The sequence below is a fragment of the Desulfofundulus sp. TPOSR genome (assembly GCF_011393055.1).
Taxonomy (GTDB): Bacteria; Bacillota; Desulfotomaculia; order Desulfotomaculales; family Desulfovirgulaceae; genus Desulfofundulus; species Desulfofundulus kuznetsovii.
The window spans coordinates 57,672-220,000 of record NZ_JAAOEF010000003.1 but is presented as its reverse complement, the minus strand read 5'-3'; the positions used below and the strand labels follow the sequence as shown (position 1 = coordinate 220,000).

At 54.7% G+C, this 162,329-nt stretch carries 171 protein-coding genes, 3 riboswitches and 1 other annotated feature (2 of these 175 cut by a window edge); of the genes, 31 read left to right on the top strand and 140 right to left on the bottom strand.

Translation table 11 applies throughout. The features are described from left to right. On the bottom strand, positions 1-419 hold the 5' portion of the coding sequence (locus G7K71_RS11890) for a C-GCAxxG-C-C family protein (RefSeq protein ID WP_013823181.1). 19 nt of this gene lie to the left of the window's left edge; the window shows 419 of its 438 coding nt (coding positions 1-419); the start codon lies at positions 417-419; its stop codon lies beyond the left edge, outside the window. Positions 420-670: 251 nt separating this feature from the next. Between G7K71_RS11890 and G7K71_RS11885 the strand changes: the two genes are divergently transcribed. Then, positions 671-1,300, top strand: coding sequence for a superoxide dismutase (locus tag G7K71_RS11885; protein WP_313884976.1), 630 nt, complete (start codon positions 671-673; stop codon positions 1,298-1,300). A 55-nt stretch (positions 1,301-1,355) separates the two neighbouring features. On the opposite strand, the gene G7K71_RS11880 is transcribed toward G7K71_RS11885, so the two are convergent. From G7K71_RS11880 to ylxM, 23 genes are all read right to left on the bottom strand, one after another. Next, positions 1,356-2,780: an NADH-quinone oxidoreductase subunit N gene (locus G7K71_RS11880; protein WP_121451064.1), complete on the bottom strand. Its 1,425-nt coding sequence runs from the start codon at positions 2,778-2,780 to the stop codon at positions 1,356-1,358. Continuing rightward, a complete protein-coding gene (locus G7K71_RS11875) occupies positions 2,781-4,298 on the bottom strand; it encodes a NuoM family protein (RefSeq protein ID WP_166346695.1) in 1,518 nt (505 codons plus the stop codon). Beyond that, a complete protein-coding gene (nuoL, locus tag G7K71_RS11870) occupies positions 4,299-6,218 on the bottom strand; it encodes an NADH-quinone oxidoreductase subunit L (protein ID WP_166346692.1) in 1,920 nt (639 codons plus the stop codon). It abuts the gene before it with no gap. Between the two features lie 21 nt (positions 6,219-6,239). Then, positions 6,240-6,557, bottom strand: a complete 318-nt coding sequence (gene nuoK, locus G7K71_RS11865) for an NADH-quinone oxidoreductase subunit NuoK (protein ID WP_013823186.1) — start codon at positions 6,555-6,557, stop codon at positions 6,240-6,242. Beyond that, entirely contained in the window at positions 6,541-7,059 is a 519-nt protein-coding gene (locus tag G7K71_RS11860; protein WP_013823187.1) for an NADH-quinone oxidoreductase subunit J, read from the bottom strand. The genes nuoK and G7K71_RS11860 overlap by 17 nt, the downstream gene beginning before the upstream one ends. 5 nt (positions 7,060-7,064) lie before the next feature. Beyond that, positions 7,065-7,562 (bottom strand): NADH-quinone oxidoreductase subunit I, encoded by a 498-nt coding sequence (locus G7K71_RS11855; protein WP_166346689.1) that lies wholly within the window; start codon positions 7,560-7,562, stop codon positions 7,065-7,067. Positions 7,563-7,566: 4 nt separating this feature from the next. Further along, complete coding sequence (nuoH, locus tag G7K71_RS11850; RefSeq protein ID WP_121451060.1) at positions 7,567-8,619, bottom strand: NADH-quinone oxidoreductase subunit NuoH; 1,053 nt, start codon at positions 8,617-8,619, stop codon at positions 7,567-7,569. Between the two features lie 25 nt (positions 8,620-8,644). Further along, entirely contained in the window at positions 8,645-9,739 is a 1,095-nt protein-coding gene (locus G7K71_RS11845; protein WP_013823190.1) for an NADH-quinone oxidoreductase subunit D, read from the bottom strand. 28 nt (positions 9,740-9,767) lie between these two features. Further along, a complete protein-coding gene (locus G7K71_RS11840; RefSeq protein WP_013823191.1) occupies positions 9,768-10,226 on the bottom strand; it encodes an NADH-quinone oxidoreductase subunit C in 459 nt (152 codons plus the stop codon). Further along, positions 10,219-10,758 (bottom strand): NADH-quinone oxidoreductase subunit B, encoded by a 540-nt coding sequence (locus G7K71_RS11835; RefSeq protein ID WP_121451059.1) that lies wholly within the window; start codon positions 10,756-10,758, stop codon positions 10,219-10,221. The genes G7K71_RS11840 and G7K71_RS11835 overlap by 8 nt, the downstream gene beginning before the upstream one ends. Next, on the bottom strand, positions 10,749-11,105 hold the full coding sequence (locus G7K71_RS11830) for an NADH-quinone oxidoreductase subunit A (protein WP_013823193.1): 357 nt from the start codon (positions 11,103-11,105) through the stop codon (positions 10,749-10,751). Before G7K71_RS11830 ends, G7K71_RS11835 begins: the two co-directional genes overlap by 10 nt. Positions 11,106-11,230: 125 nt before the next feature. Further along, positions 11,231-11,836, bottom strand: coding sequence for a ribonuclease HII (locus G7K71_RS11825; protein ID WP_166346686.1), 606 nt, complete (start codon positions 11,834-11,836; stop codon positions 11,231-11,233). 127 nt (positions 11,837-11,963) lie between these two features. After that, positions 11,964-12,422 carry a GTPase gene (locus G7K71_RS20070; RefSeq protein WP_313884975.1) on the bottom strand — a complete coding sequence of 153 codons (459 nt, stop codon included), beginning with the start codon at positions 12,420-12,422 and terminating at the stop codon, positions 11,964-11,966. After that, complete coding sequence (locus G7K71_RS20065; RefSeq protein ID WP_313884974.1) at positions 12,400-12,813, bottom strand: hypothetical protein; 414 nt, start codon at positions 12,811-12,813, stop codon at positions 12,400-12,402. Before G7K71_RS20065 ends, G7K71_RS20070 begins: the two co-directional genes overlap by 23 nt. Before the next feature lie 13 nt (positions 12,814-12,826). Continuing rightward, positions 12,827-13,393 carry a signal peptidase I gene (lepB, locus tag G7K71_RS11815; protein ID WP_166346684.1) on the bottom strand — a complete coding sequence of 189 codons (567 nt, stop codon included), beginning with the start codon at positions 13,391-13,393 and terminating at the stop codon, positions 12,827-12,829. Positions 13,394-13,464: 71 nt separating this feature from the next. Next, on the bottom strand, positions 13,465-13,806 hold the full coding sequence (gene rplS / locus G7K71_RS11810) for a 50S ribosomal protein L19 (protein WP_013823197.1): 342 nt from the start codon (positions 13,804-13,806) through the stop codon (positions 13,465-13,467). Between the two features lie 111 nt (positions 13,807-13,917). Then, positions 13,918-14,667 (bottom strand): tRNA (guanosine(37)-N1)-methyltransferase TrmD, encoded by a 750-nt coding sequence (gene trmD, locus G7K71_RS11805; protein ID WP_166346681.1) that lies wholly within the window; start codon positions 14,665-14,667, stop codon positions 13,918-13,920. A 14-nt stretch (positions 14,668-14,681) separates the two neighbouring features. Then, complete coding sequence (rimM, locus tag G7K71_RS11800) at positions 14,682-15,191, bottom strand: ribosome maturation factor RimM (protein WP_166346678.1); 510 nt, start codon at positions 15,189-15,191, stop codon at positions 14,682-14,684. Then, positions 15,184-15,615, bottom strand: a complete 432-nt coding sequence (locus tag G7K71_RS11795; protein WP_013823200.1) for a YlqD family protein — start codon at positions 15,613-15,615, stop codon at positions 15,184-15,186. The genes rimM and G7K71_RS11795 overlap by 8 nt, the downstream gene beginning before the upstream one ends. A gap of 165 nt (positions 15,616-15,780) precedes the next feature. Continuing rightward, the gene (locus G7K71_RS11790; protein ID WP_013823201.1) at positions 15,781-16,008 is read right to left on the bottom strand and encodes a KH domain-containing protein; all 228 of its coding nucleotides are present in this window, start codon (positions 16,006-16,008) and stop codon (positions 15,781-15,783) included. Between the two features lie 23 nt (positions 16,009-16,031). Beyond that, positions 16,032-16,298, bottom strand: a complete 267-nt coding sequence (gene rpsP, locus G7K71_RS11785; protein WP_013823202.1) for a 30S ribosomal protein S16 — start codon at positions 16,296-16,298, stop codon at positions 16,032-16,034. Between the two features lie 30 nt (positions 16,299-16,328). Further along, on the bottom strand, positions 16,329-17,699 hold the full coding sequence (gene ffh / locus G7K71_RS11780) for a signal recognition particle protein (RefSeq protein ID WP_207712895.1): 1,371 nt from the start codon (positions 17,697-17,699) through the stop codon (positions 16,329-16,331). 4 nt (positions 17,700-17,703) lie between these two features. Next, positions 17,704-18,039 (bottom strand): YlxM family DNA-binding protein, encoded by a 336-nt coding sequence (ylxM, locus tag G7K71_RS11775; protein ID WP_013823204.1) that lies wholly within the window; start codon positions 18,037-18,039, stop codon positions 17,704-17,706. Between the two features lie 280 nt (positions 18,040-18,319). On the opposite strand from ylxM, the gene G7K71_RS11770 reads away from it, so the two are divergent. Continuing rightward, a complete protein-coding gene (locus tag G7K71_RS11770; protein ID WP_166346675.1) occupies positions 18,320-19,738 on the top strand; it encodes an aspartate aminotransferase family protein in 1,419 nt (472 codons plus the stop codon). A gap of 344 nt (positions 19,739-20,082) precedes the next feature. Here G7K71_RS11770 and acsB read toward each other — a convergent pair whose 3' ends face one another. The 8 genes from acsB to G7K71_RS11730 form a co-directional block, all read right to left on the bottom strand. Further along, positions 20,083-22,281, bottom strand: coding sequence for an acetyl-CoA decarbonylase/synthase complex subunit alpha/beta (acsB, locus tag G7K71_RS11765; protein ID WP_207712894.1), 2,199 nt, complete (start codon positions 22,279-22,281; stop codon positions 20,083-20,085). A 24-nt stretch (positions 22,282-22,305) separates the two neighbouring features. Next, positions 22,306-24,327, bottom strand: coding sequence for an anaerobic carbon-monoxide dehydrogenase catalytic subunit (gene cooS, locus G7K71_RS11760; protein WP_166346672.1), 2,022 nt, complete (start codon positions 24,325-24,327; stop codon positions 22,306-22,308). Positions 24,328-24,755: 428 nt separating this feature from the next. Then, positions 24,756-25,235, bottom strand: a complete 480-nt coding sequence (locus G7K71_RS11755) for a Fur family transcriptional regulator (protein ID WP_166346669.1) — start codon at positions 25,233-25,235, stop codon at positions 24,756-24,758. 164 nt (positions 25,236-25,399) lie between these two features. Next, on the bottom strand, positions 25,400-25,747 hold the full coding sequence (locus G7K71_RS11750) for a DUF5320 domain-containing protein (RefSeq protein ID WP_166346666.1): 348 nt from the start codon (positions 25,745-25,747) through the stop codon (positions 25,400-25,402). Between the two features lie 14 nt (positions 25,748-25,761). After that, positions 25,762-25,968 carry a DUF5320 domain-containing protein gene (locus G7K71_RS20250; protein WP_166346663.1) on the bottom strand — a complete coding sequence of 69 codons (207 nt, stop codon included), beginning with the start codon at positions 25,966-25,968 and terminating at the stop codon, positions 25,762-25,764. A 6-nt stretch (positions 25,969-25,974) separates the two neighbouring features. Next, positions 25,975-26,349: a NifB/NifX family molybdenum-iron cluster-binding protein gene (locus tag G7K71_RS11740; protein ID WP_166346660.1), complete on the bottom strand. Its 375-nt coding sequence runs from the start codon at positions 26,347-26,349 to the stop codon at positions 25,975-25,977. 243 nt (positions 26,350-26,592) lie between these two features. After that, complete coding sequence (locus G7K71_RS11735; RefSeq protein ID WP_166346657.1) at positions 26,593-27,951, bottom strand: sigma-54-dependent Fis family transcriptional regulator; 1,359 nt, start codon at positions 27,949-27,951, stop codon at positions 26,593-26,595. A 350-nt stretch (positions 27,952-28,301) separates the two neighbouring features. Next, positions 28,302-29,555, bottom strand: coding sequence for a (Fe-S)-binding protein (locus G7K71_RS11730; protein ID WP_166346654.1), 1,254 nt, complete (start codon positions 29,553-29,555; stop codon positions 28,302-28,304). 331 nt (positions 29,556-29,886) lie between these two features. On the opposite strand from G7K71_RS11730, the gene G7K71_RS11725 reads away from it, so the two are divergent. From G7K71_RS11725 to G7K71_RS11715, 3 genes are read left to right on the top strand one after another with little or no spacing between them, the layout of a single operon-like run. Then, positions 29,887-30,735, top strand: a complete 849-nt coding sequence (locus G7K71_RS11725; RefSeq protein ID WP_166348337.1) for an MBL fold metallo-hydrolase — start codon at positions 29,887-29,889, stop codon at positions 30,733-30,735. Further along, positions 30,732-30,977 carry a helix-turn-helix transcriptional regulator gene (locus G7K71_RS11720; protein ID WP_013823214.1) on the top strand — a complete coding sequence of 82 codons (246 nt, stop codon included), beginning with the start codon at positions 30,732-30,734 and terminating at the stop codon, positions 30,975-30,977. The genes G7K71_RS11725 and G7K71_RS11720 overlap by 4 nt, the downstream gene beginning before the upstream one ends. A gap of 3 nt (positions 30,978-30,980) precedes the next feature. Further along, a complete protein-coding gene (locus G7K71_RS11715) occupies positions 30,981-31,265 on the top strand; it encodes a hypothetical protein (protein WP_013823215.1) in 285 nt (94 codons plus the stop codon). A 91-nt stretch (positions 31,266-31,356) separates the two neighbouring features. Here the strand turns inward: G7K71_RS11715 and G7K71_RS11710 are convergent, their stop codons facing one another. Continuing rightward, positions 31,357-32,103 (bottom strand): histone deacetylase family protein, encoded by a 747-nt coding sequence (locus G7K71_RS11710; RefSeq protein WP_313885008.1) that lies wholly within the window; start codon positions 32,101-32,103, stop codon positions 31,357-31,359. Positions 32,104-32,162: 59 nt separating this feature from the next. Beyond that, positions 32,163-32,954 (bottom strand): DUF1848 family protein, encoded by a 792-nt coding sequence (locus G7K71_RS11705; protein ID WP_166346651.1) that lies wholly within the window; start codon positions 32,952-32,954, stop codon positions 32,163-32,165. Between the two features lie 128 nt (positions 32,955-33,082). Between G7K71_RS11705 and G7K71_RS11700 the strand changes: the two genes are divergently transcribed. Then, a complete protein-coding gene (locus tag G7K71_RS11700) occupies positions 33,083-33,988 on the top strand; it encodes a heme o synthase (RefSeq protein WP_013823218.1) in 906 nt (301 codons plus the stop codon). Positions 33,989-34,078: 90 nt separating this feature from the next. Here the strand turns inward: G7K71_RS11700 and G7K71_RS11695 are convergent, their stop codons facing one another. From G7K71_RS11695 to G7K71_RS19465, 5 genes are all read right to left on the bottom strand, one after another. Further along, entirely contained in the window at positions 34,079-34,879 is an 801-nt protein-coding gene (locus G7K71_RS11695; RefSeq protein ID WP_166346648.1) for an ABC transporter ATP-binding protein, read from the bottom strand. Then, the gene (locus G7K71_RS11690) at positions 34,830-35,774 is read right to left on the bottom strand and encodes an ABC transporter permease (protein WP_166346645.1); all 945 of its coding nucleotides are present in this window, start codon (positions 35,772-35,774) and stop codon (positions 34,830-34,832) included. Before G7K71_RS11690 ends, G7K71_RS11695 begins: the two co-directional genes overlap by 50 nt. Positions 35,775-35,784: 10 nt before the next feature. Then, a complete protein-coding gene (locus tag G7K71_RS11685) occupies positions 35,785-36,777 on the bottom strand; it encodes an ABC transporter substrate-binding protein (RefSeq protein WP_166346642.1) in 993 nt (330 codons plus the stop codon). 380 nt (positions 36,778-37,157) lie between these two features. Further along, the gene (locus G7K71_RS20060) at positions 37,158-38,486 is read right to left on the bottom strand and encodes an IS200/IS605 family accessory protein TnpB-related protein (RefSeq protein ID WP_313884973.1); all 1,329 of its coding nucleotides are present in this window, start codon (positions 38,484-38,486) and stop codon (positions 37,158-37,160) included. Positions 38,487-38,614: 128 nt separating this feature from the next. Beyond that, positions 38,615-38,860: a hypothetical protein gene (locus G7K71_RS19465; RefSeq protein WP_243174881.1), complete on the bottom strand. Its 246-nt coding sequence runs from the start codon at positions 38,858-38,860 to the stop codon at positions 38,615-38,617. A gap of 1,078 nt (positions 38,861-39,938) precedes the next feature. On the opposite strand from G7K71_RS19465, the gene G7K71_RS11670 reads away from it, so the two are divergent. Continuing rightward, the gene (locus tag G7K71_RS11670) at positions 39,939-41,171 is read left to right on the top strand and encodes an IS110 family transposase (RefSeq protein WP_166346639.1); all 1,233 of its coding nucleotides are present in this window, start codon (positions 39,939-39,941) and stop codon (positions 41,169-41,171) included. A gap of 335 nt (positions 41,172-41,506) precedes the next feature. Here G7K71_RS11670 and G7K71_RS11665 read toward each other — a convergent pair whose 3' ends face one another. Continuing rightward, positions 41,507-41,923, bottom strand: coding sequence for a YidH family protein (locus tag G7K71_RS11665; RefSeq protein ID WP_166346636.1), 417 nt, complete (start codon positions 41,921-41,923; stop codon positions 41,507-41,509). Positions 41,924-41,940: 17 nt separating this feature from the next. Then, a complete protein-coding gene (locus G7K71_RS11660; RefSeq protein WP_166346633.1) occupies positions 41,941-42,549 on the bottom strand; it encodes an FmdE family protein in 609 nt (202 codons plus the stop codon). A 243-nt stretch (positions 42,550-42,792) separates the two neighbouring features. Between G7K71_RS11660 and spoIIP the strand changes: the two genes are divergently transcribed. Continuing rightward, positions 42,793-44,013 (top strand): stage II sporulation protein P, encoded by a 1,221-nt coding sequence (gene spoIIP, locus G7K71_RS11655; protein ID WP_166346630.1) that lies wholly within the window; start codon positions 42,793-42,795, stop codon positions 44,011-44,013. Positions 44,014-44,299: 286 nt separating this feature from the next. Then, the gene (locus G7K71_RS11650; RefSeq protein ID WP_166346627.1) at positions 44,300-44,983 is read left to right on the top strand and encodes a DUF1640 domain-containing protein; all 684 of its coding nucleotides are present in this window, start codon (positions 44,300-44,302) and stop codon (positions 44,981-44,983) included. Between the two features lie 163 nt (positions 44,984-45,146). Here the strand turns inward: G7K71_RS11650 and G7K71_RS11645 are convergent, their stop codons facing one another. From G7K71_RS11645 to G7K71_RS11605, 9 genes are all read right to left on the bottom strand, one after another. Beyond that, positions 45,147-46,628, bottom strand: coding sequence for a GGDEF domain-containing protein (locus G7K71_RS11645; protein WP_166346624.1), 1,482 nt, complete (start codon positions 46,626-46,628; stop codon positions 45,147-45,149). Continuing rightward, entirely contained in the window at positions 46,628-47,239 is a 612-nt protein-coding gene (locus tag G7K71_RS11640; RefSeq protein WP_166346621.1) for an HD domain-containing phosphohydrolase, read from the bottom strand. The genes G7K71_RS11645 and G7K71_RS11640 overlap by 1 nt, the downstream gene beginning before the upstream one ends. 214 nt (positions 47,240-47,453) lie before the next feature. Then, positions 47,454-48,314: a metal ABC transporter permease gene (locus tag G7K71_RS11635; protein WP_207712893.1), complete on the bottom strand. Its 861-nt coding sequence runs from the start codon at positions 48,312-48,314 to the stop codon at positions 47,454-47,456. 210 nt (positions 48,315-48,524) lie between these two features. Beyond that, the gene (locus G7K71_RS11630) at positions 48,525-50,048 is read right to left on the bottom strand and encodes a zinc ribbon domain-containing protein (protein WP_166346618.1); all 1,524 of its coding nucleotides are present in this window, start codon (positions 50,046-50,048) and stop codon (positions 48,525-48,527) included. Further along, positions 50,045-50,647, bottom strand: a complete 603-nt coding sequence (locus G7K71_RS11625) for an IS607 family transposase (RefSeq protein ID WP_166346615.1) — start codon at positions 50,645-50,647, stop codon at positions 50,045-50,047. Before G7K71_RS11625 ends, G7K71_RS11630 begins: the two co-directional genes overlap by 4 nt. Then, complete coding sequence (locus G7K71_RS11620) at positions 50,644-51,660, bottom strand: methyltransferase (protein WP_166346612.1); 1,017 nt, start codon at positions 51,658-51,660, stop codon at positions 50,644-50,646. Before G7K71_RS11620 ends, G7K71_RS11625 begins: the two co-directional genes overlap by 4 nt. Positions 51,661-51,697: 37 nt before the next feature. Then, complete coding sequence (locus G7K71_RS11615; RefSeq protein ID WP_166346609.1) at positions 51,698-52,501, bottom strand: metal ABC transporter ATP-binding protein; 804 nt, start codon at positions 52,499-52,501, stop codon at positions 51,698-51,700. Continuing rightward, entirely contained in the window at positions 52,479-53,324 is an 846-nt protein-coding gene (locus tag G7K71_RS11610) for a metal ABC transporter substrate-binding protein (RefSeq protein WP_166346606.1), read from the bottom strand. The genes G7K71_RS11615 and G7K71_RS11610 overlap by 23 nt, the downstream gene beginning before the upstream one ends. A gap of 202 nt (positions 53,325-53,526) precedes the next feature. Continuing rightward, the gene (locus G7K71_RS11605; protein WP_166346603.1) at positions 53,527-54,135 is read right to left on the bottom strand and encodes a class I SAM-dependent methyltransferase; all 609 of its coding nucleotides are present in this window, start codon (positions 54,133-54,135) and stop codon (positions 53,527-53,529) included. Between the two features lie 441 nt (positions 54,136-54,576). Between G7K71_RS11605 and G7K71_RS11600 the strand changes: the two genes are divergently transcribed. Both G7K71_RS11600 and G7K71_RS11595 read left to right on the top strand, forming a co-directional pair. Next, on the top strand, positions 54,577-54,915 hold the full coding sequence (locus G7K71_RS11600) for a nucleotidyltransferase domain-containing protein (RefSeq protein ID WP_013823231.1): 339 nt from the start codon (positions 54,577-54,579) through the stop codon (positions 54,913-54,915). After that, on the top strand, positions 54,912-55,307 hold the full coding sequence (locus tag G7K71_RS11595) for a HEPN domain-containing protein (RefSeq protein WP_034635324.1): 396 nt from the start codon (positions 54,912-54,914) through the stop codon (positions 55,305-55,307). Before G7K71_RS11600 ends, G7K71_RS11595 begins: the two co-directional genes overlap by 4 nt. A gap of 34 nt (positions 55,308-55,341) precedes the next feature. Here G7K71_RS11595 and G7K71_RS11590 read toward each other — a convergent pair whose 3' ends face one another. The 7 genes from G7K71_RS11590 to G7K71_RS11555 form a co-directional block, all read right to left on the bottom strand. Further along, positions 55,342-55,584, bottom strand: a complete 243-nt coding sequence (locus G7K71_RS11590; RefSeq protein WP_243174880.1) for a hypothetical protein — start codon at positions 55,582-55,584, stop codon at positions 55,342-55,344. Between the two features lie 37 nt (positions 55,585-55,621). Beyond that, complete coding sequence (locus G7K71_RS11585) at positions 55,622-56,047, bottom strand: nucleoside recognition domain-containing protein (RefSeq protein WP_313884972.1); 426 nt, start codon at positions 56,045-56,047, stop codon at positions 55,622-55,624. 20 nt (positions 56,048-56,067) lie between these two features. Then, the gene (locus G7K71_RS11580) at positions 56,068-56,409 is read right to left on the bottom strand and encodes a cobaltochelatase subunit CobN (protein WP_313884971.1); all 342 of its coding nucleotides are present in this window, start codon (positions 56,407-56,409) and stop codon (positions 56,068-56,070) included. Positions 56,410-56,545: 136 nt separating this feature from the next. Further along, on the bottom strand, positions 56,546-58,255 hold the full coding sequence (locus G7K71_RS11575) for a carbon-nitrogen hydrolase family protein (protein ID WP_313884970.1): 1,710 nt from the start codon (positions 58,253-58,255) through the stop codon (positions 56,546-56,548). Between the two features lie 139 nt (positions 58,256-58,394). Beyond that, a riboswitch (cobalamin riboswitch) is annotated at positions 58,395-58,677 on the bottom strand. A 225-nt stretch (positions 58,678-58,902) separates the two neighbouring features. Then, positions 58,903-59,244 carry a CGGC domain-containing protein gene (locus G7K71_RS11570; RefSeq protein WP_166346600.1) on the bottom strand — a complete coding sequence of 114 codons (342 nt, stop codon included), beginning with the start codon at positions 59,242-59,244 and terminating at the stop codon, positions 58,903-58,905. Between the two features lie 99 nt (positions 59,245-59,343). Continuing rightward, positions 59,344-60,090, bottom strand: coding sequence for a DUF4198 domain-containing protein (locus G7K71_RS11565; protein ID WP_166346598.1), 747 nt, complete (start codon positions 60,088-60,090; stop codon positions 59,344-59,346). A gap of 293 nt (positions 60,091-60,383) precedes the next feature. Then, the gene (locus tag G7K71_RS11555; protein WP_166346595.1) at positions 60,384-60,962 is read right to left on the bottom strand and encodes an FmdE family protein; all 579 of its coding nucleotides are present in this window, start codon (positions 60,960-60,962) and stop codon (positions 60,384-60,386) included. Positions 60,963-61,381: 419 nt separating this feature from the next. Between G7K71_RS11555 and G7K71_RS11550 the strand changes: the two genes are divergently transcribed. The 3 genes from G7K71_RS11550 to G7K71_RS11540 are packed head-to-tail and all read left to right on the top strand — an operon-like array spanning position 61,382 to position 63,417. Further along, positions 61,382-61,849 carry a MarR family winged helix-turn-helix transcriptional regulator gene (locus G7K71_RS11550; RefSeq protein ID WP_166346592.1) on the top strand — a complete coding sequence of 156 codons (468 nt, stop codon included), beginning with the start codon at positions 61,382-61,384 and terminating at the stop codon, positions 61,847-61,849. Beyond that, the gene (locus G7K71_RS11545) at positions 61,827-62,627 is read left to right on the top strand and encodes an ATP-binding cassette domain-containing protein (protein WP_166346589.1); all 801 of its coding nucleotides are present in this window, start codon (positions 61,827-61,829) and stop codon (positions 62,625-62,627) included. The genes G7K71_RS11550 and G7K71_RS11545 overlap by 23 nt, the downstream gene beginning before the upstream one ends. Further along, positions 62,584-63,417 (top strand): ABC transporter permease, encoded by an 834-nt coding sequence (locus tag G7K71_RS11540; protein WP_166346586.1) that lies wholly within the window; start codon positions 62,584-62,586, stop codon positions 63,415-63,417. The genes G7K71_RS11545 and G7K71_RS11540 overlap by 44 nt, the downstream gene beginning before the upstream one ends. Before the next feature lie 649 nt (positions 63,418-64,066). On the opposite strand, the gene G7K71_RS11535 is transcribed toward G7K71_RS11540, so the two are convergent. The 18 genes from G7K71_RS11535 to G7K71_RS11450 form a co-directional block, all read right to left on the bottom strand. After that, on the bottom strand, positions 64,067-64,474 hold the full coding sequence (locus G7K71_RS11535) for an FmdE family protein (protein ID WP_313885007.1): 408 nt from the start codon (positions 64,472-64,474) through the stop codon (positions 64,067-64,069). A 5-nt stretch (positions 64,475-64,479) separates the two neighbouring features. Next, a complete protein-coding gene (locus G7K71_RS11530; protein WP_313885006.1) occupies positions 64,480-64,941 on the bottom strand; it encodes an ABC transporter permease in 462 nt (153 codons plus the stop codon). Positions 64,942-64,952: 11 nt separating this feature from the next. Further along, positions 64,953-65,798: an ABC transporter ATP-binding protein gene (locus tag G7K71_RS11525; protein WP_166346584.1), complete on the bottom strand. Its 846-nt coding sequence runs from the start codon at positions 65,796-65,798 to the stop codon at positions 64,953-64,955. Between the two features lie 172 nt (positions 65,799-65,970). Then, complete coding sequence (locus G7K71_RS11520; protein WP_121450998.1) at positions 65,971-66,405, bottom strand: DUF3842 family protein; 435 nt, start codon at positions 66,403-66,405, stop codon at positions 65,971-65,973. A gap of 432 nt (positions 66,406-66,837) precedes the next feature. Beyond that, a complete protein-coding gene (locus G7K71_RS11515) occupies positions 66,838-68,157 on the bottom strand; it encodes a PQQ-binding-like beta-propeller repeat protein (RefSeq protein WP_243174957.1) in 1,320 nt (439 codons plus the stop codon). 252 nt (positions 68,158-68,409) lie between these two features. Beyond that, positions 68,410-69,036 (bottom strand): ECF transporter S component, encoded by a 627-nt coding sequence (locus G7K71_RS11510; protein ID WP_166346578.1) that lies wholly within the window; start codon positions 69,034-69,036, stop codon positions 68,410-68,412. After that, on the bottom strand, positions 69,003-70,757 hold the full coding sequence (locus G7K71_RS11505) for an energy-coupling factor transporter ATPase (protein ID WP_313884969.1): 1,755 nt from the start codon (positions 70,755-70,757) through the stop codon (positions 69,003-69,005). Before G7K71_RS11505 ends, G7K71_RS11510 begins: the two co-directional genes overlap by 34 nt. Further along, positions 70,721-71,485: an energy-coupling factor transporter transmembrane component T gene (locus G7K71_RS11500; RefSeq protein ID WP_313884968.1), complete on the bottom strand. Its 765-nt coding sequence runs from the start codon at positions 71,483-71,485 to the stop codon at positions 70,721-70,723. The genes G7K71_RS11505 and G7K71_RS11500 overlap by 37 nt, the downstream gene beginning before the upstream one ends. 8 nt (positions 71,486-71,493) lie before the next feature. After that, on the bottom strand, positions 71,494-72,120 hold the full coding sequence (locus G7K71_RS11495; protein WP_166346572.1) for a hypothetical protein: 627 nt from the start codon (positions 72,118-72,120) through the stop codon (positions 71,494-71,496). A 153-nt stretch (positions 72,121-72,273) separates the two neighbouring features. Next, on the bottom strand, positions 72,274-73,113 hold the full coding sequence (locus tag G7K71_RS11490) for an S-layer homology domain-containing protein (RefSeq protein ID WP_166346569.1): 840 nt from the start codon (positions 73,111-73,113) through the stop codon (positions 72,274-72,276). A 6-nt stretch (positions 73,114-73,119) separates the two neighbouring features. Then, the gene (locus tag G7K71_RS11485) at positions 73,120-75,087 is read right to left on the bottom strand and encodes a DUF4430 domain-containing protein (RefSeq protein WP_166346566.1); all 1,968 of its coding nucleotides are present in this window, start codon (positions 75,085-75,087) and stop codon (positions 73,120-73,122) included. Between the two features lie 118 nt (positions 75,088-75,205). Next, the gene (locus G7K71_RS20055) at positions 75,206-76,822 is read right to left on the bottom strand and encodes an S-layer homology domain-containing protein (protein WP_166346563.1); all 1,617 of its coding nucleotides are present in this window, start codon (positions 76,820-76,822) and stop codon (positions 75,206-75,208) included. 206 nt (positions 76,823-77,028) lie between these two features. Next, positions 77,029-81,750, bottom strand: coding sequence for a cobaltochelatase subunit CobN (locus tag G7K71_RS11475; RefSeq protein ID WP_166346560.1), 4,722 nt, complete (start codon positions 81,748-81,750; stop codon positions 77,029-77,031). Positions 81,751-81,769: 19 nt separating this feature from the next. Next, complete coding sequence (locus tag G7K71_RS11470; protein WP_166346557.1) at positions 81,770-82,117, bottom strand: DUF2149 domain-containing protein; 348 nt, start codon at positions 82,115-82,117, stop codon at positions 81,770-81,772. Continuing rightward, complete coding sequence (locus tag G7K71_RS11465; protein WP_166346554.1) at positions 82,068-82,757, bottom strand: MotA/TolQ/ExbB proton channel family protein; 690 nt, start codon at positions 82,755-82,757, stop codon at positions 82,068-82,070. Before G7K71_RS11465 ends, G7K71_RS11470 begins: the two co-directional genes overlap by 50 nt. Further along, entirely contained in the window at positions 82,757-83,584 is an 828-nt protein-coding gene (locus G7K71_RS11460; RefSeq protein WP_166346551.1) for a DUF2162 domain-containing protein, read from the bottom strand. The genes G7K71_RS11465 and G7K71_RS11460 overlap by 1 nt, the downstream gene beginning before the upstream one ends. A gap of 121 nt (positions 83,585-83,705) precedes the next feature. Then, positions 83,706-83,985: riboswitch (cobalamin riboswitch) on the bottom strand. 173 nt (positions 83,986-84,158) lie between these two features. Next, a riboswitch (cobalamin riboswitch) is annotated at positions 84,159-84,430 on the bottom strand. 195 nt (positions 84,431-84,625) lie between these two features. Continuing rightward, positions 84,626-85,057 carry a type II toxin-antitoxin system VapC family toxin gene (locus tag G7K71_RS11455; RefSeq protein ID WP_013823299.1) on the bottom strand — a complete coding sequence of 144 codons (432 nt, stop codon included), beginning with the start codon at positions 85,055-85,057 and terminating at the stop codon, positions 84,626-84,628. Beyond that, complete coding sequence (locus G7K71_RS11450; RefSeq protein WP_166346548.1) at positions 85,051-85,302, bottom strand: AbrB/MazE/SpoVT family DNA-binding domain-containing protein; 252 nt, start codon at positions 85,300-85,302, stop codon at positions 85,051-85,053. Before G7K71_RS11450 ends, G7K71_RS11455 begins: the two co-directional genes overlap by 7 nt. A gap of 173 nt (positions 85,303-85,475) precedes the next feature. Here G7K71_RS11450 and G7K71_RS11445 point away from each other — a divergent pair, with 173 nt between their 5' ends. Then, a complete protein-coding gene (locus tag G7K71_RS11445; protein ID WP_166346545.1) occupies positions 85,476-86,837 on the top strand; it encodes a LytS/YhcK type 5TM receptor domain-containing protein in 1,362 nt (453 codons plus the stop codon). Between the two features lie 128 nt (positions 86,838-86,965). Next, a complete protein-coding gene (locus tag G7K71_RS11440; protein ID WP_313884967.1) occupies positions 86,966-87,715 on the top strand; it encodes a carbon starvation CstA family protein in 750 nt (249 codons plus the stop codon). Between the two features lie 113 nt (positions 87,716-87,828). Here G7K71_RS11440 and G7K71_RS11435 read toward each other — a convergent pair whose 3' ends face one another. The 14 genes from G7K71_RS11435 to phnF form a co-directional block, all read right to left on the bottom strand. Continuing rightward, positions 87,829-88,386 carry an O-acetyl-ADP-ribose deacetylase gene (locus G7K71_RS11435; protein WP_013823304.1) on the bottom strand — a complete coding sequence of 186 codons (558 nt, stop codon included), beginning with the start codon at positions 88,384-88,386 and terminating at the stop codon, positions 87,829-87,831. Positions 88,387-88,469: 83 nt separating this feature from the next. Continuing rightward, positions 88,470-89,231 (bottom strand): type 1 glutamine amidotransferase, encoded by a 762-nt coding sequence (locus tag G7K71_RS11430; protein WP_166346542.1) that lies wholly within the window; start codon positions 89,229-89,231, stop codon positions 88,470-88,472. Positions 89,232-89,411: 180 nt separating this feature from the next. Next, the gene (locus tag G7K71_RS11425) at positions 89,412-90,359 is read right to left on the bottom strand and encodes a sugar phosphate isomerase/epimerase (RefSeq protein WP_166346539.1); all 948 of its coding nucleotides are present in this window, start codon (positions 90,357-90,359) and stop codon (positions 89,412-89,414) included. 130 nt (positions 90,360-90,489) lie between these two features. Continuing rightward, positions 90,490-91,662 (bottom strand): phosphonate metabolism protein PhnM, encoded by a 1,173-nt coding sequence (phnM, locus tag G7K71_RS11420; RefSeq protein WP_166346536.1) that lies wholly within the window; start codon positions 91,660-91,662, stop codon positions 90,490-90,492. Beyond that, positions 91,637-92,377, bottom strand: a complete 741-nt coding sequence (locus tag G7K71_RS11415) for a phosphonate C-P lyase system protein PhnL (protein WP_166346533.1) — start codon at positions 92,375-92,377, stop codon at positions 91,637-91,639. Before G7K71_RS11415 ends, phnM begins: the two co-directional genes overlap by 26 nt. A gap of 51 nt (positions 92,378-92,428) precedes the next feature. Beyond that, positions 92,429-93,271, bottom strand: coding sequence for an ATP-binding cassette domain-containing protein (locus G7K71_RS11410; protein ID WP_013823309.1), 843 nt, complete (start codon positions 93,269-93,271; stop codon positions 92,429-92,431). Beyond that, entirely contained in the window at positions 93,264-94,136 is an 873-nt protein-coding gene (locus tag G7K71_RS11405) for an alpha-D-ribose 1-methylphosphonate 5-phosphate C-P-lyase PhnJ (protein WP_013823310.1), read from the bottom strand. The genes G7K71_RS11410 and G7K71_RS11405 overlap by 8 nt, the downstream gene beginning before the upstream one ends. Next, positions 94,136-95,254 (bottom strand): carbon-phosphorus lyase complex subunit PhnI, encoded by a 1,119-nt coding sequence (locus G7K71_RS11400; RefSeq protein ID WP_166346530.1) that lies wholly within the window; start codon positions 95,252-95,254, stop codon positions 94,136-94,138. The genes G7K71_RS11405 and G7K71_RS11400 overlap by 1 nt, the downstream gene beginning before the upstream one ends. Positions 95,255-95,284: 30 nt before the next feature. Then, positions 95,285-95,896, bottom strand: a complete 612-nt coding sequence (phnH, locus tag G7K71_RS11395) for a phosphonate C-P lyase system protein PhnH (RefSeq protein WP_013823312.1) — start codon at positions 95,894-95,896, stop codon at positions 95,285-95,287. Beyond that, positions 95,896-96,318 carry a phosphonate C-P lyase system protein PhnG gene (phnG, locus tag G7K71_RS11390; protein WP_013823313.1) on the bottom strand — a complete coding sequence of 141 codons (423 nt, stop codon included), beginning with the start codon at positions 96,316-96,318 and terminating at the stop codon, positions 95,896-95,898. The genes phnH and phnG overlap by 1 nt, the downstream gene beginning before the upstream one ends. Before the next feature lie 13 nt (positions 96,319-96,331). Next, complete coding sequence (gene phnE, locus G7K71_RS11385) at positions 96,332-97,144, bottom strand: phosphonate ABC transporter, permease protein PhnE (protein WP_013823314.1); 813 nt, start codon at positions 97,142-97,144, stop codon at positions 96,332-96,334. Further along, on the bottom strand, positions 97,137-97,916 hold the full coding sequence (phnC, locus tag G7K71_RS11380; RefSeq protein ID WP_013823315.1) for a phosphonate ABC transporter ATP-binding protein: 780 nt from the start codon (positions 97,914-97,916) through the stop codon (positions 97,137-97,139). The genes phnE and phnC overlap by 8 nt, the downstream gene beginning before the upstream one ends. Positions 97,917-98,039: 123 nt before the next feature. After that, complete coding sequence (phnD, locus tag G7K71_RS11375) at positions 98,040-98,948, bottom strand: phosphonate ABC transporter substrate-binding protein (protein ID WP_052303859.1); 909 nt, start codon at positions 98,946-98,948, stop codon at positions 98,040-98,042. A 38-nt stretch (positions 98,949-98,986) separates the two neighbouring features. Further along, the gene (gene phnF, locus G7K71_RS11370; protein ID WP_166346524.1) at positions 98,987-99,739 is read right to left on the bottom strand and encodes a phosphonate metabolism transcriptional regulator PhnF; all 753 of its coding nucleotides are present in this window, start codon (positions 99,737-99,739) and stop codon (positions 98,987-98,989) included. 431 nt (positions 99,740-100,170) lie between these two features. On the opposite strand from phnF, the gene G7K71_RS11365 reads away from it, so the two are divergent. From G7K71_RS11365 to G7K71_RS11355, 3 genes are all read left to right on the top strand, one after another. After that, positions 100,171-100,737 carry an aminodeoxychorismate/anthranilate synthase component II gene (locus G7K71_RS11365; protein ID WP_166346521.1) on the top strand — a complete coding sequence of 189 codons (567 nt, stop codon included), beginning with the start codon at positions 100,171-100,173 and terminating at the stop codon, positions 100,735-100,737. A gap of 25 nt (positions 100,738-100,762) precedes the next feature. Beyond that, positions 100,763-102,328, top strand: coding sequence for an aminodeoxychorismate synthase component I (gene pabB, locus G7K71_RS11360; RefSeq protein WP_166346518.1), 1,566 nt, complete (start codon positions 100,763-100,765; stop codon positions 102,326-102,328). A gap of 71 nt (positions 102,329-102,399) precedes the next feature. Next, positions 102,400-103,221 (top strand): aminotransferase class IV, encoded by an 822-nt coding sequence (locus tag G7K71_RS11355; RefSeq protein ID WP_313885005.1) that lies wholly within the window; start codon positions 102,400-102,402, stop codon positions 103,219-103,221. A gap of 270 nt (positions 103,222-103,491) precedes the next feature. On the opposite strand, the gene G7K71_RS11350 is transcribed toward G7K71_RS11355, so the two are convergent. Beyond that, a complete protein-coding gene (locus G7K71_RS11350) occupies positions 103,492-104,499 on the bottom strand; it encodes a copper amine oxidase N-terminal domain-containing protein (protein WP_166346512.1) in 1,008 nt (335 codons plus the stop codon). Positions 104,500-105,167: 668 nt separating this feature from the next. Here G7K71_RS11350 and G7K71_RS11345 point away from each other — a divergent pair. Further along, positions 105,168-106,334: a diguanylate cyclase gene (locus tag G7K71_RS11345; RefSeq protein ID WP_013823322.1), complete on the top strand. Its 1,167-nt coding sequence runs from the start codon at positions 105,168-105,170 to the stop codon at positions 106,332-106,334. A gap of 248 nt (positions 106,335-106,582) precedes the next feature. Here the strand turns inward: G7K71_RS11345 and G7K71_RS11340 are convergent, their stop codons facing one another. The 9 genes from G7K71_RS11340 to mtnP form a co-directional block, all read right to left on the bottom strand. Then, complete coding sequence (locus G7K71_RS11340; RefSeq protein WP_279286355.1) at positions 106,583-106,954, bottom strand: PD-(D/E)XK nuclease family transposase; 372 nt, start codon at positions 106,952-106,954, stop codon at positions 106,583-106,585. 13 nt (positions 106,955-106,967) lie between these two features. Continuing rightward, positions 106,968-107,294: a type II toxin-antitoxin system PemK/MazF family toxin gene (locus tag G7K71_RS11335; RefSeq protein WP_166346506.1), complete on the bottom strand. Its 327-nt coding sequence runs from the start codon at positions 107,292-107,294 to the stop codon at positions 106,968-106,970. Further along, positions 107,278-107,493 (bottom strand): hypothetical protein, encoded by a 216-nt coding sequence (locus tag G7K71_RS11330; protein ID WP_013823325.1) that lies wholly within the window; start codon positions 107,491-107,493, stop codon positions 107,278-107,280. Before G7K71_RS11330 ends, G7K71_RS11335 begins: the two co-directional genes overlap by 17 nt. 236 nt (positions 107,494-107,729) lie before the next feature. Beyond that, the gene (locus tag G7K71_RS11325) at positions 107,730-108,905 is read right to left on the bottom strand and encodes a class I SAM-dependent rRNA methyltransferase (protein ID WP_166348326.1); all 1,176 of its coding nucleotides are present in this window, start codon (positions 108,903-108,905) and stop codon (positions 107,730-107,732) included. Positions 108,906-108,997: 92 nt separating this feature from the next. After that, positions 108,998-110,299, bottom strand: coding sequence for an amidohydrolase (locus G7K71_RS11320; RefSeq protein ID WP_207712888.1), 1,302 nt, complete (start codon positions 110,297-110,299; stop codon positions 108,998-109,000). Between the two features lie 80 nt (positions 110,300-110,379). After that, positions 110,380-111,063, bottom strand: coding sequence for a class II aldolase/adducin family protein (locus tag G7K71_RS11315; protein WP_166346503.1), 684 nt, complete (start codon positions 111,061-111,063; stop codon positions 110,380-110,382). Between the two features lie 55 nt (positions 111,064-111,118). Beyond that, the gene (locus tag G7K71_RS11310; protein WP_166346501.1) at positions 111,119-112,372 is read right to left on the bottom strand and encodes an adenosylhomocysteinase; all 1,254 of its coding nucleotides are present in this window, start codon (positions 112,370-112,372) and stop codon (positions 111,119-111,121) included. A gap of 19 nt (positions 112,373-112,391) precedes the next feature. Then, the gene (gene mtnA / locus G7K71_RS11305) at positions 112,392-113,459 is read right to left on the bottom strand and encodes an S-methyl-5-thioribose-1-phosphate isomerase (protein ID WP_166346498.1); all 1,068 of its coding nucleotides are present in this window, start codon (positions 113,457-113,459) and stop codon (positions 112,392-112,394) included. 17 nt (positions 113,460-113,476) lie between these two features. Then, a complete protein-coding gene (mtnP, locus tag G7K71_RS11300; RefSeq protein WP_166346495.1) occupies positions 113,477-114,262 on the bottom strand; it encodes an S-methyl-5'-thioadenosine phosphorylase in 786 nt (261 codons plus the stop codon). Positions 114,263-114,459: 197 nt separating this feature from the next. Between mtnP and G7K71_RS11295 the strand changes: the two genes are divergently transcribed. From G7K71_RS11295 to G7K71_RS11285, 3 genes are read left to right on the top strand one after another with little or no spacing between them, the layout of a single operon-like run. After that, positions 114,460-114,768 carry a helix-turn-helix transcriptional regulator gene (locus G7K71_RS11295; RefSeq protein WP_166346492.1) on the top strand — a complete coding sequence of 103 codons (309 nt, stop codon included), beginning with the start codon at positions 114,460-114,462 and terminating at the stop codon, positions 114,766-114,768. 17 nt (positions 114,769-114,785) lie between these two features. After that, positions 114,786-114,992: a hypothetical protein gene (locus G7K71_RS11290; protein ID WP_166346489.1), complete on the top strand. Its 207-nt coding sequence runs from the start codon at positions 114,786-114,788 to the stop codon at positions 114,990-114,992. A 13-nt stretch (positions 114,993-115,005) separates the two neighbouring features. Next, a complete protein-coding gene (locus tag G7K71_RS11285; RefSeq protein ID WP_013823334.1) occupies positions 115,006-115,248 on the top strand; it encodes a hypothetical protein in 243 nt (80 codons plus the stop codon). A 34-nt stretch (positions 115,249-115,282) separates the two neighbouring features. Here the strand turns inward: G7K71_RS11285 and G7K71_RS11280 are convergent, their stop codons facing one another. Together G7K71_RS11280 and G7K71_RS11275 are read right to left on the bottom strand one after the other, a co-directional pair. After that, on the bottom strand, positions 115,283-115,726 hold the full coding sequence (locus G7K71_RS11280; protein WP_166346486.1) for a CBO0543 family protein: 444 nt from the start codon (positions 115,724-115,726) through the stop codon (positions 115,283-115,285). A 162-nt stretch (positions 115,727-115,888) separates the two neighbouring features. Next, positions 115,889-116,338: a hypothetical protein gene (locus tag G7K71_RS11275; RefSeq protein ID WP_013823336.1), complete on the bottom strand. Its 450-nt coding sequence runs from the start codon at positions 116,336-116,338 to the stop codon at positions 115,889-115,891. A 155-nt stretch (positions 116,339-116,493) separates the two neighbouring features. Here G7K71_RS11275 and G7K71_RS19880 point away from each other — a divergent pair, with 155 nt between their 5' ends. Next, entirely contained in the window at positions 116,494-117,594 is a 1,101-nt protein-coding gene (locus G7K71_RS19880; protein ID WP_166346483.1) for an NAD(P)/FAD-dependent oxidoreductase, read from the top strand. Here G7K71_RS19880 and G7K71_RS11265 read toward each other — a convergent pair. Then, positions 117,553-118,677: an endospore germination permease gene (locus tag G7K71_RS11265; protein WP_166346480.1), complete on the bottom strand. Its 1,125-nt coding sequence runs from the start codon at positions 118,675-118,677 to the stop codon at positions 117,553-117,555. The two genes, G7K71_RS19880 and G7K71_RS11265, sit on opposite strands and share 42 nt — an antisense overlap. Before the next feature lie 121 nt (positions 118,678-118,798). Between G7K71_RS11265 and G7K71_RS11260 the strand changes: the two genes are divergently transcribed. Then, a complete protein-coding gene (locus tag G7K71_RS11260; protein ID WP_166346477.1) occupies positions 118,799-119,899 on the top strand; it encodes an NAD(P)/FAD-dependent oxidoreductase in 1,101 nt (366 codons plus the stop codon). A 132-nt stretch (positions 119,900-120,031) separates the two neighbouring features. On the opposite strand, the gene ftsY is transcribed toward G7K71_RS11260, so the two are convergent. The 15 genes from ftsY to G7K71_RS11185 all read right to left on the bottom strand — a co-directional run bounded on the left by ftsY (position 120,032) and on the right by G7K71_RS11185 (position 133,954). Then, positions 120,032-120,943, bottom strand: coding sequence for a signal recognition particle-docking protein FtsY (gene ftsY, locus G7K71_RS11255; RefSeq protein ID WP_013823340.1), 912 nt, complete (start codon positions 120,941-120,943; stop codon positions 120,032-120,034). 2 nt (positions 120,944-120,945) lie between these two features. Further along, positions 120,946-121,677 (bottom strand): ribonuclease III, encoded by a 732-nt coding sequence (gene rnc / locus G7K71_RS11250; protein ID WP_013823341.1) that lies wholly within the window; start codon positions 121,675-121,677, stop codon positions 120,946-120,948. A 17-nt stretch (positions 121,678-121,694) separates the two neighbouring features. After that, positions 121,695-122,930, bottom strand: coding sequence for a beta-ketoacyl-ACP synthase II (gene fabF, locus G7K71_RS11245; protein ID WP_013823342.1), 1,236 nt, complete (start codon positions 122,928-122,930; stop codon positions 121,695-121,697). Between the two features lie 80 nt (positions 122,931-123,010). Next, positions 123,011-123,241: an acyl carrier protein gene (acpP, locus tag G7K71_RS11240; RefSeq protein ID WP_013823343.1), complete on the bottom strand. Its 231-nt coding sequence runs from the start codon at positions 123,239-123,241 to the stop codon at positions 123,011-123,013. A gap of 50 nt (positions 123,242-123,291) precedes the next feature. Beyond that, positions 123,292-124,035: a 3-oxoacyl-[acyl-carrier-protein] reductase gene (fabG, locus tag G7K71_RS11235; protein ID WP_013823344.1), complete on the bottom strand. Its 744-nt coding sequence runs from the start codon at positions 124,033-124,035 to the stop codon at positions 123,292-123,294. A 1-nt stretch (position 124,036) separates the two neighbouring features. Then, positions 124,037-124,975: an ACP S-malonyltransferase gene (gene fabD, locus G7K71_RS11230; RefSeq protein ID WP_166346474.1), complete on the bottom strand. Its 939-nt coding sequence runs from the start codon at positions 124,973-124,975 to the stop codon at positions 124,037-124,039. Next, positions 124,972-125,865, bottom strand: a complete 894-nt coding sequence (fabK, locus tag G7K71_RS11225) for an enoyl-[acyl-carrier-protein] reductase FabK (RefSeq protein WP_243174948.1) — start codon at positions 125,863-125,865, stop codon at positions 124,972-124,974. The genes fabD and fabK overlap by 4 nt, the downstream gene beginning before the upstream one ends. Before the next feature lie 37 nt (positions 125,866-125,902). Continuing rightward, positions 125,903-126,958, bottom strand: coding sequence for a beta-ketoacyl-ACP synthase III (locus G7K71_RS11220; RefSeq protein WP_166346471.1), 1,056 nt, complete (start codon positions 126,956-126,958; stop codon positions 125,903-125,905). Continuing rightward, a complete protein-coding gene (gene plsX, locus G7K71_RS11215; protein WP_166346468.1) occupies positions 126,958-127,968 on the bottom strand; it encodes a phosphate acyltransferase PlsX in 1,011 nt (336 codons plus the stop codon). Before plsX ends, G7K71_RS11220 begins: the two co-directional genes overlap by 1 nt. Beyond that, on the bottom strand, positions 127,965-128,543 hold the full coding sequence (fapR, locus tag G7K71_RS11210; RefSeq protein ID WP_166346465.1) for a transcription factor FapR: 579 nt from the start codon (positions 128,541-128,543) through the stop codon (positions 127,965-127,967). The genes plsX and fapR overlap by 4 nt, the downstream gene beginning before the upstream one ends. A gap of 371 nt (positions 128,544-128,914) precedes the next feature. Further along, the gene (rpmF, locus tag G7K71_RS11205) at positions 128,915-129,091 is read right to left on the bottom strand and encodes a 50S ribosomal protein L32 (protein ID WP_166346462.1); all 177 of its coding nucleotides are present in this window, start codon (positions 129,089-129,091) and stop codon (positions 128,915-128,917) included. A gap of 27 nt (positions 129,092-129,118) precedes the next feature. Continuing rightward, complete coding sequence (locus G7K71_RS11200; protein ID WP_166346459.1) at positions 129,119-129,655, bottom strand: DUF177 domain-containing protein; 537 nt, start codon at positions 129,653-129,655, stop codon at positions 129,119-129,121. Between the two features lie 140 nt (positions 129,656-129,795). Further along, positions 129,796-130,845 (bottom strand): phosphotransacetylase family protein, encoded by a 1,050-nt coding sequence (locus G7K71_RS11195; protein ID WP_166346456.1) that lies wholly within the window; start codon positions 130,843-130,845, stop codon positions 129,796-129,798. Positions 130,846-130,857: 12 nt separating this feature from the next. Continuing rightward, positions 130,858-132,960, bottom strand: coding sequence for an acetate--CoA ligase alpha subunit (gene acs, locus G7K71_RS11190; protein WP_166346453.1), 2,103 nt, complete (start codon positions 132,958-132,960; stop codon positions 130,858-130,860). A gap of 262 nt (positions 132,961-133,222) precedes the next feature. Continuing rightward, on the bottom strand, positions 133,223-133,954 hold the full coding sequence (locus tag G7K71_RS11185) for an ATP-binding protein (RefSeq protein WP_166346450.1): 732 nt from the start codon (positions 133,952-133,954) through the stop codon (positions 133,223-133,225). A gap of 559 nt (positions 133,955-134,513) precedes the next feature. On the opposite strand from G7K71_RS11185, the gene G7K71_RS11180 reads away from it, so the two are divergent. Further along, entirely contained in the window at positions 134,514-135,431 is a 918-nt protein-coding gene (locus tag G7K71_RS11180) for a selenium metabolism-associated LysR family transcriptional regulator (protein ID WP_166346447.1), read from the top strand. Positions 135,432-135,700: 269 nt separating this feature from the next. Here the strand turns inward: G7K71_RS11180 and G7K71_RS11175 are convergent, their stop codons facing one another. The 18 genes from G7K71_RS11175 to G7K71_RS11090 form a co-directional block, all read right to left on the bottom strand. After that, positions 135,701-137,425: an NADH-dependent [FeFe] hydrogenase, group A6 gene (locus tag G7K71_RS11175; RefSeq protein ID WP_166346444.1), complete on the bottom strand. Its 1,725-nt coding sequence runs from the start codon at positions 137,423-137,425 to the stop codon at positions 135,701-135,703. 16 nt (positions 137,426-137,441) lie between these two features. After that, positions 137,442-139,235, bottom strand: coding sequence for an NADH-quinone oxidoreductase subunit NuoF (gene nuoF / locus G7K71_RS11170; RefSeq protein ID WP_166346442.1), 1,794 nt, complete (start codon positions 139,233-139,235; stop codon positions 137,442-137,444). Between the two features lie 15 nt (positions 139,236-139,250). Beyond that, positions 139,251-139,607, bottom strand: a complete 357-nt coding sequence (locus tag G7K71_RS11165; protein ID WP_013823359.1) for a ferredoxin — start codon at positions 139,605-139,607, stop codon at positions 139,251-139,253. Then, complete coding sequence (locus tag G7K71_RS11160) at positions 139,582-140,160, bottom strand: ATP-binding protein (RefSeq protein WP_243174877.1); 579 nt, start codon at positions 140,158-140,160, stop codon at positions 139,582-139,584. The genes G7K71_RS11165 and G7K71_RS11160 overlap by 26 nt, the downstream gene beginning before the upstream one ends. An 18-nt stretch (positions 140,161-140,178) precedes the next feature. Next, complete coding sequence (gene nuoE / locus G7K71_RS11155) at positions 140,179-140,661, bottom strand: NADH-quinone oxidoreductase subunit NuoE (protein ID WP_166346439.1); 483 nt, start codon at positions 140,659-140,661, stop codon at positions 140,179-140,181. 116 nt (positions 140,662-140,777) lie between these two features. Beyond that, positions 140,778-141,173 (bottom strand): DRTGG domain-containing protein, encoded by a 396-nt coding sequence (locus G7K71_RS11150; protein ID WP_166346436.1) that lies wholly within the window; start codon positions 141,171-141,173, stop codon positions 140,778-140,780. Continuing rightward, entirely contained in the window at positions 141,157-142,494 is a 1,338-nt protein-coding gene (locus G7K71_RS11145) for a [Fe-Fe] hydrogenase large subunit C-terminal domain-containing protein (RefSeq protein ID WP_013823363.1), read from the bottom strand. The genes G7K71_RS11150 and G7K71_RS11145 overlap by 17 nt, the downstream gene beginning before the upstream one ends. Positions 142,495-142,967: 473 nt before the next feature. Then, positions 142,968-143,381: an ATP-binding protein gene (locus G7K71_RS11140; RefSeq protein ID WP_166346433.1), complete on the bottom strand. Its 414-nt coding sequence runs from the start codon at positions 143,379-143,381 to the stop codon at positions 142,968-142,970. A gap of 17 nt (positions 143,382-143,398) precedes the next feature. Continuing rightward, positions 143,399-143,734 carry a DRTGG domain-containing protein gene (locus G7K71_RS11135; protein WP_013823365.1) on the bottom strand — a complete coding sequence of 112 codons (336 nt, stop codon included), beginning with the start codon at positions 143,732-143,734 and terminating at the stop codon, positions 143,399-143,401. Positions 143,735-144,082: 348 nt separating this feature from the next. Next, complete coding sequence (gene hydG, locus G7K71_RS11130) at positions 144,083-145,495, bottom strand: [FeFe] hydrogenase H-cluster radical SAM maturase HydG (protein ID WP_166346431.1); 1,413 nt, start codon at positions 145,493-145,495, stop codon at positions 144,083-144,085. Further along, entirely contained in the window at positions 145,492-146,556 is a 1,065-nt protein-coding gene (gene hydE / locus G7K71_RS11125) for a [FeFe] hydrogenase H-cluster radical SAM maturase HydE (RefSeq protein WP_166346428.1), read from the bottom strand. The genes hydG and hydE overlap by 4 nt, the downstream gene beginning before the upstream one ends. A 4-nt stretch (positions 146,557-146,560) precedes the next feature. Beyond that, the gene (gene hydF, locus G7K71_RS11120; RefSeq protein WP_207712886.1) at positions 146,561-147,844 is read right to left on the bottom strand and encodes a [FeFe] hydrogenase H-cluster maturation GTPase HydF; all 1,284 of its coding nucleotides are present in this window, start codon (positions 147,842-147,844) and stop codon (positions 146,561-146,563) included. Continuing rightward, positions 147,841-149,280: an aspartate ammonia-lyase gene (locus G7K71_RS11115; protein ID WP_313884966.1), complete on the bottom strand. Its 1,440-nt coding sequence runs from the start codon at positions 149,278-149,280 to the stop codon at positions 147,841-147,843. Before G7K71_RS11115 ends, hydF begins: the two co-directional genes overlap by 4 nt. A 335-nt stretch (positions 149,281-149,615) precedes the next feature. Beyond that, the gene (locus G7K71_RS11110) at positions 149,616-149,867 is read right to left on the bottom strand and encodes a TM1266 family iron-only hydrogenase system putative regulator (RefSeq protein ID WP_121450938.1); all 252 of its coding nucleotides are present in this window, start codon (positions 149,865-149,867) and stop codon (positions 149,616-149,618) included. A gap of 832 nt (positions 149,868-150,699) precedes the next feature. Beyond that, positions 150,700-151,530, bottom strand: coding sequence for a radical SAM protein (locus G7K71_RS11105; RefSeq protein ID WP_166346423.1), 831 nt, complete (start codon positions 151,528-151,530; stop codon positions 150,700-150,702). A gap of 141 nt (positions 151,531-151,671) precedes the next feature. Continuing rightward, positions 151,672-151,878: a hypothetical protein gene (locus G7K71_RS11100; protein WP_166346420.1), complete on the bottom strand. Its 207-nt coding sequence runs from the start codon at positions 151,876-151,878 to the stop codon at positions 151,672-151,674. Between the two features lie 170 nt (positions 151,879-152,048). Then, entirely contained in the window at positions 152,049-152,594 is a 546-nt protein-coding gene (locus G7K71_RS11095; protein WP_166346417.1) for a DUF4268 domain-containing protein, read from the bottom strand. Then, on the bottom strand, positions 152,566-153,003 hold the full coding sequence (locus G7K71_RS11090; protein ID WP_166346414.1) for a hypothetical protein: 438 nt from the start codon (positions 153,001-153,003) through the stop codon (positions 152,566-152,568). Before G7K71_RS11090 ends, G7K71_RS11095 begins: the two co-directional genes overlap by 29 nt. Positions 153,004-153,126: 123 nt before the next feature. On the opposite strand from G7K71_RS11090, the gene G7K71_RS11085 reads away from it, so the two are divergent. Next, positions 153,127-153,372 (top strand): hypothetical protein, encoded by a 246-nt coding sequence (locus G7K71_RS11085; protein WP_207712884.1) that lies wholly within the window; start codon positions 153,127-153,129, stop codon positions 153,370-153,372. Here the strand turns inward: G7K71_RS11085 and G7K71_RS11080 are convergent. After that, positions 153,347-154,513 (bottom strand): hypothetical protein, encoded by a 1,167-nt coding sequence (locus G7K71_RS11080; RefSeq protein ID WP_166346411.1) that lies wholly within the window; start codon positions 154,511-154,513, stop codon positions 153,347-153,349. The two genes, G7K71_RS11085 and G7K71_RS11080, sit on opposite strands and share 26 nt — an antisense overlap. A gap of 170 nt (positions 154,514-154,683) precedes the next feature. Here G7K71_RS11080 and G7K71_RS11075 point away from each other — a divergent pair, with 170 nt between their 5' ends. The 3 genes from G7K71_RS11075 to G7K71_RS11065 all read left to right on the top strand — a co-directional run bounded on the left by G7K71_RS11075 (position 154,684) and on the right by G7K71_RS11065 (position 155,933). Continuing rightward, positions 154,684-155,022 carry a phage holin family protein gene (locus G7K71_RS11075; protein ID WP_166346408.1) on the top strand — a complete coding sequence of 113 codons (339 nt, stop codon included), beginning with the start codon at positions 154,684-154,686 and terminating at the stop codon, positions 155,020-155,022. Positions 155,023-155,102: 80 nt separating this feature from the next. Beyond that, the gene (locus tag G7K71_RS11070; protein WP_013823390.1) at positions 155,103-155,576 is read left to right on the top strand and encodes a bifunctional nuclease family protein; all 474 of its coding nucleotides are present in this window, start codon (positions 155,103-155,105) and stop codon (positions 155,574-155,576) included. Positions 155,577-155,738: 162 nt separating this feature from the next. Continuing rightward, entirely contained in the window at positions 155,739-155,933 is a 195-nt protein-coding gene (locus G7K71_RS11065; RefSeq protein WP_166346405.1) for a hypothetical protein, read from the top strand. 41 nt (positions 155,934-155,974) lie between these two features. On the opposite strand, the gene pheA is transcribed toward G7K71_RS11065, so the two are convergent. The 4 genes from pheA to G7K71_RS11045 all read right to left on the bottom strand — a co-directional run bounded on the left by pheA (position 155,975) and on the right by G7K71_RS11045 (position 161,237). Beyond that, positions 155,975-157,240, bottom strand: a complete 1,266-nt coding sequence (pheA, locus tag G7K71_RS11060) for a prephenate dehydratase (RefSeq protein WP_166346402.1) — start codon at positions 157,238-157,240, stop codon at positions 155,975-155,977. An 18-nt stretch (positions 157,241-157,258) separates the two neighbouring features. Beyond that, positions 157,259-158,272 (bottom strand): 3-deoxy-7-phosphoheptulonate synthase, encoded by a 1,014-nt coding sequence (aroF, locus tag G7K71_RS11055; protein ID WP_166346399.1) that lies wholly within the window; start codon positions 158,270-158,272, stop codon positions 157,259-157,261. A 49-nt stretch (positions 158,273-158,321) separates the two neighbouring features. Continuing rightward, positions 158,322-158,724 (bottom strand) — a binding site (T-box leader). 71 nt (positions 158,725-158,795) lie between these two features. Then, a complete protein-coding gene (locus G7K71_RS11050) occupies positions 158,796-160,022 on the bottom strand; it encodes a radical SAM protein (RefSeq protein ID WP_166346396.1) in 1,227 nt (408 codons plus the stop codon). Positions 160,023-160,070: 48 nt separating this feature from the next. After that, complete coding sequence (locus G7K71_RS11045; RefSeq protein ID WP_243174876.1) at positions 160,071-161,237, bottom strand: CaiB/BaiF CoA-transferase family protein; 1,167 nt, start codon at positions 161,235-161,237, stop codon at positions 160,071-160,073. Positions 161,238-161,352: 115 nt separating this feature from the next. On the opposite strand from G7K71_RS11045, the gene G7K71_RS11040 reads away from it, so the two are divergent. Next, positions 161,353-162,329, top strand: the 5' portion of a protein-coding gene (locus G7K71_RS11040) for an acetate--CoA ligase family protein (protein ID WP_166346393.1). It continues 1,129 nt past the right edge of the window; the window shows 977 of its 2,106 coding nt (coding positions 1-977); it begins with the start codon at positions 161,353-161,355; the stop codon falls past the right edge of the window.

The following is a 162,329-nucleotide window of genomic DNA, read 5'->3' as shown; positions in this document are numbered from 1 at the left end:
TGCAGGTACTCCATGAGCAGCCTGGCCGTATTTCCGGTAATCTTCAGGCAGTAGCGCAGGTGTTCCGGTGTATCAAAGGGATGGGGGTTTAAGGCCCGGCAACAGGTAGCCCCAAATTTTTCTTCAAAGCGGTCGTGGAAATCTTTGGCCAGCCCGTAGGCCCGGTAGCGGTCCTGCCGGTGATCGGTACGCCCGCAAAGCAGGCCGAGAACCATGGTGGAAGCGGTCAGCGCCCCGCAGAGGCACCCCGCGTGTCCCAACCCGCCTCCAAAACCGGTGGCCAGGCGGACGAGATCCCGCTCCACCTCCGGGACCACCAGTTCCCGGAAAGTTAAAAAAATGGACTCGGCACAGTTATAGCCCTCACGGAAGTAGTTCCCCGCCCTGTTCCTTGCTTCAAGGGCCAGATCCTCAGCCATTTTCACCACTCCGTTCTGATCAATTACATTGCTGGTTTATTTCTCTAAACATTCTCTTATTCCTTTCTAAGCTGGTTAAAAAGCTATTAACAATACTTGCAAGGAAACATCTGGAAAGAGAAACTCATATAATAACAAGAAATTTACGGGAGGGGATTTCCACATGGATGGCCAGGTTACCGGACGCTACGCCAGTAAAAGGCACCTCCAGGAAGAGCATATGGCGGGCGACAGGCAGATAGTTCACGTAGGTGACATGGATTATCCGCCCAGCGGGGGGGGCGTTCACCCCGGTCAGAGCCAAGCCGCTGCCTCCGGAGTTGCTGCGCTTAAGGGGCATTTCTGCCCGGACCATTCAGGAGCACTACAAACTTTATGAGGGTTATGTCAACAAAACCAACGAAATTCGTAACCGCCTGCGTACGGTAGACCGTGCGTCGGCCAACTCCACCTACAGCCCCCTGCGGGAACTGAAGGTAGAAGAGAGCTACGCCACAAACGGCGTAAAGCTGCACGAGCTATATTTCGGCAACCTGGGAGGACCGGGAGGCCGGCCCACAGGCGCCCTTTATGAGGCTATTGTTTTCAGTTATGGCTCTTATGAGTTTTGGGAAAACGATTTCAAAGCTTCGGGGCTGGCCTCACGGGGATGGGTGATCCTGTCCTACGACCAGGACGACGGCTTTTTGCACAGCTACTCGGCCGACGCCCATAATGTGGGGATTTTTGTCCGCACGCAGCCCATCCTCGTCCTGGATGTATATGAACATGCGTACTACATTGATTACGGCACCGACCGCCGGAGCTATATCGAAGCCTTCTTCCAGAACATAAACTGGGCCGCGGCCGGCGCCCGGTTTCAAGCCCTGCAGGGACGATAAGAAAGCGGGGCGTTGAAACCCCGCTTCCGGTTTGTTGTGTACCTGCGGTCTATTCCTAAGGGAGGAAGAAGGAATGAGCCGCCGTGTTGACCACTTCCGACAGCGGTCCGGGATAAATGCCCAGCACCAGGGTGGCCACCATGGTGATGATCAGGGTCAGGGCCACCGGGCCGCTCAAAGAAATGGGCGTATGATCAACCGGTTCGTCCCGGTACATGACCAGGGCCACCCGCAGGTAGTAGTAGACCGACACCATGCTCATGATCAGGCCGATGAAGGCCAGCCACAGGTAATTGTCCACAATGGTCTTGAAGAGATAGAATTTGCCCACAAAGCCCGCCAGGGGCGGAATGCCGGCCATGGAGAGCATGGAGATGACCATTACCGCGGCCATCAAGGGGGAGCGCTGGCTCAAACCCGCATAGTCCTTGATTTCATCACTGCCGGTTACATTGTAGAAATAGGCGGCCACGGTAAAGGCGCCGATGGTGGCAAAGACATACAGGAAAGCGTAGAACATTACGCCTTTAATCCCGGCTTCACTGGCGGTGACCAGACCGACCAGGATGTAGCCCGCCTGGGCGATGCTGGAGTAGGCCAGCAGGCGCTTGATGTTGGTCTGGGGAATGGCCACCAGGTTGCCCACAATGATGGTGACAGCCGAAAGAATGGCCACCAGCATGGTCCAGTGGGCCCAGAGCCCCGGCAGGGCCGCTACAAACACCCGCAACAGGATGGCAAAAGAGGCTGCCTTGGAGCCTACGGCCAGGAAGGAGGTCACCGGTGTGGGTGCCCCTTCGTACACATCCGGCGTCCACATATGGAAGGGCACGGCGGAAATCTTGAAACCCAGGCCCGCCACCAGCATGGCCACGCCCAGGATCAGGGCGGGCACGGGCTCTGTGGTTACCGCCTGACCCACTTCGGAGATGACCACCGACCCGGTCACACCGTAAACCAGGCTCAGGCCGTACAACAGCACCGCCGAGGACATTCCCGCCAGGAGGATGTATTTAATCCCGGCCTCCACCGACCTGGTTTCGGTACGGCGGAAGCACACCAGCACGATAAAGGCAATGGTCATGAGCTCCAACCCCAGGTAGAGGGTCATGAAGTCTCCGGCCGAAGCCAGCACCATCATCCCCAGGGTGGCAAACAGCATCATGCTGTAATACTCGCTTTGATCGCCCATCTCGTCAACGTAGCGCATACAGCCCAGGGTGACCAGAAAGGCCGCCGTGAGGAAGGTTATCTTGAAGAAGATGGCATACCGGTCAACGATAAAGATGCCTTCATAAAGGGAACCCTGATTGTTCCACCCGGCGATGGTCAACCCCAGCACTCCCAGCAACCCCAGGGCCGTAACCCAGCCCAGGCCGTGACGGGAGCCTTTGGGAACGAGCAACCCCAGGATCAGTACACCAAGGCCCAGGATGGCCATGGCAATCTCAGGCGCCAACAACGAGAGATCCACATTCATCTAAAAACTCCCCCCTAACTGAAGCGCACCGCTAATCTCGGCCATCAGGGGCACGATGCCGCTATTGACCATGTCGAAGAGCAGGAAGGGGAGAAGACCGCCCACCACCAGAACGGTACCCAGTACGGCCAGGGGCACCAGCTCGGGACCCCGGATGTCCTTCAGAGAGTCATACTCAGGACGGGGCGGCCCAAAAAGGGTGTTGGCACCGGCCCGCAGGGCATAAAGGGCGGTGATGATAATCCCGGCAATGGCCACCACGGCCAGGCCCCCGTAAACCTTGAAGGAGGCCACAAAGATGGTAAACTCGGGTATAAAGCTCACCAGGCCGGGCAGACCCAGGGAAGCCATGGCCGCCAGCATGAAGGCCACGGCCAGGCGGGGTGTCTGCCGGGCCAATCCGCCCAGATCGGGAATCCAGCGGGTGTGGGTCTTTTCGTAAATGAAGCCGATGGTGGAGAAGAACAGTGCCGCCATGATCCCGTGGGCAAACATGTTGGCCACGGCGCCGTTTAAGCCGACGACGTTCAGGGAAGCCACGGCCAGGAGCACATAACCCATGTGGCTCACGCTGGAGTAACCGACGATATACTTGAGGTCTTTCTGGGCCAGGGCCGCCATAGCCGCATAGGCCACGCCACATACACCGAGCACGGCAATCACCGGTGCCCAGAATTTAGCGCCCACCGGCAGGACATAAAGGGCGATGCGAATTAAACCGTAACCACCGATCTTTTTCAGCACCCCGGCGTGAATCATACTCACCGCCGTGGGAGCACCGGCGTAACCGTCGGGCGACCAGGAGTGGAAGGGCCACATGGAGAGAAGCGAACCAAAGCCAAAAAGCATCAGGGCAAAGAGCCATTTCTGGTCGAAATCGCTCAACCCCTGGGCGGCCCGAGCCAGGCCCGTAAAGCTCATATCGGGCACGCCGGAAATGGCCGCAGTCTTCATAAACAGGGCGATCACGCCTACCAGCAGGAAGGCTGAACCAATCAAAAGGTAGATGGTCAGCTTCATACCGGCGTATTCCTTGGTTACCCGCTTGGTGCTACCCCAGATGATCACCAGGATGTAGATGGGAATGACCACCACTTCGTAGAAGAGCAGGAAGATAAACAGGTCCTGGGCCACAAAGGTGCCCATCACACCGGTGATCAAGAGACACAGCAGGATGAAGAAATCCCGCGGACGGTGGTCGACATTCCAGGAGGCAAAAACCGCCGAAAAACCAATCAGGTTGGTCAGCAACAGCATGGGCAGGCTGATGCCGTCCACGCCCAGGAAGAAAGTGACGCCCAGATCCTTAATCCAGGGCACCTGCTGCACAAACTGCAGACCGCCCAGGGATTGGTCGTAGGCAAAGTACACGTACAGGGACATGGCCATGGAAATGAAGGTTCCCGTAGCCGCGATACATTTGATGAGCATGTGCTCCTCCCGGGGAATAAAAGCCATGATCACCGCTGCCACCACGGGAGCAAGCAGGATGGTTAGTAAAACGGGGAAGCCTTCCATTTACTTCACACCCCCCACAATCAGGCTGGCAGCCGAAGGACCGGTAAAGGCCAGGAGAACGACCACGGCCAGCACACCCAGGAAAAACACCAGGGCGTAGTTCTGGAGCCGGCCGGTGTTGGTCACCCGCAGGCCTTCGCCAAACAGGCAGGTCAGGGCGCCCAGGCCGTTGACGATAACGCCGTCCACCACATAGATGTCGAACAGGTAGAACAGTTTGGCCGCACCATCAATGATGGTATGGTTGAACCAGAGGTAGATTTCATCAATATAGTACTTGTTGTACAGGATGGTGTAGATGTGCTTGTAACGTTCGGCCAGTTCCTTTGCCCTGGCTTTGGTCTTATCCGCACAGTAGAGCTGGTAGGCCAGGTAAATGCCGGCTGCGGCCAGCACGATGGAGCCGATCATGACCCAGTAGTTGGGCTCTACGTGGTGAGGATGACCAAAGAAGATCCACTCGCCCCAGTAGGGCGCCCAGGGAGTCCCCACCAGGCCGCCAACGGTAGATAAAATAGCCAGGCCGATCAAGGGCAGGGTCATTACCGGAGGAGATTCGTGCGGGTGGTTCTCCGGATTCTCGTCGCCAAAGAAGGTCAGGAAGATCAGCCGCCACATGTAAAAGGCGGTCAGGAAAGCGGTAAAGGCAGCCATGACAAAGAGGACATAATGCCCGCTCTCCAGGGTCATGGCCAGGATTTCGTCCTTGCTCCAGAACCCGGCAAAGGGGGGAATACCGGCTATGGCCAGGCCACCAATGACAAAAGTCCAGCCGGTAATGGGCATTTTCTTGATCAGGCCGCCCATCTCCCACACGTCCGCCTTGTGGTGCAGGGCATGCAGCACGCTGCCGGCGCCCAGGAACATGAGGGCTTTAAAGAAGGCATGGGTCCACATGTGGAACAGGCTGGCCGTCATGCTGCCCACCCCCAGGGCCAGCATCATGTAGCCGATCTGGCTGACCGTGGAGTAGGCCAGAATGCGCTTGATTTCCCGCTGGGTGACGGCAATGGTGGCGGCAAACAGGGCCGTGAAACCACCGGTGATGGCCACCAGTTCCATGGCATTGGGCACTTCGTGGAAGAGGAACATGGTCCGGGCCACCAGGTAGACACCGGCCACCACCATGGTAGCGGCGTGGATCAGGGCGCTGACCGGGGTGGGACCTTCCATGGCATCCGGCAACCACACGTGCAGGGGGAACTGGCCCGACTTACCGATGGGCCCGATAAACACCAGCACGGCAATGAGGCTTAACACGCCGAAAGTGGTATATTGCTCGAAGTGGGCAATTTTTTCGGAAAGCTCCACCAGGTTCAAAGTGCCAAAGACAATTTGCAGCGACAAAAGCCCGAGCAATAAACCGAAGTCGGCAACACGGCAGGTGATAAAGGCTTTCTTTGCCGCCTCCCGGGCGGAAATCTTGTGGCTGTAAAACCCGATCAACAGGTAGGAACACAGACCGACCAGCTCCCAGGCCACAAACATTTCCAGCAGGTTGCTGGAAATGGCCAGCAGGAGCATGGAGGCAGCAAACAGGGAAACATAGGAGAAGAACACCGAAAAGCCGGGATCGCCTTTCATGTAACCGATGGCGTAGATAAAGATCAGGGACGCCACCATGGAGACCATGAAAATCATCATGGCCGATACGGGATCAAGCTGCACCCCTACGTCTATCTGCAGGCCGGGCATGGAAAACCACCGCACGGCGTAGACCAGGGGTTCTTCCTTAAATGCCGGATTGGTAAACACGCCGTATGCTGCCAGGGCCGAAACGATAAAGGAACCCACTATTCCGGCCACGGCCACCAGGGCGCTGAGCATGGGCCAGGGCCTGGTCAAAAAGACGATGGCTAAAAAGGCCAGAGCAGGCAGCAGGGGCACCAGCCAGGCGTGGTGCATCGCAAATTCAACCATCTCGTTGGACACCCACCTTTCCTACCACTTAAGCCAGTCAAAGTCATCCAGGTTAACCGATACCCTGTTGCGGTAGATGGCAATGATGATGGCCAACCCAACCCCCACTTCGGCAGCGGCCACCGTGATTACGAAAATGGCAAAGAGCTGACCCATGAAAAGGGTGGGGGTTATATACTTGCTGATGGCCACCAGGTTAATATTCACGGCATTGAGCATCAACTCAATACAGATGAGCACTGCAATGGCATTCCTTTTGGCCAGCACGCCAAAGAGACCGATACCAAAAAGCAGCGCCGATAGCACCATGTAGTGGGTGAGGCTAATCGTTGTGAACATCGGCTTTTACCTCCTTGGCCAGGAAAATGGCTCCCACCAGGGCCACCAGCAGGAGAATGGCAGCTACTTCAAAGGGAATGACGTACTTGCTCAGCATAATTTCGGCTATGCTTTCCACGGTTTTTTCCGGCACGGCCGCAGCCGGGCTCGCCCAGGGGGTGGTTGCGGCAAGATAACCGCAAACAACCAGCACCAGGGCCACCACCCCTGCCGCAGCTTTGGTCTGGTTGTTAAACAGGTTGGTGCTCCCCATGTCGCCGCGCTGGATGAGCATGATACCGAAGACCACCATGATACACACCGCACCGGCATACACCAGTACCTGCACCGCGGCCAGAAAATCGGCGTCCAGGGTCAGGAACAGACCGGCCATGGCCACAAAACACACCGCCAGCCAGAGCACCGAGTGCACGATGTTCCTGAGCACGACCACCAGGAGAGCCGATCCCAGGATGGTGGCGGCCAGCAGGTAGAAAGCGGCAGTCATCCAAATGCCTTCCATATAAATTAACCCTCCTCGCCAGGAGCCTTGCCGGCGGCCACTTCTGCCTTGGCGGTCTTGGCCCGGGCCCCCGCCGGATGTTCGGCAGCTGCTTCCGCCGGCTCCTCCTCGGGTAAAGCTTCGGGAGCAGGACGATCCACCAGCACCAGGCGCACCTTGTCCCGGAAGAACTGGTTCATGTTGATTACATGGCTGAACTTAAGAGCGTCTTTATTGCATGACTCCACACACAACCCGCAGAACAGGCAATATTCGATACGCATGACATATTTGGTCAGGTACTGCTTTTTGCCCACCTTCTCCCTGGTAATCTGAATTACCTTATTGGGACAGGCGTTGGCACACAGGCCGCAGGCAATGCACTTATCCACATCCAGTTCAAAGCGACCGTGATAACGTTCAGGCAGGGGAACCTTTTCCTCTGGATATTGCACGGTAACCTTCCTGGTAAACAGTTCCTTCCAGGTGATGGCCAGGCCCTTTAATAGACCTTGTCCGAACATTCAATCACCACCCTATCGCCCGGTAGATGTACATACCCACACCGGTAACAAATATGTTGGCCAGGGAAAGCGGCACCAGCACTTTCCATCCAAAGCCCATTAACTGGTCAACCCGGATACGGGGGTAAGTCCAGCGGATCCACATGAAGATGAAGATCATGGCGTAGACCTTGATAAAGAACCAGAACCAGGAAGGCAGGAAAGTCCACCCGAAGGGAGCCAGCCAGCCGCCCAGGAACATGATGGTACACATGCAGGAAATGACCATCATGCTGCCGTATTCCGCCAGCATGTACATGGCATAGCCCATACCGCTGTACTCGGTGTAGGGGCCGGCAATAATCTCCGACTCGCCTTCCACCAGGTCAAAGGGGGTACGGTTGACCTCGGATACCCCGGCAATGAAGTAAATCAGGAAGGCCAGGGGCTGCGCAAAAATAAACCACGTGCCGCGCTGGGCATTGACAATCTCGGTGATGCTCAGGGTACCGGTGAGCATGATTACTCCCAGCAGGGAAAGCACCAGGGGCAACTCGTAACTGACCATCTGGGCCACCACCCGCATGCCGCCCACCAGGGAGTATTTGTTGTTGGAGGACCAGCCGCCCATCCAGAAGATGATGGTGGAAAGGGAAGCAACGGCCAGCACGTAAAAAACGCCGATGTTCAGGTCAATGGGGGCCATGCCCTCTCCCCAGGGGATGACCGCGAAGGCCATCATCGGGGGAACAAACACAAGGACGGGAGCGGCCAGATAAACGACCTTATCCACCCGCCGCGGGATAATAATTTCCTTGGCCAGAAGTTTCACCACGTCTGCTACAGTCTGGAGCAGGCCCTTGGGACCAACCCGGTTGGGTCCGATCCGGCACTGGATATAAGCGGCGACCTTCCGCTCCATGTACACCAGCCAGACGACGTTGAGGGAAACAAATATAATAACTGCCAGTAGCTTAACGACCATGACGATAAATTCACTGGCCAAGGGAGGCACACCGGCACCGGCCAGATAGGTTCGCAGGCCCGCGGCAATACCGGTAAAAATATTTTCACCCATGCCTCTTCTCCCCTAACTCCATTTTTTAGCAATCAACTTCACCCAGAACTATATCCAGACTGCCCAGGATGGCGATGACATCGGCAATCTTCCAGCCCACCAGCAGTTCATCCAGATAGCCCAGATTAATGAAGGAGGGCCGGCGGAAGTGCACCCGGTAGGGCTTGGGACTGCCATCGCTGACCACATAGCAGCCCAGGATGCCCTTGGAGCTTTCAATTTCCGCATAGGCCTCCCCGGCCGGGGGTTTGATCACTTTGGGTATTTTGGCCATAATGGGACCCTCGGGCAGGCCCTCCACCGCCTGCTGGATAATGCGGGCCGACTGGCGGATTTCTTTGATCCGGCAGACAAAACGGTCAAAGCAGTCCCCGTTTTTCCCCACCGGCACTTCAAAGTCAAAGCGGTCGTATACGCCGTAGGGGCGCACCTTGCGCAGGTCATAGGGAATACCGCTGCCCCTTAAAACAGGACCGCTCAGGCTGTAATTGATACCCATCTCGGGAGTGATGATCCCGACGTATTTTGTACGGGCCTGGAAGATCTCGTTGCCCGTGATCAGGCCGTCGTATTCATCGCACAGGGAGGGCAGATCTTTTAAGAATTTTTGCAGGGGCGGGAAAAACTCGGGGGGTAAATCATCGGCTACACCGCCAATGCGGAAGTAGCTGAAAGTCATGCGGGAACCGGAAACCATTTCCAGAAGATCCAGCACCCGCTCCCGGTCCCGGAAGCAATAAAGAAATCCGGTAAACCCGCCGATGTCCACGCTGTAGGTGCCTACGGCCACCAAATGGCTGGCAATCCGGGAAAGCTCACCCACAATGACCCGGATATATTCAGCCCTCTCGGGCACTTCGACACCCATCAGCTTTTCCACCGCCGCCACATAACCCCAGTTCATGAGCATCGAAGCCAGGTAGTCCATGCGGTCGGTGTAGGGAATTACCTGGGTGTAGGTCCGGGCTTCCGCCAGCTTTTCAATACCCCGGTGCAGGTAGCCGGGAACGGAAGTGGCCTTCACCACCACCTCGCCGTCCAGCTCCAGGATGATCCGGAAAACACCGTGGGTACTGGGATGCTGGGGACCCATGTTGAGCACGTAAGTTTGTGTTTTCATTTACACACCTCCCGAAAATCGTGGAAGGCTACTCCCTGCCACCTTCCCATTGGAAATCCTTGCGCAAGGGGTGGCCCTTGAAGCTATCGTCCAGGAGGATGCGGGTGGGATGGCCGGGATAACCCGTGAAGTTGATCCCCATCAAATCGTATACCTCCCGTTCCTGCCATTTGGCCCCACCCCAGAGCGGGCACAGGGAAGGTGCGGCAGGATTCTCCTTGTCCTCCAGCTTCACCTTGACCATCAGGGTGTAATTGTGTTTTAGGGAAACCAGGTTGTAAACAACCTCAAAATGATCCGGGTAATCAGCTGCCGTGAGGTTGGTTAGAAAATCAAAAGCGTAGTCGGGGTTTTCCTTTAATTCGGTTATCACAGGGATGAGATCGGCAGTGGAAACAAGGAGCACCCCTTCCCCGGCGATCTCGATGGCGGGGAATTTTTCCTTCAGCGCTTCCAGCAACTGTACAGGCGGTTCATAACTAGCCACGGGGCAGTGTCACCACCTTTGGATTCTTGATTTTGTCCCGCAGCATCATAAAACCTTCGATGACGGCCTCGGGCCGGGGCGGGCAGCCGGGTACGTATACATCCACCGGCAAAAGCTTATCCACCCCGGGAACAACATAATAGGAATCTACAAAGGGCCCTCCGGAAATGGCACAGCTCCCCACGGCAATGACCCACTTGGGCTCACTCATCTGCTCATAGAGCCGCACCACAAAGGGAGCCGCCTTTTTGGTCACCGTACCCGCCACAACCATCACATCGGCCTGCCGCGGGGTTCCGCGCATCACCTCGTATCCGAAACGGGAGAGATCGAAGCGTGAAGCGTTGGTAGCCATCAGGGCCTCAATGGCACAGCAGGCCAGGCCGAAGCCCAGCGGCCACAGGGAATGGGCCCGGGCAATATTCAGGAGCTTTTCCAAAGGTGCGATATGAACCAATCGCTTGACCTCACCGACAACTGCCGGGTCCTTCGTCAGTTTTTCCACCGGGTGGTTATCCTTGGTCACTTCCATTCTAACGCTCCTTCCTTCCAGGCATACCAGAGGCCCACAATTAAAATGAAGAGGAAGATAATCATTTCAATAAAAGCAAACAACCCCAGGCTCTGGAACTTGACGGCCCATGGATACAGGTAAATTGTTTCCACGTCGAAAATGACAAAAAGCAAAGCGTAGAGGAAATAGCTAGTCTTGAACTGCACCCAGGTGGGGCCGATGGTGTCCACGCCGCACTCATAGGGCTCATACTTCTGCCCCTGGTAACGACGCGGGTGAATCAAATAACTGGTTACTATAGCTCCGCCACCAACAAGCAACCCACCGATGAGAAATAACAGTACCCCCGTCCATTCCGAAAGCACCCTTATCTCCCCCCTTTCCCAAGTAAATTCACTCCACATCAAACCGGGCTGTTTCAGGGCCCGGTAAAAAATGACTTGTGAATTCTGTAACTCCCCGGCGCAGGGATTTTATCCGCTTGCAAAAACTACCGCACTCCACGGAAGCCAGCCCGGTGCAGAGGGCACGGCCCCCAGCGGGCCAGAGCCTGCCGGTGGGCGGAAGTGGGATAGCCCTTGTGGCGGTCAAAGCCGTATTGCGGGTAGAGATGGTGGCAAACCTGCATGAGCTGGTCCCTGGTAACCTTGGCCAGAATAGATGCCGCGGCAATAGAAGCACTGGAGGCGTCTCCCCCCACCAGGGCTCGCTGGGGCAAAGATAAATTCAGAGGAAAACGGCCATCTACGAGCAAGAACTGCGGCACCACCGACAAACCCTGTACTGCCCGGCGCATGGCCAAAAGGGAGGCAAAATGAATGTTTAAAAGCTCTATCTCGTTAACGGTAGAGATACCGATGGCCCAATCCAGAGCCACCTGTTTAATCCGGTGAGCCAGGTCCTCCCTCCGCTCGGGGGAAACCTTCTTGGAGTCGTTTAGCCCGGGGAGGAACACCCGGCCAGGTAAAATCACGGCCGCCGCCACCACCGGGCCGGCCAGGGGACCCCGCCCGGCTTCATCCACCCCGGCCACGAGGGAATAACCCTGGTACAAAAGCTCTTCTTCGTAACGGTACCAGTTCTCCAGGCTATCCAAAGAAAGTCAGGCCTTTCTTTAGCTTTAACTATATTACTTCAGACCAGATAATATACTTAAGTAAATTTTTCGCGGTTTAGACACAAATCCCTCCCCGGGGGAAAGATTTTTTACTCCCTTTTTTTCATTATTCAGGCGGGACATCCAGTGTAAACCGCCCCAGGCGGCCTTCCCGGAACTCCTTTAACAGGTGAATGGCGGCCCGGTAGCTGTCCACGACACCTCCCGGTCCCACCAGCCCCCTTCTGGCACCAATCAGTTCCACCACCCGGTGACCCTGAGCCGGAAGCTCTTCCAAATGGTAACGTTCCTTTAAAGAAGCGGGAAATGATTGCAACAGCCACTCCGCCAGCCAGGCGGCAACCTCCTCTACATCAAAAACTTCTTCTTTAATCGCACCGGTGGCGGCCAATTTCAAGCCTACCCGGGGATCATCAAATTTGGGCCAGAGCACCCCGGGGGTATCCAGCAGTTCCACCTCCCTGGCGAGACGGACCCACTGCTGCCCCCTGGTAACGCCGGGGCGGTTGCCCGTGCGGGTAACCCGGAAACCTGCCAGGGCGTTAATAAAAAAGGATTTGCCCACATTGGGTATACCCACCACCATACAGCGGGGATTGGGGGGGGCGCCTGCCGCGGGCGGTCAGGGAAGCCATCTTATCTTCCACCAGGCGTCTTACCAGGATGGGGACTTCCGCCACGCCCTTTTTGCGTGTAGAGTCTACCGCCAGGGCCGGCAGGCCACGGCCACGAAACCAGTCCAGCCAGAGGCGGGTAAGATGCGGGTCGGCCAGATCCTCCTTATTCAGAACCACCAGGTGGGGTTTCCCGCCCACGATTTTACCGATGAGCGGGTTACGGCTGCTGGCCGGAATCCGGGCATCCAACAGTTCAATGACCACATCCACCAGTTTCAGGTTTTCCTGAACCAGCCGCCTTGCCCTGGCCATGTGGCCGGGGTACCACTGAATGGACATATTTGATCACCTTTTAATGCAGCAACCCGATGCGTTCAAGGGGCCAGTAGACCAGGATGGCCTTTCCAACGATGTTCTGCCGGGGAAGGGGACCCCAGACCCGGCTGTCATCGCTGTTGTTGCGGTTGTCCCCCAGCATTAAATAATAACCGGGAGGAACCTGCACGGGACCGAAATCGGCAAAATGGATGTCCCGGGGTAAATAATCTTCGGTCACCAGGCGCCCGTTAATATAAAGGTGGTTGTTGCGCAGGGCCACCGTTTCTCCAGGCAGACCAATGAGCCGTTTTACGAAATCCCGGCTGGGATCTAAAGGGTACTTGAAGACCACAATATCACCGCGCCGGGGTTCGCCAAAACGGTAGGCAAGCTTGCTGACAATGATGCGGTCTCCTATTTGCAGGGTCGGCTCCATGGAACCCGACGGGATATAAAAGGGAGCTAAAATAAAAAGCCTGATTACGGCAGCCAGAAGAACAGCTACAACTACCGACTCGAGAATTTCCCCGAAAGTAGATTTTTTGCCTTCCGGTTGCCGGGCTGTTTCGGCCAGGTTCGTCTCGCGTTCCACATCCTCCATTGATCGCTTCCCTCCCATCAGGCGTAAAAGCCAAAAAGGGACTGTCGCGGCAGTCCCCTGGGTGAAAACAACTATCTTCTGTCCCGAATGCGGGCGGCCTTACCCCGCAGCTGACGCAGGTAATAAAGCCTGGCCCGGCGCACATGGCCCCGCCGTACCACCTCGATGCGTTCAATCCTCGGAGAATGCAGGGGAAAAGTCCTTTCCACTCCCACACCGTAGGAAACCCGGCGTACGGTAAAGGTTTCGCTCAGGCCGCCGCCACGGCGACGGATAACTACCCCTTCAAATACCTGAATCCGTTCCCGGTTTCCTTCCACCACCTTCACATGCACCCTTACGGTGTCCCCGGGACGGAAATCGGGAATATCCGTTTTCATTTGCTCCTGTTCCAGGGATTGAATCAGGTTCATTTAACGCCCCCCTTTCCTGCTGGACGACGGTCATATGATAAGTCCAACACCGGACCGTCCGTAAATCAACAGAATAAATTATAGCACAGCGATTACCAGCAAAGCAAGGCATTACTGGATCAGGCTTTTTATTTCTTCCAGAACCGAGGCCAGGATTTTCCTGTCTTCCCCGGTCAGAGAGGCCCTGGCCAGCAGGTCGGGACGGCTGGCCAGGGTGCGCAGCAAAGACTGGCGCCGCCGCCAGAGGCGGATTTTTTCGTGATGACCGCTTAAAAGCACTTCCGGTACTCTGTAGCCCCGGTATTCCCTGGGCCTGGTGTAGTGGGGATATTCCAGCAGGCCGTCAGCAAAGGACTCTTCCTGTGCCGAGGCTCTTTCCCCGAGCACCCCGGGAATCAGGCGGCATACGGCATCCACCACCACCATGGCCGGCAGTTCCCCGCCGGTGAGCACATAATCGCCAATGGAGATCTCGTCCGTGACCAGGTGTTCCGCCACCCTCTCGTCAATGCCCTCGTAATGACCACAGATGAGGACCAGGTGTTCCTCCCGGGCCAGTTCCGCCGCCACCTCCTGGTTGAAGGGGCGGCCGGCCGGACACAGCAAAATGACCCTGCCGGGTTCTCCCCGCCGGGCACGGATCCAGTCCATGGCCTCAAACAGGGGTTCCGCGGCCATCACCATGCCCGCCCCACCCCCGTAAGGGGTGTCATCCACGGTACGGTGTTTATTCCGGGAAAAATCCCTGATGTTGATCAGGTTGATCTCTACAAGTCCCTTCTCCCGGGCCCTTTTAATAATGCTGGCGTCGAAGGGGCCGGTAAACATTTCCGGGAAAAGGGTTAATATATCTACCACCATTTTTGGTTCACCCACTAGTCCCGCAGGCCCGGAGGAAGGTCCACCACCATGCGTTTCCGGTCCAGGTCGATATTGCGGACCACGCTTTTCAATGCCGGTATCAGCAGGGGACGTTTGCCCTCCTCCTGCACCACATATACATCATTGGCACCGGTGGTTAATACATCGGTAACTTTTCCCAACCACTCACCACCCAGGGTATATACATCCAGGCCGATAATCTCAAAGATGTAGTACGTGTCTTCGGGAAGGGCAACCAGCTGTTCCGTGGTTACCTGCAGGAAGGCCCCTTTCAGAGCCAGGGCCGCATTCATGTCCGGCACTTCCCTGAATTTAAGGATAATAAAGCCCTTGTGGCGCCTGGTTTTCTCAATGTGATAGATTTTTCTTTCCCCGTTGTGGTGGATTAACACCTCGTCCATACGGTCAAAGCGCTCGGGGAAATCGGTGAGGGGAAGGACCCGCACTTCCCCGCGGTGACCCTGGGTGGTGACGATCTTGCCGATGTTAATGTAATCAACCATCGAGGGCATTCCCTCCGGTTGGCCGGATCTCCATGACCACACCATCCTCCAGGATGACTTCCATACCGGCAACCTCCTGCCAGTTGTCCCCGACTTTCAATTCCACCAAACTTTGAAGCTGCCCGTGGACTACCTCTTCCCCGGGAGCCAGCCGGGCTACTTCCTTTAGTTTATCCAGGAGCTTTTGCCGGGCCTCCAGCCGGCGGGCGCGCTCCTGTTCAATTTGCTGCCGGGCGGCAGGTACACCCTGGGGATTTTTCTTTTCCAGCTCGGCCACCACGCGCCGGGCCTGGAATTCCAGGTGCTGCATCTGCACATCGATCTGGCGGATGGCTTGCTGGATATCGGTGCTTAATTTTTGTTTGTATCCTTCGGTAACTCTAACCTTAACCAACACGGGGCAAATGATGGTCAATTTATGCATAAGTTTATCGCCTCACCGACGGGCAAAAAAAACGCATGTATGTACAGGGAAGGTAGATATTTCAGTGAACCTGGTTGGATGCGGCGCTGTCACGCGCTGACAGCGCCGCACCCTTGTCATAACGGTTCTACTGAATATTTACCAGGGGAGGGTAACATCCCTCCCCTATACTATCTCCACGGTTACTTTTTTGCGCTGCCTGGCGGCCGCAGCCTTGGCCACGGTGCGGATGGCCCTGGCAATACGGCCCTGTTTGCCAATTACCTTGCCCATGTCTTCCGGGGCTACCTTAAGTTCTATCAGGCATGATTTTTCTTTTTCAATCATATTGACGCTAACCTTATCCGGTTGATCCACCAGGGCCTTGGCCAGGATCTCCACTACTTCCTTCATACACATTAGACCTCCCTAAAACCCTACTGGCTCTCCCCGGCGGGCTTATTCAGCAACCCGGCTTTCTGGAACAACGCCCGGGCGGTATCGGTAAGCTGGGCACCGTTCCTGAGCCATTTCAGTGCCCTGGCTTCGTCAATCTTGATTTCAGCCGGATCCTTCAAGGGATCATAATACCCCAGTTCTTCCACAAACCGGCCGTCCCGGGGGGAACGGGAATCCGCCACCACAATACGGTAAAAAGGGTTTTTCTTGGCCCCCATCCTTCTCAATCTGATCTTAACGGCCACAGGTACTTCACCTCCTTGATGGGATGTATCTTAAAATAAGGGGTTGTCTTTACCCAGGAACAAGTTTTTGGGCAGCTTGCCCCCCTTTTTGCCTCCCTTGCCCATTTCAGCCAGCTGGCGCATCATTTTGCGCGTCTGCTCAAACTGTTTTAAAACGCTGTTAACCTTCTGCACCGTGGTCCCGCTGCCCCGGGCAATGCGCCGGCGGCGGCTGCCGTTGATCTCGTGGGGATGGGCCCGTTCCCAGGGGGTCATGGATTTGATAATGGCTTCCACATAAACCAGTTCCCTGTCGTCAATATCCCCCAGTTCCTTCAGCTTCTTCATATTGCCCAGCCCGGGGATCATGCTGATGATCTGCTGGATGGGCCCCAGCTTCTTCACTTCCTGGAGCTGCTCCAGGAAATCATCCAGGGTAAAATCGGCACTGCGGATCTTTTTATTCAGCCGGGCCACCTGTTCGGCGTCGAAATTGGCCTGGGCCTTTTCAATGAGGGTGAGTACATCCCCCATGCCCAGAATCCGGTCGGCCATGCGGTCGGGGTGGAAGGGTTCCAGGGCATCCAGCTTCTCACCCACCCCCACAAATTTAATGGGACAGCCGGTAACGGCCTTGATGGACAGGGCCGCCCCACCCCGGGTGTCGCCATCCAGTTTGGTAAGCACCACCCCGTCCAGTCCCAGCCGTTTATTGAAAGTCTCGGCTATATTAACCGCCACCTGGCCGGTCATGGCATCCACCACCAGCAAAATCTCGTGGGGACGCACGGCAGCTTTGAGGGTCTCCAGCTCGGCCATCATCTCTTCATTTATTTCCAACCTTCCGGCTGTATCAATGATCACCAGGTCCCGGCCCTGTTTTACGGCGTGTTCTACGGCCGCCCGGGCAATATCCACCGGGGTATGCCGGTCCCCCATGGAAAATACAGGGATACCCAGTTGCTCCCCCAGCACCTGCAATTGTTTGATGGCCGCCGGGCGGTAGACGTCGCCCGCCACCAGCAGGGGGCGGCGTCCCTGTTTGCGCATCAGGTTGGCCAGTTTGGCCGCCGTGGTGGTTTTCCCCGCCCCGTGCAACCCCACCATCATCACTATGGTGGGCGGCTTGGGAGCCAGGTTGAGCTTGCTCTGGGTCCCACCCATCAAACCGGCCAGCTCATCCCGCACAATTTTAATAACCTGCTGCGCCGGTGTTAAACTGGACAGGACATCCTGACCCACCGCCCGCTCCTTAACCCGGGCAACGAAAGATTTTACCACCTGGAAATTCACGTCGGCGGCCAGAAGGGCCCGGCGCACTTCTTTCATAGCCTCGTCCACATCGGCTTCCGTAAGCCGGCCTTTACTTTTTAACTTGCGGAAGGTTTCCTGCAACTTTTCAGCCAGGCCTTCAAATATCATAATCTCACCCCATTACACCCCGCAGGATTTCCCGTACCCGCGATAGAGTTTCCTCGTTCATCGAACTATTTTCATCCAGCAGCGCCAGGGCTTCGCCCAGGCGGCGCCGCTGTTCCATAAATTTGGCCACCAGGCCCAGTTTTTCCTCATACCGGGTGAGAATGTGCTCCGCCCTTTTCAGCACGTCGTGAACTGCCTGGCGACTGACACCAAATTGTTCGGCAATCTCGCCCAGGGAAAGATCATGGGCGTAGTAAAGTTCCACAAACTTTTGCTGACGCTGGGTCAACAGCTGCCCGTAAAAATCATAAAGGAGGTTCATCCAGGCCAGCTTCTCCATGCCCCGTCCTCCTGCTGACCCCAGCTGGAAAACTGGAGTAAAGCCTATAAAGGATAGACACTTTACACTAAATTTTATCGGATCCCCCCGGCCCTGTCAAGCGGAATGCATTTGACAGCAATCCCCAGCAGTGATAATATGGCTGTATGTAACATTACTACATTATGGTTATGGATCGTAAATGTTCAGTGACCCCGCAATGGTGCCGATGGTAGCGGTTTTACTGAACAATTACTATGGATCAATACGATTTTAAACAGCCGATCAGAGGTGAGAATAATTGACTAAAGAGGCTAAACCTGCCACGAACAGGCCGGCGGGACTTTTGGATCTCCAGGAGGCCCTCTCCCTGGACAGGGCACAGGTTAAGGATTTGCATAAAAAGTACCTTAACGCCGGCCTGGCCACCATGCTGGAACTTTTAAGCTTTGACAGGCTGTTTGTGCGGGCGCAGGGCATCTCGGTGTGGGACAACCAGGGCCGGGAATACCTCGATTTCTTGGGTGGTTACGGTGCCCTGAACCTGGGACACAACCATCCCAAAGTACTGACTGCCCTGCAGCGGGTCCAGGCATTGCCCAACATTCTCCAGGCTTCCCTGGGGATTCTTACCGCCGCCCTGGCCCACAATCTTGCCCTGATAACCCCCGGCAAGCTGCAACGCTCCTTTCTTTGCAACAGCGGAGCGGAAGCCGTGGAAGGAGCAATCAAACTGGCCCGGGCAGCTACCGGCCGCAGCGGCGTCATCTACTGCCAGGGTTCCTTCCACGGGAAAACCATGGGGGCTCTTTCAGTCACCGGGCGGGAAAAATATCAAAAACCCTTTGCTCCCCTGTTACCCCAGTGCCAGGCCATACCCTTTGGGGATTTACAAGCCCTGGAAAAGGCCCTGCAGTCCCGGCAGGCCGCGGCCTTTATAGTGGAACCAATTCAGGGGGAAGGTGGAATCAACGTGCCCCCACCGGGCTACCTGAGAAAGGCCCGGGAGCTTTGCAGCCGTTACGGCACCCTTTTTATCGCCGATGAAGTGCAGACCGGCTTTGGCCGCACAGGTTATATGTTTGCCTGCGAGGCGGAAAATGTGGAGCCGGACATCATGTGCCTGGCCAAATCCCTGGGCGGCGGAATGATGCCCATGGGGGCCTACATCACCACGGACGAAATCTGGAAAAAAGCCTACGGCGGGATGGAAAAGGCCCTTTTACATACTTCTACCTTCGGGGGCAATGCTATGGCCTGCGCCGCAGCCCTGGCCACCATCCAGGTCATTTACGAGGAAAATTTAGTGGAACAGGCCCGGGAAAATGGTGCCTACTTCCTGGCCCGGCTCAAAGAACTGCAGGAACGCTTCCCCCTGCTGAAAGAGGTACGGGGACGGGGCCTGATGATCGGCCTGGAATTCAACCAACCCGGCGGCCTGGCCTCAAAGGTTACTTTCGGGCTGGCCAGCAAGCTGGCTGAAGAATATACGGGCAGCCTGGTTGCCGGGGAACTTTTAAATAATTACGGTATTATTACTGCTTATACCCTGAATAACCCCAATGTAATTCGCCTGGAGCCGCCCCTTTGCGTTACCCGGGAACAAATCGACCGGGTGGTAACCGCCCTGGAGGAGATCTTCAAACGACACCGGAGCTTTATGAGCATGGCCACTTCCGGGGTGAGGACCATATTGAAATCCCTGACCCAGCGGGAATAATTCGCCTTTTAACGGAAGCCGGGCTTTAGATAAAAAAATGCCCGGCTTTATAAACGCCGGAACCAAACAAAATTTGTAGTGGGATGGAAAAGCCCTGAAATGGGGAGATTTCCGGCACAGGGCAGGGCCGTTCCCCATGCCGGAACAGCCAAGGAGATTTATTTCCCGGCCATTAGCGTAATGCAACGGCCGGAGAAGGTTAAAGCTCTGCCAAGGGAGCTTAACCCCTTTAGAAAACCGAAAGCACAGAACTGGTATTCTTAACGGGATTGGCCCCGAAGGCCAATCCCCTCTTAATCCCACTTCCCACTTCATCCCACTTCCCACTTCTCACTTCTCACATCTCAGATCAGCGGTGGGAGGCTCAGGGCCGGATGCCCCTTCTCCTCCAGGAAGGGCAGGATCTCTTCGCCGCTGGTGCCCACAGTTTCATCGGCAATCTTATCCACAAAGTCCCTGCCCAGGCCGGCTGCTTCGGCGGCTTCTTCCAGTTGCGGTCGCAGCTGGTCTTTCAGGGCCTTGGGCATCCACACCACCCGGGCCAGGCCGCCGTCGGCCGGGACAAACTTGCGGGATGCCAGGTAGGACTTACTGATACCCATGAACCCGGGCATCTGGGCACCGCCGCCAATGGTGCCGGCCATGGTGGAGAAGGTCATCCCCGAGGGGGTCATGCCGCCGTGCTCCCGGTTGACCACCATAAAGCCGTTGCACTCCGGCACCATGGCCAGGATGCATTCGAAGCAGCCGCAGGAAGTCATGGGATATTCCATGATGGTGTAGAAGTTGACCGCCTCGATGGTCCGCTGGGAGTTGGCGTGAACAAATTCGTTGACTGACTTCCACTGTCCTTTGACCGGGTCTATGAGCCCCTCCAGCTTGATGGGCTGGTTTGGCCCGTGGGGGTTGATTTCATAGGAAGCCTTGGCGTCCAGCCAGCTCACCGCACCGCACAGGCCCGTCCGTTCGGGAGGAACGATGCACACGTGGGTGGGGGCAAAGGACTGGCACAGGGTGCAGGAGTAGAAGGTGTCCACGGTTTCATCCTTCAACTCCTTCAACCGGTCATCCCGTTTCTTGTAGTACTGCCGGGCCAGTTCCCGCATCTCCAGTACCTTTTGCTCGTCGGTGTAAATGGTTACCTGCACCCGGTCCACCACCGCGGCAAATTCCGATTTGAACTTGGCGTAGAGGATATTGCCCAGGTGTTTTAAGCGGAAGCCTTTGGCAAAAGCGCCGTTGCTTATGCGCACCCACATGATGTCCCGCTGGGCCACGTGCCACAGACCTTCCCCATAGTTGGTGAAGTAATGTATGCGCCGCTCCAGCACGGGCTCGAAGTCTTCCTGCATCTTACGCCCGTAAACATCCACGATGATACCCAGGGGCATGGCGCTTCCCGGTTGTACGGTGTCGATGTCGGGACCAATAACCTCCACCTTGCCGTCTTCCACTTCGTCCGGGCCGGCCATGCGCACCAGTTCGAAGCTGGGAGTCCTGGTGCCGCCGAATTCCACATACATGTCTTTCTTGCGGATGGACTCACCCTCGAAGGCCGGACCGACGGTGATGGGTGCATCGATTTCTATGCTGGTAATCTTAATTTCGCGCAGCTCCATGCCCAGCTGGATGGCTTTTTCCAGATCCGGCTCGTAGATAAACCAGTCCTTTATTTGCTTGTCTTCAGGCAGGGGCTGGTCGGTGATAATGGGAATGCCGATGTTGATTGCCCCCATGCAGGCGGCCGTCTTGACCATGTCGTGCTCGCCCAGGTAGAGCACGAAAGCACGGATCCGCCGGCGCTGGTAGTCCCTCTGGGCATCCCTCAAGCCCGGCTTGATGCCGCCGAACATCATGCCGGCCCGCAGGGCGTAGTTGGCGCAGTGGACCACCTGGGTGAAGTTGCCCAGGGGGTAGGCAATCAGGTCCACACCCAGTTTTACCCCTTCCTCCAGCAGCTGTTCGATAACCTCGTCACAGAGGAAAAGCATGAAGCCCATGCCCATTAACTTATTGACCACCCGGGCCAGTTCCTTGGGGTCCCTGGCCCGACCCAGGATCAGGACTTCGCCGGGGATGGTCCAGTCCACCATCTTGGTGCCGTACTGGCGCACCACCGGGTCGCCGATAAAGCCGGTCCAGGGTGGGACGTGCAGGGGGTTCTCCGGGCTATACTGAAGGTAGCGAATGGCCTCGATAATGTCCGCCGCGTACCAGGTGGATTCCCCCCACTGCCGGGCATTGGCAAAGGTTTTCTCTTCCTTTATGGCTGCCCGGGCACGGTTCAATACCGGTACGCAGTCGCCCAGGGTCTTGATCTCCTCGCCGCTTAAGCAGCGAATGACGGGCAGGTAATAAGCGGTATCGGGGTATCCTACGGGATGATCCTTGCCGTACCGGCGAATAGCCTGGTTAAGCAAAATCTCAGCATAACTTACAGCGGTAATAGCCCCTTCGTAGGCTTCTTTAAAAAGTCTCTTTGGCTCCTTGCCCGGTTCAACAGCCCCTTCAAATATCTGGTCAAAATTAATGGCTTCGGCCATTATTTTCCCTCCTCCGCCCCAGGTTTACCAGTTTTGACAGAGAGCGGTTTCAAAGTCTTCTGCTACTTTACGATGCACACCCAGCTTCCAGGTACGGTACTCCAGGGCATTGAGCAGTTTTTGTATGGCCACCTCGATATCGGGTTCCAGGATGAAGTAACCCCCAAATACATCGCTGGCAATCTGCGTCAAAATACTATAGATCAGGTCGGAACCCTCCACCGGCGGCATGGTTCCCACATGGGTGGGCAGGCCGATGGTTACAGCCCATGTACCAATACTGGTGGCCTTACCGCTCATAGCTTCCGGGGCCGAGGCGACAAAGGGTACTTTGGGGGTATCTACGCCAAGATCTTCGGCCATCAGCATCAGGAGTTCGGCTGCCCGGGAGTTGTCGACACAGGAACCAATGTGGAATACCGGCGGCAGGCCGTATTTCAGATCGGCCTTTTCACTGATACGCTGGAAGAATTTCTTCAACCCGGGACCACAGAACTCATCCACTTTGGCCGGATCCATCAGGCCCGCCTTCGCGCACGCCTGGGCATTACAGCCGGTGGAAATAACAAAAACGTCATTTTTCAGCATGGCTTTGGTGATTTCCAGGTGGGCCTGATCCTGGAAGGTTTTCAGGTTGTTGCACCCGGCCATAAGGATGACGCCCTTCAGTTCCCCGGAAAGAATGGCTTCGTTGAGCACCCGTACCGGGTTATCGGGGTTAACAGTCTTGAAGAGTTCAAAGATAGCCTCCAAACTCCAGCCTGCCACCACTTTGTTCTTTACCTTGGGAATGTGCACCGGACGGGTTCCCCGTTCTTTAAAGGCTTCAATGGCCTGGCGGATCACGTCTTTAGCGTTGGCCATGGCCGTTGCTTCCTGATAGTCAATGTGTATGCTGCCGGGAATCTTCACAATATCCGAAGTGGTAATCAACCTGGTTCCGAAGCACTGGGCCACCGTGTTTAAACCGGGCATGATGCACTGCACGTCCACCACCATAGCATCAACCGCACCGGTACAGATGGCCAGTTCCTGGGAGGAAAAGGAGGTCACTATGGGAATGCCCTGGCGCATGAGCACTTCGTTTCCCGTACAGCAAATCCCAGCCAGGTTAATACCGGCCGCACCGGCGGCCCTGGCTTCATCTTCCAGTTCCCGGGCCGCAGCCACAATCATTTCGCTTAAAAGGGGATTATGGCCGTGCACAACGATATTGACCTTTTTAGGATCTAAAACCCCCATATTGGCTTCACTTACAACAGGTTGGGGAGTACCAAAAATAATGTCGGAAAGGTCGGTGGCAATCCACTTGCCGGCCAGGTCGGCCAGGCCTACCCGTACGGCGCTGAATACCAGGTTTACCGGGTCGTTATCCATCCCCACGTGGGCCTGGGTAACCAGGTCGGAAATGGTGGCATGAATCCCGTGGGGCATGACCATGTGGCTTCTGTACCTTTCTACCCGGGCAGGTATTTGCTGCTTCACTACCCAGGTAGTTTCCCCTTCGCCCTTCAGGCGACGGAAGTCTTCCAGCGCTGTTTCAGCCAGCTCTTTCGCCAGAGCCAGAGTTTCTTTACCTTCGGTTTCAATCCCCACTTTCTTACAAATGCGCACCAGTTTCTCGGGGTCCTTAATGGAGTAGTCGGGAGCTTTCCCCTCCGCAATCATTTCCAGCGTATGGGCTATATGGTTGCCGTGCTGAGCATGGGAGGCACAGCCGGTGAGGATCATTACACCCACACTGCGGGCCACAATGGTCCAGGAATTGGCACCGCATATGCCCCTGCTCGCCGGCCCTTCTTCCGCTTTAATCCGGCAGGGACCCATCATGCAGATGCGGCAGCAAATGCCCTTATAACCAAACTGGCACTGGGGCTGCTGGGCCACCACCCGGTCAAAGGCGGTAATCACACCCTGCTCTTGGGCTACATCAATCATTTCCAGGACGGCCGGATCAACGGAACGCCTGACACTCTTGGGATCAATGACCCGGGGGGTCTTATCCGAAGGCCGGCTGGTTAGCTGGGGATCCCTAAACCTTGGCATTTATCTGACCTCCTTAAACATTAAACAGGTTAATTGCAGGAAGACGTTAAGAACCTCTCATAAAGCTTTTCCCGCCCCTTTGAACCTTTTCTCCCGGGCTGTACGAAAATGCGTCCCCCCTCCGCAATAATTTAAGATTTAGTAAAACATTGTGATTATTAGTTCTACTTTACCAGAGGCTCGACTAACGGACAAATGTTAATTATGACCATATTCTTCCCCATTAAGGCATGTAATGAATTTATGTTCGATTTATAAGGGTATATATTCTTTAACATAATTTCACTAAGACAGGCCGCTCTTTACCAAAGTACCGGGGCAATTATCATATCGTTAAGGCTATAACCTTTGCCCGGTCGGCGAAACCTGCTGCCTGTCCATAGGGAACTGAATTGCGGAGGGCCGCTAACAACCAGATATTCCCTTGTTCATCCCTGTTCCGCCACTACCTGTGCCCCGGGGGGATCAAAGGACGGTACTTTTTGCTCCTGCGCGCAGCATTGCGGACAAAAACCAAAGAGCTTTAAGGAGGCACCGATAATTTGAAAATCCCGTCTTTGGGAAGGAGATAGTTCCACCACCGGTGAGGCTTCCAGTTCAAAAACCCGGCCACAGCCCAGGCAAATGAAATGGGCATGGGGATCATCGTTTATTTCGTAACGGAAGGAACCGTCCATAAGCTGCAGGCGACGTACCAAACCCAACCGGTGGAAAAGCCTTAACGTACGGTAAACGGTAGCCCGCCCGATACCGGGGCATTTTTGCCTGGCTTCCTCGTATAAATCTTCCGCACTGGGATGCTCACTGCTCTTGGCCAGTAAAGCGTTTAAAATCACTTCCCGCTGAACAGTTAATCGTATTCCATTCTTTTTCAAACGTTCGATTCTTGCGGCCGTTCCTTTCTCCAAGGAACTCACCTCTTTTCTTTTAAAAAACAGCTCCCCGCAGCTTTTGGTCATATGTTATTTTAAAGGGATATATGAACTATTGTCAATAACAGATTGACATAAAATGCCTGTAGTTAGTCCGGTAAAAATATGCCGGCAGCTTTAACACTACCGGCTTTGCTTGATTATTCCTGTTCCGTTTGTCCTTTGCTCCTCTCTTGAATTTGCTCCAGGCGCTGCTTAAAACCCTGGAGGATATTTTCGAGATGGGAGATCTGTGCTTTTAACACACCGGCCTCATTTTCAGGAGGAGCCGGGAAATAGGGCACATATGGCGCACCAATGGCCGGGGGAAGACCACCCCACCAGAAACGACCACGACGCCCCGCACCCCAACCGGCACCCCGGCGGGGACGGCACCACCACCCGGGCGCGCTGGCAAAGCCGGGCAGGTTGTATCCGGCACAATAACCCATCCCCCTGCCGGTCATCGGACCCATACCCCAGGGACCCGTTCTGTCTCCACGTGGCATTTCACATCAACCTCCTAACCCATAAACCTGTTTTTGTTTTTTCTCCCGTAAGTGCAGAGTCCAAAGAGAAATTTCCTCCTACCCCTGCCACCTTTAGCTTTAGACGGCCTTAGGGCAGGAATCTGAGACAAGCCTCCCGTTATGGGAACGATGCAATAGCCCTGACCCCGACCGGTCATGGGACCGGCTCCCCGGGGGCCACTTCCATCAAACCCGGGCATCTGTTTTCACCTCCCCCACCGCCCCCCGCGGTGGCGATGCCGCCACCTGCGGCAACCGGGCATGGCAAATCTTTCCTGGTTTAACTGGCCTTGAAGATAGGCCTGTAAAACCTCTTCCACATCACCCGTCACCCAGGGAATTACCTGGATTCCCCGGGCGACTACCTGATGATAAAGAAAGTTGCTTATGCCGCCGCAAATAAGCACTCTTACGCCAAGATGAACCAGTTGCTCAACCCGGGAAGGCCAGCCCAAATCATCCAGCTTTACTTGCCTTCGAGAAATGAGCCGTCCCCGGCTTATTTCCACCACCAGCGCTTCTTGAGCCACATCGAAGAGGGGAGATATGCGATTGCCCCACCTGGCGAGAGCAACTCTCATTAAACCTTACACCCCGTTAGATTAAAGCCTGTTTTAAAACTGTTTACCCTTTGCCGCCTGGCTGCATAACTTTTTGATTGCAAAACTTATGCCAACAAAACAACCTGCCTCTAAAAAACCGGGATAAAATAGCTGCCCCTGGCTTTCGCCGAACGTTCCTTCCGGGTGATAATATTGGGGCAAAACCAAAAAAGGGTGCAAAATGCACCCGGGCTAACCACCGAACTGCTGCAAAATGCAACGTTATTTTACTTTGTTTAAAAAGTCACTATTTGGAATTTTTATGCCGTATCGTTTAATTTTCCGCCACAGGGTAGTCTTGTCGATACCCAGTTCCCTGGCCGCCAGGCTGCGTTTGCCCCGGTTCCGAACAAGCGCCTCATAAATCATCCGGGCTTCCATTTCGGCCAGGGTTTTGCCTTTCCCGGAACAGGAGCGGTCACCAGCAGCATGCAGATAAGCGGGCAGGTGCTCCGGCTTAATGAGCCCGCCTTTGCACAGGATAAAGGCATGTTCGATGATGTTTTCCAGTTCCCTGATATTTCCTGGAAAGTCGTGCTGCCATAACAGGGCCAGGGCTTCTTCAGAAATCCCGTCAACGGCTTTACCCCGCAGAATGTTTAACCTGTCGATAAAATGCTCTACGAGCAAGGGAATATCTTCCTTACGTTCGGATAAGGGGGGTAACGTAATTTTAATTACATTGATCCGGTAGTACAAATCCTGACGAAACAACCCCTTTTCCACCAGCCCGGCCAAATCTTTATTGGTAGCCGCCAGTATCCGCACATCGGCCTTCACCGGGCGCACGGCACCCAGGGGCTCAAACTCTTTTTCCTGTAAAACCCGCAGGAGTTTAACCTGCAGAGCCGGAGAAATATCACCAATTTCATCAAGAAAAAGGGTACCCCCCTGGGCACGGGCAAAACGACCGGGCTTACTCCTTCTGGCATCAGTAAAGGCCCCTGCCTCATAACCGAAAAGCTCCGATTCCAGCAAGGTGTCAGGAAGGGCGGCGCAATTTACGGCCACCAGGGGTTTGTCCCTGCGCGGGCTTAAATTGTGTATGGCTCGTGCCAAAAGTTCCTTCCCCGAACCGGTCGGCCCTTCAATTAACACCGTGCTATCACTTTCCGCTATGTCCGGAAGAAGGGAGAAAATTTGCTGCATCCGGTGGTTTTTGCTAATGATATCGGCAAAAGTATACCGCCCCCGCAATTCTCTGCGTAATTCCTCCACCAGGGAGAGATCCCGGAAGGTTTCCACACCACCAATCACCTGCTGGCATTCATCCCTCAGTATACCGGTGCTTATACTGATGGGAACCTTTTTACCGTAAGCATTGACAATATAAACAGCCCTGTTCACTACCGGGCAACCGGTTTCCAGGGTGTATTTCAACGCACATTCCCTCTCGCAAATACTGGCCCGAAAAACTTCCCAGCAAAAACGCCCGACGGCTTCTTCCCGGGGTACGCCGGTAATTTCCTCCGCAGCCCGGTTGAAAAAGGTAATGCGCCAATCGGAATTAACTGTAAAAACACCATCACTAATGCTGTTTAAAATAACCGGGATAATGTTTTGCTCAGCTGTGACATTCATACCTATTCCAGCCCTCGATTTAATTTTACATATGTCCATATTAACATCCCTTAAGCAAAGAAGCAATAGCTTCAACCGCAGAAGTTGTTTTTCTGAATCAATGCGGTACCCTTGCCGGTGCCCGGATCACGCCCAGAAGTGCAAAAAAAAAGCCCGGCAAAAGCACCGCCGGGGCCAGACCAAATCATTGTGGGATGGTGAAGTGCCCTTTGAAGGAAGGTTTCCGGCCGGGGTAAGGGCAGGTCTCCCCTGCCGGAACGACCAGGAGAATTCTCCCCCGACCGTTTTACGAAATCCACATTAAAAAGTCCTGACTGGCCATCACCCGCCTTTCACCATGGAATGTTATGTTACTTTAATTGTTCCCTTTCAGCTTGGCTGGGTAAAATAAGGGCATTGCTCACCAGATGATGGATATGTCTCACCTTGCAGTCCAGCTTGTAATACTTGATGATGTCGGTCAGCTGGTCGTAGCAGTTATGGCAGGGTGTAACTACGATTTTAGCGCCAGTGGCCTGGATTTGCTCGGCTTTCAGCTTGCCCTTGGCCATCCGGTAGGGATAAATTTCCTTACCCATGGCCAGCAGGCCGCCACCGCCGCCGCAGCAGTAGTTGTACTGGCGGTTGGGCCACATTTCGACAAAGTCCATGCACACCTGCTGCAGGCAGTAGCGGGGCTCTTCCACAACTCCCTCTTTGCGCACCAGGTTGCAGGGATCGTGGAAGGTAACCCGTTCGGTGTTTCTGGTGCGGTCAACTTTAATGCGGCCCTCCCGGATCCACTCGGCCTGCAGCTGCACAAAGCTACGGACGGGGTAGTTGGCACCATTAAGCCACACAATGCGGCCCCAGCGCTGCGCCCTGAAGGCATGCCCGCATTCGGTAATGATAACTTCCTTCACTTTTAACCGTTCAAACTCTTCCATGGTACGCCGTACCATAGTGGTCGAATCTTCATCGTCACCATTGAACAGGGCGTAATGGGTGGCGTCCCACCAGCGGCTGCTGACGGTCCAGCTGGCCCCGGCGGCCCACATAATTTTGGCAATACTCTGTACATCCTGAGGATAATATTTAATTTCCCGGGGGTCCCACATGAAGAGGAACTCCGCCCCTTCCTGGTCCACGGGTATTCTGGCATTGGGGTCTCCCACTTCCTGCTGCAGCTCTTCCTCCATCCACTCCAGGGTTTCGAGATATTCCTCTGTGGTTACCTCCATCTGGTTGCCGGTGCGGATCTGCGCATCCACCACGTCCTGCAAAAATCCCGGTGCCCTGAGGCCGAAGTTTTTGGGACTGCGGATGGTTCTCACCAGACCGGCAATATCTACATTCATCGGACAATGGAAAGTGCAACGCCCGCACATTGTACAGGCCCATATAAAAGTAGAGGCAAGCACCTCGTCTCGCATCCCCAGGACTACCTGGCGGATAAACTTGCGCGGGTCGGCATGATCGTGCACTCCGTTATAGGGGCAGCCGGCACTGCACATGCCGCAGGTGAGGCAGTTGTATAAATCCGCCGGGTCCTTGTCCGTCCTGAATTTGGAGACAACCTCGCTCATGAAGGTTGGATCCAGCTTGCTGGCCGCTATTGCTTCCACGCGGCTTCCTCCCCCCGCAAAATCTTATGGTTATTATCATAACTTTATCAAAGGCCTGTACTTACGAGCAAACGTTAATTATGGCCATTACCTTCCTTTTTCGAACAATATTGCGATTTTATGCTCAAATTTAAAGGGAACGGGATATTTCTGAACACACGGGCGATTCAAATGGTGAACCCTGTGCAAAAGCAACTTGCAGCTTCCGGAGATTTTGCCCGCCCGGGTAGGTCACCGATACCGTTCCCAACAGTTGACTGCAGAAGCAATGAGTGTTACAGTTAGCCTAGAGAAGTCATGTGTTAATCTAATTGCAGGGGTGCATAGGGTGATGGTTAAAATAACCGTTCTAAGCGAAAATACCGTGGGCCTGCCCCAGGGTTTGACGGGAGAATGGGGGTTGGCCCTGCTGGTGGAAACGGCCGGAACAAAGATTCTTCTGGACACCGGTGAACGGGGAAATATCCTGGCCAACGCCGCCGCCCTGGGGATAAACCTGCGGGAGGTAGACGCCCTGGTAATGAGCCACGGCCATTACGATCACAGCGGGGGCATGCGGGATTTCTTGCGCCTGCGGGGCCGCTTGCCCGTCTACGTTCATCCCGACTTTTTTGCCTTACACTACGTTTCCCAGCCCCGGGAACAATACATCGGGGTGCCCTACTGCCGGGAGGAACTGGAAAGCCTGGGGGCCGATTTTATCTTTGAACAGGAACCGCAGCAAATCGCGCCCGGCCTGTGGGTCAGCGGTGAGGTCCCGCGCAAGACCACTTTCGAAAAGGGAGACAGCCGCCTCTTTTCCCTGGAAAACGGTAACAAGGTGGCAGACCCCTTCCGGGACGACATGAGCCTGTACTGTGTCACCGGGGAAGGAGTGGTGATAATCCTGGGGTGCGCCCATGCGGGGGTGGTAAATATCGTGGAACACGCCCGGCAGGTAACCGGCGTCGACCGCATATACGGCATCATCGGCGGCACCCACCTGGGCCCGGCGACTAAAGAGCAACAGGAGGCCACCATTGCCTATCTGCAGAGTCTCAACCTGAAGTTCCTGGCAGCCAATCACTGCACCGGCCTGCCTATGGCAGCCCGTCTTGCCGCTATCTTCGGTTCCGTCTTTCATTTTGCGCCGGCCGGCGCCAGCTTTACCCTGCCCCTGGAAGAGGGTGGTGGGAAATGAGCCTGGAAGACGTAAGGAAGACCCAGGGCCTCACGGCGGCGGCCATGGCCACCCGGGTGGGAATTACCGTCCGGGAGTTGCTGGCCATTGAAAGGGGCCAGCAATACCCCCGTTTATGCGTGGCCCAGAAATGGGCCAATGCCCTGGGGTTGAGTTTCGAGGAATTTTCCCGCCACTTTTATGAAAAAGCGGACCCGGCCCAACTGCTTCAATGCGACCTGGAAAATCAACAGGAGGGTTAAAATGTGAACATGACCATTGAAGAAGCAGTGGAATTTTTCGTGGAAAACTGGGACCTGATCCCGGTACTTACCACCATCAAAGGAGACTATGCCGTCCCGGTTAAACCCAAGCGCGATGTATACCTGGTGGTGGAAAAAAACGCTCCGGGGATCTTTCTGGCCCGTCTATCCCCGGATTTGATGCGCTTAAAACCGCTGGACGAGCCGGATAGCGATGAGGCTCGCCAGTTCATTTACCGTCGTTTGAAAGAGGCCAACCTTGTAAAAGAGACCAGCTTTACTCAGTAATCTTCTTCAAGCCTGAACACTGTCCCTCAAAGGTTCAAGGTGTTGGGTAAAAGGGATTTATTTTTAAGCCCCGGAGGTTTCCGGGGCAACCCTATTCTTGCTCCAGCCCTCTCAGCAGAGCATTTGCATTTTTTCCCAGCACATCGCTGTTGTAACCGCCTTCAAGGACGGCAAATACCCTTCCCCGACATTTTTGCCGGGCAAAAGTGCCGATTATTTTTCCGGCGGCTTCATAATCTTCTGTTTTCAACAAACGGCCCCAATCCGCTTCGTGCCGGTCAAAGCCGGCTGATATGGCCACCAGATCAAATTCCCCCCGGCAGGTGAGCTCCAAATCGCGCAAAAACCTTTCCCGGCTGATCCCTTCCACGTGATGGTAGGTCACTTCCGGTACGCCAGCAAAAATATTGGCCGTACCATCACCGTAATGCAGGTCAATGTCGATGATCAACGCCCTGTTGATTTCTCCCCGGCGTCTCAGCCTTTCCACAGCTATGGCGATGTTATTAAACCAGCAAAAACCCCAGCTGGAACCGGGGCTGGCGTGGTGCCCGGGCGGTCTAATCAAACCGAAAGCCATTTCTCCCTGCATGGCCAGCTCCGAGGCTAAAATGGCTCCGCCAGCTGCCAGAAGGGCAATTTCGCAGGTATGAGGCCGCTGTTTGACTCTTTCCAGGTGTCCCGGGGTGTGTACCAGCAGCACATCATCGTCTGTTGCCGGCGCTGGTTCAACAAAAGGAAACGATCCAGCCAGTTCTTCCACCATCAGGTCCAATCTCCCCGCTGCCGCCGCCGGGTCGGAAGCATAAACTTCCTTATAACGTTCGTGAAAGACCACCTTCAATGTCCTTTCCCTCCCCCCAATGTTTAAAAACATTATACCTGATTCTATCAACGTCAAACAGCACTGTTGGCGTAACAGTAAAGGCAACCGGAGGGACAGGTCATGTTGTACCAGCCGATATCTATGGAATGGGTGCAACCGCACAAAGCCCTTTGACCTTTAGCTTTATCTACGCGGCACCTTTCCCCCGCCGGGTGCAGGGCGCTTAAAAGTTCGCCGTCAATACAGCGGGAAACCGGCGTCCCCGGAACGCAGCAGCCATAAAGGACGGCCCCTGTGGCCGCCGCTGCGGCAGAAAGTTTTTCCCAAACCCGCTCCCGTTCTTCAGGCGTAAGGGGCACAGCCTCCCACCCGCGGCACAAAAGGCGCCGCTGCACCTTGGGATAAAGCTCCACAAAGGAAGCGGAAAAAGCGGTCACGCCCATGGCCGCGGCCGCCCGGATCACTTGCACCGCCGTTTCCAGGTTTGAAAAAACCTTCCCATTTCGCCTCAACATTACCAGAGGATCGGTCCTTACCCTCAGGCGCCGGGGATCACCCAAAAACTCAACGAGGGGCGGAATTTGCGCCAACACCGCCTCCGGGCGGGCAACCCGGGGTTCCACCAATGTGCCGCCCAGTCCCGTCACCGTGAGGTGTACATACACTTGAGAGTACATACTGAGCACCGTACGCAATTTGAGCAGCACCGTTTCTGGAAACTTGGTCCAGACCACTACGGTATGTACCCGCTCAGGCGGGTAACGGGCCAGAAGAAGGGCGGCAAGCCTTTCGGCATAAAAATAAGGCTCGGTCCGGCGGGAGAGGCTGAGTACTACTCTGGACCCTTGAGTTGTCCCGCACACTTGAAATCTTCCTCCCAGATTTTTCGGTAAAGCACACGTAAAACTTAAAGAAGGAATTGTGCCAGGGATAACGAATTAAGAAAGAAGCTGGACAACAACTTTTTAATTTGATTGGAGGCAATTAGAAAGTGAATTTAGAGACCAGTATAAACAAAACCCGGGCGGATTTCCGGACTACTGTACTGGCATACCTGGAAGTAACCAAGCCCCGTTCCGTAGTCCTGCTGGTCTTTACGGCACTGGCTACCATGGTGGTGGCAAGTGCCATAAACGGGCCTGTACCGACTTTTCAGTTTGTGGCTGCCATAGCGGCTGTAACTCTGGCCTGCGCCGGCGCCAATGCCGTCAGCTGTTACATCGACCGGGATCTCGACGCTAGTATGACCCGGACCCAAAAACGCCCCATTCCTGACGGGAGAATTAATCCACCGGTGCGGGCCCTGTACTGGGGGCTGCTGCTCTTTGTTTCTTCCCTCTTCCTCGGCTGGAGGGTAAACCCCGTTGCTTTCGCCTGCCTCTGGGGAGGCATGATCGGATACGTCGGCATCTACAGCCTCTGGCTGAAGCGCAGGAGTTCCTGGAATATCATCCTGGGCGGATTTTCCGGCGGCCTGCCCGCACTCTTCGGCTGGACTGCCGTAACGGGCAAGGTTGATTTGCTGCCTCTTCTCATAGCCGCCCTGGTCGTATTGTGGATTCCCAACCATATTTGGAGCCTGGCCATCTTTTACAAGGAGGACTACGCTAAAGTAAAAGTTCCCATGCTCCCCGTGGTCTGTGAAATAAAAAAGGCCCTGCACTGTCTTTTAAGCACGGTCATTTTGATGGTTTTATTCTCCATACTGATCTATTTTGCCGGGTCCTGGGGAACAATTTACATCATGACGGCAATTCTCACAGGCCTGGCCGCCATCGGGTTAAGCACTTACGTATATTTTCACCCCACACCCAAAAACGCCTGGCTCCTCTTCAAGTTTTCCAGTCCCTACTTGTTCCTTCTCTTTTTGGGTATGATGGCCGACGCCTGGCTGTAACCTGGCTTGGAACAGGAAGGCAAGCACCCGGCAATCCAACAACGGCGCATAACTGCAACCAGCCCTGAGACGGCAGGGCTGGTTTCGTTTTCAACTCCCGCTTAAAAGCACCCGGTCGTAAGTAAAGGCATTACCGCTGGCCTGTTCAAACATCTTCAGGAGATCCGCCACAGTAGTCTTTTCCCTTTCCGGTCCATACAGATCCAGAACGATCCTCCCCTCGTGCATCATCACCGTGCGGTTGCCGGTGTGCAGTGCCTGCGCCAGATTGTGGGTAACCATGAGGGTAGTAAGCCGGTGCCGGACGATAATTCTTTCCGTTAACTCCAGGACCGTGGCGGCAGTGCGCGGGTCCAGGGCAGCGGTGTGCTCGTCCAGCAAAAGTATTTTGGGGGTGGCAATGGTAGCCATCAGCACGGTCAGGGCCTGGCGCTGGCCGCCGGATAATAGACCCACCCTGGTAGTCAGGCGGTTCTCCAGGCCCAACCCCAAAAGGGCCAGGCGTTCCTTGAAGAGCTGCCGCTCCGCCTGGGTAATCCCCCGGCGTAAACGGCGGGGACGGCCCCGGCGCAGGGCCAGGGCCAGATTTTCTTCAATGGTCATGGAAGCAGCCGTACCCCGCAGGGGATCCTGGAAAACGCGGCCGATATGGGCCGCCCGGATATGTTCGGGCCAGCGCGTAATATCCTGGTTGTCCAGGATCACCTTCCCCGCATCAACCTCGTATACCCCGGCCACAACGTTTAAGAGAGTGGATTTGCCGGCACCGTTGCTGCCGATGATGGTTACCACGTCTCCCGGCCGGACATGCAGGGTAACACCCCTTAAGGCCACCTTTTCATTAACCCCGCCGGGATGAAAGATCTTGTGCACATTGTCCAGTTTCAGCAACCTGCTCACCCCTCAAACGTAATGACCGAAATCCCAAACGCTGCCTCACCAGGGGGAAGGCCAGGGCAGCCACCACAATTAACGAAGTGAGTAATTTCAGATCCGTCGCCGGCATGCCCAGTTGCAAAACCAGGCTAATCACGGTCCGGTAGACAATGGAACCGACGATAACCGCCAGTAAAGCCCGGAAAAGGGTATGGTTGCCAACCAGTGCTTCACCAATAATGACCGAGGCCAGGCCGGCAATAATCATCCCGATGCCCATACCGATATCGGCAAAACCCTGGTACTGAGCCACCAGGCTACCCGAAAGCGCCACCAGGGCATTCCCGATGGCCAACCCCACCAGTTTCATGGTACTTGTATTTACCCCCAGGCTGCGGATCATTTGCTCGTTATCTCCAGTGGCCCTTACAGACATGCCCAACTCTGTTTGCAAAAAAAGGTAGAGAAGGCCAACAACCACAATCACTACCATCAAGCCCAGCAGAACCGGTCCCCACGGCCCCAGCAAGGTCATGTCCCTGACCTGGGTAAAAATTGTCTGTTCACGAAGAAGGGACAGGTTAGCCTGTCCCATAATTCGCAAATTGATGGAATAAAGGGCAATCATGGTTAGAATACCCGAAAGCAAAGGAGCCACCCTTAAGCCGGTGTGCAATAGACCAGTAACCAGACCGGCCAGCGCGCCGCAGATTATGGCCCCCAGGACGGCCTGCCAGGGGCTATGGCCGAGCAAGATATACTGCGCCGTTACAGCCGCCCCCAGGGTAAATGCGCCGTCAACCGTCAAATCGGGGTAATCAAGCACCCTGAAGGTCATATACACCCCCAGGACCATGGCTCCCCACAACAAGCCCTGCTCCAGGGATCCCAACCAGATGCTCAACGACATGATGCTTCACCTACTCAATAATTTTGCTGGCTTTCTTTTTCAATTCTTCCGGAATGGTCACGCCAAAGGCCGCCGCCGCTTTGGCATTTAAAACGATGCTCAAGTCCTTTTGTTTCTCAACAGGCATATCCTGGGGTTTTTCTCCCTTTAGAACCCTCAAGGCCATCTCACCGGTCTGCTGGCCCAGCTTGTAATAATCAATACCGATAGTACCCAGGGCACCGGCCTCCACCGTATTGCTCTCCCCGGCAATTACCGGAAGTTTATGCTTCTCGGCCACCTGGATTACCCCCGCCACGGACGAGACTACCGTATTATCCGTGGGTACGTAAATGGCATCCACCCGCCCCACCAGGGACTGGGCGGCCTGGACCACCTCGCTGCTGGCGGTAACCGGGGCTTCTACCACGGTCAGGCCCAGCGCCGGTGCCTCCTGCTTCACGATTTTCACCTGAACCTGGGAATTTACCTCGCTGGAGTTATAGATGACCCCCACCTTTTGGGCGTCTGGTACCAGCTCCTTGAGCAACTGCAACTGCTCCTTAATCGGGTTCATATCAGTGGTACCGGTAACATTGGTGCCCGGTTTTTCCATGCTCTTAACCAGTTTTGCTTCCACGGGATCTGTCACGGCGGTGATTAAAATCGGAATATCCTTGGTTTCATTGGCCATGGCCATGGCGGAAGGAGTGGCGATGGCCAGAATGAGGTCTTTCTTATCCTGGACAAACTTGCGGGCAATGGCCTGGAGGGTAGATTGATCACCCTGGGCGTTTTGGAAGTCTACCTGCAGATTCTTCCCTTCCACGTAGCCGTTGGCCGCCAGTGTTTCCAAAAAACCTTTCCGGGCCGCATCCAGAGCCGGGTGCTCCACGATCTGGATAATGCCGAGCTTCACCGCTTTTGCTTCACTTTTGACGCCCTGCTTACTTCCTCCTGAGCCACACCCTGCCATTAAAAAAGCCAACCCCAGTACAAGCACCGGCAAAAGCCATCTTTTCATTTTCCTGCCTGGTTCAAAAAAGCTCACAATACCTAACAATTGTTAGTTTTTGTGAACCCGGCCTCCCCATGACCAGGCTTTCGCTCCTTTCTGGATTGGATTTGCCTACCCCTGGGAGCAGGCTATAGCGACAGGGAGACCTCGGCCCCGCCCAGCACTCAACACCCAGGTTAAGTTAATACTTAGAAACTGGGTGTTGCGATGGGTGTTGAGTGCTGGGCACCCGGACGGGAGAACTGCGCGTAACAGGCACTTCCGGCTTGCGCCTTCATCAATGTTGACCATTTCGCGGTCCAGCACTCAAGTTTCTTGAGTGCCAGACGCCTCCCGCGACCTGTTAGGTACGGCCTACCGGTTTGTCCGACACCGGCTAAACGGGGTCACCTACTTGATAAAGCGAGCTGCTTCAACTCGTGCCAGACGGAATAAAACGATTCCTGCTTAAAACGGGTCAGCCCGTTGTGAACGGGAATCTTTCCTTCCAACCGATTGAAGAGCCGCTTCACCTTTCGGGTCATCCCTTTTCCTTCCCCAGGTAAGGAATCAACCTTCTGGTTCAGCTTCTCTTTGATGACTCGAATTTTTTGCTTCAACTCGCTGGTAATGCGCTCTCTGAAGCCTATCGCCCGCCGGGCGATAACCAAAGCGGCGGCGTGGTGGATAATTACCCCGTAGCGCTCCATGTATTTGTAATAACCAATGGTGGACGTGTGCGCCGGCCTGACCGGTTTTACGCCCACACCTTCCCTGGATGCCCTCCGCATGACGGCCTCGATTATCTTCTTAAACGGGAAGTTGGCCGCCATGCGGTTGAATTTCCTGTCCGTGTCCAGCCGGTCTTTCCCGAAGTCCAGGTCCTCCAATGCAATGGGTTTGCCCAGAGCTTCTGCTGTGTCCACCACCACTTTAGCCAGTACGCCTATCAGGTAGGTGCGCCGGTATCCGCGGCTGTAAGCAAGTTCCGGTATCTTGATGTACAGGAAACCGTTCGGTTGCACTGTCACCTGGAATTCCCCGGCAAATTTGTGTAATGCCTTCGGGTAAGGTACCTCGAAACCCTCCGGCCAGGGTTCAGGCTGGCCGAAATAATTGACGTTGGCTAAAGCTACACCGTCCGGGTTGGTATCCATGCCCAGGTAGCCCCGGTTGGAACTGGTCACCGGTTCAGGTGCTGCTATGGTGAAGGTAATGTGCACCCTGTACCGGCCGTCCCGGCCTCCGATTAACTCAACGTTATAGGGAGCGCCGGAAAGAAGAGACTCCCACACCTTGAGCCGGTGCTTTTCCGGCAGCCAGAGCTTTCCCGTTACCTGGGGAGCCCTCGTCATTACCGGTCTTCCTCTGCTGTCCGTGCTTGTCTGCTCGGATAGGTGGGAGATGGTCACGGACAAAGCAAATTCTCCGCTGCGGTAGCTTATCTTAATGTTCGGATTGCCGCCCTTGGTTTCGTCTCCCCGGGCGTACAGCCGGTTCTGCCGGGCGTTTCGCCATTCTTCTTTTGTGGCTCTACCCCTGCAGACCCGCTTCCACAAAGAACGGCCGCCAAAAACTACCGTGGGTATGGTGCCGTTATTTTGATGGGTTTTCAGTTCATCCAGCTTCGTCTTTAGTTTTTTGACCCGCGCTTTGCGGCCGTGTACGGTGCGTTCGGCTTTCTCGATTTTTACCGGGCTACCAGTTTTTATCGCTGCGGCCAGGTCTTTTTCCACCCGGCCAAGCTTCTTCCTGGCCCGGGCCAGTTTCGTTTCGGTTTCTTCGATGTCCAGCGCCAGCAGTTCCCGCCGTGATTCAATAATGGCCCTTGCCTTTAATATGGCATCGTCACAAAAACGGGAGTTTATGCCGAATATCTTCTGGCCTTCTTTTTAAGCTCTTCACGGGAACGACCTTCCTGAAGCCGGTTGAAGGCCCAGCGCTCGCACGAGCAAAAAAGGCGTATCTCGGTGGTCAGGGGATCTTCTTCCCCTCTGGCCCAACGCAGGCTGCGCCGGGCAGGAAAACTTTCCGGGAACCATTCGCCGCATACGGTGTATTTTATGCCGTCTTCCGGGTTAACCGTTTTTTTCTTTTTCGGCTTTTTCATCCGGCTCCACTCCCGCAATCAGTTCCCGAAACCCCTGTCTGACTTTTTTGCCGCCCCTGGCCTCGTACAACCGGGCCGAAAAGGACGTAATTATGGCCAGTAAGTCCCCCGTCTAGCTCGGTGTGAGCGTCTTCCGGTTCTTTTTCCGTGATAGCGATTATTTCCACGCCGCAGTGTTTCAGGTGCCGCTCGATGTACGAATATCCAAACCGGGCCAGTCGGTCGGGATATTCGATGATAAGGCTTTTTATACTCGCCCCGCCCGGCCAGCTTGAGTACATTCGTTATTATATTTTGTCAACATTTGTTAGCATGTTAGTAGCTGCTACGAACCTCCTCGTATCATAGTATTAGAACCACCGGACAACCCTAGATTCCAGTTTAGGAACAATATGGATTATCCGGATGGTTGGGAACCGGTTCCCGCATTTTGGGTACCGAGGCCAACAAAATCAATGCCTGATTCCACAGCGGGTACAGTACCGGGACCGGTAAATCGCGCGATTACTGTATCGTGGAATGGGTTATTGATAGCAGTTGGCCAACAGTACCTCGAATATGGTGGTGATGCCCAAGCAGTTTGTAAACGCTCGAAATGTATACACAATCTAATCCCTGATCGTTATCAAGCGAATGGACAGGTAAAAGTCCGCTGAGATATTTCTGGGTAATAGATTGTGATGGTTGTGGTCCTGTTCCAGCCGGCCCCGGAACGTGCTGTCAGGCAGTTGTCCCGGCCGGGCCGGCTTTCTGTTGCCTTTTTACACCAAGCTGGGTCTGGACATGGATGCCTCCTTTGCGGGACAATGGGACTAACAAGCCTGGTATGGGGATATTTCTTCCACCTCCAGTGGAGCCCGACAGGCTACCATTTCGTAAAGCGTGTTACCCCTGGTCCGCCGTCCATTTCTAACCGCTGGATGTACCCCGGCTGTCTGGTGATGGGATTCGCAGCCGCCCATTCATGCACCCCCAGGGCCGGATGAGTACTGATTACGAGGGTGAGTAAGGCGGTTCCCCGGGGGCATCCAGGTCCTGTACCCGGCTTGATTTTTCTGCAAAAGGGAGGTGAACCCCGTTGAGCAAACTTTTTGTCGGTATCGACGTGAGCCTTAAGGATAACAGTGTTCGTTGCCTGGACGCCAACGGCGATACTGTACGGAAATTTAGTGTGCCCAATACGGTGGACGGAGCAAGTGTCCTGGTGGATAACCTCGTTGAGCTTGCAGCCCAGCATTCTATGCAACAGGTAGTACTGGGCCTGGAGGCTACTTCTAATCACGGTTACCACCTGACCGCTTTTTGCCAAAACTCGGAGAAACTGGCCCCGTTTTCACCGCAAATCCATGTTTTAAATCCCAGGTCGGTCAATAACTTCAAGAAATCTTACAATGACCTGCCGAAAAATGATGATATTGATGCCTGGGTTATTGCTGATAAATTGCGCTTCGGTCGCCTCCCGGAGGAGGTTTTTATGGACGAACGTTTCCTTGCCCTCCAACGGTTGACCCGCACCAGGTTTCACCTGGCCCAGACGATTGCCCGGGAAAAGACGTATTTCTTGAACAATCTTTTCCTGAAATTCAGTTCCCTGCGCCAGGAGAAGATCTTTTCCGACCCCTTCGGTACTACGGCCATGGCAGTGGTAGAGGAGTTCTATTCCCCGGACGAGATTGCTGCCATGCCTTTAGAGGAACTGGTTTCTTTTCTACAGGAGAAGAGCAAAAACCGCCTGGTGGATGCTGAAGGGGTGGCTAAAGCCCTGCAGAAAGCAGCACGCTCTTCCTATCGCCTGAGCAAGTCCCTGGCTGACCCTGTTAACGCCTGCCTGGCTGCCAGTATCAGCGTCATCCGGGCCCTGCAGTCAGAGTTGAAAAGGCTGGATAAGCTGATTGCCCAGCATCTTGAGGCTATACCCCAAACGTTAACTTCCATCAAGGGCATTGGCCCGGTATATGCAGCAGGTATAATGGCCGAGATCGGCGACATCAGGCGGTTTAAAAACCAGAAAGCTCTGGCTAAATACGCCGGTCTGGTATGGAACGAACACCAATCCGGCCAGTGGAAGGCCCAGGATACCCCGCGGGTTCGCTCCGGCAACAAGTACTTGCGCTATTACCTGGTGGAGGCAGCTAACCTGATTAGGGTGCATGATCAGGAATACCGCGAATTCTACCAGGCCAAGTACAATGAAGCCCGTACGCATAAACATAAAAGAGCACTCGTCCTTACCGCCAGAAAACTGGTCCGACTGGTTTTTGCTTTGCTGCGCTCAAACCAGCTTTATACGCCCAGGAAAAGGGGTGATTGATCGCCTCCTTTAAGTGTGACCACTGCAGGAAATGCCCAGATATTGTCAGTTTCTGGGCCTGGTTTGTTGTTGCCTTTTTATGGCTTAACCCTAAAAATTTTTTCCAATTCCCCTTCAAAAAGTGCTTGACTTTTTACCGCTGCGCTTTTCTTTGACCGGTTGACGAGGCAGCAAAAAACAACGGGCAACAATAAAAATGCTCCCGGCGGGAGCACATTGCCCACCTCCTGCCATCCTGCCGTGTTACCTCTTCCGGCGGGCCAACCGGCTACTTATTTAAGTTAACTTTATCTTATGGTGAAGGGGTGGCGGCTGTCAATAATTTTTCAGTTCGCTTAAAGAGGGACCGGTGTCCGCAGGAGGTAGATGATCACCAGTACCGTAACCAGCAGCAGCATGGCGGCCAGCAACATATCGACGGTGAGCGAGTGCCGGTAAGTACCCTCGTTAATCTGGCAGCGGGTCTGCCGGTAACGGACGGCGGCCAGGACGACCACCAGCCCAGCCATGACACTGGAGCCTATCCCCAGATAGGCGGCCGATCCCCTGGACGGCGCAGTAACCATGCCCGCCTGCCACTCCAGCAGCCGCAAATAGAACGAAAATTTTTCAATGACAAAACCAAAGGCCAGAATGGCCACGGCCGTACGGATCCAGGACAGGAAGGTGCGCTCGTTGGCCAGGTGTTCCTGGATGTGCTGCCGGTCACCGGTACGGTCGCATTTTTGCTCTTCTTTTTCCTTTCCGTTCAATTCCAGCTTCCCCTCTGTTACCATCCCCTGGTATATTCGCCGGCACAGGGGATGCAGGCAAATTTTCCATCCCGCACCCTGGCCCGGGCCTCGGACACCGGTTCGCCGCAGAAGGCACAGGTCACGGAATTAAAAATACGCGCCTTCGGCGGCAGTTCTACCTTTACATGCTGCACTGCACAAAACTCCTCCGGCGGAGCTTCGAGGATATACCGGGTGCGCTGTTCTTGATGCTCCCGGAAGAGCTGCCGTTCCCTCTCATCGGCGGTGCCGGCAAATACCTTTTCCCTTAAGGCCCGGAACTCATCGTTTTGCCGCCACGCGCCCCCCTTGACCGAAACGCGTACCGCCTTGCCGCTTTCCCGGCAGATAAAGGTAAACACGTGCTTGCCGTGATCCCGGTACAGCAAATTGCCCTTACCCAGGGTGCAGCCGGTAAGTACCATCACCGCATCCACACCGCAGGCATCGTTCTCCACAATGGCCACCAGTTCTTCATCCTCCGCGCGGTGCCCGGCCAGCTCTTGCAGGCCGATTTTTGCCGCCCGGTAGCCCACGGCCAGGCCGGGGCAGGAATGCCCGTGAAACTCCACGCATTTTTCCCAATCACTTTTTTCCACACACATAACTGCTCGCTCCCTCGCCGTAATATCCACGTGTAGTTTATTCTACCCTGGTGGGCAGAATATCCTGCCTTAACTGAAAAATTGTACAATAATGACAGGCTGGATTGTTCCACCCCCCGGGCAATCTGCTCCACCATTTCTTTTCTGAAATTACTGGCCCTCCGTCCTTTGCTTTTGCTTTTTATTTGCCCTTTTTCAGGGCACAATAGACTGAGATGGTTGTAAGTACAAGGGGTGTTGGCGATGAAGAAATCAGGAAATATTATTCTCGGCCTGGGGTTAATTGCCGCCGCCGTATCGCTTTCTCTCTTATACGCCGGACACAAAACAATCCTGCCCGTTCTGGGCCTGCGGCAGGTTTTACGCCCGGTTGATGATGAACTGGTCGTGGGAAGGTCATATACCATTAAAGATGAAAAGGGCAGCCTCATAACCAGGATTTCCCGCCGGGTACATGTGGGGGATGAAATCATTACCGCAGAGGGAAAGCACTACCGCGTGCAGAAAGTGGACGGAGAACTGGCTGCAGCCCGATTTCTGGGAATGGACAGGGATCTGCTGGCCTATAACGAACTCTTTTCCAAAATGGAACTGCCGGCGGCGGCACCGGTTCGGAACAACCGGCCGGTGGTTATTTATCACACGCACAGCGACGAATCTTATCTCCCTTCCGACGGCAGCGCCTCCATTCCTTTCCGTGGCGGCATTTTTCAGGTCGGTGATTCCTATACCTATAGTTTGGCCAACGATGGGGCCAGGGTGCTGCACGATAAAACCCCCCACGATCCCCATGACGATAACGCTTATTACCGCTCGCGCCGGACGGCAGTGCAGTTACTGCAAAAGAACCCCATCGCCATCTTTGATGTCCATCGTGATGGGGTGGATGACCCTGAGTTCTACCGGCGAATCGTCTCCAATGAACAGGTGGCCCAGATGCGCTTTGTCGTGGGGCGGCAGAACCCCCACATGCAGGCCAACCTGGATTTCGCAAAACGGTTGATGGCTTATGCCAACAAAATGCACTGGCCGATTGCTAAGGACATCTTTGTGGCTGAAGGAAATTATAACCAGGATCTCCTGCCCACCGCCATTTTAATTGAAGCCGGCACCTACACCAATCGCAAAGAAGAAGCCATGCGCGGGATTGACCTGCTGGCGGATGCAGTCCCGGTAATCCTGGGCATTACCGGGCCGGCCAGCCGTCCGGAAGCCCCTGAATACGAAAAACCCGTGACCGACCCCACAGCCCGTCGACCGGGCGTATGGTCCAGCCTGGTATGGGTGATCATCATCACCCTAATTGGTGGAGGCATCTTTGTGCTCATCAGTGCCGGCAGTTATGAAAAGGCAAAAGAGCGGCTGGCGCACTTCTTCGGCCGGGAACTGGCCGATATCTGGGAAATAAAGGCAAAGAAAAGGGATCTGGAAAGGCAGGAGGAAAACGGGGGGAAGCGGGGCTGACAGCAAAACCGATTGCCGGGCAGTGCTGGATTGCTGTCCGGTACTCTTTTACGGGCTATTTGAGAAGAGCTTTTCCAGGACCGGTCGATACCTCCTGGGAAAACATTATTGCATAACCGGCATTTTTTTGCACACTTACTTCTGGCCCATGCCCGGAACGAACCGGCTGCCTTAAACTAATTTACTTACACGGGTCCGGCAGGACCCGTTTTTCGTTTCTTCTAAAAAATTTTTGCTTGCTGTAACCAGCTTTCCCTGATATGCTGGAAACAGAGGGTGATTTATTATGGAAGAAGTAAAAAAAGAGATTGCCGCCACTTCCGATGAGCAGGATTACCGCCGGGAAGGACAGATGTTTTTCCTGGGGAGCTGGGTACAGGGTGAAATACGGGACTTGCGCAATGAAATCCGCGAATTGCGCAAGGAAATGGCGGAAAAAGAAACCGGACTAAGACAGGAGATAAATACCGGAATTAGTTTGCTTCGTCAAGAAATTAAAACCGTAGAAAACAACCTGCGCCAGGAAATTGCCGCACTGCGCCAGGAAATGAAAGCCGAAAACAACAACCTGCGCCAGGAAATTACCGCGCTGCGCCACGAAATGAAAACCGAAAACAACAACCTGTGCCAGGAAATTGCCGACTTGCGGCAGCAAACCAAATCCCTGGAGAACAACCTGCGCCAGGAAATTGCCGCACTTCACCAGGAAATGAAAGCCGAAAACAACAACCTGCGCCAGGAAACCAAATCCCTGGAGAACAACCTGCGCCAGGAAATTGCTGCACTTCACCAGGAAATGAAAGCCGAAAACAACAACCTGCGCCAGGAAACTAAATCCCTGGAGAACAACCTGCGCCAGGAAATTGCCGCGCTGGCTCATGGAATCAAAAGTTTATTCTGGGCCACCATCGGCATCGCCGTGGCCACCCTGGCTGTAACCATCAGTGTGGCCATTAAGGTATGGCGGTAACCGATACACGTTAACCCTGTCCCCGCAAAACCACTCCAGGAACCGCGCGGCTTTTTTGAAGGTTTGGACCACTTAACAGCATCGTCAGTAAGCTCTTATGCTATGCCCAGCTTTGAAGGTTGAAAACGTAACAGCTGTGTTAAGCCATCCTCGCAAGCCAGTTTCACATGTTATTCCGGTTGGAACCACAGTGGTTTGTTTTTCCTTCAGTTATGAAAGACAAATTTTCCGCACACCGGATCAGTACCGCCTTCTTGCCCCGGCGCTTGCCCTCTAAAAGAAGCTGGTCAGCGAAGCCGATGAGCCGTTCCAGGTCGCGGTCGTCATCAATTAAAACACGTCCGGCAATTGCTCCACCCATGCTGACGGAGACATTCAGTTCCGGTTCCGGCACGGAAGCCAGCGCAGAGGAAAGAGAGGTAAAAATGCGCCGGGCAAGGACATTAAATTCTCCCGGTTGGTTAACGAGAAAGAACAGGACAAATTCATCACCCCCGTACCGCCCCACCAGATCATCCTTCCTGACCTGATGTCTCAACAATTCCCCTACTTTTTTCAGGACCATATCGCCCACCGGATGCCCGTAACAATCATTTATGGTTTTAAAATTATCCACGTCCATCATCAAAACGGCCACGTGGGGAAACTCTCCCCCCGCTTCCCTGATTAAATACAAGCACCGCTCCATAAAAGACCTGCGGTTAAGAACGCCTGTAAGGGGATCATAGCTGGCCAGCCATTCTAGCCGCCGCCGGGCCTGGTGGAGGAGTTCGTTTTTTTCCTCCAGTTCTTTTACTTTCTGCTCCAATTCGGACAGAGTGTCCCGTACCCGTAAGGCCATATTGTTAAAGGAAGAAGCAATCCCGGCCAATTCACTGGTCTGAAATTTGCTCCCTGCAAAGATATCCTCTTTTTTTGCCGGATCGAAGCGGGACAAGCGTTCAGCCAGATTTTTCAAGGGATATACTATTTGTGCCGCAGCCAGGGGATAAAGGAGGGTTGACAGCAATATCACCAGGATAAGTGTACCGCCGAGAGGAACACACAATTGCCGCAAAGGTTCCTCCACAAGTCCTCCCACTGAAGCCCAAACCCTTACCCTGAGATTGGTTCCCGGTACCGGCGCGCCGACCTCCAGGTTTTCTTTTAATCCGAAGGCCTTAAGCAACAACCTATCCCCGGAGGAGGGTTTTTCTTTTTTCCCGGCCAGATAAAGAACAGCACCATTACTATCTTCCAGGTAAATAACCGGCATTTCCCTGAGCCGCAGTTTGGGCTGGTAACCAAATCCAAAAAGAAATCTGGGGGCAAAAATTTGGGCAGGCTCCGGTTCCACCGGAAACAAAGGCCCGAGTTGAGCCGGGTCTATTCTTTTTACCAGCCCGCCTTTACTGGCTGCAATCCCCTCTCCCTGGAAAGAGAAGAAAAATCCATCTTCTCCCAGAGTGTGCTTCAGGGAAAGGGAAATAATCTGGCTTTCGTATAAAGCCATCTGGGTCAGGTATCTATTTGCCCAGGCAACGGTTTGTAAGGTGAGGTACTTGGCCGTAGCATAAACAGCCAGTAAGGTGGGAACCAGGGCGAGGGCAAAGAACCAGATGGTAAATACTTGAATTATACTGCGCCTTTTCCCACTCCCTGACATCAAACCGCTTCCTCCTTAAAACGGGCCAGGAAAGCCCGCGCTCTTTGAAACAGGTAGGGATCCAGTTTTTTACCCCCCATTTCTGCCATCACTTTAAGAGCTTCCCCCAAACTCAAGGGAGAACGGTAGGGCCGGGGAGAGGTTAGAGCATCAAACACGTCGGCCAGGGCTAGAATTCTCGCCTCCAGGGGAATACCGTTACCTTTCAGGCCCTCGGGATAACCCGTACCGTCCCAGGACTCATGATGCGCTTTGACTGCAGCCAGGATACCCCCCAGGCACCGGACCCCGCGGCACCTGCTCTCCACCAGTTCAAAGCTCCACAGGGGGTGCCGCACTATCATTTTCCACTCGCTTTCCAGCAAAGGGCCGGGCTTCTCCAAAATATGACGGGGCACCAGCAGTTTGCCTGTGTCATGCAGGGCTCCGGCCCAAAAAAGGAGCCGGGGCCTGCCGAGCCCGAGGAGGCAACTCAATCGAAAGGCATATTCTGCCGTGCGCACACTGTGCATCAGCAATTCCGGGAAAACAGCAAGTTCGGGGAAAAAGCGTTCTAAAAAAGGGTAAATCGTTGACAACGAAGGGGTTTCACCGGCCGGGAGAACATTCACAAATATCCCCTCCCCCAAAAATTAAGGCCACAAAGGCTCCTCTCCAAAAAGCTAGAGAACCAGCCTTCGTGGCCTAATTAATAATCCGCAGTTTTAAACCCCGGCTCAGTCAGGAAAGCTCCGGCTTTCTGCCGTCAAAAGTTCCATAAGTTTTTTATTTTTTAATTCGACGTTATCTACAAAATTCCTTTGCTGTCCGGTACTCTTTTACGGGCTATTTGAAAAGAGCTTTTTCAGGACCTGTCGATACCTCTTCCTCCCACTTTTTTACTTTGCGCTTGGGAGAAAAGGAAGCCGCGATGACAAAGATAACCGCGGAGACAATTACAATGGTGGCTCCACTGGGCAGGTCAAATAAACAGGATAGAAAAAGCCCCACCCAGGTGGAAAGAACACCAAAGAAGGAAGATAAAACAAACATTAGCCGCAGGTTATAAGTCAGCTGGTAGGCTGCAGCTGCAGGGTTTAAGATCAGGTTAAAAATAAGCAGGCCGCCGATGCTGCGTAAAGAAGCAGTAATTACCGAACCGGTTAAAAAGAGCAGGCCGTAAAAAATCAGGTTGGCCGGAATGCCTACGGCCAGGGCAACTTCCCGGTGAAAAATCACAGCCTGTATTTCTTTAAAAAAGAGCACCACCAGGCTCACTACGACCGCCGCTACAACAGCCAGCAAAAGCAGGTCGCGGTCGTTCACTGTAAGGATGCTTCCCCACAAAAGCTCCAGGGCCTGGGTTTTCGGGCCGGGCAAAAGGCCCATAAACAGGAAAGCCATCCCCATCGTAATGGAAAAAATAATACCAATGGGCGTATCGGGGTTAAACTCTCCCCGGTCGGCCAGCGGCCCGATTACCGCTGCTGCCACCAGGCTGAATAGAAAAGCCCCGACCAGGGGATTAAAACCCAGCCAGGTCCCGCAGAGCGCCCCGGCAAAAGCGGCATGGGAAATGGCCACCCCGATAAAAGAAAGGTTCATCGTGACAACGAAAACCCCGATCAGAGAACAGGCCACGCCCCCAAGCAGACCGGCCAGAATGGCATTTTGCATAAACTGGTAACTCAGAAGAGAAAGATCCAAAATATAACGCCCCCGGTTGCAGCCACCCGGCTACCTCTTTTTGGCAATGATTATTTTGGAATCCAGTGCATCGCCAATCTTACCCAGCGGGAGGCCGGCAAATTCAGCCGTTTCGATCACCTTTTCAATGGAGAAATATTCAGACAGTAGTTCCAGGCACTCAAATAGATATTAAATCGACCATTCTATATTCGAATGGCGATATCATATCTATCGAGTTAACCCTGCTGCTGCCAGCCTACTATCTCCTATCCCCGGAGGGGACTCGGCCTTACTTTTGAACCTGTAAATGAAATCGTAGAGGTTAAGTCTCAGCGGGTTGCACAACTTACACAAAAGAACTTTCAGGCTTAGAGTAAGTCTGCGGAGCTTCGCTCCCACCTTTAAAATGTTCAAAGCGCCGTTCAAATCAGCGTTGAAAACCTTGTTGAGCACATTGTCCCTGTACAGGCCGCGCTCAATTCTTTTGCCGGAACACTTAACTTTTATTTCTCCCTGCTTCTCTTTGACATCGGCGTACTTTCGCTGAATTTCCAAAATATCATCGGAAAGAGAGGAAGCCTTGCTGGTGTAGGACTCCTCTTTTTCTTCCGCTTTCATACCCAGCTCTTCCAGCTTGTACTTCAAAATATTGATCAGCTTACGAAAAGGAATACTCACGAAATTCTGGTTGGTCACTTTTCCTAAGTCTATTCCGTCTTTACTTTCTGTGGCCCCTTTGCCGAGGTAAACTGCTTTGTGGCCGGTTTCGTAGAGGAAATCGGCCAGGACACGGGCTACTTTGTGGAAGTGAGACTCAATCCAGCGATCGCGGTAGTTGTAAAGGTTGTGGAGGTAGAACTTTAATTTGAGCAGCTCTTTCGACATGGCATTTTTCCGGGGTTCGTCCTCTTCCTGAGCAATTTTGTTGCTCAGCGTATCCATTGCCGACTGCACCGCGGCCTTCTTTTTGTTAAACCAGCAGTTGAAAGACTTGATTTCCCTGCCGGAAATGATCAGGCTTTTTACGTCAGGGTTGGTTGAAATTAGAGAAATTAAATTGTCCATCCCCATGTCGATTCCGGCCAGATGGATAAGTCCGGCCTCCGGTTCTTTGAGTTCCTTTTCGTAAATTACGTCCACCCAAACGTCGGAAAGATGATAGACCAGCCTGACCGAGGATACACTTTCCACGTCCCTGGGGAGTTTTATTTTTATTCTTTTCTTGCCGTTCATGCGCAGGCGCAGAAAAAGTGTATTACCTTCTACTTCAAACACGTTGCTGTTGAATTCTGCCGTGACTTGCGTGAGTTTACCCAGCTTTTTGGGTTTGGGCGGTTGCGGCCGCTCTTTATATTTCCCTGGATTGACGCGATATTCGGCCAGAGATGCCAGAAAACTTTTGTAATCTTTGATAACCTGGCGGATAGTGGTCTGGAGGACGTAGTTGTTGTCTACCCTGGCTTTCTGCTCTTTCATCCTTTGGATCAGTTCCTGTAAGTCCGGGTGCTGGATAATCCTTTCGGACGCTTCCCGGAGTGCTTCTTCCTGTTCGGGTTTCTTTTTCGTAGTCTGGTCGGCCAGGAGGGAATAAATGACGCTCTGGTTTAAAATGACCTGCCCAAAAAGAGCGTAATACCTGCTCTGGAAGATTAACAACAAATTACGGAACTGAGCCAGGTCGTAGGCGAGTTCCCTCGCCCCTCTTTTTCTTTTGCTGGAAACCCTGATTCTTATTGCCCGCTTGACTTTCATTTAAGTACTTCCTCCAGACACTTCTTTATTTTCCTCCGGCTGGAATAGAATTTCATGGAAAAGCTGCGGAGTAAAGTGAAAATTTCTTCCATCAATTCTTCAGTATCGGATTTTTCGTTGGTGTAGTTGTTGATGACGATTATTTCCGTGCCGTAAGATCTGAACAGCTTCTCGAAGAAATTGAAGCCGGTCCTGGTCAACCTGTCTTTGTAAGTGATGATGACCTTTTCAATCCGGTAGTTGAGGATCTCTTTAAGTAATTCGTTAAAATCTTTCCGGTTGTCAAAATCTAAAGCGGAAGCAATGTCTTTATAAATCCCATCAATTGTCCAGCCGTTGTTGAGGCAGAACTGTTTCAACAATTCCAGCTGATTTTCTAAATCCCTCTTTTGCTTATTTGTGGACACCCTGGCGTAGAGCACGGTTTTCCTCTTGACAGGCTTGCCGGTGGTCTTTAGCAGGTATTCGTAAACGGATTTTTCGTCGTAGTCGTAGTAGCCGTTGGGCAGTTTGTTTACTTTGATTTTATTTTCCCACCGCAACCTGTTGAGGGTGCTCCGGCTGATACGTAATAATTCCATTACTTCTTTAGCTTTCATAGTAAGTATAGTATATCCAATTTGATAAAGACTGTCAAGAAGATGTTAGAATTGTGGACTATATAATCTTCAAAGGAAAGGTCTCCTTCAAAACTGTACACCCTGTCTCCTTTTTTCACGCCGGCGAAGGTGGTCAGATTCCACTCCAGATCCAGGAGAATATCTTTTGTTTCTTCACCTTTCCGGTAAAAACAGTGCTTGCTGATAAAAAGCCCACCCTCGTTTAGGCTGGCGTGGATTTTAGGCACCAGTCCCGGATTTTTACCGCCGGGATTGTAGGCAAAAAAGACCAGGTCGTAGCCGCTGCCCAGGTCGTCTTGAAAAAAGTTTCCGGCCAGGACTGTTACCTTTGCCCCGTGTTTTTCAATGTACGCCCTTGTTTTTTGAGTAACCCCGGGAAGATCGTAGACGAATACCTGCAACCCCGGGTTTAATTTTGAAAACGCAATTGCGTGGCCACCACCGAGATCGAGAAGTTTTCTTGCTTTTTGAAATTCCGGAAGTCCGGCCACAATCCGGACTGTTTTTGGCAGTTCCCCGGTCAGGTGTTCTGCGGCTATGGCGTGGATGTGATCCTCCCCAAAAAAGTCTTCTTCGCGGATCTTAACCGGTCCACCCTTCAAAATCGCGGGCAATTTTTCCCAGAGCCGGAATGTGCCCCGCAAGGTTTTCAAAACATTCTCCTGCGCCAGGGGGGAACCGGTTCGCAAATAAAGGTTGCTGATTTCAGCATTTTGATAAGCACCGTTAACTTCCACGAGGAAACCAAGCTTTTCCAGACACTTGCAGATGATGCGGGTGATCCGCAGGTTTAAGCCCAGTTCACGGGAAAGCTCAACGACCGGGCGCGGAGCTTCCAGGTGGTCAAAAAGGCCGGTTTCAACGGCCGCCGACAGAAGGCAAAACACTTTATAATTTACGGCGCAATTATTTAAGCGTGAATATAACGGCTGAACGTCGACAAATGGCTCCTGGCCAAACACATCCTCTACTGCTAAAAGTTTTCCGCACATAATTGTTTTCCTCTTTTCAAAATGTTTTTCATTATGTTTAACCACCGAACAGGAGGTCTAAAAGTTCTTCCCGCAGTACTTCCGCGGGCGTACCCTGGGCCCAGATGCGACCCTCCTTCATTAAAATCAGCCGGTCGCAAACTGCTGCCGCCGTTTTCAGCTCATGGGTCACCATCAGGGTGGTCAGGTGGCGGGAGCGGTGGATTTCACTGACCAGGGTCATGATCTCCACCCGCGCCCGGCGGTCCAGGGCCGCGGTCGGCTCGTCCAGAAGAAGGATCTCTGGCTCCTGGGCCAGGGCACGGGCAATGGCCACCCGCTGCTGCTCGCCTCCTGAAAGATGGCCGATGGGGCGAGTGGCAAGGTGGCTCATGCCTACCAGCTGCAGCATGCTGTCCACCACCCGCCTGTCTGCTGGTCCGGGCCGGCGCAGCAGGCCCAGGCGGCCGTAGCGCCCCATCATGACCACTTCCCGCACACTCACCGGCATCCGGGGATCAATGTTCTGAATTTGCGGCACGTAGCCAATCCGCCGGCGCAAAAAGGCCGGGCAACCCTTTTGAAGCGGGTAGCCCAGCACTTCCACCCGCCCCTGGAGGAGTTTACCCAGCCCGTTCACCAGGGTGAGGAGGGTAGTTTTACCGGCCCCGTTCGGCCCGATGATGCCGACCAGCTCGCCCTTTCCAACTGACAGCGAAACGCCCCGTAAAGCTACATCTTCACGGTAGGAAACGACGGCATCTTCTATCTTTATTAGAGCAGCCCCGTTGAACATCCCATTTTCCGGAATACTGTTCCAGCGTCCGGCGAGACTAATTTCACTTTGCCTCCTTAAGCGCATCCAAAAGCAACTCCACATTTTTGTCCAGGGCGGCGCTCCAGGTATCCGTTTGCGGCAACCCTCCCGGGAAATTGGAGATGGTCACCTGTGCCGCCCCCAATTCTTTCGCCATACCTTTGCCTGCGTCCGGGCCGCTCTGCAGGTTATCCACCACCAGCTTTACTCCCGCCTGTTTCCCTTTGTTGATAAGCTCCTGCATTTTCTGCGGGCTAAGCTCCTCCGGCCGGCCATAAGTAGCCACCACGTCAAAGCCGGCCCATTTTAAAAACCCCTGCTGCATCTCGGAACAGAGTACCTTCACGCCGCCTGCGCCGGCAGCCTGAAGCCTGGACAGGGTTTCTTGGCCTTTTGCCTCAATCTGTGAAACCAGGCGGTCGGCATTTTGCTCATAATAAGCCCTGTTAGATGGATCTTTTTCCATCAATATTCCGGCAATTTTTGTAACCGCCTCCTTTTGCACCGGGGGTGCCATCCAGTTGCCGGCCACGGCAACTTCAACCACCTGCAGGTCCTTATTATGCACCGATCCTATCAGTTCTTTGGTAAACATCTTCCCCTGCCAGTCGTGGCGCAAAAATAGCCTGGCCTCGGCCAGCTTTTGCACATCGCCCGGCTTCAGGTCAAAATGCCCCGGGCAGGCAGCAGGGGGGACAATATTCACGGTCTCTACTTTATCACCGCCGACATTTTTGACAATATCAGCAATCAATGACGTACCCGTAGCAACTTTTAGCTTCGGACTTTCTTTCGCCGCACATCCAGAGATAGCTAACAAAAGAATTACCAGAATAATTGCCGTAATGCGCGAATAAACCCTTTTCAACGCGATTGACCCTCCTCCATTGTAAATGTTCAGTGAACCAGCCTGGGTGCCGCCCAGCACTCACCACAATATGGCTCTGCTCCTGATATTTCAGGTTCAATTGGTACCTCTGGTTTTACGAAGACCTGGTATATCCAGTAAGTGCTGGGTCCACGCTCACTCCCTGGCTTCCGCGCTGACAGCATTCCATATTTATTCCCGGTTAACTTTTTAAAACGGGTTTACGTGCTTTCAAAACATATTTCTCCCTTGTATTGATAATTTCAATCTCCACTAGTCCGCACTTCCTGCACAATTCCTGCATTTTATCATCGTCGGGAATCAGATCGTTGGCGACCACCCCCCCTAACGACCGGTGCAAATCGTTTACTGCCTCCCTGCTCATGGGATGGCAGATGACCAGCCTCCCGCCAGGCTTTAAAATGCGGGCCATTTCGGCCAGCGCACGGGGTTTATCGGTAACATGAGGAAAACAGGAGTTGCAGATGATCTCATCGAAAGTATCTTCCTGAAATGGCGTACAGCTTATGTCCGCCAGTACAAATTCCACATTCCCCGGATTTTTCGCCCTGGCTCTGGCCAGCATCTCTTCAGCAATGTCCAGCGCCACCACTTTGCCTTCTGGACCGGCCGCTTCAACAAGAAAAGGTAAAAGAACCCCCGTACCGGTACCTGCGTCCAGAATAAAGCTCCCGGGTCTGATGGCAAGCTCATCGATGATTTTTTTCAACCGCTCCAATGTCTCACCGGTCAATAAATTGTCCCAAATGGGCGCCTTTTGGTTAAAATAATCCCGGTGTGCATCAGCCATCAACTTCCACCTCCCATATTAACGGCCGCGATAATTGGCTTTAATAACCTGCGGATAAAGGGAATCCCAGCCCCAAAAAACAAAAGCCACGGGCACCCTCCTTACCCTTTCTGGGAAGGAAACCGGGGCCTCCGTGGCCTTTTGTATCATTACCTTTTCGGTTGAGGTCCAGCTTGTCCGCTCTGATCCCGTCTTCGTTACGGGGCTAAAGTTTCAGCAAAATCGATATTCCTCAGTTTTTATGGTTGTGAACTAATAGTAGTTTGTTTAACTATTGCTAAACTATTGTTTAAACCATTGTAAGACAATTGAGAGAAAATGTCAATAAAAATTCTTTTGACATTCAACCATTTTAACTGTAAAATTGTAGAATACCATAAATTTTTTCTCCATAACTATATTCCCTGATGCGAAACAGCTTCCGGTAGGGAGGTTTTCTTGATGGCTTTGGATCGCCTAAACAAACGGGACAAAGCTGCTCTTAGCCGGTTTTGTAAGCTTATCCGGAGCACCCTCCGCCAAAATCTAGAAGAGGTCCGGCTTTTTGGTTCTAAAGCCCGGGGTGATGATGATCCATATTCAGACATTGACGTTCTTGTTGTGGTAAAAAACCGTCATCCGGAAGTAGATGATCTAGTTTTGGACGCCGCTTTTGAAGTCAGCCTGGACTATGACGTTGTTTTGTCCCCGGTGGTTTTTTCCCATAACGAATACTATGCGCCCCTTACCCGGAAAACCCTTTTTTACCAAAATACACGGGAGGAAGGGGTGCCGCTATGAAAGAAAACCTTGATTTGGAACTGGCTAAATACCGTTTAGACAGAGCCCGGGAAACAGCCGAAGAAGCCGATACCTTAATTCGTGAAGGCAAGCTTAAGGGTGCCGTCAACCGCCTTTATTTCTCGGTTTTTTACGCTGCCAGGGCTCTGCTTGCAACCAAACGGCTTGATTCCGCAAAACACAGCGGTGTAATTGGTTTATTCAACAAGGAATTTATTAAAACCGGGATTATCTCCGTCAATTCAGGAAAAACTCTTTCCAAAGCCTTCAAGTTCAGAAACGAAGGTGATTACCAGGACTTCCGCGAATTTAAACATGAGGAAATAGTGGCACTCCGAAAAGAATGCTCCGCTTTTATTGAAGAAGTAAGCACTTATCTTTCCTCGTTTTGACCATTAGAAAGCGCGGTTTGTTCCGGCATCTTTCCTATTTCCAGGCCCCGGCCCGGCGCAAAAGGCTTGCCGCCCATAGAAAAGCATTTTCATAAATCACTTCCCGATCAAGCGGTTCAAGAAGGGCGACCTGCCTGATCCTCTCATTAACTTCCTCCACGCCTACCAGTTCCACGGGCAAGCCCTCTTCCCCGGCTTTAGTCACGGTTTCCGTTACTAATTTGTTAGGAGGCATAAAACACCAGATCTCGTAAGCTACCTGGTATTTCATCTGCATTTGTTTTTCCGCAAAATCGGCATAGCGTAGGAGTCCTTCAACTTTTTTCCGGACCCGGCGCAACCGGGTGGACAACTTTTCTTTTTCGGCAAAATGATAAGTGCTGGAAAAATCCATCCCGTATAATTAAAGCCGTCCACTTCCAGGAGTTGGTTTCCCTTTTGATGGCGCCGATGGTCGCCGCGCAGGGAATGTAAATCAGGCACATGGCCATAAAGGCATAGGCCGAAAGAGGAGTCCAGTGCTGCTGGATGATGGGGATTAAACTTTCTGCTTCCTCGCCAACACCGTAAATGACACCGAGAGTACCGACCACCACTTCTTTAGCTAAAAGGCCAAAGATCAGGGCAACAGCAGCCTCCCAGGTACCAAACCCGGCAGGGGCAAAGACGGGGGCAAAAATGGCACCCAGATGACCGATCAGGCTTTCCCTGCTGCCGGGTTCCACGCCCCAGGGTAGCACAGAAAGAAGCCAGATCAGGATTACCACGCTGAAGATGATTGTACCGGCCTTACGCAGGAAGGCACTGCCTGCCTGTACCGTTCCAGCAGGGCATCAGCCAGGGAGCGGCCCACCTGCCAGGCCGCACGGCTGGGAACAGCCTGGGGATCGACGGAGTAAAAGTTGCGCCCGGTAGGGAGAATGTCGGCCATGCCACGGGTAGGAGCTCCCGAAGGTCCAGGAGGTACAAAACCCCCGGCTAAAGAGTTGAGGCAGTTGTCCAGTTCCTGCTTTGTTGCGGCCAGAACCGGCACCAGCGTATTGACTGTGTATTCAATGACCCGGCAAATCTCCTCATTTTGTTTTCCCAGGAGCTTTTGCACTATAAAGGGTGCTTCATTTACCGTATAACCGCCATTTACGAAGGCTTCCAGCGCTATCCCCCGGCTACCCAGCTCATCGTTTCCGGTCGCATACAGGAATACCGGCAGGGCTACACCACCCTGGTTTTCTATTTGTCTAAAAAAGCTTGTAATGTGTCAGGAGGAGGTCATAATCCACTTCTTCCAGGAACTTCTTCTGCCTGGTTTCCTGCGGGTTTAAAAGCATAATGTTGATCCTGTCCTCATTAACAGGAGACACCATCCGCACGCGCCTTTCAGAGTACCGGGAATAACTGTAAATTAAGCTGCCGCCCAGAGCACAAAAAGAGCCACTGGACCCCCACTGGTTGGCCACCACCAGGTGCATTTGTTCGGCTATCCTGGCTTCCCAGATAAACTGGCTTTTTTCATCATTCCAGAGGGCGGGAACGCAGAGCACATCCACCCCCTGTTTGGCCAGACTCTCCAGGCTTTCCGGAAAAAACAGGTCATGCCCCAGTAAAAGGCCCACCCTGCCAAAGGGGAGGTCAAAAAAACGAAAATCTTCCTGCCCGGGACGAGCCCATTCCCTGTCGAACGGACTCAGGTGTATCTTTCTGTATTTTCCCAGTAACCCCGCCGGACCGATCAACACGGCGGTGTTAAACAGTTGACCGTCTTCCCTTTCCAACACCCCCATCACCACATACAGATCCAGCTTTTCTGCCTTTCGGACAACCTCCACGGTAATAGGGCCGGGAACCGGTTCGGCCAGTTCTCCTGCCTGTGACGGTTGAGATATGGCCCCTGTTACAGCAAGTTCCGGAAAAACAACCAGGTCGAGCTTCATCCTCCTGCGGGCGGCCAGATCTGCGGCCTGGTCCAGGAATGATAAAATGCGCCGGGTATTTCTCTCCAGCTCTCCAGCCCGTGGAGCAAACTGAACAGTGGCTACGGCAAACTCCTTACCTGCGGACAACCCCAGCAGCGCCTCCGGTTCAAATTGGGAAAAGGTATCCAGCGTTATACCGGCATAGAATTCCGGCCGCCTGTCGCCCAGCAGGACACCGGCCCCGGAGGTAAAAAATCTTCCGTTTTTTAAAGGCAACGTGCCATAAAGGATGGTGTCATGCGCAGACTGTACTTCCTTTAAAACGCTGCCGTCGGGGCCAATGATAAACGATTGTGAGGCATTACAGTTCATCGTCTTATCCTGACCCGTACGGTTACAGGCCAGTACATAAACTCCGTTTTCCAGAGCCCGGGCACGCCAGAAAACTTCCGGCGGGTAGTGATGGGGCGGCCAGTTGGCCGGGATCAGCAGCACCCGGGCACCTTTCAGGGCAGCCATTCGCGCCGCCTTGTACCAGTATGTATCGGCACAGATGAGCACACCCACTCTACCAAAGCAGGTTTCTGCCACCAGCACGGGCAGGTTACCCCTGGCCGCCCAGAGATTTTCCTTAAACGCAGGGGCCAGCTTTCGATGCTCACCCATTACCCGGCCGTCGGGGCCTATGAGCACTGCGGTGTTATAATAAATACCCGATTTTAAATCCACTTCCGGCAGCCCCAGGCAGATATAGACCCCGTACCGGCAGGCCAGGGCACCGAACAATTCCGTGGTCGGGCCGGGAACGGTCTCCACAAAGAGGGAAATGTCTCTTCTGCTTTCAAAGGCATAACCCGTGGTGGCCAACTCGGGATTTACAATGATCCGGGCACCACCGGCAGCAGCCTCTTCATTTAAGGCCAGCAACCGCCGCAGGTTATGTTCCTTATCTTTCCACTTGATGGCCGCATGAATTAAAGCCACCCTGACTTCTTCCGGCATATTTAACACCTCATCAAGAAACTTCTTTTCCACCCGGAAATTTCCGCCCGTCCGGCCAGATACAATGCCGGGGTTCCTTCTGGCAATCAAAAACGGGCAATCAAAAACCCCCGCTACGCATAAAGCGGGGGCATGGAAAATCAGACCTACCACCTCCCTATCCGCGTAGGCAGCATGGCTTAATGAACGGGGCAGGTCTCCTGGCTCGGGTTCATCGGAACTCCACGTCTTCCCATCCAACACTCAGCCATGCTATGGTTCCCTCAGCCGTAACCTTGATCTTAGCAGTAACCAATTTCTATCAAAGCTGAAAACAATCTTACTGAGTGCTGGACAGTGACATTATGTGGGTCCCTTCCCCCTCACAGTGGCGGGACCGCGCCGGATTTGCACCGGCTTCCCTTTTCAGCCTGCCCCCATCAGGGAAGCAGGACACCCCGTTACGCATTATTTCAGTTCTAAAAAGGATGATATAAAGACCCGCAAACTCAGCCCGTTGCATTAACAACGGGTCCACCGAAATCAAGTTTCTACGATGAAAATCCATTTCTTTGAGCCGTTACCTTTTTCCAGGAACCGCTATCGTTAAGCAGGCGAAAGCCGGATTGGATGCCCGGGGCTTTTGAAGATTTCCCCTTTCCCATAAAAAGAGAACTATCCGGTTCTCTTTTAAACGTCAGCTATGCGTAATCATGAGTTCCCTTGACTACCTTTACCCCAAACTTTTCCGTAATCTTTTTGGCAAGCTCGTCCACATCCCTGTAGGGACAGGCCGGCCAGGCGTTAACCATACAGGTAGAAAGGTGGATAACATCAAAATCTACATTCTTCTTAACACAACCGATGTTTGGAATCAATGATCTCCCTGGACATTCACAGGCCAGGAAACCCACCACATTTACAGCATCGTAATCCTTGAAATTACCCTCCAGGTCCCGGGCGGCTTTAAAACACTTCCACTCGCCGGGACAGCCATAACCCTGGGATACGTAGGAACCACAACTTACAATGAGTACATTCACCTTCCAAATCACTCCTTTTTTTGGTTTTGTTATAACATACCACTTATCATATGTCAATTAATTGCTTCATCACTTGTCAATAAATCCTTCCAAACGGGTTCACCGTACACCAAAAAGGCTCAGCGTGGCGCTGTACACCTTTTTGTCGTACTCGCCTTCCCGGCCCAGGGTTTCGTCGGCAACCCGGGTGTAAAAAAGCCAGTGCCCGGGATTGCTCAAGATAAACTTCACCCGTCCTGCATCATCAGTTTTTGCGCTTAGCCCCCAGTCATCTTCTTCCCGCAGGCTCCAGGTCGCCTTCACTTCTGTCCCCGGTAAAGGCCGGCCGCGGTAAAGAACTTCCAGAATTACTTCGTCCCCCACCCGGTAAGCACCGGGGGTAAGAATCAGTTCGAGGTCGTGGGCCAGGTTGATGATTTCCGGTGGCTGCACCACCGGGCCGCAGGTGGCACAGAAATGCCCCACCTGCACGTATGTCTTGGCATACTGGTAGTAGTAGCCCACTTCCCGGGCATCTGGGTAGTCTTTACGCGTCCCCCGGCGGTAAAAACCGTCCGCGGTAACCGCCACCGGCCCGACGTCGTTCTCCACCGTCACGGGCCAGAACCCATCCCGGTCGGGCGTAAACGCCACCAGGTGAAACCGGTCATCTCCCGGCTCCACTTTTAAGGGAAGCTTCTCCCCGCCGGGAGCCAAAACCCAAGCTGAAAGGTGCGCCAGATCCGCCAGGCCGTCCGGACGCATGGCGTGCCCGTAAAAAATCCGGCACCGGGTTTCATGTCCTTCGTGACCATGACTTCCCTCGGGCAGAACCCAAATTTCGTGACCCTGCACTACCTTCAACATGAAGAACTCCTCCCTTGGTTTAAGTGGTATACTTTTAATGAGAGGACCAATTTGCTAACATTCCTTAATTTTAAAAACACTCGCCCTGGAGGTGATTTAATGTCCTCCATCCCTGAGCACCTCAAGTTCACCTACGAAGATTACCTGCTTTTGCCTGAAGACAGGCGTTATGAAATCATTGGAGGCGATCTTTTCACGACTCCTTCTCCCAAGCGGGCGCACCAACAAATAAGCAGAAACTTAACTACCATCTTATGGTCCTACGTTAAAGAATTGTTCAGGCCTCCCGTAAGCTATACTGAGCAATCCTTACAGACCGGACGTCCCTCCTGTAAAAAGGCATGATCCTTCATCATTTCTTCGCCGCAGCGGCTGCAGGTTATCATCTCCAGGCAGAGCTCGGGAAGACGTATTTCTGAATCTACAAATTGCATTTCAAAAATTTCTTCCGCCGGGCCTTCCAGGATGTACTTCATCAGGGGTTCCTGGCGGTGGTAAAACTCCTCCCGCTCCTCTTCTGTAGCTACGCCGTTAGCCACCTTTTCCATGAGGGTTACAAAATCATCACCTTCCCTGCTCAGCACCCCTGCCTTTAAGCTTACCCGCAAAGCTTGCCGCTCTCCCATGCAGGCAAAGGTAAAGACGTATTTGCCGTTGTCCCTGTAGACGAAGTTCCTCTTACCAAAGGTGCAACCCGACATCACCTGTACTGCGTCAGCGGCACAGGTACGGTTTTCCACCACGGCCACCAGGTCGTGCCCGGGAACACCAGCACCCAGTTTTTCCAAAGCAACTTTTGTTGCCCGGTACCCGATGGCCAGCAAACAACATGGATGCCCGTGAAAGGCTATTACTTTTTCCCAATCGGTCATCAGAAAACACTCCTTTCATTAATCGTACCTGAAGAAATGAAACACAAAAGCCATGAAAACCCACACCTCGTTTCGACGAGGCACTAAAGGGCCTTCATGGCCTTAAAATGGACATTATCAAAATTTCCGTGCAGCCCGTTCGCAACAGCTATACGCCTTCACGGCGCCGGTAAAGTTATTACAATAATCAACGGCTTCAGCCGCTTCTGTAAAGATTCGCTTTGCTTCCCCAAATTCCTCCTCCTTGTTTAAATTTTCTCAACCCCTTGTGATTGATACTGTGCAGGCTCACAATCTCCCTCATTCGAGAACTTTAAAACCGGCCGGACCGGGCAGCCAAATGAATAGTTTTAAATGTGAAACATGTTGACCATCAAATTTTTTGATGGTATATTTTACTTGGAAAGACAGGTGATGTGATGAATAATAACGAGCAGTTGCTCACTGAAAAAATTGCCGATGCGCTCTGGCAAATCTGGCGTTGCTGGCGTTTGACGTCACACCCGGTAAAACAGGGTAAGATTACACCTGAACAGTACTGGGTTTTGCACATCCTGCACCGGTTTGGACCACAGCGGATCAAAGACATCGCCGTTCGCATGGGTACCGGCTCAAGCGCAGTGACCATCACTGTCAAGAGACTGGAGCGGGATGGTCTGGTATGCAGAAAACGAGGAACGGAAGACGAGCGGGTGGTAACTGTGTATCTCACCGAGCACGGGCAGGCAGTATTTCACGCCTGGCGGCAGGAAAGGCACCGGGTTTTATCAGCCCTTTTTGAACCGCTCGACGGGGAGGAAAGACGCCAGCTTTACAGCCTGCTGGAGAAAGTGCTGGGGCAGATGAAAGAAGGAGCGGTGTCCGGTGGAGGTAATTGTCGAGGTTGAACAACTGAAAAAATCCTTCGGCAAACACACCGCGGTAAAAGGTGTTTCTTTTAACATTGCAGCCGGGGAGGTTTTTGGCCTGCTGGGGCCAAACGGAGCGGGTAAGACAACCATTGTACGCATGTTGACCACCCTGTTACTGCCTGATAGCGGCCGGGCAACGGTCTGCGGTTACGATGTGCGCCGGCAGGCGGCCCGGGTACGGCAATGTATTGGTTATGTGCCCCAGGCCCTGTCGGTGGATGGGGCACTCACCGGTTATGAAAACATGATGATTTTTGCCAAACTGCTCGGTTTAAAAGGAAGAGAAAGAGAAAGGCGTATTGCCGACCTGCTGCATTTCATGCAACTGGAAGATGCCGCCGGCCGGCTGGTGCGCACCTATTCCGGCGGTATGGTGCGGCGGCTGGAAATCGGCCAGGCGGTACTCCATTACCCGCGCGTGCTTTTCCTGGATGAGCCCACGGTGGGGCTGGACCCGGTGGCCCGCAGGGGAGTCTGGGAAATACTCGCGAAACTACGCCGGGCTTCCCGGATGGCCATTCTGCTCACCACTCACTATATGGAAGAGGCCGATACAGTCTGTAATCGAATCGGCATACTTAATCGTGGCGAAATGGTGGTTACCGGCACGCCGGAGGAATTAAAGGCACTGGTGGGTAACCCCGATGCTTCCATGGATGATGTATTTACTTATTTTACCGGTAATTTTTTGGATGCGGGGGGAGATTTTCGTGGAATCAGACAGGTTCGCCACATCAGTCGCCGCCTCGGTTGAACCGGCGGCAAAATCAGGCAGCACAGTGCTGCAGGCACTAACAGACATGCTGGTCATTATTGAAATGGAACTGCGTAAGCTGCGCCACGAACCGACCGAGCTGTTCACCCGGGCCGTACAGCCTGTGCTCTGGCTGCTGATTTTCGGCCAGGCTTTCAGCAAGGTGCGCGCATTTGACACAGGCGGGGTAACTTACCAGACTTATATGACCCCCGGCATCCTCTCGCAGTCGGTGATGTTTACAGCCATCTTCTTTGGTCTTTCGACTATCTGGGAAAGAGATATGGGTATATTGCAAAAGTTTCTGGCCATGCCCATACCCCGGTTGGCGCTGGTGCTGGGCAAGGCTCTGGCGGCCGGAGTACGTGCCCTAAGCCAGGTAACCATTATTTTTCTGCTTGCGGCCATAACCGGCATACCCCTGCACTGGCACCCGGCCCTCCTGTTAGCAGCAGCCGGTGTGGTCATACTGGGAGCCGTATTTTTTGCCACCCTGTCCATGATTATTGCCGCCATTGTTAAAACCCGTGAACGTTTCATGGGTATCGGCCAGTTAATCACCATGCCCTTGTTTTTTGCTTCCAACGCACTGTATCCCATCTCCATCATGCCCGACTGGCTGCGCGTGGTGGCATCGGTCAACCCGCTAAGCTACATGGTGGACTTCCTGCGTGGCGCCCTTGTTGCCGGCCAATTGACCAACTGGCAGGCGGACGTAGGAGTTTTGCTGGTAGCCTGCATTCTGGCTACAGCAGTGGGCACATACCTTTATCCCAGGGTAATCGCTTGATCTTAGCCGTCTAACATTTTCAGCCTGAGCCAGCCTGCACCCAGCACGTGCCCGATAAAATTAAATCCCACCCGGCGTCAGATTTCAAGCCCTTCGCGGCAACATGAGAACGGGACTAAAAAAGAACGGGGCATGTGGGGGTGACCAGACCCCACATGCCAGGACGAAAGGAGGTACAGCATGCAGGGTTGACCAGGCCCTGCATACCCGTTGTGAGAAGGAGTTGGCCCGTTTACCGGGGATCCCGTCCGGCAAACAGGTATAGGGTTAAAAGCTAACGCCAAGGTTTAGCTTAGACCCCCGAAAGTTGGAAGAACGCGGCTTGACCTTACGTCCGGCCTTGCACCGGGGAAAAACAAGAAAACCATGAAAGCCTGCCTCCTTCCTCTGGAGGGAAACAGCACCTTCATGGTTGCCTTTACGCTTTTTTCTGCTTTGAGTCAAAGCAATCATAAACCGGTGGCTTCTGCCACCACTTTTATTTTATTCATTTACACTTTCGCCGTGGTGCAACCAGTGTTTTTTAACACTATCCGCCGGGATACGTGAAACAGCATCCATCCTCTGTAAATTATTATACTGCTTCTCCCTGTATAAAGTCAATTAAAATTTTAAAAGATGTTTGCTTACAGGGGGGCTAATGCAGGAGCTACATCTTCTTGGCCCCACAGACCTGGCATAAAAGTTCACCTTCACCCAACACGATTTTTTCCACTGCCACCACTTCGCCGTAGCAGGCGCACTTCACGTAGGCCCGGCGATCATTCACCCACGGCTGGCGCAAAAACACCTTCGACCTGGCAAACAGGCTGTCGTCGGGAAGGCTTAAAATCTGCCGCACGGTCTCGTCAACAGCCTGCTGGTATTCTCTCACTTCCGCTGTACTGGCCCGGCCGGCAGCAATTTTTTCCCCTATTTCACTTTTGTGACCGAGATCCACAACGGGATTGATCAATGCCACCCTCAAAGTTTCCTGAGGCTTGGAGTCCGAAGAGAAACGGCCGAAATAATAAACATGCTTGCCCAGGTCGTAAGCAAGAAAGTTCTGGTTGCCAATGGTTTTTACCTGACCCTTTTCACCACCATTACGCCAGCAACAAACAACACCGCCGCGTACCCCACCAGCACTGCCAGGGATACGGGCAGAAGCCCGTCCCCGCGGGCCAGGGCACGTAAGGCATGGCTGGAGTGGGTTAAGGGCAGCACCTCTATTATATACGCTACGGCCCCGGGCAGGCGGTCGGGGGAAAAGAAGGTACCGCACAGAAAGGACATGGGCAAAATAACAAAAGTAGAAAAGTTGGCCATATCCTCGTGGGAGTTGATGGTCATAGCCGCCACCACTCCCAGGGAGGCAAAGAGAAAACAGGTGAGGATGATCACCAGGAAAAACCACCCATTTACAGCAAGGTGGGCTCCAAACACAAAAGCCAGTGCCAGAATGATCAGAGAAGCAACCAGCCCGCGCACGGTGCCCGCCAGCACTTTGCCCAGCACAAAAGCAACTGCACTGATGGGAGCAATCAGGTATTCCTCTAAGGTTTATCACCCACCTTACGCCCGGTTAGCTCGACGAAAACATCTTCCAGGTTGGATTCCCGGATTAAAACATTTCCATCCAGCTGGCCGGCATAGGCCAGGGCCCTATCACGGCTGGGAAAAAGTTTATAACCGGTATCCTTACCTCCAAAAGATTCCACTACCACTTCTCCTACCTTTTGCTTTAATTCCCGGGGTGTCCCCAGGGCAATCAACCGGCCTTTATCCATAATGCCCACACGGTGGCAGAGTACTTCCGCTTCTTCAATGTAATGGGTGGTTAAAAGGACAGTCATGCCTTCACTGTTCATCCGCCGGATTAAGTCCCAGATCTTGCGGCGGGTCTGGGGGTCCAGACCCACGGTAGGTTCGTCTAAGAAAAGAACTTTTGGGTTGTGCATCAATGCCCGGGCAATCATCAGCCGGCGCTTCATGCCGCCGGAAAATTTGCTCACCAGATCCCCTGCCCGCTCCCGGAGTTCCACGTAGTCGAGGAGTTCCTCGATTCTCTCCTGCCGGCGGGAAGCAGGAATCCTGTGCAGGCGCCCGTGCAGTTCCAGGTTTTCCCGGGCGGTCAACTCCTGGTCCAGGTTCATATGCTGGGGCACCACGCCGATTTCCTTTTTCACCTTGTCCAGATCCCGCATAACGTCATAGCCATTGATTAAAGCCGCGCCGCCGGTAGGTTTGGTGAGCATGGTCAGCATCCTTATAGTGGTAGTCTTACCGGCACCGTTGGGACCAAGCAGGGCGAAGATCTCCCCTTTCTCAATATGCAGGTCCAGGCCGGCTACAGCGATAATGTTTCCGTAATGTTTGGTCAGCTGACGAAGCTCAATCACCCTTCCAAGCCTCCAGCCCAATCCGAATTAACGATGGCTGTACCCGTGGGAATGTTCGTGAAAATGGCGGGCCTTTTGTCCACCCATGATCACCTGCAGTTTCTCCCAGCCGATATCCATTTCCTGGAAAGGCTTGCGGCGCATGCGGTGGAGTAGAGCTTCAAAAACGGCTTTAACCCTTTCCCGCGCACCTGGCAGCCATTATAGTCTTCACCCGTTCTACCAGAAAATCAATCAAATGGGGCAGCGGCTCGGCAACTACCCCCACTATCTCTACATTGGAGCGATTTAGGTGCAAAAGAATCTTTCTCGCAGGGCTCTTCGCCACCGCTTCAGCCATGGCCGGGGTGAATTCCCCCAGCATACTGTGGGGCATCAGCACGGCAATGGTGCCCACAATAATGTCCACCTTATCCGCATTGTAAATAACAGCATTTTCGCCGCTGGCCGCATCATTGGCCCCTGCCTTGAGCATCAAAGCCGCCGCCATGGCGTTGGTACCCAGGGCGATGATTTCCACATCGTCCTTGGGCAGGGCCTTTCGCAACTTTTCCACGATGACCCGACCAATGCCCCCGCCCTGACCGTCAATTACTGCTATACGCATGCCTTTTGCTGCTCCTCCAAATTTTAAAAAAGAAGTGGGGGCATGTGGGGGTGACCAGTCCCCACATGCCAAGACGAAAGGAGGTACAGCATGCAGGGTTGACCAGACCACTGCATACTCATTGGGAAGGGGTCGGACCCGTTTACCGGGGATCCCGTCCGGTAAACAGGTATGAGGTTAAAAGCTAACGCCAAGGTTTAGCTTAGGACCCCCGCAGTTAAACCGCGGCTGATGCCGCACTGCCTGCCCCGGGCAGGCAAAAATAAGAAAACCATGAAAGCCTGCCCTCCTCCCTGGAGGAAAACAGCACCTTCATGGTTGCCTGTACTCTGTACCTTGAATTCGATTAACGAATAGTGATCCCTACATGATCCCTAAAGCCAGGCGGCTTCTGCCGCCCATTAATTTCATAAAAGTTGTTCGCCATTAAATTCAAAGTTCCTGCTGCCCCTGCAAATTTTTTATCCCCAGTTTTGCTCCCTTCCTTTTCAGGGTAAAAATCAAAGCCAGGCCGGCAATGGCGGCCCCAGCACCGGTAAACAGCAATAATGGAGTATTCAATGTTCCGGTCCCCTCTAATTTCAGCAACAAAATCTCACTCCCGGCGCCTTTTTCCATCCCCTTTCTCCCCGCCACAACATACCCGCCGTCTTTTGACTGCAGGATGCTGTAGCCGCTGTTGCATCCGGCGCCGGCGATGGTCTTCTCCCAGACAGGATCGCCGTTTTTGTCTGTTTTCACCACCCAGGTATCGTAGCCGCCCCCGGCGGATTCTTTTTTACCCGCCAGGATATACCCGCCATCCCCGGTCTTGCGGACGGCATAAGCTGAACCGGCGCTTTGGCCCCCGTACGTCTTTTCCCAGAGCAAATTTCCATCACGGTCAACTCCGACCAGGTAAGGCGCCAGAATCCCGCCCTGCCCGCCGCTAATTTCCTTCTCGCCGGCAATCACATAACCGCCGTCACGGGATGGAGCCAGAGACCAGCCGTAATCCGACCCCTTGCCGCCGTATGTCTTCTGCCAGATCAGCTGCCCGTTTCCGTCCGTTCGCAGAAGGTATACGTCGGGATTTCCGTTACCAAAGGATTCAGCATTACCTGCAATGAGATAACCGCTGTCATCCATCTCCAGCACGGCATAACCGCAATCGGAACCCTTACCGCCGTATGTTTTTTCCCAGAGCTTCTTACCGGAAGAATCCAGTTTGATCAGGTAGACGTCATATATGCCCGCGCCAAAGGACTCCGTACCCCCGGCCAGGATGAAGCCACCGTCTTTTGTCTGCTGCACGGACCAGGCATAGTCACAATACCGGCCGCCGAAGTTCCGTTCCCACAAGGGCTCGCCCTTTTCATCCGTCCGCACCACATAAACATCGTGGTCATAGCCGTTTTTGGATTTTGTATCCCCAACAATGATAAAACCGCCGCCGCGGACTTCTTGGACACAGTACCCGCTGCTGTAGCCATTGCCCTTGAATACTTTTTGCCACAGCCTGTTCCCTTTACGGTCCATCCGGGCAAGGAAAACGTCAGAACCCCCTTCCCTGGACTCGATCCAGCCGGTGCAAACATATCCTCCATCCCCTGTCTGGGCCACACAGCGGGCCTCACCCTTACCCGGGGAAAAGGTCCACTCTACCGCCGGAGCCCGCCCGGGGGCTGCTTCTACCTGCCCGGGAAAAATTAATCCTGCGGCGGCCAGGCAAAAGGGCAGTAAGATCAGCAAAAACAAAAACGGCCTTCTCATAAGCAAAGCATTCTGCCCTCCTTCTCTAAAACATGTAAATATTTAGCAAATCCGTTATAACAAGGATGCACTGTCCGGAGCGAATGACGCAGGCACACGCCGGTAACAGCACCCGGCAACCCAGCGCTCACCGGCAAAGATGCTCATTCTAAGCCTGCTATGGCAAGATAGTAAGTGCAGACCTTTCCAGTATAGCTTTTTCAGTGAGTGCTGGGCGGCTCAGCTCTCAAGGATGCATGCGGATTCTTCTCCTTATCGCCTTTCCAGATATTGTATGTTCATCTTCTTATGGAAATATTGCAGAATCTTTAAGGTCTGGTGCCCCAGGGCGGCACAGAAGAAAAGATTGCCGGCAGCCCGCAGGGAATCGAAGCTAAAACCCGCCGCCCAGGTGAGAAAATAGGTCTGCCAGGTCAGGGGGCGCATAAAGACGGTCCACTGCCAGACATCCATGATGGCCCCGTAAAGGTAGCCCCAGAGGAAGCAGACTGCGGTCAGGGTTTTGTTTCCCGCCTGTGGGAACAGGGCTTTGACCACCGCTCCGGAAACACCCACCAGCCCCCAGCAGAGCATCTGCCAGGGCGTCCAGGATCCCTGTCCCATAAAGAAGTTGGAAATCAAAGGGGTCATGGCCCCTGTAAAGAAGCCGACCCGCGCACCATAGACAAATCCCGTTATCTCCACCAGAAACATGGTGGGCTGCAGAAATAAAAGACCCACTCCCGTCACCGCCCGGCCGGCCGCACAGAGGGCGGCCAGGACGGCAATAACCGATACCTGCCGGGAGTCCAGCGCTCCTTTTTTCTCCATGGCGGACAAAAGCAATAAAACGGCAAGAATGCCGGTCAATGTGGTGTACAGCCCCCAGCTCGTCCCCATATGGCCTTCTCTCCCGTGCTTTTGATTAAGACGGCCGGTTTAGCGGCCAGAAGCGGCCCAAGCTGTTCCTGCGCTTCGGCAAAGGTGAGCACTCCATCGCAAATGCCCCGGCACAACTTGCTGATCTGCGGAGAATAAAATACAGATCTTCCCAACACCGCGTGCTTTTCCCCGTCGGCGACAATCCTTCCCGCAAACATCATCACCACTCTTCCGGCAAACTCGGCCGCAAACTCCACATCGTGGGTCACCACGATTACCGTTTTGCCCTTTGCGGCCTCCTCTTGCAGAAAATGTCCCAGTTCCGACTTTAAACCCAAATCAACCCCCCTGGTGGGTTCATCTAAAATGATCAAACCGGGACCGGTAACCAGAACGGAAGCTAAAGCCACCCTTTGCTTTTCCCCGCTGCTCAGGTCCCGGGGATTTCGCCGGCGGTAGGGCTCCAGCTGCAGTCTGTGCAGGATTTCCTCCACCTGCCCCCGGTCTTTTAAACCGAAATTACGCATGGTGAAAAGCAGCTCATCTTCCACCGTCTCCTGGAAGAGATAGTCGTTAGGGTTCTGGGATAAGTAGGCGGTAAACTTTCTGATCTCTTTAAAACCATTCCGGCCCACCTCTTTTCCCTGCACATAAACCCTGCCCCGGCCCGGCCTGAGCAAACCCACCATGATCTTGAGCAGGGTCGATTTACCGGCGCCGTTTTCCCCCAGGATGGCCACAAATTCCCCTTCTTTTATATCAAGACTGATATCTTTTAAAACCTCTTGACCGCCCGGATAACTAAACCATACATTTTTCAAGCTGATAATGCTATTTTTCTCATGCTCTTTTATATTAGAATTATGGTTACGGCGGGGAACATCTGGTTTCGTAACGGCTATATTTCCTTTTAGGTAAGACTGTAAGAGTTCCCGACCTTCCTTTACCGTAACGGGTACAATCGGCGAGTTGAGGCAGGCAAAAAACCTGGCCACAGGCGGCACAAAAGGAAGTCCCCTTCTGACTGCTTCCCGGGCTCCCTCGGCGGCACTGCCGTGGCAGATAATTTCGCCCCCGGCCATGAGCAGCACCCGGTCTGCTAAATGAAAACATCTTTCCAGCCTCTGCTCAACCATGATCACCGTAAAGCCCATTTCTTCATTAAGCCTTTTCACCACATTCAGGATTTCTTCCGCCGAGACGGGGTCCAGTTGAGAGGTAGGTTCGTCAAGAATAAGCACACGGGGCTGCATGGCCAGCACGGAAGCCAGCGCCAGCTTCTGTTTCTGGCCGCCGGAGAGATTGGCTGTAAAGGCCTCCTGAACCGGGGATAGATTCATGAAACTGACCACTTCGGCAACCCGGCGCGACATCTCGTCAGGTGGTAACCCCAGGTTTTCCAGACCAAAGGCTATTTCCGCCTCCACACAGCTCTGTACAATTTGCTTTTCCGGATCCTGAAAGACCATGCCCACTTCCCGGGCCAGTTTGCGGCGGTCCAGCGTCCGGATCTCTCTACCCCTGAAGAAAACCTTGCCCCTGATACGCCCCCCGTAAAAATCAGGGATCAGGCCCGCCAGCACCCTGGCCAGGGTGGATTTGCCCGAACCGGAACCGCCTGTAACAAGGAGAAACTCTCCTTCCCGGATTTCCAGGCTGATATTTTTCAGGGCGGGTTTTTCCGTTCCGGGATAGTAATAGGTCAGATTTTCGACTTTAAAAAGCGGCAATGCTTCCACCCCTTGCTCAGGATAAGCGGTACTGACAGGTAAAATAACACAATGAAAAGGACCGCCAGAGTCGTGCCGTCTTTAATAAGAAAGTCCGCCTCCGGGTAAAAGCTGTACCGGCCGTAGCCGTAACGCAACCCCCATACTGCCGCCAGCAGAGCCAGCAGGCTGCCGCCGAGACAAAAGAGATCCCGGCGCCTGAGGATATTCCGGCTGTACACGGAACGCCTGCCGCTGCCAAAGGCCCTGGCCTGCATGGACTCGGCAATCTCCATGGCGCCCTCCAGGGAGGATAAAAGCAGCACGTTATATAAACCGGAGTATTTCTTTGCCCGCTGCCACAGGCTGCCCGTGTCAAAGTCGACGCCCCGCAGCTGCTGCACTTCCCTGATCCTCTGCAGGTCCCTGACCATGGTGGGAAACAGCCGCGTGGCCAGGGTTATCACCAGGACTGATTTACCGGCCACTCCGGAAAAAAGATTCAATACCCTGTCCGGGTTGATCATCAGGTTATAAAGGCAAAAAATGCTGATGATGACCAGAAGCCTCAAGCTGGAAACGGCGCCGAAATAGACTGCCTCCATGGATATGTCCAGCTTCCCCAGAAAGGGAACTGCAGGACCGTGCCAGATAATGGTTTTGCCGGCCCGGATCACCAGGGGGTTGACCATCATCACCACCAGCATTAAAAAGACCCCTGCTTTTAAAAATCCCTCCCAGGCATCCAGGCCGTCCACTTCCCTGATCAGGAGGGCAAGCAGGCCTGGCCGCCAATGGAATCCACAAAATCGGGCCAGGCCGGTTTCATGGCGTAGGGAAGACCGGTGGCATCCAGGGCGCCCAGGGCGGTAATCCCCCACTTGTTGTCCGGTTTAACTGTAACCTGCGCCGGTCTGAAAAGGAACTCATCATTTTTCCCGATGACGGCCACCCAGACCCTGCATGCGGCTTCACTCTCCGGCGCAGCAGAAGCATTTTTAGCCGGCTCACCAGAAGAAGCACTTTCATCCGGCCCGCCAGAAGCCGTACTCTGCCGGGAAGCAGCGGTAGACTGCTTGCTCTGGCCGCCGCCAGCCGCCCCGGCTTTTTCTTTGGCCGCAGGTGACGGGCTTGGTGTTGATTCGCCGGAAGGCCGGGTTGTACTTATTCCGGCAGAAGGTTGACCGGAACCGGCGGCGGGCTGGCTCTGCGCAGGAGCATTTTCCTGTTCGGTTGCACTGTAGTTAGTTGTCTGGCTGCCGGTTACCTGGTTGCTATAAGCCTGCCGGTATTGCTGCTGAGAGCTGAAAACTTTGTGCATGTAAAGGGCTGGGCCCAGCACCCCGGCCAGAATCACCAGCAGACCGATAATGTAAATCAGCTTGCGCTTCACAAAACCACCCCCTATCACAGAAAAAGTAAAGTTTTTCTGTTATGGTGCCCGTGGGAGTAAAAACAGCCCCTCCGCTCCGCCTACAAACGGCATAATGGTCGTATCACGCCCCATGTCTATTCCCGCATATTTAAGTGATTTAAAATGGAGGAATCATTTCTTTTCACCGGCAGACAGCTGCAACTTCTGCCACACCCGGTAGAGAACAACAGTGGCCTCAGCCCGGGTGGTATGGCCTGCTGGTACAAACTGGGCCACTGTCCGGCCCTTCATTATTCCCTCCCGTACTACCAGAGCTACGGAATTGCGCGCCCAGGGAGAAATAGAGGCAGCATCTTCAAAGCCGGCCAGTATTCTGGCCGCATCGGCCTCACCAATACCCATATCCTGTCCTTCCCGGGCCATTAACCGCACCATCATGGCCGCCATTTGCTCCCGGGTGATGGGCTCATTTGGTGCAAAACTGTGTTCGCCGGTTCCCCGCACCAATCCTGCTTTCGCCGCCGCACCCACCATGCCGCAGTACCAGGCGTTTTGCGGCACGTCATTGAAGCGCTTTGCCCCGTCCGGATCGGCCGTCAGGCCGGCCATACGGGCCAGGATGGCGGCAAATTCGGCCCGGGTAACGGTGGCTTCCGGTGCAAATTTGTTGTCGCCTACACCAGCCACGAACCCTTTCGTGGCCATAATTTCGATCTCCTTCTGCGCCCAGTGCCCGGCAATGTCGGCAAAGGTTTTTACTGCAGGCGGGGCGGTGGTTTCCATCAAGGCGTACTTGCTGAAATGATCGGCTTTAAAAGCCAAGCCACCTGCCGCCGGGTCATAGGTTCCGCCCACTTCGTCCCAGGTCTTTTCGCTTTCATCATAGCGATATACTTTCACCCGGCCGGTCGCCGCCGCTTCCCTGGCTTCAGCGGGTACCGGCAGCAGCACCCGGCAGTCGGGGAACTGCCCGATCTTTTGCACCGTGCCGTCTTTCTTCACCGCCAGCACGTCCAGCTAATAGACATCGCCCACCAGTTTAAGTTCGCCGGCAACAGGCTTGACCAGTTCATGGGCTTCGGTACTGCTCAACTTTTGGGCCTTAACCTGCAACTGAGCCATACCGGCAGCCGTTAGTTCCGGCACTTTCAGGCTGTCCACCGAGAGTATAAACTGCACGCCCTGAACGGTAACGGCCAGCGGTTTATTGACACCGGTTATTTTAGCCAGCTGGTCCACCGTCAGAGCCAGAACAGTTTGATTATCTTCCGCCTGCAGAACGACCCGGCCGGCAGAACCAGCATCCTCGATGGCCGCATTTAAGGTGGAATCGCTCACCGGAGCGGGCAGATTGCCCGTTTGAATATTCCCGGCAGAAACCTGCTTCATCAGGTCGTCCCATTTGGGGGGCTGCTGGTCCATGCTCTTGCTGTAATAGAAGATAATCCTGTCGCCCTCTTTAATGTTGTACTTTTCGGGACCATAGGAGGGAACCTGCCCGTTCACCGTATACATCCAGCCGGCCATGCCGCTGTTGGCCTGCCCGGCAATTTCATCTACCAGAATGCCCCAGGACCACGTGGAGGTATGGTAGGGAACGCCCGATGCATCCAGGGCGCCCAGGGCGGTGAGGCCCCATTGATTGTCTTTGGTCACCGTGACGTAAGAAGGGCCAAATAAGAGCTCGTTGTTCATTCCTACGACGGCCATTCCCACCGTTACCGCTGTAGCGGTCCCGCCGCCTCCAGCCGCAGATTTCACGGTCAGGGCAGCCCAAGCCGTAAGCCCGTTGTATACGGCCTTCACCACCGTCTGGCCGGCCTTTATCGCTTTGACCAGACCATAAACACTGTCATCAACGCTGGCAATGCTGCTGTCGGCCACGGACCAGATGGCCCACTGCGTTACGTCAGACTGGCCGTAGGCGTCCTGCCAGACGGCTGTAAATTGCTGTTGCTCATCGATGTTCCTTATTACATTGGAGGGATTGATATAAAACTGACTACTTAACAAGTTATAGGCACTGAGCACCCAGATGGCATCCATGGCGTTTTTTGAGGTGCCGAAACTACCATCTGGATTGAGGACATTATTCATCAGATAATCAACGGCCGTTTTTCCGTCACCGGTCTTCCAATCAGCCGGATCCCTTCCAAGCGCCTTTAAGGTCACAACCACTTCAGCGGTGTCGATGGCCGGGTCGTCCCAGCCGGCCACAAAACTACCGTCAGCCTTTTGCTGGTTCCTCATCCAGTTAAGGCCGTTATTAATGGCCGCCTGCACCCTGGCATCCTGCCCGCCGGGATCGAGATAATGCAGAGCCCTTACCGACTGGGCCGTAGCCATGAAGTCGGCAAAATAGTTTGTGTTGCCCTTGTCATCCGTCCAGCTCCCGCCCCAGGCACCGTATACCTCTGCGGGCACAGTAGACTGGGTAAGTTGATTGCTTAAAATGTAATCCCTGGTATAAGCAGCGTTTACAACGCTCAGCTTACCCGCCCGGCCCAGCAGGTCAAAGGCCGGCAGGTTGCTGAAAAGGCTGTAAGCTCCCGTGTCAAAGCCGTTCTCCGTCTGCCTGTTTTTCAATATCTCCACAAGCTGATCGGCCAGATCGCTTCGCCCCAGCGCCTGTACCGCCACCAGATCCTGGGCCAGGATCTTGGCCGGAACATTATCTGGCTGTGAAATATCGTTATAAACAGCGTTTATAACCGCATCATTTAGATTTTCACCATTATACACCCAGGAAGCAACATCAACACCGGCCTGTTTTAAGACATAAAGAGCATAGGAGCCGACCCCATACTCCGAATTATTGATTCCTTTCTGGATGTATTCGTTGTACAGAAACTGCACGGCATTGTTGGCCGGTGAGGCCGGCATCCCGCTGGCGCCGGCATTTACCGCCGGTGTCAGCATGGTTACGGCCATGACTAAAACCAGTAACAAACTCAGCTTTTTAATCATCCTTTTATGATTATACAACTTCCTGACCCCCTTACGATGTTTCTCATGCAGAGCCTTGTAAAATTCCACCATGGCAGCTTGTCCCCCGCAGGAACAAATTCCTTCTTTTGCCTTTCAGGGCCTTTTCGATACCCTCTTACAGCACATCAGTCAGGCGCAAAAGCATGGCGGCCGCCTCGGCCCTGGTGACCTTTTTTTCAGCCCGGAAGGTCCGGTCGGGATAGCCGCCGGCAACCCCTTTAGCGTAAGCCACCCCCACGGCCTCTTTCGCCCAGGCCGGAATTTGATCCGCATCGGCAAAATCCAGCTCTTTCGGCGCCACCTCCCCGCATTTCTTTTCAATAATCCGGGCCATAACGGCGGCCAGTTCGGCCCGGCTTACCGGTTCCTCCCCTTTAAAAATAAGGGTACCGTCCGGTTGCGGGTAACCGGAGATGAGTCCCTCCCTCAAGGCCACGGCCACGGCCTCATGGGCCCATTGCGGAATATACCGGCTATCTTTAAACTCCCGGTCGAGCATAAGCAGGTCTTGCCGGGAAACCGCCGCCGGCTTTAGCAGGCGCACCATCATGGAGGCTATTTCATAGCGGGTTACCTGCTCTTCGGGTTTAAAGGTGCCGTCTGGATAACCCGACGCAACCTGCATTTGAACCAGCCTGTTGATGGCCCCTTCCGCCCAGTGGCCTTTCAAATCCGTAAAACTGGCCACCATACCGGGTTGCGTTTGCCGGCCGGATTCCTCCTGCGGGCCGGGTTGTGGCTGTGTTACCTGGTTCTTCGCCTTCCCTTCCAGCGCCAGACAGGCCCACAGCACCCACGTGGCGTCCATGGCATTCCCCGACGTACCGAAGCTCCCATCGGCGTTCAGTGCCTTACTCATCAGATAATCAACAGCGCTCTTTCCTGTGCCGCTTTTCCAGGCCGCCGGGTCCATACCCAGGGTTTTCAGGGTCACAATTACTTCCGCAGTATCGATCACCGGGTCGTCCATACCGGCCACAAAGCTGCCGTCTGCCTTCTGCTGCTTTTGTATCCAGGCCAGGCCGTTTTTAATGGCCTCCTGCACCTGAGGATCTTTCTTTTCCGGATCCAGGTAGTGCAGCACCCTCACCGCCTGGGCCGTGGCCATGAAATCGGCGTAATATGCATTACCATCCAGTGACCCCCAGCTTCCGTACTGGGCATTTTGTGCCTTGACATACTGTTTTTCCAGGATGTAATTCCTGGCCAGGCCGGTGTTTATCTGATCCATTAACCCGGCTCTGCTTAAAAGATCAAAGGAAGGCATGTTGCTGTAGATGCTTAACGGCCCAATGTCTTCAAATCCTTTGTCTGTCTGCCTGTTCTTCAAGACCTGCAGCAACCGGCCGGCCAGATCCTTTTCTCCCAGCGCCTGCATGGCCACCAGGTCCTGGGCAAGCTGCTTTGCCCGCACTTCACCTGCTTTATCCAGATCATCTCTGACCGCCTTTAGCACTGCCTCCCGGAAACTTACTCCCTGGCGTACCCAGGCACCGGCATCAACACCGGCCTGGCTTAGCACATAAAAGGCATACGAGCCCACACCCACCTCCGAGTTAATCAACCCGTTTTTTAAATAGTCACGATGCAGAAACTGTACTGCCTTATCAGCCAGGGGTGAAACTGCCGCTTCCACCCGGCCCGGTACCCCAAGCGGCATCAGCAGGCCGAGGAATAAACAGACCGTTGCAACCAGGGCTGTTAACCGCCCGGCAAAGTGATGGGTTTTCACCAAAAACTCCCTCCCTTGTTTTTCTAATTTATTTAAACCAACCGCTAATTTTAAAAAGTAGCCCGGCCTGACTTAAAGCCGGATATATATTTACTCCTGAAAGGAGAATGGGTTAACGAAAGGGAAAACGAGCCAAACTGCAACACAGGTAGCGGCCGCACCTTACCGTGCAGGGCAGCACGGTAAGGTGCGGGACCGGAGAGCAGTTATGCCCTTCCGGTAAAATAACCTTTGATAAAGAGGGCCAGCAGCCCTAAAGCGCCCAGGATGGCTACGAAGGAAACAGCCTTGCGGGCAGTTGCTGAAACCTGCGCTTTTTTCTCTACTTCCAGCTCATAGGCCCTGCCCCCGGGTTTCTGGGGTTGTTCAGCAGCCTTTTGCGGGGAAGCATCCCGGCTGGCCACCTGCTGGGGACCGGCTCCGGCTGCACCGGTATTTTGAGTCACCTGCTGCTCCTGTCTGGGCGGCGATCCCTCCGGCGCCTTTTCTCCTTCGCCCGCACCTGTTGATGCAGCCGGTGGGACCTGTGTGGTTTCTGGTTTTTGCTCTACAGACTGCTGTACGAGTTCCGGCTGAGAAACAGGCTGCTGCACAGGAGGTTCCTGTGTCTGAACCTGCTCCACCGTCCGGCTGGAGCTCTGGTGCCTGGAACTGGGTGCCGAGACCTCGGTTTTAAGGTTCAGATCCCTTTTTGTAGCTTTGCTGAAGGCCTCTTTGAACCTGTTCAGCATACTGTTGTCCAGGGTGGAATAACTGGCCACCCATTCGTTGAACTTTATGTTGGCACAGGTATGGTGACAGCAGACCACGCCATACTGGGCGGCCGTTTGCATGTAAATGTCGGCCAGTCTGGTCAACGTCTCCTGATCGGCCTGCCACATCTGCCGCCGCGCCGCCTCTAAGCTCCAGCCGATGATGGACTGCACTACAAAGGGGTCCAGCTGGCTTCTTATCTTATCATCAAAGATGAAAGTTTCGGCAACCTGCCGCCAGGCCCAATCACCAATACCCTCTAGAGTGGCATCCACGAGGAACATGTTGGCAACGTGGTCGCCAATCTCCCGGGCGCCGGCGTAACCTTCCTTAAGCATCCCCTCGATCCATTTGGGGTTCAACAACCTGCTCCGCAATTCCGTACCCACAAACTCACTTAAAGTCTGCACCCGGGCACTGCCTGTACGCGTGTTGACGATATACGACTGCACTTTCTCGCCCGAGGCTGCTTCCGCCGCCATTTTCAGCCCGCCCAGATACTGGGCCACGTCATCGTTGTCCAATACGCCCCACAGGGAATCCCGCACCTGGGTAACCACATCCACGCTTTTCAGGATTTCCCGGAAAACATCCCGCGCCGGCACGCCATAAGCAGTCTTGCCGTAAATGTAGGACATGCGGTTCATGTAAGTATCCACCAGGTCCCCTTTGTCCTCCCAGGCGCTGGTGGCCTGGGCCAGTTCTGAGACACCCGTACCGTAGGTTCCCGGAGCATCGCCAAAGATCCTGGCCAGCGCCAGAGTATCCGCATCCTGCTCCGGCAGGCCCTGCTCCTGCAGCTTGTCCCGCAGGGCCAGGTAAGTCCTGCGCACCAGGTTGCTTTCCGGATCTTCGTTCAAAAGAGCAACCTTTCTGAAGGCCTCATCCAGCACACCCACCACATGGGAAAAGGTATCCCGGAACAGGCCGGAAATGGTCACCAGCACGTTAATCCGCGGTCTTCCCAGTTCCTCCAGGGGGGTGATTTTCACCGTGCTCACCCGGCCGCTTTTATCCCATACCGGTTCAGTGCCGATTAACCGCAGGATCAGGGCCACAGTTTCTCCCTGGGTGCGCATGGTTTCGATGGCCCACAGCACCACCCCGACCGTCTCCGGGTAACGTCTGTTTTCCGCATAGAATCTTGCCACCAGTTGTTCTGCCGCCTCTTTGCCCGTTTTCCAGGCTGCCGCATCGGGCACCATGCGCGGGTCAAAGGAAACCAGGTTCCTGCCCGTGGGCAGGGCATCGGGTACACGCACCGGGTCCCGGCCCAGACCGGGTTCGATGAATTCACCTGAAAGAGCCCGGAGCAAATTAGTTATCTCGTTGCTGGTCAAGAGCAGGCGCTCTCTGATTTCCTCCCGGCTGCCCTCTCTGGCCGCATTATCGTAGGCCACAATGGAATCAACCATTAAATCCAGCATTTCTCCCTGGGGCGGCAGACCAAAGGTATGCAGGCCGTAGGGCATAAGCTCCGTTGCCAGCTCCTCCAGGTATTCGTGAAGAAGGGAAACCAGCCGGGAAAATTCAGTCGCCTGAAGATCAATGCCCAGATCCTGGTCCAGGCTATTTGCCTTAACCTTTTCCATAATTTGTTCCTGCAGGCTGGCCGCCCTGGCTGTATTGCCCCCGCTTAAGGCATTCTGATATTCCACCACCAGCTGCTGCAATTCGGCCAGCTCACCGTAGAGCCCGGGCTGGATCATCGGCGGTATCAGGTGGTCGATGGTTACTGCATAACCCCGGCGCTTGGCCTGAGTTCCTTCACCGGGATTGTTCACGATGTAAGGGTAGATATCCGGCATGTTCCCGATCAAAACATCCGGCCAGTCATTTTCTCCCAGCCCCACACTCCGGCCGGGCAGCCATTCCAGCGTGCCGTGGGTACCCAGGTGGATTACCGCATCGGCCTGGAACTCCTTCTGTAACCAGAGGTAAAAGGCTATATACTGGTGGGGGGGAGGCAAAGCTGGGGAATGGGCAATCTTGTCGGGATCATCCCCCCACCCCCGTACGGGCTGCGGGCCAAGGAAAATGTTACCCAGTGTGGCACCGGGAATAACCAGGTTGCCTTCGTAAACCATGATGTTACCCGGAGGTGGACCCCATTCCTTTTCCACCTGCGCCCGCAGTTCCCCGGGCAGGGTAGCGTACCATTCCAGGTATTTTTCCACAGGCAGGACTAAGGCTCCCGCCTGCACCAGTTCGGCCAGTTCTCCCGGCGCCCAGCTGCCGACATTTCTGCCCTGCCTGCGAATTAGTTCTTCTATTGCCTGGGGGCCGAGGTCGCCTTCCACCCGGTAACCATTGTCCCGCAATGCCTGCAAAATAACCGCTGCGCTGGCGATACTGTTTAAATAGGCGGCGCCGATATCATCCTTACCAGCATGGTGGTTATAGTAAACAAGGGCTATTTTTTTGTCTGCATTGCTTTTCTGCCGCAGGTTAACCCAGGCCAGTGCCCGGCCTACCAGGCGGTCAATGCGGTCGGGAAGGGGTACTTTTTTGACTATGCGAGCCCCCGTACTTTCATCCACCCTTACCAGCGTACTGCCGCCCATGAATACCGGCTCAATGCGTCCGTCCAGTTCAGGATAGGCAATTTGCCAGGCCACCTCGCTGCTGATACCTGCCGGGTTGCTCTGCCAATCCTCTAAATCGCTGCTGTAAACCGGTGCCATAACCGGTACATTTAACTGCTTAAACAACTCGATACCGGCTTCCGGCTGGCCGTAAATGAAGTTAAATCCAATCCCGGCAATGAGAAAGTCCACCTGTCTTTTGCCGCCGGGCATAAAGAAGTCCTGAAATGCTTCTTTACGGCTGCTGCTGTCACTGAAAACCAAAAGCGCATTGACTCCCCTGGCTTCCAGTTCCCTCTGGACAGCCAGATACATGTCGATATCACCATTTTTAAAGAAGCTATCGTAGCTAATAATGCCGACCCACGGAGCTCCCTCTTTTAAATGTCCGCTGGCTTTATACCAGGCAAGATAACCACCTAAAGTACCGAAAGTGCCCGGCGGCAGTCCCGTACCGCCTCCACCGCCGGTAGGCAGGTATACGGCATCATGCACGCTCTGGTATACCCAGTCCAGGTCAAACCCGGAAAGCTCCGGCCCCCAAAGGGCATCATATACCGCCCGGTAGACTGTAGCCTGAGCATCCCCCAGATAAGCGGCTGCAACCCGGTCATAAAGGGCATTATAAACTGTATCTACGGCCAAACCGGCCCCTTGACCGTCGCCCTGATATACCGCCTGGTAAACAGACTGGCGCACGGTATCATAAAGAGCCTGTAATCCCGTTTCTCCCTGCTCCGCCAGGTATACGGCTTCAGCCACAGTTCGGTACAGAACACTGGTATCCAGGGTAGAAGCACCCCCGCACCAGTCGTGCACGGCCTGGTTCACCGTCAACCGGGCCAGTGTCCAGTTCGTACTGTTATCCGGCTGGTACACGGCCGCGTAAACGCTCTCATAGACCGCCCGGTGGACTTCATTCACTCCCAGGCCCTGAGCTGCACTATCACCCGCCGCGTATACAGCATTGCATACCGTCTGGTACAGCCCATCCACGTTGAGGGTAAGTCCCTCAGCATCAGGATGGTAGATGAACCGGACGGGCATTTTAACCGGATCTAACTGATCCCCGGTTGTTACCTGTCCGTATCTGGAGGCCAGATACAATACCAGCCGCCGCATATTTTCCACGCCGCCATTTACAAAATATTGAGCCAGGAAAGTATTTTGACTTTCATCAATACGGGGGTAATCAGGAAAAGAACCGCTACGGGTGGAAAGCACCTCGCACTTTTCAGGCAGGTCCTGCAATAAAGGCCCAACTGTTTGAATGGTTGTAGCCCCAATCATTTCCATCAAGAATACATCTGCATCTTGCAACGATTGCTTTAGCTGCTGGATTTTTTCTTCGCTCTTCAGGTCGTTGGAGCTAAATAACTTCAGCTCAACAGGATAGTTCTGCAACTGGCCGTAAGCATCCACCAGGGGTACCAGAAACCCCTCACTGCCCAAAAGCATAACCACCTTCGTACGTGCATTTTCATTTGCTGCAGCCCCGGAAGCACTTATTAAGAAAACAATAATCAGGACTATCAGGCTCAGGAATAGCAAGGTCGGGTGTTTTTGCCATTTTTCTTTACCTGTGGGCATTGAGCCATGGCCACCTCACTTATTGGCTGTTCTTTTCAATCATGATTAACTTCCCGGTTTTCGGGTCCTGATAGACCGTACCCATCTCCTGGAAACCAAAGCCGCCCCCCTGTTCTATTTGGGGCATCTGCTTAAGCTCCTTACCCCGTTCCACGTTAATCACCCGCTGAATGCTTTGCATCAGGCGCTGTTTTTCCTCGGGCTTTACTTTGGCAAAGATAATGTTCTGCAGGTTCCAGGAAAGAACCAGGGCGACCATCAAACCGCAGCAAAAAACCAGCATCACATCAATCAGATTGGCCAGCCCGCCCAGGGGATCAATTTCGTCTGCGGATAACCGCTCCCGCCTCCGTCTCCTGAACAGCACGGCTTTCACCTCCCACCACCAGTTCCAGCAGCAACTCCAGATACCGTAAATCCTGCTCGTACCAGCGGCGCCGCACCCTGGAAATGAGAGCACCCACCGCTCCGGCAGCCACACCCACCACCGTGGTATCAAAAGCAATGATCACTGCTTCGGACAATCCCCGCACATCACCCTGCCCCAGAGCAGCCAGCCCGGGACCAAGGGGGATAAGAGTGCCCATCAACCCGAAAACCGGGCTGAGTTTGGCCAGTAAATCCGTTTTGTCCAGTGTTTGTTTAAACCGGAATTCTTCACGGTCCAATATGTCCTGAGCCACCAGCCTCCTGACCTCAGGGGACAGTCCGGGTTTTGCCAAAAGATCCGATACCAGTTTTTTTTGGCGCGGATTTAAAGCACTGCTATCAAGCACCTGCTGCAGGTTGCGCATCTGCCAGAGGGAAACTCCTCCCACGTCATGAATTACTTCCAGCAGGTTGACTGGTTGAATAACTTTTCTTCTCCTCATTTCAGCCACAAAACTACCCAGTTCCATGAAGGCAAAAACGAGAAAGAAGAGCAGACCCACAATATCAGGAATTAGGAGGCTCTGGGATGCGGCATGCAAAATTTTGGCTAAATATTCGGACCCAGGAATGGTCATCAATCATCACGTTCCTTTAAAAAATTGATCTGATAGCGAAAATAACCCGCCAGGCTTAAGACCACCAACCCCGCTAACACCGCCGCCAGCCAGCGGGGCGAATCAATGTTCACGGGAGTTAGGGGCATGGTCATGGCCTGGACAAAGTTGGGAATAAAAAGAGCAAAGATAAGCGTCATCAATCCGGTAAACAACAACAACGGATTAAAAATAGCTACAGGCTTATACCCGGTCAAACGGATCGCTCTTCTCATGGCAAGGCTGGTCACAATAACCAGGATAAAAAACAGCACCGCAACAAACAGTCCCAGGCGAGAAAGCCCTGTACCCACCATGGAACTGGCTACAATGACTGAAAAGGCCAGGGCAACCAGGCATAAAGGACAGGGTAAAAAACCCAGGGCATACTTAAACCGCTCCAGAGCAGGAGAAATAACAGCCCCTGGCACCGGCTGTCCTGCAAGGAAATGACAGGAGCTGTTAGAGGCAACCGCCTTACCGGCAAATTCCCCATCTCCCCCGGAACGAAAACTTGCTTCACGCAAGCAACCCGGGGAAGAACTCCCTGCCCCCTTTTCCTCCTGCAGCCCCAGGTAAATCAGAAATATGGCTGCCAGCAAGGCTCCTGCAAAGGTGTAACGATCCAGAAAGTAAATCAGGGTTTGTTGATGTGTACCAAAGAATACAACCAGCCCGTAAAGGATACTCCCGAACAAAAAAGATGTCAGCACCAGCCCCCACCGGCCCAGCCACGAGGCACCCAGGATCAATCCTGTTTTAATACTGAGAACAAGAGTAGCCAGCAGAAGTCCACCATAAATTGACATACAGACCCCTTCCCATCTCGCCTTTAATAAAAAATCCCCCATCTACCCAGATGGAGGATTAGTCCTGGCACCACAATCATGCCACGGCAAATTAAGCCACCCCCCGTCCGCGCAGGTTGGTCCGGTTGTTCCGGTAACGGGCAGGTCTCCTGGCTCGGGTTCACCGGAACTCCACGTCTTCCCATCCAGCACTCACCGATGAACCGTAACATCCAATGGCACGCTTGACAAATAGTGAAAATATAGCTTAAGGTTTTACCAATATTACCGGTGAGTGCTGGACAGTGACTTTGCTGTGGAGTCCCTCCCCCTCACAGTGGCGGGACCGCGCCGGATTTGCACCGGCTTCCCTTTTCACTTTCACCCCTCGGGGTGAAAGCACCCGTTCCGGTATGAAGTTGTCCTCAGGCAGCAGGATATTAAATCATTTGTCGCCATTTAATTGAAAGGATGCAACACCCTAAAACAAATAACCCCGGCCTGTCAGAGACCGGGGCTTGTTTACACTGGCTGTAGCCCACCGTAAAAAATGGTAAGACTACCACCGGCACAAGCCCCTGTTCCCTGGGAGGCTTTCCGTGCCGCGTGCCCGGGCAGGTCTCCTGACTCATGGGTCATCGCCTGCTTTCCGCCTTCCCGGCCCAGTACTCACCCGTGACATTGGTTAAACAACCATGCTGTTATATCATTCACTGTTGAACGGAGTACCCTTATCAGTGAGTGCTGGACCAGTGGCCCTGTGGAAAGCCGCTACCCATTCACAGTGGCCCCACCGTCCAGGATTTTCACCTGGTTCCCTTTTACCCCTGCCTGATTGGCAGGGGAACCCGGACACGGCTATGCAGTTAAATCCCTTTACATGAAACAGTAACACATTTCTGATAAGTTGTCCATAGTAAACTTCCCAATAAAAAACCATTTTTCGTTATGAGGTAGTTTTAACCAACCAACTGGCCTGGTTGAATAAAATGTGGTCTTTCAACTGCCTTGGCCAGGTTTAAGCTATTCCAGCGGTAAGCTTATGGGGATCATCATCAACGATTATTTGTCCACAGTTAAATTGCTGCCCACCCAGATAACCGGCACGTCAAGCTCTTTGGCAACCGTCTGAATTTCAGGATCACCGGTGAGCACCGGCGCTTTAAGTTCCCGGGCCAGTTCCAGGACGAAAGAGTCGGCGTAAGAAAGGCCTCCTCTGGCTTTAATGCGGGCTGCTTCTTTTACCCTCGGCCAGGGAACTTCCACAATGTTGATTGATTCTTCCAGTAAGATGTTCCGTAATACTTCTTCTGCCACCCGTTCACCTTTTTTGCGTAAAAGAATATAGTACAGTTCCCCAAGGTTAATCACGCTAAAATAAACTGTTGTCTGCTCATCCGAAATAGCTGCGGCTACCGTATCCGCCCCTTCTTCATCCTCAATGAGAGCCAGTATGGCATATGTGTCCAGAACAACTGTCTTTCCGTCTACCATTCTTCCCGCTCCCTGTCCAGCCGGCGCTCCCGGAGGAGAATGTCCGTCAATTTTTCCCGCCCTTTAGTCCTGTATTTACCCCGCAGGGCAAGGAGGGGGTTACGGGGAATGGGCCGGAGCAGTATAGCTCCCTCCACTTCTTCAACGGCCAGCTTATCTCCTTTTTTTAAACCATAACGATTGCGTAAAGCAACGGGGAGCACTATCTGACCTTTTTCCGAAAGGGTTACTTTTATCACAATCATCTTACCCCCTGAATACATCTTACCCAACATTATTATACGACCACCAGATCGCCCTGTAAAGCTTTTAGCTGCATACACCTCATAACTTCCAGCCTCGCCTGTACTGGTGAGTAAACCTGTGGTATACTAATTGTCGGACAGGTCGATTAAAAAGTTAGAAAGGATGATCTACCGTGACCTGGTCTTTGGCCCTTACCCTGGCGTACAGATTGAGCATGGTGGCCACAGCGGCCTTTATTCTTTCCCGCATGCCCGCCCTGGGGCGTATTTTATCCCGGCAGCTCACCCCCCGGGACAAGCTGCTGTTGACTCTGGCCCTGGGTGGCATGGGCATTGTGGGTACTTATGCCGCCGTGCCCATCCACGGCGCCCTGGCTAACTCCCGGGTGGTGGGGGTAATGGTGGCCGGTTTGCTGGGCGGGCCCCTGGTGGGGGCCGGGGCGGGCCTGATCGCCGGTATACACCGTTACCTGCTGGGTGGTTTCACCGCCTTCTCCTGCGCCCTGGCCGCCGTGGCCGAAGGCGCCCTGGGCGGGCTGGTGCAGCACTACTACCGCCGCGGTCCCATTCCCTGGCATGTAGCTTTACTGGCCGGGCTGGCGGGAGAAACATTGCAAATGGCCATTATCCTGGCCACTGCCCGTCCTTTCGGCGAAGCCTGGGCACTGGTGCAGATCATCGGTCCGCCTATGATTATAGTCAATTCCATTGGCGTGGCCATTTTTATGGTCATTGTCAAAACCGCTGCCGAGCAGCGGGAACGCATCGCCGCCTGCCAGGCACAGCAAGCGCTGCGCATAGCCACCCAAACCCTGCCTTTCTTACGGCACGGGTTGAACCGGGAGTCGGCTGAGCAGACGGCCCGGATTATTTATAATTCCGTCAAGCTGGCCGCCGTGGCCATCACCAATGGCCAGGAGATCCTGGCCCATGTGGGCCGGGGGGACGACCATCATCACCCCGGGACTCCCATATTGACCAGTGCCACTTTAAAGGCGCTGGCCACCGGGGAGGTCCAGGTTGCCCAGACCAGAGATGAAATCGGCTGCCAGGAAAAGAACTGCCGCCTGGCTTCGGCAGTGGTGGTGCCACTGAAAAGGCGGGAGGTAACCATAGGCACTTTAAAGCTTTATCATGACCGGGCGGAAGCTGTGGAACGGGTGGCCGGGCTGCTGCAAGCAAAAAGACACCGGATTAAGAAATTGCCTGTGGAAAAAAACGGGGAAATCAGGCTCCTGGATTACCAGGATATCATCTTCGGCCGGGCCAAAGACGGCAGCGTACAGATCGTCACCGCCAGTGATACCTGCACCTACACCGGCAGCATGACTGAACTGGAAGCACGGTTAAACAGTGAAGGTTTCCTCCGGGTACACAAAAGTTTTCTGGTTAACCTGAACCAGGTTCAGGGGGTGCTGCCCTGGTTCAAAGGAACCTACTGGCTGGTGATGGGTGACCCTAAAAAGACTCAAATCCCGGTCAGCAAGAGCCAGCTGAAGGAACTGAAATCAATACTGGGATTGGAAGCTTCGTAAAATGCTACCCCACGGAAAGTGGGGTTTTTTCTGTTGATGGGGCCCATATTTCCGATCAACCCCTCTTTTGTTCCGTTGATTAAGCCGTTGTTACCTGTTTCACCGGGAGAGTTTATAATGTAAGCACCGTGCTGCCGGCCGCCGATTATTTTGCCATCAACAGCCCGCCGGAGGTCTTTGCCAAGCTGGGCATGCAGGTACAGGACCTGCCCGTGCTCTCCCAGTTGGTGTCAGAAAACCTGGCCGGCCGCCCCGGCGGCGCCGTGTCCCTGGCCGTGGGCATGGCCGACATCTTCTCCAAAATCGGCGGCTTACGGCACCTGATGGGCTACTGGTACCACTTTGCCATCATGTTTGAAGCCCTGTTTATCCTGACCCTGATTGATGCCGGCACACGGGTCGGGCGCTACCTGATGCAGGAAATCGGCGGTGCGGTGTACAAGCCGTTAAAGGACCACAACTGGTGGCCGGGCATCATCCTGACCAGCGGTATTTTCACCCTGGCCTGGGGATACCTGCTGTACGGCGGCAGCATTTCCACCATCTGGCCCCTTTTCGGTGTGAACAACCAGCTGCTGGGCAGCATGGCCCTGGCTATCGGCACCACCATGCTGATCAGGATGGGCAAGGCCCGGTATGCCTGGACCACCTTCATCCCTATGGTCTTCCTGACAGTAACCACCATTACAGCCGGATATCAAAATATTGTCATCAACTACCTGCCGAAGCATAACTACCTGCTGGCGTCCATTTCAGCAATCATGCTGATCATGGTCATCCTGATTATCGCCGATTCCGTGAGGACGTGGGTAAAGCTGCTCTCCCAAAAGGAGCAAGATACCCACACGAAGCGCCTTGAAAAAGCTCCCACAGCATGACCAGGCCATAAGTGACACGTTACTCCACATTAAATAAGGAAAAATCCTTAATAAAAAGCCCGGGAATTTCCCGGGCTTTTTAGGCAGAAAAGCCTTTGGGGCGCCTGTATTTTTCAACCTTCTACCCCACCGGAAAGTTTTTCCCAGGCCCTCTGGTAGACTTTGAAATCATCTTCACGGAACAGAACAAAGCGTACTTCCGTAAAGAAATCGTTTTCTAAAATAAAATCCCGCACCGTTTTCAAAGCAATGGTAGCCGCCCGCTCGATGGGAAAACGGTAGGCACCGGTACTGATGGAGGGAAAGGAAATGGATTTGATACCCTTTTCTCTGGCCAGGGAAAGGCTGTTATAATAGGCATTGTGCAGCAGCTCGTCTTCTCCCCGGTTGCCCCCCGACCAGATGGGGCCCACGGTATGGATGACATACCGGGCTTTCAATTTGCCGCCGGTGGTAATTACCGCCTGACCCGTGGGCAAGCTGCCCTGCCGGGCCACAATCTGCTTGCATTCCTCCAGGATCTGCGGCCCCCCGGCCCGGTGAATGGCCCCGTCCACACCCCCACCGCCCATCAGGCTGGAATTGGCCGCATTAACAATGGCTTCGGTATCCTGCTGGGTGATATCCCCCACCATCAAACGCAGCAAGGTTGAACCCAAACGCACCTCCATGAAAAATCCCTCCCGGAACCAGAAAACTTTGCCCAAATAATTCGCGTTCGGGCAAAGTTTTCCTCTCTTTTTCGCGTTTTATTTTAACCTGAAGGTAAATATTCAGTGAACCCGGTTGGATGCGGCGCTGTCCCGTGTCCCGACAAAATAGCCATCCAGTTATTCAAAAATTGCCCGGCCACCTGCCGGTACTCCTCCCAGACAGCCGCGGTCTCCTGCACCAGGCGGCCGGCGGCACCGGGACCACCGTATTCTTCCAATTCATCGGCATAAGCTTCGGCCCAGGTATTAATTATCTCCGGGTTCACCTCCAGGTGAAACTGCAGGGCAAAGATATGCCGCCCTAAAGAAAAGGCCTGGTTAACACAATCCTCGCTGGCAGCCAGGTGGGAAACCCCGGAAGGCAGGGCAAAGGTATCACCGTGCCACTGGAAGACAAAAAATTCTTCCGGCAAACCGGCAAACAGGGGCGACTTCAAACCGTCGGCGGTAAGCCGGAGTTTATACCAGCCGATCTCCGGAACCGGATTGCGGACAACAGGTGCACCCAGGGCCTTGGCAATCAGCTGACCGCCAAGACAGATACCCAGCACGGGTAAACTTTTTTGGATTGCTTTTTTAATCAGTTGATCAACTTGCCTTAAATAAGGGTAGGACTCCTCTTCATAGACGTTCATCGGGCCGCCCAGGATTACCAGGGCGCCATAGCCATCTAAAGAGGCAGGCAAGTGTGCCCCCGGTTGATCCATCACCCGTATATCAAGCTGCCAGCCCTCCTTCTCCATGGCCGGCTGTAAAAGACCCGGCCCTTCAATGGCCACATTTTGTACTAACAGCGCTCGCAACTCAAAAACCTCCAAAAATCAATTCGTTTTTTGCTTAACCGTGAACACAATTGAAAATGACCCCGATAACTACCGCAGACGTGGATAAGGGTGTCCATTATGTCTTGTTTCTTGTAATGCCTTCACATTTATTTTCCATAATACCATGGCTGGTTTTGCCGGACAAGCCCAATCGAGAAGCTAATAACAACAGGCCACCAGCTGCCGCCCCCGTTCCAGGGCCGTCCCGGCCCACCCCCGGTAACGGGGGCGAATTTCGTGTATTATCACACCGGAGTAATCCCGCAATAAAGCAAGTACGTCAGCGACCGGGATTTCACCAAAACCGATGGGCAGGTGCAGATCCCCCCGGCCGGCGGCCATCAACTCAGCCTGTTTCTTTTCCAGCGAACCGGAAATCCGGCCGAAGTTATCGTGCAGGTGCACGTGGCGTACGTATGGAGCAGCCAGGGCCACGGCTCCCAGGAAATCAAAGCCATAATGCCGGGCCGATAGATATGCATGACCTACATCCAGAGTTATGCCCACCTGGGGATGGCCGATAGCCTTCACCTGTTCCACCAGCAGGGACAAGTGCTCCGCATAACAATAGGGGCTGCCATCCAGGTAGGGCCGGGCATTTTCCATAGCTATGGTAACCCCCAGTTGTTTCGCCCTTTCGGCCAGATCCAGTAACGCTTCCCGCTCCTGCCGTCGCATTTCATCTCTGACTTCCGGGCTAAGGTCCTGTCGACCTCCGGGCAGGTGGAAGGTCTCCTCTGGTACATACCTGCCACTGTGGTAAACCAGTACCTCCGCTCCAATGGCTGCAGCAAACTCCAGGCTTTTCTCAAAAGCCTTTTTTTGCCAGAACAGGTTTTCAATATCCATCAGGTTTAAAGGATTGGGGGCATGGACTGTGTAACGAAAGGGAAACCGGGCAAGCAGCCGGCATATTTCCTCCACCCGCGGGGGCAGCAGCCGTCCTCCTATCATGGCCCCCACTCCGTGCACAGGAATTTCCACATACTCAAAACCGAGCCCGGCAAAATACTCTAAATCCCGGGCCAGGGTGTCCAAATTGTTATCCAGCCGGGCAGCATCGGCGTTGATACCAAATCCTTTGATGGGCATTGGAACCTGTTTCAAACCTCCTTTGCGGTAGTTAAACGTTACCAGTCGCAACCAGGCGTTTATAACAACCGTGATCCCATACATGTGTAAATTAAGCCCGACATTTAACCCGCGAAAAATCCTGACTAGAGGCTGTACCCGTTCTTTACGGGTTAAGATGATAAGCAAACCTGGCCACTAACTTACCCCCTGTTACAGTTCCCATAATCACGGGCTGGCCGCCAATTAACCGCACCAGGATTAAGTCGGCTTTTTTCCCCTCTTCTACCGAGCCCAGTTCAGCGACCAGACCGGTAGCTTGAGCTGGATTGAGAGTGGCCAGGCGCACTGCAGCAGGCAAGCTGTAACCGTCCGCCGCCAGGTAAAAGACAGCCTGCAGGAGCGCCGGAGGGTAATAGTCGGAACAAAGAATATCTGCCGCACCGCTATCCAGTGCTTCGCGGGCTTTTAAATTATTTTCATGGGAACCGCCTCTTAAAATATTAGGGGCTCCCACACAAACATGCATCCCCAGCAAACGGGCATGTCTGGCCGTAGCCAGGTTAACGGGAAATTCAGCAATAGATGCTCCCAGGCGGTACATCTCCTCTACTTTGTCTGGAGTATCGTCGTCATGGGAAGCCAGCGGAACCCCACGAGCCTGAGCAGTAGCAGCCAGGAACCGTAGTCGTGCCGGATCCACTTCCTGCCGTTCCCGGATCTTCTGAGCTACCAGGGCATCACATTCCTCTTCCTTCAACCAGTAGGTCTTCCGAACGTACTTTTTGTACTGCTCTATTGACCCGTACTGGCCCTGCCCCGGCGTGTGGTCCATGAAGGAAAAAAGGCTGGCTACTCCTTCGGCGATTAATTCCTCCATCAGTTCCAGGGCAGCCGTGTTACTGATTTCATAGCGCAGGTGCACCAGGTTACGGATCAGGTGACATTGACGCGCCTGTCCGGAGATATGGCGGGCAATTGTTGCCGCCAGATCATTGGACCGAACACCCTCTCCAGCCGAGAAAGAGATAGAATGGAAGATGGTAGTTATTCCATTGGCGGCCAGCTTTCTTTCCAGTTCGCCACAAGCCGGCCCTATGGGAAAGGTAACATTGGGTCGAGGCTGAATCTCCTTTTCCACGGCATCGCTATGTATGTCCACCAGACCTGGCAGGAGATAGGCACCGGCCCCGTCAAACTCAGTTAAACCGGAACCACCGGTGGTTGTTCCTTCCCCAACCTCTGCGATGCAGCCATCCTCCACATATACGTAGCCCGGCTCAAGCAACCGGTGGGGCAGAACAACCCGCACATTAGTGATGAGCAACCTTGAAGGCAAGCCTATTCCCCTCCCCAGATTGGTTTTCGCTTACATTATCTAGGAATAGCATTCTATCTGCCACCTGCTCCAGGCTTTCCCGGTCATGGGAAACCATCAGGATGGCAGTACCGCTTCGCTTTAAATCCAGGATTAAATCATTCACCCGCCGTTTGGTTTGTTCATCCAGGGAAGCGGTGGGTTCGTCCAAAAGTAGCAGGCGGGGACGAGTAACCACAGCCCGGGCTACATTAACGCGTTGCTGCTGGCCACCGCTATAGGTGGCAGGTGAAGCATCCCAAAGTTCCCTGGGTATACCGAGATACGTTAAAAGGCGTCCGGCATCCCTCAAAGCGCTGGACTCTTCCCGGCCCTGCAGCAGTAATCCTTCGGCCACCACTTGCAGGGCCGAAACGCGCGGTACCACCCGCAAGAACTGGGATACATATCCGATTTCCTGCCGCCGCAGTTCCAGAATATCCCTCTCCTGTGCCTGTAACAGGTCAATCACTCCATTAATCGACCGGTAGAAGACCTGACCTGTAGAGGCTACATATGATCGGTAAATACATTTCAACACCGTTGATTTACCCGCCCCACTCGGCCCCTGAATGCCCAATACTTCTCCGGTCCCAAGGTTGAAGGAAATATCCTTACATCCAACAACCTCCTTGCCTCCCAGGAGATGCAGTTTAAAAATTTTCGTCAGCCTCAAAACTCGAAGTATCTCAGTCACCTCATATCTCCCCTGCGAATTATAATTTACCGATAATTGTCTTGATAAAAACTAAAGCATCGAGCTTACCAGCAACTGGGTGTAGGGATGCTGGGGATCCTCAAGAATCTGATCTGTAAGTCCCGTTTCCACCACCCGGCCGGTTTTCATCACCAGCGTACGGTTGGTCAGCAAGCGTATAACCCCCAGGTCATGGGAAATTACAATCATGGTTAACCCCAGTTCTCTTTGAAGCTTTTTAATCAGATCCAGCACCCGGGCCTGCACCGAAACATCCAAACCGGTAGTCACTTCATCCAGGAAAACCAGCGGCGGGTTATTGGCCAAAGCCTTGGCGATCTGCACCCGCTGCTGCATGCCGCCGCTAAAAAAACGCGGCAGGTGATCCATGCGCTCCAGGGGCACTTCAGTACGCAGCAACAATTCCGCCGCCCGCCGGCGAATCTGGCCTACGTGGTAAATGCCGGCTGTAAGGAGTTTTTCAGCAATATTCCCCCCAGCGGTAAAATCAAGCTTCAATCCCAGGTGGGGATTCTGGTAAACCATCCCCATCAGGTAATGACGAATGTAGCGTTTTTCCTGAGCGCTGCAGGCAAGCATGTTCACCTTGCCGTCTTTGTAAGGCTTGAAACAAGCTTCCCCGGCAGTAGCGGGAATATCAAAGTAAAGACACTGTACCAGGGTGCTCTTGCCTGAACCGCTTTCACCCACCACTCCCAGAATTTCACCCGCATAAAGGTCAAAGGAAACATCGGCACAGGCTACTATAGAACGACAGTGAGAACAAATATTGGTTCCAGCCATGGGGCCGGTGCAACTCGTACATTTACTGCACCCGCTGCCGAAAATGCGGGTCAGTCCCCGCACCTTGAGCAAAGGTTCTTCGTTAGGCATTTTCGCCTGCTTCCTCCTTCAGCCGCCGCCGTTTGGCGCAGTATGCAGTGTCGGAACAAATGTAACGCCGGGCACCGGTAGTATCGTCAATTATTTCATCCAGGTAAGTATCCGCACTGCCGCACAGGGCGCATTGCTTGCCTCTAAAATCCTCCACCCGGAAAGGATAATCAGTAAACTGCAGTGGTTCCACCCGTGTATGAGGCGGCACGGCGTAAATACGCTTTTCCCGCCCGGCCCCAAAAAGGTAAAGAGTCTCAGCCATATTCAAACGCGGCACATCCCAGCGGGGGATGGGAGATGGATCCATCACGTAACGGCCGTTTACCATAACGGGATACTGCGCACCAATGGTGATCTCACCCCAGCGCACGATATCCTCATACAGGTAAACCCACAGGCGGCTGTAGTCAGCTTCCGCATGCATCTCCCGGGTCTTCACTTCACTGGGCTCCACCCGGCGCAGGGGTTCCGGGTAAGGAACTTGAAACACTAGAATCTGCCAGTCCTCCAGCGGTTCTTCTGGAATGCGGTGTCGGGTCTGGATCAGTGTGGCTTCACGGGTATCCTCCGTCGTGCGCACCCCGGTGGTAAGCACCAAAAGCTTACGAATATTTACGGCGTTAACCACATCGTCGGAACCTTGATCAATCACTTTTAGGATATCGTCCGGGCCAATCAGGGACATGGTCAGCTGCAAGCCACCGGTACCCCACCCCCGGGCGATTGGTAGTTCCCGGGAAGCAAAGGGTACCTGGTAACCCGGAATGGCAACCGCTTTCAGCATGCGCCGCCGGATTTCTTTTTTGCTTTGCTCATCCAGAAAAGCAAAATTATACCCTGACTGCACTTTTTTCTCCCGCATCACTGCGAACCCTCCTCTTTGCGCCCCACCTGCTGTGCCCGGCGTAGCCGATCCAAAACCGACTGGAAAGTAACATAGTGGGGTAACTTCCAGTGTGCGGTGAAGCCAGAAGCCTCAATGCCGTCTATATGATAGAGAACGAACTCTTCGTCCTCTGCCGGCGCTTCTTTGGAACCAGTGCGCATGGTACGGTCCAGTACAGCTATGGAAATAGCCTTTATTTCGTTATGTCCAAAGCAAAGGCCATAGCCCAGCGTAAAGCGGGGAATACCATCCTCCCCGGCATCCATCCGGGCAATGACCTCTGCTTCCGTTACCAGTACCCGTCCCACAGTCACCACTTCATCTGGGCGGGTCCTGTGATGCACGCGCAGCGGAACATATCCCACTCGCAGTTCCCCCAGGGTAGGGTGAATATTGCCGTAACCCCGCATACTGCTGTAGGCTAAGGCCATCAACCCCCCCGTTTCTCCCCTGGCCATAGCTTGCATCCTGGCTGCCCGGGGAGCCGGGAATGTGAGAGGCTGCCGGGTAATGTCTATTATTTCCTCTGCTTCCTCCGTCTTGTTGGGAGTCTCCAGAAGTCCCTCGGCCCGCAGCATGTCCACCACTTTAGGGAAAGATGGTAGCACTTCTTCCTTCCCATCGTCCTCTCCTCTTCCCGCCTTAGAAGCAAATTCTCTTAAGAACTCCTTGATATGGGTTGGATTTTCCTCTACCAGCTGAAAGTCCAGCAACCGTAGACTGTAGTCCCGGGTAGGACCAAGGATCTGACCGCCGGGTATATCTTTGAAAGCCGCCGATATACGTCGTATCACTGCCATTTCCCTGGTATCCGCGACGAGGGAATAACCAATCCTGGGCAACGTGGACCGGTAAGCCCGCAGGAGAAAAGATGCCTCTATGGTATCTCCTTCAGCCTGTTTCAGGGCCAGGGCTGCATGAAAAGGTGCATATAAGGAACCTTCGCCCATAACTTGGTCCACCGCGAGACGCATCTGGTCCCGGATCTGTTTGACTTCAAGGGGAGCCGACCCACCTCGCAGGCGAAAGTAACGCACCAATTCTTCAGCTGCTTCTATTGCGGCCTTCCCTCCCTTGATAGGCACATATCCCATGATCTTACCACCCCTCCTGCTTGTAAAACTTCAGCACCACGTCATACTTGACGACCGGGGAATACAGGCCAGTTGACCCTGAACACTCACCAGGATGGTGTCTACCCCAAGGGGGAATTCAGAGTTAAGTTTCTCCAGGCAAGCCAGGTTCTCTCTGGTCAGCCCGGCCACGGTGAGCTCTCGTTCACCCGGCACTCCGGGCCCCCGCAGGCGCAGCACAATCCCTTCTCCGGCTGCCTGAAAAGCACCGGGATAAATGGTATTTACACGGCAGATGACAGTCGCCCCCTGGTCAGGAAACAACAAGTTGCCGCGGCGAACTTGTATCAAGTCCGGCCCCGGCCGATCGCCGTCGATAAACACGAAATCTGCCTGCTCAGGAGCTGCTGGCCTGCTTCCGGTGTAAAACTTGCAAAACGAAACAAATTCCTCCCAGCCCGGCCCCAGTGTTGCAAATGTAGTCTCCTCATCCATTAGCGTTAGTGCCAAGGCAGCAACGTAGAGAAAGTCCCTGGATTCTCCCTCAACCCCCCTGAGTTCGGCTATTTTTCCCGGCCTGGCCATGCAATCCAGTAATTGACGAAACACTTTTTGACTGCTGTAAACCGGGTCAAACCAGGAAATATCCCACATCTCGTTCATCACCCCAAGGCCTCAAATTGTACCCGTGAACGGGCAATATTGGCAAATTCGGCCCCATCTTCTCGAAGTATACGTTCCTCTTCAGCCAACAGGGCCGCTCTTATTCCGTCAACCGGCCCCACACCCAGGTGTAATGCCAGGTCAAGCACGGCCAGGTGGTAGGCCCGCTCCGGATCGTCACCAAGACAACAACCCCAGCCGGTAGCTTCCCCGAGCGCCACAGTACATTCCGTAACCAAAACTTCCCCCAGATTGAAGGGCTCGTTTTCCACCGTTTCCCGGGCCTGCATCATCACCAGGCCCACTTGAGGCGGCTTAATTACCCTGATTTCCGGAGAGGCAGCCAGCACGCTGCGGGCCAGTTGACTGAGGATACCGTTATCCACCCTGTGCAAAATCGTCCGGAGGCGCTCTTCGTTCATCTATCCTCACTCCTTAAATGATGGCGCTGCGTATGCGGCTGGAAAGAAAATCCACTATACTTACGGTGAGCAGAATGACCAGCAGTATGGCAGAAGTATCCTGATACTGGAACAAACGCATACTGGTTAACAACTCAAAACCGATGCCACCAGCCCCGACCAGGCCAAGCACGGTCGCCGCCCGTACATTGACCTCCCAACGGTACAAGGTATAGGTAATAAATTCAGGTACAATCTGGGGTACTACCGCAAAGACCAATGTTTGGATCTTATGGGCACCGGTGGCCTCCAATGCCTCCACCGGACCACGGTCAATATTTTCAATGGCCTCGGCATAAAACTTGCCCAACTGCCCGGCGGAATGAATGGCTACGGCCAGCACCCCCGGGAAGGGGCCCAGACCAACAGCAGCTACAAAAATCAAGGCAAAAACCATCTCCGAGATGGCCCGCAGGGCATTCAGGATCAGCCTGGAAAGCGTGTATAGAATAGGGTGAGGAGACACATTCTGAGCTGCCAATACCCCCAGGGGAATCGCTATTATTACCGCCAGGGTAGTTCCCCAGATGGCCATTTCTACCGTTTCCAATGTGGGCCGTATGAGTGATCCCATAATTGAAAAATTCGGGGGTAACATCCGGCTCACAATATCCACAAGATGGGGCGTTCCCTGAATGAGGGTCAAGGGGCTCAATTCACAATCCACTGCGCTGCGCCAGTAGACGACCACCGCTAGCGCCACCACCAGCACCCTCTGCCAGGTAAAAAATCTCTCCCGCCACGGTACTGCTGATTTTAAAGATGCACCTTCAATAAGCCTAAGCATAGGCAACCTCCGCCATCGTATCAAACTCTGCTGAATCATCGGGCTGCTGGTAAAGCCATTCCAGGTCGGCCTTGCTTACGGTATGGGCGGGCTTATCCAGCACCATCCGACCATCCCGCAATCCCACTACTCTGGAAGCATATTCCAGGGCCAGGTCCACATCGTGCATGCTGACCAGGAGAGTCAGGCCATCTTCCCGGTTGATGCTGGCAAGAATATCCATTACCCTCCGGGACGATTTGGGATCCAAACTGGCCACGGGCTCGTCGGCCAGCAGTACTTCTGGTTGCTGTACCAGTGCCCGGGCAATACCTACTCTTTGTTGCTGCCCACCACTTAACTGGTCTGCCCGCTGGAAGGCCTTGTCCTGCAGTCCCACCCTCGCCAGGGCATGCCAGGCCAGTTCCCGGTCGGCATCTGAAAAAATCCGGCAACAACTGAAAAATATACCGCAATAGCTCAAACGCCCACATAACACATTGTCCAGTACGGTCAGCCGTTTCACCAGGTTAAACTGCTGGAAGATCATGGCCACCCGGCGTCGCAATTCGCGAAGCTCCCTGGACCGGCCATTGACATTAAGGTTCGCCACCGTCACCTCCCCGGTGGTAGGCTGCACCAGCCCGTTAATACAACGCAAAAGAGTGGATTTGCCGGCTCCACTTAAACCCAAAAGGGCCACAAATTCCCCTTTATGCACCTCCAGGTTGACATCCACCACGGCCTTCACGCCGCCCCGATACTCCTTGGATAAGTTAGTTATGCGAATCACCTTTATCGCCTCCATCCTGATAAATTGTTATCTTGTACCTTACCTGACTGCAAAAATATTGCCGCCAAATTCTGGGTTAGCGGCCGTCACTTGGTGACGACCGCCACCCGTGTTCATCATTGGTCATTTCAACTTTCTCAGGTCCAGGTTAAGGGTTTTGGCCACGTCCCGGATTATATCGTAGCGGTTGTCATCCACCTCTTTGAATTTGATAAAGTTAGTTCCCTCAAGGGCATCCGGAGCCTTCTGATCAACTTCCAGTAAAGCCTTTTTCACTTTGTCCTTGAGATCCTGGGGCAGGTCATTCCGGTAAGCCCAGGGGCTGTGAGGTAACGGATCGGACTTAGCAAAGACGATAACCTCATCGGGGCTGATAATGTTGTTTTTTACCAGCTTCTCGTATATTTCACTGGCCATGGCTCCTGCATCGACCTTTTCGTTCTTTACCGCCAGGGCAGTGGCATCATGACCGCCGGAAAACTGCACCTTCATATCCTTATCGGGATCCAGCCCCGCTTTGGTCAGCATGTAACGGGGAATCAGGTGACCGGAAGTGGAGGCCGGGTCACCAAAGGTGAAGGTTTTGCCCCTTAGGTCAGCGATGGATTTGATACCGCTGTCCTTTCGCGTGATAAATAAAGAATGATAGGTATCCTTTCCATCCTCGCCAATACCAATGGCAAAAGCTTCGGCGCCAGCTTCCTTCGCAGCCAGGATATAGGAAAATGGGCCATAGAATGCTACATCTAAATGTTTTGCACGCATAGCCTCTATTACCCCCGTATAGTCGGTACTCACATAGGGGGTTACCTTAATGTTCAGCTCTTTGCTCAGGTAGTCGACTAACCCCTGATATCGCTTCATAATCTCTTCCGCATTTTCTGACGGAATAAGCCCAATCCTAAGTTCAGTCACCTGCGAGGCGGCGGAACCCTGATTCTTTTCCCCGATTCTGCCGCAGGCGGCAGTCGCCAGGAGAAGGCTGCCCAGGGACAGCAATACTATAAGTTTGCTCCACAGCCTGGTCATCATTTTTTGTCCTCCTTGCACAGGGTTTGTGTGGTCTCATCCTACTTACGAACCTCTTGACCACGGGAAAAATCTACCTGCAAACAACTCCTGTCTCCCCTGAATCGCGAGACGCAGTATTCTATTACCACCCCCCCTTCCGTAAGCATGGTACTTTTCACCTGCAGCACCGGTACATTGGGTGAAATTTCCAATATTGCTGCATCATCAGCGGTAGGCAGGACGGCGCGCAAAGCTGAGCGAGCGCGGATGGGGCGCAGATGATAGTGTTTTTCCAGGAGGTGGTAAAGAGAGGTGAATCCTTCCAGAAAATTTAACAGGCCTGGCACCAGATGGCTTGGGAGATAAGAGGTGGCTACGGAAAAGGGCTCATTGTCTACGGAGCGTAAAATTTCCAGAACCACGACCCGCTGGTTCTGATCCAGGTTCAGTTCTGTGACCACTTCGGGAGAGGGGGGCATCTCCACCGCTTTTAAAATCCTTGCAGCAGGGGAATGCCCCAGTTCCATAATGTTTCGGGTAAAACAGGTGCGGCTTGATACCTTATACTGTATTTGCCTTTCCGCTCCCCGCACGGGATAGGTTCCCTTCCCCTTAAGGCGGTAAACCAGGCCCGCATTTATCAACTCGGCAATGGCCTGACGCACGGTATGGCGATTGACTCCGTAATACGTACTTAAGTCCGATTCAGAGGGCAACCGCTCCTGAGCACTGAAGGCCCCCTGCCGGATTTGTCTTGCTAAATCCTGTGCAATTTGCCGGTAGTAAGGAATGCCGTTGGCCTTATCCAGCATACACTTACACCTCATTTATCATTTAGACCCGCAAATGAGATATCAACTCAGCAAATTGGACATCCGAGAGATATAGATGTCTAGATACGTTCCCCTTAAAACAAAACTCCCCGGCTCATAAGAACCGGGTTTATATTTTCGTATTTTACTTTTACTATCGCATGAACCTGTTAAATACAAATTAAGCTCACATTAAACCCTTGTAATTTTTACGTTAAACCTCCTTGACACACCGTTAAAACCTGTGCTAAGCTGACCTTGACAACTGAAAGCTGAGCTTGAGCTGAGCAGGGAAGAGCCAGGGGGAGCTTGAGACGACTCGGAGATTCTGGGGTGAGGACCAGCAAGGGGCTGGTCTTTTGTTTTTCTTGTGGTGAGTGCTGGGCGGCACCATAGCGGGATAACCGAACATTTACCGGAGGTTTTTTACTGTGGTCATTATGATCGACAACTATGACTCCTTTGTGTACAACCTGGTCCAGTACCTGCAGGAACTGGGGCAAGAGGTACGGGTTTTCCGTAACGACCGGGTGACCCTGGAGGAAATGGAATCTCTTTCTCCCAGCCACATTGTGATTTCCCCCGGTCCCTGCACACCAGCTGAAGCAGGAATATCCCTGGTTGCAATTAAACACTTTGCCGGACGCATCCCCATCCTGGGCGTATGCCTGGGCCACCAGGCCATCGGTCAGGCCTTTGGCGGGCGGGTCGTAAGGGCCGGCCGGCCCATGCACGGCAAGACTTCCCTGGTCTACCATGACGGCACTGGTATTTACCGCGGGTTACCCAACCCCTTTGCCGCTGCCCGGTACCACTCCCTGCTGGTGGAAAGAGAAACCCTCCCGGATTGCCTGGCCATTACCGCCCAAACCGGTCAGGGGGAAATCATGGGTTTAAGGCACCGGGAATATCCGGTGGAGGGAGTACAGTTTCACCCGGAATCCATTTTAACGATGGTAGGGAAAAAACTGCTGGCAAATTTCCTGACCCCGGCCTGAATCCCAATGAAAGGGCGGATCGATTATGCCGGTGTGTTTACCTCTAATAAAGAAAATCCCGGTAACAGCAGACGTATTGGCCCTCTTCGAAGGGCTATCCTCCCGCCCCTACAGCTTTTTGCTGGACAGCGGGTTGATCGTCCAGGGACTGGGCCGGTACTCCCTGATGGGGGCAGATCCCTTTCTGGTGTTGCGCTCCCGGGGAAAATGCTTATGGCTGGAACGGGAAGGAGAAACTACTCTTTTAGCCGGCCACCCTCTGGAAAAGCTCAAAGATTTACTGGCCCATTATCGCCTGCCCCCGGGCAGCTGTCCCCTTCCTTTCGGCGGCGGCGCGGTGGGATACTTCAGCTACGACCTAGGGCGGGTACTGGAAAAAATGCCCTCCCTGGCCGTGGATGATTTACAAACCCCCGACCTCTGCCTGGGGTTTTACGACGTGGTCACGGTGGTTGACCGGGTTACGGGAGAAGTATGGGTGGTTTCCACGGGTTTTCCGGAAACCGGTCCCGCAGCTGCCGTACGGCGGGCGCGGCAAAGGCTGGCTGAAACCTGCAGTTTGCTGGCCAGCGGGCTGCAACGGCAACAAATGGTAACCGTTCCTGTAGAAAGAAGCCGGGGACCGTGGTCACATGCCGGCGACACGGGTATACCGCGGGTAAACAGCTCTCACCATGGAAGCCATCCCGGGAAACGAAACGCGCCCGTCCTTTTTGCCCATTTTGACGAAATCAGCTACTGCCGGGCGGTGCAGCGGGCCAAAGAGTACATTGCCGCCGGGGATATCTTTCAGGTCAACCTATCCCAGCGCTTTTCCCTGCCCCGGGTGGTGGAGCCCTGGCCCCTGTACCGGCGCCTGCGGGCCATCAATGCCGCCCCCATGGCGGCCTACCTGAACTTTGGAGAATTCCAGGTGGTCTGCTCTTCACCGGAACGCTTCCTCAAGGTAACCGGCAGGCGGGTGGAGACCCGCCCCATAAAAGGAACCCGCCCCCGGGGAAAAGACCCGGCCAGCGATATGCGGCTCAGGGAGGAGTTGTGGAACAGTGAAAAAGACCGGGCCGAACTGGTGATGATTGTGGATATGGAGCGCAACGATCTGGGACGGGTCTGCCGGACGGGATCGGTGCGGGTGCCGGAACTTTACCGGCTGGAGGAGTATGCCACCGTATTTCATCTGGTTTCCACAGTGGAAGGGGAACTGGCCCCGGATAAAGATGTGGTGGACCTGCTGGCGGCGGCCTTTCCCGGCGGCTCCATCAGCGGGGCGCCAAAGATCCGGGCCATGGAAATCATTGAGGAACTGGAACCGGTACGCCGGGGTATTTACACCGGCTCCATCGGCTACATCGGCTTTGACGGTAACGCCGATTTAAATATAGTGATCCGCACGCTGATATTTAAAGGGGAACAAATCTACTTCCAGGTTGGCGGTGGCATTACCATCGATTCAGACCCTTACATGGAGTATGTAGAAACGCTGGACAAGGCCCGGGCACTGGTACGGGCGCTTGGTCTGGATGACCGGCAGGCTTTCGCTTCCCTGGCCGTCAGGCCGGTGGTGTATGGGAATCATCAATCAACCCGGTGACAGAATATCAGTGAATGTTCAGCAAAACCGCAATGACGAGGATGCGGTGAGGTGATAGATAATTGAACACCGTGATATGTATAAACGGCCAGTTTTTGCCGGCAAGCCGCGCTCAAATTCCCGCCCTGGACCAGGGATTCCTTTATGGCTACGGCCTTTTTGAGACCATCCTGGTACGTGGGGGTCAACCCGTGTTGCTGGAAGCACACCTGAAACGGCTGGAGAAGGGATGCACAGCCCTGGGGATGGCCCTGCCCCTGTTACTGACTGAGCTGGGCCGTCTGGTATATCAAACAATAAAACTAAACGATACCACAGACGGCGCCCTGCGCCTAACCCTTTCCGCCGGAACGGCCCCGGGCGAAGCCGCCGGCAACCTGGTCATCTCCACCCGCCCCCTGCCTTACAGCACCCCGGACTACCAGAAGGGGTTTCGGGCCGGCTGGTCATCTTTCCGGCGTAATGAACAATCTCCTCTGGTAAAATTCAAAACTTTAAACTACCTGGAAAATGTGCTGGCCAAAAAGGAAGCCCGGGAAAGAGGGTGGGATGAGGCACTTTTTTTGAACACCGCCGGCTATGTGGCAGAAGGAGCAGTGAGCAATATCTTTCTGGTAAAAAACAGCCAGGTGATTACTCCCTCTCCGGATCAGGGGTTGCTGCCCGGCATCATGAGGCAGGTGGTGCTGGAAACCTGCCGCCGTCTGGGCATTGCGGCACAGGAGCGGCCGGTCTCGCCGCATGAACTGCTCGATGCCGACGAGTGTTTCCTGACCAATTCTTTAATGATGGTAATGCCCCTGGTAAAAATTAATGACCGCCCCATCGGTAGCGGACAACCAGGAGTTGTAACCGAAAAGATAAAAATGGCGGTAAGCAACCACATATCATAGCCTGGAAGCGGATGTCGGAAAGGCCGGATAAAGAGTGAGTGGCCGTAAGCATAGCATAGGCCACTTTACCCCTCCGGTTTTCATCGCAGTATCAGTAAAACCGGTTATGACAAGGATGCGGCGCTGTCCGGAGCGAACGACTTGCGAAGCGCCGGTAACAGCACCCCGGGTTCACTGAATATTTACTCATCGCGGGGCAACCTGGCCCCAGTTCTGGGGATCATAATATCGAAGCCACCCGACAGGGTGGCTTTTCGAGCACTTTATTTATTATTCTACCGCTACAAGGTTGCCTTCCCGGTAGTAATTTACTTTAGCCTTCAAACCTTCCCCGATAAAGCGCAGAGGCACCAGTGTCCGTCCATCAACAACCCTGGCGGGAACCTCCAGCATAACCGGGTTTCCGTCAACTAATGCCTTCCCGCTGCCCACTACCAGTTTAACGGTGGAATTGTTGAGTTGAATGTTAATGGTGTTATCCTTGTAATCAACGGCAGCACCGAGGCTCTCTGCCAGTACCCGGAGCGGCACCAGGACGCGGCCATTTTCAACCACGGGGGCCACATCAAACATGGGCATGTTTCCTTTTATATACACTTTTACCTTATTATTATCTTTTACTTTAGCAAAAACCTTATTTAAGATAGAATAGATTTCATCGTCACCCGGGTTGTTCCTCAGGGCCTGCTCCAACAGCGAACGGGCATCCTCCATTTTTCCGGCCTTAATGAACATCTCGCCCAGGTGCTTATAACCTTGTGCCCTGGTGAGGCTATCGGCGGACACATCCTCTTCCAGCGCCTCTTTCAATTCCCCGGCTACGATGCCGATCTCATCCTGGTCATTCCAATCCTCAAGGCACTGCTTTGCTTCATAAACCGCCTGGGCAACGCTTCTCCCTTCCAGAATGGCCTGCAGAGCGGCCCGGGCCACCGGGTTTTTCACATGCTGCAGGGCGTTTTCTACACCCTTATAAACGTGCTCTGTCACGCTCTTCTTTTTTTCCTGCTTTTTTAGCCTATTTTTCTCCTGTTCCGGTTCTTTCTCCTGTTCATTCATTTCCTGTTCTTTTTCCTTATTCTGGTTCTGCTCTTTTTCCTCAACCGTGGCCCCTTCATTCATGTTCCTTTCATGTTCTTGCTCAATGTTCCGTTCAGCGTGTCCTCTGGCCTGGCCGGACTGACCCCAACCTTTTGGTGCAGCCCACGCACCAGCCGCCAGGGAAAAGATCAGTACGGTAATCAGCGCCAGGGAGAAAAACTTTTTCAACCCTTTCATAAACCACCCTCCATTCTTTTGTTTTTTGCTTCGTACATTTTATACGATTGGCCAGTCAGTTTTAAGGGGTGAAGGGCCAACCTTTTTTCCGATTGCTGCTTATTTCAGCAAGTGCTTGAGAATCTTATCACCATACTTGAAGAACAAAACACTTCAAATAATACGCATCAAGGGTAGGGCCGGAATCCCTTGCGCCGCAAGGGTTCCAGGCCCGCTCCTGGCGGTTTGCTAACGCTTGCTAACGCCGTCGCCCAATACCTCCCCGATAGCCGCGGCAGCCGCTGCCTGGGTGTCCGGCAGCAGGTGGGAGTAGGTATCCAGCGTGGTCTTTACGCTGGCGTGACCTAACCGTGAGTTCCACCGGCCTCTGCCTCTGGCTTTTTCTTTTCTTTGTGGTCCTGCCCATGACAAACAACTCCTTTCGCAGCTTTACCTTAAAAAAATAAGAACCCTGCCGGTACAGGCAGGGTTTTTCCGGTTTTTTGTGGTGCTGTTTAAAATTTTGTCCATATAAAGCAGGAGATTCCGTTTTTTTGTCGAATAAAGTCCCCCCGTAAAAAGGTGAGCGATGAACTGCGGTCTGTAACGTGGGCGCTTGGACCGGAGTGAGCCAGTAGCGCAACCGCCGCCTGCCAGTTTGTGTTAAAACAGGGAGGGGCTTTTTATTTATGCAATCTTTCGTACACCCTTCAGAAAATTACCAGATTCTTAAATCCCTTGATAGCCTGGTTCAAAACATAACTGAAAATCAGAAAGTGTTTTGTCAGAAAGTTGCAGAAATCAAGGACAATCACTACACGCTGGTAAAAAGCTACTACCAAGAATCGCAAAGACTGATTAAAATGTTGAAAGAAACGGCATTCCTGTGCTCCCTAATGTTCAGCATTGAAGACGAAAAGAGCATCTGCGTCAGCGCCATAAACATCCTGCGCAAATTACTCCAGGAACCGGTAACAATCAGGATTTTATGCGCTTCCAGCAGTCGTACCAAATTGGAAACCGTTGCGGAAGAGAAATCTGCCGCGCACGATATCAAAAACGTATGCTCAAAAAGTCCGCTCAACTGCATTGCAATTAAGACGTGCCGCCCCATAATCTACTCACCGCTGGAAAGCACCGTCCCCTGCCCGGAAATGCTGGACTCACCCGACCAGTACACGTATGCCTGTGTACCGCTGGTCGCGGAGGGCGTGGCATTCGGCTGCATAAATATTCTCTTTGAACATGACACTAAGATGGACCGGTTGAAAGAGAACATAGATTTGATTAACATTCTAGCGGGCTATGCATCGTTGGCAATATACAATAACCGGCTCATCAAAACCGTGAAAAGAGAGGCACTGACAGATAAACTAACCGGTCTTCCCAACCGGCGTTTCGGTATGGAAGCCCTGCAAGGCGAAATCAACCGGAGCAAAAGATACGGCCATGTATTCTCTGTCGCTATGCTGGACATCGATAATTTCAAGCTGGTGAACGACAACTACGGCCACACCGAAGGCGACAAAGTGCTCACGCTGATGGCTGACCTGGCCCGTAAGTGTTTGAGAAATGTGGACCTGGTAGCCAGATTCGGCGGAGAGGAATTTTTAATTATCCTCCCGGAAACCGACATCAAGAGGGCATGCGCGGTCGTCGAACGATTCTGCAGGGTATTTAACGAAGCCAGTTTATCCGATGTCCTGTGCGCAAAGAACCTGACTCTCAGCGGCGGCATCGCTCAGTTTCCGCACGACGGAGAAGACGCCCTTTCGCTGTTAAAAACGGCGGACGAGAGGCTCTACCTGGCCAAAAGCAGCGGGCGCAACAGGATAGTTGCCGATAAGCTGAACTAAATTCCCGGCTTTCAAGGGAAACCCATCGCACCCGGTTTTGTGTTCTAACGAAGTGAATAAACCGCAGGTACCCGGACAGCACTCCGGGAAAAGAAGCGGCGACCGGTGGTTCAGTTCGACGGCTCTCGCAAAACCACACAGCGATTAAGACAGAAGGCCCCACCAAGAAAACAAAAACACCCGGCAAGGGTCATTTATCCCTGCCGGGTTCAAAATTCTTATTGAACAGGAGGCGGGTTAACCAGGGCTCACATCCTGGAAACGATTTCTGCCGCCTGCTCTGGTGTTTCCACGTCAAGCAATTCATCGTAAAGGCGTTCCAATGCTTCAATATCGGTTATCTGTTTAATTTTTGCTTGCAACTCGCCTGATACCGATTTGAATCTCTTCCGGACAAATCTAATAATGGATTCTCTTACGCCTTCTGCTTTAGCTCCGGCCACCATAGATATCTCGTCCCGGATGGCCTTTTCCCGCAGCTCGTAAAGGCGGCGCTCCTTTTCGCTTTTCTTGAAAATTTCTTCGATGGTCAACGCTTTTTTCAGGCCCGGCACTTCCACCGGTATCGCCTCCAGTTCGTCGCCCGGAAGGTTGTTCAGGTACATTAACCAGGCTTCCAGTGCGTAATTTTATTTAGACCAAAGCGTTTGCCAATAATTTTTTAACCTCGACAAAATCGCTTTCACTTAACTTCCCAATTTTCTTAACTAAGCTCGAATTTACCGCAAATAACTTGCCCGCACAAACCTTAGAGGGTAGATTAAGACCAGCTTCCTTCCAGTTGTTTAAAGCGTACTCGAAAGCATTTTTAACCGGTTGCCCTGATATTGCCGCTACGACAACTAAGCCTGTCACCGCAGTAAATTCGGGTTTACTTACAACAAGAGCGGGCCGCACTTTCGCCCCGCTCAGGTCAGAATACGCGAAATTAGTAACCACTACCTCACCAGGATTTGGCATAGGCTTTATCCACCTCCGGGTCATTCCAGTCGTCGTAAATTTCTTCCGGGTCCCGGAGTGGCGTCGCTATCCGCCGAAGTAATTCCTTGTAAAGAATTTTTGCTTCCTCAATCGAAAGCTGGTTTATTTCCTGAAGAAGCTCTTCTATCTTGCCCATAAGAATCACCCCACGACTATAATAACACAACGTTTTCATCATAGCCACTCCCTTCCGAAAAATGCCGGTCACCCGGACGCGGGCGTCATTCAGCTCTTCCCGGAGCTTCGCCAGCTCAGGGGAGTTTGCCCGCTGGTTCGGGAGCAGGGCGGCTTCCTGCGCCTTTAACTGACCGCAAAGTGCGCTTCCTCAAGCTCCGGAGCGCCCGGGCAATGGAAGAAAACAGCTCCCCATTGCCGTTTGCTGACATCCCCCGCGCAACCGCGATTTTTCAGGCTTTAGAAGACCTGAAGCACGAAACACTTCAAATAATACGTTTCCGGCGAAGCGAGAAGCATGGGGTGGTCTTTGGCTTGGCGGCGCATTTCCACCAGGCGCAACTGCCGCCCTACATCCCGGGCAGCATCCAGCAATACTTCCAGGAAGAGATCCTCGGTCATATGGTAAGAACAGGAGCAAGTAACCAGAAAACCACCTGAAGGTAACAGCTTCATGGCCCGCAAGTTGATCTCCTTGTAGCCCCGGATGGCCCCTTCCAGCGCCTCTTTGGATTTGGTAAAGGCCGGCGGATCGAGAATAATTAAGTCAAACCGTTCCCCGGCCCGGTCCATGGCCCGCAGTTCATCAAAGGCGTTACCCTCCCGGAAGGTGCAAACCTGCCCGAACCCGTTTCGGGCCGCGTTTTCCCGGGCCATCTCCAGGGCGTCGCCCGCCACATCAATACCCAGCACCTCTCTGGCCCCGAAACGGGCGGCATAAACGGAAAAAGTGCCGGCGTGGCAAAAACAATCCAGCACCCGGGCTCCCCCGGCCAGCCCCTCCAGGGCCAGCCGGTTTTCCCGTTGATCTAAAAAATAACCCGTTTTCTGCCCCCCGGCCAGGTCCACTAAAAAGTGCAACCCATTTTCTTCTATCTCCACTAAAGGGTTAAAGGGGCCTTTAAGAAAGCCCGTCACCAGGGGCAGCCCCTCCAGTTCCCGCACCGGCACATCGTTTCTTTCGTAAATACCGGTGGGATTTAATAGTTCATCCAGAAGCTCTACAATCGTATCTTTGTGCACATCTATTCCCAGGGCCAGGGTCTGCACGGACAGGTAATCGCCAAACCGGTCCACGATCAGCGCGGGCAGAAAATCGGCCTCGGCAAAAACCAGGCGACAGGCATTGGTATGCCGCACCACCCGGCGGCGGTATTCCAGAGCCGCCATTAAGCGCCGGCGAAAAAACTCCCGGTCAATCTTTTCCCCCTGCTCCCGGGTAAGCAGGCGCACCAGGATCTGGGAGGAGGGGTTAATATAGCCCCGCCCCACAAACCGCCCCCGGTGATCCACCACTTCCACCACATCGCCGGGGTTAAAATGACCGTGAATATCTTCCACCTCGGTGCGGTAAACCCAGGGATGTCCGTTTAAGACCCGGTGATGCCGGCCCCGGGTCAGTTTAACTACTGCCATACAGTCACCCTCACCTGCTCCGTAAATGTTCAGCAACCCCGCTATGGTGCCGATGGTAGCGGTTTTGCTGAACAACTACCCTGCTCCGTAATTTAAAGACCTGTCCCCACCAGCCTCTGGGAACGTTTCTGCACTTCATGGTATACCTCTTCCTCGTCCATGGTCAGCACCTGTCTTTTCTCCATGACCACCCGGCCGTCTATGATGACTGTTTCCACATCCGCCGACCGGGCTGCGTAAACCAGGTGGGCCGCCAGGTCATGCCGCGGGTAGAAATGGGGTTGGTCAAGATTAATTAAAATAATATCCGCTTTATAACCGGGTTTAAGCAGGCCCACATCATGAAGTCCCAGCACCCGGGCACCGTTTGCCGTGGCCATGGACAGGGCATCAAAGGCAGCCAGGGCCGTGGGATCCATGGTGGCCACCTTCTGGAGCAGCGCCGCAGAACGCATCTCTTCCATCATATCCAGGTTATTGTTGCTGGCCGCCCCGTCGGTGCCCAGGCCCACCAGCGCTCCGGCAGCCAGCAAACGGGTTACCGGGGCAATACCGCTGGCCAGTTTCATATTGCTTTCAGGGTTATGGGCTATACCCACCTTCTTTTCGGCCAGAATGCGGATGTCGTTTTCATCGAGATGGACGCAATGGGCAGCCAGCACGGGAAACTCAAACAGGCCCACCTCATCCATGAGCACAACAGGTGTTTTGCCGTATTTCTGACGTATTTCCTCGATCTCAGCCCGGGTTTCCGCAATGTGGATGTGGATTCCCACCTTCAAATCGGCCGCCACTTCCATAACCCGGTGCAAAAAATCGGGCGGGCAGGTATAGGGGGCATGGGGGCCCAGCATGGTGGTAATGCGCCCCCCGGCCTGGCCATGCCAGTCGCGGATAAAACGGCGGCTGTAGTCCAGGGCCTCCCCCGCCCCCGGGGAAAGCCCAATCATCCCCCGGGACAGGCTGGCCCGTAAGCCCGCCTTTTCCACAGCCCGGGCTGCCTCGTCCATATGGAAGTACATATCGGCAAAGGTAGTGGTCCCGGACCGGATCATTTCCAGGCAGCACAGCATGGTACCCCAGTAAACATCTTCAGGCTCGAGCCGTTCTTCCACAGGCCAGATTTTCTCCTGCAGCCACTGCATTAAGGGCAGGTCGTCGGCATAACCGCGAAATAAAGTCATGGCCGCGTGGGTATGGCAGTTCACGAAGCCCGGCATGGCCAGCATACCCCGGGCGTCGATTACCCGGTCGAAGGTGCGCTCCGGGGAAACGCTCCCGGCCGGACCCACATGGGTTATATACTGCCCCTCAACAATTATTTCCCCGCTTGGCAACAAAGACTCAGGCTTTTCCATGGTCAGCACGGCGGCTCCGCGGATCAACATACCCATTATTAACTCCTCCAAACCCTGGAAACTTTCCAAACTTTCGCGGGCAGAACTTGATACCGTCCCGGCAGGCCGGCCATACTTTACCGGTCGTTCACGGCATAATTCCGCACGGCGGCCTGGCTGTAACTGTTCAGGTAAGAATCCCTCAATGCCTGCACCTCGTCCGGCGGTAAGATGGCGGGCTTTCCCACCAGGTCGGCCCAGACATAAACTTTGGCCGATTTCTCCACTATCTGGCAGACCATAAATGCTTCTTCCAGGTTGCGCCCGACTCCGACAACGCCGTGGTTGGCCAGCAGTACCGCCCCCCGGTTTCCCAGAGCCTCCACTGCCGCCCGGGCCAGTTCCTCCGTACCGGCCCGGGCATAGCTGGCCACGGGCACACCATCGCCCACCGTCTGGGCCAGGTCCTCCAAAATAGGAGGGATAGGCTTGCGGGCCACGGCCAGGGCGCTGGCAAAAACACTGTGGGTGTGCATCACGGCATAGACGTCGGGACGGGCGCGGTAAATCGCCAGATGCAGATGGAATTCCGTGGAGGGGCGCCGTTCTCCCTCCACCACCCGGCCGTTCATGTCCAGAACTACCATGTCCCGGACCTGAAGGGTGGCATAGGGCAAGCCGCTGGGCGTGATTACTACCAGATTTTCCTTGGGAACCCGGGCGGAAAGATTACCCCAGGTGCCCGTCACCAGCCCGCTGGTGGCCATGCGCAGGCCCATTTTATATACCTGTTCTTTGTACTTTTCCGCCGCCACCGTCATACAATACCGATTCCTCCCGCAGTTTGATTTACTCTTTTAAGATAAAACCTGAGGCTCATTCGCCCTGCCAGCTTTGAATATAGGTCTCCTGTTGCGGTGTCAACCGGTCAATTTCAATGCCCAGGGAGGAAAGTTTCAGTTCCGCCACCTGCCGGTCCAACTCGGCCGGTACCAGGTATAGACGGGGCGCCAGGCGGTCTTTATTTTGCCAGATATAGCGGGCGGACAGGGCCTGCAGGGCAAAGGACATGTCCATGATCTCCGCCGGATGACCGTCCCCGGCGGCCAGATTCACCAGGCGCCCCTCCCCCAGGAGGTAAATGCGCCGCCCGTCGGGCAGGGTGAATTCTTCGATGTTCTGCCGGACCACCCGGCGGGAAACGGCCGCTGCGGCCAGCTCGGGCTTGTTGATCTCCACGTCAAAGTGGCCGGCATTGGCGAGAATGGCCCCGTCCTTCATGCGCCGGAAGTGCTCACCCCTTAAAACATCGCGGCAGCCGGTAACGGTGATGAAGATATCCCCCACCCCGGCAGCCTGCTCGCTTTTCATCACCAGGTAGCCGTCCATATATGCCTCGAGGGCCCTGACCGGGTCCACCTCACAAACCACTACTCTGGCGCCCAACCCGGCGGCACGCATGGCCACACCCCTGCCGCACCAGCCGTAACCCAGCACCACCACCGTCTTGCCCGCCACCAGCAAATTGGTGGTGCGCATGATGCCGGCCCATACCGATTCCCCGGTCCCGTAGCGGTTATCAAAAAGGAACTTACACCGGGCATCGTTGACGGCAATCATGGGGAAAAGGAGTTTTCCTTCCCTCTCCATGGCTTTCAGGCGGGATACCCCGGTGGTGGTTTCCTCGCATCCCCCGGCTACCTCCGAGGCCAGTTCCCGGCAACGGGTATGAAGCAGGTGAACCAGGTCACCGCCGTCATCAATAACCACGTGGGGGCGGATTTCCAGAACTTTGACCAGGTGCTCCGTATATTCCCGGTCGGTGGCGCCATGCCAGGCATAGACGTGGATACCTGCCGCCGCCAGGGCCGCAGCCACGTCGTCCTGGGTAGAGAGGGGATTGGACCCGGAAATGGCCACCTCTGCCCCGCCGGCTTTGAGTACCTCGGCCAGGTAAGCCGTTTTTGCTTCCAGGTGAATGCTCATGGCCACCCGCACTCCGGCAAAGGGCTTTTCCCTTTCGAATTCCGCCCGGATGGCATTTAAAACCGGCATGTGAACCCGCACCCAGTCTATTTTCAGCCTGCCCCCGGGCGCCAGGTTGATGTCCCGTACAAGATAGTCCTGCATTTTTCGCTCTCCTCATTTCTCAAATAAAATAAATACTATTTTCTGGTTTTGCAACAGTACTGCACAGCCGGGGAAGGCTTTCTGCATAGGGCGGCCGGGCCACCCCCCGGTCGGTAATAATGGCCGTCACCAGCCGGGCCGGGGTAACGTCAAAGGCGGGGTTCCACACCTTAACACCGGCGGGAGCCACCGGTACACCGGCCAGGTGGGTCACTTCTTCCGGCTCCCGCTCCTCAATGGGAATATCCTTACCGCTGGCCAGGGAAAGGTCTACGGTGGACAGGGGGGCAGCCACATAAAAGGGAAGGCCGTGTTCTTTAGCCAGTACGGCCAGGCCGTAGGTACCGATTTTGTTGGCCACGTCCCCGTTGGCCGCAATGCGATCCGCCCCCACCACCACCAGGTCCACCATGCCCCGGGCCATAAGATAAGCGGCCATATTATCGGTGATCAGGGTAACCGGTATATTATCCTGGAGCAACTCCCAGGTGGTAAGGCGCGCTCCCTGCAACAGGGGCCGGGTCTCATCGGCATAAACGCTGACCTGTTTCCCGGCTTCGTGGGCGGCCCGGATCACCCCCAGGGCAGTGCCGTAACCGGCCGTGGCCAGCGCGCCGGCATTACAATGGGTAAGAATCCTTGCCCCGCGGGGAACCAGCTCCTGGCCAAATTGCCCGATGCGCTTATTGCCCTCCAGATCCTCCCGGTAAATGGTGTGGGCTTCGTTTATTAAAAGCTCTGTTAATTCTTCCGGGTCCGCAACCGGTGAAGCCTCCAGCCGGGCCAGCAGGCGGTTTAAGGCCCAGGTGAGGTTGACGGCTGTAGGCCGGGTGGAGGCAAGAACGTCTGCCACCTCCCGGGCCCGGGCAAGCAGTTGCTCGCGGCTTTTAGCTCCCGACGCCAGCACCCCCAGTACCAGGCCGTAGGCCGCCGCCGCGCCGATGGCCGGCGCCCCCCGCACCCGCAAGCTACGAATGGCTTCAGCTACAGTTTCGTGATCCCGGCAGTAGATATATTCCACCCTACCGGGCAATTTAGTTTGATCCAGGAGCACCAGCGTCCCGTTCTCCCAGCGCATAGTGTCCAAGGTGCCCACCCCTTCCTTTATTTCACGGCTGAGGGATCCAGCGGTGACTCGTGACACAGGCAGGTGCGGTCCGGGTCCAAAAGCTCAATGGCCCGCATAACCAGCCGGCGCAGGTTACCCACATTTTCGGCCATCACGTCCACCACTTCCTGGTGGGAGAGGCGGGTGGGCGAAATACCTGCAGCAAAATTGGTCACCATGGCAATGGTGGCGTAACAAATACCCGCCTCCCGGGCCAGGACCACCTCGGGTACACTGGTCATGCCCACCAGATCCCCTCCCAACTGCCGGAACATGCGGATCTCGGCCGGGGTTTCAAAGCGCGGCCCCTCGGTACAAACATAGGTACCTCTGACATGATGCTCCATTTCCAGCTCCTGCGCGGCCCGGGCCAGGGTCGACCGCAATTCCGGACAATAGGGGTCGGTCATGTCCAGGTGGACCACCCCTTTCTCCACAAAAGTCTGAACCCGGGACCTGGTGAAATCCAGAAATTGATCCACGAAAACAAACTGTTTGGGTTTCATTTCCGTGTTCAAAGAACCCACGGCAGCCGTGGCAAAGACGTTTTTCACCCCCAGCTGCCTGAGACCCCAAATGTTGGCCCGGTAGTTAACCAGGTGGGGGGGCACCGAGTGGTCTTCCCCGTGCCGGGCCATAAAGGCCACCTCCCTGCCCCGGTAGGTACCGATCTTTACCCAGGCCGGACCAAAGGGGGTTTCCAGGCGTTTTTGGCGAACATCGCTTAAAATATTGGGGTCGTACACTCCCGTCCCGCCAATGATGGCTATGCGTACAGTCATATTATAACCCCTCCGTTTCAGGCAAGCGTTATTCCCCTCGTTTAATTAGCCTTTTTTGTAACCTTAGCTACTATTCGCCCTTGCCGCTTACTTTCCTTTTAATTTATCAAAATTGACCTGCCCAACGGGTCATTGACAGGTCGGGGAAAGCCGCTTTAAAATCGTAATATACGGATAAAACGATAGCAGGTGATGCTATGAACAAAGTCCAGCAATACGAGGAAAAGGCCGAACTCCTGAAAGCCCTGGCCCACCCCATTCGCCTGTGTATTGTAGACGGGCTGATCAACAACGAATGCAACGTGACCAGAATGCGAGAATGTCTCGATTTACCACAATCCACCGTTTCCCAACATTTAGGCATTTTGAAATCCCGGGGAATCATCAGGGGCCGGCGCCAAGGAACGGAAATTTGTTATACCGTGACCAATGAACTGGTCAAAGATTTGATGAAGGTCTTAATGAATGTTAGAGCGCATAACCAGAGCCTTGAAAGAAAAGACTAAATAATGAGGTGGTTGACTTGTCTTTGCTCACCGAAAAGGAAATCCTCAATAATGCTATTAAACTGGCCATAGATATGGAACAGAAGCGCCAGTCAAAATACGCCTTTCTAGCCCGCAACGCCCGGGATAAAAAATTAAAGGAGCTCTTTGGCCACTTTGCCGTGGCAAGCCGCCGGCGTGTTGCCATGCTCAAAAAGGAAATGAAGGAATTGAACATTCGCTGAGGTGAAAAAAACCGTGAATAAACTGGATCTACTGTACGATGTACTGGTAGACAAGATGTGGAGCCAAACCTTTTACAATGAACAAATGCTGCTGATGATCAACCCGGTTGCCCGGGAACTTTTCATGCGTCTGAGGGATGAAGAAACACAACATGTGCTTGTCCTGCGCACTGAAATAACAGCTATGGAAGCCAACCCCTTCGCTCCCGCTAAAATACTGCCCGGGCTGGAGACGCGCCCCCGCTTCCGCCTGTAATTACACTCCACCTGACGCGGAACCCCCCTCACATTTACTCTCCCGGTTTAATTACCCCCAGCCACTCCCCCAACCACAGAACCAGGATCATTCCAATTGCATTCAACACCAGGCTATACTCCAGGGTCCAATGCAGGTGCCGGAAATTACCCGTGATAATCATCAGCCACTCCATAAATAAAAACAATGCCGCCACCACCAGCACATACGGCAGGCGCAACCGGCGCCGGGGCGGGTAAAACCGGGCCAAAATAATACCGTTGGGAAAAACGGATAAAAAGTACAGCAAGGGCAGCCCCCCCAAAGCCGGCACGCCGTAACGATAGGAAAAAGCTCCTAAATTGACCAGGGCGCTGTCCAGGACATAGACCACCACCAGGGCAACCAGACCTACAGGCCAGAACTGAAGCCAGCCTTTCTTTCCCGCCGCTAAAATAGATAATCCCAGTGAAAAGACAAACCATATCAACCAGGCCAAAGACACATACCTACCCTAACGTTTCACGATTCCAGCCTTCTGATTACCAGCAACCACAGTACTACGGCCAGGGCCACCCCAACAGAAAAAACGGTAAAAACAAAGAGATTCACCTCATACCCTCCATCAGGCGGCAAACCTATTTTTATTTTTAAATTAAGATTAACCAGGGCTACCCCAGCCCACCCGCTGGCTCTCCACAAGCCAGGCCAGACCAGCGAAGACCAGCGTATTTACAAGTAGACTGGCAAAATGATCCCAATGGGTGTATGCCAGCACGCCCGCCAGCATAAACATATGCTCTTCCAACAGGAACAGGCCGGAGAAGGCTATAATATGGAGCCCCTGGAGCCAGCGCAGGGAAGGAAGGTACTGGCCGAAAAGGGCACCCATGGTAAACACGGGTCCAAAGGTAAAAAACGCTGAAGAATATAAGATAGGTAGCACGGGATCGGATACACGGTAAAGATTCAGGTAATGTCCGATATTATCTGTTAAAAGCTGCACAATCACGGCCGCCAGCCCCCCCACCAACAGGGGCATGTACCTCCGGCGGTCCGCCAGGGCAAAGAAAACCAGCCAGCTAATCGCAAAGGAAATTACCCAGGGCATGCGTCACCTGTCTCCCTTCCATTTTGCCCGGCATGTCTTCCACCCGCTTTTGGAGAAGGCTGAATCGAATCCGAATATGATTAACTCATAATATCACCTGCTGTATCGAACAATATGAGTAAAGCTAACAGAAAGCCAGGCAGGAGTGATTCTTTTTGCGCGTAGCCATCATTGGCGCCGGGCCCAGCGGTCTGGCCTGCGCCCTGGAACTGCAACGGCTCGGGATAAAACCGGTGATTATTGAGCGGTATCACCGCATAGGCCACCCGGTGGAGCGGGTGGATATGCTTTTGCACCTGGCGTGGCTTCCCGTAAAAGACCAGCTGGCTTATCTGGCCCGTAAATACGGTCTTTATCTGCATCCCCTGGCTCCCCTGCGCTCTATTGTTATATACAGCCCCAGTCACCGGTCGGTCATCCGGTCCCGGCGTCTGGGATATCTGGTTTACCGGGGGCGCTCTCCCCTTTCCATTGAAAACCAGCTGGCAGCCCGGCTCAGCTCACCGGTAATTTTCGAGACCATTGCCGATCCGCGGGACCTGGCCCGGGAATTCGACTGGGTGGTGGTGGCCACGGGAGACAGCAAACCCGCCCGCCAGTTGGGCCTGTGGCAGGAATATGCCAATGTAGTTATCAAGGGAGCCCTGGTACTGGGGCAATTTGATCCCCATACCTTCCATATGTTCTGGGACACCCGTTACGCGGGTCACAGCTATGGTTATCTGGCTCCCTTCGACCGGGGTCGGGCCAGTATACACCTCTGTGTAGGAGGGATTAAACCCGAGGAAATGGATGATTACTGGGAACTTTTTCTGGAAGCGGAAAATCTGCATTACCACACCACAGAAACTTATGAACAGCAATTTCACTGCGGCCGGATCACCCGTCACCAGGTGGGCAACATCCTCCTGGTTGGTAATAGCGGGGGCTTTGTCAGCAGCCTCCTCGGCCTGGGCCTTTTTTCCGGGATGATCAGCGGTGTGCTGGCCGCCCAGGCCATTGCCAGCAATGACGATTATGAAAGGCTGGTAAAGCCTTTGACCCGGCGCATTAACGAGCTGAACGAGCTGCGCTCCAGCCTGGACAAACTGGACAATTATGGTCTGGATCGCCTGGTAGGCATTCTGGGGATGCCCGGCATAAAGCATCTTATTTACCACTCCGGGCTGGATATAATCCCTAAAATTTATGCCATCTTAGCAGGTTTTAATAAATTAACCTTTCGCACCCCATCCGCGCACCCACGCCACCACTAAAAGAAACAAGGGAATTAAAAATGTATGAAACAAAGAGTATCCGGGAAACACCTTCAACTCCAGGGCCCAAAAATCGGCTATGGAATGATAGGCGAACAGTGAATAGATAACCATCCAGATCCCCACTGGCGCCAGCAGGGGTTGGTAGCTGGACAGGCCCAGCCACTGGGCCAGCCCCAAAGTCACCACATAATAAAGCAGGGCCAGCTTTAAAAAAATGCCCCCCACCCAAACAGCCACGATTACCACATCCAGGTGGGTCATAAAAGCTCCCAACCTGATGGCCCGCACCATTTCCAGGGCCGGAAAGTTCATGGCAGCGGTAACCTCTGCGGTAAAAAGGCCGATGGCCAGCACGCCAATTTGCATGGCCGCCCCCAAACCCAGAAGCACCCACAGGCCATTTACTCCGACCCGGGTCTGACCATTTATATATGGATAGAGCATCAGTACAATCACAATTTCGGCTACGGTACTGACTAAAATGATACTTCCCCAGTTCACCGGCCCCAGGCCTCGCTCCATCAGGGGAAGGTAGCGGCCAAAATCTACCTGGGGCAAAGAACCGAAACCAACAAAAATGAGTGCGGCGAGTCCCAGGGGGAGCATAATTTCGTTTACCCGGGCTATGACCTCAAGCCCGCTGAAGACTGCATAAGAAGCCACCAGCATAACGCTCGTGGTAAAAACCACTAGAGGTGTACTTGGCATAAAGGCCGTGACCATGACATCGGCCAGCATGCGAGTGACGCTGGCCCCCACGAAAAAGAAAAAAATAATCAGTAACAATCCAATGAAGCCCCCCAGGATGGGGCCTAACACTTCCTTGCTGTAGTGGATTACCGTCTGGCGGGGAAAACGGGAGGCCAGGCCTATTGCCACCGCCCAGATGATGAAAGCATATAAAACCGCCAGGATTACCGTTATCCAGGCATCCCTTCCGGCTACACCGGCCACCACTGCCGGCAGGTAAACATCGACGGTCGATATGACCAGGGTAAAGAGCAACATGGCCAACTGGCGGGAGGAAATTCGCCCTTTTTCAATGAGGTTATCGCCTCCCCCCTGATCCACTAACTGCACCCCCTTTTACTCCCATAGTATTGTGTATGGAAACGGGGGTAGATATACAGGGTTGGGGCTTGTAGGAAAACCTCAAGGGTATACTAATGTAGAGGCTTGTTTGCACATGGGAGGGACAAGCATGGGTCGCCACACGCCCCGGATTGCCATTATCGGCGCCGGTATTTCCGGCCTGGCCTGCGCCCTGGAACTGGAGCGTCACGGCATCGCCCCGGCTATTTTTGAGCAGCGCTCCCGTGCGGGGGAAACTTTTAACCATGTAGCCGGGCTTTTACAACTCATGTCCCGGCCCATCAAAGACCAGATGGATTACTTACAAAACGAGCTGCATTTGCCCATCAAGCCCCTGGCCCCCTGGAAAAGAGTTATTATGCATATGCCCAGCGTCACCCGCACTGTTACCGGACAGCTGGGTTATTTCCTCCGGCGGGGGCAGGACGAAAATTCCACGGAAAGCCAGCTCTACTCCCTCTTAAAAACGCCGGTATATTTTAACCGTTATGCCGACTGGCAGGTGCTGGCGCGCCATTACGATTACGTGGTGGTGGCCGACGGCACACCAACGGTCGCGCGCACGCTGGGCTGCTGGCAGGACTTCTTGAAAACCTGGGTGCGGGGAGCGGTGGTACTGGGGAACTTCGACCCCAATACCCTGATCATGTGGGTTAATACTAAATACTCACGCCATACCTACGCCTACCTCACACCCTTCAATGCTCACCGCGCCTCCCTGATTTTAATAGTTAGCGATAGCAATGCCGATGAGATTGAAGAGAAATGGCGTCTCTTCTGGGAAATGGAAGAGCTTGATTACCAGGTGTTGGAGAATTTTTCCCGACAGCATACCAGCGGCTATTGCTACCCGCCGCAAGTGGGCAATGTATTGATGATCGGAAATGCCGGGGGCTTCATGGAGCCTTTTTTAGGATTCGGCGTCATGGCCTCCATCAGGAGCGGGATTTATGCCGGCCGGGCACTGGCCCGGGGGGAATCCTACACCAACCTGACCCGCGATTTGCGCCGGAAGATCACCCGCCTGGCAACTTTACGCCTGGTACTCAACAATATGAACAACGCCGATTTCGACAACCTGGTAAAACTGGTCACCACCCCTGGAATAAAGCAGCTGATCTACAATACCAACATCGACGTATTACAATACGGCACGGGATTGTTCAACCTCTTGCAGCAATTAAAGCAAAAAATCCGCCCCGGTATGTAAAACTTTAAAGAAACTGTCGCATAACTATCGGGGTGGCGGTTGTCCCCCGTCGCTCCGTGCTCCTTAAGGGACAACCGCCGCCCATCCAGTTTCTGGGCCCTGCCCTTTAGTTAACTTTACGGTTAAGCTTATCTATTCTTCAAATAAGGCGGCTACAAACTCCTGCGGGTTAAAGGGACGCAGATCCTCCACTCCTTCACCGATACCAATGAATTTAACCGGTATGTCCAGGATCTGGCGGATGCCGATAATCACCCCGCCCTTGGCCGTACCATCCAGCTTGGTCAGGACAACACCCGTCACACCGGTGGCCTCACCAAACAGGCGGGCCTGGGAAATGGCATTTTGCCCGGTGGTAGCATCCAGCACCAGCAACACCTCGTGGGGCGCCCCGGGCAGCTCCCGGCCCAGCACCCGGCGGATTTTTTTCAGTTCATCCATGAGGTTGCTTTTGGTATGCAGCCGGCCGGCGGTATCGATAATGAGCATGTCCATTTTCCGCGCTCTGGCCGCCTGCAGGGCATCATAGGCTACGGCTGCCGGGTCGGACCCTTCCTTATGCTTGATCACATCCACTCCTACCCGCCGGCCCCAGATCTCCAGCTGGTCGATGGCCGCCGCCCGGAAGGTATCCGCCGCCCCCAGAAGTACCCGCTCCCCCCGGGATTTGAAGTAGTGGGCCAGCTTACCGATGGTGGTGGTCTTACCCACGCCGTTAACCCCCACCACCAGGATTACCGTGGGGGGGCCACCCCGGTTAAGGGAACTCTCGCCCGTACTCAAGATGCCCTGGATGAGTTCCTGCAGAAGGGGCTTTAGCTGCTCAGGATCTTGTACCTTTCGTTCTTTAACCTGCCGGCGCAGGGTTTCCATCAACTCCAGGGTCGTTTCCACCCCTACGTCGGCTCCAATCAGCGCTTCCTCCAGCTCATCAAAGAGGCTTTCATCAATGGCCCGACGTCCGGCAATGAGATTTTCGATTTTTTCCACCAGGCCCTGCCGGGTTTTGGCTAAACTTTCCTTCAGGCGGTTAAAAAGTCCCATCCCTAAAAACCCTCCCGATGCCCCGTCCCGGGGAGATATCCCAGCCTGGCCAGTGCCCGGCACGCGGCCTGTTGCTCCGCTTCTTTTTTCGTACGCCCCTGCCCCCGGCCCATCTCCTTACCCCCAAAATATACCGCGGCAGTAAAGATTTTATGATGATCGGGTCCTTCCTCACGCAAAATGGCGTAACTTATGTCTACTTGACCTTCTTCCTGCAGGATTTCCTGCAGTTCGGTTTTATAGTCCCGCTCCACGCGACCTTCCAGCACGTCATCAATGACCGGCTTGAGATACTGCAGGGCCACCTTTCTGGCCATCTCCAGCCCCTGGTCCAGGTAAACGGCTCCTAAAAGGGCCTCAAAGGCATCAGCCAGGATGGAGGGGCGTTCCCGCCCCCCCGAGCGTTCCTCCCCCCGGCCCATGTAAAGGCAGGAACCCAGATCCAGTTCCCGGGCCGTCCGGGCCAGGGAGGGCTCGCAGACTATCGCCGCCCGCAATCTGGTCAATTCCCCCTCGGTGTGCCCGGGATAGGTGCGGTAGAGATAATCGCTGACCACCAGTTCCAGCACCGCATCGCCGAGGAATTCCAACCGCTGGTTGTTTTCCTGACCCCGGAAAATTTTTTCGTAGGCATAGGAACTGTGGGTTAAAGCCAGGCACAGCAAATCCTCGTTTTGCCAGCGGAACCCGAGTTTTTCCTTCAAAATGCTGATTTTTTCTTCATTGTACGCCATCTAATCACCATTTTACCTTAAAGCTTGCGGAATATAAGGGTAGCGTTATGTCCCCCAAAACCAAAGGAGTTGCTTAAGGCCACCTCCACAGGCACCTTGCGGGCCCGGTTGGGTACGTAGTCCAGGTCGCATTCCGGATCCGGTTCCTCATAATTGATGGTTGGGGGGATCACCCCGTGGTAAAGGGCCAGCACGCAGACGACTGCCTCCAGGCCACCCGCCGCCCCCAGGAGGTGGCCGGTCATGGACTTGGTGGAACTGACGGCTAGCCGGTAAGCGTGATCACCAAAGACACGTTTAATGGCCACCGTCTCCAGCCGGTCTCCCAGAGGGGTGGAGGTACCGTGGGCGTTGATATAATCCACCTTTTCCGGCGGAAGGGCGGCATCTTTGAGGGCCAGTTCCATGGATAAAGACGCCCCGCTGCCCTCGGGATCGGGCGCCGTAATGTGGTAGGCGTCGCAGCTGGTGCCGTAACCCACCACCTCGGCGTAAATGCGGGCCTTTCGCCCTTGGGCGTGCTCCAGGGTCTCCAGGATCAGGATGGCTGCCCCTTCACCAATGACAAAACCGTCCCGCCCGGCATCAAAGGGCCGGCTGGCTTTCTCCGGTTCGTCATTGCGGGTGGAAAGGGCCTTCATGGCCGAAAAACCCGCCACCGCCAGGGGGGTAATGGGCGCCTCGCTGCCGCCAGTGATCACTATATCCGCATGGCCCCACTGGAGCAGGCGAAAGGCATCACCCACGGCATGACTGCTGGAGGCACAGGCGCTGGTGACAGTTAAATTACAACCCCGCAGCCGGTGGGTGATGGCAATCTGCCCTGCCCCCATGTTGGCAATCATCATGGGGATGAAAAAGGGACTCACCCGTCCAGGGCCGCGTTTCAGAAGAACCTGGTGCTGCTCTTCCAGGGTCTCAATACCGCCAATACCCGAGCCCAAAATAACGCCAACCCGGTCCCTGTCCACCTGTTCCAGGTCAAGACCGGCATCTTCCAGCGCCATGTTCGTAGCGGCCAGGGCAAACTGGGTAAAGCGATCCATGCGCCGGGCTTCTTTTTTGTCAATGTACCGGGTGGGGTCGAAATCCTTTACCTCGGCGGCAAAGCGGGTATCGTAGGCACTGGCATCAAAGCGGGTAATGGGCCCCACGCCGCTCTTCCCTGCCGTGATATTGGCCCAAAAGGTTTCGACACCGGTACCCACCGGGGATATTATTCCCACACCGGTTACCACAACTCTATTGGACAAAACCTTACCTCCTCAAGCGATTCATAAAAGCATATTTCAAAAAGTCCCGCGCTTTACGCGGGACCCGGGACATATATTACCTATAAATGCTCCTGAATATATCTGACGGCCTCACCCACGGTGCGGATCTTTTCCGCATCCTCATCGGGAATAGTCAGGTCGAATTCCTCTTCCAGGGCCATCACCAGTTCCACAATGTCCAGGGAGTCAGCCCCCAAATCTTCAATGAAGGAGGCTTCCATGGTCACCTCGGATTCATCTACCCCCAATTGTTCCACAATGATGGCTTTAACCTTCTCAAAAACGGACAAACGTTTCACCCCCTTCCCCTGCTACTATACACAAACTTTATGTACTCGGCCTACATAGTTAGACCTCCGTCAACGACAATGGTTTGGCCGGTAATATATCCCGCAGCATCGCTGGCCAGGAAAACCACCGCCGCCGCTACCTCTTCGGGCTGCCCGAAGCGGCCCAGGGCCACCCGGCTCAACATCTTTTCCCTGACGGCCCCGGATAGGGAGCCGGTCATATCGGTAAGGATAAACCCCGGTGCCACCGCGTTGACAGTGATGTTCCGGGAGCCCAGTTCTTTGGCCACCGCTTTGGTCAGACCGATGAGCCCCGCCTTGCTGGCGGCGTAATTGGCCTGGCCGGCGTTGCCCGTGATACCGACCACCGAACTGATGTTGATGATGCGGCCCCAGCGGGCTTTCATCATCAACCGGGAAGCCGCTTTTATGGTGTTGAAAGCACCCTTTAAATTTACGTCCAGCACCCGGTCCCAATCTTCATCCGCCAGGCGCATCACCAGGTTATCCCTGGTGATCCCCGCGTTATTCACCAGGATATGCAGTGCACCCAGTTGCTCGGCGGCCACATTAACCAGTTTTACCGCCTCGGAAGGTACGGAAACATCCGCCTGGCAGGTTACCGCCTGCCGGCCCATCTCACGAATGCGGGCAGCCACTTCCTCGGCGGCAGCGGCCTGACCGTTAAAATTCACCACCACGTCCGCCCCGGCCCGGGCCAAAGCCAGGGCAACGGCCCGGCCGATGCCCCGGGAAGCGCCGGTAACAACAGCCTTTTTACCGTCAAGTAACATTTTAGCTAACCTCCTTAAGGCATGCAAGGACTTTTTCCAGGGACTCCGGGTCCTGGACCGACCAGCAGTTTACCTGACGGTTAATTTTGCGCAAAAGGCCGCATAATACCGTCCCGGGACCCACCTCGATAAAGGCCCGGATGCCGCCGTCAATGAGCCGCCGCATGCTTTCCTCCCAGCGCACGGGGCTGTAAACCTGCTGTACCAGGAGCCTTTTTACCTCCTCTTTGGAGGTCACGTAGTCAGCGGTAACATTGGCCACCACGGGAAACCGGGGATCCGCCACGACCACCTGTTCCAGTTCCCGGGCCAGTTTCTCCCCGGCCGGACGCATCAAGCTGGAATGAAAAGGAGCGCTTACGGCCAGGGGAACGCACCGCCTGGCTCCAGCTTCTTTGGCCAGCACACAGGCCCGTTCCAAAGCCTGCGTTTCCCCGGCAATGACTACCTGACCGGGACAGTTGAGGTTGACCGCTTCCACCACCCCGGCATCGGATGCCCGGCGGCAGATCTCCTGGACCGTGGGAACATCCAGTCCGAGAACGGCCATCATCCCCCCGGCTCCCAGGGGTACCGCCTCCTGCATGAACTGGCCCCGCTTGCGCACAATTTTTACCGCATCGGCAAAGGTTATGGCCCCCGCCGCCACCAGGGCGCTGTATTCCCCCAGGCTGTGGCCGGCAGCCACGTCCGGTACCACCCCCTTTTCCTGCAGCACCCGTAGACAGGCCACACTTACCGTGAGAATGGCCGGCTGGGCGTTCACGGTATGCTGCAGTTCCTCTGCCGGGCCTTCAAAACACAAGCGGCTTAAGGTAAAGCCCAGAGAGGCGTCGGCCTCTTCAAAGGTGCGCCGGGCGGCCGGGAAGCACTCGTACATCTGGCGGCCCATACCCACATACTGCGACCCCTGGCCGGGGAAGATAAAGGCCAGCTTCATTTGCCGGACACCACCCACCGGGATGCGGCCGATAGCAGGGCCGCCGCGCCCCGCACTACGTCCAGAATAATTTCCCGGGCGGGCTGAATTTCCCGCACCATGGCCGAAACCTGCCCGGCCATCACTGAACCGTATTCCACATCGCCTTCAACCATAGCCGCCCGCAGTTTCCCTACTCCCAGCCTCTCCAGTTCTTCCGGCGGGGCGCACCGGCTTTCCAGTTCTTCAAATTGTTTACTCAATTTATTGCGTAGTACCCGCACCGGGTGGCCTGTGGGCCGGCCGGTGACCACCGTATCCCGGTCCCTGGCCTTAATCACCATCTCCTTTACGGCCGGGTGAATGGTACATTCCGCCGCGCACATGAAACGGGTACCCATCTGGACACCCTGCGCCCCCAGCATGAGGGCGGCGGCCAGACCCCGGCCGTCATAAATACCGCCAGCGGCAATGACGGGAATATCCACCGCGTCTACAATTTGCGGGACCAGGGGAAAAGTACACAGCTCACCCACATGGCCGCCGCTCTCCATGCCCTCGGCAATAAGGGCATCCACACCGCTTCTGGCCAGGCGCCTGGCCAGGGCTACCGAAGATACAACCGGAATTACCCGGATGCCCGCCGCCTGCAGGCCGGACAGGTATTTCCCCGGGTTGCCCGCCCCGGTGGTAATTACCGGAACCCGTTCCTCCAGAAGTACCTGCATCACTTCGTCCACGTAAGGCGAGCGCAACATCACATTTACTCCGAAGGGTTTGGACGTCAGTTTCCGGGCCAGGCGTACCTGCTCCCGCACCCATTCCGGGGGGGCCTGGCCGGAACCAATGATTCCCAACCCGCCGGCCTCGCTAACGGCAGCAGCCAGTTCAGCCGTGGAAACCCAGGCCATCCCACCCTGGATGACGGGATATTCAATTCCCAGCAAATCACAAAGCTTCGTGCGGATAATGGTTATCCGTCTCCCTTCTCAAAGGTTTTGAACGGTAATCGTGCCAGCGCAGCAGGGTGGCTCCCCAGGTGAGCCCCGCGCCAAAGGCCACCAGCACCACGTGATCGCCGTTCTGGATCCGTCCCGCTTCCAGAGCCTCGTGCAAAGCCAGGGGAATGGAAGCAGCGGAAGTATTGCCGTAACGGTCCACATTGATCCATACCCGTTCCAAAGGCAGGGCCAGCCTTTTAGCGGCAGCCTCGATAATGCGGATGTTGGCCTGGTGGGGAATTAAAAAATCCAGCTCTTTTATATCCAGACCGGCTGCCTGCAAAACCTCCCGGCAGCTCTCTTCCATCACCTTGACGGCAAACTTAAACACTTCCCGGCCGTTCATATGTATGAAGTGCTGTTTTTTAGCCAGTGTTTCCTCAGACGCCGGGTAACGGGAAAGGCCCGCCGGAAGGGATAAAAGAGAACCCCCCGATCCTTCCGCACCCAAACGGGTGGCCAGGATGCCGTAGCCCTCCGGCACCGGCCCCATAACCACTGCCCCGGCGCCGTCACCAAAGAGGACACACGTGTTGCGATCCTGCCAGTTCACCAGCCGGCTCAGGACCTCAGTGCCAACTACCAGGACGGTTCTGGCAGCCCGGGCGGCGATAAACTGGCTGCCGCAGGCCAGGGCGTATATAAAGCCGCTACACCCCGCCTGAACGTCAAAGGCCCCGGCCCTTTTTGCCCCTAGGGCATGCTGCACCAGACAGGCCGTGGCCGGGAACAGCATGTCTGGGCTGCTGGTAGCCACGATTATTAAATCAATTTCCTCACCGGCAACCCCGGCATCCTCCAGGGCCTGCCGGGCGGCCTGAACAGCCAGGTCGGAAGCTGCCTCGTGATCCGCAGCAATATGTCTTGTCCGGATGCCTGTGCGGGTGCGGATCCACTCGTCACTGGTGTCCACCATACGCTCCAGATCCGCATTGGTAAGCACCCGTTCAGGCACATAAATGCCCGTACCCCAAATTCCCACGGGCAAAATTTCTTTGGACATTAACTTATCCCCACTTTCTGGTGCTCCGCGATGTTTTCAATACTGCTCCGGATGGCGCTTACCAGCCCGGCTTCAACTGCTTCCCTGGCCCTTTTAATGGCGTTTTTAATCGCCCGGGCGGTAGAACTGCCGTGACAGATAATGGATACCCCGTTGACTCCTAAAAGCGGTGCGCCACCGTACTCCGCATAATCGATGCGCTTTTCAAAGCACTTTAAAGCAGAGATGGCCATGGCCGTACCCATTTTGGCCAGCCAGCTCCTGGTAACTTCCTCCTTGATCATTCCCAGCAGTGCCGCCGCCAGCCCTTCTCCGGCCTTTAAAACAATGTTCCCCACAAAACCATCGCAAACTACCACGTCTACCGTGCCGGCGAAGATATCCCGCCCCTCCACGTTGCCGATAAAGTTAATATTTGCCTGGCGCAGGAGGGGAAAGGTGGCCAGGGTGAGTTCGTTGCCCTTTGTTTCTTCTTCACCCACATTTAAAAGGCCGACCCGGGGCCGGGGAACGCCAAGGATTTTTTCGGCGTACAGGGAGCCCATAATGGCAAACTGCAATAAATGGTGGGGTTTGCAGTCCACGTTGGCTCCCGCATCTAAAAGGACGGTGGTTCCCCCCCGCCGGGGTAAAATACTGGCTATGGCCGGGCGGTCAATCCCCTGGATGCGTCCGAAACCTAAAAGGGAAGCCGCCATGGCCGCTCCCGTGCTGCCGGCAGAAACCAGGGCCGCTGCCTCCCCTTCCTTAACCAGCCTGACAGCCTGCACAATGGAAGACTGCTTCTTTTTCCGGACTGCTACGGCCGGCTGTTCCTCCATGGTAATAATTTCCGGGGCGTGGAACACCTCAATAGGGTTCGGGAGCGACTGACCCAATTCGGCCAGAATTTTTTCCCGGTCCCCCACCAGAATGATCTCCTGGCGGTATTCGCGGGCCGCTTCCACTGCCCCCCGCACGATTTCTCCCGGCGCATGGTCACCGCCCATGGCATCAACGGCAATTTTCACTGCCGCCAGACCTCCTCTGCTATGGCGAAGATGAGAAATTTTCCTTCCAGCACTACCTCGTTATTGACTCTTGAGGTAACCCTTACCATATATTTATTGCCTTTTTTGCGCCTTACAAACGCCCTGGCTATCACCTTTTCCCCGCAGAACACCGGGCGGCGGAAACTCACCTTGGTGGTGCCGGTAAGGGCCACCTCAGCATCGCATAAAGCCACCGCCAGGGAGTTGGCCTGGGCAAACAAATAATGCCCCCGGGCCACGCGGGTGCGCTTGAGGGTCATCTCATCGGTGATGGTCAGTATGGAAACGCCCGATTTGCCTATGTTCAGCTCCACCAGCTCACCCACCAGATCGGTTTCACTTAAAGCCCGGAGCCGGCCGTAAACACCCCGGGCCACCTGCTCCAAACGCTCACGTTTTTCCGGAATATGTAGCTCATTGCGATCCAGCCGGATAGTCTGGACGCTGACCCCGAGAATAGCGGCGAGATCCTCATCGGTGAGGAAAGGATTGCCGGTCAGATAACGGGCAACCAGCTGCTGGCGATTCAGTTTTCCCGCATGACTTCTGGACATTGCCCCATCACCAAAAAATTTTAGCACCAGGTACTAATAAGTATAGCGGGAATGCCAAAATAAAGCAACTCCTTCAGGGCAAAAAATTTTCCGGTGCAGGCAGGGCAAACATACCCGCCTTTACCGGAGTTGCCTGGGTAATTCTGTATTCGCCTGCCGTTTTGCTCCGTTCCCCAGCACTCACCCAGCACTCACCGGTTCCAGGTACCTGCACAGGGACTAAAGCCGTAATGGTTAGCAGTATTACTATCAGAGAACCAGGTTGCGGTGAGTGCTGGGCCAGGGTCGCTTCTTAGTGCAAAACGGCGGCTCTTATCCGCTGATAATGGTTATGAATGCGTCATGTGCGCCTACTTAAACTTTACATGGTCCTACTGAACTTTCACCACTTCTTTTGCCTTGTAATACCCGCATTCCGGGCAAACCCGGTGAGGCATAATCAGGGCACGGCACTGGGAACAACGCACCAGTCCCGGGGCTTCTATCTTCCAGTGGGCCCGCCGCATTCTGGCCCGCCGCTTGGAAGTTTTCCTTTTCGGAACACCCATAACACTCCACCCCCCTTTAACCAAAGGTTACCGGTTGCTATCCTTAAACATGTCTTTGAGTATCATCAGGCGCGGGTCCACATCTTCCCCGGAACAGGCACAGGGTGCCATGTTCAGGTTCTGGCCACACCGGGGACAGAGACCACGGCAACCCTCATCACAGAGGAAACGCATGGGCAATACCAGCAAAATGCTCTTTAGCACTTCCGGCGTAATATCCAGGACATCGCCGGAAAAGGGGATCCATTCCTGGTACTCTTCTTTAGCCGGATCTGCAACAACCATCTCTTCACTGTCCGCAGGATAGTATACCTCGCTCAGCGTGGCCTCCACCGGCAAGCGAAAAGGCTCCAAACAGCGGGCACAGCGGACTTCCAGGGTACCCTTGACCTCCCCCTCCACTAAAAGGGTTTTCCCGGTATTACTGATCTCAAGGAACGCCCGGGCAGGGCCGTCAAAGCTCAACCTGTCCCCGTGGAATTCCAGTTCCGGCAATGGAGAAGAAAGCTCCAGCTCTATGCTTTCCCCGGGGCTCTTTTTCAAATCCGCCACATTAATACGCATGTCAAACACCCCTTAATTTAACAAAACTCATTATATAGGGGTGTCGTTCCTTTGTCAAGGCAAATGCCTGGGCAGCCGCCCTCAATGGCACTAAAAACACCGCCGGTTGCCTGGCCGGCGGTGTAGCTACTGGCCTATAATTAGCGCAACGCCTCCACAATGGCCTCCCACTGGCAATACTGTTCCACGTTTTCCAGGGCTACTTTAATTCCGGTGGTATCGCCCGGCTTTAAACGACGGGACAAGTGGCTGATTTTTTCGATAGTAGTATAGGTATCATAGTGAACCAGGATCAGCGGTACCCCCTTTTCCTGCGCCCGGGCAATTACCTTCACGTCGGGATAGAGGCCTCCGGTCAGGATGAGCACCGAAGTGCTGGTTTCCAGGGCGGCCAGGGCAACATCGGCCCGGTCGCCACCCAGAATCACCGCCTTATCGGCAGTGCGGCGGAAATAGGTCAGGGCGCTCTCGGCGGTCATGGCGCCGACCACCACATCCTCCACCAGGCGCTTTAGATTCTCGCTGCCGGTCACGATTTCCCCGCCCAGAACTTCATAGTATTCTTCCACGGTAGGGGAAGCAATTTCCGGGCGGCGCGGGATCACACCCAGAGTGCGGTAACCGTTTTCTTCTAAAATGGGCCGGTAGATACCTTCGATTTTGGCCAAAAGGGGACGGGGAATATTATTGAAAACATTGCCCAGCAGATTTACCCCCGCCGCGGTAAGGCTGCGGTTAAAGAACAGGACCTGGTCAAAGCCAAAATCATTTTCAACGTTTAACACCAGCAATACCTGAGCGTCCAGTTGTCTGGCCAGGGTAATATCGTCCAGCCCGCAGGCGGCGTAAGCGTAGGGGTAGGCCGCCCCGCCGATAATCACCACATCGGCACCTGCGGAGATCTGCTCGTAAGCCGCGCGAACCTTGGAAAGGGCGTCTTTACAACCGTTCCCGGACAGATAGGACGGTCCGATCATCCGGGGAACTATTAGTTCCAGGGGCACGTCCATCCCCAGCACTTCCCGCATTAAAACGGCATCCTCATCCACCCGTTCCGCTCCCCGGGAAGGACTCCCGATGGGCTTAAAGTAGGCGACCCGAAACCCTTCTTTTTGCAATTTTTGAGCCAGGCCCAGGGCCAGGGCCGTTTTACCGCTGGCCGGAGTGCCCATAATGTACAGATTTCTCATCAGGCCAACACCTCACGATATGGTAATTTTGATATCAAGGGCACTTAAGCCCTGGTTATAGACAAAGACGGGGTTAATGTCGATTTCATTGATCTCCGGGAAATCCAGCACCAGCCGGGCCGTGCGCCCGATGGCTTCCACCAGCGCCGGCAGGTCGGCCGGCTTCTCGCCCCGGTAACCCCGCAAGAGGGTATAGGCCTTGGTTTCAGATAGCATGGCCTCAATCTCCCGCCGGGTGAGCCCCTGGGCCAGACGGAAGGAAACATCTTTAAGCAGGTTGACGTAAATACCGCCCAGACCGCAGGCAATCATGGGGCCAAACTGGACATCCCGGGTCATGCCGATGATCAGCTCCACGCCCCTGGGCATCATTTTCTGTACCTCTATGCCGTAGACCACAGCCTGGGGCAGCAGGCGATGGACGTTCTCCATAATCTCGATGAAACCTTTGCGTACTGCTTCGGGGGAATCAAGGCCAATTTTTACGCCACCCACGTCGGTCTTGTGCAGGATCTTGGGAGAGGCCACCTTGAGCACCACCGGGTAGCCCATTTTTTCGGCTTCCTCCACCGCCTCCTCGGGGGTGGTGGCCAGGGAAATGGGAGCGACCGGGATACCGTACGCCCTGGCAACGGCTGCCGCTTCGCTGCCCAGCAGCACCAGGCGGTTATCCCGCATGACATCGTAAAAAACGGCCTTGACTGCTTTCTTGTCCACATCGGGATAGTTCAAATCACTTTCCCCCGCGGGAGCACTGCGAAATTCACTGTAACTAACCAATCCGTTGATCGCTGCAATAGCCGGCTCGGGGAAGGTAAAACAGGTCATGCCGGCTTCGGACATGAGCCGTGCCCCTTCAGCCATGGATTCGCCGCCCAGGTAAACGCCCATAATTGGCTTGTGGGGATATTTCTTTTGCAGCTCAATCACGGCCTGGGTGGTTTCCAGGGGCTGGGCCACGGCGGTGGGACACATTAAAACCACGACACTGTCCACATTGGGGTCGGCAAGAACCCTCTCCAGGGCAAAACGATAACGGTCGGCCCTGGCATCACCCAGCACGTCCACCGGGTTGTACAGGGCGGCCTCGGCGGGCAGCCCCCCGCGCAATTCTTCAATGGTTTCCCTGGTAAACCGTGCCATAGTCAAGGACTTGGCTTCCACATTATCCGTAGCCACAATGCCCGGACCCCCGGAGTTGGTCACAATGGCCACCCTCTTGCCGGCCGGAATCGGACAACGGGAAAAGGCAATGGCCAGCTCAAAGAGCTCGGTCATGGACCGGGCGCGGATTACGCCGCACTGCCGGAAGGCCGTGTCGTAAGCCAGGTCACTACCGGCCAGGGCACCGGTGTGGGAAGAAGCGGCCTGGGCACCGGCCTGGCTTGTGCCGGACTTGAGAATGATTACGGGTTTTTTACGGGTGGCCTCGCGGACCACTTCCAGGAAACGAGGCCCGTCGGCCACGTCTTCCAGATAGCAGGCGATTACGCGGGTATAGGGGTCACCGGCAGCTTCGGCAATGAAATCTATTTCCGAAAGATCTCCTTTATTGCCCAGGCTGACCATCTTGCTGAAACCAAGACCAACGGAGCAGCTCCAGTCCAGGATGGCAATCAGGGTGGCACCACTCTGGGAGAGGAAGGCTATGTCGCCTTTCAAGGGGGAAGTTTTGGCAAAAGAAGCGTTGATGGGCGTATGGGTGTCCATCATGCCCACGCAGTTTGGCCCCAGCATACGCATGCCATACTGGCGGCAGATGGCTACCAGCTCTTTTTCGAGATCCAGACCTTCCTTTCCGATTTCCTTAAACCCGGCAGTAACCACTACCAGGTTTTTAACACCCTTTTCCCCGCACTCTCTGGCTACATCCACGGTTCTGGCTGCGGGAACGGCCACAACGACCAGGTCCACCTGCTCCGGAATGGCCATAACCGATGGATAAACCGTTAAACCCTCAATCTCCTCCTCCTTGGGATTAACCGGATAAATTTGTCCCGGAAATCCTGACTCGATTAGATTCTTCACTATGGAGTGGCCTACTTTACCGGGTTTTTTTGAGGCACCGACAACGGCTACCGCATTCGGGTTGTAAAAGTTGTTCAGTAGTCCCACATTCTCACCCCTTCTTGGAGCAAATTGAGCGAAAACTTAAAAACTAATTATACAGCATACAATACGTTTCTTTTCTTCAATTATAAAGGGGTGAAAAGTGTGAGTAAATAGCTACTTCGGGCACGAATTAAAATAGTAATTTTGTAAATTGAACGAAAATGAGATTTTAATGTTTTGCGTCATTTTTCAAATAAAAAGGCTATACTAATAGTTGCATCCGAGGCCGGAAAAGATCCTTAAGTTTTGTTCACCTCAGTAGTTTTTACTTTGTTACCGGCCACAGGTTGCGTAAATCTGCCGTCTTGAGAGCATTGAGAAAGCGCAGGTGCAATTCGGGATATCTGATAAGTAGATTAGCCACGAACTCCCTCATTTCCTGCCGTTTGGTCTTGCCGTTAACGGGACAGGGATTTTCTAAAACGGGCAGGTTTTTTTGCCGCGCCATTTCCCGTACGTGCTCCTGGGTCAAGTAGATTAAAGGACGGATCATGGTGACATCGCTCCGGCTTAAATAAGTAATAGGAGAAAAAGTACGAAACTGCCCGGTGTAAAAAAGGCTCATGAAAAAGGTTTCAATTACATCATCCAGGTGATGTCCCAGGGCCACTTTGTTGCATCCCAGGTCCCGGGCGGTATTGTTTAAAGCCCCCCGGCGCAGGTTGGCACACAGAGCACAGGGGTTTTTCTCCTGCCGGATATCGAAAACCACCTCGGCAATATTGGTGGGTTTATAGTAAAAAGGAACCCCCTCGTGCTCACAAAATTCCCGCAACACGTTTACTTCCATGTCCCAGCCGGGATCTACATAAATGCCGTGCAGGGAAAATTTAATGGGTGCCACCCGCCGGACAAGGTTCAGGATATGCAAAAGCACGCTGCTGTCCTTCCCCCCGGAAAGGCCCACCGCCACCCGGTCCCCATCTGCAATCATGCCGTAATCCACAATGGCCCGCTTTACCCGGGTTACCACATACCGCTGAAACTCTTTGCTCAAGATTGAACCGCTCCTTGAATATTCGAAAGTTAACCCTTCGAGTACATTACACCCTAATTATATTTGCCGTTACTGTTCTGTCAAAGGTAAATAACAACAGCTGGCCCGGAGGTATTTTAGATTAAGCATGCGGCAGGATTTTTATTATATCATATAGAAAGAACATGCTTGTAGGTACTGTCGCATAACTACCCGGGGCGGCGGTCGTCCCTCGTCGCTCCGTGCTACGGGCCGGACGAAACATCGGCTTGCCTCGGAGCGAACCTGGCAGCGCTGCATATGCGCCGAAAGTCTTTTTTCCTCATGGATAGTTACAGCATAAGTAGCTCAATCGTTCTATCGATACTGTTACCAGCGCAATTCGCGCTGCCGGTTCGCTAACCTCGGCAGCGCCGTGTTTCGTATCCGGCCCTCCGCAATGTCGCTCCTTATGGGACGACCGCCGCCCGTTTCGTTTAATTTTCGACGAAGGATAGCGTAGTGTTGAAAGTTGAGCTTTCTTTTTACCTTCGTCTGAATATTCTTGGAAATAATCTTCCGAAAGGTGTTGCAACTTTCCATGAATATAAAACAGCTGGAAGCATTTTTGCTGGTCGCTGAACTGCGCAATTTTACCAAAACCGCCGGACAGTTGGGGATGAGCCAGCCGGCGGTAAGCTTTCAGATTAAAGCGCTGGAGGAAGAGCTGGGCGTCACCCTTTTGGAGCGCAATGAAAAAAAGGTGCTGCTTACTGAGGCCGGACGGCTTCTCTACCCGGAAATCAAGCAAATGGTACGCCATTACCGGAAAATCCGGGCTATGGTCAATGAACTACAGGGGTTGAAAAGCGGCCATCTCATGCTGGGAGCCACCAGCATGCCTGCCGAATGCCTGCTCCCCATTTTTATCGGCGGTTTCCGGGAGCAGTACCCGGGAGTCCGGGTAAGCCTGCAGGTGGGCAATAGCGCTACAGTGGCACGCTGGTTACAGGACCGGGAGATCGACATTGGCGTTTTGGGAGCGGCAATGGGTGGAGAGAGCATCGAATACCACCCCTGGTTGGAAGACGAATTGATCTTTATCGTTCCCTCCTGGCACCCCTGGGCGGGCAACAACATCTCCCTGGAGGAGTTGACCCGCGAGCCGCTGATTATCCGTGAAGCCGGTTCGGGCACCAGGCAGGCTCTGGAGGCCAAACTGGCCGAACACAACATTAACGTGGAGCATTTTCCCAGCATACTTGAACTGGGCAGCAGCCAGTCCATGGTGCAGGCGGTCCGGGCCGGGCTGGGGATAGCCGCGGTTTCCCGCCGTGCGGCCCACGACGCCCTGGAAACAGGCAAAGTGGCGCGGGTAATTATCCCGGGGATGCAAATACGTTACTACCTGTACCTGGCCTGGCCCCGGCAGGTCAGCAACGGCCTCTCAGCCAGCATCTTCAAAAGCTTCCTCATGGACAGGGAACTATGCCGCCGTTTGTTGGGGAAAACGGGCTAACGCCGGGGATTTCAACCGCATGGTTGGATGGCAGATACCCTTTGCTTCCAATGCCGTCCGGTAGGAGAAATGTTATGGCCGGCATAGATCCGGCGTTTTTGCCCAAAGATTACAGTAAAATTCTTAAAAGCGCTAAAGACCTGCGACACACGAATGATTGCGACGATTTCTACCTTGGTACCAAAGCGCACAGAATTAGAGTCCCGGACTATTCCGGGACTCTCGGGTTTTTTGACAAACACCTGTTCTCCGGGGTTTATGTTGGGGTTTTAAAACCGCTCTCTGGGAGTGTAGTGGGTGTGCAGAAGCTCGTGGGACTTGTGCCCCAGGGGCTCGCCCAGGAACTCACTGTACAGGGCTTGTACGGCCGGGTTTTCATGGGATTTACGCAGCGGCATCTGCCGGTCGACCTGGTAGATGGCCGCGATACGCCTGGCCCGGGTCTCGTTGTCCACGGGAACCGGTTGGCCGCCGCCGCCGATACACCCGCCGGGGCAGCACATGATTTCAATGAAATGGTACTCTCTTTCCTTGTTCACTACGGCATCCAGGACCTTGCGGGCATTGCCGAGCCCGTGGGCCACGGCTACTTTCAACTCCGTCCCGGCCAGGTTGACGGAAGCTTCCTTCACCCCTTCCAGCCCGCGGACCTCCTCAAAGTCCAGGGACACCAGGGTGGCACCCGTGACCAGTTCATAAGCGGTGCGCAGGGCCGCTTCCATCACCCCACCGGTAGCCCCGAAGATGACCCCCGCCCCGGTGGAAATACCCAGGGGCGCGTCGTAATCTTCCTCGGGAAGGGAGTCAAAATCAATTCCCGCCTGCTTGAGCATCCTGCCCAGTTCCCGGGTGGTGAGCACCACGTCCACATCCCGGTAGCCGCTGGCGTTCATCTCCGGGCGGCCGGCTTCGTATTTTTTCGCCGTACAGGGCATGATGGAAACCACGAAGATCCTGGCCGGATCGATACCTTCTTTTTGCGCATAGTAGGTCTTGGCCAGGGCACCGAACATCTGCTGCGGCGACTTGCAGGTTGATAAGTTAGGCAGCAGGTTGGGGTAAAAGTGCTCAATAAATTTGATCCACCCCGGGCTGCACGAGGTAATCAGGGGGAGCCTGCCGCCGTTCTGCAGGCGGTGAATTAACTCGCTACCCTCTTCCATAATCGTTAAATCAGCGGTAAAATCAGTATCAAAGACTTTATCAAATCCCAGGCGCCTTAAAGCGGCCACCAGCTTGCCCGTGACAATGCTTCCCGGTTCCAACCCGAACATCTCGCCGATGCTTACCCGTACGGCAGGGGCGGTTTGCACCACCACGTGCTTTTCCGGGTCGGCCAGGGCGGCCCAAACTTTGTCCGTTTCATCCCGCTCGTGAATGGCCGCCGTGGGACAAACCAGCGAGCACTGGCCGCAGTTGACACAGTTTACCTCGCCCAGCGGAGCCAGGAAGGCCGGTGCCACCACGGTATCAAAGCCCCGTTCCTGGACGGCAATGGCGCTGACCCCCTGCACCTTTTCGCACACCGCCACGCAGCGGCGGCAAAGGACGCACTTGCGCGGGTCACGGATTATAGAGGGGCTGGAATCGTCCACCTCGTAGGGAGACATCTCCCCCTGGAGGCGAATTTCTCCCACTCCCAGCTCGGCCGCCAGTTGCTGCAGTTCGCAGCCGGTATTGCGTACACAGGTCAGGCACTCCTGGGGGTGGTTGGACATGATCAATTCCAGATTAAGCCGGCGCGCGTGCCGTACCGCCGGTGTATTGGTATGAACCACCATCCCCTCGGCGGCCCGGGTTACACAGGCGGCCACCAGCGCGCGGGCTCCCTCTACCTGCACCAGGCAAAGGCGGCAGGCACCGATGACGTTCAACTCCTCCAGGTAACAGAGCGTGGGGATTTTTACCCCAGCCTGCCTGGCCGCCGCCAGGATGGTGGTGCCGGGCGGCACCTGAACCTGCCGCCCATCTATAGTAAGCGTCACCAGGGACATGTCTCTCCCTCCAGCTTTAAATGGTATAGATAGCACCAAACTTGCACTTTTCCATACACGTGCCGCACCGGAGGCATTTTTCCAGGTCTATCCGGTGGGGCTTCTTTTTCTCTCCGGAAACAGCTTTTGCCGGACATACCAGGGCGCAGCGCCCGCAACCATTGCATTTTTCTTCGTCTATGGCGTACACCATCAAGGCGCGGCAAACCCCGGCGGGACACTTCTTGTGGTATATATGGGCTTCATACTCGTCGCGGAAATGGCGGATGGTGCTGAGCACGGGATTGGGGGCGGTCTGTCCGAGGCCGCACAGGGCGGAAGACTTGATGCCGTGCCCCAGCTCTTCCAGAAGCTCGATATCCCCATCCCGGCCCTCACCCCGGGTGATCCGCTCCACAATCTCCAGCATGCGCTTGGTGCCGATGCGGCAGGGAGAACACTTGCCGCAGGACTCGTCCTGGACAAACTCGAGGAAGAACCGGGCCAGGTCCACCATACAGGTATCCTCATCCATGATAATTAAACCGCCGGAGCCCATGATGGCTCCCAGCTGGGTCAGCGACTCGTAATCCACCGGCACGTCCAGGTAACGGGCCGGGATGCAGCCGCCGGAGGGGCCTCCCGTCTGCGCGGCCTTGAATTGCTTACCTCCAGGGATGCCGCCGCCAATATCAAAGATAATTTCCCTCAAGGTGGTACCCATGGGCACCTCAACCAGACCGGTGTTGTTTACTTTACCGGCCAGGGCGAAGACCTTCGTTCCCTTGCTCTTCTCCGTACCGATGGAGGCAAACCATTCGGGCCCGTTCAGGATAATGGGCGGGATGTTTGCCCATGTTTCCACGTTGTTGATCACCGTGGGCTTTCCCCAGAGGCCTTCCTGGGCGGGGAAGGGAGGTCTGGGCCTTGGTTCACCGCGGCGGCCTTCAATGGATGCCAGCAGGGCCGTTTCCTCGCCGCAGACAAAGGCGCCGGCTCCCACCCGGATTTCCACGTCGAAACTAAAGCCCGTGCCAAAGATGCTTTCTCCCAGCAGGCCGTATTCCCGGGCCTTTTCGATGGCCAGGCTCAATCTTTGCACCGCCAGGGGGTATTCGGCCCGGACATAAACGTAGCCCTGGTTTGCTCCTATGGCGTAGCCGCAGATGGCCATGGCTTCCAGCACGCTATGGGGGTCCCCTTCGAGAATACTTCTATCCATAAAGGCGCCCGGATCGCCCTCGTCGGCGTTGCAGACCACGTACTTGGGCTTCCCCGGCGCTTTGGCTGAAAACTCCCACTTCAAGCCGGTGGGAAATCCTGCGCCGCCCCGCCCCCGCAAGCCGGATTTTTTGATGCACTCGATGACTTCTTCCGGGGTCATGCTGGTAAGCACTTTGCCCAAAGCCCGGTACCCGTCGCGGGCAATGTATTCTTCCACCGATTCAGGGTTGATGATTCCCGTGTTGCGCAGGGCAATGCGGGTCTGCTTTTTAAAGAAATCTATCTGATCGGAGGTCACCGCCGTCTTGCCGTCTTCGGGCGTCTTGTACAGCAGGCGCTCCACCACCCGCCCCTTCAACAAATGTTCTTCGGCGATCTCCACTGCATCCGCGGGTTTTAACTGGCGGTAAAACACTCCCTCGGGATAAACCACAATTACCGGACCCAGGTCGCAGGGACCCATACAGCCGGTTTCAACCACCTTAACTTCGCGCTTTAAACCCAGCCTGTCGATGCTCTCTTCCAGGGCAGATTTTACTGCCTGGCACCCCGAGGAAATACACCCGGCCCCGGCACAGACCAGAACATGAGCCCTGTAAAGTTCCATACCAACCCCCCCTACTTACTTAATAGTCCACTCTTTAATTATCTGGCCGTTGACCAGGTGGGAAACCACAATTTCCCGCGCTTTTTTCTCATCCACGTGTCCGTAGGTAACCTTATCCCGGCCGGGCCTTTCCACTTCCACCAGCGGCTCGCAATGACACAGGCCGGCACACCCGGTCTGGGTTACCGTTACACCCTTCAGTCCCCTCTTGCTGATTTCCTCCAGGATGGCCGTGAGCACCTCCCGGGCCCCCGAGGCAATCCCGCAGGTGCCCATGGTGACTACAACTTTTACGTCCTCCCTGCCCTCCCGCAGGCGCATCTCTTCCTGCAGCTTCTCCCTGAGCTTATCCAGCTCGGCGAGCGACTTCATACCCACCACCTCCATTTAGGATGTTTAAATTTTCGGCAAGGTACTGGCGCAGCCAGATAAGTACCTCCGGTGTATCCAGGGATATCCCTTTGAGGCGGGACCTGATTTCCCCGGCATCCATCTCAAAGCTCTGACCGTTGAAAATGTGACGGTAGCACAGGTCCAGGTGGCCGTTGCCCACCAGCAGGCTGACGATGGTCCGGGGCATATCCCCCAGGGGGGGACGGTCCCAGCAATAATAAGGGAAGGTAGCCACAACCGTTGTACCGCGTCCAACTTCACTCCTTATTTCCAGGTTGCCGCCGCACCGCTCCACCGCCGCCTGTAAAAAGGGTAACCCCAGACCCACCTTTTTGCCGCTTTTGGTGGTAAAAAACGGGTTGGTCAACTGGCGCTGGACGTTTGGAGGAATTCCGGAACCGTTGTCAACCACAGAAAAACGCAACAGGTCGCCGGCCGGATCTTCTTCGACGGTAATCTCCACCCGGGTAGCCCCGGCCTCCAGGGAGTTCCTGGCGACGTCCAGGATGTGGTGAGCCAGTTCTTCCATCATGGGAATCCCTCCCAACAATTACTGCCGGTAAGCCGCCAGGATACCGGACAGGCGCTCCGGTTGAACCCGGGCGTGAACGTCTTCATCCACAGTGATCACCGGTCCCAGGCCGCAGGCCCCGAGGCAGCGCACCACTTCCAGGGAAAACTGGCCGTCTTCGGTAGTCTCCCCGGGCTTGAGGCCCAGCTCTTCTTTGATGCGGTCCAGGAGCTGCCCCGCTCCCCGCACGTAGCAGGCCGTACCCTTACATACGCTGATCTGGTGCTTGCCCTTGGGATGAATGGTAAAGAAGGAGTAAAAAGATACCACGCCGTAAACCTGGCTCAGGGGTACATTCAGCGCCCCGGCAACCCTTTGCAGCACTTTTCTGGGCAGGTAGCCATAGATCCCCTGCGCCTGGTGCAGCACCTGAATTAACGCCGAGGGCTGGCCGCGATACTGCTCAAGCAGCGCATCCATCCTGCTGTTCAATTCCCCGCTACACTTGCAAGCAACGGACATCACAACAACCTCCTTGCTCATGGTCTATCTATGCTAGTAGCGGACCCCAAAAGGATACATCACCTCCCTTCATGTCCCGGTCTTCAATCTACCGGTGCGGGCGCGGCCGTCCCCGCTCATTTTTGTGGTTCAGCGACACTATTTTCCTCCTGGTTGATCAAACCGGCCCTGGTGAGCAGGCAATAAAACCTGCCGGCGGCATGAAAACTATCAAGGGGTGTGGAGAAGAGAGGCACACCTTCCTTCTCGGCCAGGGCAACGGTATCCGGCGGGGGAACCCGGCCTCCGGAAATAACAACCCCGCTCAAACCCACCAGGGAAGCCACGGCCACTACATTCCGGTGGCGCTGGATGGTAATCCACAGGCTCCCCCGGCGGGCACGGGCCAGCACGTCGCTCATCATATCACCACAGTAGGCCCCGTACACCGGGGGCAGGGGCAGGGCATTGTGGTAATGGGCTGTCAGCTCCAGTTCCGCAATTATTTCCCGCCAGTCAATCAGCTTCACCACCCCCGTCCCTTGCCTGTTTCCAGTCCCTTCCCATGGCCGGCGGCTGTTTCTGGGCCAGTTCGACCATCTCTTCCGCCAGCTGCTGCAGGCGCTCCCGCAGTTCAAAGATGCAGTAGCTGCGGCGGGCATACCCCTGCACTATATCTTCAGCCAGGGCGCGGCAGCTGGGGGAACCGCAGGATCCGCAGTCCAGCCCGGGGAGTTCGGCGCAAATCCGCTCCGCCTCTTCCAGCCGGGCCAGGGCCACCTGGGGGTCTTTGGCCAGGGTTAAGGCCGGGCGGGCCGGAATGGGTGTTTTCAGGCGATAGTAGTCGAAATCCCGGGGAAAGTCCCATGGTTCCCCGGCAGGGTACAACTTGACCAGATTACCCATGCGCACCCGGGCCACAAAAGGGTTCTGCGGCACCAGGGGGCCGCCGATACAGCCTCCCGTGCAGGCCTGGGCCTCCAGGTAATCGATGTCCGTAAGGCCTCCCCTTTCTATTTCCTCCAGAACGCTAATCACGCTGTGGATACCGTCAACGGCCAGCAGCGATCCGGCTTTAATGGCCTCGTTTTCTCCCCCTGCGCGGCCCCAGCCAATGCCCACTCCCGAAGCCCGGGGGGCCACCGGGTATGGTGCGGGCATTTCCAGACGTTTGAGCAGAGCACCATAAACCACGGCCATGGAGATGGCCCCATCGACACTGGATCTACCTTCGGACGGTTGTTTTACTTCCGTCACTTTGGCGGGACAGGGGGTAATGAAAAAGGTTCCAATCTCGCCCGGTTCAAGCCCGGTCTTCCGGCAGGCCTGCTCCCGGGCCATACGCCCGGCTATTTCCATGGGAGACTCTATGGGAATGATGTGTTCCAGCAGGCTGGGAAAGCGCACCTGGATTAACCTGACTACCGCAGGACAGGCTGATGAGATCAACGGCCGGGGCCTGTCAACACATACTTCCATATAATGCCTGATGGCCCACGAAACGGCTTCAGCAGCCAGGGCTACTTCAAAAACATCATGAAAGCCCAGGGCTAGCAGGGCACTTAATACCTGGGAGGGGGTAACTTCGGGTTTAAACTGACCGTAAAAGGAAGGAGCAGGGAGGGCAACGGTATACTTAAAATCTTTTAGTTTTTCCAGGCAATCGGTGATGGCCAGCTTGGCCTGGTTGGGGCAGATGCGAATACACTCACCGCAGTCAATACAGCGCTCCTCGATAATGCGGGCTCTACCCTTGCGAACCCGGATGGCTTCGGTAGGGCAGTGCTTGATGCAGTTGGTGCACCCTTTGCATTTTTCTTCGTCGAGACGCACTGAATGGAAATATTGCTGCATTTTTAATCACCACTTCTAGATATTGTCCCATACCCCGGCAGCGGTCGTCTCCCGTCGTTCCGTTCAGCTCTTAGCTAGCTACTGTCGCATAACTATCGGGGCGCGGTCGTCCCCCCGTCGCTCCGTGCTGCGGGCCGGACGAAACATCGGCTTGCCTCGGAGCGAACCTGGCAGCGCTGCATATGCGCCGGAAGTCTACTTTCCTCATGAATAGTTATAGCTTAAGCAGCTCAATCATTATATCGATACTGCTACCAGCGCGATTCGCGCTGCCGGTTCGCTAACCTCGGCTGCGCCGTGTTTCGTATCCAGCCCTCCAGCCCAGCACTCACTGGTTAAGCACTTCTTCGAAGTAGTGTTGCAGGCATATGAGCAATGGCTATTCTTAAGAAAGAAGTGCTCCAGTGAGTGCTGGGTCGCTCCTTATGGGACGACCGCCGCCCATCTAGTTTCTGGTTTTGTGACAGTATCAACTAATTGTTGAAAACTGCCGCCCACAGTCTGGTGCCTTTATTTACTTCCGACTGGATATCCAGTTCATCGGCGCTTTTTTTGATGTTGGGCAGGCCCATGCCTGCTCCGAAACCCATCTCCCGGATGTGGGGAGGAGCGGTGGAATATCCTTCCTGCATGGCCAGGGGAATATCGGGAATACCCGGGCCTTCATCTTCGGCGATGATTTCCACCTTATGGGGAGTGATATTGGCTGTCAGGGTGCCGTGATAGGCATGGATGACGATGTTCATCTCCGCCTCGTAGGCAATGATGATGGCCTTGCGGATGGTCGCGGGATCCATACCGGCCAGCTGTAAGGCTTTCTTTATCTTTGTTGCGGCCTGGCCTGCCCGGCTGAAATCCATCCCCTTCACCTGAAACTTCAGTTGCAAGGCACCTTACCCCCGTTTCAGGAACTCCGCAGTCCCGCCTGGTAGAGGATGCCGCAACTTTCAAACAGGAACAGATCGGTCGCCAGCAAGGGAAGACCCTTTTCCCGCGCCAGCTTGATTACGTCTTCACCGGGCTTCTTACCCCGCACAAAAACGATGGCCCGTGCCTCCACCATTTCCGCAAGACGGATGATCTGCACATTGGTAAGCCCGGTGAGCAGAAGGCAGCCCGGCCTGGCAAAACACAAAGAGTCACTGATCAGGTCGCAGCCAAAGCCGGAAGTGACCTCTGTATCAAGCCGGTCGGCACCGCAGAGCACATCGGCATTGAGCATCTTTTTAATGACATGCAACTTGATTGTCGTTCACCTGCCATAAAAAGCTTTTTTGATCATTCGGCCTGTACAATAATATTATGTTATCGTTAGCCATCAAAATTGTTTATTACAACAGAATAATACTTTTTTTCAAAAAAGCAATACAAGTTTGCTAAATGGTCATTTGAAGGGGATAAGCGGTCATATAAAACGGCCTAACGGCAGTAGCGCCGCTTTTTAACAAAAATCTCTTTTTATCACCTCCCAACGTATTCCACAAAAAATCCCCCTTTGCTACCAAAGATATTTTCAACGATTAGGGTAACAAAGGGGGACTTGATGAACCGCCGGATGCAAACCCGCACAAGGCATGTTAAGTACAAACTAAAAGTACAGGTCCCGCTGTCCTTTTTCGATCATTTCCAAACGGGCTACGGTTTCTTCACGCACGGCGGGATTTTCGATCAACTCCAGGTGTTTCTGGATGGTCTCCTCACCCACCCGCCTGGTTTCCGGAGAAGCATAGTCCAGGAGAAATTCCTTGAAGGTGAGAATGGCGTTGGGCTGGCAGACGTTCTGGATCTGGCCGGTTTTAGCTAAAGACATAAACCGGTCGCCGGTGCGCCCCTTGCGGTAACAGGCCGTACAGAAGCTGGGTATGTACCCGGATAAACAAATGCTGCGCAGCACTTCGTCGGGGCTCCGGTGATCCTCCACCTGGAACTGGGCAGTATCTCCCTCCTCCCGGTGTTCGCCCATCAGAGCCCTGTGGTAGCCTCCCACGCCCGTACACGAACCGGCGCTGATCTGGGAAATGCCCACCGAGATCAATTCATCCCGGAACCCGGGCCGTTCCCGGGTGGAGAGAATCATGCCGGTGTAAGGTACGGCCAGGCGCAAAATGGCGATGATTTTTTTGAAGTCCCGGTCGGAAACCAGGTAAGGGAAGTTTTCCAGATTGATATTCAAGGCCGGGCGCAGCCGGGGAACCGAGATGGTGTGGGGACCTACGCCAAAGCGCTCTTCCAGATGCAAAGCATGGAAGAGCAGGCCCAGCACTTCAAACTTATAGTCATATAAACCAAATAAAACGCCCAGGCCCACGTCATCAATGCCGCCTTCCATAGCCCGGTCCATGGCCGTGGTGTGCCAGTCGTAATCCCGCTTGGGGCCGGAGGGGTGCATGGCCCGGTAGGTATCGCGGTGGTAAGTTTCCTGGAACAAGATATAGGTACCAATGCCAGCTTTTTTCAAAAGCCGGTATTCATCCACCGTGGTGGCGGCGATATTCACGTTCACCCGCCGGATGCTGCCGTTCCTGTCCTTAACGGAGTAGATGGTCTCGATGGCTTCCAGCACGTAATCGATGGGGCAGTTGACGGGGTCCTCACCCGTTTCCAGGGCCAGCCGCTTGTGTCCCATAGCTTCCAGGGCAATCACTTCATCCCGTATTTCCTCCATGGTCAGGCGGCGCCGCACCAGTTCTTTGTTGTCCCGGCGGTAACCGCAGTACCGGCAGTTGTTGATGCAGTAGTTGCTGATATAAAGGGGGGCAAAAAGAACCAGCCTTTTGCCGTAGATCCTTTCTTTAACCCGGTAGGCAGTAGCAAACATCAGGTCCAGGGTATCCTGGTCCTCCACATGCAGCAACACGGCCACTTCAAAGGGAGAGAGCCCCCTGGCCTCTTCCGCCCGGGCGATGATCTCCCGGGCCGTGGCAGGAGTTGCCCGGCGGCCTTCTTCCAGCAGGCCGTTAATCTGCTCTTCGTTGATAAAGGTAGCCGGTTCACACTTCACTGTTCCATCCCTCCTTGGATTTTCGGGGAATGCCCCGGTCCGCTCCCCACCCGCCGGTTTAAGGAAAAGATCAGGTTCTTCAACGAAACCAGTGTCGTTTCCATTTCCTCGTGCAGTCCCGCCTTTCCGGGATAGATCTGGTAATAGCAGCGGTAAGGCGGCGGGGTTGTATCGGGCATAATCACATTGGCACCAAAGCAAAGCCCCATACGCCGTCCCTGGGGATGGATGGTACCCAGGGCCGTGGTGGCGGGCAAATGGGCCTGGGGAAGGAGCAACCTGGCTATGGCCAGCACCTTCAGGGTGAGTTCCAGCTCTCCGGGAGGCTCTTTGGCCAGGGGTGTTTGCGGATGGGGTATGAAGGGGCCAATGCCCGCCATCTCCACGTCCAACTCCCGCATGAGCAGGATGTCGGCGGCCAGGGTTTTCAGAGTCTGGCCCGGCAGGCCGACGATGTTCCCCGACCCCACCTGGTAGCCCAGCTCCCGCAACCACTTCAGGCGCAGCAGCCGGTCCTGCAAGGTGGTACCCGGCCGCAGCCGGGCAAAAAGGGCGGCGTCGGCGGTTTCGTGCTTCAAGAGGTAGCGGTCGGCCCCCGCTTCCCGCCACAGGCGGTAATCCTCAAAGGAACGCTCGCCGACGGAAAGGGTTACCGCTCCCACCCCCACCTCTTCCTTTAAACGCCTGATTATATCCGCCAGAACCGGGGCCGTGTAATGGGGATCCTCCCCCGATTGCAGAACAATGGTCGGAAGACCCAGCCCGGCGGCCTTGCGGGCAGCGGCCAGGATTTCTCCGGGAGTTAAGCGGTAACGCCGCAAATTCCGGTTGTCCCGGCGCAGGCCGCAGTAAAGGCAGTTCCGGCGGCAGTAGTTGGAAAACTCAATGATGCCCCGTAAGTGCACCTCATCTCCCAGGGATGCCGCCCTCACCCCGTCGGCCGCCCGGCCAAGGGCATCAACCTCCTCGCCCCTGGCCTGGAGGAGAATAAGAATTTCCCGGTGCTCAAGGCTATGGGCTTCTCTGGCTTTGGCCAGCGCTTCCATGAACTCGTGCCGCATAGGATCACCTGTGTTCGCGATACCTGCTCAACAGGGCCAGCTCATCTTCAAATTCCACCTGTTCCTCTTCCAGAACGGCTAAAGCCTGGGGGAAGGGGGATAATGCCCGCTTTAAAACCCCGTGAATGTGAGCCATGAGCACGCCGTAATTGACAATGGGCACCCCGGCTTCCTGGGCCTGCATGATCCGGTAGAGCATTTCCCGGCGGTTGAGCATACAGGCCCCGCAGTGCACGATCAGCTTGTAATCCCGGAGATTTTCAGGCAGGGTGCTCCCGCCGCTGGCCACGTCAAATACCAGTTCCCCTCCCACCGCCTGCCGGAGCCAGCGGGGTATCTTCACCCGGCCGATATCATCCTGGATGGGGTGATGGGTACAGGCCTCGGCAATGAGGATTTTGTCCCCGGGCTTTAAATCCTTGACGGCCCTGGCCCCGGCCACCAGGGTGGGCAGGTCTCCTTTATAGCGGGCAAACAGGATGGAGAAGGAGGTAAAAAGCACATCCGGCGGTGTGTCGGCCACGGCCTTGAGGTAGGCCGAGGCATCGGTAACCACCAGCTTCGGCTTCACGGCCATGCTGGCCAGGGCGTACTTCAGCTCCCGCTCCTTGACCATCACTGCCACGGCGTCGTTTTCCAGTACGTCCCGGATTACCTGCTGCTGCGGGAGGATGAGCCTCCCCCTGGGAGCGGCCTTGTCAATGGGGATGACCAGTACGACCAGGTCCCCCGGTTCAATCAGGTCCCCCACAATGGTGGGAAGGGCCCAGTCCCTGGGGGCGGCCTTTACGACGGCCATTTTCAGCTCATTGATGCCCCGGCGGGTCAAAGCGCTGACCGCCACAAAGGGCACATCCAGTTCCTGCTGCCACGGGCGGTTAACCGCTTCGGGGTAGAGATCGATTTTGTTGATTACTCCCAGCACCGGCACTTTTTGTTCCCGGGCCCGGTTCACCACATCCCGTTCATATTCCCCAATTCCCCGCCCGGGATCCACCACCAAAAGGGCCAGGTCGGTTTTGTTGAGCACCTCCAGGGTCTTCTGCACCCGCAGGGCGCCCAGTTCCCCGGTATCGTCCAACCCCGCCGTGTCGATAATCATCACCGGCCCCAGGGGGAGGAGCTCCATGGCCTTGGCCACGGGATCGGTGGTTGTGCCGGGGATGCCGGAAACGATGGCCACTTCCTGGTTGGTTATGGCGTTAATTAAGCTGGATTTGCCTGCATTACGCCGGCCGAAAAGGGCAATATGCAGCCGCTGCCCCCGGGGGGTAGCATTCAGGCTCATGGCTTATCACCTTCCCTGGTTAAAAAGCGCTTTAAATGCCGCACGCCGGCCACACCCGGAGTGGTCAGCTCTTCCGGCTTCAGGATTGCTTCGATTTCCTCCCTGGTGAACAACCCCTCCTCCACCAGCAGTTCCGTCACCGGCCGGCCGCTCCGGACCGCCCGCAGAACCATGGCGGTAGCCTTCTCGTAGCCCAGGTAAGGGACAAAGGCGGTGATCACCCCCTGGCTGGCTTCCAGCAGCTGCCGGCAGCGGGCCTCATCAGCTTGAATGCCCCGGACGCATTTTTCCGCCAGCAACCTGGCCGCCCCGGTCATCATTTCCAGGGAGTGGAGCAAATTGTGGGCAATCAGGGGAAGGAAGGCATTTAACTCCAGCTGCCCGGAAGCCGCGGCCATGTTAACGGCCGCATCGCCGGCCATCACCTGGTAGGCCACCTGGGTGACCATTTCCGGGATTACGGGGTTGACCTTGCCGGGCATGATCGATGAACCGGCCTGCACCTCAGGCAGTACGATTTCCCCCAGCCCCGCCCGGGGGCCGGAAGATAACAGGCGCAGATCCCCGGCTATCTTGGCCAGGTTGACAGCGGCGGTCTTTACAAAGCCGGAGACCTCCGCGAAAATGTCGGCATTTTGCGTGGCTTCCACGGTATTTTCCGCCCGGGCCAGGCTAAAACCGGTCAGCTCCCGCAGGATCTCCACCACCCGGAAGATATAACGCCGGCTGGCGTTGAGTCCCGTCCCCACGGCTGTCCCACCCAGGTTAACCTGCCGCAGGCGTTCCTCTGCCTTGTACAAACGCCACCAGTCCCGGGCCACCGCCTCAGCGTAGGCGCTGAACTCCTGGCCCAGGGTAACGGGCACTGCATCCTGCAACTGGGTGCGGCCGATCTTGAGTATGGAGGCAAACTCCTTCTCCTTGGCCTGCAGGGCCCCCTGCAGAACAGCCATGGCCTGGCTCAACTCCCGCACCAGTTTGATGGCCGCCACCCGCAGGGCCGTAGGGTAAACGTCATTGGTGGACTGACCCAGGTTAACGTGATCCAGCGGATGGACCAGTGAGTAATCTCCCTTTGTCCCCCCAAGGATTTCAATGGCCCGGTTGGCAATGACCTCGTTGACATTCATGTTGGTGGAAGTGCCCGCCCCGCCCTGAAAGGCGTCGACGACAATTTGATCATGCCACTGCCCCCGGGCCAGCTCTTCCGCCGCCTGCACTATGGCCCCGGCAATGCGGGGTTCCAGCAAGCCAATCTCCCTGTTGGCCATGGCCGCGGCTTTTTTGACCAGGGCCAGGGCCCAGATGAGCTCACGATGAACGGGAATCCCGGACACGGCAAAATTTTCTTTGGCCCTTAAAGTATGGATGCCGTAGTAGGCATCCCGGGGGATTTCCCTTTCACCCAGCAGATCTTTTTCTACCCGGTAGGACACCTCAATCCAACACCCTTTTTGATATTGTCGCATAACTACCCGGCGCGGCGGTCGTCCCCCGTCGCTCCGTGCTACGGGCCGGACGAAACATCGGCTTGCCTCGGAGCGAACCTGGCAGCGCTGCATATGCGTCGGAAGTCTTATTTTTTCATGATATAATCACAGCTTAAGTAGCTCAATCATTCTACCGATACTGGTACCAGCGCGATTCGCGCTGCCGGTTCGCTAACCTCGGCAGCGCCGTGTTTCGTATCCGGCCCTCCGCAATGTCGCTCCTTAAGGGACGACCGCCGCCCGTTTTGTTTCTGATTTTGCGACAGTATATTTTTTATGTGTTACTTGCGGGACACCAGGGCGCTTTTTACCTGCACACCCCTGATACTGCCCAGTTTTCCCGTCATAGCCCCGATTTCGTCGGTGGTGCCGTCAACAATCAGGGCGATGACCGAAAGGTTCTTCTCGCGGTAAGGTATGCCCATGCGCCCCACAATAATCTCCGCATATTCCCCCAGGATGCTGTTGATCTTCCCCGCGGCATGCTGGCGGTCTTCAACCAGGATGCCGACCACCCCAATGCGCCTTTCCACACTTTCACCTCCCAACGCCGCAGCTTAAACGCACCCCGCAATTCGTCCACAAATGAGCGCACCATGCCTTTTTAAAGACACTATTAATGTAAACAAAAAAGCCTGCCTTTCTCCTACGAAAAGCAGGCTGCTGCCCAGTTCTTCGCTGCCCCCTTGAGTACAGGAAAAACCCTTTTCGCAGGGAAGGCTGTTATGCCGTTGTCATACCCCTCCGGCTCAGGGCCACCTGGCCCCCATCCGTCAGGGTACTTATGAAAGATTATACTGTAAAATCAGTAATTTGACAATAATTTTTAACCCTGAGGTGTGATCCGTCTGTGATATTCCTACTTCTAACTTCCGACCTCTAATCTCCATTCCGGCCATCCAAAGCCTCGGCCCCGCCTCCGTCCTCAATTTCGCTAAGTTTAGTCTTCCGCTTGGCTCAAGTCGCTCGCTTTCGAGCTAAGTCACGCTCTTAAAACTGGAGATAATTTTTGACCCCACCGATACAGCCCAACCCAAGAAAGGCAAAAACTTATTTATAGTTGTTGCTGGTGATGGCAAATATTGGTTAACATTCCCCTGATTTCTGCGTCCACCCCGGCCCTGGCGACACACTCTTCTCCTTGCAACATCGGGCAAGCCCGGTAGAACTCGTCCGCGCCTTACAACTACCTCTAATTTCTCGCCTTCCGTAGCCCTGCGCACTATGTCTTCCAGGTTTTTGACAAATTCCCGACTGTATCCCTCACCCCGGTAGAAGTGCAGGCAAATCAAGTGGTGCCCCCTCAATTTGATCACAACCACCCCACCTTTTTGGCCCATTTTTTGGGGCTATGCACCTACGATTTTAATCAACCCTTAAGTCGTAGCCGTATTTCTGCGAAAGGGCAGCCAATTCTTCCGAGAGTGTTTTTAAGTACCCGCGGGGATCGCTAAGGTACTGTTCCAGGTGCTTCAGCGCCCAGGGAAGCCTGTCCCGGCAGGCGACCCTTAAACGGTGCATGGAAGCGGGGTAAGGGTTCAACGAATCGAGATAGACTTCCCTAACCCCGGCTTCTTTCAGGCCAGATATAAGCTCCTCCAGCACCCCGGGAGTGTCGCTTAGCCCCGGGAGGATAGGCGCAATAAAGGCCCATACGTGCAAGCCTTCCTCAGCGAGTCTTTTCGCGGCCAGGAGGCGCGCAGAAGGTGGGGCAGCCCCGGGTTCTAACACGGAGGCCGTTTTGTCATCGGGAGTAGTTACTGTAAAACCGATGGAGCATTTTTTCAACTTCTTGAGTACATCCACATCCCGTACTACAATGTCTGATTTCGTGAGCAGGTCAATCTCCGCGTATGGCCGCTCCTCCGCAAAGATCTCCAGGGATCTCCTGGTAAGGCCGAACTTTTCTTCCGCAGGCTGGTAGGCGTCTGTGACGGTACCAAAGATAATCCTACCCGAAAGGTTTCTTTTCCGCCGCAATTCTTCCCCCAAAACCTCCGGGAAGTTGACTTTAGCGGCTACGAAATCGCCCCATTTCCCGGAATGGCCGGAAAAACGAAGCACTGTGTCCGCATAACAGTAACGGCACCCGTGGGAGCAACCGACATAAGGGTTCAGGCAGTAGCGGTAGCCCGGAATGCCGGTCCTGCTGAGGGCCGTTTTGCAGTAGGTCGGGCTTATCGCCGCTTTGGTCATTTCGACGTGGCTCCGTTCCTTTTAGTCTCCGGAAGTTTTGTTGTTTTCACCGGGCAACTTTCTTACTTTTCGAATCGCCCCTTCCGAATATCTTCTTACTTTTGAAGGACCTAGTTTCACCTAATGGGGGAAGGGGTAAAATTAATGAGTCACACCGCTTTGCCCTGTTTCCTCTTCTTCTTCTTCTTCTTTCCTCACCGCCTGCCTGTACAGGCAGTGTTCTTCCCTTTTCTCTTCTTCCAGGCCGCACTCCCAATAATCGTGGCCTAAAACGTAGCGACGATACTTACACCAGTTGCAAAAGGCATGGGTAATCTGAGCCTGGGTCATGTCCTTTGACTTTATCATTTTTACCATACCTCCCTCGCTGCTCGACTTTTATCTTCTGACCGCCAAACCGGCACGTCATCCGGCAGACCCCAAGACCCACCGTCTTAATCCAGCCTGACGGCTTCCATACGGCGGGGTAACCCCCTTACCAATAATGTTACGAATTTAGGTCGAATTGTCCAATATGGTTAGGGGGCTAAAAAGAGTGCTTTGATCCGTTTACTGAATACATCTCTAAACTTGATCAAGTTTGCTACGGCCCAGTCTTGAAGATCGTTTAGTTCTTCCTCACCAGCATCAATGCTTCCTCCACGATAGATGGCTATGCGGCAGGCGCGGGTATTATCCAGCCGCTCCCAGCTTAAAGCCATATCAAGTTCCCGTTCTATACTGTCCTTTTGTTCGTAAAGCTGGTCAAAAAATTGCTTGTTTTCCTCTTTATCGCCGGTGTCAATATAAAGCTCCACGCCAAAACGCCCTTTTAACTTAAAAGCTGCCGCATACGCAAAACCGCTCCTGCCGGCACTGATACTGTACCAGTTCTGGGGCAATCCCTTTTTAGCATTGGTCAAACCCGGTGCCCGTTCTTTAAGCTTTTCCAAAAAGGCCGTCCAAAAAGCTTGATAGGCTTCTCCCCTGGTGCTTGTGGCTCTGGCACTGGCACTGGCAACGCTTTTCTGCCATTCATTGGGCTGGGAGACAAGCTTAAACAGGGGGAGCAGGCCGGGAATCATCAATACGCACCAGCTTGATTTCCACGCCGAAAAAGGCCTGGTCTTCGCCTGTATTTTCGTTTAGCCAGTCCAGGGCCTGGCGGTGTTCTTCGCGAAACTGTGGGGAAATCCAAATTACTATTTTGGCCCCGCGACCGGCAGTATAGGTAAGCAATTGGCCCAGGTGAGTGTGATCGGTAGGCGCGAGCTGGTTTTCGATAATTACCGTGCGTCCCGAACCCAGGTCCTGTCCTACAAGATCCACGGCAAAAGGCCCCACCGGCCCTTCACGTTCAGTTATCTCAATATCGAGTCCCAGCACTTGATTCAACCGGTCGATGTTTTCTTTTAACCACGGGGTGAAATCCCTCGCTTCATTCCCCCAAACTTCTCGGAGATCAACCTCGGTAAGCGCGCCTAATTCCGCCACAGGCATTATCCCCCCAATAAAACTGTTATCCGGAATTTATAGCTTTATGGTGGCCGGCTTTACTGAGCATCTGCACCATACATAGTCAAGGCCACAATGGAAAAGCTAACATGGGAGGTATAAATGGAGATGGCAGATATCACCATTCACCTGGAACCGGTTATTAACGAACGAGGAATGGCACGGCTGCAATCCGCTTTAAACGACCTGGGCGAAGGCGATGAGCTCAACATCGTTATGGAAGCTGCCGACGCCCACCAGGCCGACCAGGTTACGGAAATCCTGGAGGCAGCCGGTTTTGACTACCAGCCCCGGGGCAGCCATGACGGCAGGCTCTATCATATCACTGCCCGTCGGAAGGTAAAGTAGCTGGAGAATTCAATTCTTTCCACCTTTGCAGCTCCTGCGTGGTTTCCCGGGGCCGGCCCTGCCAGAGGACAAAGGACAGCAGAACCAGGAGGATACCACAAACCAGCGGAAAAGATTTTACCGGGCCGGCCAGAAAACCCCGGCCGGCAGCCATAGCCGCACCGTAGAAACCTAGCCCGGGGATCATCACCCCGTAGTTGCCGGTGCCCAGTTCCATCAGCATGCCGGCAAGGGCTAAAAACCCGGCCAGCCATGCAAGCCACGGTAGCAAATCCAGCAGCGGGACCACAATTTCCACGGCTGCCCCCAGGAAAATGAAGTATCGCCCGTAATGAGCCAGCCGCACAAACCAGGCATACTTTTCCATGTTCAGGGCATAGAAATCACCCAGGAGAAAAAATACTTCCCGCCAGGCCTTTAATTTCTGCCGCCAGTTAAGCGTCGGAGTGATTACCGGCAGGGAATCCAGGGGGTGTTTTCGCTCGGGGTAAAGGTAGCCCAAAAGTTCAGGCACCAGGGCCAGACCCAGAGCGGCAACTCCCACCGGCCATTGCCCGGCCACAAGGTAGATATCACCGCCCAGTAACACTGGCAGGTACACCGCGGTCAAATAGATTACGGCAAAGAGCAGGCTGTGCAGCAGGCGCCAGGAGGACGCCCAGAGGGGCAACAGGCAAAGCCAGAGCATGGGAGTGATCATTACCCCCACATCACCAACCCCGGCACCCCGCACAAAAAGACCGGTAACAAGGGCCCAGCCCAAAGTAGTAACCCAGGCACGGGGCGAATGGTAATAAGTGGCAAAAAAGTGTGCCCCGGAAAAAAGGCGGTATGCCGCAAAAACGGCAACGACCAGCATTATAACTGCCAGTGCTTTCGCAGGCAAGACTTTACCGCTTACCCCGAAGATTGCCGTAGCAGTGGCCACGGCCCCCAGGCAAAAGCCTGAAAAAAAGTAAGCCTGCCGGACGCGTCCCACCCGCCAGGAGGTATAGAACCCCAGGAGCAGGAATACCAACGGGTGATAAAAACTCTGCCCGGTCAACACCGCCGGGACGGCTGCGGCCGCCCCTTCCAGAAGAGCCGCGGCAGGCAAACCGGCCCCACCGGGCCGGCGGGAAACTTCTTTTCGGGTAGACACACACCCACCTCCATTAGTCATATGCTATTCGACAGGTGGGTTTTAATTCCTGCTCCGGCAAGGGGGGGCGCGTCACTACCAACATAGGGACGGAACTTTTAAGTTTGTCAGCAGGAACCGGGCCAGAAACGGCGAAAGATTTAAACGAAAGTTTTGCCGGAGGAGTTTTCATGCGGTGGCTCCTGTCCTTCTGCCTTAACGGGCTGGCTCTACTCTTAATTGATTTAATCGTACCGGGGTTTCGTATCGCAGGCATCGGACCGGCGGTACTGGCAGCCTTTGTCCTGGGTCTGGTAAATACTTTTGTGCGGCCGGTGTTATTATTCCTTACCCTGCCGTTAACGGTCATTACCCTGGGTCTGTTTATCTTTGTCATCAATGCCATAACCTTCACCATAACTGCCTGGCTGGTACCCGGTTTTCACGTCTATAGCTTTGGCGGTGCCTTCTGGGGGGCTCTCCTGACCAGTGTTGCGGGCTGGGTAATCAATATTTTATTTAAAAATTGATAATTTATGATAAAATAGCAATAGGAACGGGCAGGTCACGGGCAGGTTTAGCCCGGGCAAGTTTTACGGAGGTGGGAGCGGTGATCCGTGTCAATGTGAAGGGAATTGCCTATGACATGTCGGGCAATCCAATCATACTGCTAACCGATCAGGAAGAAGAAAGGGTGTTACCCATCTGGGTGGGATTGCTGGAAGCCCACTCCATTGCCGTAGCCTTAGGGCAGGTACCTCCACCCCGCCCCCTGACCCACGACCTGTTTAAAAACGCCTGTGAAGCTATGGGTGCCCGGATTTCCCAGGTGGTAATCACCGATCTCAAAGACAGCACCTTTTATGCGGAGGTTCACCTGGCACTACCCGAACAGGGTCTGGTGTTAGACGCCCGCCCCAGCGACGCCGTGGCCCTGGCTTTGCGGGCGGCGGCACCGGTATATGTAACCGACAAACTCACGGAGCATATGCTTTTTATCAAGGACCTTTTTGATGAGGAAACCCGGGCCGAACTGGAAAAGATCTTCGAGCTTACTAAAGAATATAAAAAGTCCCTTCACTAACGCATGAATCCATAACTTAAAGAAAAACCAGTAAAACCCTTCTGTACCGCTAAGAAGGGTTTTTTACTTTCTTTTACCCATGCCGCGGGAGATTAGGGATTACAGGACAGGGCAAAATAACATTTAAAGCAAGCATGAAACAGTCAAAAAAGGAGGTGCCCCATGACCGGCAACGGTTACAAAAGACCCGAAACCATTGCGGACCTCCACCGCCCGCCGGGAATCCCTCAACCAAGGGAGATTAAATCCCAAAAGGCACAGCTGGAAAGCGCCCACCGCCACGGAACCAACAAGGCGGTAAAATGGCAGATGTCCTATAAAACAGGGCGGAGGGAAAGAAACCCGGAAGCCAAGTAGCAATTATCTTCCTTTTTCAAGCGAGCGGGGGGAACCCGGCCTTAAAAGTCACCGGCAGGCGGGGTAAAGGCGGCCCGGGCACCTCCCTGCTGTTCCCTTTGCAGGCGTACGGCATGCTGGATGATCAAACGATATACTTTTTCCACCATCGCCGGATCCACCCCTTTTAGCTGGGCCAGACGGCGCACCCGGGCCAGCACCCGGGCTTCCCGGTGGGGATCGCGCACCGGGCAAACGCCTGCCTTTAATTTCCCTATCCGGGCCACCAGGGCGTTACGCCGGGCCAGCATTTCCACCATTTGTTCATCCACCTCATCGATGGCTTCTCGCAACCTTTCAATTTCCTCCCATTGTACCGGGGATGGGGATACCACCTGCCCGGTGAACCCGGCCTCCACCGTTGAGCTGCCGGGGTTGTCGTCAGTAGACCGCTTTACTTTATCGACCGGGTCGGCAGTTTGCTCAGGCCCGCTCAAGTCCGCGGGATAGGAACCGAGCACCCTCAGCTCTGCCCGGGAAGCCACTGCTTCTAAAGCTTCCTGTACCTGTTTATCATGCCGGTGGCCTACCAGATCGATGAAAAACAGGTACTCCCCCAAACGGCGCCTGGAGGGACGGGACTCTATACGCGTCAGGTTGATCCCCCTTGCGGCAAACTCTCCCAGCACCTCGTACAGGGCTCCCGGGCGGTGGGCCACGGAAACAATAAGGGTTGTTTTGCAGTCCGGCGCCCACCCGCCATCCTCACGGCCGACCACGATAAACCGGGTGGCGTTGCCGGAGCAATCATTGATTTTTTCCACCAGCACTTCCAGCCCGTACTCCCGGGCAGCCGTTACGGGGCCAATGGCTGCCCAGGGAGCACCGGTGGAAGCCACCAGATGCACGGCAGCGGCCGTGCTGGCGGTTTCCACCACCTGAGCTCCGGGCAGGTGTCTGGAGATGAACTCCCGGCACTGGGCCAGGGCATGGGGATGGGAAAGCACCCTTTCAATTGTCTTCAGCGGTACTCCCGGCGGAGCCATAAGGCAGTGGACCACCGGCAGGATGATCTCCCCTTTAATGCGTAAGTCCGGGAAAGTATGGGCCAGCAGGTCCTGAGTCTGATTAACCGCCCCTTCACTGGAGTTCTCCAGCGGCACCACCGCTTCGGTCACTTCTCCCTGCACCACCGCCGCAAGCACCTCGTATATGGACGGCAGGGCTACCATTTGGACATCCCCTGCCGGCTGCCGGGCCAGGTACTGCCGCACCGCCAGTTCCGAGAAGGTACCACATGGGCCAAGGTAACCGATTTTTTTGTCCATGGCTCCTGCTCCTTTCTTTCAAGCCGCCCGCCCCACGGCAGCAGCCACCGCCCGCAATTCCTCCATCAGGGAAACAAACTGCGCCGGAGTCAGGGACTGGGGACCGTCACAAAGGGCCTGCGTGGGCTCGGGGTGCACTTCAATCAGCAAACCATCGGCACCGGCAGCCACCGCCGCCCTGGCCATGGGGCCCACCAGCCGGCGGTCCCCCGTGGCATGGCTGGGATCCACAATCACCGGCAGGTGGCTTAAAGACTTCACCAGCGGTACGGCACTCAAGTCCAGGGTGTTGCGGGTGGAATGCTCAAAGGTACGGATACCCCGCTCGCAAAGGACTATCTGCCCGTTACCTTCGGACATGATGTACTCCGCCGCCATCAGCCACTCTTCCACTGTAGCCGACAGGCCGCGTTTGAGCAGTACCGGCTTGCCCGAGCGGCCGACCATCTGCAGGAGGCGGAAATTCTGCATGTTCCTGGCCCCCACCTGGAGCATATCAACGTACTCAACGGCCAGTTCCAGACTGTGCTCATCCACCACCTCGGTAACTGTGGCCAGGCCGGTCTGGCGGGCCGCTTCCGCCAGCAGTTTTAAGCCCTCTTCCCCCAGCCCCTGGAAGCTGTAGGGGGAAGTACGGGGTTTGAAAGCGCCGCCGCGTAAAATAGCCGCACCGGCCTGCTGCACCATGTGGGCTGCTGCAAGCAACTGCTCCCGGCTTTCCACGGCACAGGGTCCGGCAATGACCGCCAGCTGGCTGCCGCCAATGGCCACGTGACCTACCCGGACCACGGTATTTTCCTCCCTGGCTTCCCGGCTGACCAGCTTGTAAGGCTTCATGATCGGCACGACTCTCTCCACCCCCGGCATGGTTTCAAGTCCCAGGGAATTAAGTACGCGCCGGTCGCCTACGGCGCCAATGACAATCCGTCTGACCCCATAAATGGGGTGGGCAGAAAAACCGCATTCTTCCAGACGCATAATTACCGCCTCGACCTGCTCGGCGGAAGCCCGCCCGTCCATAACTACTACCATTTATTAATCCCTCCATTCATGATTAAAATAAAAGTCCGCCGCTTTCATCCCTGGGGACGAAAGCAGCGGACTTCCGCGGTACCACCCCAATTGGCCGGAAAAACCCGGCCCCCTCGATCAGGGTACGGGAAAAACACCCCCTGCAGCAACGGGAAAAATAAAAGCTCCTCGCACCTTTAGGGACGAGAAGCATACCGCTTTCCGCGTTACCACCCTACTTGACCGTAAAAACGGCCCACCTCAACACAGGGTACGGGAATGTGTCTTTCCGATACCCCCTTCCCGGTAACGTGGGAAGACTACGGCACAGCCTACTTGCCCGCGGTAACGGGTTTCAGCCTGCATCTCCGGGGAGAACTTCAACCGGTCATGTTCTGGAGGCGCTTCCAGTCGCCGGCGCCTCCTCCCTGGAGAACTGTTTCCGGCCTACTTTTCCCCTTCATCGACTTTAGGGATATAATTTATGCCTTATTATAAAAGAAAAACTCCGGCAGCGCAAGGGGGTTGGTTGTCTTTTTTGAGCTTAAATAAAAGCCGGCTTAACGGCATCCAGCACCTTTTGCACCTTTCCTGGTGCATCGGGGCTTCCCCGGTTGACGGCGTCCCACGCCGCCTCCACACCGGCAGCCAGGTCCCGGTTCAAATGGCCGGCAATGAACAGGTAAGAGGAAAGGCGGCGTTCCAGCTGGATCTTGAGCCTTTCATGAAGGGGTTTTTGCAGGTAATCATAAATGGTCTGTAAAATGGCCGGTTTATCGCCGGGCAACTGTCCTTCTACTTCCCATAAGAGGTTGCACATCTGGTCGCTGGCCAGGTAGGCATGGCAGTCCAGGTGCTCCACGAACAGGGCAATTTCTTCCACCACTTCATCTTCCGTGAGCGGTTCAAATTCCCCGGCCTGTATCCTGTCATAAAGGGGGGTGCCCAGGCGGGGAACGAGGGTTCTTAAGCGGATGAAATCCGGGTCAATTTCATTTAAAACCCGGGCCGATTCAAGGGCATGTTTTTTAGACCACTTCTTTCCACCCAGGCCGGGCATGTAATATTCGCTTAACTCGATGCCGGCTTCCTTTGTTTTTTTGCCGGCCAGAATATGTTCGTCCGCCGTGGTTCCCTTTTGGATACAGGCCAGCACCTCGTCGCACCCGGATTCAAGACCGATATGCAGCCGGGAAAGACCGGCCTCACGCAGCCGCTTCAGGTCTTCCTGCGATTTTCTGGCAATGGTCTTTGACCTGGCGTAAGAGGTTATACGCTCAATGGTGGGAAAATTCACCTTTAAGTAGTGCAGGATTTCCACCAGGTCGGCCGTCCTGATTTGCGGTGCGTTGGCGTCCTGGAGAAAGACAGTCCTGGCCCCGGAGGAAAGCCAGTGGACAACATTGGCCAGGCTTTCCAACCGCCGTTCCACAGTTCCGGGATCGTTGTAAGCACTGCTGTAGAGGGCGGGGTTTTCGTTGATGAAGGTGGTTACCACTTCCTGCCTGATGTCGCCCCGGAAACCCAGCCGCCAGGAAGTAGCCTTGATTTCCCCGGCCAGCGCTTTAACCGTATCGATGTCGGCTTTAATCTCTTCAACACTCCGCAGGCTATAGGTTTTGTTCTTGTAGGTGCGGCAAAACTCGCAGCGGTTCCAGGGACAGTTTCTGGTGACCCGAAGGAGCAGCGAACGGTCTTTGCCCTCGCTGGGGGGCCTTATGGGCCCCATTTCGTGGTATCCTTTACCGTGCTGCAGGATTGCAGGTAACATAGTTTTCCACCACCTTTAGGCAATGATCCTTCTCCTTATCCTAACCCTCTACCCCGCCACCCCTGCAGACTTCAAGGCTTCAATGTCCTGCTCCCGGTAGCCCAGGCGGCGCAGGATCTCCGCCGTATGCTCCCCCGCCCCCGGGGCAGGGAAATCGGCTTTTACCTCCACGCCCCGCAACTTGAGGGGCTGGGCAACCGTGGTTATGCTCCCTTCCCTGGTGGGAAGCTCCATAAATAAATTCCTGGCCTTAATCTGGGGATGCTCCGGCACCTCGCTAACATCCAGAACGGGCTCGATACAGGTGTCAACTGTACCAAATAGTTCCATGATTTCAGCGCGGGTTTTACTGCTAAAAAACTCCTGTACCGCCTGCCGTGCCTCGTCGTCCTCCCTGTGCTGCAGGGGCAGCAGGTCCGGCCGCCCGGCAACGCTACAAAAAGTCTCCCAGAACTTGGCCTCGAGATTGCCCACACTGACATAGCAACCGTCCCTGGTGGCGTAGATGTTGTAGCAGGCCCGGCCCCCGTTCAGTTCTTCCGTGCCGCGGTGGGGCTCACCGGCCCCCGCCAGGTACCGGGTGAGGTACAGGGTCATCCACGATACTACTGTATCAGTTAAAGCCACATCTACGTAAGCGCCACGGCCGGTCATAAGGCTTTTTACGTAGGCCGCCAGGATGCCCGCCACCGCCATCAACCCGCCGCTCAGGTCGGCCACCTGCACACCGGGCAGGACGGGCGGGCCCGCCCGGTGGCCCGTTAAACCGAGGGCACCGGCAACGGCCATATAGTTGATGTCGTGGCCCGGGCGCCGGCTGTAAGGGCCATCCTGACCGTAACCGCTTAAGGCACAGTAAACCAGGCGGGGGTTCTCGGAAGATAAAATTTCGTAACCCAAACCCAGGCGTTCCATTACTCCCGGCCTGAAGCTCTCGATCACCACGTTAAATTCCCGTACCAAACGCAGAAATACTTCCCGCCCCTGTGGTGCTTTAAGGTTCAAGCGCATGGACTTCTTATTGCGGTTGACGGCGTGAAACCATACACTCTCATGCCCCAACCGCGGTCCCATTTCCCGCATGTAGTCTCCCGCCCCCGGATCCTCGATCTTGAGCACCTCCGCACCCAGATCCGCCAGGATCATGGTGGCATAGGGGCCGGGCAACAGCCGCGTTAAATCCAGAACCTTCATATTTTCCAAAACCTGGTACAACAGTGCTCCCTCCTGGCATATTTTACAGAAATTATACCAGGATAGTGATTGTTGTGATAAGATTTAGATTAGTTGAAATAGCCGCAGCCCGCACAAAGGAGGAATTTTATAAATTATGGAAAGCCTTTTTCCCTTCTTTCACCCCCGGTCCGTAGCTCTCATTGGTGTTTCCACCAAAACGGGCCTGCAAGCCTTTAACATACTGGAGCAGGTGCTCGCCGGCGGCTACCGGGGGCGCATTTACCCCGTCAACCCTAAAGGAGGAACCCTGTTAGGCCTGCCGGTTTACCGCACGGTCAGTGAAATCCCCGAGATACCCGACCTGGCCGTAATCTCCACCCCCCGCACGGCTGTACCGGATGTGGTACGGGAATGCACGGCCAGAGGCATTAAAGCCATAATTATAATTTCCCAGGGTTTTGCCGATGCCGATGCCTGGGGAAAAGAAATGCAAAAGCAATTGCTGGAGACCATCCGGGATACCGGAACCCGCATTGTGGGACCAAACACTATCGGTGTCGTTAACCTTTATGAAAACCTGAATACTTCTTTCATTGGCTTCCTGCGGCAAAAGGCCGGTACGGCCATGATCTGCCAGTCGGGCATCTTTTTGCTGGGTGCGGCTGACTTTACCGGCGGCATTGGTCTGGGAGTGGACATCGGCAACGCGGCCGATGTGGGTTTTACCGAAAGCCTGGCCTACCTGGGACAACAACCCCAGGTGAAGGTGATCAACCTGCACATGGAAGGGATTCAGGACGGACGGCAGTTCATGAAAGTGGCCCGCCGGGTAAGCAGGGTAAAACCGGTGCTTTGTCTGAAAACCGGCTGCAGTGAAGCGGGGGCCCGGGCCGCCAGCTCCCACAGCGGTTCCCTGGCCGGCGAGGATCACGTCTTTAGCGCAGCTTTTAAACAATGCGGGATTATCAGAGTGCGGGACGTAGAGGAAATGCGCTACTTGAACAAAACCTTCCTCACTTACTCCTCCATGCCCGGGCGGCGGGTGGCCGTGGTGACCATCAGCGGCGGGGCGGGCATCATGGCCGTGGATGCCTGCAGTGCCTGCGGCCTGGAAGTAGCCCGCTTCAGCGA

Coding starts and splice junctions, on each gene's coding strand:
- aroF (WP_166346399.1), bottom strand. CDS start 158,272: ATGGTAGTAGTTATGGACGGGCGGGCTTCCGCCGAGCAGGTCGAGGCG.
- G7K71_RS11720 (WP_013823214.1), top strand. CDS start 30,732: ATGAGCCTGGAAGACGTAAGGAAGACCCAGGGCCTCACGGCGGCGGCC.
- G7K71_RS11100 (WP_166346420.1), bottom strand. CDS start 151,878: ATGATAAAGTCAAAGGACATGACCCAGGCTCAGATTACCCATGCCTTT.
- ffh (WP_207712895.1), bottom strand. CDS start 17,699: ATGATATTTGAAGGCCTGGCTGAAAAGTTGCAGGAAACCTTCCGCAAG.
- G7K71_RS11790 (WP_013823201.1), bottom strand. CDS start 16,008: ATGAAGGAAGTAGTGGAGATCCTGGCCAAGGCCCTGGTGGATCAACCG.
- G7K71_RS11620 (WP_166346612.1), bottom strand. CDS start 51,660: ATGTGCGGAAAACTTTTAGCAGTAGAGGATGTGTTTGGCCAGGAGCCA.
- pheA (WP_166346402.1), bottom strand. CDS start 157,240: ATGGACAAAAAAATCGGTTACCTTGGCCCATGTGGTACCTTCTCGGAA.
- hydE (WP_166346428.1), bottom strand. CDS start 146,556: ATGCGGCACGAGTTCATGGAAGCGCTGGCCAAAGCCAGAGAAGCCCAT.
- G7K71_RS11600 (WP_013823231.1), top strand. CDS start 54,577: ATGGCTTTGGATCGCCTAAACAAACGGGACAAAGCTGCTCTTAGCCGG.
- G7K71_RS11330 (WP_013823325.1), bottom strand. CDS start 107,493: ATGATGAAAACGTTGTGTTATTATAGTCGTGGGGTGATTCTTATGGGC.
- G7K71_RS11405 (WP_013823310.1), bottom strand. CDS start 94,136: ATGCGGGAGAAAAAAGTGCAGTCAGGGTATAATTTTGCTTTTCTGGAT.
- G7K71_RS11735 (WP_166346657.1), bottom strand. CDS start 27,951: ATGAATGTCACAGCTGAGCAAAACATTATCCCGGTTATTTTAAACAGC.
- fapR (WP_166346465.1), bottom strand. CDS start 128,543: ATGTCCAGAAGTCATGCGGGAAAACTGAATCGCCAGCAGCTGGTTGCC.
- G7K71_RS11875 (WP_166346695.1), bottom strand. CDS start 4,298: ATGGAAGGCTTCCCCGTTTTACTAACCATCCTGCTTGCTCCCGTGGTG.
- G7K71_RS11845 (WP_013823190.1), bottom strand. CDS start 9,739: ATGAAAACACAAACTTACGTGCTCAACATGGGTCCCCAGCATCCCAGT.
- G7K71_RS11460 (WP_166346551.1), bottom strand. CDS start 83,584: ATGTCAATTTATGGTGGACTTCTGCTGGCTACTCTTGTTCTCAGTATT.
- G7K71_RS19465 (WP_243174881.1), bottom strand. CDS start 38,860: ATGAAAAAGCCGAAAAAGAAAAAAACGGTTAACCCGGAAGACGGCATA.
- G7K71_RS11195 (WP_166346456.1), bottom strand. CDS start 130,845: ATGAGAAATCTGTACATTATGGGCACTCCGGCCAGCGGTAAAACGGCC.
- phnD (WP_052303859.1), bottom strand. CDS start 98,948: ATGATGACCAGGCTGTGGAGCAAACTTATAGTATTGCTGTCCCTGGGC.
- G7K71_RS11860 (WP_013823187.1), bottom strand. CDS start 7,059: ATGGAAGGCATTTGGATGACTGCCGCTTTCTACCTGCTGGCCGCCACC.
- G7K71_RS11410 (WP_013823309.1), bottom strand. CDS start 93,271: ATGCCTAACGAAGAACCTTTGCTCAAGGTGCGGGGACTGACCCGCATT.
- G7K71_RS11400 (WP_166346530.1), bottom strand. CDS start 95,254: ATGGGATATGTGCCTATCAAGGGAGGGAAGGCCGCAATAGAAGCAGCT.
- G7K71_RS11160 (WP_243174877.1), bottom strand. CDS start 140,160: ATGATGGAAGAACTGGCTCACCACATCCTGGACGTCGCCAGGAACTCC.
- G7K71_RS11740 (WP_166346660.1), bottom strand. CDS start 26,349: ATGAGAGTTGCTCTCGCCAGGTGGGGCAATCGCATATCTCCCCTCTTC.
- phnE (WP_013823314.1), bottom strand. CDS start 97,144: ATGCTTAGGCTTATTGAAGGTGCATCTTTAAAATCAGCAGTACCGTGG.
- G7K71_RS11260 (WP_166346477.1), top strand. CDS start 118,799: ATGGGTCGCCACACGCCCCGGATTGCCATTATCGGCGCCGGTATTTCC.
- cooS (WP_166346672.1), bottom strand. CDS start 24,327: ATGCCAAGGTTTAGGGATCCCCAGCTAACCAGCCGGCCTTCGGATAAG.
- G7K71_RS11320 (WP_207712888.1), bottom strand. CDS start 110,299: ATGGGTATGTTGATCCGCGGAGCCGCCGTGCTGACCATGGAAAAGCCT.
- nuoF (WP_166346442.1), bottom strand. CDS start 139,235: ATGGAACTTTACAGGGCTCATGTTCTGGTCTGTGCCGGGGCCGGGTGT.
- hydF (WP_207712886.1), bottom strand. CDS start 147,844: ATGAGCCTGAATGCTACCCCCCGGGGGCAGCGGCTGCATATTGCCCTT.
- phnH (WP_013823312.1), bottom strand. CDS start 95,896: ATGAACGAGATGTGGGATATTTCCTGGTTTGACCCGGTTTACAGCAGT.
- rpmF (WP_166346462.1), bottom strand. CDS start 129,091: ATGGGTGTTCCGAAAAGGAAAACTTCCAAGCGGCGGGCCAGAATGCGG.
- G7K71_RS11220 (WP_166346471.1), bottom strand. CDS start 126,958: ATGTCCAAAGAAATTTTGCCCGTGGGAATTTGGGGTACGGGCATTTAT.
- G7K71_RS11350 (WP_166346512.1), bottom strand. CDS start 104,499: ATGAAAGGGTTGAAAAAGTTTTTCTCCCTGGCGCTGATTACCGTACTG.
- G7K71_RS11275 (WP_013823336.1), bottom strand. CDS start 116,338: ATGCCCTGGGTAATTTCCTTTGCGATTAGCTGGCTGGTTTTCTTTGCC.
- G7K71_RS11835 (WP_121451059.1), bottom strand. CDS start 10,758: ATGGAAGTGACCAAGGATAACCACCCGGTGGAAAAACTGACGAAGGAC.
- G7K71_RS11645 (WP_166346624.1), bottom strand. CDS start 46,628: ATGTCAGGGAGTGGGAAAAGGCGCAGTATAATTCAAGTATTTACCATC.
- pabB (WP_166346518.1), top strand. CDS start 100,763: ATGCCGGTGTGTTTACCTCTAATAAAGAAAATCCCGGTAACAGCAGAC.
- phnF (WP_166346524.1), bottom strand. CDS start 99,739: ATGCTGGATAAGGCCAACGGCATTCCTTACTACCGGCAAATTGCACAG.
- fabK (WP_243174948.1), bottom strand. CDS start 125,865: ATGGCCTGGGTTTCCACGGCTGAACTGGCTGCTGCCGTTAGCGAGGCC.
- G7K71_RS11075 (WP_166346408.1), top strand. CDS start 154,684: ATGCGGTGGCTCCTGTCCTTCTGCCTTAACGGGCTGGCTCTACTCTTA.
- rnc (WP_013823341.1), bottom strand. CDS start 121,677: ATGGCGTACAATGAAGAAAAAATCAGCATTTTGAAGGAAAAACTCGGG.
- nuoE (WP_166346439.1), bottom strand. CDS start 140,661: ATGTCCGTTGCTTGCAAGTGTAGCGGGGAATTGAACAGCAGGATGGAT.
- G7K71_RS11065 (WP_166346405.1), top strand. CDS start 155,739: ATGACCGGCAACGGTTACAAAAGACCCGAAACCATTGCGGACCTCCAC.
- spoIIP (WP_166346630.1), top strand. CDS start 42,793: ATGAAGAAATCAGGAAATATTATTCTCGGCCTGGGGTTAATTGCCGCC.
- lepB (WP_166346684.1), bottom strand. CDS start 13,393: ATGGAGGATGTGGAACGCGAGACGAACCTGGCCGAAACAGCCCGGCAA.
- G7K71_RS11855 (WP_166346689.1), bottom strand. CDS start 7,562: ATGTTCGGACAAGGTCTATTAAAGGGCCTGGCCATCACCTGGAAGGAA.
- G7K71_RS11690 (WP_166346645.1), bottom strand. CDS start 35,774: ATGTCGTTGAGCATCTGGTTGGGATCCCTGGAGCAGGGCTTGTTGTGG.
- ylxM (WP_013823204.1), bottom strand. CDS start 18,039: ATGGAGAAGCTGGCCTGGATGAACCTCCTTTATGATTTTTACGGGCAG.
- trmD (WP_166346681.1), bottom strand. CDS start 14,667: ATGGTGGTAGATATATTAACCCTTTTCCCGGAAATGTTTACCGGCCCC.
- G7K71_RS11105 (WP_166346423.1), bottom strand. CDS start 151,530: ATGACCAAAGCGGCGATAAGCCCGACCTACTGCAAAACGGCCCTCAGC.
- G7K71_RS11095 (WP_166346417.1), bottom strand. CDS start 152,594: ATGATTCCCGGCCTGCTCCCCCTGTTTAAGCTTGTCTCCCAGCCCAAT.
- G7K71_RS11325 (WP_166348326.1), bottom strand. CDS start 108,905: ATGGCAGTAGTTAAACTGACCCGGGGCCGGCATCACCGGGTCTTAAAC.
- G7K71_RS11880 (WP_121451064.1), bottom strand. CDS start 2,780: ATGAATGTGGATCTCTCGTTGTTGGCGCCTGAGATTGCCATGGCCATC.
- G7K71_RS20250 (WP_166346663.1), bottom strand. CDS start 25,968: ATGCCCGGGTTTGATGGAAGTGGCCCCCGGGGAGCCGGTCCCATGACC.
- G7K71_RS11335 (WP_166346506.1), bottom strand. CDS start 107,294: ATGCCAAATCCTGGTGAGGTAGTGGTTACTAATTTCGCGTATTCTGAC.
- G7K71_RS11555 (WP_166346595.1), bottom strand. CDS start 60,962: ATGACCGATTGGGAAAAAGTAATAGCCTTTCACGGGCATCCATGTTGT.
- G7K71_RS20065 (WP_313884974.1), bottom strand. CDS start 12,813: ATGTCCATTCAGTGGTACCCCGGCCACATGGCCAGGGCAAGGCGGCTG.
- rplS (WP_013823197.1), bottom strand. CDS start 13,806: ATGAACCTGATTCAATCCCTGGAACAGGAGCAAATGAAAACGGATATT.
- G7K71_RS11520 (WP_121450998.1), bottom strand. CDS start 66,405: ATGCGTATAGCAGTAATTGACGGTCAGGGCGGGGGCATTGGTCGGGTC.
- G7K71_RS11725 (WP_166348337.1), top strand. CDS start 29,887: ATGGTTAAAATAACCGTTCTAAGCGAAAATACCGTGGGCCTGCCCCAG.
- G7K71_RS11565 (WP_166346598.1), bottom strand. CDS start 60,090: ATGTTGAAGGTAGTGCAGGGTCACGAAATTTGGGTTCTGCCCGAGGGA.
- G7K71_RS11615 (WP_166346609.1), bottom strand. CDS start 52,501: ATGCGCTTAAGGAGGCAAAGTGAAATTAGTCTCGCCGGACGCTGGAAC.
- G7K71_RS11310 (WP_166346501.1), bottom strand. CDS start 112,372: ATGCAGGACTATCTTGTACGGGACATCAACCTGGCGCCCGGGGGCAGG.
- G7K71_RS11750 (WP_166346666.1), bottom strand. CDS start 25,747: ATGCCACGTGGAGACAGAACGGGTCCCTGGGGTATGGGTCCGATGACC.
- G7K71_RS11085 (WP_207712884.1), top strand. CDS start 153,127: ATGGAGATGGCAGATATCACCATTCACCTGGAACCGGTTATTAACGAA.
- G7K71_RS11475 (WP_166346560.1), bottom strand. CDS start 81,750: ATGCCCACAGGTAAAGAAAAATGGCAAAAACACCCGACCTTGCTATTC.
- G7K71_RS11435 (WP_013823304.1), bottom strand. CDS start 88,386: ATGGAGGTGCGTTTGGGTTCAACCTTGCTGCGTTTGATGGTGGGGGAT.
- G7K71_RS11450 (WP_166346548.1), bottom strand. CDS start 85,302: ATGATTGTGATAAAAGTAACCCTTTCGGAAAAAGGTCAGATAGTGCTC.
- G7K71_RS11175 (WP_166346444.1), bottom strand. CDS start 137,425: ATGTCCCTGGTGACGCTTACTATAGATGGGCGGCAGGTTCAGGTGCCG.
- fabG (WP_013823344.1), bottom strand. CDS start 124,035: ATGTTACTTGACGGTAAAAAGGCTGTTGTTACCGGCGCTTCCCGGGGC.
- G7K71_RS11660 (WP_166346633.1), bottom strand. CDS start 42,549: ATGTGTGTGGAAAAAAGTGATTGGGAAAAATGCGTGGAGTTTCACGGG.
- rimM (WP_166346678.1), bottom strand. CDS start 15,191: ATGGTTGATTACATTAACATCGGCAAGATCGTCACCACCCAGGGTCAC.
- G7K71_RS11345 (WP_013823322.1), top strand. CDS start 105,168: ATGCAATCTTTCGTACACCCTTCAGAAAATTACCAGATTCTTAAATCC.
- G7K71_RS11650 (WP_166346627.1), top strand. CDS start 44,300: ATGGAAGAAGTAAAAAAAGAGATTGCCGCCACTTCCGATGAGCAGGAT.
- G7K71_RS11515 (WP_243174957.1), bottom strand. CDS start 68,157: ATGAGAAGGCCGTTTTTGTTTTTGCTGATCTTACTGCCCTTTTGCCTG.
- G7K71_RS11510 (WP_166346578.1), bottom strand. CDS start 69,036: ATGGGGACGAGCTGGGGGCTGTACACCACATTGACCGGCATTCTTGCC.
- G7K71_RS11180 (WP_166346447.1), top strand. CDS start 134,514: ATGAATATAAAACAGCTGGAAGCATTTTTGCTGGTCGCTGAACTGCGC.
- fabD (WP_166346474.1), bottom strand. CDS start 124,975: ATGAAGCTGGCCTTTATCTTCCCCGGCCAGGGGTCGCAGTATGTGGGT.
- G7K71_RS11590 (WP_243174880.1), bottom strand. CDS start 55,584: ATGCAGATGAAATACCAGGTAGCTTACGAGATCTGGTGTTTTATGCCT.
- G7K71_RS11795 (WP_013823200.1), bottom strand. CDS start 15,615: ATGCATAAATTGACCATCATTTGCCCCGTGTTGGTTAAGGTTAGAGTT.
- G7K71_RS11595 (WP_034635324.1), top strand. CDS start 54,912: ATGAAAGAAAACCTTGATTTGGAACTGGCTAAATACCGTTTAGACAGA.
- nuoL (WP_166346692.1), bottom strand. CDS start 6,218: ATGGTTGAATTTGCGATGCACCACGCCTGGCTGGTGCCCCTGCTGCCT.
- ftsY (WP_013823340.1), bottom strand. CDS start 120,943: ATGGGACTTTTTAACCGCCTGAAGGAAAGTTTAGCCAAAACCCGGCAG.
- G7K71_RS11145 (WP_013823363.1), bottom strand. CDS start 142,494: ATGCAGCAATATTTCCATTCAGTGCGTCTCGACGAAGAAAAATGCAAA.
- G7K71_RS11165 (WP_013823359.1), bottom strand. CDS start 139,607: ATGAAGTCGCTCGCCGAGCTGGATAAGCTCAGGGAGAAGCTGCAGGAA.
- G7K71_RS11465 (WP_166346554.1), bottom strand. CDS start 82,757: ATGACCATTCCTGGGTCCGAATATTTAGCCAAAATTTTGCATGCCGCA.
- phnG (WP_013823313.1), bottom strand. CDS start 96,318: ATGAACGAAGAGCGCCTCCGGACGATTTTGCACAGGGTGGATAACGGT.
- G7K71_RS11685 (WP_166346642.1), bottom strand. CDS start 36,777: ATGAAAAGATGGCTTTTGCCGGTGCTTGTACTGGGGTTGGCTTTTTTA.
- G7K71_RS11630 (WP_166346618.1), bottom strand. CDS start 50,048: ATGAAAGTCAAGCGGGCAATAAGAATCAGGGTTTCCAGCAAAAGAAAA.
- G7K71_RS11295 (WP_166346492.1), top strand. CDS start 114,460: ATGAACAAAGTCCAGCAATACGAGGAAAAGGCCGAACTCCTGAAAGCC.
- G7K71_RS11550 (WP_166346592.1), top strand. CDS start 61,382: ATGAATAATAACGAGCAGTTGCTCACTGAAAAAATTGCCGATGCGCTC.
- G7K71_RS11050 (WP_166346396.1), bottom strand. CDS start 160,022: ATGTTACCTGCAATCCTGCAGCACGGTAAAGGATACCACGAAATGGGG.
- G7K71_RS11315 (WP_166346503.1), bottom strand. CDS start 111,063: ATGACGGTGGCGGCGGAAAAGTACAAAGAACAGGTATATAAAATGGGC.
- G7K71_RS11455 (WP_013823299.1), bottom strand. CDS start 85,057: ATGGTAGACGGAAAGACAGTTGTTCTGGACACATATGCCATACTGGCT.
- nuoH (WP_121451060.1), bottom strand. CDS start 8,619: ATGGGTGAAAATATTTTTACCGGTATTGCCGCGGGCCTGCGAACCTAT.
- G7K71_RS11200 (WP_166346459.1), bottom strand. CDS start 129,655: ATGCGTATTAATGTGGCGGATTTGAAAAAGAGCCCCGGGGAAAGCATA.
- acsB (WP_207712894.1), bottom strand. CDS start 22,281: ATGGCCGAAGCCATTAATTTTGACCAGATATTTGAAGGGGCTGTTGAA.
- mtnP (WP_166346495.1), bottom strand. CDS start 114,262: ATGACTGTACGCATAGCCATCATTGGCGGGACGGGAGTGTACGACCCC.
- G7K71_RS11625 (WP_166346615.1), bottom strand. CDS start 50,647: ATGAAAGCTAAAGAAGTAATGGAATTATTACGTATCAGCCGGAGCACC.
- nuoK (WP_013823186.1), bottom strand. CDS start 6,557: ATGTTCACAACGATTAGCCTCACCCACTACATGGTGCTATCGGCGCTG.
- G7K71_RS11605 (WP_166346603.1), bottom strand. CDS start 54,135: ATGGCTGATGCACACCGGGATTATTTTAACCAAAAGGCGCCCATTTGG.